At 51.0% G+C, this 230,686-nt stretch carries 224 protein-coding genes, 1 tRNA gene and 9 pseudogenes (2 of these 234 only partly in view); 92 read left to right on the top strand and 142 right to left on the bottom strand.

The window, feature by feature from the left end; genetic code table 11:
* The 7 genes in view from ICA20_RS19970 to ICA20_RS19940 are tightly spaced (at most 26 nt apart) and all read left to right on the top strand, a layout consistent with a single transcriptional unit that may run on beyond the window.
* On the top strand, positions 1-2,039 hold the 3' portion of the coding sequence (locus ICA20_RS19970) for a fimbria/pilus outer membrane usher protein (RefSeq protein WP_038637505.1). It extends 433 nt beyond the left edge of the window; 2,039 of the gene's 2,472 nt are visible here — the last part of the coding sequence; its start codon lies beyond the left edge, outside the window; the stop codon is at positions 2,037-2,039.
* Between the two features lie 26 nt (positions 2,040-2,065).
* Positions 2,066-2,842 (top strand): fimbria/pilus periplasmic chaperone, encoded by a 777-nt coding sequence (locus tag ICA20_RS19965; protein WP_042310485.1) that lies wholly within the window; start codon positions 2,066-2,068, stop codon positions 2,840-2,842.
* A gap of 11 nt (positions 2,843-2,853) precedes the next feature.
* Entirely contained in the window at positions 2,854-3,459 is a 606-nt protein-coding gene (locus ICA20_RS19960) for a fimbrial protein (RefSeq protein WP_038637513.1), read from the top strand.
* A complete protein-coding gene (locus tag ICA20_RS19955; protein WP_038637517.1) occupies positions 3,456-4,520 on the top strand; it encodes a fimbrial protein in 1,065 nt (354 codons plus the stop codon). The genes ICA20_RS19960 and ICA20_RS19955 overlap by 4 nt, the downstream gene beginning before the upstream one ends.
* Positions 4,521-4,529: 9 nt before the next feature.
* Complete coding sequence (locus ICA20_RS19950) at positions 4,530-5,072, top strand: fimbrial protein (RefSeq protein WP_038637520.1); 543 nt, start codon at positions 4,530-4,532, stop codon at positions 5,070-5,072.
* 1 nt (position 5,073) lies between these two features.
* Positions 5,074-6,741 (top strand): O-antigen ligase family protein, encoded by a 1,668-nt coding sequence (locus ICA20_RS19945; RefSeq protein ID WP_038637524.1) that lies wholly within the window; start codon positions 5,074-5,076, stop codon positions 6,739-6,741.
* Position 6,742: 1 nt separating this feature from the next.
* Positions 6,743-7,462, top strand: coding sequence for an EAL domain-containing protein (locus ICA20_RS19940; RefSeq protein WP_038637529.1), 720 nt, complete (start codon positions 6,743-6,745; stop codon positions 7,460-7,462).
* Positions 7,463-7,477: 15 nt separating this feature from the next.
* Here ICA20_RS19940 and ICA20_RS19935 read toward each other — a convergent pair whose 3' ends face one another.
* From ICA20_RS19935 to fadE, 3 genes are all read right to left on the bottom strand, one after another.
* On the bottom strand, positions 7,478-7,888 hold the full coding sequence (locus ICA20_RS19935) for a Spy/CpxP family protein refolding chaperone (protein WP_038637532.1): 411 nt from the start codon (positions 7,886-7,888) through the stop codon (positions 7,478-7,480).
* Between the two features lie 180 nt (positions 7,889-8,068).
* Complete coding sequence (locus tag ICA20_RS19930; protein WP_038637535.1) at positions 8,069-8,836, bottom strand: amidohydrolase; 768 nt, start codon at positions 8,834-8,836, stop codon at positions 8,069-8,071.
* A 110-nt stretch (positions 8,837-8,946) separates the two neighbouring features.
* Positions 8,947-11,391: an acyl-CoA dehydrogenase FadE gene (fadE, locus tag ICA20_RS19925; protein WP_038637538.1), complete on the bottom strand. Its 2,445-nt coding sequence runs from the start codon at positions 11,389-11,391 to the stop codon at positions 8,947-8,949.
* A 239-nt stretch (positions 11,392-11,630) separates the two neighbouring features.
* On the opposite strand from fadE, the gene lpcA reads away from it, so the two are divergent.
* Together lpcA and ICA20_RS19915 are read left to right on the top strand one after the other, a co-directional pair.
* Positions 11,631-12,212: a D-sedoheptulose 7-phosphate isomerase gene (gene lpcA, locus ICA20_RS19920; RefSeq protein WP_016149592.1), complete on the top strand. Its 582-nt coding sequence runs from the start codon at positions 11,631-11,633 to the stop codon at positions 12,210-12,212.
* A 111-nt stretch (positions 12,213-12,323) separates the two neighbouring features.
* On the top strand, positions 12,324-13,091 hold the full coding sequence (locus ICA20_RS19915) for a class II glutamine amidotransferase (RefSeq protein ID WP_038637544.1): 768 nt from the start codon (positions 12,324-12,326) through the stop codon (positions 13,089-13,091).
* On the opposite strand, the gene dpaA is transcribed toward ICA20_RS19915, so the two are convergent.
* Positions 13,062-13,802 (bottom strand): peptidoglycan meso-diaminopimelic acid protein amidase, encoded by a 741-nt coding sequence (gene dpaA / locus ICA20_RS19910; protein ID WP_038637546.1) that lies wholly within the window; start codon positions 13,800-13,802, stop codon positions 13,062-13,064. The genes ICA20_RS19915 and dpaA overlap by 30 nt on opposite strands.
* 349 nt (positions 13,803-14,151) lie before the next feature.
* Between dpaA and ICA20_RS19905 the strand changes: the two genes are divergently transcribed.
* Positions 14,152-14,913 carry a C40 family peptidase gene (locus ICA20_RS19905; protein ID WP_038637549.1) on the top strand — a complete coding sequence of 254 codons (762 nt, stop codon included), beginning with the start codon at positions 14,152-14,154 and terminating at the stop codon, positions 14,911-14,913.
* Positions 14,914-14,950: 37 nt separating this feature from the next.
* Here the strand turns inward: ICA20_RS19905 and flhA are convergent, their stop codons facing one another.
* From flhA to ICA20_RS19870, 7 genes are read right to left on the bottom strand one after another with little or no spacing between them, the layout of a single operon-like run.
* Positions 14,951-17,044: a flagellar biosynthesis protein FlhA gene (gene flhA, locus ICA20_RS19900; RefSeq protein ID WP_038637552.1), complete on the bottom strand. Its 2,094-nt coding sequence runs from the start codon at positions 17,042-17,044 to the stop codon at positions 14,951-14,953.
* Positions 17,028-18,167: a flagellar biosynthesis protein FlhB gene (flhB, locus tag ICA20_RS19895; protein ID WP_038637557.1), complete on the bottom strand. Its 1,140-nt coding sequence runs from the start codon at positions 18,165-18,167 to the stop codon at positions 17,028-17,030. Before flhB ends, flhA begins: the two co-directional genes overlap by 17 nt.
* Entirely contained in the window at positions 18,157-18,939 is a 783-nt protein-coding gene (locus ICA20_RS19890; RefSeq protein WP_038637559.1) for a flagellar biosynthetic protein FliR, read from the bottom strand. The genes flhB and ICA20_RS19890 overlap by 11 nt, the downstream gene beginning before the upstream one ends.
* A gap of 1 nt (position 18,940) precedes the next feature.
* Complete coding sequence (locus ICA20_RS19885) at positions 18,941-19,213, bottom strand: flagellar biosynthetic protein FliQ (protein WP_038637561.1); 273 nt, start codon at positions 19,211-19,213, stop codon at positions 18,941-18,943.
* Positions 19,214-19,225: 12 nt separating this feature from the next.
* The gene (gene fliP, locus ICA20_RS19880) at positions 19,226-19,984 is read right to left on the bottom strand and encodes a flagellar type III secretion system pore protein FliP (RefSeq protein WP_038637565.1); all 759 of its coding nucleotides are present in this window, start codon (positions 19,982-19,984) and stop codon (positions 19,226-19,228) included.
* Entirely contained in the window at positions 19,981-20,352 is a 372-nt protein-coding gene (locus tag ICA20_RS19875; RefSeq protein WP_038637567.1) for a FliM/FliN family flagellar motor switch protein, read from the bottom strand. Before ICA20_RS19875 ends, fliP begins: the two co-directional genes overlap by 4 nt.
* Positions 20,345-21,208 (bottom strand): FliM/FliN family flagellar motor switch protein, encoded by an 864-nt coding sequence (locus ICA20_RS19870; RefSeq protein WP_038637570.1) that lies wholly within the window; start codon positions 21,206-21,208, stop codon positions 20,345-20,347. Before ICA20_RS19870 ends, ICA20_RS19875 begins: the two co-directional genes overlap by 8 nt.
* Before the next feature lie 593 nt (positions 21,209-21,801).
* Between ICA20_RS19870 and ICA20_RS19865 the strand changes: the two genes are divergently transcribed.
* From ICA20_RS19865 to ICA20_RS19830, 8 genes are read left to right on the top strand one after another with little or no spacing between them, the layout of a single operon-like run.
* A complete protein-coding gene (locus tag ICA20_RS19865; RefSeq protein ID WP_038637572.1) occupies positions 21,802-22,788 on the top strand; it encodes a sigma-54 dependent transcriptional regulator in 987 nt (328 codons plus the stop codon).
* Between the two features lie 47 nt (positions 22,789-22,835).
* Positions 22,836-23,189: a flagellar hook-basal body complex protein FliE gene (locus ICA20_RS19860; protein WP_038637576.1), complete on the top strand. Its 354-nt coding sequence runs from the start codon at positions 22,836-22,838 to the stop codon at positions 23,187-23,189.
* A 4-nt stretch (positions 23,190-23,193) separates the two neighbouring features.
* Positions 23,194-24,873, top strand: coding sequence for a flagellar basal-body MS-ring/collar protein FliF (fliF, locus tag ICA20_RS19855; RefSeq protein ID WP_038637580.1), 1,680 nt, complete (start codon positions 23,194-23,196; stop codon positions 24,871-24,873).
* On the top strand, positions 24,851-25,867 hold the full coding sequence (locus ICA20_RS19850) for a flagellar motor switch protein FliG (protein ID WP_038637583.1): 1,017 nt from the start codon (positions 24,851-24,853) through the stop codon (positions 25,865-25,867). Before fliF ends, ICA20_RS19850 begins: the two co-directional genes overlap by 23 nt.
* A 3-nt stretch (positions 25,868-25,870) precedes the next feature.
* Positions 25,871-26,581, top strand: coding sequence for a flagellar assembly protein FliH (gene fliH / locus ICA20_RS19845; RefSeq protein WP_038637585.1), 711 nt, complete (start codon positions 25,871-25,873; stop codon positions 26,579-26,581).
* Positions 26,574-27,914, top strand: a complete 1,341-nt coding sequence (gene fliI / locus ICA20_RS19840) for a flagellar protein export ATPase FliI (RefSeq protein WP_038637588.1) — start codon at positions 26,574-26,576, stop codon at positions 27,912-27,914. The genes fliH and fliI overlap by 8 nt, the downstream gene beginning before the upstream one ends.
* Positions 27,915-27,916: 2 nt before the next feature.
* Positions 27,917-28,360 carry a flagellar export protein FliJ gene (gene fliJ / locus ICA20_RS19835; protein ID WP_038637594.1) on the top strand — a complete coding sequence of 148 codons (444 nt, stop codon included), beginning with the start codon at positions 27,917-27,919 and terminating at the stop codon, positions 28,358-28,360.
* Positions 28,357-28,752 (top strand): adenylyltransferase/cytidyltransferase family protein, encoded by a 396-nt coding sequence (locus ICA20_RS19830; RefSeq protein ID WP_038637597.1) that lies wholly within the window; start codon positions 28,357-28,359, stop codon positions 28,750-28,752. Before fliJ ends, ICA20_RS19830 begins: the two co-directional genes overlap by 4 nt.
* A gap of 17 nt (positions 28,753-28,769) precedes the next feature.
* Here ICA20_RS19830 and ICA20_RS19825 read toward each other — a convergent pair whose 3' ends face one another.
* The 9 genes from ICA20_RS19825 to flgA all read right to left on the bottom strand — a co-directional run bounded on the left by ICA20_RS19825 (position 28,770) and on the right by flgA (position 38,701).
* Positions 28,770-29,972: a sulfatase-like hydrolase/transferase gene (locus tag ICA20_RS19825; RefSeq protein ID WP_038637600.1), complete on the bottom strand. Its 1,203-nt coding sequence runs from the start codon at positions 29,970-29,972 to the stop codon at positions 28,770-28,772.
* Between the two features lies 1 nt (position 29,973).
* On the bottom strand, positions 29,974-31,242 hold the full coding sequence (locus ICA20_RS19820) for an ATP-grasp domain-containing protein (protein ID WP_038637603.1): 1,269 nt from the start codon (positions 31,240-31,242) through the stop codon (positions 29,974-29,976).
* Entirely contained in the window at positions 31,239-32,354 is a 1,116-nt protein-coding gene (locus tag ICA20_RS19815) for a DegT/DnrJ/EryC1/StrS family aminotransferase (protein ID WP_038637606.1), read from the bottom strand. The genes ICA20_RS19820 and ICA20_RS19815 overlap by 4 nt, the downstream gene beginning before the upstream one ends.
* Positions 32,351-33,427, bottom strand: coding sequence for a glycosyltransferase (locus ICA20_RS19810; RefSeq protein ID WP_038637608.1), 1,077 nt, complete (start codon positions 33,425-33,427; stop codon positions 32,351-32,353). Before ICA20_RS19810 ends, ICA20_RS19815 begins: the two co-directional genes overlap by 4 nt.
* Positions 33,428-33,458: 31 nt before the next feature.
* Positions 33,459-36,020, bottom strand: a complete 2,562-nt coding sequence (locus tag ICA20_RS19805) for a glycosyltransferase (RefSeq protein WP_038637611.1) — start codon at positions 36,018-36,020, stop codon at positions 33,459-33,461.
* A gap of 56 nt (positions 36,021-36,076) precedes the next feature.
* Positions 36,077-37,021: a hypothetical protein gene (locus ICA20_RS19800; RefSeq protein WP_038637614.1), complete on the bottom strand. Its 945-nt coding sequence runs from the start codon at positions 37,019-37,021 to the stop codon at positions 36,077-36,079.
* 135 nt (positions 37,022-37,156) lie between these two features.
* Positions 37,157-37,585, bottom strand: a complete 429-nt coding sequence (locus ICA20_RS19795; protein WP_038637617.1) for a flagellar protein FlgN — start codon at positions 37,583-37,585, stop codon at positions 37,157-37,159.
* Positions 37,586-37,597: 12 nt separating this feature from the next.
* On the bottom strand, positions 37,598-37,885 hold the full coding sequence (gene flgM, locus ICA20_RS19790; RefSeq protein ID WP_038643000.1) for a flagellar biosynthesis anti-sigma factor FlgM: 288 nt from the start codon (positions 37,883-37,885) through the stop codon (positions 37,598-37,600).
* A 99-nt stretch (positions 37,886-37,984) separates the two neighbouring features.
* Positions 37,985-38,701, bottom strand: a complete 717-nt coding sequence (gene flgA, locus ICA20_RS19785) for a flagellar basal body P-ring formation chaperone FlgA (protein ID WP_038637620.1) — start codon at positions 38,699-38,701, stop codon at positions 37,985-37,987.
* A gap of 133 nt (positions 38,702-38,834) precedes the next feature.
* Between flgA and flgB the strand changes: the two genes are divergently transcribed.
* The 7 genes from flgB to flgH are packed head-to-tail and all read left to right on the top strand — an operon-like array spanning position 38,835 to position 44,017.
* Positions 38,835-39,182, top strand: a complete 348-nt coding sequence (gene flgB, locus ICA20_RS19780; RefSeq protein ID WP_038643002.1) for a flagellar biosynthesis protein FlgB — start codon at positions 38,835-38,837, stop codon at positions 39,180-39,182.
* Positions 39,183-39,184: 2 nt separating this feature from the next.
* Entirely contained in the window at positions 39,185-39,616 is a 432-nt protein-coding gene (flgC, locus tag ICA20_RS19775) for a flagellar basal body rod protein FlgC (RefSeq protein ID WP_006685942.1), read from the top strand.
* Positions 39,616-40,503 carry a flagellar hook capping FlgD N-terminal domain-containing protein gene (locus ICA20_RS19770; RefSeq protein ID WP_038637623.1) on the top strand — a complete coding sequence of 296 codons (888 nt, stop codon included), beginning with the start codon at positions 39,616-39,618 and terminating at the stop codon, positions 40,501-40,503. Before flgC ends, ICA20_RS19770 begins: the two co-directional genes overlap by 1 nt.
* Positions 40,504-40,529: 26 nt before the next feature.
* On the top strand, positions 40,530-41,732 hold the full coding sequence (flgE, locus tag ICA20_RS19765; protein ID WP_038637626.1) for a flagellar hook protein FlgE: 1,203 nt from the start codon (positions 40,530-40,532) through the stop codon (positions 41,730-41,732).
* A 9-nt stretch (positions 41,733-41,741) separates the two neighbouring features.
* On the top strand, positions 41,742-42,479 hold the full coding sequence (locus ICA20_RS19760) for a flagellar basal body rod protein FlgF (RefSeq protein WP_038637629.1): 738 nt from the start codon (positions 41,742-41,744) through the stop codon (positions 42,477-42,479).
* Positions 42,480-42,509: 30 nt separating this feature from the next.
* Complete coding sequence (flgG, locus tag ICA20_RS19755) at positions 42,510-43,295, top strand: flagellar basal-body rod protein FlgG (RefSeq protein ID WP_038637632.1); 786 nt, start codon at positions 42,510-42,512, stop codon at positions 43,293-43,295.
* 56 nt (positions 43,296-43,351) lie between these two features.
* The gene (gene flgH, locus ICA20_RS19750) at positions 43,352-44,017 is read left to right on the top strand and encodes a flagellar basal body L-ring protein FlgH (RefSeq protein WP_038643004.1); all 666 of its coding nucleotides are present in this window, start codon (positions 43,352-43,354) and stop codon (positions 44,015-44,017) included.
* Positions 44,018-44,210: 193 nt separating this feature from the next.
* Here flgH and ICA20_RS19745 read toward each other — a convergent pair whose 3' ends face one another.
* The 52 genes and pseudogenes from ICA20_RS19745 to ICA20_RS19490 all read right to left on the bottom strand — a co-directional run bounded on the left by ICA20_RS19745 (position 44,211) and on the right by ICA20_RS19490 (position 78,045).
* Positions 44,211-44,771, bottom strand: a complete 561-nt coding sequence (locus tag ICA20_RS19745; RefSeq protein WP_061549679.1) for a recombinase family protein — start codon at positions 44,769-44,771, stop codon at positions 44,211-44,213.
* Between the two features lie 192 nt (positions 44,772-44,963).
* Positions 44,964-45,176, bottom strand: a pseudogene (locus ICA20_RS19740) (tail fiber assembly protein); the annotation flags it as partial.
* A gap of 31 nt (positions 45,177-45,207) precedes the next feature.
* Positions 45,208-45,489 carry a hypothetical protein gene (locus ICA20_RS19735; protein WP_038637872.1) on the bottom strand — a complete coding sequence of 94 codons (282 nt, stop codon included), beginning with the start codon at positions 45,487-45,489 and terminating at the stop codon, positions 45,208-45,210.
* Positions 45,489-46,604: a hypothetical protein gene (locus ICA20_RS19730; protein WP_232067040.1), complete on the bottom strand. Its 1,116-nt coding sequence runs from the start codon at positions 46,602-46,604 to the stop codon at positions 45,489-45,491. Before ICA20_RS19730 ends, ICA20_RS19735 begins: the two co-directional genes overlap by 1 nt.
* Positions 46,604-47,176, bottom strand: coding sequence for a YmfQ family protein (locus tag ICA20_RS19725; protein ID WP_149282256.1), 573 nt, complete (start codon positions 47,174-47,176; stop codon positions 46,604-46,606). The genes ICA20_RS19730 and ICA20_RS19725 overlap by 1 nt, the downstream gene beginning before the upstream one ends.
* Positions 47,173-48,240 (bottom strand): baseplate J/gp47 family protein, encoded by a 1,068-nt coding sequence (locus tag ICA20_RS19720; RefSeq protein ID WP_149282255.1) that lies wholly within the window; start codon positions 48,238-48,240, stop codon positions 47,173-47,175. Before ICA20_RS19720 ends, ICA20_RS19725 begins: the two co-directional genes overlap by 4 nt.
* Complete coding sequence (locus tag ICA20_RS19715; protein WP_149282254.1) at positions 48,240-48,590, bottom strand: phage GP46 family protein; 351 nt, start codon at positions 48,588-48,590, stop codon at positions 48,240-48,242. The genes ICA20_RS19720 and ICA20_RS19715 overlap by 1 nt, the downstream gene beginning before the upstream one ends.
* Positions 48,591-48,684: 94 nt before the next feature.
* Positions 48,685-49,242 (bottom strand): phage baseplate assembly protein V, encoded by a 558-nt coding sequence (locus ICA20_RS19710; protein WP_348957246.1) that lies wholly within the window; start codon positions 49,240-49,242, stop codon positions 48,685-48,687.
* Positions 49,243-49,261: 19 nt separating this feature from the next.
* Positions 49,262-50,467, bottom strand: coding sequence for a phage baseplate assembly protein (locus tag ICA20_RS19705; protein ID WP_149282253.1), 1,206 nt, complete (start codon positions 50,465-50,467; stop codon positions 49,262-49,264).
* Positions 50,451-51,785, bottom strand: a complete 1,335-nt coding sequence (locus tag ICA20_RS19700; protein ID WP_149282252.1) for a DNA circularization N-terminal domain-containing protein — start codon at positions 51,783-51,785, stop codon at positions 50,451-50,453. The genes ICA20_RS19705 and ICA20_RS19700 overlap by 17 nt, the downstream gene beginning before the upstream one ends.
* Positions 51,782-53,935, bottom strand: a complete 2,154-nt coding sequence (locus ICA20_RS19695) for a phage tail tape measure protein (protein WP_149282251.1) — start codon at positions 53,933-53,935, stop codon at positions 51,782-51,784. The genes ICA20_RS19700 and ICA20_RS19695 overlap by 4 nt, the downstream gene beginning before the upstream one ends.
* Positions 53,936-54,111: 176 nt before the next feature.
* Positions 54,112-54,459, bottom strand: coding sequence for a hypothetical protein (locus ICA20_RS19690; RefSeq protein WP_082327323.1), 348 nt, complete (start codon positions 54,457-54,459; stop codon positions 54,112-54,114).
* Positions 54,459-54,833: a phage tail protein gene (locus ICA20_RS19685; protein ID WP_080244565.1), complete on the bottom strand. Its 375-nt coding sequence runs from the start codon at positions 54,831-54,833 to the stop codon at positions 54,459-54,461. Before ICA20_RS19685 ends, ICA20_RS19690 begins: the two co-directional genes overlap by 1 nt.
* 14 nt (positions 54,834-54,847) lie before the next feature.
* Positions 54,848-56,266 (bottom strand): phage tail sheath C-terminal domain-containing protein, encoded by a 1,419-nt coding sequence (locus ICA20_RS19680; protein ID WP_149282250.1) that lies wholly within the window; start codon positions 56,264-56,266, stop codon positions 54,848-54,850.
* Entirely contained in the window at positions 56,253-56,480 is a 228-nt protein-coding gene (locus tag ICA20_RS19675; protein WP_188048326.1) for a hypothetical protein, read from the bottom strand. The genes ICA20_RS19680 and ICA20_RS19675 overlap by 14 nt, the downstream gene beginning before the upstream one ends.
* Positions 56,461-57,126 (bottom strand): DUF1834 family protein, encoded by a 666-nt coding sequence (locus tag ICA20_RS19670; RefSeq protein ID WP_149282249.1) that lies wholly within the window; start codon positions 57,124-57,126, stop codon positions 56,461-56,463. The genes ICA20_RS19675 and ICA20_RS19670 overlap by 20 nt, the downstream gene beginning before the upstream one ends.
* A complete protein-coding gene (locus tag ICA20_RS19665) occupies positions 57,126-57,554 on the bottom strand; it encodes a phage protein Gp36 family protein (RefSeq protein WP_149282248.1) in 429 nt (142 codons plus the stop codon). The genes ICA20_RS19670 and ICA20_RS19665 overlap by 1 nt, the downstream gene beginning before the upstream one ends.
* 3 nt (positions 57,555-57,557) lie before the next feature.
* Positions 57,558-57,959: an HI1506-related protein gene (locus ICA20_RS19660; RefSeq protein WP_149282247.1), complete on the bottom strand. Its 402-nt coding sequence runs from the start codon at positions 57,957-57,959 to the stop codon at positions 57,558-57,560.
* Positions 57,959-58,867 (bottom strand): Mu-like prophage major head subunit gpT family protein, encoded by a 909-nt coding sequence (locus ICA20_RS19655; RefSeq protein WP_149282246.1) that lies wholly within the window; start codon positions 58,865-58,867, stop codon positions 57,959-57,961. Before ICA20_RS19655 ends, ICA20_RS19660 begins: the two co-directional genes overlap by 1 nt.
* A 13-nt stretch (positions 58,868-58,880) precedes the next feature.
* Complete coding sequence (locus tag ICA20_RS19650) at positions 58,881-59,273, bottom strand: hypothetical protein (RefSeq protein WP_082327329.1); 393 nt, start codon at positions 59,271-59,273, stop codon at positions 58,881-58,883.
* Positions 59,274-59,284: 11 nt separating this feature from the next.
* Positions 59,285-60,403, bottom strand: coding sequence for a phage protease (locus tag ICA20_RS19645; RefSeq protein ID WP_082327330.1), 1,119 nt, complete (start codon positions 60,401-60,403; stop codon positions 59,285-59,287).
* Positions 60,404-60,457: 54 nt separating this feature from the next.
* Positions 60,458-60,664 (bottom strand): hypothetical protein, encoded by a 207-nt coding sequence (locus ICA20_RS19640; RefSeq protein WP_149282245.1) that lies wholly within the window; start codon positions 60,662-60,664, stop codon positions 60,458-60,460.
* Between the two features lie 146 nt (positions 60,665-60,810).
* Positions 60,811-61,356, bottom strand: coding sequence for a phage virion morphogenesis protein (locus ICA20_RS19635; protein ID WP_016236572.1), 546 nt, complete (start codon positions 61,354-61,356; stop codon positions 60,811-60,813).
* Positions 61,353-62,606: a phage minor head protein gene (locus ICA20_RS19630; protein ID WP_149282244.1), complete on the bottom strand. Its 1,254-nt coding sequence runs from the start codon at positions 62,604-62,606 to the stop codon at positions 61,353-61,355. The genes ICA20_RS19635 and ICA20_RS19630 overlap by 4 nt, the downstream gene beginning before the upstream one ends.
* Entirely contained in the window at positions 62,593-64,173 is a 1,581-nt protein-coding gene (locus ICA20_RS19625) for a DUF935 domain-containing protein (RefSeq protein WP_016236570.1), read from the bottom strand. The genes ICA20_RS19630 and ICA20_RS19625 overlap by 14 nt, the downstream gene beginning before the upstream one ends.
* Positions 64,174-64,176: 3 nt before the next feature.
* Positions 64,177-65,838, bottom strand: a complete 1,662-nt coding sequence (terL, locus tag ICA20_RS19620) for a phage terminase large subunit (protein WP_149282243.1) — start codon at positions 65,836-65,838, stop codon at positions 64,177-64,179.
* Positions 65,828-66,037 carry a hypothetical protein gene (locus ICA20_RS19615; RefSeq protein WP_082327334.1) on the bottom strand — a complete coding sequence of 70 codons (210 nt, stop codon included), beginning with the start codon at positions 66,035-66,037 and terminating at the stop codon, positions 65,828-65,830. Before ICA20_RS19615 ends, terL begins: the two co-directional genes overlap by 11 nt.
* 280 nt (positions 66,038-66,317) lie before the next feature.
* On the bottom strand, positions 66,318-66,518 hold the full coding sequence (locus tag ICA20_RS19610) for a hypothetical protein (RefSeq protein ID WP_082327335.1): 201 nt from the start codon (positions 66,516-66,518) through the stop codon (positions 66,318-66,320).
* A complete protein-coding gene (locus ICA20_RS19605; protein WP_082327336.1) occupies positions 66,508-67,011 on the bottom strand; it encodes a DUF1804 family protein in 504 nt (167 codons plus the stop codon). The genes ICA20_RS19610 and ICA20_RS19605 overlap by 11 nt, the downstream gene beginning before the upstream one ends.
* Before the next feature lie 2 nt (positions 67,012-67,013).
* Positions 67,014-67,298: a hypothetical protein gene (locus tag ICA20_RS19600; RefSeq protein ID WP_080244539.1), complete on the bottom strand. Its 285-nt coding sequence runs from the start codon at positions 67,296-67,298 to the stop codon at positions 67,014-67,016.
* Positions 67,295-67,537: a hypothetical protein gene (locus ICA20_RS19595; protein WP_003030364.1), complete on the bottom strand. Its 243-nt coding sequence runs from the start codon at positions 67,535-67,537 to the stop codon at positions 67,295-67,297. Before ICA20_RS19595 ends, ICA20_RS19600 begins: the two co-directional genes overlap by 4 nt.
* Before the next feature lie 17 nt (positions 67,538-67,554).
* Positions 67,555-68,184 carry a hypothetical protein gene (locus tag ICA20_RS19590; RefSeq protein ID WP_149282242.1) on the bottom strand — a complete coding sequence of 210 codons (630 nt, stop codon included), beginning with the start codon at positions 68,182-68,184 and terminating at the stop codon, positions 67,555-67,557.
* A complete protein-coding gene (locus tag ICA20_RS19585) occupies positions 68,150-68,416 on the bottom strand; it encodes a hypothetical protein (RefSeq protein WP_082327338.1) in 267 nt (88 codons plus the stop codon). The genes ICA20_RS19590 and ICA20_RS19585 overlap by 35 nt, the downstream gene beginning before the upstream one ends.
* Positions 68,407-69,057 carry a glycoside hydrolase family 19 protein gene (locus tag ICA20_RS19580; RefSeq protein WP_149282241.1) on the bottom strand — a complete coding sequence of 217 codons (651 nt, stop codon included), beginning with the start codon at positions 69,055-69,057 and terminating at the stop codon, positions 68,407-68,409. The genes ICA20_RS19585 and ICA20_RS19580 overlap by 10 nt, the downstream gene beginning before the upstream one ends.
* Before the next feature lie 81 nt (positions 69,058-69,138).
* Entirely contained in the window at positions 69,139-69,648 is a 510-nt protein-coding gene (locus ICA20_RS19575) for a hypothetical protein (RefSeq protein ID WP_232067041.1), read from the bottom strand.
* The gene (locus ICA20_RS19570; RefSeq protein WP_080244530.1) at positions 69,645-70,079 is read right to left on the bottom strand and encodes a Mor transcription activator family protein; all 435 of its coding nucleotides are present in this window, start codon (positions 70,077-70,079) and stop codon (positions 69,645-69,647) included. Before ICA20_RS19570 ends, ICA20_RS19575 begins: the two co-directional genes overlap by 4 nt.
* Positions 70,080-70,150: 71 nt before the next feature.
* Positions 70,151-70,564 carry a regulatory protein GemA gene (locus ICA20_RS19565; protein ID WP_080244528.1) on the bottom strand — a complete coding sequence of 138 codons (414 nt, stop codon included), beginning with the start codon at positions 70,562-70,564 and terminating at the stop codon, positions 70,151-70,153.
* A 2-nt stretch (positions 70,565-70,566) separates the two neighbouring features.
* A complete protein-coding gene (locus ICA20_RS19560; protein WP_074174354.1) occupies positions 70,567-70,953 on the bottom strand; it encodes a hypothetical protein in 387 nt (128 codons plus the stop codon).
* Positions 70,941-71,135 carry a hypothetical protein gene (locus tag ICA20_RS19555; RefSeq protein ID WP_149282240.1) on the bottom strand — a complete coding sequence of 65 codons (195 nt, stop codon included), beginning with the start codon at positions 71,133-71,135 and terminating at the stop codon, positions 70,941-70,943. Before ICA20_RS19555 ends, ICA20_RS19560 begins: the two co-directional genes overlap by 13 nt.
* Positions 71,136-71,155: 20 nt before the next feature.
* Positions 71,156-71,707, bottom strand: coding sequence for a hypothetical protein (locus ICA20_RS19550; RefSeq protein ID WP_149282239.1), 552 nt, complete (start codon positions 71,705-71,707; stop codon positions 71,156-71,158).
* 2 nt (positions 71,708-71,709) lie between these two features.
* Complete coding sequence (locus ICA20_RS19545; protein ID WP_080244518.1) at positions 71,710-71,898, bottom strand: hypothetical protein; 189 nt, start codon at positions 71,896-71,898, stop codon at positions 71,710-71,712.
* Complete coding sequence (locus ICA20_RS19540) at positions 71,895-72,110, bottom strand: hypothetical protein (RefSeq protein WP_080244516.1); 216 nt, start codon at positions 72,108-72,110, stop codon at positions 71,895-71,897. Before ICA20_RS19540 ends, ICA20_RS19545 begins: the two co-directional genes overlap by 4 nt.
* Entirely contained in the window at positions 72,103-72,468 is a 366-nt protein-coding gene (locus ICA20_RS19535; protein ID WP_149282238.1) for a DUF4406 domain-containing protein, read from the bottom strand. Before ICA20_RS19535 ends, ICA20_RS19540 begins: the two co-directional genes overlap by 8 nt.
* Positions 72,465-73,184, bottom strand: a complete 720-nt coding sequence (locus tag ICA20_RS19530) for a DUF2786 domain-containing protein (protein ID WP_149282237.1) — start codon at positions 73,182-73,184, stop codon at positions 72,465-72,467. The genes ICA20_RS19535 and ICA20_RS19530 overlap by 4 nt, the downstream gene beginning before the upstream one ends.
* Positions 73,185-73,263: 79 nt before the next feature.
* Positions 73,264-73,452 carry a hypothetical protein gene (locus tag ICA20_RS19525; RefSeq protein WP_080244510.1) on the bottom strand — a complete coding sequence of 63 codons (189 nt, stop codon included), beginning with the start codon at positions 73,450-73,452 and terminating at the stop codon, positions 73,264-73,266.
* Positions 73,442-73,666, bottom strand: a complete 225-nt coding sequence (locus ICA20_RS19520; protein ID WP_080244508.1) for an ANR family transcriptional regulator — start codon at positions 73,664-73,666, stop codon at positions 73,442-73,444. The genes ICA20_RS19525 and ICA20_RS19520 overlap by 11 nt, the downstream gene beginning before the upstream one ends.
* Before the next feature lies 1 nt (position 73,667).
* Complete coding sequence (locus ICA20_RS19515; protein ID WP_149282236.1) at positions 73,668-74,312, bottom strand: DUF3164 family protein; 645 nt, start codon at positions 74,310-74,312, stop codon at positions 73,668-73,670.
* Entirely contained in the window at positions 74,302-74,508 is a 207-nt protein-coding gene (locus ICA20_RS19510) for a hypothetical protein (RefSeq protein ID WP_063930226.1), read from the bottom strand. Before ICA20_RS19510 ends, ICA20_RS19515 begins: the two co-directional genes overlap by 11 nt.
* Before the next feature lie 12 nt (positions 74,509-74,520).
* Entirely contained in the window at positions 74,521-74,799 is a 279-nt protein-coding gene (locus tag ICA20_RS19505; protein WP_063930227.1) for a hypothetical protein, read from the bottom strand.
* 20 nt (positions 74,800-74,819) lie between these two features.
* Positions 74,820-75,713 (bottom strand): AAA family ATPase, encoded by an 894-nt coding sequence (locus ICA20_RS19500; protein ID WP_082327353.1) that lies wholly within the window; start codon positions 75,711-75,713, stop codon positions 74,820-74,822.
* 45 nt (positions 75,714-75,758) lie between these two features.
* Complete coding sequence (locus tag ICA20_RS19495; protein ID WP_149282235.1) at positions 75,759-77,816, bottom strand: Mu transposase C-terminal domain-containing protein; 2,058 nt, start codon at positions 77,814-77,816, stop codon at positions 75,759-75,761.
* Position 77,817: 1 nt separating this feature from the next.
* On the bottom strand, positions 77,818-78,045 hold the full coding sequence (locus ICA20_RS19490) for a helix-turn-helix transcriptional regulator (protein ID WP_001568891.1): 228 nt from the start codon (positions 78,043-78,045) through the stop codon (positions 77,818-77,820).
* A gap of 181 nt (positions 78,046-78,226) precedes the next feature.
* Here ICA20_RS19490 and ICA20_RS19485 point away from each other — a divergent pair, with 181 nt between their 5' ends.
* The 6 genes from ICA20_RS19485 (at position 78,227) to ICA20_RS19460 (ending at position 83,932) form a co-directional block, all read left to right on the top strand.
* A complete protein-coding gene (locus tag ICA20_RS19485) occupies positions 78,227-78,856 on the top strand; it encodes a helix-turn-helix domain-containing protein (RefSeq protein WP_149282234.1) in 630 nt (209 codons plus the stop codon).
* Positions 78,857-79,094: 238 nt separating this feature from the next.
* Complete coding sequence (locus ICA20_RS19480) at positions 79,095-80,171, top strand: flagellar basal body P-ring protein FlgI (RefSeq protein WP_149282233.1); 1,077 nt, start codon at positions 79,095-79,097, stop codon at positions 80,169-80,171.
* Between the two features lie 8 nt (positions 80,172-80,179).
* Complete coding sequence (locus tag ICA20_RS19475; RefSeq protein ID WP_110498852.1) at positions 80,180-80,482, top strand: rod-binding protein; 303 nt, start codon at positions 80,180-80,182, stop codon at positions 80,480-80,482.
* A gap of 98 nt (positions 80,483-80,580) precedes the next feature.
* On the top strand, positions 80,581-81,957 hold the full coding sequence (flgK, locus tag ICA20_RS19470) for a flagellar hook-associated protein FlgK (RefSeq protein ID WP_038637639.1): 1,377 nt from the start codon (positions 80,581-80,583) through the stop codon (positions 81,955-81,957).
* A gap of 18 nt (positions 81,958-81,975) precedes the next feature.
* Positions 81,976-82,905, top strand: a complete 930-nt coding sequence (gene flgL / locus ICA20_RS19465) for a flagellar hook-associated protein FlgL (RefSeq protein ID WP_038637642.1) — start codon at positions 81,976-81,978, stop codon at positions 82,903-82,905.
* 25 nt (positions 82,906-82,930) lie between these two features.
* Positions 82,931-83,932: a hypothetical protein gene (locus tag ICA20_RS19460; RefSeq protein ID WP_038637645.1), complete on the top strand. Its 1,002-nt coding sequence runs from the start codon at positions 82,931-82,933 to the stop codon at positions 83,930-83,932.
* Here ICA20_RS19460 and ICA20_RS19455 read toward each other — a convergent pair.
* Together ICA20_RS19455 and ICA20_RS19450 are read right to left on the bottom strand one after the other, a co-directional pair.
* Positions 83,929-84,408 carry a hypothetical protein gene (locus tag ICA20_RS19455; protein WP_038637648.1) on the bottom strand — a complete coding sequence of 160 codons (480 nt, stop codon included), beginning with the start codon at positions 84,406-84,408 and terminating at the stop codon, positions 83,929-83,931. The genes ICA20_RS19460 and ICA20_RS19455 overlap by 4 nt on opposite strands.
* The gene (locus ICA20_RS19450) at positions 84,386-85,336 is read right to left on the bottom strand and encodes a winged helix-turn-helix domain-containing protein (RefSeq protein WP_038637651.1); all 951 of its coding nucleotides are present in this window, start codon (positions 85,334-85,336) and stop codon (positions 84,386-84,388) included. The genes ICA20_RS19455 and ICA20_RS19450 overlap by 23 nt, the downstream gene beginning before the upstream one ends.
* Before the next feature lie 552 nt (positions 85,337-85,888).
* Here ICA20_RS19450 and lafA point away from each other — a divergent pair.
* The 11 genes from lafA (at position 85,889) to dinB (ending at position 95,172) form a co-directional block, all read left to right on the top strand.
* The gene (gene lafA, locus ICA20_RS19445; RefSeq protein WP_038637654.1) at positions 85,889-86,803 is read left to right on the top strand and encodes a lateral flagellin LafA; all 915 of its coding nucleotides are present in this window, start codon (positions 85,889-85,891) and stop codon (positions 86,801-86,803) included.
* A gap of 196 nt (positions 86,804-86,999) precedes the next feature.
* A complete protein-coding gene (gene fliD / locus ICA20_RS19440) occupies positions 87,000-88,325 on the top strand; it encodes a flagellar filament capping protein FliD (protein ID WP_038637655.1) in 1,326 nt (441 codons plus the stop codon).
* A 33-nt stretch (positions 88,326-88,358) separates the two neighbouring features.
* Positions 88,359-88,751: a flagellar export chaperone FliS gene (gene fliS / locus ICA20_RS19435; protein ID WP_003843794.1), complete on the top strand. Its 393-nt coding sequence runs from the start codon at positions 88,359-88,361 to the stop codon at positions 88,749-88,751.
* A 4-nt stretch (positions 88,752-88,755) separates the two neighbouring features.
* Positions 88,756-89,073, top strand: coding sequence for a hypothetical protein (locus ICA20_RS19430; protein WP_038637661.1), 318 nt, complete (start codon positions 88,756-88,758; stop codon positions 89,071-89,073).
* Positions 89,070-90,242, top strand: a complete 1,173-nt coding sequence (locus tag ICA20_RS19425) for a flagellar hook-length control protein FliK (protein ID WP_038637664.1) — start codon at positions 89,070-89,072, stop codon at positions 90,240-90,242. The genes ICA20_RS19430 and ICA20_RS19425 overlap by 4 nt, the downstream gene beginning before the upstream one ends.
* Before the next feature lie 7 nt (positions 90,243-90,249).
* Positions 90,250-90,720 carry a flagellar basal body-associated FliL family protein gene (locus ICA20_RS19420; protein ID WP_038637667.1) on the top strand — a complete coding sequence of 157 codons (471 nt, stop codon included), beginning with the start codon at positions 90,250-90,252 and terminating at the stop codon, positions 90,718-90,720.
* 20 nt (positions 90,721-90,740) lie between these two features.
* The gene (locus ICA20_RS19415) at positions 90,741-91,457 is read left to right on the top strand and encodes a FliA/WhiG family RNA polymerase sigma factor (RefSeq protein WP_038637670.1); all 717 of its coding nucleotides are present in this window, start codon (positions 90,741-90,743) and stop codon (positions 91,455-91,457) included.
* Positions 91,458-91,486: 29 nt separating this feature from the next.
* Positions 91,487-92,350: a flagellar motor stator protein MotA gene (gene motA, locus ICA20_RS19410; RefSeq protein WP_006685923.1), complete on the top strand. Its 864-nt coding sequence runs from the start codon at positions 91,487-91,489 to the stop codon at positions 92,348-92,350.
* 2 nt (positions 92,351-92,352) lie between these two features.
* Positions 92,353-93,351, top strand: coding sequence for a putative lateral flagellar export/assembly protein LafU (gene lafU / locus ICA20_RS19405; protein WP_038637675.1), 999 nt, complete (start codon positions 92,353-92,355; stop codon positions 93,349-93,351).
* Between the two features lie 57 nt (positions 93,352-93,408).
* A complete protein-coding gene (locus ICA20_RS19400) occupies positions 93,409-94,050 on the top strand; it encodes a hypothetical protein (RefSeq protein ID WP_038637677.1) in 642 nt (213 codons plus the stop codon).
* A 66-nt stretch (positions 94,051-94,116) separates the two neighbouring features.
* Positions 94,117-95,172, top strand: a complete 1,056-nt coding sequence (gene dinB / locus ICA20_RS19395; protein WP_038637679.1) for a DNA polymerase IV — start codon at positions 94,117-94,119, stop codon at positions 95,170-95,172.
* A gap of 101 nt (positions 95,173-95,273) precedes the next feature.
* On the opposite strand, the gene pepD is transcribed toward dinB, so the two are convergent.
* Positions 95,274-96,731 (bottom strand): cytosol nonspecific dipeptidase, encoded by a 1,458-nt coding sequence (pepD, locus tag ICA20_RS19390; RefSeq protein ID WP_038637682.1) that lies wholly within the window; start codon positions 96,729-96,731, stop codon positions 95,274-95,276.
* Positions 96,732-96,991: 260 nt separating this feature from the next.
* Here pepD and gpt point away from each other — a divergent pair, with 260 nt between their 5' ends.
* The 3 genes from gpt (at position 96,992) to crl (ending at position 99,254) form a co-directional block, all read left to right on the top strand.
* On the top strand, positions 96,992-97,450 hold the full coding sequence (gene gpt / locus ICA20_RS19385; protein WP_038637683.1) for a xanthine phosphoribosyltransferase: 459 nt from the start codon (positions 96,992-96,994) through the stop codon (positions 97,448-97,450).
* Positions 97,451-97,550: 100 nt separating this feature from the next.
* Complete coding sequence (gene frsA, locus ICA20_RS19380; protein ID WP_038637686.1) at positions 97,551-98,795, top strand: esterase FrsA; 1,245 nt, start codon at positions 97,551-97,553, stop codon at positions 98,793-98,795.
* Positions 98,796-98,852: 57 nt separating this feature from the next.
* The gene (crl, locus tag ICA20_RS19375) at positions 98,853-99,254 is read left to right on the top strand and encodes a sigma factor-binding protein Crl (RefSeq protein WP_038637689.1); all 402 of its coding nucleotides are present in this window, start codon (positions 98,853-98,855) and stop codon (positions 99,252-99,254) included.
* Positions 99,255-99,310: 56 nt separating this feature from the next.
* Here crl and phoE read toward each other — a convergent pair whose 3' ends face one another.
* Positions 99,311-100,366: a phosphoporin PhoE gene (phoE, locus tag ICA20_RS19370; protein ID WP_038637692.1), complete on the bottom strand. Its 1,056-nt coding sequence runs from the start codon at positions 100,364-100,366 to the stop codon at positions 99,311-99,313.
* A 289-nt stretch (positions 100,367-100,655) separates the two neighbouring features.
* Here phoE and proB point away from each other — a divergent pair, with 289 nt between their 5' ends.
* From proB to ICA20_RS19305, 13 genes are all read left to right on the top strand, one after another.
* A complete protein-coding gene (gene proB, locus ICA20_RS19365; RefSeq protein ID WP_038637695.1) occupies positions 100,656-101,759 on the top strand; it encodes a glutamate 5-kinase in 1,104 nt (367 codons plus the stop codon).
* An 11-nt stretch (positions 101,760-101,770) separates the two neighbouring features.
* Positions 101,771-103,021: a glutamate-5-semialdehyde dehydrogenase gene (proA, locus tag ICA20_RS19360; RefSeq protein ID WP_038637698.1), complete on the top strand. Its 1,251-nt coding sequence runs from the start codon at positions 101,771-101,773 to the stop codon at positions 103,019-103,021.
* 279 nt (positions 103,022-103,300) lie between these two features.
* Positions 103,301-104,020 (top strand): Crp/Fnr family transcriptional regulator, encoded by a 720-nt coding sequence (locus ICA20_RS19355; RefSeq protein WP_038637701.1) that lies wholly within the window; start codon positions 103,301-103,303, stop codon positions 104,018-104,020.
* A 596-nt stretch (positions 104,021-104,616) separates the two neighbouring features.
* The gene (locus ICA20_RS19350; protein ID WP_038637704.1) at positions 104,617-105,198 is read left to right on the top strand and encodes a common pilus major fimbrillin subunit EcpA; all 582 of its coding nucleotides are present in this window, start codon (positions 104,617-104,619) and stop codon (positions 105,196-105,198) included.
* A 53-nt stretch (positions 105,199-105,251) separates the two neighbouring features.
* Positions 105,252-105,929: a hypothetical protein gene (locus tag ICA20_RS19345; RefSeq protein WP_038637707.1), complete on the top strand. Its 678-nt coding sequence runs from the start codon at positions 105,252-105,254 to the stop codon at positions 105,927-105,929.
* A gap of 57 nt (positions 105,930-105,986) precedes the next feature.
* Positions 105,987-108,479, top strand: coding sequence for a CS1-pili formation C-terminal domain-containing protein (locus ICA20_RS19340; RefSeq protein WP_038643008.1), 2,493 nt, complete (start codon positions 105,987-105,989; stop codon positions 108,477-108,479).
* Positions 108,480-108,483: 4 nt separating this feature from the next.
* Positions 108,484-110,100: a hypothetical protein gene (locus ICA20_RS19335; protein ID WP_038637710.1), complete on the top strand. Its 1,617-nt coding sequence runs from the start codon at positions 108,484-108,486 to the stop codon at positions 110,098-110,100.
* Positions 110,097-110,795 (top strand): fimbria/pilus periplasmic chaperone, encoded by a 699-nt coding sequence (locus tag ICA20_RS19330; RefSeq protein ID WP_038637713.1) that lies wholly within the window; start codon positions 110,097-110,099, stop codon positions 110,793-110,795. The genes ICA20_RS19335 and ICA20_RS19330 overlap by 4 nt, the downstream gene beginning before the upstream one ends.
* A 141-nt stretch (positions 110,796-110,936) precedes the next feature.
* Positions 110,937-111,674 carry a winged helix-turn-helix domain-containing protein gene (locus ICA20_RS19325; protein WP_038637715.1) on the top strand — a complete coding sequence of 246 codons (738 nt, stop codon included), beginning with the start codon at positions 110,937-110,939 and terminating at the stop codon, positions 111,672-111,674.
* Positions 111,649-112,119 carry a hypothetical protein gene (locus ICA20_RS19320; protein ID WP_038637718.1) on the top strand — a complete coding sequence of 157 codons (471 nt, stop codon included), beginning with the start codon at positions 111,649-111,651 and terminating at the stop codon, positions 112,117-112,119. The genes ICA20_RS19325 and ICA20_RS19320 overlap by 26 nt, the downstream gene beginning before the upstream one ends.
* Positions 112,120-112,460: 341 nt before the next feature.
* Positions 112,461-113,909, top strand: coding sequence for an EAL domain-containing protein (locus tag ICA20_RS19315; protein WP_038643010.1), 1,449 nt, complete (start codon positions 112,461-112,463; stop codon positions 113,907-113,909).
* Between the two features lie 114 nt (positions 113,910-114,023).
* Positions 114,024-114,488 carry an isoprenylcysteine carboxylmethyltransferase family protein gene (locus ICA20_RS19310; protein ID WP_038637720.1) on the top strand — a complete coding sequence of 155 codons (465 nt, stop codon included), beginning with the start codon at positions 114,024-114,026 and terminating at the stop codon, positions 114,486-114,488.
* Between the two features lie 203 nt (positions 114,489-114,691).
* A tRNA-Thr gene (locus tag ICA20_RS19305) sits at positions 114,692-114,767 on the top strand.
* A gap of 389 nt (positions 114,768-115,156) precedes the next feature.
* Here the strand turns inward: ICA20_RS19305 and ykfI are convergent.
* The 6 genes and pseudogenes from ykfI to ICA20_RS19275 all read right to left on the bottom strand — a co-directional run.
* Complete coding sequence (gene ykfI / locus ICA20_RS19300) at positions 115,157-115,498, bottom strand: type IV toxin-antitoxin system toxin YkfI (RefSeq protein ID WP_003031349.1); 342 nt, start codon at positions 115,496-115,498, stop codon at positions 115,157-115,159.
* A 20-nt stretch (positions 115,499-115,518) separates the two neighbouring features.
* Positions 115,519-115,836 carry a type IV toxin-antitoxin system YeeU family antitoxin gene (locus tag ICA20_RS19295; RefSeq protein WP_003031347.1) on the bottom strand — a complete coding sequence of 106 codons (318 nt, stop codon included), beginning with the start codon at positions 115,834-115,836 and terminating at the stop codon, positions 115,519-115,521.
* Between the two features lie 17 nt (positions 115,837-115,853).
* Positions 115,854-116,075, bottom strand: coding sequence for a DUF987 domain-containing protein (locus ICA20_RS19290; RefSeq protein WP_003031346.1), 222 nt, complete (start codon positions 116,073-116,075; stop codon positions 115,854-115,856).
* An 8-nt stretch (positions 116,076-116,083) separates the two neighbouring features.
* Positions 116,084-116,560, bottom strand: a complete 477-nt coding sequence (locus ICA20_RS19285; protein ID WP_003031345.1) for a RadC family protein — start codon at positions 116,558-116,560, stop codon at positions 116,084-116,086.
* A gap of 15 nt (positions 116,561-116,575) precedes the next feature.
* Entirely contained in the window at positions 116,576-117,037 is a 462-nt protein-coding gene (locus tag ICA20_RS19280; RefSeq protein ID WP_003031344.1) for an antirestriction protein, read from the bottom strand.
* A 112-nt stretch (positions 117,038-117,149) separates the two neighbouring features.
* Positions 117,150-117,242 (bottom strand): annotated as a pseudogene (locus tag ICA20_RS19275) (DUF905 family protein); the annotation flags it as partial.
* A 503-nt stretch (positions 117,243-117,745) separates the two neighbouring features.
* Here ICA20_RS19275 and betT point away from each other — a divergent pair.
* From betT to ICA20_RS19260, 3 genes and pseudogenes are all read left to right on the top strand, one after another.
* Positions 117,746-119,743 carry a choline BCCT transporter BetT gene (betT, locus tag ICA20_RS19270; RefSeq protein WP_016245729.1) on the top strand — a complete coding sequence of 666 codons (1,998 nt, stop codon included), beginning with the start codon at positions 117,746-117,748 and terminating at the stop codon, positions 119,741-119,743.
* Between the two features lie 64 nt (positions 119,744-119,807).
* On the top strand, positions 119,808-121,085 hold the full coding sequence (locus tag ICA20_RS19265; RefSeq protein ID WP_003036928.1) for a DUF2254 domain-containing protein: 1,278 nt from the start codon (positions 119,808-119,810) through the stop codon (positions 121,083-121,085).
* A gap of 275 nt (positions 121,086-121,360) precedes the next feature.
* A pseudogene (locus tag ICA20_RS19260) lies at positions 121,361-121,504 on the top strand (morphinone reductase); the annotation flags it as partial.
* Positions 121,505-122,316: 812 nt separating this feature from the next.
* Here ICA20_RS19260 and yfjT read toward each other — a convergent pair.
* The 6 genes and pseudogenes from yfjT to ICA20_RS19230 form a co-directional block, all read right to left on the bottom strand.
* Positions 122,317-122,786, bottom strand: a pseudogene (gene yfjT / locus ICA20_RS19255) (protein YfjT).
* 23 nt (positions 122,787-122,809) lie between these two features.
* Positions 122,810-123,250, bottom strand: a complete 441-nt coding sequence (locus ICA20_RS19250) for a YfjS/YafY family lipoprotein (RefSeq protein ID WP_003029616.1) — start codon at positions 123,248-123,250, stop codon at positions 122,810-122,812.
* Positions 123,240-123,485: a protein YpjK gene (ypjK, locus tag ICA20_RS19245; protein WP_003029614.1), complete on the bottom strand. Its 246-nt coding sequence runs from the start codon at positions 123,483-123,485 to the stop codon at positions 123,240-123,242. The genes ICA20_RS19250 and ypjK overlap by 11 nt, the downstream gene beginning before the upstream one ends.
* A gap of 40 nt (positions 123,486-123,525) precedes the next feature.
* Positions 123,526-124,227, bottom strand: coding sequence for a WYL domain-containing protein (locus tag ICA20_RS19240; protein ID WP_003029611.1), 702 nt, complete (start codon positions 124,225-124,227; stop codon positions 123,526-123,528).
* A gap of 216 nt (positions 124,228-124,443) precedes the next feature.
* A complete protein-coding gene (locus tag ICA20_RS19235) occupies positions 124,444-125,265 on the bottom strand; it encodes a DUF932 domain-containing protein (RefSeq protein ID WP_064547700.1) in 822 nt (273 codons plus the stop codon).
* A 91-nt stretch (positions 125,266-125,356) separates the two neighbouring features.
* A complete protein-coding gene (locus ICA20_RS19230; RefSeq protein ID WP_003029608.1) occupies positions 125,357-126,220 on the bottom strand; it encodes a GTPase family protein in 864 nt (287 codons plus the stop codon).
* A gap of 455 nt (positions 126,221-126,675) precedes the next feature.
* Here ICA20_RS19230 and ICA20_RS19225 point away from each other — a divergent pair, with 455 nt between their 5' ends.
* The 5 genes and pseudogenes from ICA20_RS19225 to ICA20_RS19205 all read left to right on the top strand — a co-directional run.
* Positions 126,676-127,581 (top strand): WYL domain-containing protein, encoded by a 906-nt coding sequence (locus tag ICA20_RS19225; protein WP_032933065.1) that lies wholly within the window; start codon positions 126,676-126,678, stop codon positions 127,579-127,581.
* Complete coding sequence (locus ICA20_RS19220; protein ID WP_003029602.1) at positions 127,581-128,669, top strand: SNF2-related protein; 1,089 nt, start codon at positions 127,581-127,583, stop codon at positions 128,667-128,669. Before ICA20_RS19225 ends, ICA20_RS19220 begins: the two co-directional genes overlap by 1 nt.
* Before the next feature lie 56 nt (positions 128,670-128,725).
* Positions 128,726-128,983, top strand: a pseudogene (locus tag ICA20_RS19215) (IS3 family transposase); the annotation flags it as partial.
* A 67-nt stretch (positions 128,984-129,050) separates the two neighbouring features.
* A complete protein-coding gene (locus ICA20_RS19210; protein ID WP_003029596.1) occupies positions 129,051-130,202 on the top strand; it encodes an IS30-like element IS30 family transposase in 1,152 nt (383 codons plus the stop codon).
* A 9-nt stretch (positions 130,203-130,211) separates the two neighbouring features.
* Positions 130,212-130,807: pseudogene (locus ICA20_RS19205) on the top strand (IS3 family transposase); the annotation flags it as partial.
* 174 nt (positions 130,808-130,981) lie between these two features.
* On the opposite strand, the gene ICA20_RS19200 reads toward ICA20_RS19205, so the two are convergent.
* From ICA20_RS19200 to ICA20_RS19180, 5 genes are all read right to left on the bottom strand, one after another.
* Positions 130,982-131,986, bottom strand: a complete 1,005-nt coding sequence (locus tag ICA20_RS19200; RefSeq protein WP_003029591.1) for a LacI family DNA-binding transcriptional regulator — start codon at positions 131,984-131,986, stop codon at positions 130,982-130,984.
* A 29-nt stretch (positions 131,987-132,015) separates the two neighbouring features.
* Complete coding sequence (locus ICA20_RS19195; protein WP_003029589.1) at positions 132,016-133,416, bottom strand: sucrose-6-phosphate hydrolase; 1,401 nt, start codon at positions 133,414-133,416, stop codon at positions 132,016-132,018.
* Entirely contained in the window at positions 133,416-134,786 is a 1,371-nt protein-coding gene (locus tag ICA20_RS19190) for a sucrose-specific PTS transporter subunit IIBC (RefSeq protein WP_000345204.1), read from the bottom strand. Before ICA20_RS19190 ends, ICA20_RS19195 begins: the two co-directional genes overlap by 1 nt.
* Positions 134,787-134,923: 137 nt before the next feature.
* Positions 134,924-136,441 carry a carbohydrate porin gene (locus ICA20_RS19185; RefSeq protein ID WP_003029587.1) on the bottom strand — a complete coding sequence of 506 codons (1,518 nt, stop codon included), beginning with the start codon at positions 136,439-136,441 and terminating at the stop codon, positions 134,924-134,926.
* A gap of 165 nt (positions 136,442-136,606) precedes the next feature.
* Positions 136,607-137,530, bottom strand: a complete 924-nt coding sequence (locus tag ICA20_RS19180; RefSeq protein WP_003029584.1) for an aminoimidazole riboside kinase — start codon at positions 137,528-137,530, stop codon at positions 136,607-136,609.
* 908 nt (positions 137,531-138,438) lie between these two features.
* Between ICA20_RS19180 and ICA20_RS19175 the strand changes: the two genes are divergently transcribed.
* Positions 138,439-138,747 carry a maltose acetyltransferase domain-containing protein gene (locus ICA20_RS19175; RefSeq protein WP_003029582.1) on the top strand — a complete coding sequence of 103 codons (309 nt, stop codon included), beginning with the start codon at positions 138,439-138,441 and terminating at the stop codon, positions 138,745-138,747.
* Between the two features lie 28 nt (positions 138,748-138,775).
* Positions 138,776-139,432, top strand: a complete 657-nt coding sequence (locus ICA20_RS19170) for an ATP-binding protein (protein WP_003029581.1) — start codon at positions 138,776-138,778, stop codon at positions 139,430-139,432.
* Positions 139,433-139,487: 55 nt separating this feature from the next.
* Here the strand turns inward: ICA20_RS19170 and ICA20_RS19165 are convergent, their stop codons facing one another.
* From ICA20_RS19165 to ICA20_RS19100, 14 genes and pseudogenes are all read right to left on the bottom strand, one after another.
* The gene (locus ICA20_RS19165; RefSeq protein WP_003029579.1) at positions 139,488-140,108 is read right to left on the bottom strand and encodes an inovirus Gp2 family protein; all 621 of its coding nucleotides are present in this window, start codon (positions 140,106-140,108) and stop codon (positions 139,488-139,490) included.
* 461 nt (positions 140,109-140,569) lie between these two features.
* A complete protein-coding gene (locus tag ICA20_RS19160) occupies positions 140,570-141,334 on the bottom strand; it encodes a hypothetical protein (protein ID WP_003029576.1) in 765 nt (254 codons plus the stop codon).
* A 134-nt stretch (positions 141,335-141,468) separates the two neighbouring features.
* On the bottom strand, positions 141,469-141,690 hold the full coding sequence (locus ICA20_RS19155; RefSeq protein WP_003847740.1) for a helix-turn-helix domain-containing protein: 222 nt from the start codon (positions 141,688-141,690) through the stop codon (positions 141,469-141,471).
* Entirely contained in the window at positions 141,687-142,136 is a 450-nt protein-coding gene (locus ICA20_RS19150) for a hypothetical protein (RefSeq protein WP_032296090.1), read from the bottom strand. Before ICA20_RS19150 ends, ICA20_RS19155 begins: the two co-directional genes overlap by 4 nt.
* Positions 142,137-142,241: 105 nt before the next feature.
* Positions 142,242-143,581 (bottom strand): annotated as a pseudogene (locus ICA20_RS19145) (integrase family protein).
* Between the two features lie 296 nt (positions 143,582-143,877).
* Positions 143,878-144,107: pseudogene (locus ICA20_RS19140) on the bottom strand (tyrosine-type recombinase/integrase); the annotation flags it as partial.
* Between the two features lie 284 nt (positions 144,108-144,391).
* The gene (locus ICA20_RS19135; RefSeq protein ID WP_129695022.1) at positions 144,392-144,844 is read right to left on the bottom strand and encodes a hypothetical protein; all 453 of its coding nucleotides are present in this window, start codon (positions 144,842-144,844) and stop codon (positions 144,392-144,394) included.
* 288 nt (positions 144,845-145,132) lie between these two features.
* Positions 145,133-145,489 carry a DUF4156 domain-containing protein gene (locus tag ICA20_RS19130; RefSeq protein WP_071888110.1) on the bottom strand — a complete coding sequence of 119 codons (357 nt, stop codon included), beginning with the start codon at positions 145,487-145,489 and terminating at the stop codon, positions 145,133-145,135.
* A 234-nt stretch (positions 145,490-145,723) separates the two neighbouring features.
* Positions 145,724-146,260, bottom strand: a complete 537-nt coding sequence (locus tag ICA20_RS19125; RefSeq protein WP_038637727.1) for an Ail/Lom family outer membrane beta-barrel protein — start codon at positions 146,258-146,260, stop codon at positions 145,724-145,726.
* Between the two features lie 200 nt (positions 146,261-146,460).
* Complete coding sequence (locus ICA20_RS19120; protein WP_038637730.1) at positions 146,461-146,949, bottom strand: hypothetical protein; 489 nt, start codon at positions 146,947-146,949, stop codon at positions 146,461-146,463.
* Positions 146,922-147,659: a transcriptional regulator gene (locus ICA20_RS19115; RefSeq protein WP_038637733.1), complete on the bottom strand. Its 738-nt coding sequence runs from the start codon at positions 147,657-147,659 to the stop codon at positions 146,922-146,924. The genes ICA20_RS19120 and ICA20_RS19115 overlap by 28 nt, the downstream gene beginning before the upstream one ends.
* A gap of 56 nt (positions 147,660-147,715) precedes the next feature.
* Positions 147,716-149,278, bottom strand: a complete 1,563-nt coding sequence (locus ICA20_RS19110; RefSeq protein WP_080700400.1) for a cyclic diguanylate phosphodiesterase — start codon at positions 149,276-149,278, stop codon at positions 147,716-147,718.
* Between the two features lie 61 nt (positions 149,279-149,339).
* Positions 149,340-149,675, bottom strand: coding sequence for a hypothetical protein (locus ICA20_RS19105; RefSeq protein WP_233619587.1), 336 nt, complete (start codon positions 149,673-149,675; stop codon positions 149,340-149,342).
* A 137-nt stretch (positions 149,676-149,812) separates the two neighbouring features.
* Positions 149,813-150,559, bottom strand: coding sequence for a membrane protein (locus ICA20_RS19100; RefSeq protein WP_038637739.1), 747 nt, complete (start codon positions 150,557-150,559; stop codon positions 149,813-149,815).
* Between the two features lie 465 nt (positions 150,560-151,024).
* Here ICA20_RS19100 and ICA20_RS19095 point away from each other — a divergent pair, with 465 nt between their 5' ends.
* The 5 genes from ICA20_RS19095 to ICA20_RS19075 are packed head-to-tail and all read left to right on the top strand — an operon-like array spanning position 151,025 to position 156,958.
* Positions 151,025-151,561, top strand: coding sequence for a fimbrial protein (locus tag ICA20_RS19095; RefSeq protein ID WP_038637744.1), 537 nt, complete (start codon positions 151,025-151,027; stop codon positions 151,559-151,561).
* 60 nt (positions 151,562-151,621) lie between these two features.
* The gene (locus ICA20_RS19090; RefSeq protein WP_038637746.1) at positions 151,622-152,380 is read left to right on the top strand and encodes a fimbria/pilus periplasmic chaperone; all 759 of its coding nucleotides are present in this window, start codon (positions 151,622-151,624) and stop codon (positions 152,378-152,380) included.
* A complete protein-coding gene (locus tag ICA20_RS19085) occupies positions 152,364-154,919 on the top strand; it encodes a fimbrial outer membrane usher protein (RefSeq protein WP_038637749.1) in 2,556 nt (851 codons plus the stop codon). Before ICA20_RS19090 ends, ICA20_RS19085 begins: the two co-directional genes overlap by 17 nt.
* Before the next feature lie 4 nt (positions 154,920-154,923).
* A complete protein-coding gene (stbD, locus tag ICA20_RS19080) occupies positions 154,924-156,258 on the top strand; it encodes a fimbrial usher protein StbD (RefSeq protein WP_038637751.1) in 1,335 nt (444 codons plus the stop codon).
* Entirely contained in the window at positions 156,224-156,958 is a 735-nt protein-coding gene (locus ICA20_RS19075; RefSeq protein WP_129694978.1) for a fimbrial assembly chaperone, read from the top strand. The genes stbD and ICA20_RS19075 overlap by 35 nt, the downstream gene beginning before the upstream one ends.
* 391 nt (positions 156,959-157,349) lie before the next feature.
* Here ICA20_RS19075 and ICA20_RS19070 read toward each other — a convergent pair whose 3' ends face one another.
* From ICA20_RS19070 to ICA20_RS19035, 8 genes are all read right to left on the bottom strand, one after another.
* Positions 157,350-157,742: a VOC family protein gene (locus tag ICA20_RS19070; RefSeq protein ID WP_038637877.1), complete on the bottom strand. Its 393-nt coding sequence runs from the start codon at positions 157,740-157,742 to the stop codon at positions 157,350-157,352.
* Positions 157,743-157,773: 31 nt separating this feature from the next.
* Positions 157,774-157,986 (bottom strand): hypothetical protein, encoded by a 213-nt coding sequence (locus ICA20_RS19065; RefSeq protein WP_230592292.1) that lies wholly within the window; start codon positions 157,984-157,986, stop codon positions 157,774-157,776.
* A gap of 340 nt (positions 157,987-158,326) precedes the next feature.
* Positions 158,327-159,499: a MalY/PatB family protein gene (locus ICA20_RS19060; RefSeq protein WP_038637881.1), complete on the bottom strand. Its 1,173-nt coding sequence runs from the start codon at positions 159,497-159,499 to the stop codon at positions 158,327-158,329.
* A 12-nt stretch (positions 159,500-159,511) separates the two neighbouring features.
* Positions 159,512-160,963 carry a Na+/H+ antiporter NhaC gene (nhaC, locus tag ICA20_RS19055; protein WP_038637884.1) on the bottom strand — a complete coding sequence of 484 codons (1,452 nt, stop codon included), beginning with the start codon at positions 160,961-160,963 and terminating at the stop codon, positions 159,512-159,514.
* Between the two features lie 140 nt (positions 160,964-161,103).
* A complete protein-coding gene (locus ICA20_RS19050; protein ID WP_038637887.1) occupies positions 161,104-162,114 on the bottom strand; it encodes a LacI family DNA-binding transcriptional regulator in 1,011 nt (336 codons plus the stop codon).
* Between the two features lie 101 nt (positions 162,115-162,215).
* Positions 162,216-162,827: a LysE family translocator gene (locus ICA20_RS19045; protein WP_038637888.1), complete on the bottom strand. Its 612-nt coding sequence runs from the start codon at positions 162,825-162,827 to the stop codon at positions 162,216-162,218.
* A gap of 236 nt (positions 162,828-163,063) precedes the next feature.
* Positions 163,064-163,870: an AraC family transcriptional regulator gene (locus ICA20_RS19040; RefSeq protein ID WP_038637891.1), complete on the bottom strand. Its 807-nt coding sequence runs from the start codon at positions 163,868-163,870 to the stop codon at positions 163,064-163,066.
* 116 nt (positions 163,871-163,986) lie between these two features.
* Entirely contained in the window at positions 163,987-164,436 is a 450-nt protein-coding gene (locus ICA20_RS19035) for a GNAT family N-acetyltransferase (RefSeq protein ID WP_038637894.1), read from the bottom strand.
* Between the two features lie 126 nt (positions 164,437-164,562).
* On the opposite strand from ICA20_RS19035, the gene ICA20_RS19030 reads away from it, so the two are divergent.
* Positions 164,563-166,032 (top strand): PLP-dependent aminotransferase family protein, encoded by a 1,470-nt coding sequence (locus tag ICA20_RS19030; protein ID WP_038637897.1) that lies wholly within the window; start codon positions 164,563-164,565, stop codon positions 166,030-166,032.
* Between the two features lie 344 nt (positions 166,033-166,376).
* Here ICA20_RS19030 and cbdX read toward each other — a convergent pair whose 3' ends face one another.
* The 13 genes from cbdX to puuD all read right to left on the bottom strand — a co-directional run bounded on the left by cbdX (position 166,377) and on the right by puuD (position 179,241).
* The gene (gene cbdX / locus ICA20_RS19025) at positions 166,377-166,466 is read right to left on the bottom strand and encodes a cytochrome bd-II oxidase subunit CbdX (protein WP_069323885.1); all 90 of its coding nucleotides are present in this window, start codon (positions 166,464-166,466) and stop codon (positions 166,377-166,379) included.
* A gap of 13 nt (positions 166,467-166,479) precedes the next feature.
* On the bottom strand, positions 166,480-167,616 hold the full coding sequence (gene appB / locus ICA20_RS19020) for a cytochrome d ubiquinol oxidase subunit II (protein ID WP_038637900.1): 1,137 nt from the start codon (positions 167,614-167,616) through the stop codon (positions 166,480-166,482).
* A 17-nt stretch (positions 167,617-167,633) separates the two neighbouring features.
* Positions 167,634-169,172: a cytochrome bd-II oxidase subunit 1 gene (appC, locus tag ICA20_RS19015; protein WP_038637903.1), complete on the bottom strand. Its 1,539-nt coding sequence runs from the start codon at positions 169,170-169,172 to the stop codon at positions 167,634-167,636.
* Between the two features lie 90 nt (positions 169,173-169,262).
* Entirely contained in the window at positions 169,263-170,120 is an 858-nt protein-coding gene (locus ICA20_RS19010; RefSeq protein WP_038637904.1) for a hydrogenase expression/formation protein, read from the bottom strand.
* Positions 170,117-170,521, bottom strand: coding sequence for a hydrogenase-1 operon protein HyaE (gene hyaE / locus ICA20_RS19005; RefSeq protein WP_038637907.1), 405 nt, complete (start codon positions 170,519-170,521; stop codon positions 170,117-170,119). The genes ICA20_RS19010 and hyaE overlap by 4 nt, the downstream gene beginning before the upstream one ends.
* 5 nt (positions 170,522-170,526) lie before the next feature.
* Entirely contained in the window at positions 170,527-171,108 is a 582-nt protein-coding gene (hyaD, locus tag ICA20_RS19000) for a hydrogenase 1 maturation protease (protein WP_038637910.1), read from the bottom strand.
* Positions 171,105-171,839 carry a Ni/Fe-hydrogenase b-type cytochrome subunit gene (gene hyaC, locus ICA20_RS18995; protein ID WP_038637913.1) on the bottom strand — a complete coding sequence of 245 codons (735 nt, stop codon included), beginning with the start codon at positions 171,837-171,839 and terminating at the stop codon, positions 171,105-171,107. The genes hyaD and hyaC overlap by 4 nt, the downstream gene beginning before the upstream one ends.
* A 19-nt stretch (positions 171,840-171,858) precedes the next feature.
* Positions 171,859-173,652 carry a Ni/Fe-hydrogenase large subunit gene (gene hyaB, locus ICA20_RS18990; RefSeq protein ID WP_038637915.1) on the bottom strand — a complete coding sequence of 598 codons (1,794 nt, stop codon included), beginning with the start codon at positions 173,650-173,652 and terminating at the stop codon, positions 171,859-171,861.
* A complete protein-coding gene (gene hyaA / locus ICA20_RS18985) occupies positions 173,649-174,776 on the bottom strand; it encodes a hydrogenase 1 small subunit (protein WP_071888112.1) in 1,128 nt (375 codons plus the stop codon). The genes hyaB and hyaA overlap by 4 nt, the downstream gene beginning before the upstream one ends.
* Positions 174,777-174,984: 208 nt before the next feature.
* A complete protein-coding gene (locus ICA20_RS18980; protein WP_038637921.1) occupies positions 174,985-176,265 on the bottom strand; it encodes an FAD-binding oxidoreductase in 1,281 nt (426 codons plus the stop codon).
* Between the two features lie 2 nt (positions 176,266-176,267).
* Entirely contained in the window at positions 176,268-177,755 is a 1,488-nt protein-coding gene (gene puuC / locus ICA20_RS18975; protein WP_038637924.1) for an aldehyde dehydrogenase PuuC, read from the bottom strand.
* Positions 177,756-177,893: 138 nt separating this feature from the next.
* A complete protein-coding gene (puuR, locus tag ICA20_RS18970) occupies positions 177,894-178,451 on the bottom strand; it encodes an HTH-type transcriptional regulator PuuR (RefSeq protein ID WP_038637926.1) in 558 nt (185 codons plus the stop codon).
* A gap of 25 nt (positions 178,452-178,476) precedes the next feature.
* Positions 178,477-179,241 carry a gamma-glutamyl-gamma-aminobutyrate hydrolase gene (gene puuD / locus ICA20_RS18965; protein WP_038637929.1) on the bottom strand — a complete coding sequence of 255 codons (765 nt, stop codon included), beginning with the start codon at positions 179,239-179,241 and terminating at the stop codon, positions 178,477-178,479.
* A 211-nt stretch (positions 179,242-179,452) separates the two neighbouring features.
* Here puuD and ICA20_RS18960 point away from each other — a divergent pair, with 211 nt between their 5' ends.
* Together ICA20_RS18960 and ICA20_RS18955 are read left to right on the top strand one after the other, a co-directional pair.
* Entirely contained in the window at positions 179,453-180,871 is a 1,419-nt protein-coding gene (locus ICA20_RS18960; RefSeq protein ID WP_038637932.1) for a glutamine synthetase family protein, read from the top strand.
* Positions 180,872-181,214: 343 nt separating this feature from the next.
* Entirely contained in the window at positions 181,215-182,603 is a 1,389-nt protein-coding gene (locus ICA20_RS18955) for an APC family permease (protein ID WP_038637934.1), read from the top strand.
* A 186-nt stretch (positions 182,604-182,789) separates the two neighbouring features.
* On the opposite strand, the gene ICA20_RS18950 is transcribed toward ICA20_RS18955, so the two are convergent.
* Positions 182,790-185,012 (bottom strand): EAL domain-containing protein, encoded by a 2,223-nt coding sequence (locus ICA20_RS18950; protein WP_038637937.1) that lies wholly within the window; start codon positions 185,010-185,012, stop codon positions 182,790-182,792.
* A gap of 953 nt (positions 185,013-185,965) precedes the next feature.
* Between ICA20_RS18950 and ICA20_RS18945 the strand changes: the two genes are divergently transcribed.
* Positions 185,966-186,541, top strand: coding sequence for a DJ-1/PfpI family protein (locus tag ICA20_RS18945; protein ID WP_038637940.1), 576 nt, complete (start codon positions 185,966-185,968; stop codon positions 186,539-186,541).
* Between the two features lie 43 nt (positions 186,542-186,584).
* Here ICA20_RS18945 and ICA20_RS18940 read toward each other — a convergent pair whose 3' ends face one another.
* Together ICA20_RS18940 and ICA20_RS18935 are read right to left on the bottom strand one after the other, a co-directional pair.
* On the bottom strand, positions 186,585-187,331 hold the full coding sequence (locus tag ICA20_RS18940) for a class I SAM-dependent methyltransferase (protein WP_038637942.1): 747 nt from the start codon (positions 187,329-187,331) through the stop codon (positions 186,585-186,587).
* A 10-nt stretch (positions 187,332-187,341) separates the two neighbouring features.
* Complete coding sequence (locus ICA20_RS18935) at positions 187,342-187,599, bottom strand: YjhX family toxin (RefSeq protein ID WP_038637945.1); 258 nt, start codon at positions 187,597-187,599, stop codon at positions 187,342-187,344.
* 1,399 nt (positions 187,600-188,998) lie between these two features.
* On the opposite strand from ICA20_RS18935, the gene pepT reads away from it, so the two are divergent.
* From pepT to foxA, 7 genes are all read left to right on the top strand, one after another.
* Positions 188,999-190,255 carry a peptidase T gene (gene pepT, locus ICA20_RS18930; RefSeq protein WP_038637948.1) on the top strand — a complete coding sequence of 419 codons (1,257 nt, stop codon included), beginning with the start codon at positions 188,999-189,001 and terminating at the stop codon, positions 190,253-190,255.
* On the top strand, positions 190,252-191,613 hold the full coding sequence (gene dcuC, locus ICA20_RS18925; RefSeq protein WP_038637951.1) for a C4-dicarboxylate transporter DcuC: 1,362 nt from the start codon (positions 190,252-190,254) through the stop codon (positions 191,611-191,613). Before pepT ends, dcuC begins: the two co-directional genes overlap by 4 nt.
* A 381-nt stretch (positions 191,614-191,994) precedes the next feature.
* A complete protein-coding gene (locus tag ICA20_RS18920; RefSeq protein WP_230592276.1) occupies positions 191,995-192,543 on the top strand; it encodes a DUF2913 family protein in 549 nt (182 codons plus the stop codon).
* Between the two features lie 15 nt (positions 192,544-192,558).
* Positions 192,559-192,807, top strand: a complete 249-nt coding sequence (locus ICA20_RS18915; protein ID WP_038637956.1) for a hypothetical protein — start codon at positions 192,559-192,561, stop codon at positions 192,805-192,807.
* Between the two features lie 315 nt (positions 192,808-193,122).
* Positions 193,123-194,706, top strand: coding sequence for a methyl-accepting chemotaxis protein (locus tag ICA20_RS18910; RefSeq protein ID WP_038637959.1), 1,584 nt, complete (start codon positions 193,123-193,125; stop codon positions 194,704-194,706).
* Positions 194,707-194,880: 174 nt separating this feature from the next.
* Positions 194,881-195,864, top strand: a complete 984-nt coding sequence (locus ICA20_RS18905; RefSeq protein WP_038637962.1) for an AraC family transcriptional regulator — start codon at positions 194,881-194,883, stop codon at positions 195,862-195,864.
* 121 nt (positions 195,865-195,985) lie between these two features.
* A complete protein-coding gene (gene foxA, locus ICA20_RS18900) occupies positions 195,986-198,094 on the top strand; it encodes a ferrioxamine B receptor FoxA (protein WP_114140322.1) in 2,109 nt (702 codons plus the stop codon).
* Positions 198,095-198,194: 100 nt separating this feature from the next.
* Here the strand turns inward: foxA and ICA20_RS18895 are convergent, their stop codons facing one another.
* From ICA20_RS18895 to ICA20_RS18880, 4 genes are all read right to left on the bottom strand, one after another.
* A complete protein-coding gene (locus tag ICA20_RS18895; protein WP_038637968.1) occupies positions 198,195-198,704 on the bottom strand; it encodes a hypothetical protein in 510 nt (169 codons plus the stop codon).
* A 171-nt stretch (positions 198,705-198,875) separates the two neighbouring features.
* A complete protein-coding gene (locus ICA20_RS18890) occupies positions 198,876-199,970 on the bottom strand; it encodes a 4Fe-4S binding protein (RefSeq protein WP_038637970.1) in 1,095 nt (364 codons plus the stop codon).
* Positions 199,971-200,190: 220 nt separating this feature from the next.
* Positions 200,191-201,579, bottom strand: a complete 1,389-nt coding sequence (locus ICA20_RS18885; RefSeq protein ID WP_038637972.1) for a diguanylate cyclase — start codon at positions 201,577-201,579, stop codon at positions 200,191-200,193.
* Between the two features lie 79 nt (positions 201,580-201,658).
* A complete protein-coding gene (locus tag ICA20_RS18880) occupies positions 201,659-202,291 on the bottom strand; it encodes a LysE family transporter (RefSeq protein WP_038637976.1) in 633 nt (210 codons plus the stop codon).
* 339 nt (positions 202,292-202,630) lie between these two features.
* Here ICA20_RS18880 and yahO point away from each other — a divergent pair, with 339 nt between their 5' ends.
* Positions 202,631-202,906 carry a DUF1471 family periplasmic protein YahO gene (yahO, locus tag ICA20_RS18875; RefSeq protein ID WP_006685820.1) on the top strand — a complete coding sequence of 92 codons (276 nt, stop codon included), beginning with the start codon at positions 202,631-202,633 and terminating at the stop codon, positions 202,904-202,906.
* 32 nt (positions 202,907-202,938) lie between these two features.
* Here the strand turns inward: yahO and prpR are convergent, their stop codons facing one another.
* Complete coding sequence (gene prpR, locus ICA20_RS18870) at positions 202,939-204,549, bottom strand: propionate catabolism operon regulatory protein PrpR (protein ID WP_038637977.1); 1,611 nt, start codon at positions 204,547-204,549, stop codon at positions 202,939-202,941.
* A gap of 251 nt (positions 204,550-204,800) precedes the next feature.
* Between prpR and prpB the strand changes: the two genes are divergently transcribed.
* From prpB to prpE, 4 genes are all read left to right on the top strand, one after another.
* A complete protein-coding gene (prpB, locus tag ICA20_RS18865; RefSeq protein ID WP_038637980.1) occupies positions 204,801-205,682 on the top strand; it encodes a methylisocitrate lyase in 882 nt (293 codons plus the stop codon).
* Positions 205,683-205,762: 80 nt separating this feature from the next.
* Positions 205,763-206,932, top strand: a complete 1,170-nt coding sequence (gene prpC / locus ICA20_RS18860; protein ID WP_038637983.1) for a 2-methylcitrate synthase — start codon at positions 205,763-205,765, stop codon at positions 206,930-206,932.
* Positions 206,933-206,969: 37 nt separating this feature from the next.
* Positions 206,970-208,421: a bifunctional 2-methylcitrate dehydratase/aconitate hydratase gene (locus ICA20_RS18855; RefSeq protein ID WP_038637986.1), complete on the top strand. Its 1,452-nt coding sequence runs from the start codon at positions 206,970-206,972 to the stop codon at positions 208,419-208,421.
* Between the two features lie 40 nt (positions 208,422-208,461).
* Positions 208,462-210,348, top strand: a complete 1,887-nt coding sequence (gene prpE / locus ICA20_RS18850) for a propionate--CoA ligase (protein ID WP_038637989.1) — start codon at positions 208,462-208,464, stop codon at positions 210,346-210,348.
* 46 nt (positions 210,349-210,394) lie between these two features.
* On the opposite strand, the gene ICA20_RS18845 is transcribed toward prpE, so the two are convergent.
* From ICA20_RS18845 to ICA20_RS18830, 4 genes are all read right to left on the bottom strand, one after another.
* Positions 210,395-210,667: a YceK/YidQ family lipoprotein gene (locus ICA20_RS18845; protein WP_038637992.1), complete on the bottom strand. Its 273-nt coding sequence runs from the start codon at positions 210,665-210,667 to the stop codon at positions 210,395-210,397.
* Between the two features lie 155 nt (positions 210,668-210,822).
* On the bottom strand, positions 210,823-212,076 hold the full coding sequence (locus ICA20_RS18840) for an MFS transporter (protein WP_038637995.1): 1,254 nt from the start codon (positions 212,074-212,076) through the stop codon (positions 210,823-210,825).
* Positions 212,077-212,133: 57 nt separating this feature from the next.
* A complete protein-coding gene (locus tag ICA20_RS18835) occupies positions 212,134-215,211 on the bottom strand; it encodes a beta-galactosidase (RefSeq protein WP_038637998.1) in 3,078 nt (1,025 codons plus the stop codon).
* A gap of 121 nt (positions 215,212-215,332) precedes the next feature.
* A complete protein-coding gene (locus tag ICA20_RS18830) occupies positions 215,333-216,424 on the bottom strand; it encodes a LacI family DNA-binding transcriptional regulator (RefSeq protein ID WP_129694859.1) in 1,092 nt (363 codons plus the stop codon).
* A 155-nt stretch (positions 216,425-216,579) separates the two neighbouring features.
* Between ICA20_RS18830 and ICA20_RS18825 the strand changes: the two genes are divergently transcribed.
* A complete protein-coding gene (locus ICA20_RS18825; RefSeq protein ID WP_038638003.1) occupies positions 216,580-217,185 on the top strand; it encodes a class I SAM-dependent methyltransferase in 606 nt (201 codons plus the stop codon).
* Here the strand turns inward: ICA20_RS18825 and ICA20_RS18820 are convergent.
* Together ICA20_RS18820 and ICA20_RS18815 are read right to left on the bottom strand one after the other, a co-directional pair.
* Positions 217,182-218,132, bottom strand: a complete 951-nt coding sequence (locus ICA20_RS18820; protein ID WP_038638006.1) for a helix-turn-helix domain-containing protein — start codon at positions 218,130-218,132, stop codon at positions 217,182-217,184. The two genes, ICA20_RS18825 and ICA20_RS18820, sit on opposite strands and share 4 nt — an antisense overlap.
* A gap of 18 nt (positions 218,133-218,150) precedes the next feature.
* The gene (locus tag ICA20_RS18815) at positions 218,151-218,927 is read right to left on the bottom strand and encodes an MBL fold metallo-hydrolase (protein WP_038638009.1); all 777 of its coding nucleotides are present in this window, start codon (positions 218,925-218,927) and stop codon (positions 218,151-218,153) included.
* 307 nt (positions 218,928-219,234) lie between these two features.
* Between ICA20_RS18815 and ICA20_RS18810 the strand changes: the two genes are divergently transcribed.
* Positions 219,235-220,872: a ShlB/FhaC/HecB family hemolysin secretion/activation protein gene (locus tag ICA20_RS18810; protein ID WP_219916566.1), complete on the top strand. Its 1,638-nt coding sequence runs from the start codon at positions 219,235-219,237 to the stop codon at positions 220,870-220,872.
* Positions 220,873-220,884: 12 nt separating this feature from the next.
* Positions 220,885-230,686: pseudogene (locus ICA20_RS18805) on the top strand (hemagglutinin repeat-containing protein) (its annotated part continues 1,261 nt past the right edge of the window); the annotation flags it as partial.

Below are 230,686 nucleotides of genomic sequence, written 5' to 3'. Positions count from 1 at the left end.
TGAAATATACCGATCCCGACTGGACGCCGCCGGAGCGCTGGGATAATGGCGTCGCGGGGCTGATTTTTGACTACAGCATCTCGGGTCAGGCCACACATTACGAGCAGGGGGGCGATCATTACCGCTCTCTTTCTGGCTACGGGCAAACAGGCTTTAACCTCGGCGCGTGGCGCTTTCGCGGGCAGTATCAGGCCAATTACGCTTCCGATGATAATCGTGGGCGTATCGACTGGGATCAGATCTATGCTTATCGCCCATTACCGATGCAGGCGGCAAAACTGACGCTTGGCGAAATCTATCTGAATTCTCAGGTTTTTGATTCGGTACGTTTCACCGGGGTTAACCTCGCCAGCGATGAGCGTATGTTGCCACCGAATTTGCAGGGTTACGCGCCTGAAGTTCATGGCATCGCGCGGAGTAACGCGAAGGTCACCGTCAGTCAGCAGGGACGTGTTATCTATCAAACCACCGTTCCTGCGGGGCCGTTTAATATTCAGGATCTGCACGGCTCGGTACGCGGCACATTGGATGTACGCGTTGAGGAGCAGGATGGCAGCGTACAAACCTTTCAGGTTAATACCGCCGATATTCCCTACCTGACGCGCCCAGGCTACGTTCGCTACAACGCCGCGGTCGGTAAGCCATCGCTTTACAACCATGACATTCAGGGCCCTGCGTTTTATACCGGCGATTTCTCATGGGGGGTCAGCAATGCGTGGTCGCTGTACGGCGGCGCGCTGCTCACTGGCGATCGTTATAACGCCTGGTCGATGGGGATCGGCCGGGATTTGAGCTGGTTGGGAGCGTTATCGGCAGATGCGACGCAATCCGTGAGTCGGGTGAAGCATCAGGCTGAACAAAAAGGCATGTCCTTTAAGCTCAGCTATGCCAAAACCTTCGATGAATACAACAGCGCTATCACCTTTGCCGGGTACCGCTTTTCACAGCGTAACTTCCGCACTTTTTCGCAGTTCCTCGACGAACAGTATGCCAATAACAACAGCGCCGGCAACGAAAAAGAGATGTACACCATCACCGGTAACAAAACCTTTTTTGCCGACGATCCGCAGTTAGCCACCACGCTGTATCTGACCTACACCCACCAGAACTACTGGGATCGTCGTTCGCAGGATCGTTACGGCTTGTCGATGGGACACAGCTTTTCGTTGGCGGGCATCCAGGGGATTAGCGCCAACCTTGCGGCTTACCGCTCTGAGTATCAGGGCAAACGGGACGACAGTCTTTCGCTTTCAATTTCGATTCCCTGGAGCGATGGCCGATCCATGGATTATGAATTGCAGAACAGCGGCAACCAGACCAGCCAGATGGTTTCGTATTCCGATAACCGCGACCGTAACAATCCATGGCGTTTGCGCGCAGGGGTTTCCGGTGAAGGGCACACGGCATTTGATGGCTATTACAAGCACCGCAGCATGATGGCGGAGCTGGAATCTAACGTCAGCTGGCAGCAATCACGTTATTTCTCCGTAGGCGGCACGATGCGCGGCGGTTTTACCGCGACGCGTCACGGTGCGGCGTTGCACAACAGCCAGGCGTCAATGAATACCGCCAGAGTGATGGTCGATACCGACGGTGTGGCGAATGTACCGCTGAACGGCGAACAGGCGCACTCAAACCGCTTCGGTATTGCCGTGGTACCGGACGTCGTCAGCTATCACAGCTTTGATACCCGTATCGATGTGGACGCAATGGACGAGGATATTTCCGCGACCAAAGCCATTGTCACCAACACCCTGACGGAAGGAGCGATTGGCTACCAGCGCTTTGCCGTGGCGCAGGGGCAAAAAATGATGGCGCTGCTGCGCCTGAAGGAGGGTTCGGTCCCGCCGTTTGGCGCCGAAGTGTTTAACGCCAACGGCGTCAGCGTCGCCATGGTGATGGAAAACGGCATGGCCTGGATTGCCGGTGTGAATCCAGCCGAGCGTCTTTCCGTGGCCTGGGGCGGTCGAGCGCAGTGTCACTTACAGGTGCCACAACAACTCAACCCGGAAGGTAACGTGCTGTTGCCTTGTGAATAATTTCAATAACCAGAATGAATTTTGTCATGAAAAATCAAGCTTTTTACTCCGTGCAGCGTTGGCTCAAACCCGTGGCTTGTGGCCTGCTTTTTATTGCAGAGATCAACGCTTCCTGGGCGGGCATTGCGCTCGACCGTACCCGGATGATCATCACCGGCGATGCGCGCTCTGTCAGTGCGAACTTAACCAATACCAGCCCGAGCATTCCGTTTTTGGCCCAGTCGTGGGTGGAAGATGCCAACGGAACAAAAGTTACCTCGCCGCTGATGGTCTTACCGCCGCTGCAGCGAATTAACGGTGGGCAAAAAGGCATTGCCCGCGTGACGAAAACCAGCGGGATTAATGCGCTGCCTCAGGATCGAGAAAGCCTGTTCTACCTGAATGTGCGTGAGATTCCACCTAAGCCTGATAAGCCTAACGTGCTGCAACTGGCGATGCAGTCGCGCATCAAATTGTTCTACCGGCCGACCGCCATCGTGCCGGAAACGCCGGGCGCGGTGTGGCAAAACCAACTGGTCTTTCACAAGCAGGGTCTACGCTGGACCGTGGATAACCCAACGCCATACTTCGTCACCTTAATCGGTTTAAGCCGTAAGCCGGAAGCGCAGGGCGGCGGCAGGCTGACTGACTTCCCCGGGGTTATGGTGTCACCAAAATCCTCGCTTGATTTCAGCGTTACCGACGGCAGCGTCAGCCAGTTCAGCATGATGTATGTGAACGATTTTGGCGGTCACCCTGAATTGAAATTCAGCTGCACAGGCAATGTGTGTAAAGCATTGCCGATGGAGCAACAGCCCCGGTAAAGGACTCGTAAATGAAAAAGATGCTTTGCGCTCTGCTGATGGCTGGTATGGCCTGCCCGGTTCAGGCCACTAGCGGCCGCCAGGATATGAGCAACGTTTCCGGCGAGTATGGCAACGTCCGCTTTCACGGTCGGGTATTCGTTTCGCCGTGCGTGCTGGATATGGCTTCACGCGATCAGACCATCGATCTGGGTGATATTTCCGCCAGCCGCTTTCGCCAGAGCGGCGATCGCAGCGATCCGGTATTAGTGACGCTGAACCTGAATGGCTGCTTAAAAGGCTCTGGCCATACCTTAAGGGATTTTCCCGGACAGACCAGCGAAATGCCGGAGCTGGCGCATAGCACGGTGGAACGTGGCGTGTCGATGACGCTGATGGCCGAGGATGCGCCGGAAAACAGCGATCTGGGGCGTATTCGCGGCGATGTGCGTGGTGCGGGCATTCGGCTACTGACCGAACGCAACCAGTTGATTCACCTGAATCAACCGCAACGCATGTGGATCCTCAAACCGGGCGATAACGCGATTCACTTTCTTGCCGCGCTGGAATCTTTTGGCCCGGAGGTGACCGCTGGCGAATTTAACGGTCTGGTCAGACTTAAGCTGGAGTATCTATGAGCGTATTGCACAAAGCGCTGCTGTGGGTCGCCCTGGCTGGCTGTCCGCTGGCCGGGCAGGCATTTACTCAGGGTGAAGGTGAACCGCAGGGCGGGTCGCCGCATCAGTACGATATTGAACTGAGCTCGCTGGACGTCAGCAAAAACCATGTTGGCGGCAGAACGGATCCGTTCACCTGGAATTTAGGCAGTTGGTATGTCGTGGATTTTCATTGTGAGCAGGCCGACATCTCGCGACAGCCGATTTATTACACCACCACGACCACCATGCCGCCTTCTAATCAGGGAGCGAACCGTTTTCGTCTGAATGAGTACCTGGATGTGGAAGTGAAGGTATGGGTCGCCGGGCGGTATAACAACTACGTTCAGGCACCGTTTACCAACTTTTCGAATCGCTACAACGACCATAATTGCAAAAAGCGCAAAGGCTACGAGCGAGCCACTAACATTGAAAGTGGGTCTAAAGGAAAAGTGACGTTTATTGTCACTAAACCCATTATTAACGGCATCAATATCACTTCTCAGTCACTGGTGGAAGTTGCTGGACGTCTGGGCAATGCAGGCCCTACGCCGACAACGCCAATTTCCCGTGTGGTCATTAAATCCGGGCTCATTACCGTGCCGGATAAATGCACCTTCAATCGGGGAGACAAAATCAGCATTGAGTTTGGCGATCTGCCCGGATCCGCTGCAAAGCTTAACGGCACCAATTACAGCAAGTCGATCCCGATACACGTGGTCTGTGAAGGTGGCAGCTTCGATCAGGGCGCGCTGAACATCAATTTAGGTGTACAAACCACCACGGCGTCAGGTACGGCTGGGTTTAACGATCATCTTCTCGGCACGTTGAGTGGCGGACAGAAACGCGACGATCTCGGCATTCTGATTAAAGACGAGAGCGGCGGCACCGTAGTGCCCAATCAGTTCTACAACGTGAAGGGTTTTTACCAGAATCAGGGCGACTGGAATCTCACTGCCGCACCGGTGGCAAAGCCGGGCGTGGGGAGCGTTCAGGAAGGTGAGTTTGAAGCCTCTGCCACCGTTGTCGCGCAGTTTCAGTAGGGTAATACCATGACTTTCAGAACGTTAATCGCGGTGAGTACGCTGCTGTTTGGCGCAACGGTTCAGGCTGACACCAAACTGGTCGGCGGCGATATGTATTTTCACGGCACCATCAGAGCGCTGGCCTGCAGCCTGGCGCCCGGCGGCGACAAAATCGAGGTCGATTTCGGACAAATCGCGACGCAGGATCTCTATCTCTCGGGGCGCAGTAAACCGGAAAAATTCAGCATCCAGCTACGCGACTGCAACCCGGAGGTCTTCCGTGGGATCTCGGTCACCTTCAGCGGCAAGGAAGATGCGGAGCTTACTGATCATCTGGCGCTGGATAGCAGCGAGCAGGGCGGGGCGTCGGGGATCGGGATTGGGATGAGCGAAGACGATGGCACGGCAATCCGGCTTGATGAAAGTACATCAGTTACAGAGATTACTGAAGGATCGATGACGCTGAATTTTTTGGCGTGGGTCGCGGCAGAGCCGTCGGCGATAAAAAACCAGTCCCTTGAATACGGTCCGTTCAGCGCCAGCGGGACCTGGACGTTGAATTACCAGTAGCATGATGAACGCACTGAATCGTATTGCGCCGCTGCCTGGCCAGAAATTATTGCTGATTGTCAGTCTGTTTTTCTGGTGCGGGATCATGCACCTCTACTGGTTGAATAACGGCGGCAGCGGTCTGTCGTTGCCGCTTAATATTACCAGTTGGATCTACGCTGCGGTATTGGCTGCAAGCGTAACGATGCTACTGCCTCGCCGACGCTGGCGCATCACTGTACCTGCCATGGGATTTACGTTGGGTGCGCTCATCCTGACGCTGCTTTGTCTGCTGACGCCGGGCGTCTGGCAGTCCGAGGCGTTGCTGGTGATGGGGGCGCTATTGGGTGGGGTGCTTGTCTATCTGGTGACATTGCAAATTCCACTTACGGTAAACGTTCGCACGGCATTGCTGGCCCTGTTATGGGGGGCATGCGTCATCGAATGCGTGGCGTTTGTCTATCAGTACTGGCATTGGCCGGGCGTTGATTACTGGGAGTTTGCCTGGCGGCGTGGCACGCGGCCCTACGGTATTTTTCAGCAGGTCAATCTGCTGGCCAGTTTCACGGCGTGCGGCGTGTTGCTGTCAGCGCTGCTCTTTTTACGCCTGGGCGGCAGATACCGAATTGTTATCGGGATTGCTCTGGTGATGATGGGATTTGTGCTGCATGAATCCCAGTCGCAAACCGGCTTTTTGTCTCTGGCGGTCGGCGAAATGTTGCTGCTGGCGGTGTTCCCTGCACAACGCCGCACATTGTTGCTACTTCTGTTGCCACTGGCGTTAGGTATGGCGGCAGGCGCGGCCGCTCGCCATTTTTTGTCCGTTGCCACGGTAGATCATTTAACGACTTCTCATGTGCGCTGGACGGTGCTGAAAACATCACTGGCATTATTTGCTGAACGTCCGTGGATGGGATGGGGCGTGGGCAGTTTCGCTGCTGTTTTTCTCGAACGAGCGGGGCCATTGGGGCTGAGCAGCATCTCGCATCCACATAATGAACTGGTGCTGTGGCTGGTGGAGGGCGGTCTGGTTGGGCTGGCGGGCGCGCTGTGTTTTATTGCGGGTGGGTTATGGCTCTGGCTGCACGGAAATCGCTGGCGTCGTGCCTGCCTGGTGGCGGCGTTGCCGGTGGTTATCCATATGTTGACGGAATACCCGGTCAGGCAGTCAACGCCACACTGGTTATTGCTGATCCTGCTGCTTCGTTGCGCAGATGGCGCGCTAAAAGGGACAAGTCTGACGCGCCCGGCGACGTCGTTGATTCGTGGGCTGGCATTTATCTCGTTTCTGATAGCCACTCCCTTGTTGCTTCTCACGCTACAGACGCAACAGCAATTGACGCTGGCGGAACGGCAGTCAACACAGTGGCAACTTGCCGAATCGCTCCCGGTGGGCGGCTGGTTGCTTGCCACACGCTACCGGTTTGATCTCCAGATGGGATACCTGCAACGGTATCAACGTACACGGGATGCTCGCTGGCTGGAGTTGGTTCGCCGCTGGGCGCCTGACTATGTGCGTGTTCACCCGGACCCGAATATCTCCTTCACGCAAATCTTGCTGGCGTTACAGCAGCGCGACCTGACCCAGGCGCACCGTCTGGCGACGCGCTTTTACCTGATCTACCCGAACGATCGCCGTATCTCCTGGTTACAGGATGCACGACGTCCTTTTAATCAAAAAATGGAATGATATGAACAGACTCAGCGAACAGGCTCAATATGTACCAGAGCTTCCCCGTAATGCCGAACTGCTGCGGATCTCCGGGATCCGTTTGCAGCGCATTCATTTTTTTGATGATGCATCACTGGATGTCCGCGAGGTGTTAAGCCAGGTACGCACGCCGCTCCCGCTGGATCTTTTTTTCAAGCATCTTTCTGTCAGCGCGAAACAGCAGCTGTTTATGTGGCAAATGCAGCGGGTGCTCGTACTTCCAGGAAGCTATTCGCTGAATTTATCCGTCAGGATGCTGACCTGTCTGTCGTGGATCTCGCGACTCACCAGGCAGGCGCATCAGGGGCGGATTGTTATTGAAATTCAGGATCCCGCGACCATGATGCGTCTGGAAAAGGCAGAGCAGCAGGCGGTATGCATCGCCATAAAAACCCTGGTGCGTCATGGGTTTCGCGTGTGGCTGGATGACGTTTCGCCTGAGCTGTTTTTTGTCTGGCGACTGTCTGGCATCCGTTTTGATGCCATTAAAATTGAAAGCGGGATGTTTCATCAGTTCAGATCATCGGAGTGGCAGTTGCGGGTACTGGTCAATCAATTTCGCGGGCTGGGAGAGCGGGTGGTGATCGAGGGAGTAGAAAGCGCGCAGGATTACGCCATCTGCCGTATGAGCGGCGCAGATGCTGTACAGGGCTTCTTTTTTGAGCAGGAGATTGTGCCGAAAAGCCTGAATCATTGCTGATTCAGGCCCTGGGGATTACTCGCTCAGCGTCTGCGCGATATCTTTCTGTACCTGCTGGCGCTGTTCCGGAGTCAGCACTTTGTTCAGGTCGAAGTAGTATTTCACGCGATAATAACGCGCTTGTTGTTCGATATTGCTGAACGCGGAAAGCTGCTTCTTGACGGCGGTTTCATCCCATTTCCCGGACTTGATAACGTCAATCAATGCGCCGTCTTTAACATCTTTCACTGAAATCTGGCTGACGTTGGTTTCAAGCTGCTGGTGCAGTTTTTTGATCTGCGCAACCTGGTCGGTGGTCAGCTTAAGGTGCTGGACTACCGGGTCCTGAGCTGGGGCGGGAACGTTGGATACATTTGCTGCAAACGTGCTAAAAGAAGCGCCAGCTACGGTTGCAGCCAGCAAAGTCATGCGAACGAAGTTCTTCATTATTGAAATCCTGATAAAGGAATTATTAACATTGTCAGACACTCGCCGGTTACGAGTGATTATCCCTTGCAGAATACGTTGCCTGAAGCATGTCGCCACGCGAATTTGTTTTGCGGTTGGTTACGGAGTGCAACAATCCCGCTATGCAAAAATGTTGCGCAGCGGAAGGAGAGGCGATATCTACAGCGCAAACGGGTCGGCGTCCTGCCAGGCGGGAAACTTTTCGCGATACTCACGCAGCGCCGAGAGCGACAGGTCAGCGTCAATGCGCGTGGCCTGATGCGGCTCGGCGGTGGCAATAATCTCACCCTGTGGATTTATCACCCGGCTGTCACCGCGATAATGATGACCGTTACCGTCAGTTCCTACACGGTTACATCCTGCTACATACGCCTGATTCTCAATCGCCCGTGCAGTGAGCAGAACCTGCCAGTGCAGCGAACGCGGCGCGGGCCAGTTAGCCACATACAAAGCGAGGTCGTAATCGTTACGGTTGCGCGACCACACCGGAAAACGCAGGTCATAACAGATTAACGGCAGAATGCGCCAGCCGCGCCATGCAAAAATAACGCGCGCATCTCCCGCCTGGTAATGCTGATGTTCATCCGCCATGCGGAACAGATGACGTTTGTCATAGAAATGCACATTACCTTCAGGCTCGACCAGAAAAAAGCGGTTAACCGCACCGCGTTCGGAGTGAATCGCGGCACTGCCCGCGATCAGGGCGTTCGTTTGTTGCGCTTTGGCGCGCATCCAGCTTACGACCTCTTCCTGCGGCAGCGATTTGTTTGCTGCTTCCATCGCAAATCCGCTGGTAAACATCTCGGGCAACACAATCACATCACGTCCGGTGACGCTTTCCAGTTGGCGGTCGAAATGGCGCAGGTTGGCCGGGCCATCCATCCAAATCAACGGTTGTTGCAGCAGAGTAATTTTCAAACCAGGCACGATCGAGGCTCCTCGTTGAACAACATTTTGACACTGTAGCATGAGCTTTAACGAAAATGTGGCAATAAAAAGCCCCGCATTAAGCGGGGCTAAACGTTATGCGTGTGTCGTTATGCCGCTTCGACTTTACGCACTTTCTCTGGCAGCTTTACCGGCTGCGTCGCCAGCTCCTCGGGTTCGAAGTCATCCACGTTAATGCTGCGCAGACGGCTCGCTTCGGCTTTCACCAGAATCGCGGCTTCATCTTTATCAATCAACCCTTTGGCCAGCGCGTTATGCGCCAGTTCGTCCAGGCGGGTAAACGGCAGATTTTTACCCAACTCTTTGCAGATCCGCTGGTGGATAGGGTCGGCTGCAATCACGTCCAGCAGAGCCTCTTCCAGCAAACCGACCGGGTTATGCTCGCTTGGCGTCAGGTATTGACCGCGACCAAGGCGAGAACGGGTGGCGCTCGGAACCTGCAAAATCTTCGCGACCTTATGATCCAGCTTGTCGGACGGTGCATGATAGTGGCGACCGGTCGGGAAGATAACCACACTCAGCAACCCGGCAACCAAACGGTTCGGGAAGTTTTTCAGCAGATCGTCCATCGCCTGTTCGGCTTTGTACAACGCATCCTGGACGCCCCAGTGAACCAACGGCAGGTCGGCTTCATTACGGCCTTCATCGTCATAACGCTTCAGCACCGCGGAGGCCAGGTACAGCTGACTTAACACATCCCCCAGTCGCGCCGAGATACGCTCACGACGCTTCAGGCTACCACCCAGAACGGCCATGGACACATCCGAAAGCAGTGCCAGGTTGGCGCTCAGACGGTTCAGGTGCTGATAGTAACGTTTGGTCGCATCGGCGGTTGGCGTGCTGCTGGTTAAGCCACGCGTCAGGCCCAGCCAGAAACTGCGTACTTTATTGCTGCCAACGTGACCGATATGTTTGAACAGCAACTTATCGAACGCATTCACATCGTTATTCTGCGCTGCAGCCATCTCTTCCAGCACATACGGATGGCAGCGAATCGCACCCTGACCGAAGATCATCATGCTACGGGTCAGAATGTTAGCGCCTTCAACGGTAATGGCGATAGGCGCCCCCTGATAAGCACGGGCGAGGAAGTTGCTTTCGCCAAGCATGATGCCTTTACCGCCAGTAATATCCATGGCATCGATGATTGATTGCTGTCCACGGTGAGTACAGTGATACTTCACGATAGCCGACAGTACCGCCGGTTTTTCACCCAGCATAATGCCGTAGGTAATCAGCGACGCCGCAGCATCCATTACGTAGGCGTTACCGGCAATACGCGCCAACGGCTCTTCAATACCTTCCATCTTGCCGATAGAGATTTTGAACTGGCGACGAATATGCGCATACGCGCCGGTTGCCATTGCGACCGACTTCACGCCGCCCGTGGAGTTAGACGGCAGGGTAATACCGCGCCCCACAGACAAACATTCCACCAGCATACGCCAGCCCTGACCGGCCATTTTTGGGCCACCGATAATGTAATCAATCGGCACGAAGACATCTTTGCCCAGCGTCGGACCGTTCTGGAACGGCACGTTAAGCGGGAAGTGGCGACGGCCAATCTGTACGCCCGGCGTTGAGGTTGGGATCAGCGCACAGGTAATGCCGAGATCTTCTTCCCCACCCAGCAGTTTTTCCGGGTCGGAGAGTTTAAATGCCAGACCCAGTACGGTAGCGATAGGCGCCAGCGTGATATAACGTTTGTTCCAGGTCAGGCGCATCCCCAGCACCTGCTGGCCCTGCCAGTCGCCCATACAAACCACGCCGGTATCAGGGATCGCGCCTGCGTCGGAGCCTGCTTCCGGGCTGGTCAGAGCGAAACATGGGATCTCCTGACCGCGTGCCAGACGCGGCAGGTAATGATTCTTCTGCTCTTCGGTGCCGTAATGCTGCAGCAGTTCGCCTGGGCCTAATGAGTTAGGTACGCCGACGGTGATCGCGAGGATCCCGGAGACGCCGGAGAGTTTCTGCAATACGCGAGCCTGAGCATACGCGGAGAATTCCAGCCCGCCGTACTCTTTCTTAATGATCATCGCAAAGAAGCGGTGTTCTTTCAGATACGCCCACAGTTCCGGCGGCAGATCCGCGAGTTCGTGGGTGATCTGGAAGTCATTCGCCATGCGGCATGCTTCTTCCACCGGACCATCAATAAACGCCTGTTCTTCAGCTGTCAGGTGCGGCTGAGGATAGTTATGCAGTTTTTTCCAGTCTGGTTTCCCCTGGAACAGGTCGCCTTCCCACCAGGTTGTACCGGCATCAATCGCCTCTTTCTCTGTACGCGACATGGGCGGCATGACTTTACGGAAACCGCGGAACACCGGCGCAGAGATCATGGATTTGCGCATCGGCGTCAAGTTAAACGGTACGAGAATAATGGCCAGAGGAACCAGCAGCCAGACTGACCACAGACCAGCCACGCCAAGCGCAGCCGTCCAGGCGAGCAAAATTAAGCTGCTGAGGAATAAGCTCACGCGGTGATAGAACAATACGCCGAGCAGAACAACCGTAGCGATAATACTCAAAATCATCATAACGAAAAGCTCCCTTGCTTGTAGGAGGTCTGACCACTTGTGATGATATGGTTGTAGTGGATGTAAATTCTTTTAGCAATGCGTTTACAAAATAATTACAACAAAGCTCACATTGTTGGTGTTTTAACCGGCACAAAAAATCAAAAGCCGCGGCCATTCCTGTGGCTTGTACTTCTCGCTGGTAGCGCTATCCGGTACACTGCATCCTGTCATTTACATTCATGCTGAAGGATATCCTCATGTACCAGGATCTTATTCGTAACGAACTGAGCGAAGCGGCGGAAACGCTGGCTAATTTTCTTAAAGATGACGCCAATATTCACGCCATTCAGCGCGCGGCGGTCCTGTTGGCAGACAGCTTTAAAGCCGGTGGTAAGGTACTTTCTTGCGGTAACGGCGGTTCCCATTGCGATGCGATGCACTTCGCCGAAGAGCTGACCGGGCGCTATCGTGAAAACCGCCCAGGTTATCCGGCTATCGCTATCTCTGACGTTAGCCACATCTCCTGCGTCAGCAACGATTTCGGTTACGATTATGTGTTCTCCCGTTACGTTGAAGCCGTGGGACGCGAGGGCGATGTCCTGTTAGGCATCTCTACTTCGGGTAACTCTGGTAACGTGATTAAAGCGATTGCCGCAGCGCGTGAGAAGGGGATGAAAGTCATCACCCTGACCGGTAAAGATGGCGGCAAGATGGCGGGCAGCGCGGATATCGAAATTCGTGTGCCGCACTTTGGCTACGCTGATCGTATTCAGGAAATTCATATCAAAGTGATTCATATCCTGATTCAACTGATCGAAAAAGAGATGGTTAAATCATAAGAAGGCGATTGCCGGATGGCGGCTGAAGCCTTATCCGGCCTACATGAGCTCCGCGTAGGCCTGATAAGCGCAGCGCCATCAGGCAGTTCACGGTTTTAAGGTAGGTGATGTATGTGCGAACTGCTCGGGATGAGCGCCAATGTGCCAACCGATATCTGCTTTAGCTTCACCGGACTGGTTCAGCGCGGCGGAGGGACCGGGCCGCACAAAGACGGCTGGGGTATTACGTTTTATGAGGGTAAGGGTTGCCGTACGTTTAAAGATCCGCAACCCAGCTTTAATTCGCCTATCGCCAAACTGGTACAAGACTATCCCATCAAATCCTGTTCCGTGATTGCCCACATTCGTCAGGCGAATCGTGGGGAAGTGGCGCTGGAAAATACCCATCCATTTACCCGTGAACTATGGGGACGTAACTGGACGTATGCCCATAACGGACAGCTCAGCGGTTATAAATCGCTGGAGACCGGTAATTTCCGCCCGGTCGGTGAAACTGACAGCGAAAAAGCCTTCTGCTGGCTGCTGCACAAGCTGACAGAGCGTTATCCGCGCACGCCAGGTAATATGACAGCGGTGTTTAAATATATCGCGGTGCTGGCAGGAGAACTGCGGGAGAAGGGCGTCTTCAACATGCTGTTGTCTGACGGTCGTTATGTGATGGCTTTCTGCTCGACCAACCTGTTTTGGATCACCCGTCGAGCGCCATTTGGCGTAGCGACGCTACTGGATCAGGATGTGGAAATTGATTTTAGCTCAGAGACCACACCCAATGATGTGGTCACCGTGATTGCCACTCAGCCGTTAACCGGCAATGAAACCTGGCAAAAGATTATGCCAGGCGAATGGGCATTATTTTGTCTCGGGGAGCGAGTAGTTTGATGCCAGCTGCGGTTGAACGACTTCGTGACTCAACGGCTTGCTGATAACGTAACGGCCATCGACGACGGAAACGGTCGGTGGCTTCCGCGTTTGTTCAAAGTAATCGTATCCTGGCTTTAACTGGGCCCAGAAATCTTTGTAATACGAAAACTTATGGCGCTGCATGTTGGCATCGGTCATGCGGAACGGGTAAATGCTAACCTGTACGCTGGATTGCCCGAACACCAGAGCGCCGGTGACAAACTGGAAAATCTCATCAATACCGTTGTCGGTCATCGCATAGCAGCCGACGGAAACGCAGGCGCCGTGGATCATCAGGTATTTACCTTCATAACCGTGTGCACGGTCGTAGGCGTTAGGGAAACCGATGTTAATCGCTTTATAGAAGCGGCTATCCGGTTTGAGCTGTCCGCGTTGTACGCTGTAAAAACCTTCCGGGCTTTTGAAATCACCCTGACGCTGTTTCGGCCCTAAGCCGCCGGAATAATTGCAGATCTTATAACTGTCGAGCAATTGATACTGTTCGCCCATCTTGACGTACAGATCGAGCGTTCGCTCTTCTTTGAAGATCTGGATATAGACAGGGGAGCCCATTAACTGCTGCTTATATTCTTTGCTGACAGGCGTGGTCGGGCTGCTGCTGCTCAGCAAACCAGCAAATGAAACGCACGGCAATAAAAGCATCGCAAGAAAAAATGCGATTTTACGCATACTGCTTATTCCTTGATAAAACGATTACACACGCCAGGACGGCAAAAAGAGTCCCCAAATCGGATAAATCTGGATCTGGAGCGCTCACATTAGCACCAAGAGAGTTTTTCGCAAGTCTCTCGTGCGGCGTTTACACTTTAGTTTTTCTTTATACGAAAAATTGCGCTTAAAGGCTGTCAGACACGGGCCTATTTTGCGGGCTACTGCTCTGCATTTCGTCTTATTAATAAAGAATGTCTAATGTATTGAATTTAAAAAATTAATTATTTAATAATCGAATATTAACCCGGAATGACGGGCAATAGCGCTAGACTGCGGCGAACGTGTTTGACCAGGTATTCTTCTTTTCATGTTTTTTGTCTCTGCGCCCCGTTGCTTCTTGCCGGGCCTGCTGTCTTTGTGTGTTGTGCTGTCATTACCGTCTGTCGCCAAAGTTCAGCCCCACTTATCTGACGCCCAGTTAAGCTATGCGGCGCAATTGCGTATGCGTAACCGCGCCCGGCTGCTGAAGCAGTATCACGCCCAGGTAAAAAAACAGGCAAGCTACGTGGTGGAAGGCAACGCAGAAAGTAAACGCGCGCTGCGCCAGCAGAATCGGACGCTGATTAAACAGCACCCTGAGTGGTTCCCGGGGCCGCTAAAAGCCAGCGACCATCGCTGGCAGGAGCTGGCTGAGAATGACCATTTTCTCAGTAGCGATCATCTGCACAATATCACCGAAGTGGCTATCCACCGACTTGAGCAGCAGTTAGGCAAACCTTATTTGTGGGGCGGTACCAGTCCGGATGAAGGGTTTGACTGTAGCGGGCTGATTTTTTATGCCTACAACAAAATCCTGGCGGCAAAATTGCCCCGTACGGCGAATGAAATGTATCACTACCGACGGGCAACGATTGTCTCTAACCGCGATCTTCGCCGTGGTGATTTAGTGTTCTTTCATATTCACAGCCGGGATATTGCCGATCATATGGGCGTCTATTTGGGGCAGGGGCAATTTATTGAATCACCGCGGACGGGAGAAACCATTCGGGTGAGCAATTTATCCGATGACTTCTGGCAGGATCATTATCTTGGCGCCCGTCGTATTCTTACGGAAAATACGATTCTGTAATCAAAAAGGCGGTGTAATGACACCGCCTCGCCAGGCGTTAGCTCAACGCCCCCATGATCTTTAATTCCAGCTCATCCGGAACTTCGTTATAAGACAACACCTGCAAACCCGGAGCAAACAGGCGCGCATAGCGGGCGAGCAGAGGACGTAACTGCGGCGCGACCAGCAGCACGGGTTCTTTACCCGCCGCTTTCATCTGCTCTTTTATCTGCGGCATATTGGTCTGAAACTGATTCAGCATATTGGGATCGACCGGCACGCTATCCAGCACCACTTTTCCACTTTGCTGAGCCTGATTCACCACATTCGCCAGCAGATTCTCCAGGTCACTATTCAGCGTATATACCGCCAGCTCATCTTTACGCACAAACGGATGGGTAATGCTGCGACGTAGCGCCAGACGCACATCCGCCGTTAACAGAATATGATCTTTGGTCACAGCGCTACTGGCGACCAGTACGGTGGCTATGGTGACGATATCGCGCAATGACACGCCTTCGATAAGCAGCGCCCGGTACACTTTCAACAGTTGGCTGTAATTCAGCGCTGCGCTCAAATCTTCCGCCAGACGCGGCGCCATAGAAGAAAGACGGTTATGCAACTGCGTAATGTCATCGTAATTAAACAGCTCTGGAATATAGTTGCGAATGATCTTATTCACATGCGTCGCAATAACGCTGGCGCTATCGATAACCTGATACCCCATATTTAACGCTTTAGCTTTTTGCGCCGGAACAATCCAGGTGACCGGCATACCGTAGGCCGGATCGTGGCCTAAAACACCGTCGATCTCGCCATAGGTTTCACTGGAGGGCAGCGCCATCAGCTTATCTGCGGGAATGTCGGCCTCATCGGCCTTGATCCCATTGATAAAAATCGCGTACTGGGTCGGTTTGAGGCGGAAGTTTTCGCGAATGCGAATTTCCGGTAACAACACGCCGTTGCTGTCTGAGATCACCTGCCGCACACCGCGAATACGCTGAGTGAGCGGATTCCCTTTGGATTTATCGACCAACGACACCAGCTTGTATCCCAGACTCAGGCTGATAGGTTCAATTAAAGGGATGGTTTCCCAACTGACCTGCTGCTCGGTGGTTTCTGCGATGGTTTTGGTCAGCGTTTCGAGATTTTTCTCTTCGGTCTCTGCAACCTTGGGGCGCTTGCTCATGCGCCAGGCGGTGAATCCCAGCAGGGCGCTGAAAATCAGGAAGGGGAAATGCGGCATCCCCGGTACCACTGCCAGCACAAACATAATGCTGGTGGCGGTATACAGCACCGAGGGGCTGGCCAGTAGTTGGCTACGCACGTCTGTGGCAATATCGCCGCTGTCGCTTACGCGGGTGACGATGATCGCTGCCGCTGTCGACAACAGCAGAGAAGGGATCTGGGCGACCAGACCGTCACCGATGGTCATCAGTACGTATTGCTGGAATGCGGCTTCGGCGCTTAAATCGTATTTAAAGATCCCGATACAGACGCCGCCGATCAGGTTGATAGCCAGGATCATCATCCCGGCGATGGCATCGCCGCGCACAAACTTTGACGCACCATCCATCGCGCCATAGAAATCCGCTTCGCCCGCCACGTCTTTACGTCGCGCTTGCGCCTGCGCCTGATTAATCAGTCCTGCATTCAGATCGGCGTCGATCGCCATCTGCTTACCGGGCATGGCGTCAAGCGTAAAACGAGCAGAAACTTCGGAGATACGCTCCGCGCCTTTGGTCACCACGATAAAGTTAATGATCATCAGAATGATGAACACCACGAAACCAACGACAAAGTTACCGCCGATCACCACCTGACCGAAGGACTCAATCACCTTACCGGCAGCGCCTGCGCCCATGTGACCGTGCAGTAATACCACGCGCGTTGACGCCACGTTCAGCGTCAATCGCATCAGGGTGGTGATCAGCAGAATGGTCGGGAACAAGCTGAATTCGAGCGGGCGTTTTGCAGAAACGGCCACTAACAGCACCATCACCGCCAGCACGATGTTAAAGGTGAACAGAATATCCAGCAGGGCCGGTGGTAACGGCAGGATCACCATGGCCAGGATACACAGTATAACCAGCGGAATGCCGATGTTACCGTTACGCAGCAGCGCCAGGAATTGTTTAGTTGTTTTCGGCATCCAGTTTAAGAACCTCTTTTGGAATGGAAATATGTCTGTTCAGCGAAGGACGTGCTTGTGAACCGTCACGCCAGTGCTTCATTTGCAGTACATAGGTCAGGACGTGTGCAATCGCCCGATACAGTTGAAATGGGATCTGTTGATTCACTTGGGTGGTGTAATAAACGGAGCGTGCCAGCTTAGGAAACTCAACGACTTCAATATTGCTTTCTGCCGCTACCTGCCGGATATACAGCGCGATTTCATCGGTGCCTTTGGCAACCACGAAAGGTGCGGCGGCGCGTGACTGGTCGTATTGTAGCGCCACGGCATAGTGGGTTGGGTTGGTGATTACCACATCGGCTTTTGGCACAACTTTACGAATTTGCCCCATCGCCATTTGCCGTTGCAAGCGACGTATTCTGGCCTTAACCTCGGGTTTACCTTCCTGATTTTTATACTCTTCCTTCACTTCCTGTTTCGTCATTTTCAGCCCTTTGGTGAACATTTTTTTCGCCAGAGGGACGTCGATCAACGCAAAGAAAACAAACAGGATGACAAAGTTGCGCATGATGCTGCTGTACAGCGCCAGACCATCGCTGACGGCCTGTTTGAAATGAAGCTCTTGTAAGCCGAGAAATGCGGCAACGTTATTGCGTACGCTGATCCATAGCATCACCAGCAGCACTATCGCTTTGAGCGTCATTTTGCCGGTATCCACCAGATGGTCGGTGGAAAACAGGCGACCAATCCCTTTGAGCGGGCTTAATTTGCTAAAGTCCGGCAATATTTTTTTCGGCAGGAATAGCCAGCCTCCCGGAACCAGTGAGGCAAACAGCGCGGCAACCGGCATGGGTAACAGCGTCAGGATGAATTTCCCCAGAATCAGCAGATGGTGTTCAAGGAACTGACCGATGATGTCCGGGTCATTAATGTTCTGCGCGTACTGATGCACGCTGGTAAAGCTTTCGCGCACGAAATCTTCGTACCAGGGAAAGCTGCTGGAGATCACCATAAATGCGGCAAACAGACTGGCGGCAAGCCCCATATCTTTTGAACGCGGTATTTGTCCCTCTTGTCTGGCCTTGCGAAGTTTTTGCGTCGAGGGTTTTTCTGTTTTTTCTTCGCTACTGCTATCCGCCATAGTGTCCCTTCAACGCGTCAAGCTGCTGTAAGACGAAATTCGCCAGGTGCAAATAGTGGTCGGGCAGGTTGTAAAGCAGGGTTGCAAAGCAGAACAGACCCGCCAGCATGTTGATGGGAAAACCTAATGAGTACAGGTTGAGCGGTGGTGCAATACGGTTTAGCAAACCAAAGCAGCCCTGAACAATCAGCATGATAAAGGTCGTCGGCAGCGCCAGCAGCGTGGCGGCGGCGAATACCCAGCCCAGCGCCAGAGAAATCGTGCGCAGAGATTGCGGATGCAACGCATTGCCAATCGGCCAGTAAGTAAAGCCTTTAAATAAAATACTCACCAGCAGCAGATGCCCGTCCATGGCAAAAAACAGTATCACCGCGTAGATGTTGATCATTTCCGCCAGCACCGTCGTTGACGCGCCGCTGCTGGGGTCGTTCATCACCGCCATGCTCATCCCCATATTAAAAGAGAGGATTTGGCCCGCCAGTTGTAGCGCTAAAAATAAAAACTGCAGCATCAGGCCGAAAAGCATTCCCCACAGAAACTGCTCTGCGGTCAAAATAATGCTGTTGATCGACAGCAGGCTGGTGGGTACCGGGTGGGGGATAAGCGGCGTAATGATAAAGGCCAACGCCAGGGACAAAATAATGCGTATACGTATGGTCAGCGCGGCATTATCCAGCACCGGCGCGTAGTGAATAAACGCCATAATGCGCACGAAGGGAAACCACATGCCCAGTATCAGATTACTTAACTGTGTAATATCTGTTTCGCGCATGTCAGTGCACCAGAATGGCGGCCTGAGAGAACAGATGCACGCAGAGATCGCTCAACTGGACGATCATCCATTTTCCGCAAATACCCAATACCGCGAGGGTGACGATCAGCCTGGGTAAAAAACTAAGCGTTTGTTCGTTAATCTGCGTCACAGCCTGAAAAATGCTGACCAACATACCGACCAGCAGGCTGGGAACGACTAACACGCAGACTAAAATGATCACGACTTTTATACCGCTGGCGACGATGTCTGCGGCTACATCAATGGTTAGCATGTCAGCTCTCCGTTAGCCCAGTCCCAGACCGCGAATGCTGGAGGTCAGCGTACCAACGGTCAGCGCCCAGCCATCAATAAGCACAAACAGCATCAGCTTAAAGGGCAGCGAAACGATCAGCGGTGACAGCATCATCATCCCCATCGCCATCAGTACGCTGGCGACGATCAGATCGATCACGAGGAACGGAATGTAAATCATAAAACCTATCTGGAAGGCGGTTTTGAGTTCGCTTAGCACATAGGCGGGAACGATAATAGAAAGATCCTGATCGACTGCATTCCCTTTCGCGTTGGCGATCGTCATTATCTGCGCAATCGCTTTTTTATTGGTTTGCGCCAACATAAAACGTTTCAATGGCGAAGCGGCTGTACTCAGGGCGTCGGGGAGCGTGATTTGATCGTTTTCAAAAGGGACTACGGCATGATCGTAAATGTTGATCCAGATTGGGCGCATCACCAGCATGGTTAACGACAGGGCAATGCCAATCAGTATGCGGTTCGGCGGCGTTTGCTGCAGCCCTAATGCCTGACGCAGCAGGGAAAGAACAATAATAAAACGGGTAAAACAGGTCATCATCAGCACCAGGGTAGGCAGAATGCCCACCAGGGTCATCAGGATTAGGACCTGGATTTTTACGCTGTATTCCTGGCTATTTCCGTGTGAAACCACATTCAGCAACGGGATATCTCCCCCTTGCGCGCAGGCAAAGGGAGAAAGGATGAGTAACGAGATACCCAGTAAGAGCGTGAGTGTTGGCGCGCGTTTCATGGTGCCAGGTCGTTAATTTCATGCGTGTTGAATTCAAGGACGCGCAGGCCATATTTTTCGTTGACCACCACCACTTCAGCCTTACCTAGCAGGATATTATTGACCTTAATATCCAGCGGTTCACCGGCGAGTTTATCCATCTCGATGACGGTGTCGTCATCAATGTTTAGCAGATCGGCCAGCATCACCTCCACGGAGGAGACTTCCAGCGTTAGCGTGACTGGAATACGTTTGAGTAATGACATCGACTCGGAAAAACGGTCTTCTAAACGCGCTACCAGCTTTTCAGTGACAGACGGCGCGGATGGCGTAGTTGCTTCGGGGGCTAACTCGAAGCCTTGCTCTAAAATATCTTCTGGCTTACTCATAGGATTTCTCCGTCTTGCTCGTTAATTCGGACAAAAACAGTTTGTCTTTATCCTCTACGATCAGGGCATTAAATAATTCGGATTTCCCGATATAAACAGGGAAAGTATCAGGCATCGCAATCGGTAAAATATCGCCGGGTTTAATCGTCGTCAGATCGGCAACATTCAGAGGAATTTCTGCAATCTTCACGTTCATGGTTAGCGGCAGCGTATGAATGATTTCTTTGATCAGCGTTTTTTTACGCGTTTCAGCGCTGGCTTTATCAATCTGCTTTTTTTTCTCTCCATGCTCGCTACGGCGAATCAAATTCAGAATATAATCGGTATGCGAATCGTCCAGTAAGATGCGGAAACTGCAATTCTCATCATCACCTAATACAAATGTAAGCTGATAAGCCCAGTGGGTTTGTATGGTGCTGCTGTCGGGTTTGAGCGTCAGTGGAATACCAGATATATTTTTATTAAAAATGATATTGCAAATATCTAGCGCCAGTCTGCTTCGCAAGCGGATTTCCGTTTTGGTTGGTAAATCATCCTGCGACTTCTCGTCGGCGAGAGATGATGCCAGACCATAAAAGTTACCTAATAACATTAACAATAATGCGCGGTCGATATCAAAGGCCAGATGCCCAACCTGAGAAACTAATAACTCCGCACTTTTATTGATAACATCCATCTCACACTGTATTTTTTTTAGTGTTATATTTGTGCGGTGTTTTTTCAGGAAATAGTTTCCAAGATGTGATTCAATTGTATCAAAACTTCCCGTAAACATAGTCGGCAGACGATGATATGGACGTCCAAGCCGGTTTCCTTCAAGTTTAAAGATTCCGGGCGTTTGACTATATTTCAGCATGGTACGCTTTCTCAGCTGTAATTTCTGGGGCGGATGAGTTGATATCAAATCCCGCGGTTATCAAAGAAAATACAAATCCATTTAATTTATTACTCATCCTTGACGCTATTCTCATAGTGTTGAAGTCCATTAGATATGAAATGCAGTACCTGGGCTCTTCACTGATCCAGGGCTGGATATTAGATATTTTACCCCTCCCTTCTGCAAGTTATTAATGGTGATGAACTATAATTAAAAAATAATTAATTACATATCCGTGATGTTGCCCGCCTACAGTCTGTTGCTGCGTAGGGTTATCTTGTTGTCTGTTTTTCATGCGGATTTTCTTGTAGTTGATTGTTTTTCAAGGAATAATATTTTTATTATCTTTTAATTTAAGATTGTTAATGATACCGGTGATAGTATTTTTTTAGGAAAAACCCTATTTGAAAATAGTCTCCGATAGGGCTGCCCTGTGAAAGGGCGGTAAAACATGAGCAAGGATGGGATTAAGACATGGCACGGGTGATATCTATTATTCGATGATTGTGCTTTGGAATGATTTGTATATTTCTCGTAACGGATGTTAACTTTACTTCTAAGTGTAAATAATCATGTTTGAACTTATTGCCGAAGCAGCCTCCAGCATTAACGTTTTTTCAATGGCAAGACGTATTGCTGCTTTTAATGTTCCAGTACTTATCCATGGCGAAACCGGTACGGGTAAAGAATGTATCGCCAAATTTATCCACTCGATTGCATTTGCGCAGGAGGCGTCGGCGCCTTATATCGGTGTGAATTGCGCTGCTATTCCTGAAAATATGCTGGAAGCCACGCTCTTTGGTTATGATAAAGGGGCGTTTACCGGGGCAGTGGCCACCGTACCGGGAAAGATGGAATTAGCTAATAACGGTACATTGTTATTGGATGAAATCGGTGATATGCCGTTGGCGCTACAGGCCAAGATACTGCGCGTATTACAGGAACAACAGGTTGAGCGTTTAGGCAGTAACCGTCTCATCAAATTAAATTTTCGTTTAATTGCCTGCACCAATAAAAACCTTGAAGAAGAGGTTGCGGCAGGACGATTCAGAGAAGATCTCTATTATCGCATGTCAGTGATTCCGTTGACGATGCCGCCCTTGCGCGAGCGTATGGAAGATATTATCCCATTGGCGGAATCCTTTATTAAAAAATACTCCACGGTGCTGGTAAAAAATATCAAGCTTTCTGAATCGTCACGCCGGGCATTACTCAGCTATGCGTGGCCGGGTAACGTACGCCAACTGGAGAACGCGATTCAACGAGGAATGATCCTTAATCGTGATGGCGTTATTTATCCAGATACGTTAGGTCTGCCATCTATTGAGTCCGATTCCTGGAGCGAGCCGCAATGGCAACCTAAACCCAGCGCGCAAATCACCACCAGCGCCAATCTGGGCCAGCATGGTCGTAGCGCGCAGTATCAATATATCGCTGACCTGATGCGCAAATATCAGGGTAATAAAACCAAAATCGCTGATTTATTAGGAATCACCCCACGTGCGCTTCGTTATCGTCTGGCATCAATGCGAAAACAGGGAATAGAGATCTTTTCCTGAATCAGTCTGTGGTACCGAGAACGCTTTTCTAATTTTAAGAGTAGGTCATGAGCATAAATACGATAGCCCCAGCCAGTACGATGCAGACGCAAATGATGCAGGACATGCAGCAGATGAAAGCGGTCGCGCAAGCGCCCGTCCTTTCACCGATGCAGGTTAACGCCCAGCAGGCATCATCTCCGGTTTCGTTCGACCGCGTTATGCAAGGGGCGCTGAATCATGTTGATCGGTTCCAGCAGGTTGCGGAACAAAAACAAACGGCCATTGAGATGGGGAAAAGCGACGACCTGGCGGGGGCGATGATCGCCAGCCAGCAGGCATCGTTATCGTTTTCCGCGCTGGTGCAGGTACGCAATAAAGTCGCTTCCGGATTCAATGACCTGATGAGCATGTCAGTCTAACGCTATGAATGAACTAATAAAAAAAGTTACTCAGTTTTTACCATCCTTCTCTTTCAGGCTGGATGGTAATAAACGTCTGGCGTTACTGGCAGCAGCGGCTGTTGCGGCTACCGCCATTATTGTCAGCGTGCTATGGAATGGCAACCACGGCTATGTTTCGCTGTACGGTAGCCAGGAGAATATCCCGGTTTCGCAGATCGTCACCGTGCTGGATGGTGAAAAGCTGGAATACCGGATCGATCCGCAAAGCGGACAAATTCTGGTTCCGGAAGAGGCCTTGTCCAAAACGCGAATGACGCTGGCGGCGAAAGGCGTTCAGGCCATGCTGCCCAGCGGCTATGAACTGATGGATAAAGATGAAGTGCTGGGCGCCAGTCAGTTTGTGCAAAACGTTCGCTACAAGCGGAGTCTGGAAGGCGAACTGGCGCAGAGCATCATGACGCTGGACGCCGTCGAGAGCGCCCGAGTGCATCTGGCGCTGAATGAAGAGAGTTCCTTTGTCGTCAGCGACGAACCGCAAAACAGCGCCTCGGTGGTGGTGCGTCTGCATTATGGCAGCAAGCTGGATCTGGACCAGGTGAATGCTATCGTGCACCTGGTGTCCGGCAGCGTGCCTGATTTGAAAGCTTCGCAGGTCAGCGTTGTCGACCAGGCGGGGAATTTATTGTCCGACGGTATTGGCGCGGGTGAAGCGGTTTCTGCGGCGACGCGTAAGCGCGACCAGATCCTCAAAGATATTCAGGATAAGACCCGCGCCAGCCTCGCAAATGTTCTCGACTCGCTGGTCGGCACTGGCAACTACCGGGTGAGCGTGATGCCGGATCTCGATCTGAGCAATATCGACGAAACCCAGGAGCATTACGGCGACACGCCAAAAGTTAACCGTGAAGAGACGGTACTCGATAGCGATACCAGCCAAATCGCCATGGGGATCCCCGGTTCGCTGAGTAATCGTCCTCCAGTGGCGGCAAATCAAGTGACGAATGGCGCCAATGGAAGCGCGCCAGAGGAATCTAACCAGCCCGCTGCGTTGTCAAAGCATAGCGAGAACAAACGCGACTACTCCTGGGACCGTAGCGTTGAACATATCCAGCATCCCGGTTTCGACATTAAACGTTTAAATGTGGCTGTGGTACTTAACCAGAGCGCGCCTGCGTTGAAGAACTGGAAACCGGAGCAAACCACGCAATTGACGGCGCTGTTGAATAACGCCGCCGGGATTGATGCCAGGCGTGGAGACAATCTGTCTTTATCGCTGCTTAATTTTGTGCCGCAGTCGATCCCCGTCGAGCCGGTGGTCCCCTTTTGGAAGGATGACGACATTCTGGCCTGGGTGCGTCTGATTGGTTGCGGTCTGCTGGCTCTGCTGTTGCTGCTGTTTGTTGTTCGCCCGGTCATGAAACGGTTGACCGCCGAACGTCGCCGGACGTCGGCGCCAGAGCTGGCGCTGGACGCCGCACCGATCGCGATTCCTGCGGACAAACCCCATTTTGCGGCCGCTGAAGATGAACGTAAAAATATCGAACTGCCTTCTTTCCCTGGTGACGATAGCCTGCCTTCGCAGAGCTCCGGTCTGGAAGTGAAGCTGGAGTTCCTGCAAAAACTGGCGATGAGCGACACCGATCGCGTAGCTGAAGTTCTCAGACAATGGATTACCAGCAATGAGCGAATTGACAATAAATAACGGCAGCAACAATAGCTATCTGGAACAGGCCGCAATTTTATTGCTGTGTCTGGGCGAGGAGGCGGCAGCCACGGTGATGCAAAAACTCAGCCGCGAAGAGGTGGTTCGCCTGAGTGAAAACATGGCGCGTCTGTCTGGGGTAAAAACCAGCATAGCTAAAAAAGTGATCAATAACTTTTTTGATGAATTCCGCGAACAAAGCGGTATCAACGGCGCATCGCGTTCCATGCTGCAAGGGATCCTCAATAAAGCGCTGGGCACAGAAATCGCCAGCAGCGTGATCAACGGTATTTATGGCGATGAGATCCGTTCGCGGATGGCGCGTTTACAGTGGGTGGAGCCGCGCCAGTTGGCGATACTGATCTCAGAAGAGCATTTGCAGCTACAGGCCGTATTTCTTGCCTTCCTGACGCCAGAAATCTCGGCCACGGTACTGTCTTACATGAATGAGTCAGTGCAAAACGAGATCCTCTATCGCGTAGCTAAACTGAACGATGTGAACAGGGACGTGGTGGATGAGCTGGATCGTTTGATTGAGCGTGGGCTGTCGGTGCTTTCTGAACATGGCTCGAAAGTGAAAGGGATCAAGCAGGCTGCGGATATCGTGAACCGCTTCCAGGGAAATCAACAGGTGATTCTCGATCAGCTGCGCGAACGCGATGAAAATGTGCTCGAACAGTTGCAGGATGAAATGTACGACTTCTTTATTCTGAGCCGCCAAACTGACGAAGTGCGTCGTCGTCTGCTGGACGAAGTACCGATGGAAGATTGGGCGGTGGCGCTGAAAGGTACTGAAGCGCTGTTACGCCGTTCGATTTATGCCGTGATGCCTAAGCGTCAGGTACAACAACTGGAGGCGATAACCTCACGTCTTGGTCCGGTTCCGGTGAGCCGTATTGAACAGATACGCCGTGAAATCATGGGAATTGCCCGCGAGCTTGAGGAAGCGGGTGAAATACAGCTACAGCTGTTTGCTGAACAGACGGCGGAGTAACCTATGGCGATTGAAACCATTCGTGGTCGTTACCGGCTGCATCGTTTTCCTCCTCGCCAGCGCCATCTACAGGCTGAACAGCTCACGCCGGGGATTACTCCGGCGGATTATCAGCGCCAACTGATGGACGGCTTCCAGGAAGGGCTGCAAAAAGGTTTTGAGCAGGGGATGACCGAAGGCCAGGAGCAGGGTTTTCAGGAAGGTCATCAGAAGGGGCACGATGAAGGTCGTCGTCAGGGATACACTGAAGGCAGCCTGGCCGGACAGCAGGAAGGGCGCAAGCAGTTTGAACGCGCCGCCCAGCCGCTGGAGGCTATCTCCGGCAAAGTGAATGACTATCTGGCGCACGTCCAGCGTAAACAGCGGGAAGACCTGTTGCAGCTGGTTGAAAAGGTGACCCGCCAGGTGATTCGCTGTGAGCTGGCGCTGCAACCGACGCAGCTATTATCGCTGGTCGAAGAGGCAATTTCGGCCTTTCCGGCGATGCCTGAGTCGCTACAGGTGCTGCTAAGTAACGAAGAATTTAACCGCATCAAAGATGTCGCGCCTGAGAAGGTCACTGCCTGGGGACTGACTCCCTCTCCCGATCTGCAGGCGGGCGAGTGTCGGGTGATTACCGATAAATCCGAGCTGGATATTGGCTGCGAGCATCGCCTCGAGCAATGTATGTCGGCTCTTAAAGAGTCGCTGCTGCCGGAGCCGACGGGTGAGTGATCTTTCCAGCTTCGACAACGCGCTGCGTTCTATTGAGTCGATTCCTTTAGCCCGGGTTGCCGGGCGACTGGTTCGCGTGAACGGTATTTTGCTGGAGAGCGTGGGCTGCCCGTTGGTAACCGGCCAGTTGTGCCGTGTTGAAAGTGCAAACCATACGCTGATCGACGCGCAGGCGGTGGGATTTAATCGTGATATCACCTACCTGATGCCCTTCAAACACCCCGTCGGACTGATGGCGGGGGCGCGCGTATTCCCCGAAGAAAAAGCCCAGGAGATCCTGATCAGCGAAAGCTGGCTGGGGCGGGTGGTCAATGGCCTGGGCGAACCGCTGGATGCCAAAGGCCGTCTGACCGGCAATGACGTGCTGCCACCTCAGGCGCCGTCTATCAACCCCCTTACGCGTCGGTCGGTGAACCAACCGCTGGATGTTGGTGTAAAAGCAATCAACGGGTTATTAACTATCGGCAAAGGCCAGCGCGTGGGGTTGATGGCTGGCAGCGGCGTGGGAAAAAGTGTGCTGCTGGGGATGATCACCCGCCAGACCAAGGCCGACATCGTGGTGGTGGGGTTAATTGGCGAGCGTGGCCGCGAGGTGAAAGAGTTTATCGATCACTCGCTGGGCGCGGAAGGGTTGGCAAAATCCATTATCGTGGCGGCTCCGGCGGATGAGTCGCCGTTGATGCGTTTGAAAGCCACCGAGCTGTGCCACTCTATCGCCGCCTGGTTTCGCGATCGTGGGCATCACGTTTTATTGCTGGTGGATTCGTTAACCCGTTATGCCATGGCGCAGCGCGAGATCGCGTTGTCATTGGGAGAACCTCCGGCGACGAAAGGCTATCCGCCCTCGGCGTTCGGTATGATCCCTAAGCTTGTGGAAAGCGCCGGCAACAGTGAAAGTGAAGGGTCAATGACCGCCATTTACACGGTGCTGGCGGAAGGGGACGACCAACAGGATCCAATCGTTGACTGCGCGCGCGCGGTGTTGGATGGGCATATCGTACTGACCCGTAAGCTGGCGGAAGCCGGGCATTATCCAGCCATTGATATTGGGCAGTCGATCAGTCGATGCATGACCCAGGTTACGCCCTACGAGCATCAGCAATCGGCCCGTCTGCTGAAACAAAACTATGCCGCCTATATGGAAATTAAGCCGCTGATCCCGTTGGGGGGCTATGTTGCCGGAGCCGATCCCAGCGTTGATAAAGCCGTCAAAGTGTTCCCCGCCATTGAGCGTTTCCTGCGTCAGGAGGTAAGTGAACCCGCGTCACTTGAACTGGTGCAAAGTCGTTTACAGGCCCTTTTCCCCCAGGCAAAGAAAACGGAAGGTAAATAATCATGCGGCAAATTATTGATACCCTGGCGCAGTTGCAGCGCCTGCGGGATAAATCAGTCAAAGACATGACGATCCAGTTGGCTAAACAGCAGCAGGTCTGTACCGGCTTTGACAATAACATCAAAGCGCTGGGTTACCTTATTCAAAAAACTGGCACCGGCGTTGAGGCGCCTTCGGTTGAATCACTCAAAAACGTGACCGGATACAAAGGCACGCTACGCACGGTTATTGCCTGGCAGGAACAGGAAAAAACGCTGGCTAAAATCAAAGAGCAGCGTATTCAAAAAAATCTGGTCGCCGCGGCTTGTGAAGAGAAAATTGTCGCCATTACGTTGGCAGATAAGCGTTACGCGCTGAGCAATGAGGCGCAGGTAAAAGAGCAAAAAGCCGTAGATGAAATCGCCGCGCAATGTTGGCTAAGACAGAAGACGCTGGGACTGGTATGAAAACGATCATTACTTTCGGCACATTTGATGTTTTTCATATTGGGCATCTGCGTATTCTTGAACGCGCCGGGCAGTTGGGTGAGCGGCTGATTGTCGGCGTCTCCTCAGATGCGCTAAATATGCATAAAAAAGGCCGGATGCCGGTTTATAGCCAAAGCGATCGCATGGGAATTGTTGCCGGGTTGAAATGCGTGGACAGCGTGTTTCTCGAAGAGTCGCTGGAGAAAAAAGCAGATTATATTCGCCAGTTTAACGCTGATACGCTGGTGATGGGCGATGACTGGGCAGGACGCTTTGATAGTTTGTCGTACCTGTGCGAAGTGGTCTATTTTCCCAGAACACCATCGATATCCACCACCTCGATTATTGAGGTGGTGAAGGGATACAAATAAAAAATTCGTGGACTGGGTTATTCTTCCGGTTTCATCTTGTTTTTATTTTTTATCCACACATCCAGCTGTAATTTCATATCATCAATATGTTGCACAATCAACGGTACCATGTCGGCTGAGAAAAAATGCTGCATATGCGGATGAATGCCGCCAGTACGTTGCCGATGTGCTTTATCAAGATCAAGGTAAGCTTCTCCTGATTTCTTATATTTAATTAAGGGTAATATATCAAAATGATTTGCCGGGTCAGCCTTCCATAAAAACATCTTTAGCTGATTATCGACCTTCATTAAGTGAAAGTGTTCGGAAGTGATGGCATACCCTTTCTTGAGTGGACTTCCGCCATACTGACTTTTCTGTTGTGCAAATAGATTACGACTGTAACAAAAACGGCGTTGTGGCGTTAATGCGAAAGCTTGTTTTTCAATACCTTCAGCAGGTGTAATATCAAGTAAGGTCAGTACTGTATTATAGATATCGACCATACTGACCATATGGTTTAAATCAACGGCTTTCATGCCTGGACAGAAAATAAATGCTGGGGTATGAACTAATGGCGTGTAGGGTTCAATACCATGCGTATAACCGCCATTAAATCCGTGCCCCCAAAAGTCATCGCCATGATCGCCAAAGGCGATAATCATTGTATTATCAAGCTTTTTGTTTTCCATCAACATCTTAATGGTCTGACCGACCATTAAATCCATACTTTGGTAGCCACGCTGCCAGCGTTCGAGGCTGTTACTGCCCCCTCTTTTGATATCATCGTAATAACACAGATGACTACTGAGGTTCCACAGATAGAGCGCGAAGGGCTCCGGGCGGGAAATGACCTGCTGCATTTCAGCCTGCATTATTTTCGCGCTGTCATACCAATTAAAAGTATCCGTTTCACTCCAGATGGTATCCACATTTGCCCAGTTTTTGGGATACCCCATACCAGCAGCGGTGTATCCGTGCTGCTTTAAAACGTCGAAAAGCGCGGGGCCGTGACGATGGATGGAGATGTTTTCTTCGAGATGGGTGTTATGTTCTAACGTATTGTCATCACCATGCAAGAGATCGCTAAATGCCATCAGTGAGGAGGTGGCAGTAGAAATGAAATTATTGAGTCGTAGCGACTGGTTATAAATTTTATTCGTAAAAGGAAACCACTGGCGATTGTTAAAGATCGTGTGATTGAGACTTTCGAGATGCAAAAATATAATATTTTTCTTCATGTTATTCACATATTAATAGTTCGAGCATGCTGATGTCGAAGACAGGGAGGTCGGTGACCGAATTAACTTCCTGTCGTTCAGAGAAACTGTCGTCGATAAATATGGCGTCGGCCTCGTCAATATAATCACTTTTCTTATCGTTTTTACCCAAGTGGGTAATGGTGTCAAAGAAATTGTTAATCCGCCGTTTCGCCAGTTCAGCATAAATGTCACCGGCATGACGCGTAATGAGATGAATTTTTATCCCGCGATTCAGACATTGGCAGAGAAAAGTGAAGACAGGCACGCAGAGTTTATCTTTGATGACGACGGTATCATCGTAGTCGATGTAGACATGTCGAAACGTGAAATTATGCGTATAGTGATTCGTTAAGCTACGTGTAATTTGCAGGTTTTTACTGAGCGGGTGCAATTTAACGTTTACACGCATACTTTCGTACAACGTCAGCATGGCGAAATTAACGCCATTGGCACGATTAAGCGCCATTGTGCCTGCAATACGCGGCGCGACTTCCAGTAATGTCAAAGTACCTGAGGCAGAACGCTTCAACTGAAAAAACCATGCGCCGTAGAGCTGCAATTGCTGCGAAATAGCGCGAGCGTAAGCGTCCACTTCCGGCAGACTCACTAAGGTTGAGGTCATTGCAATACCGGCACGTATACGTGAGCGTATGCGAGGTTGGCAAAACAGTAATCCCTGAGCGCGATCGGAAAAACAATCAACCGTAAACTCTTCCCCACTTAAATATTCACAAACAATCAGATCATCTCTTTCTGCCTGTAATGATGCCAGCATGGCTGGGGTATCAACACGCGCTGCTCCCTGCGCACCCTGACCGCGATCTGGTTTAACAAAAACGGGCCATTGCTCTATCTCAGTAACGTCGTTAAAGATCTGCGGGGTGGGAATTGACTGTGTGAGAGCCTGATATGTTTTACTTTTAAAACGCGTAATCTGGCAGGTTTCTTGCGATGGGCAGAGTACCGTGGCGGAAAGCGCGTCCCGGTTTTCAGATAAGGCAAGAAGGGCTTCATCATGTGCCGGGAAAATGTAATCAATTTTTTCTTGCAGCACTAATGCCTGCAATGTGGGTAACCAATTGCAATGCGTAACGTCAGGTACGATATGGTACTCGCTGGTGTAATGACGGGCATGGCTATCGTAATCCGCCCCGGCTAAAACCAGATTTACGTTTTTTTCGTATCGAAGAGACAGGTAAATTTCTCTGCCAATTTCGGTCCCTGCAGGGAAGATAAGTACATTGATCATGCTGTTATGAGCTCAATAATAGTGCTGAGTTCTTCGGGGGTCATATCAGGATAAATCGGCAGACACAGCACCTGTTCGGCGATTTGGTTCGCCACGGGCAGCGTCTCTTTATTGGCGCCAGACATGTTTTTGTACATGTTAAGATTCGACAGCAGCGGGTAGAAATAACGCCGTGTTAAAATGTTATGTTTTTTGAGATGATCGTATAACGCGTCTCGCGACATTTTATAGTCGGGGCGCACCAGGATCGGAAAATAACTGTAGTTACTCTTAAGATTGGCATTGCTGTCAGGTATAACGATCCCTTGCGTATTGGCGAGTTGCTCTCGATAACAGCGATCGATTTTTTGGCGCCTGGCTATCGCCTCATCAATATAATTTAATTGCAAGAGACCAAAAGCCGACTGGATTTCATTCATTTTTCCATTGATGCCTGGCGCGACAACGGTTAACTCGTCAGCAATACCAAAGTTTTTCAGGTAATCGATCCGTTGTTTTGTTTTTTTATCGTAACTGACGATGGCGCCACCCTCAAAAGTATTGAACACTTTTGTTGCATGGAAGCTGAGGACCGAAAGATCGCCATGACGTAGAATGCTTCCGCCGCAATCTTCTACAGCAAAAGCATGTGCCGCATCATAAATGACGGGAATACCATAATTATTGGAAATTTTTTCTATTTCAGTGGTGTTACAGCTTTGGCCGTAGACATGCACCGGCATAATTAACCCTGTTTTCGGGGTAATGGCCGACTCAATCAGGTGCGGGTTGATATTAAAGCTGTGTGGTTCAATATCAACAAATACTGGCGTTAATTGGTTCCAGAGAATGCTATGAGTCGTGGCAACAAAAGAATAAGGGGTGGTAATGACCTCGCCTTTAATTCTCAGCGTTTGCATTGCAGCAATTAACGCGATAGTCGCATTACAAAACAGCGAGATATAAGGGACGTTCAAGTAAGACGCTAACCTTTCCTCTAACAGTTGATGCATGACGCCATTATTGGTTAACTGCTTACTTGACCAAATCTCTTGCAGATACGGCATAAACTCCTCGAGCGGAGGCAAGAAAGGTTTGGTGACCGTAATAAGGTTATGATCTGCTTGTTTCATTGCTGAGGGTCCTGAGGAAAATTTTCACTAATCTGTTGATAGTGTTCTGGCAGTCTGGTTTTCAGACTGGTAAGGAGCGTGCTTCTGATCTTCTTATCAGTAATACTTTTTAACGCGGCAAAATATAATTGAGGTAATATTTCCAGGCGACTATCACAATAGATGATGGCCTGAACAATATGATATTGTGCTTTGCTGACGTCTTTATGGTGAATGGCCACGATAAACCCCTGGAAATGTAGCAAGGGGTCGGTTGGCTGTTTAAGCAGCAGTTCGTCAATATCTTCTTTGATCAGCGTATGGTCGGGATGAGCATACTGCTTCCAGCGGCTGTTCATCGCGTCTACCCAGGCGTCTTCATGTTTCCACTGATTAAGGATCATCATCCGGTTTTGGTACATTAATTTGCTGTTATCTTTTCTGTACCAGGTGTTGTTGTCATGGCGACGGTAGTAAGCCACTAAACGTCGGGATGAAATAAAATGCCCCTGGCGGGAAAGTTTCAGAAACATATCCCAGTCTTCCTGTACCAGTTCAGGATCGGAGCGTTCTAACTTCAGATACGCCTCGCGGCGGATTAACGATCCGATATAAAGACTGAGATTGCCAGATACCAGAAGATGATGAAAAACATCGCCATCAAGGAATATGTCGCTGTAGGGAAAACGCGAGCCATCAGGCATGATGACCTCAATGGCGCTATAGCACATGACGCAATGTGGATTTTTCTCGAGAAGATTAACCTGATGGGAGATTTTGGTGCGGACGATAAGATCATCAGAGTCGACGACAGCAATATATTTACCCGAGGCCATATTCATTGCCTCGATGATCGGTTTATCACCAATTTTATTTTTCTGCGAATAATAGTTAGTTTCGCGTAGGATCGTTTTGCAATTATATTTCCGTTGATATTTTTTAATGATATCAACAGACCGATCGGTAGACGCATCATCGACGATGATCACTTCGATATTTTTCCACGTCTGGTTAAAGACGCTATCCAGCGCCTCTTCAAGGAAAGCATCGTGGTTATAACTGGTGACGATAATACTCACTAAAGGCGTTGGCATAGATTCATCTCTGGCGACAATTACTGTGTTATCAACTAAATAACTTCTGTTGCAGGCTTATCAGCAACGTATTGCTGTGTTGTTGGGGCGACGCCTCGATGAGGCTTACGATTTCCTGAGCTGCCCGTTTCCCCGCCTGACCATCCATAAATGCATCACAATAGTGACGGCGAATCTCAGCTAACGGCGTTTCCAGCGCAGCCCAATCAAACGCGTCGGAGAGCGCGTTGCGTAACGCCTGTATATCCTGAGCCACCGGGAGAATGTCACGGATACGTTGATCGGCACTGTCAGGGGTAGAGAAACTTTGTTGTCCATCCAATAGCGAAGCCATACCTGGCCAGCTCAGTAAAATGACGCGTTTATTCATATGAATAGCGTCAAAAATAAAGCCGCTGCTGTCCGTCAGGATGTAATCTGCTTGTGCAATAAGCGCCAGCAGATGCTGTGGGTCGTCGAGTCTGTTCTTTAAATAGCGCTGCGCCAGCGCCAGAGAGGCGGTTTCCTCCGGTCTGTGAAGGGTGCCATGATGCAATTTAGTGACGATATTATATTCATGGCTTAAGCGACCGAGCTGTTCCGCCCAATGGGGCAGCGAGCTTAGCGCGCCATAGGTAGGGGCATACAGAATGGTCTGTTTTTTCGCATTGAGCTTCAGGCTGCTTGGCAACGTATTATCAAAAGTGTGGTTGTGCCACTCATCGAAGCGGGGATTGCCGACCACTTTTGCACTGCCGCCAATATCAAGCGCGTGCTGGCTATAGTGGCTGTAGCACAAGATGCGATGATAAAAAGCGTTCCACCAGGCATGGTTCCACTCTTCTTTCGCCAGGCCATACATGGCACGCACATGGGTATCCGCCAGCCCGTTTAGCAACGGCGTGTAGTAGGGGCTTACCAGACATTTGAAACGCTGGCGTTGCTCAATGACCGTAGAAAGGCGTGTTCCGCCCAGCGCGGAGTCGTTAATGGTTTTAATCGTCGCTGTCATTTCATCCAGAAACGACTTGTGTATTTTGTCACTCACCAACAACGAGCAAGAATGGCCCATCGCCTGAAGCGCGCTAATAATGGGGCGGTACACCGTGTAATGCAGCGATGTTTCCATATAGAAGCCAATGGCATCGATATGAGTGGAAGTTGACGGTTGCGAGTTGCTTACCAGCGCGTTGACGGTCTCGGGTTTTTTATTAATTTTATTGAAGTAGTAGCCGATGTTATCGGTTTCTTTCTTTTCGATATCGCTATATCCCGCACGCTGATAACAAATGCTCGGATAACACGAGAGCCATTTTCCTTCACGTAGCAGCGGTTGCCATTGCCCTTCGAGGGTGTCGGAGAGGTCATGCTCCATTTGCTGAGCCAGCGTCGGGTAATAGCGGCTGTTTACCAGATAGGCGCAAACTTTATTGCAGTCGCGGGCATGGATCATGCCCTGCAGGCTTTTCAGTTCGCTGCCTTGCTTAATTTCTCCGCCGAGGATGACCACTTCCCACGGAAAACTAGGTAACGCGCTCAGGAGCGAATTGAGTACCCGAATATGCTTTTCCTGCTTGAGGATCACGCTGTCATCTTCAAGTAACAGGTAGTTTTTCCAGCCCTGACGCTGCGCCAGTTGCAGCGCCTGCATATGGGACTGACGGCGACCAATCTGGCCATTGGTTGCTACTGATGCGGCCAGTCGGGTAACTTTTTCCGCGGGGAAATTAAGAAACGACAGCTCTTGCTGGATGTGCGCTAAACGATCCGGGCGCGAATCCAGATTCACGATCACCACCTGATCAATGTAATCCCAGCGGATCGGTTGATGATGCGTGGCGTTATGCAGGCTTTGATACCAGTTTTTTAGCATTGGGTCGGTAACCGCCTGTGCCAGCGTGGTTTCCTGCGGCTCGCTGCTTCCCAATACAAAGTCTTTATCGAACGTATTTTGGCTATGCGAGATACAAATGATGGTGCGCTCGCCCGGCAATTGCAGTGGATTCACGGTGAATTGATTGGTGAATCCTTCTTCTTCGCCTAAGTTACATTCATCATCGTAACGGTGCTTTTTCAAATAATTGCGATGGTAGCAAAAGGTGCCGTTGAGAATGTTTTGCGGGCCAAAGCTGCGGCTTTTAAACAAGCGGTTGATATGGCTATACCAGATGGGGATTTGATCGGAACCCGAAATCAACGCCCGATGACGTTGCATCATGTCGATGGTGTAAGAGATCTTATCCGCCGGATAATAGTCATCGTCATCCATACACAGAATATATTCACCTAACGCCAGCGCATTGAGCATATTCCGCTTTCTGCCCAGCGTCAGTTTTTCCGGATGATAGATATAACGAATATTAAATTTCTCCGGGTGATTCTGCGTCAGCCTGTCAATGACCGACTGATGGCTTTGCGGGGAATCATCGAGGATCACCAGCTCCCGGCGGTCGGCAGGGTAATCCTGGTAGCGGAACATATACAGTAAATAGGGTAAGAAAGCGGCGCGGTTCCACGTTGGGGTAATGACGCTGACAAACGGTTTTTCACGGCCAGTTTCCAGCGTTTTGACAATGCCGGTCAGGACGGAACGAGCTTTAGAGGTTTCAGGCATGGTGATGTGTATTCGCGGTTCGAAAAAGGACCGGGCATTCACCCGGTCAACAGGTGCTAACGTGTAATCAGGGAAAACGCCGAGAGCAGAGGGTCTCCCGGCAATATGTTCACAATATGCTGGCGCAGCGAGATGGCATGCTCGCTATTGCGCCACGCTTCAAACAGCGCGAAAAGGGCATAAATTTCGTCGTGGCTTAATGCGGAACCGTCCAGTGTCCACAGGCAAAACAGTGTACGAATCATAAAGACGTCAGCGACCAGCCAGAAGAAACGCAGGAGTGCGCTTTCATCGTCATGTTGCGGGAAGGTATCGTGATAAAGGCGATAAATCAGATAGTTACTGAAAATCCAGGCATCCTGCGCGAAATAGCGCTCCCAGGTCATTAACCACTGATCATGCAATTGCTGTTGGAGCAAGGCTTCACTGTTAGCATCTTGCAGCATCAGCAGGCTTACCTGCAGGGGCAAGGTCAGCTTACGCGCGCTTTCCGGCAACAGTTCCCAATTGAAATCGCAGTTGCCCATTTGGGTGATCATTTCCCGCTGCAACTGGGGCAGACTAGGCAGTTGTGCGAATTGCTCCTGCAGTTTTCCACTTTGCGCATGGTCAGCCAGCACCTGCGGTAGCGAAGCCAGCTTTTCCAGCGTCGCATCGCTACTGTCTGGGCATTTCTCACAAAAAGAGAGCATGATGCCCAGCGCATAGAGGCGCAGCTCCGGTGACAAGCCTGGCAGGGTAATGGTATTCAGAGCAGATTGATTCAACACCTGATCGCGTGGGGATAACGTCGGGCTGTCAGGGGCGGCCGCACATTTTGAATGATGCAAGACAAAGGCATTGGGATCGCCTAATGCAGCCTGGCAGCTGGCCGGATCGGTTAAGACCAGACTCTGACGAACTTCCGTTTTCCAGCGCACGTTGACCAGTAAAGCGGAATCCGGATGGTGGGATAAAAACAACCGGACAAAGTCAGGCTCGTAACAATCAATCATACTCATAATGTGTTCTCAGTAATCCCAATGTTCAAAATCTGGCTATGACAGTGCAATATCCATGCCTGAATTTTAATTGTATTTATATCAACTGGTTAGATGAGGCGCGGAAAGTCGGTTTCCGCGTCAGGGAAGGAAGTTTTAGCGCTGGTAAATAAAATCGGGCTCAGTGCCTAAAAAAGCCTGAATAAATTCATACTGACGGATCAGCAGATCGCCGTTTTTTTCGTTGTACATCTTGCAGCGTTTCGCTTTTTGCTCAAGGCTTTGCCACCAGCCCTCTGCGGCAGTTTTCTGCACGCCCGGCAGCCAGCTAAAGACCTGTTCTATCCCTGCACGATTGACGCTTACGCCCAGCAGTTGCAGGAGCGACCGGCGCTGTTGGCTGCTGTTTTGCAACTGCTCATAATGCTGTTGAATAAGTTCATTGACGGCCAGTAGTTCGTCGCTGTCGCGACGGATCATACACAGACGTTGTTGTTCCAACTGGTGTCTGAGCGCGTCATACCGCGTCCCGTCCTCGCGGATGCCCTGAAGCAGAGTTTTCACCTGCTGTAGCCTGGTACTCACTGTTGTAGCCTCTTATTTCTGGAAAAAGCTGAGCATGTCCCCAGCCAGTTGATCGGTATCAACCTGCAAATCGCCTGAGGCCAGCATGGCCTGCATTTGCGCCACTTTGTCGTAATCAACGTCACTTTGCGTATCACTGTTCAGCGTTTGCTGCGCCGTTTGTAATCCCGCCTGAGTAATATCGTCGGCGGAAAGCGATGCGGAACTGGACGCGCTCGTCTGCACGCTGCTCTTGTCTGCACGTGCCTGTTCGGTTGTCGATGCAGGGCGATTGCCTGGCAGAGTTGGGGTAATTTTCATAGCAACCTCGTACATATTCCGTTGGGTTGGTTATCTGTTATTGGCTAAAAGCGACGGCAATAGAGGAAAACTTTAATCCCATCACAAAAAATCCCCGCACTATTCCGCCGTCAGCGTGGTGACCACGCCGGTATCGTCCACCATCCCGCTAATGATCCGCTGGCTGCTGCTGTTGCGAATTTTTATCACATCCCCTTTACGACCATTCTTCAACGCCACGCCCGGCATTGAGGCGGTGATCCCGGCCATGTGGGAGACGATCATCACCGGCTGGTCGCGTTTGACCAGTACGGGCAGTACCAGCTCGCTACGGGTAATCGGTTTGCCCGGTTGCAGGGCGCGCTTGCTGGTGAGACCAATCGCCTCATCGATATTCGTCATCAACCCTTCGCGCTGGTTGCTGATATTGAATTTTTTAAGCTGCAGGTCGTCGGCGGTGATTACCGTATCTCGCGCAATCAACGACTTTGGCATGACCACCGGAATCGACACATCGGGGCGTACCGCCACGTTAAATTGCCAGCCATTGCTGCCCGGACAACTGACCACAAAGTTCATTCGTGACAGGACCATCTCCGGTGATGTGCTTGAGGTAACCTGCGGCGCCGACGCGCATAGCGCGCTGGTACTCACGGCGGAGGGAATATAAATATTGAACGTGTAGCGATAGTCCCGCCACTGCTGTTTGCGCGCCAGCGCGTCAATTTCATGACTGGCGGCATCGAGAACCCGCGCGTTGATCTGTTCCCGGGCGCTGTGCTGAATGGGATGGACGGCGGCATGTGCGGGTAAGCCACAGCATATAGCCAGCATCATTTCCACGGCAAAGAGGAAAGAGGGCTTCCTTCTGTGAGGGTGTCTTTTCATAAAGTCATTTCTCATCAATCACTTAAAAGTTGGCATGCATATTGCTAATAACAGCGATATCTACGCAGGAGTGATGCAAGAAATGGGAATCAGTTTTCAGCAGGCATTGGGTGTACATCCGCTGGCAGTGAAGTTACGTCTTGAGAGGACCGAGCTACTGACTGCGAATCTGGCAAACGTCGATACACCAAATTTCAAAGCCAAAGATATTGATTTTGCCGCCGAGATGCAACGGGCAAGTCGTACAAATGTTCCGCCCGAGGTTGACGTGAAATACCGCGTGCCGATGCAGCCTTCAGAGGATGGCAATACCGTAGAGCTGAATTCCGAGCAGGCCCGGTTTTCACAAAATAGTATGGATTATCAAAGCAGTCTGACTTTTTTGAATCTGCAACTTAGCGGCATCAAAGAGGCCATTGAAGGGAAATAACCATGTCGTTTACTGATATTTACCAGATTTCCGGTTCGGCGATGACGGCGCAAACCATCCGTCTGAATACCGTCGCCAGCAACATGGCGAATGCGGAATCTCCTGCCAGCAGCGAGGCGCAGGCCTATAAGGCGCGCAGCCCGGTTTTTGCCGCGGTTTACAACAATAGCCTGATAGGGGGACATAACCGTCACGCCATTGATGGCGCCAGCGTACAAGTGCAGGACGTCATGCAAAGCGGCGGGGCGGTGAAGCGTTATGAGCCGCATCACCCAATGGCGGATCAGAACGGTTTTGTCTGGTACCCGGACGTCAACGTGGTCGAGCAAATGGCTGACATGATGTCCGCATCACGTGATTTTGAAACCGACGTTGATGTGCTGAATAACGTCAAAAGTATGCAGCAAAGCTTACTCAAACTGGGAGAAGTGTAATGAATACCCTGGCTCTGTATGCCCAATCTCAGGCGCTGGCTTCTTCTCAGGAGAAGATGACGGCGGTTGCTGAAAATAACGTCGGCGCCACGGCGCAAAGCACTAATGTGGGAGACAGCAGTTCTTCGACAACGTCGTCAACGACGGATACCAGCGACACCAGCAGCACCACAACAACCACCACGTCCACCGAAACCTCGGCGGTCGACACGTTTCTGACGCTGTTTGTGGCTGAAATTGAAAACCAGGACCCGACCGATCCCACCGATCCTACGGCCTATATCGATCAGCTCTCCTCAATGGCGCAGGTGGCGATGATGGAAGAGATGAGCGTCCAGGCCAACACCAATGCCGTGCTGATGAGCAACATCCAGGTGATGGCGCTGGGAAATATGGTCGGCGACGACATTATGGTGCAAACCACCTCGCTGGATATCGAAGACAACAGCAAGGCGATCCAGGGGCGCGTCACGTTGGATGACAGTTGTACCGATGTGGATCTGCACTTTACCGATGAAGCGGGTGATGACTACACCGTGTCGCTGATTCCGGAAGGTGAAACCTCCGTCGGACCCGGCCAGGTGGACTTCGACATCAATCCTGCGGATTACGGCATCCCGCCGGGCGATTACAGCGTTTCCGTGGTGACCAATACCGGGGAAGAGGAAGTGCCGATCGAGGTGACGGGCCAGGTGGAAGATGTGCGTATTCCGCTTGATGGCAGCACGCCGGTGCTCAACGTTGACGGCGTTGGCGAAGTGCCATTCACCATGATCACCCAGTTTGGCGTACCGGACAGCACCGACGGAACCAGCGGTTCCGATGACACCACGCCGCCAGATACTGACGACGGAAGCGATAACGCCAACAGCAATATGGTGCTCTGATTTAGTTAATCTTACAGGAAGAAACAATGAGTTATGAAATTGCAGCGACGGGGCTAAACGCCGTCAACGAACAACTGGACGGCATCAGTAACAACATCGCTAACTCCGGTACGGTGGGTTATAAATCAATGACCACCCAGTTCTCCGCCATGTACGCCGGGACGCAGGCGATGGGCGTGAGCGTGGCCGGTTCCGCACAAAGTATCTCCACCGGTGGCTCGATGGTTTCAACCGGCAATGCGCTGGATTTAGCCATTAACGATGATGGTTTTTTCGTCATGTGCGATAGCGCAGGGAATATTTCCTATACGCGTGCCGGCTCTTTTGTGACCGATAAAAACGGCTATATCGTCAATGCGTCCGGTGATTACCTGCAAGGTTATCCGGTTGATGACAGCGGCACGCTGCAAACCGGTACCGTCACTGACATCCAGATTAAAACCGGCAACATCCCGGCGCAGGCCACCGATAGCATGACCTTCACGGCAAACTTTGACGCCAGTGATGAAACGATCGATCGCACCAGCGTACCGTTTGACGCGAACAACAGCGATACCTATACCGACAGCTACACCACCACTGTGTATGACTCGCTGGGTAACGAACACTCGGTTAGCCAGTATTTTACCAAAACCGCCGATAACACCTGGGAAGTACAGTACACCTTTGATGGTGAGGCGCAGAGCGGCGTCCCACCGACCACGCTGACCTTCGACCCAAATACCGGCAAGCTGACATCGCCAACAACACCGCAAACCATCACGTTCACTACTGATGACGCTGCGCCGATTTCGATGACCATTGATTACTCAGACTGTACTCAGTACGGCTCTGATTTCTCGGTGACAACCAACTCCGCAACCGGTTATGCCTCGGCAACGCAGAACGGCGTGCAGGTGGATGATGACGGTAAAGTTTACGCCACCTACAGCAACGGCGAACGCATGCTGCAGGGGCAGGTCGTGCTCGCTACCTTCCCGAATGAGAACGGACTGGAAGCGGTAAGCGGCACCGCCTGGGTACAGACGGGCGAATCCGGCACGCCGCTAATTGGCACGCCTGGCTCCGGCTCTTGCGGCACGCTCTCCTCCGGCATGCTCGAAAGCTCCAATGTGGATATTACCAACGAACTGGTCAATCTCATGACCGCCCAGCGTAATTACCAGGCGAACACCAAGGTGATTTCGACCAGTACGCAGTTGGATCAGGCTCTCTTCCAGGCGATGTAAGGCTAAGAAATGGATCGGTTGATTTATACCGCACTCAGCGGAGCCACCCAGACGCTGCTCGAGCAGCAAATTAGCGCCAATAACCTTGCCAACGTTAACACCAATGGTTTTCGCGCGGATATGGCGATGGCGAGCAACGACAAAGTAAAAGGCGGTGGTTTTGATACGCGTTTTATGGCGAAGGAGAGTCCCAGCGGCGTCAATGACAGCACTGGCGTGGCGGAAAAAACCGAACGTCCGCTTGATGTTGCTATTCAGGGACCCGGCTATATCGCCGTGCAGGATAAAGCGGGAAACGAGGTGTACACCCGTAACGGCAATATTCAGCAGGACGATCAGGGGCAACTGACCATCGACGGTAACGTGGTGCTCGGGGATAACGGCCCGATTATTTTACCGCCAAACGCGATTGCCTCTTTCGGCAGCGACGGCACGCTCTCCGTCACGCCTGACGATGGCGATGTTACTGCAACGATGGATATCGATCGCCTGAAGCTGGTGGATATTCCGGTCGCCAATCTGGCGAAAAATAGCGAGGGGATGCTGGTGACGGCGGACGGCGTACCGGCGCAGCGCGATGAGAACATCAAAGTGAGCGGCGGCTTTCTGGAAGGCAGTAACGTGTCTGCGGTGAGCGAAATGATGTCATCTATCGCGATGAACCGTCAGTTTGAAGCGCAAATCAAGATGATGAAAACGGCTGAAGATCTCAGCGACTCAGGCAACAGGCTGCTACGCGGCTCCTGAGTCGTAGCCTTTAATCAGGGATAAAGTTTTATGAATGCAGCGTTATGGATCAGTAAAACCGGCCTGTCGGCGCAGGATGCTGAGATGAGTGCGATTGCCAACAACATCGCCAACGTCAATACCACGGGCTTTAAGCGCGACCGCGTGATGTTCCAGGATCTGTTTTATCAGACTCAGGAAGCGCCGGGCGCCATGCTCGATCAAAATAACATCATGCCGACCGGAATGCAGTTCGGTAGCGGTGTTCGTATTGTGGGAACGCAAAAAACCTTCACCGAAGGAAATGTAGAAACCACCGACAATACGATGAACGTGGCCATCATGGGGCAGGGGTTCTGGCAGGTGCAAAAAGCCAATGGGGATATCGCTTATACCCGTGACGGCAATATGCAGGTTAACGCTGATGGCGTGCTGACCAACTCCCAGGGTTTGCCGTTACAGCCGGAAATTGATGTGCCAGCGGGTTCAACCAGCGTGTCATTTGCTTCCGATGGCACGGTGAGCGCGATTTTACCCGGCGACAGCGATCCCACTGAGCTGGGACAGCTAACGCTGGTGAATTTCGCCAACCCGGCCGGGCTTTCAGCCGAAGGCGACAACCTGTATCTGGAAACGGCGGCCAGCGGTCAACCGACGGAAGGTATTCCGGGGGAAGATGGTCTGGGAACGTTACAGGATAAAGCACTGGAAGGCTCGAACGTGGACATCGTCAACGAAATGGTGGCGATGATCACCGTACAGCGCGCCTATGAGATGAACGCCAAAATGGTCTCTGCGGCAGACGATATGCTGCAGTTTATTAGTCAGACACTGTAACTCAAGAATGTGAAATGCCGGATGGTACAGCGCCATCCGGCAGAAATAGGCAGAACGTGAAAAATTATCTCTGGCTGATGGTACTGCTTCCCCTGTTAAGCGGGTGCGAATCGCAGGCCCTCCTGGTCAAAAAAAATGACGAATTCTTTGCTCCTCCCAAAACGGAAGCGCCGCCAACGGCGGATGGTCGCGCGGGGGGCGTGTTTGAAACGGGGTATAACTGGTCGCTGACGGCGGACCGCCGCGCCTATCGCGTGGGCGATATCCTGACCGTGATGCTGGAAGAATCCACCCAGTCGAGCAAACAGGCGAAAACCAATTTCGGTAAGAACAATACCGTCGACATCGGCGCGCCGACGCTGTTCGGACATACCAAAGATAACCTTTCCGCTTCCGTGGACGCCAATCGTGACTTCAACGGGACGGCGACCTCGCAGCAGCAAAACAGTTTACGCGGTGAAATTACGGTATCGGTACACTCGGTACAGTCGAACGGTATCCTGGAAATTCGCGGTGAAAAATGGCTCACCCTTAACCAGGGCGATGAGTACATTCGCCTGAGTGGCCTGGTGCGCGCCGATGACATTCAGAACGACAACTCCGTCTCATCGCAGCGTATTGCGGATGCACGCATCTCCTACGCGGGCCGTGGCGCATTGAGCGATGCCAATGCGGCGGGCTGGCTGACGCGTCTGTTTAACCATCCTCTCTTCCCGATCTAAGCAGGATTTTGATATGCAACACTTAAGCGGGCGCTGGATGAACGCGTTAAACGGCATCGTTATCGCCCTGAGCCTGGCGCTGCCAGGTGTAGCGCGGCGAAATTTTTTGCACTGATACGCGATTAATTTTGCACTGACAGATTGGCCTTAAAATACCGATTCTGCACAGTGCAAAAATGAACGCATAAGTAAATTATTGCTGCTGAGGTTGAGCTGGGTAATGCTTGTATAGGGTAGACAGACCTACTCCATATTTGCGAGCCACATCACGATGCGAATAACCGGACCTGATTTCCTGTTCAAATGCTTTCCAGTGCTCATCTGTGAATTTTGGTTTACGTCCACCAATACGGCCTTTAGCCCTTGCGACAGCAAGTCCGGCTAATGTTCTCTCACTATTAAGGTCTGATTCATACTGCGCCGCAGAGAGAATATTGCGGAAGTTATAGCGACCGCTTGCCGTGCTGAGGTCAACGCCATCAGTGATAGAACGAATGTTAACCTGACGCTCGGAAAGACTCTGGAATGTTAACAGTGCGTGCAGGACATTGCGTCCGATCCGGTCGAGTTTCCAGATGACCAGCTCATCACCGGGCTCCAGCATATTGACGACCTTATTAAGCACAGGTCGATTGGTCTTCCGGCCCGAGGCCTTCTCTTCAAAAATCAACTTGCATCCGGCAGTTCTCAGCGCCTGCATCTGCAACTCTGTGTCTTGGTGATTACTCGATACTCGTGCATAACCAATAATCATCAGCCTTACCTCTTCTCGTTTGGATAGAACCAGGCTAACACATCTTTAAAATTCTCAAATAGGTTCGCCGACACTAAAACCCAGCAACCTACAAAAGGTTCATTTAGAGGGAGATGAGGACAAAATTGCCGCTATGCAGTCTTGAAAAAACGGGGCTTGCTGATGCGCGTGATACAGCAAACCCCGTATGGCCTACACTTCTGGGGGAGCAGGCCAGTTAATATCTGGTGCTATGGAGGTGTCTACCGCTTCCAGCGCTTCCAGGTAATCCAGCCACAAATTGTACTGTGCCAGTTCATCACCTTTCAGCCGACCAATTGCAGCTTTCCCGATCCACTGCTTACTGTCTATATATTCTCTGGCCTCAATAATCAGGAAACGTTTTTTATTCTCTGCCGCGCTGATAGCGGACTCTTTTGCGGTTATTACCGTGAAACTACCCATTTAATATTACCTCGCGAGTCAGCATTTCACTCTCTTCAGCATCAGGACCATAGAAGCCAATAAGTCCCACGATGACTTCCCCAGACTCCTTTCTGGCTTTTCGCACAGGATTAGGGCTTAACACTGAAACAAAATCGACTGCGATATCGCCATCCTTCAGCGTGCTGAAATCGAATGAATCAGTAACACCATCAACTTCAATCGTTAATACGTCGCCCTTTGCCGACACGTTCATAACGTTATCAGAGCGCTGGGGAGTAAGGATTGCTTTCATCAGAACCACCTTCCTATAGCTGTATACCCAAGATATGCCGCTGCATTTTGCACATTGCTAATCAGCGCCAGTGAAGTCCCTGTTAGTGAACGTCCGCGAACGGAAGGCCACGAAGAAGTACCCCCAGAAGAAAGCGAAGCGGAAGGTGTGACTGTGGGCGTAGTGCCTACAAAGGTTGCCGGAAAAGTGAGCCCCACTTCACTGGAAAAATAAAGGTTAGTTGTGCCGCCGCTGGAGTTGTTTGCTGTGGATTCAGCAGACCGTGTAAACCAGCAGATTAATGTTCCGTCTGCAAATTTGGTGTATTCGCCATTTGAGTTAGAACCCCGCTCAATAATTGCACCGGTTGGAGCGCCCCCCGTCTGGGATACTGCGCCAACCATCGCATTTCTCTGAATTGCCCCGGTTATACGTGAATCATCTCCCGCAGCAACCGTACCGGCAGTCGTACCCGTGTTTTTTGCGGCAGCATTACCCAATACCACCCAGTTAAGCCATACTTTTGCATCACCACTGTAGGCTCGAAACGCAAATTTAAGCGGGTTGTAGCCAATCGCTATCTGAATGTCATACGAGCCTTCAATACTGTCTACCGTTAAAACAGTAGCGTTGAACCCTGGCGAGTTCTGCGCATCCTGATATGCGAACCCCGTGCTGTTTTTCGGCGGGGCGTTTAAATCCGCAATAACTTTCCCCGTATGAATGATGGCTTTTGTCGCGTTTTCTAAACCAAGCTTTGAGAGAACGCCTGCGGCATCAGTCTGGGCAAGCACCTCTCTGGCGAACGCTGTCAGGTCTGTTAATGACGCGCCTTTAGGACCAGTGAAGTACGGAAGTTTGTTAGCAGCACCGACCAGAGAAGCCAGAGCGCCCAGGGTATCGTTACCTGGGGCATAGAGTTTATTCAACGCGACCAGAAGCTGACCAGCTGTTGAATCCGGGGCCATCGCAGCAGCAGTAAGGATGGCAATCAGCTCGCTTTGAACATCGCGAATAGAGCCTTGTTCATTATTAAGGTGTTCTGCGGGGACAATAGTCCCCTCAACCCCTGTTGTTGGGTTCCCATCATGAAACAGGTTGTCAGGGGTATTAATGGGCGGCATTAACGATTTCATTACGCATTATCCTGATAGGCGAAATAACAAAAGGTATGAGCCGGTTTTAAGTCCTGAAAGACTTCTTCAATAACCGGGTCGCCAAATGAGGTAAGCCGTTCACCAGCAGCAGAATTACCAGCGCGGAAGCGGTAAACCAGTGTTCCGGAGTTTTTAACATTCACAACCCACACCCAGATAATGTCTTCGACAAATAGACGATCACCGGCGCGATTAGTACCCGCTCTGAAAGGCTGGGGTTCATCAATCGTGACGGTATATCCAAGGCTGGATGCCAGTCGGGTGAAGTATGGGATGCTGAGTCCGCCCGTCTCGGCCAGTTTGGCCAGCACGCGCTGCTGGCGCTGTTGATAGCTGGCCCCGGCCTGAGCTGTCAGGCCAAGAACACGCTCCCAGTCTGAGAGCAGGTTCTGAGCCATATAGGGCGTGACGCCCCCTTTAGCAAGTTCAGCCGAGTTCTCTACATCGTCGAAAACCCGGGATTCAGCCTGCAAAGATGCAGCCAGAACCGGCTGACCGGGGCTGTAACTGACTTTGGGTAACAGTAAATTCAGTAAGGTATAATGACTCACAGTAATCCAACCTCCACATTACCGAGCCGAAGCCACTCCACTTTCTCCTCATTGACGACCGGGACGATATTGGCTGCAGGCGCGATAAATTCGCGGTCACTAATGCCTGGAATCAGTGATATCAGTGTCCCGGCCTGGCTACGGATAAACGGCACGGCAGGTTCACGGCGACTGTCGTCATCCTGAAGAGAAGCGATAATTTGCGTAGTAGCATCGGCTAGTGTCAGACCATCCAGAGATACCTGGACTGAAACGTCAAAATTGACAATGGTCGGGGCAATAACCAGGGCGTTCTTAGCCGTCACCGGGCGTACGTCATCAATATGAGCCTGAGTACGATCAATAACATCCTGAGACGGCAGACCACCGGCAGAGGTGATCACAATATCAACGGTGCCAAGACCCCGACGCAGGGGATAGACATACGCAGCTGATACACCTGCAACTTCAAGGGCCCAGCGCTTATAGTCATATTTATTGCCGCCTGCAGGCGGTCGGCGAATAACATCGAGTAAACGGGCCAGTAACTCAGCATCAGTCTCTTCGTCAGTGCCACCAGACATCACCCCGACGGTCACCGTACTGTCGAGGCCCGATGGCGTCGTGCTGAGAATGGCAGTGGTGGTCGAGGTTGTATTACCGGCGGTGCCTTTTGCCGACGAGATAGCATTAACAGTGCCTTTGCCATCGGCTCCGATGGTCAGTTCCGCTGTTGTTGTCCATGCCTGGCTGTCACGCTTAAAAACTAACCCTGCTGCTGCTGTCGTGTTGGGCTGTCCGGTAAATGTGGCAGGACCAGAAGCGCTGTTAGCGGGTTTCTTGGTAAGCCCTCGGGTTCTCGCGTGAAGGTAGAGATACTCAGCATCAGCGGTATCCGGAAAAATCTGACGAATAATCCAGCCCTGATGCTGGTAAAGCCCCTCGGCAACACTTGCAACACTGGAGGCGCGAACGAACCAGTCGCTGTCTTCACCCAGTTTATCGTCAGTCAGTTGCAGCTGGTTTTTAATATCACGCAACAGCTCATCGCGGATTTGTGCTGTTGTTTTAGTAACGAAGGGCATCAGCTCACCTTAACCGGATATTTCCAGGTCTGCGGTGAAACACCGGCAGACGTAACAGTGATAAGCAGCAGGAGCCAGCCTGGCTGATAGCGTTCTGCCGTTACATCAATGGATGTGGCCCTGCCATCGTCCAGCAAAGGCTGAAGCGCCTGCTCTGCGTACTGGCGGGCGAGTTTACGCACGCGAGGCGTATCTTTTTCCCGCTGTAGCGTGTGCAAAAGTGACCCCAGTGACGGTGCCGCCCACCATGAGCCAAGCGGCGTCATTAACCGTAAATAAACGGCATTGGCCAGGGAGTCAGTGCTGTCACCGGTATAGTCTCCGGTGACTGGGTCAATTAGCATTTCCATGCCGACATAATATCGGCAAAGGAAATAATGTAAGAGTTGAAGGGGTTCAGTGGGTTAATTAGTTTCAGAAAGGTAAACAGGAAAATACCACAAATTACATCAGCTGATTAGGTTTATCCGTAGTTCCTGCATCGCCACCATGCTCGTGGTCATGGTCGTCATAAGTCTCACGTACCTTATTGAGCGTGGATGTACCGTCAGCAAGGTCATTCGTTGCTTTCAGAAGCGGTGTATCGAAGTTTGCTTTATTTGTCGCGTTGACATCATAGTCGGCTGTATTAACTGAATATTTATTTTTGGCATTCACGATAAAATCATCGCAATTGGCCTCAATAATTTTCCCGCGTTTAAGAACAATATTACAGCCTTCATCCGTATACAGTGCAACTTCTCCCGGCTTCAGTTCTTTCAGACGATAGCGGCCGTGCTCCGTCGCAATAACAATACCGTGGCTGGTTTTACCGTTAATTGGTAACACGACCGCCATCGTGCCGGGTAGCGGATTAGAGGTGAAACCATAATGCTGAAAGAGTTCTATATCCTGTAACGGTTCAGGGCCAAGCCCCTTGCCCTGGATAGTCTGCGCAGGCCCCGCGCTGTTAACGCGAGTTATTACGCCTCTGAATGCGTTTCTGATACGGTTTAAAGCCATATTAATCCGCTGATCCACTTTATTCCACATCAATAATCTCCAGCTTTTTATTAACCTTAGCGCGGCTTTTACGCAGTTTGCGTTTTTTAGGATAAGCATCGGGTATCCAGATACCATCCTCTTTCAGCCTGAGCGTGGTGACGGTGTTATCGGGGCGGCCACCGCTAAATTCCCGGCCCATCAGAAAGAAAATATCGTCTATACCATGGGGTTCGCTGCGTACACGAATACGCTGACCTGGAGCCCAGAGCTTGCCGCTCTCCATGCGATGACCTTTCACTACAGCGGTTAACTCATAACCACTGAGCCGGGCATCTGCCATGGCTTTTTTAGCCCGATAGTCAACCTGCGCCTGGTTATCAGCATCACCCACAACCATGATTTGAGGTCTGTAAAAGGAGACACTCGGGTCACGAACGACACTGCGAAGACCATGGAAACCACTCTCAGGGGAACCAACCGTCGTCAACAGGTCATTATCACTGTCGTCGTCACCATCATCTCTGTAAACATCAATAATCTCAGTCCCTGAGGAAGACTTAGAACCCTGAGCGTGTCCCTGAGCCAGTACGGTCAGTTCGGAAAAAGAGCCATTCACAGATGAGCGATCGCTGAGGTCGAGAATATTATTCCCACGTCCATCACGGTTAAGCACAAGAGTAGCCACCGGGTCGGCCGTGTAATCCGGGCCACCGATAACCAGCGTGCCGTCAGGCTCAAACCATGGCCAGAGGCCTCTGGCGGCTGCGGCACGCTCCAGGGTATCCCAGGCTCGCTCCCCTGGCTCAACGCTGACTTTATCGCTCTGAATTGATGACTCAGCCTGCAGACGGATATTTCGTATCCCGAGTGGCCTGACCACCTGAGCGATAACTTCTTCCAGGCTCAGTTGCCGGGAGGTGAATACGGGAGATGCACAGTCAACAAGGACGGCAGAACCATCGCGGCCAGAAATCCCCAGAGATACCTGTTGGCGTGATACGCGACGCTGAATAGTATCCACACGACCGGACATCACTACGTCATCCCCTACGCGAACCAGCACAGGCACACCCCGCGCAATTGAGGCCGGGAATACGCCATCAGGTAGCCCCATCGTCACACTCCAGGCGTCAGCGGGCACCAGAAAATCAGAATCAATCTGATAACGACTCCAGGAACTGTGGACTTTGCCATCAATAATCAGGCTCACCTTGTCCTGCGAGCTTTTATCTTGAGTAGGCATTCAGTACATCTCCCGCTTTCAGTGCATTGGGGTTACGTAGCGTCGGATTCAGGCGCAGCAGCTCGCTGGCGCGGCTGTAGTCTGCATACCAGAGATGAGCAAGCAAATGCAGGTTACAGTCGGCATCAACCGTTCTGGTGGTAAGCGGTGGTCGCTGAGTGATGACGGTGGTCCCCAGCTCCTGGACGGCCAGCGCGATATCTTTCAGACCATTAACAACAGGCTGCCAGGTTACACCGCTCGCGCTGACCGATGAGCTGACAGCCTGAGTGTCGTCTGCAAACAGTTCACGGGTCAGGTCAATAGCCTGTTGAATAGCTTTACGGGTATCACCGGCGATCTGTTCAACATCATCCGGTGAAAGTAATGTGATGACGCTTTCATCGCTGAGAATATCGGAAGCATCAGTCGCCAGCTGCAGCGCAACCTGAATTCGTGTCGCGGTTACCAGCTCGGCTATATCGCTGACTGAAGAACCTGAAGGCGTTGCCACGGCCGAGGTGGTCTGCCCTGTAATCAGTTTCTCGGGTAATGCTACGACTTCCTGCAATGAAGTATTACCGCTCTTCCAGTCCGCCATTATGATCCCGGCCACGCCAGTGACGTCCGATGACGTGCTGGCATAAGACCCTGGGTTATTGCTCACCGAAGATTTTGACGAGAGTGATGTCAGGCTGAGAGCGCTCTGCAAATCGTTCATATAGGCTTTGGGGTAGTTGATAAAGTCAGTTGTCGTGCTGACAAAACCAGTCAGTTCACCTTTAAGAACGGTCACCATATTCAGCGAGGTGGTCGCCAGCCCCTTGATACGCTTCATCCATTTTTTGGCTGTTCTCAGCGGAGCGAGCACATTATCGATGGCGGTCTGTGCCATATCGAGAGTGGACTGCACCTGGTTGAAAATAATGTCAGCCTGCGAGAGGGGATTATCGCTGCCAAAGAAAGGCACTTCCGGTTTCGCCTGCAGGAAAACCACCTCAACAACGCAGTAATCCACATTTTCAGCCTCGTGCGATGCCTGGTATTCGATGCATTGCATATAGGGCATTGAACCGAAGACGGGGTGAATCAACTCCGCGTTACCGCGCTTATCGAGCGCCGCAAGGAACGACTGCAGGCGGGTTTCATAGTCATCTCCCCAGAATAACGACGTTATTCTCAGGTTGCGCGGTTTGCGCCCCAGGTCGTCAACGTCACCGCCATCGACATAAGGGTACTCGTAGACCGCCGTATCGCGGCTGGCGCTGTCACGGGTGTTAACAACGTCAAAGGTCACGCCACGGAACGATGCATCCTGTAATGAATCCTCCCAGCTCACTGCGGGCCTCCTGTCGAACCACGATTCGCCTGTTCGCCATTGACGTTGTTAACCGCCTGCGCGATTTCCCGCTCATCAAGCATCACTTTGGTAGTGATAACCAACGGCTGTTGCTTCTGCTGCTGCGGCAGCAGATAGGCAGGAACCCCTGTTGTCGCCGGATTGGTCTGGCCTATTGTCGTCGGGGAACTCCACCACGATTTGATTTCGTCAACGGCATCCATCAGTCCTGGCCTGGCCTTGACGGCATCGAGCATTCTGGCTTCGCTGCTGGAGTAATTATCAGCCTTGAGGCGAGCGCGGGCATCAGCATCACCACGCTCAACATGTACCAGAGGGGCATCCTGTGCCCCCTGATAGAGCGCTAATGGAGCCAGTATTTTCCCAAGGAGCCTACCACCGACACTGCCACCATTGCCTTTAATCGCTTCCCACGTACGACCAAGAACGCCTCCGGTACTTCCACCGGCACCGCCGCCTGGTAATTTAATGCCACCGCTGGTAAGGAAATTGATTCCCGCAAAAGCTATTGCTGCAGCCGTCATCGCCTTTATACCTGTAGTCGCACCGGAAATTGCCGTTGTAAGCTCTGGATACTCTTTCGCATAATCAGTCAGTTTCGAGGCAAGGTCAGCATATAAATCGGCAACAGGCTTCATTGAATCCTGTTCAGCAAACATTTTTTCAGATTCGAATTGCTGGGATTTATAAGCATTGGTTGATGACATTACATCGAAAGATGCGGCACCTGCACCAACTGCATTTTTCGTTCCTGCAATTTGCTCGTTTATAAAATCCTTTTTCATAATGCTTGTTTTTAGCCCGGTACTTGCCTGAGTATCGGCAACAATTTTGGACGTAATTGAAGATATAACCAAATCAAGCGCGGCGAGAATATCCTTCTCTCGGTCAGTACCTTTATATTTTTGAGCCTCAACACGTAATTTCTTCACGCGACTATCAGCAGATACTATTCCTGATACAGCATTTGTGAAAGCATCTGCAGCGCTTACCCCATGTAACCTTTGGTCAGCCATATAATCCGTATAAGCAAGTGTTCTGCCATCTTTTGTTTTGAATCTTTTATTCTTTAGAACGTTTTGTGTATCTGAGCTAGTATACTTATCAAGGAGATTATTTACATTAGTTGATGCAGCACTATTATCACCAGCAGTTTCGGCATTCGCTTGTAACATTGCTAAAATAACGTCTAAGTCTTTTAGACCAGACATGCCAACTGAATTCGCTTTTGTTAAGGTGAGTGGCAAAGAACCGGCCATATCTGCAAGTTCATATTTACCATTTTCCCCGGAGCGAATTGTTTTATCGTATACCGCTGGCAAATCACGCATATCAATACCAAAGTTTTTAATTGCGCCAATACCAATTTTTGCCAGGTCCTGCGGATTAGCCCCTGAAGCCGAGGCATAACGCGTGATATCAGGCAATATCTTCATGGAGGTCTTTTCATCAAGGCCACCTGCAAATAATGCGTTGAGCGTGTCCTGTGCTGATTCAGGTGTCCCGCCGCCATAGCGTACCGCATTCCTTATTGCATTATTAATGACAGGGATTTTTTTAATACGCTCCGATGAGGACAGTTCGTTATATGCAGTATTCGCAATTTCTGCATTACGACTTTCAAAAGCCATCTGCCGTTGCACGGGGTCTTTCAGAACCATTGTTGCAGCTGTAACGCCTCCGGCGACAGCCCCAACAGTGGAAGCAATAGGTTTAAGGCTCCGTAGACGCGTCATTGTATTACTGACGCCACTTAACTCAGTACGCAACTCTCTGACACGCTCCGACATCCCCCGAAAAGCTCGAGACTGTTCACGCGCCGATAGTGCACCACTGCGGGTCAGTCGGTTATAGGCCGCCATGGTCTGCTGAATCTCGCGCTGAATCTCACGCTCAGCCCGAATGCCAAGCGTTGAGCGGGCGGAACTGGCGCGACGGTACTCATCCTGCAGGCTGCGAGATGCACGAATGGCCGAGCTGGTATTCTGCTGCTGGCTTTTCGCCTGCTCGTCGCTCGCTTTCTGTGTGGTTTTCGTTTGCTTGAGAATGTCCTGCATCGCCTGACGCAGGACTTTGGATGCACCGTCTTTAGCCAGGAGGGAGAGTGCCAGTTGAAGGTTGCGTGCCATGGGTTATCTCCCTTTATTTTTTTTCCGGCGTTGCGACTTAACAGTGCGGGTGGTTCGGGTGGTGTTCTGGCCAGCTTTCTTGCCATGCAGGCGAGCCATGGCCTCGATATACCCGTCCAGTTCCGGACGGGTCATGCCATGTATTTGCTGTTCAGTGATGCCGTATCGTCCGAGGGCTAGGATGAGGGTTCGGAATCCGGTAAGTCTGGACTCGGCAGCATCCGCTTTTTTTTAACATCTTCAATCTGCGCATCAATGAGATCGAAATCATCATCATTGAGCTCATTCATCAGCAATTCGGCCGTAATATCTTCCTTCGGCAAATCACCCAGCGACGTAAGGGCGCGGGCCATCACCGCTACGCGATAGTACATACTGGCGGCGGCACCTTCCGTAGTACCGCAGGCTTCGTCCGTCAGACGCAGCGCTTCAATGGTGTCTTTGATGACCGGCAGGCCCACTGAATAGGTGTAATGCACCTTATCACCTGCTTTAACGCCGTATAAAAGAGAATGCTTTTCCATTATTCCTCCACGCGGCGCAGCGCATTCATGGTGATATCACGCTTCGCTTCATTATCCACGGTGTACTGGGCACCAACCTGGGTCGTGAAGCAGTCCAGGTACGAGACACGTTTCCCGGTGCTGTTCAGCGGATACTGGGTCACCTTCGCGCCCTCAATACCACCCCAGTTCAGGTCACCGGATTCCGGGATAACTACAGAGACGGTCAGCTGGATTTCCTCAATACCACGGGAGAAACCTTTAGCACGACCGGTACGGTTCATGGTTTTCACCAACTTACGACCGGTGGTGACGTCTTCCTTGAGGTCTGTAACTTCAATCTCCTGGCCATCGACTTCCATGACGATCGCGCCAACATATTCTTCAAGTGCCATGGTGCATTACTCCTTTACAGCAGCAGGTCGATACGACCGGCGAAAACATGCAGACCGTTCACCACGTCTGCCGGGATACGGGCATTGAGTTGGTTACTATCCTGAGAATCACGCTCAACGATAAGCGAGGACTTATTCGCTTCGACCTCCTCGATAATCTCCAGCTCTTCGAGCTTGATGAGGACATCGAGCAGTTCGCTCTGCACCTTCGGTGGCGTGCGTGAGCTCAGCTTGTCACGTGGGAAACGCAAGGAGATACGCTCACGGCAGGCCTTGCGCACGTAGTCCAGTGTTCGGATAGTGGTAATATCCAGCAGCGACACATCATCCACTCCCTCAGCGTTCTTGGTGTACGTACTGATGGCTCGTACGATCTGAACAGTATCGCCGGGACCAATCTCAAACGGCGTCAGTCCGTTATAGAGCGCATTCTCCTGCTCAGTACGACCAGGGCGACTTTCGAGCGGCGTCACATCAAGTGCACTCATGGCCAGCGTGTTCAATGGGCGGGCTGGATCTTCTTCGCTGGCGATTACCGCTGCATAGGCTGCTGCAATCTGCGCAGGCATCCTTGCGGAACCGTTATGCCAGCCCATGGTGATGCGCCCACTGTTCAGCGATGCCGCAAGCGTGGTGCCGGTTGAAAGTGAATTACGCCAGCCAGCAACCCCCAGCGCACCACGTTGTTCTAGCGGACCGCTAACCTTGTCCAGATGATTACGCAATACCGTCAGCGCGTCCTGAGTGGAATATGGGCATACCACGATGTTATGACCGGCGGCAAAAGCGGCTGCCAGCGCGGGCGCAATATCCGGGTCAACATTACCGCCTGCCATCTTCACCACTGTGGCTGTGACGCCTGTTGCCGTCACGCTGGCACTGATGGCAATATCGTTTCCCACTGTTCCCTTATGACGGGATGTCAGCGTGACGACACCGTCTTGCGCTGCAGCGATAACCGGAAGGCCCGATTTCTGGGTGATTACCTCCACGAGAGAGGCTGCAATCGCAGCAGCGGTATCCGCAGACGTAATCCCCACATCAAGTCGGATTCCGCCAATGCTGACGCTGAGCGTGCCGTTAGACGATGCTGGTCCGGTGATGGTGACCGTGCCTTTCGCCGCTGTCGCGGTCGAAGCATCGCTGATACCAATCATCTGCAGTTGCAGGTAAGGATTCGACTGAATGGCACTGGTGGCCATCTGATGACCCAGTGAGCCACGACCAAAATAAGTTGCCGCCTGCTCATCAGAAAAGATATCAACGATGGTCAGCTCTTCAGCCAGCCCCGTATCGAGCATCTGAACCACCATCAGGACGGTCTGAGCATTACCAGGCAGTGTGCGCACGGCCAGGCGGGTATTAAACTCAAAATACTTACCCGGCTTGCGAATGGAGCCGATTTCATACAGCTCAACATTAGGACTGGACACTGTTCACCTCCTGAGCATCCGGTTTATCAGCAGTTTTAACTGCCTTTTTATTGTCAGCGCTGGTAACCAGAATCAGGTCACCGGCGCTAATCTGACGGCGGTAATAGGCAGAATCTTCCACCGTGACATCGGCATCGCTGGTGATGTAACGGCGGGCATTCTCTTCTCGCGGGACTTTCACCCCCGTCGCGGCTTTAACTTTCATCTGGTTCATGGTTTACAATGTCCTCTGCAGCATCAGGCTGCTCCGGGTTCTTCAGGTCATATATCAGTCGGGTACGCAACCACTCCGGGTCGTCTTCGCTGGTCTTGCCGTGGTAGGGACGGAAGAGACTGTCGTCATGGTCATCAGGTGCATCGACCAGCGGATACCGTCCGTTCTCCAGCGCGTTCTCCATCCATTTGGTGTCAAACTCACAGGCGAATACTGAGAAGGCATTTTTCTCCAGCCGGGTATTAAACAGAGTGCGCACGCGGCCTGGCTGCAGGGCATCAATTTTCAACCCTGACTCCGCCATATCCTGACCGGAAAGCAGGCGACGAACGGCTGCAATCATACGGTATGTCCCAACTTCATCCGGTGTCGGGCCGCCTGTGCGGGAAGCCTCTTCACTGCGGACGCTTCGGTCGCCCACGATGACCACAAAGCGGCCATGCGTCACAAACTTATTACGGGCGGTACTGCTCCGCTCAGTCTTCTGGACCCCGCCGAACGTCACCCACACCCCCGGTAACTGGCGAATAACTTCTTCAGGTTCGCCATCCATCTCCCCACCGTAGGAGCTGACCGCGCGGGCAATACGTCCAAGCCCCTGTTTCAGACGAGTGACGATGGCCTGTTCGATGCCGGTGATAATCATCAGAAACCTCCACCACCGGTCTGGTCACGTCCGAAGACGCGACCGCCGGATACCATACGGGCACCTGTGCCACTGCGAACCACTTCCCCGGCGCTGGTACGCCCCAGGCTGATTCTGCCGTCAGCGACACGCTCCAGATAACGGGTGGCATCTTCGTAACGAAGCCGGATTTCTTCTGTCATCTGAGTGCCCGCGCCGCAGAGCAGGTAGCGGGCAATATCACAGCATCGGCCTGCCAGTACACGGGGTACGTCAGACCATGGCACCGGGTAGCGACCGCAGAGATAGCTGTCGATTTCGGCGCTGGCCTGTTCCAGCGCACCATTCAGGACAGAGTCGTCGATCGCACCGGTGTAGTTACGGTCAGTCAGCGAGACGCATTCCGTCTCGCCAAACGCCTTCACCATGTCATCCCGGTTTGCGTACATGGATTAGCCCTTTTTCTTTTCCGACTTTTCAGGCTCAGCGCTGGCCTCTTCAGACGGCGCGGTTGATACCTGTGCCGCCAACAGCCGGTCTCGTTCAGTAGTAACGCTTTCCAGTTGTGTCAAAGAGGCGTCAAGCTGGCTTTTAAGCTCAAACTTTTCAGCATTGATATGGATCAGTTTGTCTTTAAGCTCAATAATTTCATTGAGTGCAGCTTTCAGTTTTTCCTCCACTGGCGCGGTGTCTGCGATATCAGCCACCTCAGCGACGATGAGATTCGGATCATTTTTAAGGATGGCTATTTCAGATTTCGTGAAACGATCATCCGGATAAGTGACCGTTCTGGCACTATGGACAATACCGAGACGGCGGAAACCGTCACGACGGGCAGTGATTTGAACCGGCATTATGCGTCCTCCCCGGTAGAGCCATACGCCATCTGCCAGAAGCCATAGCCACCGTTTGCACGGGCTTCAGCACCGAAGAGAAACTTCTTACGCATCATCACGTTGTCAGAGTTGTAGTCGGTCTGTTCAACAAAGACCGGTTTCTTACGCTCCTGATAAATCAGGGGCTTCACGGGTTTGGTCGTATCCAGAAGGAACCAGGCGGTATCTGACGTCAGCTCCGGGACAACCAGAACCTCAGCAGTCCCCTTGTAAGGGTTTGGCGTATTGTCCGGGAAGCGGTCAGCCGTCATCAGATAGTTGGCATCGTCTTCAAGAGCCGGAGGCACAACCAGGATGGTCGGGCGAATTTTCAGGGACGCACCTTCATCATCTTTCAGGCTGCGCATAGCAGTTCGTGCCGCGCCGTAACTTGCTTTTGCTGCGGCAAGAGAAGTGACAGCAAGCTTTTTCGTGCCTTTGTTAGAGACCGACTTGCCACCGGAAAGGTGGTCGGTATCAAAGAAGGGCTGACCATCGTAACAAAGGTTGGTGAAACCGTTGTTCAGGAGCGCGAAAACAATATCGGCAGGTAGCTCGGCAGCGGACTGTCCCGCACCTTTCGCCTGCAGCGCATATCCCATAATCTGATCGTCTTCGATATCGTTACGCTCAACCTCAACCGTCGCTTCCCAGTCTTTATTGCGAATGGTGTAGTTGAACGCGGCGAACGCTTTAATAACCTTGTCGCCAATCCACTCACGCATTTTCGGGAAACGGCTCAGCCAGCTGTAGTCGTTCTCTTTCCCGGTCGACGGCACCACCATCGCAATCTTCTGCCAGTCTGACGGCGTCTGATCAAAGGCATTCTGGTAGGTCGCTTTCAGATTAATGAAAATCTGACGCACATTTTTTACGTTAATTAACACGGTTCTCTCCTTATTAAATCAGAACCCAGACGCCATCATTTTCAAGCCCCAGCACCTTTCCGGCGACCGGACGGGCGTTGGTATCACTGGTTTTTGCCACTGTCTGGCTGTCCACCACGTAGCAATCCTTACCAATCTGCGTCTGCGTGACCGCGTCAGCAGTACTGTTGGCAAGGAACCAGACTTTTCCGCGACGAACCAGCACGCTCGCATCACCGGCTGCACCGGCAGAGTTATTCACCCAGCCATCACAGATGCCGAGGGTGGTATTGGCTACCGTGGCGCTGCCCGGGACAGCAAAGCCCGCTGCGTTGGCCGCAATAATGTGGCCGCCAAAGAGCTCAGTGGCTGCCGCAACCGGGACAGCAAACAGCTGGCCGTCGCGATAAGGGGTATGACGATCCATTTTTCTCTCCTTTATTTGAGATATTTCGCGACGTTTTCCGGGTCATTGCCCATCATGGAACAGATGGCCGGATCAATAGCATCATCACCTGCAGGTTCAGACTTGCGGGCAGGAGCACCTGCCGGAGGCTGGCCGCCGGTCTGGGTTGTGGTGAGCGCAGCAATCTTCGGTGCTTTTTCGATGTACGCTTTCAGGCTTGTCGGGTCTGACTTCGCCAGCGCCGTCGCCCATTCCTGTTGTGCAGGAAACAATCGACCATCGCTTAACGCTACCGTGATGAGTGATTCCGCTTCCTGAGTGGCCAGCGCGGCCAGACTGGTGCTGCCTGCCTGAGCAACGGCCTGCTGAACGGTGTCGTGCATCACCTGGACGGAAACCCATTTCGCCGGGTCCGGGGTGTCGATTTTTGCGGTCAGTTCGGCGATGCTCTGCGCGTTCTGGTTCAGGATATCCAGCAGGCTGACAGATGCCGCTGCTGTAGCATCCTGCCCGTTAGACAGAAGCGAGATAATCTTCTTCAGTTCGGCCAGGATTTCATCTTTCGTTGATGCGGTCGGAAGATTGAGCATCCAGCGCAGGTTGCTCAGCAACTCGTTCAGGAATTCTTCATCCATTTCGGTGTAACCCTCGGTGGTCAGGTGGGTGGCCATCATGGAGGCGGCAGCGAGTAACACTTCCTCCATCCCATCAACGGCCGGAGTATTGGTCAGCGCGGCATTAAGGATCTCCAGCACCTGACCGGTTTTGTCGTAAGAAAATACGGGGGAAATAAAGCGGTAGGCTTTTGCGGCCACCATGTCGGCAGCGGCTGTGGTCCACTCGACATCGACAGCAAAGAGGCCTTCACCTTCGCGCCACTCCAGTTTTTTGAAAAAAGCCGCAGCGGGAGCGGGCAGACCATTTTTGGCAGAGCGTAGCGTCTGATGTTCATAGTCCAGGACATACGGCGTCTCGCGGGCATCGGCGACGGCAATCAACCGCTCGGCGATTTCACGCGTCATCAGCCAGGCAGCGCACTCGGTCGGACGACCATCGCGTGCCCGGAATTCGCCAGCGGGAAACAGCTGGATAACACCAGGAGTAGCGGTGTTAATTTCCTGGGATAGTGAGGCTATCAGTGTTAGTTTCATGGCGCTGAGCGTACAGCACCACTAAAAAGGGAATAAGTTGAAGGGGTTCAGTGATTAAACGTGGGGGGCGTTATCGCGGGACGGGCTTTTCGGCTTTTCTGTCATCTCTTTCCGGAGAGACTGGCGGCGCTTCTGGAATCGCCGTTCGAAATAACGGTCGGTCAGGCGATCGAGAACCCAGAGAAACACCCTGAAGCTGATCCCAATGATGACCCATTGCGTCACCGTAAAATAATCCAGGAATGCCTTGAAGGTTTCCACCACTTCCCCCGTTAATCGAATGAGCCCCCCGACGATATCGCCAGGGCTTTTTAAACCCCTTTTAAAAACGATTAACAGTGGATGAGGCGAATCACTCTACCACATTTGCGATAAACGCGTCTGCGTGGCTTACAGCGCCGCTACGCTTATCCATCAATAATACGCTGGAGATAGCTTTCAGCGGTTGTTTCCATCCCGCTGACGTCATCCTCGGTCAGGTGCAGGAACGGTCGCGCGGGCATCTTAATTTTATATGCACCAATGGTATTCCACTGGGTGAAGTTAGACCGCGACTTTTTCACGAACCGATTACCAACCGAACCATTTTTATACTGGCGGTAATAGGCTCGCTGGCTCCTGGCGGCAATACTGATTTCACCGCCTTCCTGATGAATACGGGCATATTTCACGTTAGTACCGACAACCGCTTCGTCGTTGGTACTGAACTGCGTAATACTTTTGGCCAGCCTGCCAGAACGTTGCAGGATTTTTCCGCCATGACGTTTACGGGCATATGCCGGACTCCATCCCATCCACTCCGGGCGGCCTTCGCGGGCAAAGTTCTCTTCAACCGCATCGGCCATCGCTGCTGCCATTTCCCGCATCAGCGGCTCACGCTGCTCCAGCTTATTGATGAGCTCGCCCAGAGAACGTTCGAAGTCGCCGATATCATAGGTGATGGTATAACTCATGGTTTCGGCCTCAGTAATACAGCATCATCAGCAATATCCTGTGGACGGATAACATCGCCGCCATTGACGAGCGCCAATCGCCAGCCGTCTGCAACAGGCACAGCCCGGACTGCGCGAGTCCCCTGGTCTGCGACCATCGTCCACACTAAATTATCACCATCGAGCCAGACATCCCCGTCACTGGCCAGCAGCGCAGGAAGTTCTGACCACATCGGCCCCGGAGCCTGACGGACGTCTGATTCGTGGATACTGAGTGTGACCGGCTGGCGAATACCGCGCTCTTCAAGGCGGTTAAGCAAGTCAGGCGAAACCCCGCCTACACGCTTGAGATCACCTCTGGTTTTACCCCGAACGCTGACGGCATCCACCCATCGGCGTACATCGTCGCTGACGGAAGATAATACAGCCGGGTCGGAAAGCGTTTCGCTGATGGCCAGCGCGGCCGTTCTGGGTGGCGCAGTAACGGACTGGTCCATCAGACGCTGTCCCAGAGAAGACAGCCAGCCCTGACCCGGATTGTGACCAAAGCCCGCATCCGGGGTATAAAGCTCACCGTTAAAGCGCAGTGCCTGAACCTCTCGGGTATCGTTGGGCCCCCACGCCTGTTGGACGGTGACGATATCCTGTTCCCAGGATTTAAGCACAATTCCAAGACGTTCAGCCTCGGCCAGTGAACGAGCCCGGATACGGCAGCGGCAGTGATAGCCATCGGGCGGATACATGAACTGCCAGACCGGATCATCGTAGCGTGCGGTAAAACCGTTCAGCGCCGCGTGTCGCGGTCGGGTTCGCAAATCCATGACGGCCACGCGTTCCCAGACAGGACGAAACTCCGCGTTGGCCATCTGCTCTTCATAACGTCCGGCACCATACGCCGCCTGCATGTTGGTTTCGAAGATGGTGCGCAGACGGCGTGGTGTCAGCTGCTTGCCCTCCAGCACACCATCCTCATCTGCGATTAAGCGTGCTTTATCGGCCAGCCAGCCTTTACGAATCAGGGTTGGCGTCAGCTGGCGTTCGAAGTCACGCAGCGTGCCGCCATTCTCCAGATGAGCCTGCAGAGCGCCGTGAATATCGGTCAGAATATCCTGCTTAAGAACGCCTGCGACCGTGAATTCAGTGGCATGGGTGCGGGCTTCAACATCGTGCCAGTTAAAGCCTATGACGTAGCCCTTAGACTCAAAATAGCGGATGGCTTCTTCCGGCTTCAGACCAATGGCATACCCGAGATCAACATCAGCTTTCGGCATTGAGTCGCCCCCAGACCTCACTCACGAACAATGCCTGGTGCAGCAGCTGCCGGAGCATCGAATCATCGAGCTGTGGATAGCTGGCGGCGATAATGTCCATCGCCTCATCAGGCGTCTGGCCTTGTTGCAGCGCAGCCACTAATGGGGTGATCAGCTTTTCCATCGCCAGGTTAATGGCGGCACCTGGCTGAAGGGAGTTATCCAGCGCCTCCTGTGCAGGGTCAGTAATCTCCCCGGTACTGCTCAGCGCAGTAAAATGACGGAACGGTGAAGCCGCTGCCTGAGTCGTCAGTGCCTGTAACGAAAGCGGCGAGGCCGGAGGCGTCAACACGGCTTCATTGTCTTTCGGTTCCGGGATACCAATCTTTTTATGCACCCAACTGACCGGGATAGTCTTCATCCCCGCACCAACCAGCTTTGATACGCCCTCGGCGAAGACCTGGATATTTTCCAGCTCGCGGGTATCAAAGACCAGTCGGGGCTGGCGGCGTGGGCTGACATCGTACCCGTTAATCGCCAGTAACATGCGAATAACACCCCGATAAAAGCCCTCTATCTGGCGAGCATCAGCGGTCAACAGATCATGGCGGACTTCATTGTGTACAACGCCCAGCGCGTTGGTTGAGGACTTACCGTCCGCCTGGGAAGTCAGCGTGCCACCGAGGATAACTTTTGATTCAGTGCGCTCAGCCCAGCTAATCATGGCCATAAAGGGATCAGACTGGCCGTTCGCCGCTTCCTTAAACTCAATTTTGGCCCCTTCGGGAATAATACCAGAGGCATTATGGCCAAGCGTGACAAGCGCCTCCATCAGCTTGTCCTGCTCGTCCTGCGTGGCCCCGGCGATATAAGTACCGATACGCGCGGGCAGACCGTATATCTCCAGGAACTCGGCCAGGTCACGTACGCTGTAGTTTTTGAAGAGGTACGGCCAGACCAGCACGCGGTACAGGCCGGACTGGGCTATATAGCCAGATTTAGCATTGTGCGTATGGACCAGCCAGCCGAACGGCCACAGTTCTTCGCCGTCCATCGACCCATTATTCAGCCGGATTTCATCACCTTTATCCGGGGTGGTGCAGAACCAGCGATGCGGGCGTAACTTGATTCGGGTAGGCAACCACAGATTCCCGTCTCGCTCCCACTTCTCAATCTCCTGAGCGGAAAAACCGTGGCCAATCGCCTCGGCCGCATTGAGAGTGATATCTTCCATTTCCTGCAGGTCAGCAAACCAGCTCGCCACCATTGCCGCCAGTTGCTTCTCTTCGGCGGTGGCGTTCGGCGGCGGTTCGATACTCCAGTCCAGCGTCAGCAACGCATTCTTGCGTTTGGCCATCTCAGAAAAAATATGGCCGTCCCGCTCAACCATATCTTCGAAGAGGTCTGCCTGGGCGGAGATATCGCCGCGCTCAGCCGCCTCCAGGATACGAGGCAAGCGGGCGATCGTCATTCCGCGTGAGGGATGCGTCGGCCAGTCCCGGTTCAGCTGCACGGTGCGTGCGGTCTGAGGGGCTTTCAGCACGTCTTTGTTGAGCGGGCGACCATACTGGTCAAGGATTTGAACCATTTATTACCATCCTCCGGATGAGCCGAACCGATCGCCGCTGCGGCGCGGTGCCGGTTTAAAATCAAAGTTACCCGCGCCAGACACTGCCAGCGCCCATAGCATGTGCAAGGCATCAGGCCCGTCATCATGGTCTGCTTTCGGGAAGTGCCGGAGCTGGTCAATCAGTGTGGTTTGGGTGGGGTGCAGGCGGATGAGGCCATTAGCCATATGCGGCTGCAGGGATTCGATACGCAGCAATTTATCCGCACTGGGGGTGACGGCGCGGGCCGGAACCGGCACCCCGGCCATGGCCGAGCGTTTCACCAGTTCAGTACGCAGAAACTCCTGGAACTGAACGGACTCAACCGCCCAGATGAGACAGTTGTACTCGCGCTGCAGCTCGATCACATCGGAAATGATGCGGTCGGGTACGCGCTTGCGGATGCGGGCTTCAACAACGTCCAGAATACCCGTGAAGCGATTAAAGCCACCAACCAGCAGCGCGGAGGGGTCACGACTGTTACCGGCCTTACCCAGGCTCGGGTCACAGGCACCATAAAAGCGCCATTCCGCCAGACGGTTCACCCAGAAGTTGATACATCCATTGAACGGAGCATCTTCGCCGTTAACCGGGTCATTCTGGTATTCGGCATCGAAAGTGCCGTGGCCATCACGCGCACGAATCAGCATCAGCGTATAAAGCGGGCGGGCGTCCCACGAAACAACGGCACCAGCATCCATTTCGGCCCGGTGCTGCTGATAGAATGCCTGTGCCAGCATCTCGCCATCTTCATCATTGTTCCGAAGGGTCTCTTCCCAGCGGTCCCACAAATCCATATTGTGCGGCCAGCTGATGAGCGCTTTAAAGCGGGCTCGTTTCCACAGTGGATTCTTCAGCGTGCGGGATAGCACCGAATCATGATGCAGAATGGTGCCGATATAAACGACATCAAATTTGGCTCCGGCTCCCCCCAACGGCAGAACGGTTTTCTTGAGCCAGTTATCAAGTTTGTCGCGCTGTTCGGGGTTTCGTACCTGTTCGTCGTTCTCAATATCATCGAGTACAGCAAGGTCAGGACGATATGGGCCATGGCGCAGACCACGCAGCTTTTTACCACTACCGGCGACCTGAACCTTAATATCGTTACGCGTGAGGATAGTCCCTGCCTGCCAGACGCGGCCGCCGCCCGTAGCCTCCGGGAAGTCCATCAGCAGACGCGGGTTGAACTGCAGCTCAGCTTTGATAGCTTCCAGCATCGGGTATGCCTGGTCTATCGAGTCCATAATGATGACCGGGTAATGTTTGAGCGCCAGAACGATGCACCAGATAACAAACAGCTGGCTCACGATGGTGGACTTTGCTTCGCCGCGGGGTGCGGCGATGGCGTCGTTCTGCCCGGTTGTCGCCTGGATAAGTTCCGGAAGACGGGAATAAAGGTATTTATGCAGCTCGCTTTTCGCTGTATGGCGCACATAATGCGGGAAGTAGTTCTGTACGAAATACTCAAATCCCGTGGAGGGGTCAGCCACGCAGGCACGCCGAACCTCAATCGCCGAGGGTTTAGGATCAAAGCCAACATCTTCGGCCTCGATGGTCCGACGTAGGCTGGCCCCCAGCTCGGCGAGCTCGGCGAGGAAATCTTTACTGGAAAGCTTCTTACCACTGACCACAGGCTTAAACCCCATTTAAAGCGTCATTAACCGCCTTTTCAAACCGGTCTTTTGCGGCCCATCGTTCATTACGCATGGAGAACTCAAGGCATTCGATACGCCCGTCAAGCAGGTGGACGTTAACTTCATCCCGGAATTCCGGTAACTCTACGTAGGCAACCTGGCTCGCCATGACGCTTACGCGGGAGTTAACTCGAATCAACTTATCAGCCATAATGAAACCCTTTTTATTCCTGTTACCGGAGGACTTATGCCCCAACACTCAACATTGACTGTTGATCAGAAAATTCAAATCGCCAGAATTGCGGCAGACCTGATGATGCATCACTGCCCGGAACTAACGTCCAGTAACAAAGTAGCGACATTCTCCAGCCAGCTTGAAACATGTCGAAGGTTCACTCAGGCTGGTGACCTGTCAAAATCCCATCTCTATTCTGATATCGGGATTTATGAACATACTTTTGATTGGTTCTTCAAATCAGTGATGAAACACGTTACTGATGAATCTGTGTCCCTCGAATAACCATTGCGACTTCTGCAGGACCACAAACCGACTGCATCACCAGCAGGACAGCTTCGATAAACTCTCTCTGGGTAAAATCATCCGGAGAGAAACCAGCCTCAAGGGCATTGTTCATCTTTTCAATGTATTCAGCCCGTGCCTCACCCGGTGACTTTCTTTCTCTAAGTGCCATAATGTTTCTCCATTTCGCCCCCGAAGGGCTCCAGAATTTCAACGAACGCAGCAAGATGCTGTGGGTATTGCTCAGATACAAAGAGGCTCAGCTTCTGGATCACATCCAGCGCCACCGCCAGTTGACTAACCTCCGGCAGAATCTTCTTGTTCGCGGCCACGGCCTTGTTGAAGGCATCCGCCAGGCTGGCCAGCAACTCCACCCGCTTATCCGGCCCCAGACTGGTGTCGGTCGTCAGCAGCTCCAGGGTGACCTGATACTGCGTCATCAGACCGGTAAGAATGGCGCGGCCAATATCCTCAAGACCGTTGCCTGCCATAATGTGCGCTGCCCTGAGTTTGTCCCAGTCATCACCAGCATCCTGAGCTTCTTTCTTCCAGCGTCGGGCGGTAGCAAAGGCAATACCCGCCTGAGCCGACGCAATCTCCAGTGACATCTGACTAAAGATGTATGATCGTCGCAGTCTGTCCCGTGTTTCCTGCGGATGCGCCATAACTACAACTCCAGTTTCGCGCGGATTAACAGGATGGCGACAGTAATCAAACCACCTGTAAGCCCACCGGCAATTGCCCCGGCTTTTGCGCCATGCCGCGTCGCATCGGCGTTAATGTCTGATAAACGGGAGTCAATACGTTCCAGCTTGTCATTGATGCCACCCAGGATATCTGGGTTAACTGGCATCTGTAATCGATCCAGTTGCGCTGAAATTCTGTTTAACGTTTCCTGCTCGTCCCGAACCGTATGGATACGGCGGGTACGACGCTTTTGTCTGGCTTTCATTTGTCGGCTTTCCTGTCGAGTTTGTTATCGATGCGCTCAATGGCCGCTCGCAGCTCTTTCATCGCATCCATCATTGCTGTGTAGTTCGTCCGGGCATCTTCGCGGCGCTGATACTCGTCGCGGATACGTTCGACGGCTTTTTCTAGGTCGTGAATATCCTGATTCAGGCGGCGAATAAAAATCCCGCCAAAGAGTGCGGCCAGTCCCAGAGCAATCTGGAAGGCCGTGTCGAGAGTCATTACCGTGTTCACTCCTTTCACCTGTAATAATCGTTAATAGCTTGCAGACGGTCGCGGAGTGACAGGCACCATTTGCCATATTCCGCGCTATGACCAACTATCCCGGAGGGAGAGAGTCCGCCACCGGCGCTGATGGCATCTCCGGTATCACCAGCAGCGCTGCCGGTGGTTTCTGGCAGATGGTGACCAGCGTGGACTGTTTTGGCTGTGGGGTAGCCGAGGGCTTCACGCCAGAGTTGCAGGCTGGCAGGACCAATGCCGGTATAAGTATTGCCATCGCTTTTAATTGCATTTTTAAGCCTCTCTTTCAGGTCTTTTACTGCCCGCTGATGGGACACTTCCTGTGCTACGAGCTGACGACTCAGGTCGTCAGCTTTGCGCTGCCATTCCTGTTGCGCCGCCAGCGCATCTTTCAGGTCGGACGCATACTGGTTCGCAGCAGTAATACGCTCCTGATCCCACAGTGATTTTTGCGTGTTAAACCCGCTGATAAGCGTCGATTTCTCCTGGCTGAACGCCAGCGCCTGGTCGCTCAGCTGCGATTGCGTGATGCACGTTCCAAGCCATACACCACCTCCCGACAGAACGACGATCAGCAGAAGTGATTTCCAGTTACTTTTGAGAAGTTTCAGGGTTATCGCCCACATGATTCACCTCTCTGGCTCGTTTAATGGACATGTGCTTCGATGCCTGGCTCTGAGCAACCCACGCGCCCAGATAAGCCCAGTACAATTCAGTCGCAATCTCAGTACGGGTGACCGTGACCCAGACGAGCACAAAGGAGCTGATCAGGAAGGCTCCCAGTACGATGGTGTCGGAAGTGGAGAGCCGCCCAGAGCCGGGATTAGTGATGAGGTCACCCAGGGAGATCAGACGCATAACACGGCCTTAGCCACGTCATACCGTGCCTGACGGTCAGCTTGTCCCTGTGCAGGAGGGTTAATACGGCGGGTGATAGCCAGAAAACTACCACTGTCGGCCAGCTCGTTGCAGCCGTTCGTCTTCCAGTACCATGCCGCACTTCGGGCCGCTTGACTGAAATTCAGCAACAGGTCGGGGTTATTAAGCAGATCAAGGCCCAGACCTTTACCACAGTCCCGGTAATTATTTCGCAATGTGATCTGAATCAGTCCACGACCGCGATAACGCCAGCCATCACCAGACGCCTCATTACCATTCCCACCCTGATTGGCATAAACGTAATTCGCCATTTTCTCTGGGTTTCGGGTATATCGACGTGCAAATTCGATTTCAGCGGGTTCAATGATGCGGTTTTTATTAAGATCAAAATCGCTTCGGAAGATTCGGGCAACACGCTCAGCGTCGGAATAATACAGATTCTCGCTAATAGTGTTAAAACCGCCGCTTTCATGGCCGACCTGAGCAATGAATGCCGCCAGCCTTTTTGGGGTATTAATCTGGAATTCATTAGCAGCGGCACAAAGAGGTGCCAGCCAGCGGGCAGCGACAACGGCTGAAATGCCTGCTGCTTTCTGAAATTGTGATTGAGTTAAAAGCATGACGCCATCCTGTTAATTATGGATGGCGTCAGTATTTCATGGGGTTAGTTGGGTAATAAGTTGAAAGGGTTCAGTAGATTTCTATGGTGTATCGACATCAATGATTTCCAAATCATCACTTTCCTCAATCATATCGGGTGGAGGGTTTTTCATGGCACTCACACACTCTTTACCAGATTTTATATATGATTGACCCAATGAGTTTACCATCTCTACATCATTATTTGTTTTTGCATTTAATCTAGCCATCCAAATGCTATATGCGGTAGATGGTAGCATTGCGCAAGAGCTAAATGGTGTTGGGTTCGATATCAAATCCTTTCCATACAGCTTTGTAGCGTCATTTTGCAGTTGAATAAACCGCTTGCTGATGGCTATAACTTCTGGAGTGGTATAACCAAGTTTTTTATACATATCGAAAACAGGGGTTGCCTCTGTTAAAGTTCCCTGTGTTTCTGAAAATATCCTCATGGTTTCTTTAAGCTGTTTGTTATAAACATCAACATTTTTTGTGTTTGGTATCATCTGAGAATATGCATTGGCACTTACAACAAAAACAAAAAGTGACACCATTAGCCTTTGGATTTTCAAAATAATTTTCCTTGTTCATTTGAAATTATGTTTTTCTGGTTAGCAAGTAACCCCCAGGCAAAGCGGTCACTAAAACCATACTTAGGACAAAGTTCAGTCATGGCTCGCGGTGACGGCACTCCGGTATCACGCATAGCTTCAAACTCAGTGAGAAATGCCCGGTTACGCAGCTCACGTAACGCACGATCGCAACGAGGAAGATACAATGTTTCACCGCCGAAGTGCTTCACCAGAATACTGGCGTTGTCTTCTCCTACAGTATCTTTAAGAAGACGGGCGCGGCTTGCCCCCATAAAGCGGATACCTTTTCCAACAGGGAATGTCGTACCACCTAGCGCCTTAATCAGTTCGACAGTAGCAGGGAACCCGATAAGTTCGGCAATGTTCAGAACCGTTTCTGGCAGAAGTGATTTAACCTGTTCGAGTTCCATGGAACCTCCGATCAAAAAAGCGGGAATCACTGTTAATGATATCCCGCCTTTTGTATGTATGAGTAGTATGACTAACTGCCTTTTTGTCGTCGTCGGGCATCAATAATCAATGCCTGCAGTAGTTTCGTTAATTGCCCATCATCCAGCCATTCGATAATCTTTTGCTGAAACATGCGCTGCGAAACTGATTCTGCGTATTGCCAGGGACGACCAGCATCAGCCAGCAGGGCTTCAATTTTTCCAAGAACAGCCTGTCGGCGGTTTGCAACATTTGGTTTACGACCATGTTGCCTGGCTCTCTTTCGTGGAAATCCCTGCTCATGCATATATTCGCGTAGTTTTTGTAATTCCTCAAGTGTACATTTCGTACTTGATGTTTTTCCGGTAATTCGCTGCATAGTGCTGCGATAGGTAGTATCATCCCAAAGAAGCCATTTCTGACCCGCTTTAATTGCCCCAATTAACGCCTTCTTATTAATTAACATGGTCACACCTCGCTATTATTTTCGCTGTGACCAGTCACACTGGTTAAGTTCAGCTTCAGACATTTCAGTGTTAACCAGCAATTATGCTCTCCCTTGAAAGCTCCACCACAATGCTCTGGCGGTTTTGAACCACATTTTTTACATGCAGGAGTGTTCTCTTCTTGCTGTTGTAACTGACGAGCATCATTAAGCAGCAATAGTGCGATATATTCATTACGGCTATAAGGTTCACGTCCGGGGTTACGGTTTACACGGCCACGCTCAAGCGCGGCCAGTTCCTGATCGTTAATAATGATTTCAAAGCGGTTTAAACCGGATGTTTTAGCCTGGCTTGCTCGGGAACGCTGCTTACGCAAGCGAGCTCGTTCACGCGCTGTCATTTCGTCCATTTTTGTCCCCATGCCTTAGTATTGACGTACAAGGGCCAGATAATTTTGTCTGCTACCCAGGCCCCAATTTTTTTGCTGGCCAGAATTAAGTGAACCGCCCAGTACACTCCCAGATAACCACCAAACCCCAGAATTCCCGCTATCCCCAGTAAGACCCAGATGCTGTCGATATTAATAGTCATATATTTCTCTGTTGAAGTTGTTAACGTGGCAATAATTCATGGGCCGTTCTGTAATCAGCGGTCAGCCTGTAATAATATGCTTGTTTGGCAGTAGCGACCTTTATCCCGAACTTCTCACTAATCTCTCTGAATGGGACAGGATGCAAAGGATCGCTGTCACGAAGCTCTCGGATGAGACTTACATCCTCATCCGAGACAAGGCAGCAATGGTGGTGGTCGCCAAATTTTGCAAAACTAATTCTGTGCCTGTAGATAAAATCCTCCAGAGACCAGGTGGTACGGCCAAGATGATGAGCCATTTCATTTACTGTCATATCCTGGCTATGCAGGTAAATGAACGCCTTTTCATCTTTGGTATAAGGTCTGAACCGGTAGCATTTGATTTCACCTCTGCTGCGTAAAAGCACGATTCTGACCCTGACAGCCTCCACACTTCGGTTTACACGAGATGCCATCTCTTTTGCTGTCAGCTGCGGAAAATTATCGACAATAAATTTATCGTCTAGGGCAGACCAGGCTCTAAGGTGTGCAGGACATTTTCCTGGCACTCCAAGGGGTTTCAGGTGCATCATGATTATTCTCCCCTTTGGATATCATCAAGAGTCGCATCAGTGACAATCATGCTGAGTGGCCAGATAATCAGAATGAGCCAGTATTTTTTACGCGACAGATTATCGCCTGATAAATGTTGCAGCACGCTGACCCAGCACCATCCGAGATGGAAGTATGCAGCCAGCATTATCAATACGATGCCTGTAGTCATTTGATCCCCCTGGTTTTCCGGTACTGCTCAATAGCTTTCTTCATTTCACCCTGCTGCGCGGTATTGCGGATTCGCCGGTTGCGAGCGTCAAAAAACTGAAAACGAATGCGCTGCGGGAGCGCAGGATATTCAACAACCTGACTGGTATTGCGAAAATGCCAGACCCGGCGGTTACCGTTATCCAGGAACTGGCAACCAATGACGTTATTCACAGGCCACCTCCTGCAATGAATTTCGGTTATGCAGAATGGCAAGGCGCGCCGTTTCCCATGACTGAAACATAAAGATCAAACCCAGTTCACGGGCTCGCCGGAACTCCCGGAGCGCACCTTCGCTTTTTTCCCAGCCATCAAGCAGGAATACCGCATCAGCCTGCTCCAGCATGGAAATGGTGATGGCTAGATACTGCCGATGTTCGAGGTTATCGGGCAGGATAGCCGGATTCAGGACGGTGAAGCCTCTGTCTTCAAGTACACCGGCCTCAGCATTGAACTCTGCCCGGTTGAAATCGTGATAACCGGTCATCGGTCCGGCGACGAAAACCACGGGCTTACGCTGTTGCTTGGTCATGATTTAGCTCCCGCAATCGCCAACAGCTCTGAAGTACGTGTGACAGCATGATGAAGCTGCGCTTTGCTACCGGCACAATAGCCCTTAATAACAGCATCATCAGTGCCACTGGCTTTACCAGGTTTACGTGGCTCCAGCTTCTTCATGCCCTGACTCAGTTTTTTATTGCGATAGCTTTCCATCAGCGTCTCTTCCACCTCAGTTACGGTAAAGTCACTGATCACTGCGTAGGCACCGTTGACCCAGGCGGAGCAGAACGTATCAGCACGGGCCACTTTGGTTGCAGGTTTGATATTTTTACGCAGCGTGGAAATGTATTCACGGCGGGCCTTCGACAGCTGCTTGCCCAGAACCTCGAAGGAATATGCTGCCACCTGAGGACGTTCATCTGGCCCGTAGTAGGTGATCGTGCGTTTTGCCGGAGCATCCCAGCGCTCATGACCGTGGCTGGTGTAGAACTTCACACCGAAAGCCAGCGCTATCATGTGAGCCAGTAGGGCCATATATTCCGGCATCTTTTCAGCATGTGATGGGGCTTTCTGAGTGGATGCTTCGTTGATATCCATCATCGCCGCATCGGCTTCAGTCAGCTTGTGGTTTTCCATCAGTCGCTGGGCGCGTCTCAGCGCGAGTGCTGCCTCTTCAGCGCTGGAGTTATTACGCGCCATTGCCAGCAGTTTTTTAATACGCTGGAGATATTTCTCTTTATTTTCCATTGCAGACTCCTTAATTCAGGCGTAAGCCAGCCCCTGCGGGTTTACGCCATTTTTGAAGATGTATTAATTTATGTTTAAATTAGCTTGCTGGTTTTAACGTATTAATCTTGACGAAATAGGGCTCCAGATTAATTTCAACAATTACCCCGCAATTAAAGTCACGGGCAATATCGACCGTTTTTACCATTCGGCTACCGCGTAAAGCTGGACAGGCATGATGAAACGCCGAGCCAACTTTATATGTTGCATTAAACTCTTTAGCTTTCATCGGGGACTCCCCAGCCGCGATTTGCAGCGTTCGCGCAGAACTCCAGTCGGCGCGAGGCCCAGAACCGACCAGAGGCGTCACGAGCAAACATCAGCGCCTTACCCCATAATTCAGCAGCCCTGGAATATTCGCCATTACGTTCGGCACGAATCGCGCCGGTGGCATAGCATCCGTAGTTGTTACGAGCTGAGTTTTCTTTAATCTTTCCTGCCATATCACACCCCCACGCCAGCGATATCGAGGGCAATCGGGCGGTATTTCTCGCTGTCACCGACACGCTCATAGACCCGGATATACGATGATGTTCCGACCAGTTGCAGTGCCTCACCAATGATAATCATCGCTTTCTGCCAGCGCTCGTCATCAATTTCGAGTTTCCGAAGTTTCAAAACCTCTGCAACTCTGATAAACCCCGTCTTATCAACGCGGAATGCGTCATTAATCAACGCCCGAATTTCAGGGCGGGCATTCTCTGTCCAGTCTGAAAGGCAGGCGTCAATCAGCTCTTTAGCCGCCTGAATACGCTCATCGAATGACATTTTGTCGCTCATGGCTCGTTGGATTTTGTAGCTCCCGTCATAAGAGTAAAGGGTCACATTGCCTTTTTTCCCGCCGACACTCACACCGTATTCATTAGCAGAGAGATCAACAAACGCTGCGATATCGGTAAAACCACGTTTCTTAAACTCAGTGAGAATTTCATTCACTTTTTTTGCATGAAACACCAGTTCTTTAACCAGCTGATCGCGTTCTTTATCAATCGGCTTAATCAGGTGCTCTGGGATTAAGGCACCTTTGGCATCTACCCAGTAACCAGCGGGTACGGCTTTATCAGTAAATTGTTGATATTCAGTGGACATATTTCTTCTCCTTAAATTTACGTGAGATTTTCTTAACAACTTCGTTAACCTTCATCAGTACATGACCGGCAATGCCTGAACCCACTTTCCTGGCTACTTCGCCGACCAGCTCGCTGTCGCCATCGTCGGGAACGACCTGACAGCCAACTTCAAAGCCACGTGGTCTGTCCTTAATGTTGATAATAATTTTCGCCATATCTCCCTCTTATTAATGAATGGACTCTGACCAGACGACTTTGCAGCCATCCTGAATAAATACCCCTTGTTTATATTTTCCTGATTTATCCTGCCCAAACTCGATATAACAGGCTTTGCCGGTTTTCAGCAGGTGTTCGCAAAACGAATGGCGCTGAATACGAATAACCGGCTGACCTTCCCGAACCACGATGCCTTTCACTTCCACGCCACGAGCCTGGAGGGAAACGACGACAGCTTCGGTACGATACAGCGCTGAAACCAGCGTGTTATCTGATGTTAAAGTCAGCATAAAACCTCCTTAAATCCGGATTAATGGATCAACATTTCGGCTATCTGATTGACGATATGACCGCTGACCGGAACATCATTCATTGCACTGGTACGGACGGCACCGCGCAGCAGCTTGAACAGTCGGCGGGCATTACCTTTTGACGCGTTGAACAGCGCTTTGCTCAGGTCTTCATTCAGGCCATCCGGGAGAACGCTGCTGGCGATGACGTCAATATCAGCACCCGGCAGGCTATGCCCGAGGTTGAGCGCGAAACCGACACGGCTATAGAGCTGTACGAGCTCACCGCGTTTGCCCTTGAGGTTCAGAATCAGGCGAGGCATACCAACCAGGACGATGCCGATCCCCGTTTTGTCATGGATGCGACGGATTGACTCCAGCGCACGCAGAGGGAGGTTCTCGGCTTCATCAATAATCAGCACGCGCCCGGAGTCGCGCAGCTTGTTGATGCAGGCCTCGCTGAGTTCGTGCATATTGCCGCGCGTATTGAGCCCCAGCAGGTTGCAGAGCTCTTCCAGGACTACCCGTGCGGTGTAGCCAGGGTCTGCCTCAATCAGCAACGCATCCCGGTATTTGGAGACGTAGGCTTTGCAAATCATCGTCTTGCCCAGACCGGCTTCGCCGTAGAGCACGTTGATATCACCTTCGACGTGTGCCATGCGTATAACATCAACGGCTTTGCGTGTTGTTGGGGTATCAACAAATTTGACGCTGATACGCGCTGAGCGCTCTTTTTCATGCTGGCGATCGATAAAGCTACGAATATCGTTTTCCAGCGATGCAATATCGCCGTCGTATTTATTATTCAGATACTGGCTGATTACGGCCGAACTCTTACCAATGGCGCGGGCGACCTGCGTCTGGTTAAGACCTTTTGCTTTCATCAGTTCGACAAGTTCATTTTTAGCTGACATAATTACTTCCTCTGTTTTAGTAAATCAGCGGCCTGTGATGTCCAGTCAGAAGGCCGCTTTTTTATTGCCCTGACTTTTCAGCCATTCTTCTCGCTCTGACTCGAACAGGAACACATGTTCCCGGTCATCATTAATACGCTCGGCATCCGATGGTATTAATGCTCCGAAATCAGGGTACATATCGCTTTCTGGCAGCAATCCTCGTGCCTCTGCTTCAATCTCTTCTCGCTGTTCGTCGATGCGCTTCAGACGACGCTGGCGGCGTTTCTCAACGGCGATATCCATCATGCTGGTTGGCAGCGCGGCACGCTTGTTGCCGTTCCAGATGGCGGTGCAGACATAAGTACCGTCCATGCGGCGAACGATGACGGCAGCAGGGTCGTGGATGTCATAGGCAACCCGGACTTCCTCACCATCGACCTGTATCAGGTCAGCGCTGAAATACTGGTTATTCATCAGGTCAATCCAGCCCCGCTGGGCGGTACGGCACATTTCCGGCATGAAGGCTTCACGAAGCTCGATATCTGTCAGATATTCAATCTCATCACCCTCAGCGGTCAGAACCTCGCGACGGTACTGTGCTGGCGTCATATGCACACCATTACGCTTTGGTAGCTCGCTGTGCTCATGCAGGTTGTTGTATTTGTCGACTTCCTCAGCAATGGTATCCAGCAGCATCTGCCACGATGGAAGTTTACGCAGCGCGTTACGCTGTACGCTCGTGAGCTCGCGACCATTCTCCTGAGCCTTAATCGCTGACTGGATGGCGCGACCGGTCATCCGGACATGCTCACGGTCGGCCCCGAATCCGTTGTAAGTATCAAATTTGTTGGCGATCGCTCTCGGTATTACGGCGTTCAGGCGTTCGATAATCCCGCGAGACTGAGGCCTGCCTGGAATACTGGTCGGGTGAGCAATACCCATGCGGGTGAAAATACCGGTGATATCAGCATCCAGCGTTTTGTTCGTTTCACCGCCACCGTTATCCGAATAAACGAAAAGCGGTTTCCCGTGGAATTTCATGGCGTAGCGATAGGCATCTGCTACCGCGATGACGTTCTCCGAGAGGGCCAGGCTCCAGCCCACCAGGAAGCGGGTACGGCCATCTATCACCAGCGTCAGTTCAGGTGTGAATGGACGGCCATGGACCGGATGAGCAACTTTCATATCCAGCGACTTACCATCCGCAATCCAGCAACCATTTACTGGCATCTGTGACCAGTCACGTTTCTGGTAAACCTCAAAGGCCAGAGCCGCTGAACCGCTGATACGACCGCGAGCGCGTTCACGTTTGGGCAACTTTTCCATCGCCCGGCGAACGGCATCATAAGACGGACAGACGGCGAGCATCGCTGGCTGTCCCGCATAAATAGCCTGCCATTCAGCCTTGAATGAACGCCACGCATCCACCAGGGAAGGGCCTGAGAGTTTCCGCCAGTGGGCGAGAAAATCAGGGAGCCACTTAATCTGTTCAGGCTTACGCGCTTTAAGATGGCCAGGGGCCAGTAAAGCAAGACGTTCGATACCCGGGCGGGTTGAAAGGTAAACAGACAGCCATTCCTGGAGTGTTCTTTCACCCACGCCACGACGGCTGGAGCCTTTACGGGCATTGGCAATATCAGCCGCAGCCTGGATGTTCTCCGGGAGTGAACCCTTGCGTGACTCTTTGGCGATGAACTCAACCGCCGATGCGCGAGACATACCGATATCCCGAAGGCGCTCAACCTCTGCGGCTAATAATGCACGCGCATCGGCGATCTGCTTCTGGCGTTCGGTAAGGTCGGAAACTTCACGCTCCAGCAATACCGGGCACTGCCGTAATAACGCCAGCTCATCACGGGGCGTTGTGACTTCTCGCTTTGGGGCCGCTGGAGCGGGAGAACAATCAGACTGTTTCAGCACCTCGCGATAATGCCGGGCTTTGACTATTTCACGCGCCTGTTCAGGCAGGCAGTCGATGTGGTATTCGAATGCTTTGCTTCCAGCACGCTTGCGAACCAGTTCAGGGGAGTTGCCCGCACTTTTCTTAAGGCTGTATCGCAGTCCTTGTTGTGTTGTTGGCAATCCAGGGACGCCAACTAATTCGTTAACAGTCACGAACATGTCACAGGTCCTTGTTGTAACGGCTTGGCCAGATACTGGCGGGTTCTAAATTGAGAGCATTTGCAATAATGCGCTCTCCTTTTGGATAAGAGCGTGCCAGCGCATTTTTCAGCGTGTCGGGTTTTAGCCCCGCGCTGGCGGAAAGGCCGCGCATAGTGACGCCACGCTTGTGCAGCTCGGCGACAATATCGATGCGATGCCAGTCACGCTGTACTTCATTTCTTTCCATACTTCGATTACCCTAAAAAGTTAACCGGACGGATAATCCGCAGGGGTTATCCGTTGGCATAAGTATTGATCCACTTGTGGAGCATGTAAAGCAAAAAACACCGCTTTCTTTTGTCTTTTTGAGTTGCGCGGTTTGTTTTTATGAGTACAGCAGAAAAATCAACTAGTTACAGGAAAAGAAAATGAAACAGGAAAGAGAAAGTGATTTTGCTATTAGTGATGAAGACAAAGAAAGCATTGCTTCACGCATTCGGAAGCTAATTGGTCACCGTACAGTGCGAGCTGCTGCGGCTGATTGGGGGTTGGCATTCTCAACCTTGAATAACTATCTTACGCGCGGTACAGAGCCATCACTCAATGTGGCAATAAAAATCTCACATGTGGAAGGCGTGCCTCTTGAATGGCTTGCTACTGGAATATTGGTTGACGAGGCGCACAAGGGCAACATAGATGACGCTAAAGGTCTGAAGTTAGAAGAGAACGCATCACATTATATCGGATTTACAGGCACACCAGCACAGTCTGGGACTCAGAATGATGAGCACTTATCCTTGGCTTGGTCCATGATTTATCAGGCCTTAACACGCCAACAAAGAGCGACTCTGGTTAGCCTCTTTATGAGAATGGGAGCAAACGGAGTGATAGAAAAACTCACTGATGAAAGTGAGCGGGAGACTAGTTGGGAAATGCTCACGACAGAAGATAAAGAAAGATTATTACGCCTTAATGAGCAACTGAAAAAAGGGTCATCTGAAGCTGATCAACAGACAGCCGAAACGGGCCTAACAAGTCACGACAAGAAGGCCGGTTAAGCGAAATGGATTTTGAAGCCAACTTCTTACATACCAACCTACTATACGGTATAGTGCTTGGCATCGAAAAATGCTTAAACGGTCTTTAAAAAGGATCTAAAGCCTTTCATTCGAGTGCAGAATTAAACGCAAAAATAGCTATTTTTTCTCATTTTATTTTTTGCAGTGCAAAATCACAGAATCCACGCAATCCCTCTATTCATCAGCCTTCCCGGCATTCTCCCCTAGATTCTTCACAGTGCAGAAACGATCACCTCCCCACACAGGTACCACGCAGGCGCAATCTCTGGAATCGCTGGTTAACGTCCAGGGGGTCAGGGAAAACCAACTCGTCGGCTACAGTCTGGTGGTCGGTCTGGATGGAACCGGGGATAAAAACCAGGTCAAATTCACCAACCAGACAATTACCAACATGCTGCGCCAGTTTGGCGTACAACTGCCGAGCAAAATCGATCCGAAGGTGAAGAACGTTGCGGCGGTGGCGGTCAGCGCGACGCTACCGCCCATGTACTCGCGTGGGCAGACCATTGACGTCACGGTCTCGTCGATCGGCGATGCCAAAAGCCTGCGCGGCGGCACACTATTGCTCACCCAATTACACGGCGCGGATGGCGAGGTTTATGCCCTTGCGCAAGGGAGCGTGGTGGTCGGCGGGATGAACGCGACCGGAGCCAGCGGCTCCAGCGTCACCGTGAATACCCCCACCGCCGGGCTGATACCGAACGGCGCGTCGGTAGAACGGGAAATTCCCAGCGACTTCCAGATGGGGGACACCATTACGCTCAATCTGAAACGCCCCTCCTTTAAAGATGCCAATAACATTGCCGCGGCGATCAACGCGTCGTTTGGCGGCATTGCGACGGCGCAAAGCTCGACCAACGTTATCGTCCGCGCGCCAACCAGCCCCGGCGCGCGCGTGGCCTTCATGTCTCAGTTAGATGACGTCCAGGTGCAGGCGGAAAAAGTCCGCGCCCGCGTGGTGTTTAACTCGCGTACCGGTACGGTCGTTATGGGCGATGGTATCGCCCTGCATGCGGCGGCGGTATCGCATGGCAGTCTGACGGTTTCCATCAATGAAAGCAGCAACGTCAGCCAGCCGAACGCTTTTGCCGGTGGCCGTACGGCGGTGACGCCGCAAAGCAATATTTCGGTGAATCATGCCCGTCCGGGGATGATCAGTCTGCCAGAGTCCAGCAGTCTGAAAACGTTGGTCAACGCGCTCAATAGCCTGGGGGCAACGCCGGACGACATTATGTCTATTTTGCAGGCCCTGCATGAAGCCGGCGCGCTGGATGCCGATCTGGAGGTGATTTAATGGCCGACATCAAGGTGAATCATAGCGGGGGCATTGACGGTAGCGATGCGTTAATGGGCCCCAAAATCAAAGATAACGATTTGCAGAAAGCTGCCCAGCAATTCGAAGCCATCTTCTTACGCAACATGCTGAAAGAGATGCGTAAAACCAATGAGATCTTCGACTCAAAAGATAACCCGTTTAACAGCGACTCGGTACGCATGATGCAGGGATTTTATGACGATCAGCTGTGCAACAGTCTTGCCCAACAGCACGGCATTGGCATTGCGGAGATGATCGTCAAACAGCTCTCCCCTCATCACCAAGGATAAAGGTTGCGCGGCGGCTTAAGAACTGCGGTTTTTTCGCCGCTCTTAATCGGCAAGGTTGTTAATGACAGACCGGGTAACTGACCGGCGAGGACGCTTTGATGGATATGATTAACATTGGCTACAGCGGCGCATCGACTGCGCAGGTGGAGCTTAACGTAACGGCGCAGAACACCGCCAACGCGATGACTGACGGTTATACCCGGCAGGTTGCCATCACCAGTACCATTGGTGCGAGTTCCGGTTCAGCGAACAGTGCGGGTAACGGTGTGCAGGTTGACAGTATTCGCCGGGTCTCAAACCAGTATCAGGTTAACCAGGTCTGGTATGCCGCCAGCGATTATGGCTATTACAACACCCAGCAAGAGTATTTAACGCAGTTGGAAACCGTCCTCAGCGATGATAACAGCAGCCTGAGCGGGGGATTTGATAACTTTTTTGCCGCGCTAAACGAAGCCACCACCAGCCCGGATGATTCCGCCCTGCGTGAGCAGGTGATTAGCGAGTCCGGCGCGCTGGCGCTGCGCGTGGATAACACCCTCGATTACATCGACTCGCAAAGCAGTGAGATCGTTAGCCAGGAGCAGGCAATGGTGGCGCAGGTGAACACCCTGACTACCGGTATTGCCAGTTATAACCAGCAAATTGCTGAAGCTGAAGCTAACGGTGATAACGCCTCGGCGCTGTATGACGCCCGCGATCAGATGGTGGAAGAGCTGAGCGGCATTATGGACGTTCAGGTCAATATCGATGATGAAGGCAACTATAACGTCACGCTGCAAAACGGTCAGCCATTGGTTAGCGGGCAGGAGAGTTCCACCATCGAACTGGATACCAACGCCGATGGCACGCAGAGTATGTCGTTAACGTTTGCCGGAACCACCTCATCCATGAACACCGATACCGGCGGCTCGCTGGGCGCGCTGTTTGATTATCAGAATGAGGTGCTGACGCCGCTGACGGGAACGATTAACAGCATGGCGGAGCAATTTGCCGATGCGGTTAACACCCAACTGGCGCAGGGCTACGATTTGAACGGAAATCCCGGTGAACCGCTGTTTATTTATGATGAAAACTCATCGGATGGCCCGCTGGAGGTAAACCCTGATATCACCGCCGATGAACTGGCGTTTTCCAGCTCGCCGGACGAAAGCGGCAATAGCGATAACCTGCAGGCGCTGATCAACATCTCAACCGAACCGCTGGAAATTGAAGGATTCGGTAGCGTAACCGTGGGCGAAGCCTGTTCATCGATCATCAGCAATATTGGTATCTACAGCCAGCAAAACCAGACGGAAGCCGAAGCCGCAGCGAACGTGTACTCCGAGGCACAGAACCAGCAGAGCAGCGTGAGCGGCGTCAGCATGGATGAAGAAGCGGTCAACCTCATTACCTATCAGCAGATTTATGAGGCTAACCTGAAAGTCATCTCAACGGGTGCTGATATTTTCGATTCTGTGCTGGAAATGTGTAGCTAACCGGAAGGGGAATGAAAAATGCGAGTCACTGCCCAGCAGTCTTATGTGTCTATGACGCAGAGTTTTAACGACCTTTCCAGCGATCTTTCTCATGTCGTCACGCAGATGGCGACGGGGAAAAGCATTCTGTTGCCGTCTGACGATCCGATTGCGGCGACCCGTATCACCCAGCTTAACCGCCAGCAATCGGCCCTCGACCAATATCAAACGAATATTAATTCCGCGTCGGCGGGGATGAGCCAGCAGGAATCTATTCTCGACGGCGTCAATAACGATCTGTTGGCGATTCGCGACGATCTGTTGGAAGCCGCGAACGGCACCAATACCGCTGAGTCATTATCCAGTCTGGGGCAGGATATCCAGTCGATGACTGAAGCGATGGTGTCGGCGTTAAATTACCAGGATGAAGACGGTCACTATGTGTTTGGCGGGACGGTGAACGATCGGCCGCCGATTGTCGCGATGGATGAGGACGGCGACGGCGTGACCGACAGCTATACCTACCAGGGGAATGGCGATCATCGCCAAACTACTGTCTCCAATGGCGTAGAGGTTGACACCAATGTGGCCGTCAGCGACTTCTTCGGCGATAGCCTGGATGTGCTGAACACCTTAACGTCATTATCGAAAGAGCTGCAGGACCCATCGGTTGATCCTGCCGATCCGCAGGTACAAAGCGACATTCAGAATGCCATCGATACGGTAGACGTGGCCTCTGATGAGCTCAACGCCTCCATCGCCACCATTGGTGAAACGCAGAATACAATGACCATGCTCAGCGATGCTCAGACGGATATCTCAACGTCCAACGATCAGCTGATCAGTCAGTTGAGCGATCTGGATTACGGCCCAGCTTCCATTACCTTTACCGGACTGGAAATGGCGATGGAAGCCACCTTAAAAACCTACTCTAAAGTGAGTGAGTTGAACCTTTTCAGTGTGATTTAACAGCGAGCAGTAGCTCAGGAATAGTATGCAGGTCGGTTTAAATACAACGTCACTCTCCGGTAGCGGAGCGCTTAATCCTTCTGTGCAGCAGCACACCGTTGCGCAGAATGCCCCTGTCCGTCAAAAGTTACCCGCAACGGCGAGTGATTACCCGGCCTCACCGCTTATTACCACCCGGCCTCAGCGTTATAGCGTGCAGCTTAACGATCAGCTCACCACGCTACAGCAGGCCGATCACTATCTGGGACAACTGGAACAGCATTTGCTGGATTATCGCCATGCCTCGCGCCGTGGCGGGCAGACGCAGCAGCAAAAGGGTGCTGAACTTACCCAGTGGCTGGATAAAAGAACGGCGTTATCCGGCGGTGCGGTGGACAGGCAACTGCGTCCGGTTTTGCAGGGCGAGGCGCGAGTGACTTTTCACGCGCCTGAACTGGCGCAGATGCTGCAAAAAGATGCCATAAGCTCGCGCATGTTTAGTGTTTCCGATGGGCGGCAAACGCAGCACTCGGCGGTGGTGGTGGGTGAGGATATGGATCCAGGCCAGTACAAGATAATGATGAGCAACGCGCTGCGTCGCGTCGGCGTACAGGTGCACGATCGGCAGGGCACGTTAACGTTCTCCACCACGGAAAAGCAGTGGTCGCAGATCCAGCAAACCCTGAGCGTACGCGATGTCGGTGCGAAGTCATCAGCGTTTACCCCGCTGAAAACATTTGCCGATCCCTCACGCTCAGAGGAGCTTCAACAGTATGTAGCACAGGGCGGAGCCCGAACTCAGGACGGATTACAGCAGGCGTTGGATATTATTGGCGATCAACGTGCGCAAATGGCTGCCCAGCAGGAGAAGGCCCGGCAGCTCATTGACGGTATGGCGCGTTTTCCACAGGCAGAAAGTGCGGTGCAAGCCTCTGAATCATTGGGTGGGGTATTGGATCATGCTAATCACAATTATCAGGTATTAGCGCAGGCGGTGAATGGACAAGCCCGACTTTCCAGCCAGACTGTCCGTAGTTTATTAAGTTAATTCTGCTGGCATGCTTTTGTTGAAAAGTTAAATACAGAGGGGTCTGTGATTAACAGACCTCCGACATCCCGAGTAAAAATCAAATTTTGCTGCGGAGTTATATGGAGCCACCATGTATGCAGGTTGTGCTCAGTGACAAATGCCCCGAAATTAGCCATACGAGAATCGTTTTGATCGGTTTTGGTGGTACTAAAGTGAAACTCACCCTGTTTATATGAGCCGGTATAATGATTAATACACGATGCTACTTTAAACGTAGAGGGCATTTTATTATTTTGCTCCAAAGGGACGAGAGTGATTGTGGTGCTTTTATCCAGAGAATTTGCGATAAGTTCATAATGTACGTTTTTGCCAGTAGTAAGGTCGTAATTGGCAATGACCGTATTTTCAATGCGGGCATGAGCCGTCAATGTGAAAAATAGTGTGAAAGCAGACAGGGCAGGGAAAAAGAAATTATTTGCATTTTGGCATTTCATTTAACATTTTCTCCACTTCTTTAATTAAAATACCATTCATTTCATTATCTTTATTTAGCCAGTTGTCAAAGCTTAGCGCTAACTGCCACTTATCATTGCATTGATTGCTAAGCACAATATCAAGGGCGAGTTTGTTCAGTGAGACCCGATAATACAAGGTCATCGAGGCGTTATGGCTTACCAATAGTGGGTTGAGCTGCTCGATACCGGGAAGAATATGCGTTGAAACAAGCGATGATGATTTCTTATTCTCACCTGGGTCGTAAAGTTGATATACCGTAACATGGTTGGCATTTTCAAGCGTCTCTTTAACCAATTGCGGAGCTTCTTCCATTTTAGTGACAGACGGTGCTTTAAAATAAGAGATTAAAATAAACAACGACAGCGCGATAACGATAACGGGTAAGGTAATCAGAACGGCTCGATAAGGATGCCGCCTGATAGCCGTTTTTCTCTGGTTTCTTGACGATAGTTGACTGTTAAGTAAGGGTATTTCCCCATGATTTGTTGATGAACGCATTTCATCAAGCGCAGGGGACTCAATAATCTCGGTACGTTTCTCGACCTCATCAATGGTGCTGTCATCAGCCACAGCTTCATTAAGGTCAATAGTTTCAGTGAGATAGTTTTTATTAAATAAATACCCTTTTTTGGGTATGGTTTTTATAATTTCTTGCTGCTTGCCGTCATCATCGATCGCAACACGCAGCGCATGAACGGCTGTCGGCAGGCTATTTCCACCGACGATGCGATTCTTCCATACTGCGCTCATTAAATATGACCGAGATAAAACGACATCGGCATTTTTAGCTAATGTCTCTAACAGAATAAAATGGTATTCGCCCAGGCGACGTATCTCGCCTGTTTCACAATGGATTAACGCATTAAGCGAGGAATCCATCCGCCAGTTGTTGACTACGATACTCATCGATTTGTATACCCGTGCAAGATTTTATATCCCTGGTGTCACACCGTTAAAAATCAGTGCATTAAAATTCTGGAGAAATTGAAATTTCTTTGTGCTATGAAGCTGCAGCTGAATCGCTATTGAGTGTTTTTTATGCTATCCAAAAAAGGATTTGAAATGTAGCGAAAGTGCCCGAGACTCACAATATAAAAGTACAGGGTATTTGCAACTAAATGTAAAACATGGCTATAACCAGGCTTTTTAAAGTGATCTCATCTAGGGATAATCTTATTCTTATCAAAAAGTTAACCCGTATGGCGCGTAAGCAACCAAGCCGTTATTAGATATTTCTAATAATCTTTTAATTAAATCTTGATTGAGATCTTCCTTAGAAGGTGGTTTTTTGGGGAGGTAGCACGCAAAGCTAAAATAGAGGTGGAAGCGTTTTTTCTCTCGCTAATGATGTTGTGTAACGCGTCAAAAAAATTTTCTGCAGCGCTTTAAGTTTTCCAAACGGGTGGTCGTTTTTACAGAGTATCGAAACGAAAACGATTATTCCCAAGGAGCAGTACCATGTTATCGATTAATACTAATACCGCATCAATGTCTGCTGTAAATGCTATCAACAAAAGCAGCGCATCACTGTCTACTTCTATGGAACGTCTGGCGACAGGTAACCGTATTAACTCCTCTGCAGATGACGCCGCGGGCAAACAGATTGCCAGCCGTCTGACCGCGCAGTCCAGCGGCATGGGCGTTGCATTGAGCAACATCAACGATGCCACTGCCATGCTGCAGACTGCCGACAGCATGTTTGACGAAATGACCGACGTACTGGGCCGTATGAAAGACCTGTCTACTCAGGCGGCGAACGGAACGTACAGCGACGAAGATTTGCAGGCAATGCAGGACGAATACGACGAGCTGGGCCAGCAGATGTCCGATATGCTGCAGAACACCACTTACGGCGGCACCAACCTGTTCGGTGTTTCCGGTACCAGCAACACCGGTAAAGACGGTCTGTTCCAGAGCGGCGTAACCTTCCAGGTTGGCGCTGAATCTTCTGACACCATGACCGTTGATATTTCCAGCCAACTGGACGCTCTGGTTGGAGCACTGGGTCAAGTTAGCGCCTCTTTCAGAGGCGATCAGACTGATGCTACCGGTAATGCCGGTGTTTCCGGTGGTTCTGAGCTGACCACTTCAGGCTCTGCAAACGCGATGATCACCACTATCCAGACTGCAATGGACGACGTGTCTAAGATCCAGTCCAAACTGGGTGCATCCATCAACCGCCTGAACGACACCGCGGCTAACCTGACCAGCATGCAGGACAACACTGAAGTGGCGATCGGTAACATTATGGATACCGACTACGCGACGGAAGCGTCCAACATGACCCAGCAACAGGTGCTGATGCAAACGGGTATCACCATGCTGAAGCAGTCCAACAGCATGTCCAGCATGGTTTCCAGCCTGCTGCAGTAATTCCTGACGTAATGCCATTCACAGCACCGCCACCCGGCGGTGTTGTGCTTTCCGCAACCGGGCCTTTGCCTGGAAACCTTCCTGAGGAAGGGAAAATTCATTTCCGCTACTAATTTAACTTACTGAATATCAATAATAAAAAATATTGGCATGCGTTTTGCTATTACATAACTAACGTTGCACGGAGTCACTGATTATGAGTTTTACGAGTCCGATCCAAAAATTAGCACAAGAATTTGCCTACGCAGACATCGCCACCCAGGCAGCAAATCTGCAGAACCAGCAGAACGAATTGAATGCAGAGAGCAACGGCCTGGACTCGTTAAGTTCGGCGCTCACCGACTTTCAGTCAGCAATTGATGCGCTTAACAGTGACACCGACGGCCCGCTGACGTTTTCTGCCACCTCGAGTAATGAGGCGAATACGGTGTCAGCAAACTCGCAGGCGCAGGCGGGAACCTATTCATTCTATGTCACTAAACTGGCGCAGGCGCAGCAGACAACCTTCAATATGAGCGACGACACGTTTAGCGCTTCCGGCACGTTTGAGCTAACGATGGATGACGGCACGACCATGGATATCGATCTCGCGGCTGCTGATGAGGATGGCGACAGCTTTATTGATGCCAGCGAACTGGTTGATGCAATTAATGACTCGGATGACAACCCTGGCGTGTCAGCGGCGCTGGTCAAAACCGATGGGACAACCACCATCATGCTGACTTCCGATACTACGGGAGCGCAAAGCGCATTCTCAGTAAACGTAACGGGAAACACCTCTTTCTCCGATCAGATTACAGCCAGCAAAAATAACGTCACGGATGCGCAGGACGCAGAAATTCATCTGGGAAGTCAAACCGGTCCTGCAATCACCAGCAGTAGCAACACTTTTGACGATGTGATCCCCGGCGTAACCATGACCTTCACAGAGGCCAGCGATCCTGATGATCCTAATGATGTGACTACCTTTACCGTCGCAGAAGACTCCAGCGGTTCGCAGGAAAAGGTGCAGACTTTTGTTGATGCTTATAACACGCTAATCGACACCATAGATTCTCTCACCAGCTATGGCGATGACGACACGGCAGCCGGGGTTTTTGCCGGTGATGCCGGGATGAATTCGCTGGCAAATCAGATGGATGATATCGCTCACGCTTCATACGGCGGCGTATCGATTGTCGACTATGGCATCACGCTGGATTCCGACGGTCACTTACAAATCGACTCCACCCAGTTCAGCGAAGAAATGGAAGAAAATCCGGACGGTTTGACCTCTATTTTTGTTGGGGAAGACAGCATGGTCGCGCAAATGGACGACCTGATGGACAGCTATCTGGATTCCAGTAACGGCATCATTGCCATGCGCCAGGAAAACATTGACGACCAGCAGAGCAAAATCCAGGACGAAAGCGATCAACTGACCGAAACCTATAACACCAACTACGAGCGCTATGTGGAAGAGTACACCAATACGCTGGTTGAGGTGTACACCATGAAAGTGAGTATGGCCGCGTTTATGTAACCGGCCGATTTAAGAGAAGGATTAAGAACCAATATGTACGACACGCAGGATGGTTATTCGCAATACAAAGAGATGGATCTTGCTGCGCGTACGGCAGCAGCATCGCCGTTAGAGCTGGTGCTGGTGCTGTTTTCGGGACTGATGGACGAACTGGAACGCGCGAAAAGCCACATTGAGAACAAACGCTACGAGCGTAAAGCGCAAAGCATCAATAAATGCATCGATATTCTCAACGCCTTAACCAGCTCGCTGGAGTTTGAAACCGGCGGTGAGCTGGTGGTGAATCTCTCCCGGCTGTATGACCACTGCGTCTACCGCCTGTATGAAGCCAGCGGCGAATTGTCGTTAGAAAAAATTGATGAAGTGATCCTCATCCTGACGAATCTGCGCACAGGCTGGGAAGGTCTGTCGGCAAAACTTGGATAAGGCGATGGAAAGAGAACGTCAGCAACAGCAGCTTTATGCCCTGGTGACGGCGATGAACGATGCCCTGGATCAAAAACGGTGGCGTCGATTACCAGGTCTGCATCAGCAGGTGATGCGTGACTTTCATGCCTATGCTGCCTGGGAAACTGACGCCGAGGCGCTACGGGAAGTGAAAAGCAGACTGCTGGTCGCGTTTGAGACATTAATTGCGCGGCGAACGCAGCGTGCGGAAGAACTCAAAACGCGGATGGAGAAACATCAGCAAAACCAGGAAGGAATGTTGGCGTATTCAATGGTTAATTTAATTTCGGAGAAGGCATGAATCCTGTATTACTGGCCTCGGTCAGTGCGTCGGCAGAGGCCACACCGGAAAAGGCGACGATTTCGGCGCCGTCAACCCCTGAGGGCGGCAGCGCATTTTCTTTATCCCAGTCGGGACTGAACGCCGCGGCTGAGCGGTTGATTGGCGCAAAACTGAGTCATCAGCAGACATCGGCGGCTGCGCATAAACAAGACGACGCGAATCCGGCAGCCATGCAGGCATTGCTGGCTATGCTATTGGCGCAACCGACTCAGGCAGCCCCGGCCGATGTACAAAAGCAGCCTGATGGCGACATGTTGAGAATGCTGGCGCAGGTGCAAACCACCCATTCGGGGTCATCATTGCTGCGCCAACTGGCGAGCGCCATGGCCCAGCCGGAAAAAACATCCGCGCCATCGGCTGATCAGCACACAACCGACTTATCGTCACTGCCGCCTAAGCTGCAAACGTTACTGGCGTCACTCAGCGAGGATTTGCCGCCAGCAACCCCGGATCAACAGGCTAAGCTGGCGACGTTTTCCGCCCAGGATCTGCGAGCGATTGCGCCGGAGCCTGCGTCACTCTCGACCTCCCAACAAATTTCTGCTCGGGTGAAATCAACCCAGAACCCCAGTCCTCGCCCGGTGGTGGAGAGAAAAACCGCTGGCGTGACGGTCAACCCTGCGCTCTCTACGCAGAATTTGCTCAATACCGCGGCGCAGGGAAATCAGCCAGTGAATCCACTGACCGAGCATAACATCGTGTCGACGCCAGTTTCCGCACCAGTGACGATGTCAACGGAGGAACTCGGGGAGAAACTCACTGCGTTGCTTAAAGACAGAATTCAGTTCCAGATAGGTCAGCAACAGCAAATTTCGACCATTCGTCTTGATCCTCCGTCGCTGGGCAAACTTGAAATTGCTGTGCAACTGGATGCTGGGAAGCTGATGGTACACATCGGCGCAAATCAGAGCGATGTCTGCCGCTCATTGCAGCAGTTTAGCGAAAACCTACGTCAGCACCTGACGGCGCAGAACTTCATGGAAGTCAATGTTCAGGTCTCTTCCGAGGGGCAATCGCAGCAGCAAAAACAGCAGTCAGGTCATCAACAGGATGAGGTGGCGTCAGCATTAGTGCTCAATGATGAACCTCAATTTCAACGGAATGAATCCGTTCTGATCAAAGTGTAAAAGCAAAATGAAGAAAATCGTTATCGCGTGTGTGATCAGTTCCGTCGTCGCTTTGGGTATTGCGGGGGGGGCCGGATGGGGCATTTATCATGCTATGAATAAGGGAACCACGGCTGCGGCAGCGACTCCCGCTCACGAAGCGGAAGATAGCCAGGATGAGTCCAACAATATTTTTGTCTCCCTGCCAGAAACGGTGGTTACGCTGCATGATGATGAAGGCGGCGATCGCTATATGGTCGCTGAGCTGGTGATGGTTGTTGATTCAGAGAAAGACGCTGAAAAAATTAAGCAGGACGAACCGCTCTATCAAAGTATTACCGTAGATGAGCTTTCGAATATGAAATATGAAGATATTCGGGCGCTGAAGATCTCCGAAATCAGAAAGAAAATATTTGAAAATCTGAAAGTTGAATTAGCGAAACGCAAAATGGCGACACCTTATAAGGAGATATTGGTGAAAAAAGTCGTGTTCCAATAAGCGAAAAGCCAGGAAATAACATGATACAGGATGCTTACGAGTCAGAAGACTTTAATGCGACGCCCATGCTTACGCCAAAGCAAGAGAGCCATTATTTACAGGCTTATCTGCCGTTGGTGCGCAAAGTGGTGCGTCAACTTGCGCCGCAATGTACCTGCGTTATGGACAGGCAGGATATGGAACAAACGGCGTTGATGGGATTGCTGAATGCGATTCGACGCTACGGTCAACCAGACGAAGGTTTTGCCGGTTATGCCGTTCACCGCATACGCGGCGCAATTCTGGATGAGCTGCGCAGCCTCGACTGGCGGCCTCGCCAGCTACGCCAAAAATACCATCAGATTAAAGATTTGATTCGTGATGCGCGCACACAGCTTGGGCATGAACCCTCATGGGAGGAGTTGTCCCGACGGGGATTATCGTCTGAGGATTATCAGGAATACCAACAGCTGGAAGGTGCGGAAACGCTGGCCAGCCTGGATGAATTACTGAATGGCGATATGCCGATAGCACCGCTCGAAGGGCGTGGGCTGGAAGAGCAATTCGTCACGCAGGAAATGTTGAGTTACGCCCTGAGCCAACTCAGCGAAAAAGAGGGCCTCGTGCTCTCAATGTATTACCAACACGATATGAATTTAAAAGAGATCGCGCTGGTATTAGGGCTGACCGAAGCCCGAATCTGTCAAATGAATAAAAAAATCACGCACAAGATTCGTGATTGTTTATATCCAGACTAACAATTCCGAATCAACATGCGGAGGACGTAATGCAAAAGATTTTTGGCTTATTAGTGGTTTTGGGCTGCGTATTTGGCGGCTACTTTGAGGCTGGTGGGCAGTTAATTGCTATTTGGCAGCCAGCAGAAATTATTATTATCGTTGGTGCCGGCCTGGGGGCGATGATTATTGGGAACCCGGTACATGTGCTGAAAGAGATCGCCCATCAGATCAAAGGGGTGATCAGTAAAAAGAAAATGGGACCGGAATTTCAGCGTCAGCTACTGATGTGCCTGTATGAGCTGCTGGAAATGGTGCAGAACGGTGGTCTGCGTATGTTGGATCAGCATATCGAACAGCCGGAAGAAAGTACCATTTTCCAAAAATACCCGCTGGTGCTGACTCAGAAGCGACTGGTGACATTTATCGCCGATAACTTCCGTCTGATGGCGATGGGTAAAATCGATGCCCATGAACTGGAAGGGATCCTCGATCAGGAACTGGATACCGCTGAAGAATCTTTGTTAACCCCTTCGCGCTCCTTGCAGCGTACCGCCGAGGCGATGCCTGGATTCGGTATTTGTGCTGCGGTACTGGGCATTATCATCACCATGCAGTCTATCGATGGTTCCATTGCGCTTATCGGTTTGAAAGTGGCGGCGGCGTTGGTGGGGACATTCTTAGGGGTATTCATCTGTTATTGCCTGATGGACCCGCTGGCAAACGCCATGGAACAGCAGGCGCGGGCAGAGCATTCGCTGCTCGAATGCGTTCGTACCGTACTGGTGGCGCAAGCGGGCGGTAAACCGACGCTACTGGCGGTCGATGCTGGCCGTAAACTTCTCCATCTGGCCTCTAAACCCACTTTCGCCAATCTGGATGCGTGGGTTAATGCGATGCTGGAGCAGGAATAAGCATGAGGAAGGGGCCAAATCGTCGCGATCGCGGCGCGAAAACCACCATTATCCGCCGACAAATTAAAAAGAACCATGCAGGCCATCATGGCGGGGCGTGGAAGGTCGCCTTTGCTGACTTTACGCTGGCGATGATGGCGCTGTTTATGACGCTGTGGATTGTGAACAGCGTCAGCAAGGCTGACCGCGAAAATATCGTGGCGGCGCTGCATGGCCAGTCAATCTTTAACGGTGGCGGTATGGCGCCGTTAAACAAGCTGGGCAAACTGCCGATAGCGCCAGGCGCGCAGAAGAAAAACGTCACGCGCAACAAGCTTGATAAAACCGTGAATCCACAGGAGACGGCGAGGATCACGGAAGAGAACGCTAAAAAGGCGCTGGATGTGAATGAGAAAACGGCGTTACTGAAACAAAAATCAGCCCAGGAGTTAGGCGAGCTGGCGACCGACATTAACGTCATTGCCCGCAAGGCGCATATGGAGACCAACCTTGAGATGGAGATTGTTCCTCAGGGGTTGCGCGTACTGATTAAAGATGATCAGAACCGTAATATGTTCGAACGCGGTAGCGCCAAAATTATGCCGTTCTTTAAATCGCTGCTGGTTGAGCTGGCCCCCGTGTTTGACTCGCTGGACAATAAGATCATCATCACCGGGCATACGGACGCGATGAGCTATAAGAGTAACATTTACAACAACTGGAACCTGTCAGGCGACCGCGCATTGTCTGCTCGACGCGTACTGGAAGATGCCGGAATGCCGCAGAATAAAGTTATGCAGGTCAGCGCAATGGCCGACCAAATGCTGCTGGATGCGAAAAATCCGGAAAGCGCCGGCAACCGTCGCATTGAGATCATGGTATTAACGCAAAGCGCTTCTGATACGCTGTATCAATATTTTGGCCAACACGGCGAGAAGGTCGTACAACCGCTGATTGATAAGCTGGACAAACAAAAGCAGGTGACTTCTTTACGTCAACATTCTGCTCCCGTCACGCATTAATTTGATTCCCGGTCCTCCACGCAACGTGGGGGGCAAATTATCCCGCAGGAAGGCAATGTGATAGATGTAACCCATATTATTCCATTGGATATTCATACTGATAACGTCACGGATGTGGCCTGTCAGGGCGCGCATTTCGACCAGATTTCAGGGATCTGGTACACCGAACCTCATGAGCTAAACGAGGCGCTTCGTGACTATGTCTACAACACCGACAGTTTTAACATCGTCGCGCCGTACTATCTGGTAATTACCTCGAAGATGCGCTGCTGGAACTGCCACCAGCTTACCCATATTCACGGAGTGATGTTTACCCGGTTTATTAGAAAGGATCATGATGGCCAAGGCTGGCAATCTATTCGACGGAATACCTTTCTGTTTCATATTAATTCTCTGCCTGAAGAGATAAAAAAGAACATTAAGGCCAGCAATTACTATCTGGATAAAAGTAAAACCACCGGGCTACGTTACTGGATGAATCATTGTGAAATTTGTGGAGAGCGTCTGGGTGATTATGAGCTTTTCTGCGTTGAAAATGATGCATTTCGCCTGATGACGATCGAAAAATTGCTGCGGGCAAAGATTCGCAAAGTGAAAAAGCTTTTTGTCAGTACGGCGGGTAATCCCGCAGAACATAAAACCACGGACATCGTACGTTACCTGTGCGATGCGCGCTTTGTCATGAATGGTCCAGCGTAAGGCATAATCAGACTTCTCACACCATAAAAATACTGTATACTTAAACAGTGTTGTGGGAGGCGAGTCATGCGCAAAATCATACATGTTGATATGGACTGTTTTTTCGCGGCGGTGGAAATGCGTGATAATCCAGCCCTGCGCGACATTCCCATTGCTATCGGCGGCAGTCGTGAACGCCGGGGCGTTATCAGCACTGCTAATTACCCGGCGCGTAAATTTGGCGTACGTAGCGCAATGCCGACCGGAATGGCGTTAAAACTGTGCCCACATCTCACGTTATTGCCTGGTCGATACGAGGCTTATAAAGAAGCCTCCCGCCAGATTCAGGCGATCTTCTCCCGTTATACCTCGCTGATCGAACCTCTTTCGCTGGACGAAGCCTATCTGGATGTGACCGACAGTGCTCACTGTCACGGTTCTGCCACGCTGATAGCGCAGGAGATCCGCCAGACGATTTTCAACGAGTTACAGTTAACCGCCTCCGCCGGGATTGCGCCGGTTAAGTTTCTGGCAAAAATAGCCTCCGATCTCAATAAGCCCAACGGGCAATATGTCATTACCCCCGCTGATGTTCCCGAATTTCTCAGAACGTTGCCGTTAGGGAAAATACCCGGCGTAGGCAAAGTTTCTGCCGCTAAGCTGGAAGCGATGGGATTGCGTACCTGCGAGGATGTTCAAAAATACGACCTGGCCATGTTGCTCAAACGTTTTGGTAAGTTTGGTCGCGTGTTGTGGGAACGCAGCCAGGGCATTGATGAGCGGGATGTCAACAACGACAGACTGCGCAAATCTGTCGGCGTTGAGCGTACGCTGGCAGAAGATATTCATGAATGGGCTGAATGTGAGGAGATTATTGAGCGGCTATATCCCGAACTGGAACGACGTCTGGCAAAGGTAAAACCGGATCTGTTGATCGCCCGGCAGGGAATTAAACTCAAGTTTAATGATTTTCAGCAAACCACGCAGGAGCACGTCTGGCCGCGCTTAAGCAAAGATGACTTAATTGCGACAGCGCGCAAAACCTGGGATGAACGTCGGGGCGGGCGGGGCGTAAGGCTGGTGGGGTTACACGTCACGCTGCTTGATCCACAGCTGGAAAGGCAACTGCTGCTGGGAATTTGACTCTGATGTATTGCCGGATGGCGGCGTAACCGCCTTATCCGGCCTACAAATCAGCGCGTAGGCCGGATAAGCGTAGCGCTATCCGGCTTTATTACAGAGACTTATTTCGCTGGAATCGACTTCAGCAGCTCGGTTAGCAGCGTCCAGTAGTGGCCGACGCTTTCAATATGAACCTGCTCATCCGGGGAGTGCGGACCGGTGATAGTTGGCCCGATGGAAACCATGTCCATATTCGGATACGGTTTCTTGAACAGTCCACATTCCAGACCGGCGTGGATAATCTGGATGTTCGGCGTTTTGTTGAACAGACGCTGATAGGTTTCGCGAACCAGGTGCATAACCGGAGAGTTAGCATCCGGCTGCCAGCCAGGATACGCACCTTTGGCTTCGGTTTTGGCACCGGCGAGCTTGCCCAGTGAATCCAGCATGCTTACCACGTAGTCTTTACCGCTGTCGATCAGCGAGCGAACCAGGCAGTGGATCTGTACATTATCGTCAGTCATGGTCACGACACCGACGTTCAGGGAGGTTTCCACCACGCCTTTCGCCACGTCGGAATTGCGGATCACGCCGTTCGGGGTGGCGTTCAGCAGACGAACAAAGCTATCGCGAGACTGCGTGGTCAGGGCGGCTTTATCGTTGGCGACAGCATCCAGAAGCAGAGCAAGATTCTTCTCTTTGGCTTCCAGTTCGTTTTTCAGGATGTCCTGGTAAGTGTTAACCAGTGCTTTTAACGCATCAACTTTATCTGCGGCCACGGCGAGGGTCGCAAAGGCTTCACGCGGTATCGCGTTACGCAGCGTACCGCCGTTAAAATCAATCAGACGCAGATCCAGCTCTTCAGCGTGGCCCGCCAGGAAGCGTACCAACAGCTTATTCGCGTTACCGAGGCCGACGTGGATTTCGCCGCCGGAGTGACCGCCTTTCAGACCTTTTAAGGTCAGCTTAAAGCTCTGGAAACCAGCCGGAACCGCCTCACGGGACAGCGGCAGGTTTGAGGTAAAGTCGATACCCCCTGCGCAGCCCATGTAGATCTCACCTTCTTCTTCAGAGTCGGTGTTGATCAGGATATCTGCCTGCAGCCAGTTTGCCTGCAAACCGAACGCGCCATCCATACCCGCTTCTTCAGTCATGGTCAGCAACACTTCCAGCGGACCGTGTACCACATTGTCATCCGCCAGTACGGCCAGCGCGGACGCCATACCGATGCCGTTATCCGCGCCCAGCGTGGTGCCACGGGCTTTCACCCATTCGCCATCAATATAAGGCTGGATAGGATCTTTGGTGAAGTCGTGCACGGTGTCGTTGTTTTTCTGCGGAACCATATCCAGGTGCGCCTGCAGAACGACCGGTTTGCGGTTTTCCATGCCTGCAGTGGCAGGTTTGCGAATCAGGATATTACCGACCTGGTCGCGCTCGACGTGAAAACCTTTCTCCTTGGCCCAGCTCAGAATGTGTTCAGCGAGCTGCTCTTCATGGTAGGACGGGTGAGGAATAGAACAGATTTTGGCAAAAATATCCCACAGCGGTTGCGGGGATAACTGAGACAGTTCAGACACGTTGAGTCTCCTTGGCGGTGTCCTACAAAACTTGCTTGCAGTCCACGGGGTTAGCTGAATTAAAAACACCACAAGTCAGGCTTGCGCGATGCGATTGAGAATACCACTTTCTCCGCCGACGGCTAGCATAAAGCATGCAAAAAGAGGCGCGGATTCCGCGAAACACTGGTTTTTAGTGCGTCAGATCTCTATAATCTCGCGCAACCTGATTCACCCTCAATTATTAATTAGCCGTAGATACACAGGCTGGGACACTTCACATGAGCGAAAAATACGTCGTCACCTGGGACATGTTGCAGATCCATGCACGTAAACTGGCAAGCCGCCTGATGCCTTCTGAACAATGGAAAGGCATTATTGCCGTTAGCCGTGGTGGTCTGGTGCCGGGCGCATTGCTGGCGCGTGAATTGGGTATTCGTCATGTCGATACCGTATGCATCTCCAGCTACGATCACGACAACCAGCGCGAGCTGAAAGTGCTTAAGCGTGCTGAAGGCGACGGTGAAGGTTTTATCGTCATCGACGACCTGGTTGACACCGGCGGCACCGCGGTTGCGATCCGCGAAATGTATCCTAAAGCGCATTTCGTCACTATTTTCGCTAAGCCGGCAGGTCGTCCGCTGGTAAATGATTATATTGTTGATATCCCTCAGGATACCTGGATTGAGCAGCCTTGGGATATGGGCGTAGTGTTTGTCCCGCCGATCTCTGGTCGCTAATCAACAGCGCTTTCAACGCCTGGCTATGCCGGGCGTTGTTCTTTATTAATCCCCATCAGGTTACACTATGCCTTAATGAGTATTCATGGAGGCTGCAAGAATGTCACAAGCTAACCTCAGCGAAGTCCTGTTCAAACCCCGCTTCAAACACCCTGAAACGTCTACGCTGGTTCGTCGTTTTAATCACGGCGCGCAGCCGTCCGTACAATCTGCCCTGGATGGCAAAACAATCCCGCACTGGTATCGCATGGTGAATCGTCTGATGTGGATCTGGCGCGGCATCGATCCGCGTGAAATCCTCGAAGTACAGGCGCGTATCGTGATGAGCGAAGCCGAACGTACGGATAAAGAGCTCTACGATACGGTCATTGGCTATCGTGGCGGGAACTGGATCTATGAGTGGGCAAAGCAGGCGATGGAATGGCAACAGAAAGCGTCTATGGAGGAGGATCCGCAGTTGAGCGGTCGCCACTGGCTGCATGCCTCTACGCTGTACAACATTGCCGCTTATCCGCATCTGAAAGGCGATGAGCTGGCAGAGCAGGCGCAGGCTCTGGCCAATCGCGCCTATGAAGAAGCCGCTCAACGGCTGCCGGGCACGCTGCGTGAGATGGAATTTGCGGTCGCTGGCGGCGCGCCGATAACCGGCTTCCTGCATATGCCAAAAGGCGATGGTCCGTTCCCGACGGTACTGATGTGCGGCGGTCTCGATTCCATGCAAACGGACTACTACACGCTGTATGAGCGCTACTTTGCTCCGCGCGGTATTGCCATGTTGACGCTGGATATGCCGTCGGTCGGATTCTCATCAAAATGGAAACTGACTCAGGATTCCAGCCTGCTGCATCAGCATGTATTAAAGGCGCTGCCTAATGTCCCGTGGGTGGATCACACCCGCGTGGCGGCCTTCGGTTTCCGTTTTGGCGCTAACGTAGCGGTACGCCTGGCGTATCTGGAGTCGTCACGGCTGAAGGCGGTGGCCTGCCTGGGACCGGTTGTGCATGCGCTGCTGAGTGACCCGCAGCGTCAGGCAAGCGTCCCGGAAATGTATCTTGACGTTCTGGCCAGCCGCCTGGGGATGCACGACGCTTCCGATGAAGCGCTGCGCGTTGAGCTTAATCGCTATTCATTAAAAGTGCAGGGACTGCTCGGTCGACGCTGCCCGACGCCAATGCTGTCGGGCTTCTGGAAAAATGACCCGTTTAGCCCCGAAGAGGAGTCGCGTTTAATCACCTCGTCATCTTCTGACGGTAAGCTGCTGGAGATTCCATTCAACCCGGTGTATCGCAATTTTGACAAAGGACTGCAAGAAATAACTAAGTGGATCAATCAGAGATTGTGTTAAAAGTTTGCTAAATTTTATCGATTTGGTAAAACAGGGGCTTCACCTAAGGAGATCGTAATGACGTTACCGAGTGGGCATCCGAAAAGTAGATTGATCAAGAAATTCACCGCGCTTGGCCCGTACATCCGGGAAGGGCAGTGCGAAGGTAATCGCTTTTTTTTCGATTGTTTGGCTGTTTGCGTCAACGTGAAACCCGCCCCTGAGAAACGCGAGTTCTGGGGCTGGTGGATGGAGCTTGAGGCGCAGGAAAAACGCTTTACCTACAGCTATCAGTTTGGTTTGTTTGATAAAGATGGCAACTGGACGGCGGTGCCGGTGAAAGAGACTGAAGTGGTAGAGCGACTGGAATACACCTTACGTGAGTTTCATGAAAAATTACGTGGGTTGTTAACGTCGCTGGATTTGGCGCTGGAGCCTGCTGACGATTTTAAAGATGAGCCGGTTAAATTAACCGCATAATGAACAGTAAAATGCCGGATGGCGGCGCAACCCCATCCGGCATTTTTTATCCTAAATCAGAACTGATAAACCATACCGACAGCAACGATATCATCGTCGTTGATGCCCAGTTTATTGTCGCTATCCAGCTGGTTGATTTTATAATCGACAAACGCGGACATATTTTTGTTGAAATAATACGTGGCGCCAACGTCGATATAATTCACCAGATCCTCATTGCCGACGCCTTCAATATCTTTACCTTTTGACAGCACATAACCCAGTGACGGACGCAGACCAAAGTCAAATTGGTATTGAACAACCGCTTCGAAGTTCTGCGTTTTATTGGCGAAGCCACCGGAAATCGGCGTCATATTGCGCGTTTCAGAATAGAACGTCGCAATATAGATATCGTTAGCATCATATTTTAAACCCGTTGCCCAGGCTTCTGCTTTATCGCCTGTACCGCGAGTTTGCAGATTCTGCTGATTGGTACGATCGGAGTTGGTATAAGCGCCGCTTACGGCGAAATCGCTACCGCCAAAGTCATAGGTAACGGATGTACCAATACCATCGCCGTTCTGTTTTTTCACATCGCGGTCCTGGTTTTTACCCTGATATTGCAGGGTGAGATCCAGGCCATCCACGACGCCGAAGAAATCGGTGTTACGGTAAGTTGCCAGGCCGCTGGCGCGTTTGGTCATAAAGTTATCGGTCTGTGCAGAAGAATCGCCGCCAAACTCCGGGAACATATCAGTCCACGCTTCTACATCGTACAGCGCGCCCAGGTTACGACCATAATCAAACGAGCCAAGATTTTTTAATTTCAGACCGGCAAAAGCCAGACGTGTTTTTTGCTGGTTGGAATCACTTTCAGCTTTATTGCCTGCGAACTCTGCTTCCCAGCGACCATAACCCGTCAGTTCATCATTAATTTGCGTTTCGCCCTTAAAACCTAAACGGATATAGCTTTGGTCGCCGTCCTTGCTGTCATAATCCGTCATGTAATGCATGGCTTTAACTTTGCCATACAGATCCAGTTTATTACCGTTCTTGTTATACACTTCAGCTGCCTGTACGGATGCCGACGCCACAATCCCCATCACCACTAATGCCAGAGTGCTCTTTTTCATTTTCATTCCTGATTAAAAGTACGCGCTAATATTCACTGGGTGTGATCCCCGTTAAAAGACAGGAAGGTTTTTAACGTCTGGCAATGAACGTTTTATGACAAAGTAAGAATATTTTTAAAAAAGCGTGTTTTTATGTTTCTGTAATAAATGCGTCAAAATCTGCCGCTACGCTTGCTGATCCTGCGCAATAAAATTTCATGCTTTGTGCGCTGGCTGTTGGCAACCGGGGCCAGTCCTGCTAAAACGTTCGTTTGATATCATTTTCCCCAATTTTGAATGGCAGAGAATCATGAGTGACAGCCAGACGCTGGTGGTAAAACTTGGCACCAGTGTGTTAACGGGCGGATCGCGCCGCCTGAACCGCGCCCATATCGTAGAACTGGTTCGCCAGTGCGCGCAGCTTCATGCCGCAGGGCATCGTATTGTTATCGTTACCTCAGGCGCGATCGCAGCCGGGCGTGAGCATCTTGGTTACCCTGAGCTTCCGGCGACGATAGCCTCGAAACAGCTGTTGGCGGCGGTAGGGCAGAGCCGATTGATTCAACTGTGGGAACAGCTGTTCTCTATTTACGGTATCCATATCGGGCAGATGCTGCTGACGCGTGCGGATATGGAAGACCGTGAGCGCTTCCTCAATGCCCGCGATACGTTACGCGCGCTGCTGGACAACAACATCGTTCCTGTCATCAATGAGAATGACGCGGTGGCGACCACCGAAATTAAAGTCGGCGATAATGACAATCTCTCGGCGCTGGCGGCAATTCTGGCCGGAGCCGATAAGCTACTGTTGCTGACCGATCAGCAAGGACTTTTCACCGCCGATCCGCGCACCAATCCGCAGGCGGAGCTGATCAAAGACGTTCACGGTATTGACGATGCGTTGCGCGCCATTGCCGGCGACAGCGTTTCTGGCCTGGGAACGGGGGGTATGGGCACGAAATTGCAGGCCGCTGATGTCGCGTGCCGCGCAGGGATTGACACCATCATTGCCGCAGGCAGCAAGCCAGGCGTGATTGGCGATGTGATGGAAGGCGTTTCCGTTGGAACGCGTTTTCATGCTCAGGCCTCTCCACTGGAAAACCGTAAACGCTGGATTTTCGGCGCGCCGCCTGCCGGGGAAATTACCGTCGATGAGGGCGCGACCGCAGCGATTCTGGAACGTGGCAGTTCATTACTGCCAAAAGGCATTAAAAGCGTGACAGGCAACTTTTCTCGTGGTGAAGTGATTCGTATCTGCAATCTCGAAGGGCGCGATATCGCCCACGGCGTGACCCGCTATAACAGCGACGCGCTCCGCCGTATTGCCGGACACCACTCACAGCAGATTGACACCATCCTCGGCTATGAATACGGCCCGGTTGCTGTCCATCGCGACGACATGATTACCCGTTAAGGAACAGGCATATGCTGGAACAAATGGGCATTGCTGCCAAAGCTGCGTCATACAAGCTGGCGCTGCTCTCCAGCCGCGAAAAAAATCGCGTGCTGGAAAAAATAGCCGATGAGCTGGAAGCGCAAAGGGAAAGTATCCTTAGCGCTAACAAGCAGGATGTAGAACAGGCGCGTGAAAATGGTCTGAGCGAAGCAATGCTCGACCGCCTGGCATTGACCCCTGCGCGTCTGAAAGCGATTGCTGACGACGTGCGTCAGGTGTGTAATCTTGCTGACCCTGTCGGGCAGGTGATTGACGGGGGCCTGCTGGATAGCGGACTGCGTCTTGAGCGTCGTCGCGTCCCGTTGGGCGTGATTGGCGTGATTTATGAAGCGCGTCCTAACGTTACCGTTGATGTTGCCTCCCTGTGCCTGAAAACCGGTAATGCGGCGATCCTGCGCGGCGGGAAAGAGACTTACCGGACTAACGCTGCGACCGTGGCGGTGATCCAAAAGGCGCTGGAAGCCTGCGGTTTACCCGCAGCAGCGGTGCAGTCAATCGACAATCCGGATCGCGCGCTGGTCGCTGAAATGCTGCGTATGGATAAGTACATCGATATGCTGATCCCGCGCGGTGGCGCGGGCCTGCACAAGCTGTGCCGCGAGCAGTCGACTATCCCGGTCATCACCGGCGGCATTGGCGTGTGTCATATTTATGTGGATGATTCTGCTGAAATCGCGCCTGCGCTGAAGATTATCGTCAATGCCAAAACCCAGCGTCCGAGCACCTGCAATACCGTGGAGACCTTGCTGGTGCATCAGGATATCGCTGAGCGTTTCCTGCCTGCGTTAAGCGACAAGATGGCGGAAAGCGGTGTTACGCTGCATGGCGACGAAATCGTGATGCAGGTACTGCATGGCCCGGCCAAACTGGTGCCGCTGAAACCGGAAGAGCTGGATAACGAGTTTCTGTCTTTGGATCTGAACGTTGTGGTGGTCGAAAATATGGATGGCGCTGTCGCGCACATTCGCGAACACGGTACCCAACACTCCGACGCTATCCTGACGCGCACGCTCAGCAACGCCAACCGTTTCGTGAATGAAGTTGATTCTTCTGCCGTATACGTGAATGCTTCCACCCGTTTTACCGATGGCGCCCAGTTTGGACTGGGGGCTGAAGTGGCGGTGAGTACGCAAAAACTGCACGCGCGTGGCCCAATGGGACTGGAAGCACTGACCACATACAAGTGGATTGGCTTCGGAGATGATACCATTCGCGCGTAATTGAAACCGGGTGATGCAAAACAGGCGTTTGATTCGCAAGGCCAGTAATGCATCGCCCGGTTTGTTTTAACCTTCTTCGCCATACCCGCGTTCGTTTCAGCTCTGCGTTTTTAATCATCCGCAGCAGACTATATTTATTCATATTCTCGTTTGTGCCAGAAAAGTAAGCCAGCACAGAATTTTCCCTGTCTGGAATGAATTTTCCTGGTCTGCGGTTCACGTATTGTTCCCCACGCTTGTTCTATTAGAATCAGTCTCATTTTTATGAGGAGTTGTTGCGTGAAATCGGATATTCACAAACTTAGTATTCCTGTTGTGCCGCTCGGCAATCCGTTCCCACCCCGCCATTGTTCGCTGTGTCCAAAGGGAACGGCTATTGATCGTGATAATGAGTACAAGTTAATAGACAAAAGAAGGAAGTTTAAAGCAGGTGAGATTCTCGCTCGGCAGGATGAGGCCGCAGAGATGCTTTTTGTGATTCATGAGGGGTATTGCAAGTCCAGCGTGGAATGTGGCGATAACGTTTTTATCAGCCGCTTTTATGTTCCAGGGGATATCATGGCGCTGGATGCTGTCGAAGGGAGAACGTATCTGACCACCATCAGGGCTGCAACGACTGCGGAAGTTTGCCATATCGACATCGCGCGGTTGTTCAAGGTCGCAGAGAAGGATCCTTCAGTTGCCGCAGCAGTCATCAAGTTTCTGTGCAGAGATAATGGGTTCATTGTTGAGAAATTGCGGCGTTATGCGAATAAACACGCGGAGGCCAGAATCGCCGCTTTCCTGGTGGAGTTTTACGAGATGCATTTGCGTATTGGCAGACCGGAAACGACGCTTCGATTGCCTTTTTCCCGGGAAGAAATTGCCAATTATCTCGATCTTAAAATTGAAACCGTCAGCCGTTCATTAAAATCACTCGAACAACAAGATTTGATTACCTTACATCGTGTACGTACGGTAACACTTAATAGTTATCTCGGTTTGAAAAGCTTCATCTAATTCTCGCTTTTATGAATATGATTTTTTTCTTGCAATACCAGGAATATTCTTTTTATATGGAAAATTCCTGGTTTTATTTGTGTGAAATAATTATCAATTCGAGTATTAATCCTCCAGATTTTTGCTTTGTTTATAAGAATATTCCCCTTCAAACGAAAGTTTAATGAGAATTTTCTTGTGAAGGTGAAAATTTATCAAAGTTGTAACAAATAGTCAGCATTTTAGAAAAGATATAAATATTTTAATTATCTTTATGTTTTGTAAGGATTTTATTAGGGTTTTATTTGTATGACCTTTTTGATATTTATCAAAAACATAAAAAAGATGAATTGTTTGGTTCGACTTATTTGTGTGGTTAATAATTCTGAAATGCGGCTTGTTTTGAGTAAATATATCTTAGGAAAGTTCCTGGAAGACTATTTGTGTAAGAAAATTCTTAGTCTTTTGTAATTTCTGCGTTTCAGGGTTTGTTGAGATGTTACTTAATTCAAATGATAATTTTTTTGCGCGGCAATTCTGGCTCGCAATTAATGGAACCGCTGGAGTGACTTAATAATAAGACTCGGTGGTGAGTTTGTTCTTAGGAGAAGATAAAAATGAAAAAACTATTATTAGTAACCTCTCTGGCTTCTGTATTTGTTGCGGCAAATGCAATGGCAGATGTTACTGCTTCTGCAACTGCCTCGTGGGATGCGACGGCAACAAAAGATACCACCAGCATGTTGGTTGTCACCCCGCTAAACTCTTTGACTTTCCAGTATGCTGAAGGACTGAATGCCTTCAACTCTCAGGACGGTGCTTTTGATGTGACTATTCAGGGCCAGGAGACGGCAACCGATTTTGAGCTGACTGCGCAGATCATTAGCAACACTCTGACCAACGCCAGTGGTGATGCATCTACCCTGAACGTAGGAGTGGCATGGAATGGCACCGCGCTGACTAAGTCTTCAGATACTGTCCTGGTCAACTCCAGCTCGACTTCTGGTCTTGAAAGCCTGATGGCTGATGGCGCTTATAACGGTGCTGCTCGTGTCAGCGATCAATCCAACTTCAAATTCACCATCACGTCAGCGACTTCTGATGGTACCCAGGCAGTAACGGATTACTCTGCCCTGCCAGACGGCTATTGGACTGGTGATGTAAAAGTACAGTTCAATGCAACCTGGACGACTACCTAAGTAATAAAAAATTCGGGAGAATTTTATCTCCCGAATTTATCAGGAATGGTGTCATGAAAAAATATTTACCGACAGCGATGTTGGTAGGGTTAGTAGTATCTTTTCCCGGATGGGCAATTAATGTTGGTGAAATTACATCGATAATGACTTCTGCTGAGAGTTCATTATCGAAAGAAATTACCAATACAACTGATGCGGCGCGTTATGTCAGTGTTTCGGTAAAACAATTGTCATCACCTTTAGCTGGCGGAGTCGAAATAAAGCCTGTTAATTCCGGAGAGTTACTTTCTACACCTGCCAACCTTATTCTTCCTGGTCAGGCGAAGGATGTATTTCGCTTTTTCTATAAAGGACCAGCAGATGATGTTGAGCGTTATTATCGTCTGCAATGGATTGATGAACCGGTTACCGAGAGCGCGGAAACCCGGGCCAATAAAATGGCGGTTGCAACAGCGTCGGCTGAAATTGGAACTATTTTGGTGGTTGCGCCGAGAAAGGAGCGTTTTGAATATAACCGAAATGGCGACGTTATTACCAATACTGGCAATGTTTCGTTTCGAGTGATCGCCTATGGCACGTGTAAAGAGAAGGCCCGCGATCGAGGACGAGGCTGTCGCGAACGTTATTACATTATGCCAGGTACGAAAATAAAATTACAGTTTACCGATATTAATAATAGCCGTTCACGGATCGGTATCTGGCACGGTAAGCAGTTTATTACAGTGAAGTGATGGTCGATTGCAGCCATCTGTACGGGATAAATAAAATACCGGAATGTAAGGATGCATATGACAACAAAAAACATTGTCGGCGGTAGCTTTTGCCTTTTTCTTGCGCTGACACCAGGATTTTCACATGCAGCCCCAGTAAAAGTGGGTAATTACGTTATTCCCAGCGCTTTCGCCCGTTCACTGGAGCAGGGAATGACGGTACCGGTATATATTCGCTACAACGAGACTGACGAGAAAAGTCAGCAAAAAATTGCCGATGCGGTAATTTCGCTTGTTGATGGCAATATTACCGTTAAATCCCTGACGCTTACTGAATTGCCTAATAATGCCGTGTTATCTGGAAAAACCCGCGCATTGGTGGAAAAAATTCGTGATGTGAAGTTTCACGATAATACCAATATCGAGCTATCGGCTAATGCACGCCTGCAGCTTAACGTCTCTTCATTTCATCTGGAGATGATTGTTAGTAAAGATGCGCTAACTGAAGCGATTGTCGCACGCAGCAGTCTGCTTGGGCCTTCCAGTGTGGAGACGCTCTCCAATGTCCTGAATTATAACTTTGGTACCTACTACAATGATTATCACAACGGCAGCAGTACTCGCAGCTATCTGACGGTAGACAATACAACATCGCTGCGTGAGCACCATATCAACATTAACGGTTCGTTTTACGGTATAGGCGACAGCAATGGCACCAGCAAACTCTATCGGGCGATGTATGAGCGCGATTATAACGGGTATCGACTGGCGCTCGGGATGCTTGACACCTGGAATGTCCAGTCTATTGCCAGTCTGAATGCGCTGAACGGCGGTAAAATTTACGGTGTGAGCTATGGAAATAAAGGAAGTACGGTTGTTGAAAACACCGCACTTTCACTCACGCCGATTACCGTATTTTTGCCAGCCGCTGGCGAGGTTCATGTCTTTCGTGACGGGCGATTGCTCAGCGTGCAGAACTTTAATATGGGCAGCTATGAAATTGATACCAGTCGTTTTCCGTATGGAGTTTATGACGTCACGGTAGATATCGTGGTCAATGGCCGGACAATTAATAGTCGTATCAGCAGGGTAAATAAAATCTTTGCCCGCCAACAAGCAGCCGGAATTGATCAGCTCTCGTGGCAATTTTTTGGCGGCTCACTGGATTATGATCGTGTGAGCTATAAGCGAAATAATTATCAGGATTTGGGCAGCGAGCAGACATGGATTGCTGGCGGGGCCGCATCGGTAACGCTGGCGGTATTGTCGGGACTGGGCCTGAAATCCACGCTCTACGGTTTTGACAACAATGCGGTTAATGAAACGGATGTCACGCTCAATGTGAATGAATACGTAAGCATTGGCACTCAGACGCTGGTAGCGAACGATTCGTCATGGCGAAACATCAGTAACATTAATCTCAATGTACCTGAGGGGTATGGCTCTCTCTGGGCATCTCGTGAAGACAGTAAAATTGGCGATCGTTTGCCCGTGCAGGAACGTGACAATTATTCCATTGGCGGCACGCTGAATATCGGAAAGTTTATTCCTCATGGCGGTTCGCTCACCGTTAGCCAGACGGAGAATCGCTATTCAGGCAATAAATACCGTAACCTGGACTACAGCACGACCCTTTATTCAGGCAGATATGCCTCGGTTGGGCTGCGTGCAGGGATCCAGCGTTATTACTACAACAACCGAAATGACGATGGGCGACAGGAACGTTATGTCAGCCTGGATTTATCGTTGCCGTTGGCTTCCTGGTTGAGCATGGGGGTCTCCCGGGATCGCTATGGCAGCACCCAGGGGAATCTCAGTGCGCGTAAGCAGTATACTGAAGGCCCCATTAAATCAGTCGGCCTGGCGGCGTCAACCCGTCTGAGTGGTGAACAATATTACGACAACAACTATTCGATAAACGGCAATTTGAGTTATGACACGAAATATAACGCCGGTACCGTATCGGTAACGCGTTCCGCGGATAACTCCACCAATATGAACTTCTCTTCTCAAGGCTCTCTGGCGTGGGCTGGGAAAGACTTCGGTCTGAGTAAAGAGAGGCAACGGTCAGGTGTCATCGTGAAAACAGATTTGACCGGTGAGGGGAAACTGGCGGCGAAGATTAACAATCGTAATTATCTTCTCAGCGGTAAATCAAATTTCATTGCACTGCCGCCCTATGCCCAGTACAAGCTGGAAATTCTCAATGATAAAAACTCTGAGGACAGCTTCGATATTGTTTCAGGACGCAAGCAGGAACTGACGCTATATCCGGGTAACGTTGGTGTTATTAACCCTGAAGTGAAAAGCATGGTCACCGTGTTTGGGCGTATTCGTTACCCTGATGGGCAGTTAGCTGCAAATACCGATATTCATAACCACATCGGGAAAACACGTACCGATGAAAAGGGTGAGTTTGCTATCGATATTGATAAAAAATATCCGGTCATCACGCTAATTTCAGCCAATGGCAGCGTTTGTGAAGCCGATCTCGATCTGGAAAAAGCACGCGGCGCGGCGTGGGTGGGTGAGGTGAAATGCGCAACGCAAACCACTATGGCACAGAGGTAATAAAATGAAAGTATTAAATAAGTTGGCTATTTTAATCTGTGCTGTCGGAAGCTTTACGCCCTTGCCTGTTTTAGCTTTGAAGGCCTCCTCGTCCGGGTCAGTCAGTAATAACTATTTGTTTATTGAAAATGCTATCGATGGTGAATATTTTATTACCCCATCGGCACTTGATCCGCGCTTCAGCGGGTCAAATACGTGGATAAAATACGGTACCTCGCAGGTCAGTCTCGGATATTTAGGTTTTGTGGGCTGGACTGCACCCGGAAATTATTATCAGGATATGTGGATTGATAATTCCCCGATTAATGGGCCTTTCCGGGGAATACGTTGTTATAGTGGAACCCAGTGTCCATCGACCGGGTTTATTGCCGGGCAAGGAACTGACAATAACGGGTTTTATCATGCACAGGTGGGATCTGTCGCAGGCGTTGTTGGCGGAGCCTACGGATTCGCCTCTCTGACGGATACTGCCTATGAGTATTTTCGCAATGTGTCTACCGGTAGCAGCGAAACCTATGTATTCAACCGCTGTTATACGTCTGTAAATTATGATTATTCTTCCGGACAGCGTTGCAAAGACCAGTCGACCGGATCATGGAATTACGTTAATTATACGTTGACCAAACGCGGGCATCTGTCGCTTGAATCGACTAATGCGTTTCAGGAACTTTGGGTTGCCAGCGACGGAACGCCGAGCATCACCAAAGACTCTGGTTATTGTGAGCTTGGCGTGGTGGGCGGCACAGACGGTGTGATTTGCAAGATGGTGAGTTATAACCTGCAACAAACGGCTAATCTGACCGCCTCTCTGACGTTTCGCGCTTATGTTGACACAGCGATGCTTGGTTTTACGCCCGGAGCGGCCACCGTGAGATACTCCGGGAATGGCTCAAACTGGTATAACTATGGTTCTTCAACAGCGTATTACAACGTTTTCACTACGTCCGGGGAGTATATTTATATTTTTCTGTCGAAAGTATTTCTGAAAAATCTCGTCGATTCAGGGATCAGTATTACTAACAGTCAGCCGTTTACTTTCGGTTTTTATAATGGCTTAACACCAGAGTCAGGGCACTACCAGTTTACCCCTTCGTTACAGCTCAATATTGTGCCGAAGGAGTATGGAATCAGTATCGTCTCTTCGGACAACACAGCTTCTGCGAGCGGCAGTGGCACGATTGGCGATGCCGCTCCTATAGAAATGGATTACACCGTAACCGTCTCAGGCCCTCGTCAGGCCGATAGCATTACCGCCCAGGTTATCGGGGATAGTACGACGATCAATAGTGTGCCTTATTGCCTGTTTACCTCTACGCAAGGCGGGCTATCCGTCCCAATCCCCGCCTTTCTGCAGTACAACAGCCAGTCGGGGGGCGTAGTGCAGAAACGAAATAGCTGCAGTGAAGCACCAATCAGCATGAGCGATGCGCAGTGGCAACAGACGCCCTGGGATGCAAATAACAATGACGATGGAAGCTATTATACGACTGATTTGAAGTTGCTTTTCCCCATGAATGATTCACGTTCGCTGTTAACCGTTTCCGGAGCAGACTGGGAAGGTGTCGTCAGCGCTAGCGGAGAGATAAAAGTGACGGCGAATTGGGTGGGCGTCACGCCATGAATCGCTACCATTTCGCACTTAGATGGGCATTTGTCTTTTTTTGTGGGCTGACTGCATGCTCTGCACAGGCTGTCTACCTGGAGTCGACCATCTATGAGATGCCATCGGATAAATCATTTATCAGTAAGCGAATCTATAACGATAGCCACAAACAGAATTTGTACAGTATTAGCGCCGTAAAAATTGATAAGCCGGGGCCGGGAGGTGAAAACAGAAGCGCCATTGCTGAAGGCGAACTTCTGTTTACACCGCTGAATTTCTCACTGGCACCGCAGGCGAGTGAGTTTTTTAAGATTTTCTACCGTGGACCGCAGGATGATAAGGAGCGTTATTATAGAATTCTGTTTCGTGAAATGCCGATCACGCTGTTTACCGAGCGTAATCAAGGAAAAGGGGGACAGGCTCTCCCGGTGATCGCTATGGACACCATACTGGTTGTTCGCCCGAGAAAAATAAATCTGACCTACACCATTGATGAGGCTAACGGAACGCTGAAAAACACCGGGAATACTTTTTTTAAAATCATCGTACACCAGGGGTGCAACTCAACCGATGATGAAGCCACCATGCGTTATGTGTTGCCGGGGGAAACCTGGCGTAGTAGCCAACTAAAAACACAAAACAGAAAATTTATAGTTGCCTTGCAGAAATACCTACCCGTGGGGCAGGGGTGCTTCAAACTCAATCGTGAGTAAGTATTGAATCTGATCGGATATGTCATGATGAGATATTGAATCTATACTGTATGTATCTTTATAAAATACAGTCATAAGCTCAGAGTAGATGAAATTTTGGCCATCCGAACTCAATATTACGGTATTTAAGAGTCAGGTTGTATGAAAAGTATAATTAATGATCAGGTTGAGTACGATTCCACCAGGAAAAGCCTGAAACATGGCGATACTACAATAATTCTTTCGCCGTCTACAGCGAGACTACTTGATTTACTCATTACTCATAAAAATCAACAGCTCCACCGCGAATTTATCATTGAGGAAGTATGGGAAAAGCATGGCATGGTGCCATCCGGCCATAGTCTTAATAAAAGTATAAGTGTCTTACGAAAAGCATTTAGCGAGTTGGGGGCGGAGAACCCCATTGAAACATTGCCCAGACAGGGATTTTTGTTCCATGCTGCGGTCCGTGACGCATCGACATCCTCCAGTGAGGATCAAGACAGGTGCTTGGTACCTAAAACGGAAACGGCAGTTCCATCAAGAAACGCGAAATACGTAAAAATTTTTGTTCTCTTTTTATTAATCGCTTTAATCGCAAGCACTTTTTTTATCGTGAAGACTTTTAATACAGGTACCAGGAATTTTATCTACATCAGGGCAGTAGGTGATTGTGAACTTTATACTGCAGATGACAATAATGCTGATAAAACGAAAGCATTCTTATCCTCTGATATGTGGCGAAAAGTAAATTCGGTTTGTCATAGCGGTAAGAAAACAATAGTTTTCTATGATGATAATAATTTATCAGCAAGCAATTCTCTTAAAGAGAACTTTCTTGGAGTTTGTTCGCTAGATAAACGAGGTGTTGCGCATGAATGCGAAAACTATATTTATTAGTGGGGTGATCCTCCTTGCAGCGATAACAGTATATTTTTACCTTCATCTGCAACCTGAGACGCTGACTTGTTCTGCCAAAAATTATCTGCATCTGGAAGCTCAAACTCAGGGGGTGAAAATTGAAGGTGAAGTCCTTCTTGTCTTCCGGATATCTTCCGCCACCGAAGGGCGAGTATCTCAGGTAGGAAGTCTTGTCATTCAGGGCAAACATTATGCCGTAGATCGTAATGTCGTCCTGAAATTTATTGGTAAAGATCACGATGGATACCGACAGACCCGCCGCGTGGCCATTGTTAAAAATAAAAATGATAATGTCCCTGATGAAATTACTGAGCTGCTTATGTCACGGCAGGATATTTTCTATTATAAGGTTGTCCGTATCGCCGGAAATGTGTATGGGATAAGAGATTTGCGACGTACGCTTATGGTTTGTCGGGCTGCTTAACAGAGTTGATATATTGTATTACAAATTTTTTAAGTTGCATATGTTGTTGTTTTGCTCTTTTATGGTTTTATGTTTTGTCTTGTTGTGAAAGTGAGCAAATTTATTTGTTCTGATTAGAAAATGGGAATTTTCCTTTTTCAATATTTTAAATGGCCTTACTATTTGACGGGGATATTCATATGGACAGTTGTAATCATAAATTCCTAACCTGTGTAATATGACTTATGGAAAAAGTTAACTCACGCACCGCCTTATAATTATTGGAGGTCGAAGGTGTTGTATATGCTCTCGTGCATAAAACGAGGGACCTGCTATGCCATAAATTAAAGTTGGTGATAACTATGAATGTGAAAAAGGCTTTTCTTCTCAGTTATGATATTTTCCTTTTCTCAGGGTTAAAAGCGTCTTTGCCAAATTTAGTACTGGTTGATGCGCGCACATATATTTCTGGAGCGCAACCCGTCATACCACAATATCCATCCTGTGTGTTGGTTATTGATAATCGACTGCCATTATTCCTGGTCAGGAAGTGGCTCCAGAGAAATAGTGCACAGTTCATTAATATGAGCTGTATTGTTCTTCGGATGAGTGAAAACCAGGCTGTTAATCGAGGGTATGAAGAGTTTGTTTTTATTAATGGATGGGAATTATCAGAGAAGGTGATCTCTCAGTTAAAAGATTATTTATTGGCACCTGGTGAGATAGCCGAAATTAACAGAGGTTCACCACTATTTACTTTTTATTTAACCGAGTTTGAGGAAGAAATGTTGTATGCTTCTTTCACTAAAGAAAGATTGCACGATCTTTGTATTGCCAACTCGCTGACAATTAAGTCAGTATATCGATATCGGGAAAAAATTACCACTCGGCTCGGATTTTCTCATTTCAATGAAACAATCATTTTTTTAACCAGGAATAATTTCTTGCGTGAAGACAGTTCACCGCTAAGAAATACGGCGGTGAATATGATTTACGATGAGGTGTATGATGTTTCAGATACTAGCCGACTGAGCATGGCAATAAGGAATGAAGAAATCATTCCTTATTTTCAACCCATAGTAAATACCAGTGGTGATGTTTGCGGCGTTGAGGTTTTGGCTCGTTGGCCACAGGGGCATAACTACGCTATTTCTCAGCGTGAGTTTATTCCATTGGCAGAAAAAAGTGGGTTGATTAATGAGTTGACCAGCTATTTAATGACCATCGTTGCGCGTGATTTCGTCGGCGGAGGTTTAGGGATCAACAACACTTTATTTGTCTCATTTAATGTCAGCCCATCAGGTTTAAGTAACCCTGTCTTTTATTGGGAATGCCTTAACTTTATGGAAATGACGCAAAAATTACCCATAAAACTGATGATAGAAATAACTGAAAATCAGACGCTTACAATCACTCCAGCAATCAAAGAGCTTATTCGTTCATTACGAAACAGAGGCGTTCTGTTTGCTTTAGATGATTTTGGGACCGGTTACGCTAACCTCTGTTATCTCAATGAGTTAGACCTGGATGTAATCAAGATTGATAAAACATTCATTAAGGCTATTAAAGAGGTTGAGCAACATATTCCTATGCTTGAGTCAATTATTCATCTTTCCGGGCTTTTAGGGCTACGCGTAGTGGCGGAGGGCGTTGAACATGACTTTCAACAGCAATGGCTGGAAAAACAGAGAGTTGATTACCTGCAAGGCTATCAATTTCTACCGCCAGTGACATTTAGTGATTTTATCCGGTATTACAAGCACTCTGTCAGTTTGTATGAACCTGTATCTGGTTCAACTTTCTCAACCTAGATCTCAAGAAGGTTTGCTGTTCTGAGCGAGGCATCGTTTGTTTGTTTATCCTAAAAGGGTTATTCATAACTGTATTAATGTTCAATACAAAAGTTTTGAGGTTAGCCCTTCGCCATGCGTACATTTCTGACAAAAGTAAGAGTATGGTTTCCGCCACCGCTCATCTTAGTATTATTTCTTGTCATGGATGCGTTGACGGCGACCCCGCATTTTACGTTCGGTGCTGTGAATATCGTCGTAAGCCTATTGCTGGCCTGCGTTAGTCTGGCGGTAGCACTGCATACTGTGTGGCAGATGAGGATGAAACGCACGACGCTGAACCCGCTTCATACGGAAAGAACGACCACGCTTGTTACCGAAGGTTGTTACGCCTGGAGCCGCAACCCTATTTACCTTGGAATGAGCGGACTCCAGTTGGCCTTCGCTTTCTACGTCGGCAGCCTCGCCGGGATACTGGCTGTACCATTATTTATGCTGGTGATAGCCAGATTGCATATCGATTTTGAAGAAGAACAGCTGCGAAAACATTTCGGGCCGGAATGGGAACGCTATGAGCAACGGGTTCGTCGTTGGTTATAGAAATGTCTGATGCAATAACGCGCTATCGCGAACACGGAAAGCGCTGAGCGCGTTCCGCCGTAGCTGGTGATGACACGATTCGTGCGTAATTGAATCCGGGTGATGCAAAAATAGGCGTTTGATTCACAAGGCCATTGACGCATCGCCCGGTTAGTTTTAACCTTCTATCCCGTGTTCACATTCGTGGGCATGTCCTTTTCAGGGCCGATATAGCTCAGTTGGTAGAGCAGCGCATTCGTAATGCGAAGGTCGTAGGTTCGACTCCTATTATCGGCACCATTAAAATCAAATTCTTACGTAAGATCTTATCATTCTCCCACCAAAAAATTATTTTCATGTAACAGCTGGTGTAAGTAAATTCTATCAACGAAGATCAATCTTATCTACTGACCAAAAAGGCCTGATAGGGCTTCGCTCACTATACATCCGTGGCTGCAGGTTTAGTTGTCCATGTCTACACCACTCCTAAATTTAATGTGTTGGCAATGTGTTCAATAAAGCTCGAACAAATTAGCTCATTATGATCGGTTAATACTTCAACTTCTGGTTGCATGATTGTTTGTCCGTAAAAAGATAACGCGCCCGCCGGGTAGTAGCAGGCGCATTACGCAATAGGTAAACAAGGGAGGAAGTTCAGAAATGTAAATCGGGAAGGTTGTACGCAATGTTCATCGTACTACGTTGTTACGGCTTTGCCGCAACAAGCCAGTTGCCTGCCGCGCTCGCAGAATGTCTACAGCCCGGAGATAAGGAGATTGTTCCTGCCAGCTAAATCCCTTCCTGTCTATACGAACCAGCTCGTATTTTTCTACCAGAAAATTCACGGCATCGGCTAGGGTGATACCGGCATCGATGTGTTCCTTAATCACAGCCTCATTGCAGAATGGCGTGTCGTTTATTGTCAGACCATAGTGCTGTTCCAGCAGACGTGTCAGTAACATTTGCCAGACAGCCACGGGTGACAGGCAGGGCTTCACCGCCCGCTGAGTTGTTGCAGGTAAAGTTTTCATGTTTGCTCTCGTGAAGGTAATTAACGCTGAGTGGGGTAAATGGCGATGTATACGTAGCCGCAACTGCCAAGGGTGTCGGCTTCGCAGGTTAAATCGTTGTGGTACAGGGTAACGCAGTGGGCATGGTGGGTGCTGAGTTCACCAGTGGTCAGCATCGATTCCATCTGGCGGATAAAGTGCGGGAATGTTTCATCCAGCTTCCGGTATTCGATGTCACTGAACTTGCCGGTCATGCTGGCCCGGTCAGCCAGATAATGCAGTCGGTTGCCTTCCTGCACCAGACGGGCTCCCAGACGTGGCGTGATATCACGCTGCAGACCCCATGTGATTTTGCTCATTGATAACCTCTTTATTGTCAGTTCAGGGTGATGCTCATCAGGCAGGCATAAGGCCCCTCGCGGTCCTGGCGGCGTTCGGCGTATACCGCCAGGACTCCTGTGATATCCGGAACGTCCCTGCCGGTGTAATGGCAGACGCTACCGTGCCACTGGTATTTGCCGGTGCAGAAACGAAAGATTCGGGACTCAGGATGCTGGCGGTATATCGTCATTGCCCGGCGTTTACTGATAATTTTCATGTAATACCTCACAGCAGACCGTGTTCTGCGAACGAATAGATTTGCCTGCCGCCGACAATCAGATGGTCAGGGACACGGATATCCACCAGTTGAAGTACCTGAACCAGTCGCTGCGTGAGGGCTTTGTCAGCCTGGCTGGGCGTCGTCTCGCCGGAAGGATGGTTATGCGCCAGTATTACCGCTGCCGCGTTGAAGTACAGAGCGCGCTTGACCACCTCGCGGGGATGTACCTCGGTACTGCTAATAGAACCGGCAAACAGGGTTTCGTGGGCAATCAACTGGTTCTGCTGGTTCAGATACAGCACCCGGAACTCTTCCCGTTCAAGCGCGGCCATATGCAGCCGCAACCACTCCCGGACGGCATGAGTGGAGGTGAAGGCTACCCCAGGCTCATGCAGGTGCCGCTCCAGAGCCCTGAGCGCCCGCTGAATGAGACGCCGGTCCTGTGGCGTTATCTCGCCGGGTAAAAAGGAAAGCTGTTTCATTCGTTGCTCCTCCGGTCAGTCAATGATACGCAAAATGGCGTGGGCTTCAGAATGCTGCAGGGCATAGTCCCGCAGGCGGTAATAGTGCGCGGTCATTGCGTCACACTCTGTACGGCAGGCGTGATGGCTGTATTCAATCAGGCAGACAGCAATGCCTGCGGCTTCAGCACTCATGTCCGCGCCATTGCCGTTCATACCGTTGAACAGATGCCATTTATCGTCAACGTCAGCATCAGGGGCCATAAACGCGCCGCCATTGCTGAGCGTGTAAAAGGACCAGATACCACTGTTGTACTCGTCACAGAAGCGGTCCATCCAGGCGAAAATGCGGGGTTCCAGCGTTATCCATTGTGGGATAGAGCCAAAGTACTGCGGCCAGAAGCAGATACGCTGTTCGTCGGGTATCTGCGTTACGGTCAGTTCAAATTCGGATTCGTTAGCAGCAGATGCGAGGTTGTTTTTTGTCGCTGTTGTCATGGGTATGTCTCCGTCAATAAAAAAACGCCAGCGGCGACGGCTGGCGTATGCGGTAATAATGAGTGTTCGGGAAGATTAAATGTTGCTGGTAAATCATGCGGAGCCAGCAGATGGATACGTCCGTACAGATGCCTGGCTTGCGGGTATAGCGGTTAAGACCTTCACCGGCATCCGGTTCAAAGTTCCATGCCTGCCCTAGTCGTCTTCAATGTTAACGCCGGTGATACTGGCAGGAACTAATGGCCCTGCTGCGCAATCAGCCGATACCCACTACGGTAGGTCATAAAGCGATTAGTGAAACGACTTCAAACCTTCAGAATTATTCATTACTCCCCCCCTGAAAAATAATAAAAAAGCGGCAGAATCGTGAGATTCTGCCGTTAGTTGTGTATGTTCAGAGGAATGATATATATCTGAATATTTTTATAATGCTGATAGGCCGTTTTGTGCCAAAAGCAGAAGCTGGTAATTCGTGTCTAATATACTTCACTTAACGTATATCCCAGCTCTGGTACAGAATATGCAAATTAAATACCCAAGAAGTGGCAGGCTGATTAACAAAGAACTCCTTCGATTATAGGATGATTTGTATCGGCACTCATCACACCATGTGCTCGATTCACGCCGCATAGTCAGTTGAATTTTGCTACTCTGTAAGAGGTGGTAAGCATTATCCAATACGGATTTAAATCAATGGAATAAATGATTATGAGTGAAAATGAAACAATCCCAAAGAAGTCTCACAGCCAGATTAACAAAGCTGTATTCTTTACATCTGCTTTGTTAATTTTTCTTCTTGTCGCTTTTGCCGCTGCATTCCCGGATGTTGCTGACAAAAATTTCAAACTACTTCAGCAACAAATCTTCACGAATGCAAGCTGGTTCTACATCCTTGCTGTGGCCCTGATTTTATTGAGTGTCACGTTTCTGGGACTCTCACGCTACGGTGATATCAAGCTGGGTCCGGACCATGCGCAACCTGATTTCAGCTATCACTCCTGGTTTGCGATGCTTTTTTCGGCAGGGATGGGGATCGGCCTGATGTTCTTTGGCGTTGCTGAACCGGTGATGCATTATCTCTCACCTCCCGTTGGCGCCCCAGAGACTGTTGCGGCAGCGAAGGAAGCAATGCGGCTGACCTTCTTCCACTGGGGTCTGCATGCCTGGGCAATATATGCCATTGTAGCGCTGATTCTGGCCTTTTTCAGTTACCGCCACGGTCTACCTTTAACGCTGCGTTCTGCACTCTATCCCATTATTGGCGATCGCATATACGGACCTATAGGCCATGCGGTTGATATTTTTGCCGTTATAGGTACGGTCTTTGGCGTTGCAACATCGCTGGGTTACGGTGTTTTGCAGGTGAATGCCGGTTTGAACCACCTATTCGGGGTGCCCATTAATGAAACGGTGCAGGTCATTCTGATCGTGGCCATCACGGGGTTAGCGACGATTTCTGTGGTGACCGGCCTAGACAAGGGAATACGTATCCTGTCTGAGCTCAATTTGGGCCTCGCGTTGTTGCTCCTGGCGCTGGTCCTGTGTCTGGGGCCAACTGTGCTTCTGCTGAAGTCATTTGTGGAAAATACCGGCGGTTATCTTTCGGAACTGGTGAGTAAAACGTTCAATCTTTACGCATATGAACCTAAGTCGAGCAACTGGCTGGGGGGCTGGACATTACTGTACTGGGGATGGTGGCTTTCATGGTCGCCATTTGTGGGGATGTTTATCGCACGGGTCTCACGCGGCCGAACCATTCGCGAATTTGTCACCGGTGTGCTGTTTGTTCCGGCCGGCTTTACGCTCATGTGGATGACGGTGTTTGGTAACAGCGCAATCTATCTCATTATGAACCAGGGGGCGACCGATCTCGCCAATACCGTCCAACAGGATGTCTCGCTGGCCTTGTTCAATTTCCTGGAGCATTTCCCGTTCTCCTCCGTGCTGTCATTTATTGCAATGGCTATGGTCATCGTCTTCTTTGTCACATCTGCTGACTCGGGGGCAATGGTTGTAGATACTCTGGCATCAGGTGGGGTGGCAAACACACCCGTCTGGCAGCGAATCTTCTGGGCATCGCTCATGGGAGTTGTTGCAATTGCGCTTCTCCTTGCGGGAGGGCTGAGCGCGCTGCAAACGGTGACAATAGCAAGTGCATTACCCTTCTCCGTGATCTTGCTGATATCCATATACGGGCTGTTAAAAGCCCTGCGTCGAGATTTGACTAAGCGTGAAAGCCTGAGCATGGCGACTATTGCTCCTACGGCTGCACGTAACCCAATTCCCTGGCAGAGAAGGTTACGCAATATCGCGTATCTGCCGAAACGATCTCTTGTGAAACGTTTTATGGACGACATTATCCAGCCTGCCATGACGCTGGTTCAGGAAGAACTGAACAAGCAGGGGACGATAAGCCACATTAGTGACGCAGCCGACGATCGTATTCGTCTTGAAGTGGATTTGGGCAACGAGCTGAATTTTATATATGAAGTGAGGCTTCGCGGGTATAGCTCACCCACCTTCGCGCTCGCCGCAATGGATAATGATGAGCAGCAGACTGACCAACATCGATATTATCGCGCTGAGGTTTATCTCAAAGAAGGCGGTCAAAATTATGATGTGATGGGCTGGAATCAGGAACAGTTGATTAATGACATACTGGACCAGTACGAAAAACACCTGCACTTCCTGCACCTGGTTCGTTGATAGCAAAATGCCGTCCTAGGGGGCGGCAATTATTTATCCCGACCGCAATACGAGGGAATGCAGAATGATTTCACGCTGGCAATGGATTCTGAAGCAAACATTTAAGAAACTCTGGTTCAGAGCTACGTTATTCGCAATTGTCGCGATAATAACGGCTCTTTTATCTATTCTTTTTAAATCAATGATTCCTGAGTCGGTTTCAGTGAAGGTTGGTGCGGAAGCAGTTGATAACATTCTGAACATACTGGCATCGAGTATGCTGGCAGTGACCACATTTTCGCTGAGTATCATGGTCACAGCCTACGGTTCAGCCACTACTAATGTTACTCCCAGAGCAACGCGTTTAGTTGTGGAAGACGTAACCACACAAAATGTACTGGCCACCTTCATTGGTTCCTTTCTCTTCAGTCTGGTAGGAATTATTGCCCTCAATATGGGAGCCTACGGAGAAAGGGGAAGAGTCATTTTATTCATTGTCACACTCGTTGTCATTGCCCTCATCCTCATCACATTGCTTCGTTGGATACAGCATTTGACCTCTCTGGGGAGGGTCGGTGAGACAACAGCAAAAGTAGAACAGGCGGCCATCGAAACATTTATTGCGAGAGCCAGAAATCCCTGTCTCGGCGGATATCCATGGCTTGAGAGCTATGAACAGCCGAAAGGAACGGTTGCAGTTTATCCGAAGAAGATTGGCTATGTTGAATATATTGATATGGAGAAACTCAGCAAGCTGCTGGCCAATGATCCTCGTCATGTATACCTTGTGGCGCAACCAGGCAGTTTCATTCATCCGTCCATGCCAGCTTTGTACCTGAGTCAGGGCCAGGAGTCATCAATCTGCGCCGATTTACTTGAGACGATCATTGTCTCGGATGTGCGTTCATTTGCTCAGGATCCCCGATTTTGTCTTAGCGTCATGGCCGAAATAGCCTGCAGAGCCCTTTCACCCGCAGTGAACGATCCTGGAACCGCAATCGATGTCATTGGCAGAGGTGTTCGTATACTTTCTGCTTACGCGCAGAATAAGTCTCATGAAATTGAAGTGACCTATCCTTCAGTACACGTTGCGCCACTTCAGAACAACGATCTCCTGGAAGACTTTTTCTCACCTGTCGCACGCGATGGTGCCAGTATGAGAGAGATTCAGATAAGAGTGCTCAAAGGGCTATCTATGCTGAGTACGGGTTGGCCTGAGATGTTTGCTGATGCCGCGCACACTCTGGCAATTGAAACATTAGAGCATGCAAATCGCGCTGACCATATAGACTCCGATAGAGAATTCATAAAATCAATTTATTTTGATTTGTTTTTTGATGAAAACGCTAATAAGCAATCATAGTTGTGGAGCAAGCGATTTGGTTGCTAGCGAGACAAGAACAAAGCGTCTGCATGAGAATGGGCGTCTGCTTTGTATTAGAAGAGAACATACTGAGTCTTCATCACTTTTGCAGCAGGCTTTATCTCTACGTAAGACATCGCCTACAATCAAATATTTCGGTTTAATACCAGGAGAACACTAAATGTAGAAATTATGTCTACTCAGTTCGGAACAGACTACTGTTTTTTTATTCCGTAGCTGAGACCATCATATTTCCTCCAGCAAAGGAGATAAAAATGGAAAAATTATTTACCCAGTTTCAGACCGGTGATACTGACCTGGTAAACCGCGTCGTTATGGCCCCCATGACCCGCTCACGGGCAATGACTAGTGATACCGCTGATGAACTGACCGCAAAATATTATCAGCTGCGTGAATCCGTATGGGGCAAACCGGAGGTCGTCCGTGACGGGCTCAGGGATCTGGTTCGCCGCACGGGCGCAGATGAAATTATGGTGAACTCATGGCAAGGCACTCGTCTTTGCCGCTCTTCAGAAATAATGCTGAGTATTCTACCGGAAAGGCAAAAGGATCATTTACCAAAGATAATGACGAGAAAGTCATTGACGAAGCGGGGAAGGGGTTAAGTCATCAATCCATATCAAAATATCAGACGCCTGTTTACGCTATGCGGGCGTCCGCTTTTCGCTCACAGCGGACCTTCAATCCAGTAAGTATGTCGGCTTCGTGCTATGAGTCCAGCGATTATTGCAAGAATCGAAATACGCTAACCAACTGGGATCGGGGTACGTCGGCAATCGAAGCTGCAGGCAGGTAGCTCCTGCAGCCAGTATTGTTAACATTTCAACAGCAGCACTCTGCTTCTTTTTCACTACATTCTTCACAAATTCTGCAAGAGCAGAAGTCCTCAAGGTTATTGCACTGGCTACATTTTTTGCAGGTACAGTCCGACTCTTTCTCGTCACAGTTCTCACAAGTTCCACAAGTACATGCACTCATCATGTGTGCACACTTATCACAAATTTTATCCATAGTTTCTCTCAACCGCTAAATAAACAATCTCAACATAACACGTGATTATTTTATCATTGCTATATAGTCAACTAAAACTGGCCACTGCGCTCATTATTCGGAAGTGCCTGGACTAATCGGTGGAAATAAAAAATGAAAAAAATAAACCCTGACTGCTCCTGGCAGTCAGGTATGTTGTTATGGATGGAAAGCACAACTGTCACTCGTTAGTGCAGTCTGCTAATGTTGGCAGTGCCTTCGTAGCGTTCGTCAGGTCAACGCTGAAGGTCCCCGCTTTGCGGTCATTGACGTAGACGTCGAACTGCCTGGCCTTACGGATATCCATGATGAAACTAAACCAGGCATTATCCCCGTTACGCCAGCCAAGGGTTGAGGGAATGGCGTATTGCTTATGGGGCCCATCACCACTGTGATGTCGGTACTGTCATCATGCGAGCTGATCGTTTTATCCCCTGCGAGGGTCAGAAAAACCGATTGCTGGTAAATACCGTTCTGGTCCGGATTTTCCGTGCAGTTGATGGTAAACATCTTTCCGCTGCTATCCGTCACACTGTATTCCGCATTGCCCTGACCGTACCCCTGTTGCCAGAGTCCCGAAACCGCAGAGGCATTGAAGCTGACAAGCAGCACGCCAGCGAGCATGAGCCGACTTAAAGAATTTATTTTCATTTCTGTCTCCTTTGTCTTTGTATTTATTCCCGGTTATCAGGATTTGAGGGTATCAGCAGCCGTCCCATCAGTTTGCCGTCATGGGAATATTCAAGGAAACGCTCCCGGGTGCGCGGGTCCGTTTTCTCGTGGTATTCCAGGCTGATGTTGTCGGCAATACACAGCGCATTCATCAGCGGCTGCACGGTTTTCTCCTCCATATCCACGAGGTAGTAGTAACAGCCACCCTCGCAGCCATCGGGCGACTGACGGGTACGTAAGACCTGCATAGTGGGACCAGAAAGAGCAATCTGCGACCACTCTTCCCTGACATCATCCTGACGGCTCACCACATCGCTGAAGCGCGGAGGCGTGAGGTCCTTAAATTTACTGATAGCTTTCAGGTCATCACTCCTGTCATCGCAAGCGCTCAGAAACAGAGTGGAGGCAACCAGCGCCAGTAGAGGTAGTGTTTTACGTTTCATTATTTTTTCCTGAAATCAGACGAACCACTTTGGTAAAGACATAAATCCCCACGAAAATACCCACCGGCACGCCGACGAACGGCGTCAGCGCGACACTGGCAGCACCGGCTGCGCCACCTCCCGTCAGTAGTGCGGCAACGGTTGCAAGTGTCAGGGCCGTGAGGCTGTCGGACACTCCAGTTTTGTTCAGAATGATGACGATGATAACAATGGCGATAATGGCAATAACAGGCACTGGGCTCCTCCCTGTTGCCGGGTTGATAACAACGCCTGCGCTATTCCGGTGGGCTGTCAGCCGGAACAAACGTAAGCAGTGAATGCTGGATAAAGCGAAAATGGGGTAAGGCCTGAATGAAGACCGGGTCTTCAGTCAGGCGGCACAGACTGTCATTCCGGCGAAAAGTCTCCTGCAAAGGCTGAATCAGATGGATTTCATCAAGTGTGAATAAGGCGATATGTCCGTCGTGCTCTGCCACCAGATACCAGGCCTGCTGGTGGATAAGTAACCGGCAGGGAGCCAGCCGCTCACAGCGCTGCCCCTCGGCAATCAGCGTCACCCGCCTGCGCCCGGTAATGGCCTGAATCAGTCGCCAGAAAGACAATGCGCCTGATGGCGAAGGAGCCGGACTGGCGGGTGCGATTACGCAGGGAGACTCATCGCACATCAGCAGTGCGTTTACCAGACGACGGTCAAAGCCAGGGAAAAGACCGGCCATCCCGCTGCGGTGGGCAAAGATAAGCACGTCGGGCACCATCTGCGTCTCACTGCCCGCAGTGCGTAAGCGGCAATATCCGGACTGATACTCCAGGTCCAGATACATCAGCCGCTCACGAAAATCACGCCGCAGCGTGCGCACCGACACACCAAACTCAGCGGCCAGCTTACGCACACTCAGTGTTTCCCCTGCCACCAGACGGCTGATTATCAGTGACAGCCTGACAGCCAGCCGGTCATGGCGGCGTTCTGCCTGTGTCATGAGACGTTCTCCGTGAAAGTTAACTGACTGAAAATGATGTGATTACTTTAAAGAGGGGGTCGGACAGGGTATGGACATCACAGAAACTATTTTTCATTTCTGCAAAAGCCAGAGGCAGCGGGGGTTACAGGCCATTCCTCAGTGAGTGAGGACCGCCAGCACGGTGCGATGCGGACAGGTGGTGTCCGATATTAACAAAGCGGCAACATTAAACGGTCACTGCAGTTGCGTGAGCATCGCTTCCGCCATCACCCACAGTGCCCGGTTAAGTTTCACGTTCCCGTCGATATCGCGAACGGCACGGGTATGTGACCGTCCTCCTTTGGCATTACGGCCACTGAGCCCACCCTTAATCAGGTTCTCCTGAATACGCTGGTACGTGGTCCACAGGTCGCTACTCTCATCTTGCCAGCGGCGCGGGGAGAGGATCTGCGACTCAGTCACCGGCTGGTGGTCCTCACCAAAGCGGTACGTCAGCGCGGCTTTTGCCAGTGCCTGCTGCGCAGGTGGTGGCAACAGCAACGACTGCATCGCATCCCGCTTCTCCTCCACACGGTCAAAAATGCCCAGCACTTCATAGGCCCCCTCAATCACCTGACTCACTACATCGCCTTTGTGCGGCACACGCACCTCGCCAAATGACTCACCGCAGACGAGCCCGTTCTGACAAACCGCACGAAATAAACCCGGCAACATCTGGTACGAACTGGTGCCATCATGGGAGTTGAGCAGGATAATTTCTGGTACCTGTTTACCGGTAATCTGCCCCTCCCGACGAAGGCGTAGCATGTGTTTTGTGTGCTCGCGTCGACCCGGGTCGCGTACCCGGGTCTGACAGGCAAAGAACGGCTGGAAGCCTTCGCGCTGCAGGCTGTCCAGCAGGGATATGGTGGGTATATAGGTATAACGCTCACTACGGGATGCGTGTTTGTCCTCACTGAATACACTGGGCACCACGCGAAACAGCTCTTCGCGGGTTAACGGGCGGTCGCGACGGATAAGATTTGCTGCGCCAAAGCGCGAAGCCAGACGGGCCATAAGCAGACTCCTCATAACGGGAAAACAAATAAAAGGGATCCCCGTCGCATCTGCGACAGGGGCAGGGAAGTAACAGGGATGGGTTAAATACTCAGAAGAAGAAATCCCAGACGGCGCGGGCCACTGACACCACCGTGGTGCGCACGGCCTGAATGACAGCCCGTACCGGGGCGGGTATCAGGGGAAAGGCACTGATGCTATCGAGTACGGCCCCGACGGTTTCACCAAAATCGCTACGAGCCTGTTCCCGGACTACCGTCGTGCGAAAGGAAGACTGGAGTTGCGACACCACCGGGCTGGTGGCCTCACGTGGCAGGCACTTAATCATTCGCTCGGCCATCACCCGCAGTCCCCACTGAAGACGGACCGACACGGCACACACCGGATGTACGGGCTGGAACAGCTCATGCAGCAGACAGATTTTACGGCTGATATTCTGCTTCTGCGCCGTGGACAACGGTCCCCCACCGCTGGTGGGTTCGGCCTTATCCGACTGGCTGATAACAAACAGCACCTTATGCCGGTATACCTCTCCAATCACCTGATGATAAAAATGTTCATCCACCGCCAGCGCCCGGTCATCGGCCTTAATCAGCCACAGAACCAGGTCGAGCCGGGGGAGTTGTTCGCGGTACATCGCAGCATACTCGGTATCGCGAGCACCACTTTCGCCCACGCCGGGCAGGTCCACCAGCGTCATATAGCGCTCGCCGACTTGCAGGCGAAAGCGCAGTGGCTCACGGGTACATGCAGCCACATCGCTGACCGGTGATATATCTCCGGCAAACAGGGCATTGCACAGACTGCTCTTCCCAACACCGGTTTTACCCATAATGCCGATCACTGGCTCGTAGCGGGTTAACTGATTTATCTGCTGCAATATACGTTCAGACACCCACTGTGGCAGACCAGCGAGCGATTGCTGAAACGGCTTCAATCCTTCAGAATTGTTCATTACTACTCCTCTGAAAAATAATACAAAAACGGCAGGATCGTGAGATTCCACCGTTAGTCAGGTATGTTCAGAAGAATGATATCTATCTGAAAATAATTTGAATTAAGGTAAGCGTTAAACAGCTGCCGCCTGTGATCCCGGCCCCTAAGTCGTTAGGTTATTCTGCCCCCCTCATCCTCAAGCCAGACCAGTGGATAAGGGCAAATTGTCCGAGGGGCGATAGGGCATTGGGCATTGGGCATTGGGCATTGGGCATTGGGCATTAAGGTTTTATAGTTGTTAGGCATTAATCTAACGTTATAGAAACATCAGCTAATACGATGACTGTCTACGTTTGAAACGTCATCTCTTGCTTTTACATAAGTATTAATGTTGATTATCATCAATTTGATTATAATCATGGCACTTTATTGATTACCGTATTAAATTTTCATTTTTCCCTATAGTGATGATTCATGCCTAGTCCCCCTTGTAAGCGGCTTGACGACTTGAGTCAGGTCCAGCGCGAACGGCTGGCCTACATCGATTTTCGGCTTTACTTCTTCGGTGAGATCGGTCGCCCAGATCTGATTGAGCGCTTTGGCGTTGCTCCAGCAGGAGCGACTCGCGATTTGGCTTTGTACCGGGAAATCGCTCCGAATAACATCACCTTTGATGGTAGCGACAAGATCTATCGTATCGGGCAGGCGTTCTCTCCGTTGTTCGAGCACGCATCGCAGCGTGTTCTGTCGGCGCTGGCTCTGGGCTTTGGCGATGGCGTGAATGGCCCAATGCAGGCGTTGCTACCCTGTGAATCCCCCACAGCCCTGAGCATACCCAAGATGGATGTGTTGGCCGTGATTTGTCGAGCCATCCACTCCAAGCGCCCCGTCGCCATCCGCTACCACTCGATGAGCAGCGGAAAGTCCGAACGGATCATTGTGCCCTTTGCTTTGGTAGATACCGGCCTGCGCTGGCACGCCCGGGCCTTTGATCGCAAGAGTGGAGAGTTTCGGGATTTCGTCGTCACCCGCATCGAAGCGCCAACATTGCTTGAAGAGGTTCCGCAGGCCAACGAACGACCGGATAATGATATCCAGTGGACGCGCATCGTTGAGTTGGATTTCGTGCCGCACCCGCGTGTTGAACGCCCCGAAATCATCGAGATGGACTACGGGATGACCGGTGGCTCGATTAGGATGTACGTTCGTGCAGCGGTGGCAGGCTATATGTTGCAGCGCTGGCGTGTTGACTGCTCACCCAATCATTGCCTAAATGGACCGGAGTACCGTTTATGGCTCAAAGATCATCTCGCGATCTACGGCGTGAAAAACGCCTTACTGGCACCAGGCTATAGCACCTCTACAAAGGCTGACTCTTGATGGAACTGATCGACAATATCAATCGTCTGCTCGGAGACGACCTAAAGCAGACGCTCAAACCCGGTGCTCGCCTGAAGATCGCCGCCTCCTGTTTTTCGATGTACGCGTTTGAAGCGCTAAAAGCAGAGCTGGAAAAAATCGACGAGCTGCAATTCATCTTTACCTCGCCGACGTTCACCGCTAATGAAGTAACCGACAAGATTCGTAAGGAACGCAAAGAATTCCACATACCGAAGGCTGACCGCGAACGTAGTCTGTACGGTAGTGAGTTCGAAATTCAGCTGCGCAACAAACTGACCCAGCGCGCAATTGCAAAAGAGTGTGCGGACTGGATGCGGCGTAAGACAACATTCAAGTCCAATCGCAGCAAGGCTCCGATGCAGCAGTTTGCTTGTGTTCAGGCCGCCGCCGCAGAGACTGCCTACATGCCACTGCACGGATTTACGGCCGTCGATCTTGGCTACCAGCAAGGCAATGCTGTTTCAAACCTCGTCAACAAAATGGACGAGTCGACGTTTACGGCGACCTACCTCAATCTGTTTAACCAGATCTGGCAAGATCCTGAGAAGCTGGAGGATGTAACGGCGCAGATCTGCGACCACATTGCATCCGTCTACCAGGAAAACTCGCCTGAAAGTATCTACTTCCTGATGCTCTATAACATCTTCAATGAGTTTCTGGACGACCTCAACGAGGATGTCCTGCCCAATGACCGCACGGGCTATCAAGACACGCTCATCTGGAACAAACTCTTCAATTACCAGAAAGATGCTGCCACTGGGATCATCAACAAACTTGAAAACTACAGCGGTTGCATCCTGGCCGACAGCGTGGGCTTGGGCAAAACCTTCACCGCACTTGCCGTCGTAAAGTATTACGAACTGCGCAACAAGTCAGTTCTGGTGTTATGCCCCAAGAAACTTGCGGACAACTGGCTGAACTATAACCGCAACCTTAAGACCAACATATTTGCTCGCGACCGGTTCAGCTACGACGTGCTTTGTCATACTGACCTCAGCCGTACGAGCGGCGAGTCGTTTGGAACACAATTGAATCGCATCAACTGGGGCAGTGAAGTGGCACACTGAATTTGTCCACCTGAACAGAGGTGATATGCTCACCTCAGAACAACACAGGTGCTCCAATGAAAAAAAGAAATTTCAGCGCAGAGTTTAAACGCGAATCCGCTCAACTGGTTGTTGACCAGAACTACACGGTGGCAGATGCCGCCAAAGCTATGGATGTTGGCCTTTCCACAATGACAAGATGGGTCAAACAACTGCGTGATGAGCGTCAGGGCAAAACACCAAAAGCCTCTCCGATAACACCAGAACAAATCGAAATACGTGAGCTGAGGAAAAAGCTACAACGCATTGAAATGGAGAATGAAATATTAAAAAAGGCTACTGTAGATTCAATTGGTCAACGCAACAGTTATGTGAAAACATGGGGTTGCGGAGGTTTTTTGAATGAGACGAACATTTACAGCAGAGGAAAAAGCCTCTGTTTTTGAACTATGGAAGAACGGAACAGGCTTCAGTGAAATAGCGAATATCCTGGGTTCAAAACCCGGAACGATCTTCACTATGTTAAGGGATACTGGCGGCATAAAACCCCATGAGCGTAAGCGGGCTGTAGCTCACCTGACACTGTCTGAGCGCGAGGAGATACGAGCTGGTTTGTCACCCAAAATGAGCATTCGTGCGATAGCTACTGCGCTGAATCGCAGTCCTTCGACGATCTCACGTGAAGTTCAGCGTAATCGGGGCAGACGCTATTACAAAGCTGTTGATGCTAATAACCGAGCCAACAGAATGGCGAAAAGGCCAAAACCGTGCTTACTGGATCAAAATTTACCATTGCGAAAGCTTGTTCTGGAAAAGCTGGAGATGAAATGGTCTCCAGAGCAAATATCAGGATGGTTAAGGCGAACAAAACCACGTCAAAAAACGCTGCGAATATCACCTGAGACAATTTATAAAACGCTGTACTTTCGTAGCCGTGAAGCGCTACACCACCTGAATATACAGCATCTGCGACGGTCGCATAGCCTTCGCCATGGCAGGCGTCATACCCGCAAAGGCGAAAGAGGTACGATTAACATAGTGAACGGAACACCAATTCACGAACGTTCCCGAAATATCGATAACAGACGCTCTCTGGGGCATTGGGAGGGCGATTTAGTCTCAGGTACAAAAAACTCTCATATAGCCACACTTGTAGACCGAAAATCACGTTATACGATCATCCTTAGACTCAGGGGCAAAGATTCTGTCTCAGTAAATCAGGCTCTTACCGACAAATTCCTGAGTTTACCGTCAGAACTCAGAAAATCACTGACATGGGACAGAGGAATGGAACTGGCCAGACATCTAGAATTTACTGTCAGCACCGGCGTTAAAGTTTACTTCTGCGATCCTCAGAGTCCTTGGCAGCGGGGAACAAATGAGAACACAAATGGGCTAATTCGGCAGTACTTTCCTAAAAAGACATGTCTTGCCCAATATACTCAACATGAACTAGATCTGGTTGCTGCTCAGCTAAACAACAGACCGAGAAAGACACTGAAGTTCAAAACACCGAAAGAGATAATTGAAAGGGGTGTTGCATTGACAGATTGAATCTACAACCGCGCTCTTGATGTCAGACTCCCTGAACAGTTCTCGATAATCGGGAAACTCAGAGCGCATTATCCTGTGGTCACACTCTGCCATGTGTTCGGGGTTCATCGCAGCAGCTACAGATACTGGAAAAACCGTCCTGAAAAACCAGACGGCAGACGGGCTGTATTACGCAGTCAGGTACTTGAGCTACATGGCATCAGCCACGGTTCGGCCGGAGCAAGAAGCATCGCCACAATGGCAACCCGGAGAGGCTACCAGATGGGACGCTGGCTTGCTGGCAGGCTCATGAAAGAGCTGGGGCTGGTCAGCTGTCAGCAGCCGACTCACCGGTATAAACGTGGTGGTCATGAACATGTTGCTATCCCTAACTACCTTGAAAGGCAGTTCGCCGTGACCGAGCCAAATCAGGTGTGGTGCGGTGATGTGACCTATATCTGGACAGGCAAGCGTTGGGCTTACCTTGCTGTTGTTCTCGATCTGTTCGCAAGGAAACCTGAGGGTTGGGCAATGTCATTCTCACCGGACAGCAAGCTGACATCAAAGCGCTGGAAATTGCGTGGGAAGCTTGCGGTAAACCCGCCGGAGTGATGTTCCACAGTGACAGTAATAATGCCGGTGTCAGTCTTTACCACCACTCAGTTTGCCGTTTAACCCGATTGGTGTGATTACTGATGCAGTGAAGACCTTTCCGCATCACATCACTACAAATATTGATTTTTGATTGTTGGATTCGCACCAGATTTCACCTCTGTAGGGTATTCAAAAATGCTCAGTTATTACTGATGCCTAAACTGCAGCGTTGCGGGCAGGTAGCGTTGTAGCGTTTCGGGCGTATCGCCCTCGATCAATTGGCTTATCAGATCATAGCAGTGCCAGGCCAACTGGCGGTTATCCTGCTGTACGGTATCGATACGCAGCGACAGCGAATCATAAAGATAGTGATCGTCAAAGCTCGTCAGATGGATATCTGAGTCGAGTAAATGGTGCTGGCTCATATAGCGCAGTACCCCTTCGAGCAGTCCACAGGCGGCAGTGAACAGCGCCTTAGGCGGCCGCCCAAGTCGCGCGCAGAGTGCGGCGAACATCTCATAGCCTGAGCTCGGGTGGTAGTTACCGTTAATCACCCATTCCGGGCGCAGTGCAATACCCGCCTGAGCCAAACCCTGCGTGAAGCCGGTCAGACGATCGCGTGAAGGCGACAGACGCGACTGACCGCCTAAAAACCAGAACTCATCGCTATGCTTAGGTGCAATGCGGGAAATCAGTTCCGCCGTTGGGGTAATCGAATCAGTCATCACCAGCGGCAGCAGGCTTTCATTAGGACAACGGTCAAACAGCACTACTGGCAGTTGTTGGCTGAGCTTAAGATAGTCGGCATCGTTGTGCATACATGAAGCGACGATCAGACCGTCAACCTGGCGGGAAATCATGTTATTGACCACCACGCTCTCCTGACCGGGGTTTTCATCAGTACAAGAGATCAATAGCTGGACGCCTGCTTCGCGGCACAGCATTTCCAGCTCATGTGAAAAGACCGCAAAGCCGTGGTTGGTGATCTCCGGCACCACCAGTCCGATGGTGTGGCTGCGGTTGTCGCGCAGCGAGCGGGCGTGAATGCTTGGCTGATAGTGCTGCTCACGGGCAATCGCCAGTACTCGCTCACGCGTTTCCTGCGCCACACGCAGCTCCTTACCACGACCGTTCAGTACTAGGCTGGCGGTCGCTTTTGAGACGCCAGCCTGTTCGGCGATATCTTTAATGGTTACGCGTTTAGTTTTCATTACGACGCCATGAGCTTGAGGCAAAACGCTTATTCTACCATGCAAGTTCGCAGCGGCCAGTAGCAGAATGCGTCCGGTGTGATGCCAGAGAACATTAGCTGCCCTGAACAGGCCGGGAAGTAGCGGCAGCTCATCACTCCTTCGCCGCCGTTGATGAAAATCTCCACGCTAGACTGGTCGATGAAAATATGCAGCGAGCGGACGTCTCCGCGCCAGTAACGATAATGCTTCTCGTCGCTGGCCAGACTGGGTCGGGCCAGGCGGATCCCGCTGGCATCGCGTTCAAGGATTAATGCGCCGTCAAAATCGAGGCTCAAAATATCGTCCCCAGTGGTTTGTAGAACGATTTCCATCGGTGCCAGCGGCAGGGAGTTCCCTGCCCAGCCGTGCGCTTCGCCGCGCAGGGCGCTCAGCTCTCGTAGAGGACGTTGGTATAGCTGACCATCGATAAACTCCAGCTCACGCAGGCAGGTCATCTGATGGATCCAGCCGTTGGTGAGGGTCGGTTGAAGCATCTCTTCGCCCTCCGGCACGCCCATCCAGCCGACCAGCAGACGGCGGCCATCACTGGTAAGCATGGTTTGCGGGGCGTAGAACTCAAACCCTGCGTCCAATTCGTGCAGTTCGCCATGCTCGAAGGCCGCGCGGTGGTAGTCGAAATCGCCGCTCATCCACACTGCCGGGTAGGTGTTGAGATAGCGCTCTTTCTCACGAGGCACGCCCTGCGGGCAGCAAATCAGGACATGCTGGTCGCCGAGGGCAAACAGGTCCGGGCATTCCCACATATAGCCCGCGTCGTCCAGGCCATTGATGCCATAACCGGCGATTTCGCCCTGACTCGTCCACTCATGAAGGTCCGCTGAGCTGAATAACAACACCTTGCCACGCTTTTGCAAATCCTGTGCGCCCAGCACCATGTACCAGCGACCTTCGTGCTGCCAGACTTTCGGGTCACGCACGTGGCCGGTATAGCCCTCCGGCAGCGGTAATACCGGGCCGAGTTTGGTAAACGTGCCGTCGGCATTTTCCGTCGCCAGGCACTGCCACGCGGTTCGGCTGCCGTCGTCAAATTTTACGTTGCCGGTATAGCACAGGGTGAGCGTGCCCTGACTATCCACGGCGCTTCCGGAGTAGCAGCCGTTGCGGTCATACTCTTCATCCGGCATGAGCGCGATCGGCTCATGTTGCCAGTGCAGCAGGTCGGCAGAGCTCCAGTGCCCCCAGCACTTGAACTTATGATCGCAGGCGAGCGGGTTCCACTGATAAAACAGGTGATAACGTCCGGCAAATTCAATAAAGCCGTTGGGATCGTTCATCAGCCCGGTCACCGGCGCATGGTGCCAGCGGGGATAGTGGCTGTCGGCCAGCGCGCGCGGCTGGCCCTGCATAACAGCCTGCAAAATCGCAGGCAGGCGTGATGGATGTGACATTATTCAGCGTCCGTTTTGTATTTCAGTACCAGGGAGACGACAAAGGCGACGCCAAAGGCGATAACCATCCCGATAATGTAGTTCAGCAGCGAGCTGGCCTGCACGATAGCCATGCCAGGGATAGCCGTCAGGCCCACGGCGGTCATGTAAACATGCATGGATACCACCCACGCGCCGCCCACCGCGCCGCCAATCAGGGCTGCGATAAACGGTTTTACAAAGCGTAAGTTAATACCAAAAATCGCCGCTTCGGTGATGCCGAGCATGGCAGAAAACGCCGAGGGCAGGGTAATGGCTTTGATTTTGGCATCTTTCGTTTTGAACCACACCGCCAGACAAGCACCGCCCTGAGCGACGTTGGCCATCGCCCAAATCGGCAGCAGGAAGTTGACGCCGATGGATGGGTTGCCCAGCAGTCCCGCTTCGATGGCGTGGAAGCTGTGGTGAATACCGGTAATGACGATAACCGAATAGAGACCGCCAAACAGCAGTCCGGCCAGCCAACCGGCGTGGGTAATCAGGGTGCTAAGGACAAACGAAATACCGTCGCCAAGCGCGCGACCAGCCGGGCCGATAATCAGCAGGGCGATAAAACCGGAAATGATCACCGTCAGGAACGGCGTCAGGATCAGATCCAGTGCATCGGGGATCACGCGACGCAGCTGTTTCTCAACGATGCTCATAAACCACACCGCCAGCAGCACCGGGAACACCGTGCCCTGATAGCCGATCATGGCAATCTCAAGGCCGAAGAAGTTCATGGTGTGGAAACCGGCGGCCACACCCCAGGCGTTGGTGAGCGCCGGGTGAGTCAGGATGCCGCCAAGCGTCGCGCCAAGATAAGGATTACCACCGAACTCGCGGGCGGCGGTGAAGCCAATCAGGATCGGCAGAATAATAAACGCCGCTGAGCTGCACATATCCAGCATGATGTAGATGGCGTTACCCGGGTCGACCCAGCCGTACGTTTTAACCATCCCCAGAAGGCCCATCAACAGGCCGGAGGCGACGATAGCCGGGATGATCGGCACAAAGATGTTCGACAACAGGCGGGCAATGCGCTGGAAAGGATTCAGTTTTTTCGCCGCAATGTCGGCAGCTTCCGATTTGCTGGATTCGCCAATCCCTGCCGCCTGAATAAAGGCGGCGTAGACTTTGTTCACCACCCCGGTGCCGAAGATAATCTGCATCTGTCCGGCGTTACGGAAACAGCCCTTCACCCCATCAATTTTGCCGATGGCCTGCTGATCGGCCAGTGAGTCATCGACCAGCACCAGGCGCAGGCGTGTGGCACAGTGCGCGGCGCTGGCGATATTTTCCTTGCCTCCCAGAAGCGGAAGTAGCGAGCGGGAAATCTGTTCAAAATCCATAGTACCCTCTGAATGCGTATTGATTTTCGAGTTGTCGTCCCGTGGTAGCCGGAGCGCATTCTCTTCGTTGTTATTGTGTCCGGGGCGACGAAACGTATTTTGTCGCCCCGGCGGTTACTGTCGCCAGGTGTTAACCATCAAAACCAGGTTTCCATCTGCATCCCGAACGACCATTCGCCGCCCGATTTAAAACCACTGCTGCCCAGCGCGTCATCGCTGGCGTAATTATTGAGTTTTTTGCTCCAGTCCATCCACGAGGTGTAAAGACGGATTTCAGGACGGCTGAAGAAATCGCCGATGTCGCCAACCTTAAAGGTCGGGGCGAAGGTGAGCTTGTAGAAGCTGCCGTTTACCGCATGGCGATCGTTATAACCTTCAGGTTTGAGATCCATATACTGGTAACTGCCTTCATAAGCGAGGGCGAAGTTTTGATTGATCTCCTGGATCAGACGCATGTTGAGGGTTGCCCACTGGTAGCTGTCGCCATCGACATAACGGTCTTTACTGGTTTGTGCCAGTATCGCCGGGGCGATAAACCAGTTCTTGCTCAGTGGCGTGGTGCCGTAGCTGGCGAAGCGCCAGGTGTTAGCCCCCGAGCGTAACGCGCCGTCAGAGCCGACACCTTTAACTTCGGCACCCAGTCCGTGACCGTAGAGCAGGGCGGTTTTGCTGGCACCTTCACGCAGGCCGTAAAAACTGTCGTTGTGCAACCCGAGCAGCGCATGTACACCGGTATTTGCCGCATCGCCTTTGACCGGATTACCGTTGGTATCCTGGCGTTCGTCGTTGTCTTTTGCCCGCATCCCGCTGACCATCATCTGCACCGGCCCGATGAAATTGTTCATGCTGACGATGTAGTTCTGCACACTGTTGCTGGTATCAGCAATATCGCCGAAGTTACGCCCGTAAAGAGAGAAGTTGCTGCGAACGCTGTCGTTCCACCTGACATCGTAAATACCGCCGCCGGTACCGGCGAGGAACACGACATCCGAGTCGATCCAGTGAATGTCAAAGTTATCCCGGTCAAAGCGTTTCCCGGCCCACAGGGTGGAGCCTTTAAACGGCCCGTCGAAGGTGGGCAAGTTGCCCAGTTCAACAAAGGCCTGACGCACGTTCAAATCACTGGTGCTCGCCGTCCAGTCGTTATAAGTGGTTTGACCGTCGGCGACCATGACTTTGAAGCGGGTCGTTGCCCCGTTATCCAGGGTCTGCTTATGTTCAAGATTCATTTCAACATAGGTATCGGCCTGGTTTCCCAGGCGGCCAATAGCCCCACCGGTTTCCCCTGCTGGCGTCATGTAGGCTCCGGATTTGGTGCTGGCGCCGGAGTCATTCATTATCACGCCGGAGCGGGCGTAGCCGTGGAACTCAAACCCGCTTTTCTCATCGGCTTTTTTCTCCAGTTTGGCGGTACGCTGAGCCACTTCCTGAGTGCTGTCCTGGGTTTTTTGTTGCTGTGTCGTGAGCTGCTGTACTTTCTTCTCTGCCGACTCTGCGCGGGTTTCTGCCGTTTGCGCTCTGTTTTCGGCATCCTGTAAGCGTTTTTCCAGCGCAATTAAACGGGCTTCGATACTGCTGAGATCCGTTTGTGCATGGGCTGAGGCGGCGCCGGTTAGCAAAGCGATAAGAACCGCGAGTGTGCTTTTTCTGAACATATTGATTGCATCCCAAAAGGAAAATAAAAAATTGTGTGTTTTTGCTAAACCGGTTTAGTTGCAATGTTAAGCACGACATTTAACATTTTGAAATTGATTTTGCTAAACCGGTTTAATAAGTGTGATGGATGCAACAAAGTGGACCGCGTACGACGGTATTTAGGATCAAATCTGGCGGTGTAGATCGCGCTGGTATGGCAGGGCAGTCATCGCGCCTTTCGCCAGGGTTGCCAGGGCACCGCAGGTTTGCGCCAGAGCGAGCGTTGGCTCCAGGGCATTGATATCCGCCGGCATCCCGTTGGCAGCAAGGCTGGCAAGCAGTCCGGCGACAAACGCATCGCCCGCACCGGTGGTATCCACGCTGACAACCGGTTTAGCGCTGAAATGGATAAACTGCTGCTGGAATGCGGCGATGACGCCCGCTTTACCCTGAGTCACCAGCAGTAATTCAGGCTGATAACGCTCAGTGATGCTGGCGATCCCCTGCGCGATATCATTACTCCCGCTGATGAGTATCAGCTCTTCTTCGGACAGTTTCACCACGTTCGCCAGACGCAGGGCGCGGTCGAGACAGGCGTGCAACAGGTTCTGATCTTGCCAGAGATCCAGGCGGATATTAGGGTCAAAGCTCACCCGGCCACCGGCACGTTTGATGTTCTCCATAGCCGCGAAGGTAGCACTGCGGCTGGGCTCGGCGCTGAGCGCGATGGAGCAGATGTGCAACCACTGTCCGGCGGCAAACTGTGGCAGGTCTTCTTCAGCCAGGAACAGGTCAGCGCTGGGGCGTACCATAAAGGTAAAGGTGCGTTCACCTTGGTCATCAAGGTCGACCACCACAGTGGACGTGCGGTGATGATCGTCAAGATACATATGGCTGACGTCGACCTGCTCCTGTTGCAGGGTATGACGCATGTAGCGGCCAAACGGGTCACCGCCGACGCGGCCGATAAATCCGCTGTTGCCGCCAAGGCGGGCAACCCCTACCGCCACGTTAGCCGGCGCGCCTCCAGGGCACTGTAGCAAGCGCCCTTCACTCTCCGGTAGCAGGTCCACCACTGCGTCGCCCAGAACCCAAACTTTTGCTTTCATGCTAAAACCCTCCAAGGCTAAACTTAATTAAACCGGTTTAGCATATTAAATCACAGTGAATGAGTGGGGGAAAGTTCCAGCCGGAAAAGCACTGCTCAGGGCATAAAAACGTGAGCCGCCTTACGAAATAGAATTGATTCGACAGCTGTGAAGACTTACGTCCTGGACACAAATGGATCCTGGATAAATTACCATGCAACTTGATGAAATTATCATGTTTTATCTTATTTACAGATAAATCAAAGGGCTTTTAACACCACACTTCTTGGCATAATGGTTAAGTGTAGTAATGCTCGCTCTGGATGGGTTTGCTTCTATGCTGCGCAGGTATTTGTAAGAAATACCCATTCTACTGGCGAGTTGTTGTCGCATCAGGCCAGCGAAACTGCGCAATTTCATCAGCGTTTCTGGAGGGTTTCCTTTAAAACTTCATCGACAAAACCGCTTTTTACCGTAGATACAGTAAGTGCCTCTTCTCTGCCATTATCCCAGCATCCAAGGTTACCGGGTTCTGATGTAGTCTGCCGATATGCAAGAAATGCAACGGCATCATGCTGGTTATGATGCTGTTTAATCTTCATTGTCACATGGACTATTCAGGGAGCGACAAGCGCTCCCACATGAAAACAGAACCACTCGTTTCATTTACGTGCTTCCTCAAAAGTAATCTCATACCCAATACTTCTGATTTAGTAGGGTTCTGATCATATCATGCAGCTCGATTGCGCTCAATTTGACGGTTTTCATCTTTACACAATGCTCGGTTATGATACTTTGTGATAGGCATGACAAGATCTGGCCGTAATTTTTTAGAAGTGAGTTTGCCCGCCACTTCACGGGACAGCATACATCCGGATAAAACCGGTAACAGGAAAGGCTCCACGCTGCATACGGAGGAAACAGAATTAATGAATGATAAATTGCCGCCCTGCGCTGATACCAGGGTGGAACGTGTCCGTCTTAAAGATGGGGATTACTTTTTCCCTGCTGAACCCGCCATAAAAGCGGATTCTTTGCGGACAAAATCGCTCCTTCATCGTTTTAACCACACCGATCCTGCTCATATTGATTCCCGCCTGCTACTGATGAAAGAGTTGCTGCCTGAATGTGGGGAAGGGGTATCTGTCACCACGTCTTTCCACTGCAGCAGGGGGTATAACATTCGTAAGCGTCGTCTCAGCACCGTCTGGCAGATCCTGAAATTCCTGAGAGGATAGTGGACACCAAATATGGTGGACACTATCCATGAAATCATTAACCACAGTGCGTAAAAAAAGCCCTAATTATCCCGTTGAGTTCAAAATCAAAATGGTTGAACTCTCGCATCGACCAGATATCCGAGTCTTTGCGTTTGCCAGCGAGGATAAGGAGTACCAACCGTTACTCGATGATATTCTGGATGGTCCAATGGTTGGGCGTTTTGATACTGAGGAAGCCGGAAAGGCTTTGATCGATGGTGGATTGATTGAGCGTTTGATGTCAACTATCATGCCCTTTATCACTTCAGAGGCCCCTCTACCCGATACGCATCTACGTCGGGAAACAACCTGGTATTATCCACTGGAAGCTATTCGCGAAACTGTTGTAAATGCACTGGCTCATCGTGACTGGACACGCTTTGTTGAGATAGAGATTGGCTTGTATAGCAATCGATTTGAAGTTATTAGCCCAGGGGCGCTGAATAATTCGATGTCGATTGAAAAGATGGTTACAGGTCAGCGATCACCACGTAATACGATTATCATGGAAGTCTTACGTGATTATGGTTACGTTGATTTCAGGGGGATGGGAGTCAGGACAAAGATTATTCCACTAACACAGGCCATGAGTGGCCAACTCCCTGAGTTTACTGCAACAGATGATTACTTGAAAACAATACTTTATCGCTCACCATCTTCTTGATATATAAGGTCTGGCCTTTCCATCCATAAGAAAGGCCATTGCTGTAAAAAATAAATTACCCGCGACTGCAGCCGAAGCTACGGTCGCCATCTCCATATGCTTTTGTATCGAGTTTAGCTAGGTAGTCGAAGCGATTCAGTAATTTATTGTATTCTCCTTCAAAGTTAAAATCATTGACGTCTAAAATATAACGACAATTTTCAGGGTAGTGAACCAATCCCGGATAATCATCCAGTTCCAATCCCAGTGCGCTATACCATGCTCTTACAATCATCATCCTTAAATTTCTTTCAGCCTCATAATCACCTAAATGGTAATAAGCATCTTTATTAAAAAAAAGACCAAGGTGAAAGTGACATTTTCCTTCTTCGGAAAACTCCCGTGCCCAAACATGACGAACACGGTTTGGATATATTCTTTTGCCGTTAGCTGCTCTGGTTCTCTCATTGGCCTCCAACATGGCATTTAATGCATTACGGAAACGGGATATGGCACCAGGCTCTAGATTAGGAAAACAGCAAACAGTGTCACCTCTGTCTAAAATGGGTGGATAATGAACATCAACACGTAACGCCATTGTTCTGGGGAATTCACTGATAGCATCATTGACGACTCGTTCAATATGTTTTTTATAGGCGAGCACATGCTCACCATGGGAACCATGATATAATTCCATGTTTCGATCCTGTCGTTAGCCCTACGGCTTTGGATAGCCGTATATAGTAATATGATCAGACATAGCTGAATGTCTGTGGTTAGTTATATTAATTAACTGTTAATAGTAATGACTGTTATATAATACCTTTCCAACAATAAAACTTGTTATCAACCCATTACCCATGCAGTAAAATAATTAAAAAGCAACTCTGCAATTATAATCACCCAAAGATGCCGTTATCCCAGTGTCTTTTTACCGTGGAAATACTTATTCCTAAGATCTTTGCCACCTTGGATTGAGAGTAATGCTTAGCCTTCTCACTCTGAATTAAATGGGAATATTTACTTCCTTCAGGCCTTCCTAGAATTTTCTTTGATTTTGCTTTGTTAGTAGGCATCTTTTACCCTCATCAAGCTATTAGGTACTAACTCCATACTGTCGAGATGTATGCAACTAAGTGGTTATGCTTAACATTGGTATCAGAAAGTATGGCTTACTTCACCGTTAAAGGGGTTAATAATGATGGCATCTCCTCCTTTCATCGCCTTTTGAGGTGTATCGCCTTCGGCAATCACAGGGACCATTACCGCTAGATCATTTGTGTAATAAATTGGTATCCAGCAATAGCATGATTGTTTAGGGGGAGTTTTATTTCTTTTCAATACTGCTTCAACTCCAAATGTAATAAGTTCAAAGATTGGCATAATCACAATGCTGCTCAAATCAAAAAAACAACCATCGTAGACTGTTTCCTTTATCAGTATGATATTAGATAACCCTCCTGCAATGAGATGTTTGTGGTTCACGCGCCGATCTGTGTAAATAAAAATTGCTTTTTTTACATTGAAACTTTTTATAATGTATGAGAGCTTTTCATGAATTAATTTTTTTTCGCTCTTACCCATCTTATCATGAGGTATTTTGTGCGCATAAAAATCTTGATCGACAACCTCGTTCCGGTGTCGAATGTGAGTGTTCCAGACGGAATAAAAAAACTCTTCGTAAGTTAATTTTGGCTCACCCCGTGCGATTGAGGGGGCCTTCTCTTCAAAAATACAGCCTAATGTTGACTCCAAAGTTTGAGCTATATGATATTGCGATGTTATTTTATTCAATGCTGGGGCTGTGGCGTTTAACAAAAATGATATCACCTCTGACCTAGAATATCCTTTTGCATTGCTATAGTCGTCAATTGCATCAATAGTTGATTTTTTGTTTGCGCTGAAAGTGATGCGTTTTTTCATATGTATCCTTGACTTTCGTTAATGTAAAATGTGATAAACGGTGTGATTTAGTATCTTTTATCGACGGATTGTTTCTGTTAATTAACCCAGCTATTCTTTAGAATAGCTGGGGAGTTATGATTTTGATGCTGCTGTTAATTACAATATACTGAGAAGGTTAATAGGAACCTATCAATGTCTTTGCGTAACCAATAATGTCGGCTGTTAATTTTCTTTGGGCGTGGTAAACCATTAGGCAGCTTGTCTTGGCAAAGCCATTTTCGAATTGTTTGGGCTTTAAGGTTTAATAGATGTGCTAACTCACTTGTGGAAACAAGTTCAGATAGAGATGTTCTGGATTGCTCATATATGCTCATGCTACCACCTCAATGATTGAGATGCAGGCATATACAAAAAGTAATGAAATTAGAAGGGAAAGAAAGGACCAAAAAGAAAACAAAAAAGCCAAGCTTGAATAAGCTTCAGGGTCAGGATCACTACCTTCGCTTGAGCCGGATGAGGTACTTTTAGTTGATTTAGACGCATTACCTTGCGAGTTTTCGGCCTGATTTTTGTGCGAGATGATACGTGCAAAAAAAACGCCCAAAGTTTTATGTCGATTGTTTTTATTGTATAAAGAGTTTTTTTCACTGAGGTGTCCAAGAGCAGCTCGAATCCTGATGTTCACCTGTCTTTCCTGAAATATGGACTCAGCACAGGTTTGTCGCTGCTTACTAGAACGAACAACTTTGATCTTACCCACGACCCGTACTATTCGAGCCTTTGAGCTGGTTTGCGCAGAACTCATCAAAGAATTAGACATAATGCTTTATCTCCTGATTTAAAAGTGGACGATGGAATTTAAACCTTAAAATACACTTATGTCAACGATGGATGTTGTTCTGTAATCTATTGATATTAAATGAAATCAACGCATATCAACGGTTATTTTTTTACAATATTTGCTTGCTGTAAGATCCACCTCTCAATTTTTTCATGCCATTTGCGCAACAGATCTAACGGACGACGGCGGTAGTGTTTTTCCGCCAGTGCACTTGGTTTGTGTCCCATAATTTGAGCAACAATACCTGTTGGCACTTCAACCCATTCAGCAAGAGTGCCAAAACTACGGCGTAAGCCGTGAAGGCTGATATGTGGTAACTCAGCTCGAGCTAACGCTCTGTTGTGTGCTGAACGCGGTTCAATAATTTTGCCACTTTTACTGTTACTTCTGAAAACCCAACCCTCCTTATTTACGTCAGAATTTGGGAATTGCGCTAGCGCACTTAACAGCTCAGAAACATAAGGAGTGAGAGGGATGATACGTTCGCCTTCGATCTTGTCTTTAATCCTCATGCTTGACCATTTGAAATCTACGTCAGACCACCGAAGTGACGCAATTTCTTCACGCCGTGCACCGGTGAGCAAAAGTACCTGGAGATAGGCCGATGCAATGGGATTATTGAGGCTACGTACGGCACTGAACCAGATTTTTAACTGTTCTTTTTGTAAGCAATCTCCCGCTTTACTCGCTGATACTGGAACCACTTTTCTCACGTTATGATCTTGTGCAATATCGCCATGGATTATTCCCTGATATTTTTTCTGGTAATTAGCCCATTTGATAAATGCACGCAACAGACGGTAGGCATGAGCAGTGACGGTAGGCCGATTTTGTCTCTCTGTACTTAGCCATGCGGCAATGTTCTCTGGTGTTAGTTCCGATAACGGTAGGTCGAGTAAGCTAGCCAATGGTCCAGCCGAGGTTGGGCCCCGGCCTCTTTTTTTACTTTCGCCTCCACGGCTGGACAAGTTAATGTGATCGGCAATGTATCGAGTAGAATATGGGCGTTTAGTTTTTGCGCTGATTCCGGCTCTCAATTCTTCAAGGTAATCTTCCCAAGCGCTTGTGAAGGTTACCTTCGTTTTACGAGATTCAGCCTGCTGTGATTCCGCTTCAGCAATTTTTTCTGCCTTAGCTATACGCGGATCTATCCCTGTATCGATTAATGTTTGCAGCCGCCTGGCTTCGGCCCTGGCATCATCAATTCTCCAATCGTTAATGTTGCCAATGGTCATGCGAAGGGTTTTTCCCGCATATACGCTTTGGAACACAAAAGCTTTTGTTCCGCGAGTTGCCCTACATGCCAGGGAAGTTACGTCCGCATCCCAAAGAAATGCCTGGGTTTTTCCTTCAGATAAAGCAAATTTTCGAATGCGCTCGAAGGTGAGTTTTTGTCTTGGAAGTGCCATTTTGGGGCTCCAGATGAGAAATGTTACATCACCATAATGTAACGGCTAGTGTAAGTAAAATGGGGGAATAAACATCAACGCGTGTCAATTTTTATCAACAGGTGTTTTTCATAACACAATGTTTTATAATGAATTGCTTGTTTTAATAGTAGGTTTTTAAAGGGGTGAAAATATAATAACATCGCATTCGTAATGCGAAGGTCGGAGGTTCGACTCCTCTTATCGGCACCAGTAATCACGCGGCTTCACGCGATATTCACAAAGTCTGCAAACGTGTCTTGTGCCATATTTGTGTCATTTCCTGTCGGAAATGAGTCAATTTGCATCGCATGCTGCGTCAGCCGATCGGGGGCCAGATGAGCATAATGCTTAAGCATTTCAATGCTCTTCCATCCTTCTATTTCCTGAGGCGCTGATAGCGGAACTGGACAGGCCAGCTTGTCCAGGTGTGCCGCAAATCGTGGAAGCGGAAGTTTTCAATTCCTGCTCTTCTCAACGTCTCCCTCCACGCCGTGTTCGCGTCATTCCTCATTTTCCTGACCTCTTTAATCCCGCTTCCATAGGGACAACTGAGGATTTAGTTTGAACAACTATGGGAAACACATTGAAAGTGTGTTCGAGAAAAATAGTCGTTTAGCCGCAAGTTAACTAAAAGGAGTTGAGCTGGGTATATGTTTTCTGCATGGAGAAATCGGTGTGCTGAAAATAATAGCATCCTCGGGGACGGGACTGAATCTGAAAAAGCTTCCAGATTTACGGCATCAAATTGCGCATCGATCGATGCTGATATACAAGGGAACGTAAACAATCAGGCTGCGTGTTTTCCTAATAGTAGTGATGAAAATGGTTAATAAATAGTTTTTTCAGATTTGGTAAATTCCCCAGTTTTTTACATAAAGAATAATGATAATTATAGACGTTCTTTAATGAACAATTCAGAATAAAAGCCATTGTTCTGATAGACTTTCCTGCTATCTGCTTACGTAATACAAGAATTTCATTTTCTGTTACGGCGGTAACACCATTGAGCACAATGTTTTCCCCATCCAGAATACGATCTAAATTGTGTAAGAAAGTTGTTATCCCTTCGCTTGTTACGGGAAGTAACGCTATGTCAGGATACCTGGCATACCAATATTGGGCTATTGGTTTCATGAAACTATCGATGACCAGCACGATACGCATCCTCGTTTTTTTTAAGCTTACCATCCAGTCTTCATCAATAAAATACGCAATATTATCTCTACTGAAGTCAACAAACAGAACACCTTCGGGCATTTTTGTATTTCTGTTTATAAGGTGATAAATAGAATCAATGAATAAGGGATTTGTCTCGGGCCAGACGGCAGTTTGTCTCGTGATATCGGGCTCACTCTCGAACAGATTTACATCATCGACAGGGCAACGAGAACAACCGTCAGCGTTAAACATCTTCCTCGGTACTGATGATGACACTATGAAACCTCTTTTAATCACTTCGCGATAGGGTTAATAAAGAACGCTTGAATAAACAGGTAACGTAGCTTCAGCTTCGCTACCTGCGTTAGAATCAGAGCTTTGTTAAAATCATGGGCACCGATAAACTGTACCGCTCAATGTCACATTGGTTTGCTGGCTTGAGCCTGAGCCACGATAGGTACTTCCGGTTTGTCCCGCCCTTTGCGTTAAAAGTACCACGACGTTCCCCCCCATTCTCCAGGCTTTATTTTTTAGATCGTTACGGGCCCCCGTTTCCAGGTTGCTGTTTGATGTCCATCCACCCGTGAAAAAATTTCCCTGGCTACCGGTGACATCACCTAAATAGGTGCATGAGGCATTCGGTTCGTTATGTGTTACACGCACACCCTCAGCGCCGTGCTGTAGTGAATTAGCACTGCAAGCTGTTAGCATAAGAGAAGTTAGAAAAACTAATTTTTTTTTCATGTTAGCTCCTTAATAAATTTAGCTAAAAATAATTCAATATGCTGCTAAAACTATCGGGTGTTGAGGCACATTGTACTGGTAATAAATTGTCCTACCCCGGAATTTTAAAAGAGTATGGCTCATAAAAATAATTCATACAGATATTTAAGTAAATTATAACGTCTCTTTCTATAAATATAAGACTCTATTTTCTGTATAGGAGTTCCTTGCCATAAACTGAGGCTTCTTTAATTATTAAAAACGATACCCTACGCTTACGCCAAATGTGTTTGTATCAACGAAAAGTAACTTAGCTGTCTCCCACGATAGATCCAGGGAAAGATTAGCGAATGGATTTAAAATAAGACCTGCTCCATAGGCAAAAGCATCTTCTGAAGAAGACTGATTATCATGGTTCTTGATCTTCATCCCAGCCATGCCTACATTTCCATATAAACTAACATAATCATTAATTCGGTAGGTCGGCCCTATCATAAACGAACTATAACTAGTTGTGTTATCTCCATCTTTATGCAATTTCCCTGCATCCCAACTGTAATTTTGTACGTCATGACGAGTTGCAGTGAGAGAGGTCAAAATACCCCATTCAGAATTAAACTCATAACGGTATTTTAGATTGAGCCCGTGAAGATCTTTACTTGCAGATTTGTTTAACGCACTAAGATGCGTTTGGGCATAGCCAAGCGAGAGGGTGTGATTTTCCATTGCTAAGGCTAATGAGGGAAAAATGAATAATGCTGCCATAATCCATGACGAAAAAATACGCTGCATCTAAAGCTCCTTGTTGTTGATGAAAATATCAATGCTTATATAAGCAATGACCGTAGAAGGATGATTGCGGCAGCAATATAACCAGAAAAGTCGAGTGAAGTTATGAAAATGGTCTTACATAAATTTTACCGACAATTTCAGAAAAAAGTAAGATGTGGTAACTTATTGATATGAATCGATTTATAATCAGTTTTGTTTGTTCATTGCGCAGTGCATACGTTATATATTTGTCGATTTATGGAGTACAGGTAGGTGTTTTCACCGACCCTGGTGACTCGAATTTCATTGGCGGCATCAGGATGTAAGAGTCGAAAGTGTGCTAAAAAATCACCAGCTGTGTCAGTAGAAAATACTTTTACCGAATCAACATCAAATGTATAAATGCCTGGCCCAGGCATTTGTAGATTCTTCATATATACATCGCGATACAACACTTTTTTTATCTGCTCTTTCGTGATGATGTCATATTGCAGAGTAATACGTTTGTTTTTGAAATCGAGGACGATATTGCCGTCAGCAAGAAAATTGCCAGGCAGTACTGACGTTACCGTTTTGGTGGTACATAAAAATGAATCGGTAACTAACAAGGGATTGCGCTGCTGGCGTGCCTGTAAAATCAGCAGCACAAAAGCTGCTGCGAGAATAAGCAGCGTAATGCTCCTTAATACCGTTCTTTGATAGTAATGCATTTGGGCTCCGAAACATTAAGTTGATTCAAACACTGAACAAAAATATTGGTATTAGGAACGCGAATATAATAAATAAAATTGCCGTTTTGTTTATACACTTGCTGACTCAGTTCGGAAAAAGCCCCCACAGCGTCCTCGAGAGAACGATTATCTTCAGTAACACCATAAAAGGTATATCCGTTATAGGTACCCAGCTCAGAAAAGTAGTCTGGATGGCGTTTGCTATATAGATAAATCACCACCAGCAGGAACAGCATTGCGCAGATTAAAAATAACCACTCTTTCCAGTTCGAAACTGGCTGCGAGGATTTCTTTGGCTCAGACAAGGATTCTGCAACTGGCGCAACAATATCACTGGCTCTATTTTGCGTTGTGTGTATTGATTCATCAGGCAGTGGTTCGATTGTTATCGAGAGCGTCACGCCAACCTTAGGGCGCGTTAATATCGCAGAAGCAGGAAGGCCGATTTTTTCGAACGAACCGCGTAATTGATTGATTAATTTGTAATAGCTGGCACTGGAAACCACCACACCTTTTCGTCCCCACACCCAGGCAATTAGATCATCTTTTTTGAAGAGCCCCTGATGAAAAGCAAGGAGCAAATTGCATTCGGATTCAGATATTTTTAAGCTTTCGCGATCGCATGATAAGGTCATCCGCTCACAATCAAGAATGACTTTCTTATCAATTAGGTACTTCTTTTTACTCATAGGGCCTTCTGCTAAGAATGAGTAGTTCTGGTTAAACCATTATGTTACCTCAGTGACTACCGATCTATTGAACGGTTTTTACTTTTAATCCTTTCATTTTGCTCATTGGCATGCGTATCAAGCCAGGTCGTAAAATCAGACGAACTCATTGGCTTTGCATAAAGATAGCCCTGCATAAAACCTACATTATGATCGAGGATATAGCATAGCTGATGTTCTGAACTGACGCCTTCCGCAACAATATTAAGCCCCAGCTTTTGACTCAGCATAATAATGGTATCCAGGATGGGCACGTCGCTGCCGCTGGTATCAATCGTATCGACAAAAGAACGATCGATTTTCAGATAATCAACCGGAAGCTGTTGGAGATAAGATAGCGAGCAGTAGCCGGTACCAAAATCGTCAATCGCTATCAGTACCCCTTTTTCACGCAACTGCATGAGCTTATCTGACACTAAAGCCGGTTGGATAATTAGGCTGCGTTCGGTGAGTTCCAGCATGAGGCGCAGTTTCCCTAAGCTTGTGAGTAGCGACTCAACATCGGCAATAAAACTCTCATGCATCAAATGTTCAGGTGAAATATTTACGCTAATATAAAAATCTTCGGCAACCTGCCACCGTCCGACATCCTGTGCGATGAGTTCAAATAAGTGACGCGAAAGCGGAACGATCATGCCTTCGTTTTCTGCTGCGGTGATGAAGATGTCGGGCGTAATTGAACGCCCATCCGGAAGGGGCCAACGCATTAATGCCTCCACGCCGCCACAATTACCGCGGCTGACGTTAAATACAGGTTGATAATGCACGGTGAACTGCCCATGTTTCATACCGCGGGTGATTTCTCGGGCCATGGATAGCCGTTTCTGGGCCCACTGCCGGTAAACAAAAAGGGTCATAAATGAGAAGCAAAGCGAGAGAGGGATGAAGATAAGGAGAGATTTCATCCACAGAGTCGTCAATGTCGTGAGAGGTGCGGCAACGGCAAGCGAAATCTTTCCGTCGGCGGTGGCGAAATGCTGGGTCATCACTATGCTGTCACGCCGCGCTGGTTGGCTGATAATCGTATCACCCTCGCCAAACCGCAGGCTGAACAAGGCGGCTCTTTCCTCTGCGAGGACATCCATCAATTCCTGAATATATCGAGAATCGACGATGACAAACGCCGCTTTATCCGCCGTCACCTGCTCCGTGTAAACCACAGCGGGCCTGCCAGGTCCTCCGGCCATCAAGCCGAATGAGTGGACCCATCTGTCAGGTAACGGCGTCGGAAGCGTTTTTCCTGGCGGCAGAGGAAAAGGGTGCGCCTGCTCCCGGGTAACAAAGGAACAGAGCAGATTGCCGTTTTCCACCAGACCAATATCGCGGATATAAGGGGTAAAGGCACGGGTACGATTAAGCTCCGACAGCATTTCAGTACAGGGCCTGTCCGCTATTTTTACGGTTTTCTCGGTGACCCGCCATGAGGCGGTTGACACATCGTTGCTGAAACGTAATAAGGTATTCGCACTTAGTGCGACATCCTGTTTAAACTGCAGCACGCAGACCAGCAATGCTAATACAATCATAATGACCAGTGGTACAAGCACTGCATAAATCACAAAAGATAGCTTTAGTTTCACTGGGCGTTGCCTCTCACACACCAATGGAAATGCGGTTTTGTATCCATGGCCGCAACACTCATTATGCTTTAGCGCTGCCACTCGTTGTGCAGAAATTATAGATCTGCCGGTTCAGGGAAAAAAGATAGGCTCTCTGACCGATTTTGTTTATCGTCAGCTCATTCACTGTTTCCGGTTGCAGGATACGCAGCCAGGAAAACATATCGCCTGTCGTATCAGAATTAAATCTGTGCACTGCTTTAACCCGAAAGGTGTAGGTTTTCATGCCGGTGCGGTTAAGTGGGGTGATTGCGACATCCTGAAAGAATAAGCGCTGCTCCCGCTGTTGATCCTGCACGGCATAATGAATGGCAATTCGGTTCGACTTAAGGTCCAGCACCAGAGTTCCGTTCAGCATGAGCTCTCTCGGTTTTATATAAATATTTGATTTGGCAGTGCAAATAAGATTACGCACTTCTTCCGTATCGTGCCTGGCTCCTTGATATATCTGCGTTACCAGGATGATAAATCCACAGAGCAGACCGCACAGGATGATTAGTAACGTTCTTTGATGGTAATGCATTTAGGTACCGCCGTTTCGACAGGATTCAGACATTGCAAAAAAAGATTCATGTTCGGCTCCCGAAGGTAATAAAGATAATGACCGTTCTGGCTACATAGCGGCAGTGTCAGGGTTTTATAAGCCGAAACCACCTCCTTAAATGTTACTTTATCGTTAGCCATCTTAAAGAAGATGTACCCATCCTCATCCCCAAGCATCCTGAAGCTGCTGTTGTATTTATTTTGCGCTGGCGCATGCTGAAAAAGCATCGCAATCCCCGTTAACAGCAGCAGTATAATGGTCAGGATGAGAAGGCGTATTTTCGCTGCAATCTTTTTAACGTCCGTAATGTGAACCTGGTGACTATCTTTTTCACGCCCGGCATCTCCGACGTTTTCGCATGCTGGTGTAGGTTCTTTTTCGATTGGATCTAACGCCAATGATAACGTTACGCCAATTCGGGGCCGTGTAACAATATCTGCTGCATTCAGGCCAACAAGATCAAAGTTATTTCGCATCAGGTTAATGAGCTTGTAATAACTTGATTCGGAAACACAACCCGCACGGTTCTTCCAGACAAAATTAATAATATCTTCTTTTTTATATATCCCGCGATAAAACGCAAGGAGTAAATTTGTCTCCGATTCTGAAATTTTAATGATTTTATCACCGTTGGTTAATGTCATTTTGGCGCTATCAAATATCACCTTTTTATCTATTAGTAACGATTTCTCATCCATGTCAAACCCGATCTTTTATACATTTCTCTGTCGCTTTGTATATTAACATGGAGCAGGGGGATTTCATCCCGATTTACATCTTCAATTTTTTGCTATGACATTTATGTTGGTGGTTAATTTCATTTTAAATCATGCGGTTATTTGTGCTTTATGAATTTTTCTTACCTGGTTTTGAATTTATGAATTTCAGTGCGTCAGGTGAGTAAGAAAAATGTAAGGGTTATTCAGCGTGCAAGGAAGCTCTTTTCTGAAAATGATTTCTAAGATTAGCCCTAAAACATGATAGCGCCGTTGGGGTATAACGTCTGTCGCTATGCGTCTTTTGACAGAGGGCGCGCAATAAAAATCGCCCAGCGAGATGATATTTTTGTTTTTCCTCAACCAAAGGATGTTTGCTTTATCTGTGTTATTCACAGAGCGAGTAGCGTTAGTTGAAAGTAAATAGCAATCAAGGAATAAACGACCATGTTCAAGAAAACTACTCTGGCTTTACTCACAACCTCACTTTTTATTTCTACCAGTACGTTTGCGATGTCCAATAATACCATTACCTTTCGCGGTGAAGTTTCCGATGAAACCTGTTCTGTAGCGATTAACGGTAATCAGGCAAAACCAGTAGTTATTCTGCCGACGGTGAGTGCCAAAGAACTGGCGAAAGGCGGAAATACCGCAGGTCAGGTGACATTTGATATTGGTCTCACTGGCTGTACGAGTAATGCCGATATACCGACCAAAATCTCTACCGTCTTTGTCGGTAACCAGGTGACCAGCAACGGTAATCTTGGAAATACCGGGGACGCCGCCAATGTTGAAGTCCAAATTCTCGATACGGCTGAGAAAGTTATCAACCTGACCAACGGCTTCAAAGGTGAAGGCGATCTGCAGTTGAAGCCGGGAGAGACAGAAGCCAGCGCCACCTATACCGCGCAATATTACGCCACCGGCGCGGCATCGGCTGGTACGGTCGAAGCCACTCTCCAGTACGCCGTTTCCTACCTGTAAAAACGCTTCCAGGTCCGGTGCTTGTCGTCGGACCCTTTTGATAGCAATGGAGTTGTTGCAATGAAAAAGGATGCTACCCGTTCAGGGCTGCGCTATCTGATGTTGCTGCTAGTCCTGCTCCTACCCGTTGCCATGTCATGGGCCAGCGTCACCATTGTAGGCAGTCGGATTATCTATCCGTCGACCGTACCCTCTGTCGATGTACAGCTAAAAAATAACGATGACTTTCCCTACGTCGTACAAACCTGGTTTGACAATGGTGATATGCGTATTGGGCCAGAGAATGCGAGCGGCATTCCTTTTATCGCTACGCCGCCGGTATTTCGTATCCAGCCAAAAGCAGGGCAGGTGGTACGCGTGGTGTACAACCAGAGTAAAGCGTTACCGAACGATCGTGAATCTGTCTTCTGGTTCAACGCGTTGCAGATACCGCCGGCCAATATTGGCGGCCGTCAGCAGAATAAAGTGCTGGTGATGTTACGCACGCGGATTAAACTTTTTTACCGGCCGGAAGGGATTGGTTCACCGGGCAATCTGGCTAAAAAGCTGCACGTTACCGTGGTGCGTAATGCCCGAAAAGGTGCCGGTATTGTCATCAGCAATCCGCAGCCATGGTATGCGTCCCTCAGCAACCTGAGCGTGACGGCAAGTGGTGTATCACGTCAGCTCAATGTCGAAATGATTCCACCTTTCTCCAGCCGTACTTTCTGGATACCTGGGAAATTCAGCGCCAACTCGCTTAACGGTACCGTCATCGTGACGTTGGTTAACGACCAGGGAGCAAGGATAAGCGAGCGTTATCATGTCGCCGAAGGTTAAATTCTGTCGCAAAAATATCTTCGTTATCTTAGCCGTAGTCTGCTCCGGTCAGGCATTTGGCGAAGAATACTATTTTGATCCTTCTCTTCTACAGGGGACGGCTTACGGACAAGGTATGGCGAGCGTTAACGGTCCCGGCACGCCCGCCGGAGAGTATCTGGTTGACGTTATGGTCAATGGCTCGCTGCTAAAATCCGGCGCAAAGATCCGCTTTAATCCAGTCAATGGTGAACAACGCACGGAGCCTTGCCTTCCGTTCTCGCTGATGCAGGCTGCTCGGGTAAAATCACTCCCGGATAAAGCACCTCCAAATAGCTGTCGTCCGCTAAGGGAATGGGTATCCCGAGGCGAATGGCAATTTGATAGCGCGACGCTACAGCTCTGGCTTACGCTGCCGATGAGCGAGTTGATGCACAGGCCGCGCGGCTATCTTCCGCCTTCGCAGTGGGACAGCGGCGCATTGGCTCTGTTTTTACGCCATAACACTAACTGGACCCACACTGACAACACCAGCCAGCACTTCCGCTACCAGTATTTGTGGAGCGGTATCAACATTGGCAGCAACATCGGACTGTGGCAGCTCCGCCATCAGGGTAACCTGCGCTATGCCGACAGCAATCAGAGCGGAAGCGACTGGCAATACAATCGCGTACGCAGTTGGGTGCAGCGTCCACTCGCCGCAATCGACAGCATCCTGACGTTTGGCGATAACTACACTGACTCCAGTTTATTCGGTAGCTTGTCGTTTAATGGTATGAAACTCGCCACGGATGAGCGCATGTGGCCGCAGGGAAAACGCGGCTATGCGCCAGAAGTGCGCGGCGTGGCGGCAAGCAGCGCGCGGGTGGTCGTCAAACAGCTGGACAAAGTGATCTATGAAACCCATGTTCCGCCCGGACCGTTCTCTATTGACGATCTTTACAACACCCGTTATCAGGGAGATTTGCAGGTTGAAGTGATTGAGGCTAACGGAAAAGTATCACGTTTTACCGTGCCTTATTCTGCGGTTCCCGACTCAGTACGACCAGGCAACTGGCATTACTCTTTCGCTCTTGGCAAGGTCCGCCAATATTACCGCATCGACAACCGCTTTCTTGAGGGGACGCTGCAGCACGGGGTGAATAATAACCTCACTCTTAACCTCGGATCGCGGCTGGCGCATGATTATCAGGCCTGGCTGGTCGGCGGCGTATGGGCGACCCGCTTCGGCGCATTTGGTATGAACGCCACCTGGTCTGGTGCGCGAGTGGAGCATAATGACCGCCAGCAGGGCTGGCGTACGGAACTGAGCTATAGCAAGACTTTTTCCACTGGTACTAATCTGGTGCTGGCGGCCTATCGCTACTCAACAGGTGGATTCCGCGATTTGGAGGATGTATTTGGCGTACGCCGACAGGAGCAAAACGGCATTGATTATTACTCTGATACGCTGCATCAACGTCAACGCCTTTCTGCGACCGTCAGCCAGCCCTTAGGCCATTCAGGTACGCTCAATCTCAGCGCCAGTACCGCTGATTACTACCATAATCAGTCGCGGATCACGCAGTTGCAGCTAGGCTACAGCAACCAGTGGCGAAAAGTGAGTTATGGATTCAACCTCGCCAGGCAGCGTTCCACCTGGGACTATGGCCGCTTCTACCGTAGCGTTAACGAACCGCAGGATCTGAGCCAGCGGCAAAAATATACCGAGACGACGCTGTCTTTTACTCTCTCCATTCCCTTTGACTGGGGTGACAGCCCGACATCCGTGGCGATGAACTATAACCAGTCGCGCGCGAATCACTCTTCAACCCTGTCGATGACCGGGAGCCGTGGCGAGCAGAGCGAACTCTCCTGGTCTGTTTATGGCGGCTATGAGCGCTATCGCAATGGGGATGAAGGGGCATCGACGACTTTCGGCGGTAATTTCCAGCAAAACACCCGTTTTGGCGCGCTGCGTGCGGGCTACGACCAGGGAAAGGACTATCGGCAGGTGGCGCTGGGCTCCTCCGGGACCCTGGTGCTGCATTCCGGTGGCGTGACGCTCGGTCCTTACGCCAGCGACACCTTTGCATTAATTCACGCCGATGGTGCGCAGGGCGCAGTCGTCCAGAACGGTCAGGGAGCGGTAATCGACAGTTTCGGTTACGCCATTTTACCTGCGCTATCTCCGTATCGTCGCAACAACGTCTCACTCGATACTCGCCAGATGCGCAGCGATGCTGAACTGACGGGGGGAAGCCAACAAGTTGTTCCCTATGCCGGCGCGATCGCGCGGGTGAACTTCTCCACAATTACCGGCAAAGCGGTGCTTATTGCGGTGAAAATGGCGGATGGCGGCATTCCGCCGATGGGGGCCGAGGTCATTAACAGCGAAGGAGCTGTCATTGGGATGGTCGGGCAGGGTGGGCAGGTTTATGCCCGTATCAGTACTCCTTCAGGCGCATTGCTGGTGCGTTGGGGAAAAGGGACCGATCGACGTTGCCATGTGCCCTACCAGTTCGATCTGCATTCGCCTGAAAACGTGATTTATCTTACAACGACCTGCGAGAGGGAATAGTCTCATGTGTTATCTTCGCCAAACGCTGCTACTTGCTGCTACCCTGCTTTTCAGCACTGCGCCCTGGGCTAACTGCGTTAAAGTGACGGATAATAGTTTCCTTTCTGAGGCGGCGATTAAAGCAGGCTATACCGCACGCTACTGGCGCGGTGCCTTTGATGACAATATCGGTCATCTTGGTCTGCCGTCAGTCATTAGCGTTAGCGCGAATAATAAGTTCCAGCCTTCCGGCACCGTGCTTGCCAGTACGGTGGGTAATTTCCTCACTGCAGGCGTTCAGACGCCCTATACGGCAAAGCAGGTGCTTTACCGCTGTGATTTGCAGGACGCCGGGAAGCTGTATGAATTGTATTCAACCAACGGCGATAACTACTTTGTTGGTGGAAGTCGGGCGAAAGAAGTGGAGGGAGCCTACTATGACGCGGAACGTAACGTCGCGGTACGTATGACGAATTTGAGTACCGGCGAATACTATAGCCGCTTCTGGAAGCAGCGCCAGCTTACTGCGGATAGTTGGTTTCAGGACGGTCGCGCAATTTATATTCCCGCAGGCGCATTTAGTAATGTCCTGTATGAGATGATTAAAATCGCCGCCTCAGGTCCCTATGTTTTTGGCGACAGAATTAACAAAGACACCTATAACCAGCCGCGCGGCTATATCGCATTTAAGGGGCCAGGCTTACTGACCTCCGCTATTCAACCCGGTATGGATCATGCTTCAAGTTATTATGGTTGGCCAGAATCCTGGCCCGGTGCGTGGAGTAGCTACAATCAGGTCACCTATATTCGCGGCGCGGCATGCACCATTGAAGATTATCCCGCGACGGTGCTGCTTCCTACCATTACAGCGGAGGCGCTCTCTTCTGGTGAAAGCAGCGAAGTGCCTTTCAGCATAACGCTGGAGTGCGAAGCTGGCGCGGTGTCCTCGACTCATCCCACCACTAGTGTCGCTAACGTAGCCATGGGTTTTTTAGTCAATCAGCCTGGCGCCGTGGCCGCCGCGCGCCGCCTTGGCCTGACGACTACCGGCGGTGGATTGACCTGGTTACTGGACACGCATTATGGCGAAAAGGGCGTGGCTTCCGGAGTAGGAATACGGATTTACGATGAGGGCGGTGCGCCGCTTAACCTTTTGCCGGACAAAATGAGTACCGGGACGGGCAACGCCCGTGGCTGGTATGGATATAAGGAGCTCACCGTACTAACGAGCAAAAAAGACCGCGGTTCAGTGGAGGTCTGGCACGGTGATTTTACCGCCTCCCTTGAGGCGCTCGGTGGACAACCGGTAACGGTAGGGAGCGTGAATGCACAGTTACAGGCAGTGGTTAGTTTTCAGTAAGTCGGTGTTAGCGCTGTTGTTGCTGGCAGGCGTCAATTCCGCGCCGTTTGCTGCGGTTAACGTTGACCGAACCCGGCTCGTATTCGCCGCTAACGATATTGCCCAGTCGCTGACGCTCGCAAATGACAGCGTAACGCCAATGCTGTTACAAATCTGGACCGACGCCGGAGAAATAGCTTCTTCCCCCGATAGCACCCGTACGCCGCTGGTAGTATTGCCGCCCGTCTTTAAAATGCAGCCGGATGAGTTGAGAACACTTCGCGTGATGCTGAGCTCACGGCGCAGTCTGCCAGAGGATCGGGAGAGCCTGTTCTGGCTCAACATTTACCAGATACCGCCTGAACTGAGCGCGACGAAAAGCGCCAGCCGCAAGCTAGTGTTACCCCTACGGCTGCGGTTGAAGGTATTTATTCGTCCGACCGGCTTAAAGGCGCCCACCGCCAATGATGAACAGAAACTGCGCTTCAGCATCACTTCGCAGGGCATCACGATAACCAACCCAACGCCGTGGTATATGAGCCTGACAGTAACGACAACAAAAGGAATCAGGATCGATAACATCATGCTCGCGCCGTATGAGCGGCGAGATGTCGTACTTTCTCAGGCTCCAGGCGTGGGGACAACGTTAAACTATGCGGTGATGAACGATTCAGGTAACTGGCGGACCTATACCGCAACAATTATGCATAATGAGATTTGAACGCTGTTTTTCACGGATATCCATCCCCACACTGAGGCATTTTTCCATCGTACATTCATTCTTCAGGCCGGACTGAATATCGACAATAATAAGTTTAATAGCCATGCGGGTTTCACTGAGGATTTTATTAACCGGACTACCAATGGTCTTAGTGGCATTTAAGCCGGAAAGATGAGGCTGACGTCGATTTTATTCTTCATCTTTCCGCGCCGTGATGGCCTCATTATCTGGTTTACCAGGCAAGTGTATGCAAGATAATCGTTTTGATAGATCAGTTTTTCGATATTGATCGTTAGCGCCGATCGATAAGCGATGTGTTGATGCGATACTATGCCTTCACAATACAGTAAAGCTGATCTCTGCCAGTACAGAATCGCCGATAAAGATTTCTTTAGACTACGTTCGCGTAATAGATAAACGCGAGCTTGTTACCGTCCGGATCGCGTACGTAGGCGCTGTAAAATCCCTGACCATACTGCGGCCTGTGACCCGGCGCGCCTTCATCTGTACCGCCCAGGCTGAGCGCGAGGGTGTGTAACTGCTCAATATGCTCGACGGAACGTGCATTCAGCGCCACCATCGTGCCATTACCAACGCTGGCAGGTTGTCGATCGAAGGGGCTGCCGATGCACAGTCCAACGGTGTGGTTGCCGTTGAATGTTCCCCACGACGCCCCTTCTTCATTACGCCCGGCCTGCGGTTGCCCAAGCAGTTCCATTAGCGGATCGTAAAACTGAATGGCGCGCGGGAGATTATGGGTGCCTAACATAATATAAGAAAACATACTGTCCCTCATGTTCATGATGCCTGGAGGCTCAGTGGTTATCCGCCTTATGCGCCCAGGCGGGCATCGCTGTAAGATAACGCTTAGCACGTATACGCGCCTCTTCCGGGCCGACCTTTTGCCATGAGTCGAGAAACGCCGCCAGACCTGCAACGGCTTCATCCCAGGATTTCAAATTACCGTCGGCATCACTACACCAGGTGCAATATTGATTGCTGGCAACGTTGGCATCACTACCGGAGATTGGCATTCCGCAGGCCTGGCAAAACCGTTCATGCTCTGTCATACAACGTTCCTTTTGTTAGAGGGGTGGTTAATAAATATACACCCAATAACGAGAGAACTTAGGGGGCTAGATCAATTGTTGAGCGCTCGCGACAACCCGCAAGGGGGCGCTGACCGCACTGCCGGATATCGAAACGCTGAATGCTTTTATTACGCAATGTCATCTACCGGACTACGAAATAAAAGACCTTTAAGCATGATAACGGCGAGCTAAATAATTTTAGCTCTCTAAGATTTTTGTGAATGTCCCCGCATCCTCATCGGATGGCGGGGATTTTTACTTTATTTTTGCAGGAAGATTAAACTGTAATACGCTTCAACCCCACTATCGCTTTTTCGAGGTAGGCGCGTGGACATCCCATGTTCAGGCGAATAAAACCTTTGCCAGACGAACCAAAGCTATTTCCCATTGAAGGCGCAATACCGGCAACATCAAGCATAACCCCTTTGAGTTGCTCATCATCCAGTCCAAGCGCATTGCAATCGATCCACAGCAGATACGTACCCTGGGAAGGAACAACCCGGGCCCACGGGAGATATTCATTAATCTGTTGAATAAACCAGCGTCGATTTTCAGCCAGATAACCAAGTAACTCGTCTAACCAGGGCGCGCCATGTTGCCATGCTGCCGTACTTGCCTCGACGGATAGCGCATTGAACACATCCAGCCCATGCGCATCCAGACGGCGTAAAAAGTGTTCACGCAATGCTGGTGCCGGTATCAGAAAATTAGCAATGCGTAGTGTCGACAAACCAAACGTTTTACTGGCGGAGGTGGCAGAGATAACGCGCGAATGCCAGCGCGCTCCCAGATGCAGAACTGAAGTAAATTTTTCCCCTGGCAGTAATAAATCAGCCCATATTTCATCAGACAGCAACGTAACATTATAGGTCTCACATAAGGTGAGTAGCTGTTCGAGCTCCTGCGCAGACCAACAACGGCCAGTTGGGTTATGCGGATTACATAAAATCATCAACGGTGGGCGTTCAGTCCGGAATAACATTTCCAGGTGCACAAAATCCATTTGATAACCCGTAACCGGATCCTCAGATAATGGGTTTTCCAGGAGCTGCCTGCCGTTCAGAGAGATAATTTTGGCGAATGAGCCGTAGTACGGCCCCTGAACGACCACGCCTTCACCGGGTTGACTCAGCATTTGCACCAGTAGAGATAACCCCGGAACGACACCTTCAATGCTGCAGACCCATTCCTGCTTTATTTCCAGTTGATGGCGGGTGGAGAACCATGAGTTTAATGAATCAAAGTAACTTTGTGGGCGTTCGCTGTAACCAAAAATGCCGTGCCCGACGCGGAATGTTAAAGCCTCCTGAACGGCAGGGGGGCAAGCAAAGTCAAAGTCAGAAACCCACATTGGCAACAGTTCATGTGTATCTTCGCCGAAATATCGCGTCATAAAGTCCCATTTCAGCGAACCGGTATTGTGGCGATCGATAACCTTATTAAAATCCATTACATGCTCTCCCTATTCTGTTGCCGTAATTTTTTTAGCTGTACCTGCCGCTGATGGCGCTTTTGCGATACCGATTCCTGTAAAACCATAAATCAAGGCGAAGAAGATTGCGGCATAGCACTGAATTGCCCATGGCAGTAAATCCAGCGTGCTCACGCCTAATGTCGTTGCCATATAGACTCCGGCAGAGGTCCACGGCAATAGCGGCTCAATAACTGTGCCCGCATCTTCAATAGTGCGGGATAGATTTTTAGTATCCAGTCCCATACGACGGTAAGCGTCTTTAAATAATTCAGCTGGAACCAGAAGCGCGAGTTTGCCGTCGCTTGTCGCACCTGTCACCAGAATGGTGGTTCCAATGGTCGCCGCAATTAGCTGACCGACACTGTGAATGACGGTCAACAGGCGGTTAATAAGAATGTTGAGCGCCCCCGTTAACGTTAAAGCCCCGGCAAAAGAGAATGCGCAAAATACCAGAAGGATAGTGCTCATCATTGAGAACATTCCACCACGGTTAAGCAGGCGTGGTACATCCGCAATAATGCCCTCGCTCCCTTGCGGGAACATCGTAATATTAAAGCCATCGATAAAGGCATCCAGTCCTTGCTTGATGCTAAGTCCCTGCATCACAACGCCCAGAATCAGGGCTAATACGCACGCGCTCAGCATTAAAGGAATGACCGGTTTTTTACGAATCGCCCCCCATAAAACGATTACGGGCGGCAAAATCAGAATGATATTGAAGTGGTACAGCGACTCCAGGGCGTTGACAATATCGGTCACCCGTTGTGGCGTGGCGACCTCGCCCAGCATATTGCTGTGGCCCGCAATTAGATAAACCACGGCTGCAAGCAAAAAGCTGGGAATTGTGGTCCACAATAAGTGCTGAATATGCTCGAAAAGGGTCGTATCTGCGACAATGGCCGCAAAGTTAGTGGAGTCTGACAACGGCGATATCTTGTCGCCGAAGTAAGCACCAGAAACAACGGCTCCCGCAGCCGCTGCCATCGAGACATCCAGTCCGGCGGCAACCCCCATCAATGCTACGCCCACCGTTCCGGCTGAACCCCAGGATGTTCCGGTACATACGGATACGACGCTGGTCAAAAAGAAGGCGGCGATGAGAATGTATTCGGGGCTGATGAGTTTAAGTCCCCAGTACACCATATAAGGGATGGTGCCGCTAAACATCCATGTTCCAATCAGGCCGCCAACGCAGATAAGAATCATAATAACCGGCATTGCTTTGGCGAGTTTATCGACCACCGAATTAATGATGTCTTCCCAGCAATACCCTTGCCACCAGGCCATCCCTGCGGCGACAGCGGCAGAGCACAGTAACAAAGGTTCAATGCGTAACCCCATAATGCCGTAGCCAATAATTAATAGCAGGAGCATGGCTAAAATAGGGATCGCTGCCAGTCCAAATGAGAGCGTTTTTTTCTGATTTTGAGAGGCATTCATTCATGAATCTCCAGTCTGTAAGGTCGTTCAAGAGTAGAGAACACCCTTAGGCCTGACTGTGATCGTTCATTGGCCCTCATGTAAGCGATTACATGAGAGCGTTAAACTTGAAGTCGATCACAATTCAGGGGCTTGACGATTTACGCATTGATGACGGGGGGAAGAACAGAATCGCGGATCACCAGATCCGCAGTGAAGCTATTCACACTGGGACGCTGGGTTGCGCCCTTAAAAAGTTGTATCGCCAGGTGCGAAGCACAGCGCGCCATCCGTTCAACGGGGTAATGCATTGTTGTCAGCGCGGGATAGAGATAGCGCGCCATCACCACATCATCGAACCCAACGATTGAAAGCTGCTGTGGTAGTGTAATTCCTTGTTGATGAAGGATGCGCATAATCCCGGCGGCCATCACATCGTTAAATGTCACCGCTGCAGTGAAAGGGATGCCGCAATTTAGCAACTGATGCGCAGCGCGTTCGCCCCCCTCTTCATTGAAGGGGACGCTAATAACCCAGTTTTTATCTGGCGTAATGCCATATTCGGCCAGCGCCAGCTGATAGCCTTCCAGCCGCTCACGACGATCGATAATCGGTAAATCACTTGTCACGCAGGCAATACAACGGTGTCCTTGTTCCAGTAGATGTAGCGTGGCTGTTTTAGCTGCTTGACTATTTTCCAGCCATACGCAGCGATTGGCCATCCCGGCAATATAGCGATTCACGACGACCATGGCCGGGAAATGCGCGGCATATCGCAACAGTTCTTTTTCGGAGAGCCTACTGGCATGGACCACAATAGCTTCACAGCCCTGGTTGATCAGGAAATCGAGCCCGGATTTTTCCATTCCTTCATCGTGGCCACCGCTGCATACCATCAGCCGAAATTGCTGCTGGCGTGATACTTCTTCCACGCCTCGGGCAAGTCTGGCAAAAAAAGGATCGGCAAGATTGCCGGTCAATAACCCGAGCATGTCCCCGCTGCGTTTCGCTAATGCAATTGCGGCAGCATTGCGATGATAATTCAGCTCGCGCATAGCTTTTTCAACACGCTCACGCGTCACCGGTTCAACCCATGCAGTTTGATTAATAACGCGTGAAACGGTTGCGGTGGATACTCTTGCTAACTCTGCAACATCCTTTATCGTTGCCATACCGGCTCTTTACCTTATTGATGCTTGAGAATTTGCTTATCACTGGTTTTTATTTGGAAAATTAACTATTGGCTTTTATTTATCATGACTTCATCTGACGTCTAGATTTGCATCAATGCCAGTTTAACGGCAAGCCCGGCAAACGCAACAGCAAAGAAACGCAATACCCAACGTTGCACAGCAGCATTAGCAACCACATGCTGGCGTATGCTGGCTGCACTAATTCCATATACGGTAAATACAAAGAAAGTCATAACCATAAAAATCAGGCTCATCTCCAGCATCTGAGAAAAAGGTGAGATCTCACCTTTTATAACGAACTGCGGTAAGAATGCCAGGAAAAACATGGAGAGTTTGGGGTTGAGTAGATTGATAAGTATCGCCGAGGTTATAACTTGCCTTAAACTCTGTTTTTTAGTTTTACTAGCCATATTCAGATTTTTATTTTCATTAAGCGTTTTCCATGCCATATAAAGCAGATATGCTACGCCCAAATATTTAATTATCTGAAGGGCCATTTCACTGGTGTGCAGTATTGCAGCCAGTCCTGTAATAACTGTTAATATGTGCGGAACAATACCCAGCGTGCAACCCAATGCGGCAATTATACTTACGCGAGCACCATCTGAAATGCCCGTGGCGACAGTATAGAGTATGCCAGTCCCTGGAGATGCTACGATAATGAGAGTGGTAAGGAGAAACTCAAGCGTCATAATGAATTTCCCCCACAGACTTTTACTTCGGACTCGATGTAACGGGGCGACTGAGTCTGCGCAGTGAGGTTGGTACGGGGAATAATGCCATCAGCATGAATTATTCTAGTGTAGAGTCGTTCAACATGATTACGAATGATGGGAGGGTAGAATAGTGACATTGGCAAATCTCTCTTCCGGAATGTTTCCAGCAGCATGCCGAGTGTCACGATTGGTGTATTGAATAAAATTGCAGCTTACTTTATCGCTGCAGCATAGGCGCCGGGCGTTATGCCATAAGTACGAACAAAAAGTCGCGTCATATGACTTTGATCTGCAAAACCGGCGGTATAGGAGGCATCAGTAAGAGACATTCCTCCAGCGATAAGCTGCCTCGCCTTTTGCAGTCTCCGCTGGATAAGATAAGCATGTGGAGTAAGCCCTGTGACTGTAGAAAAAGCGCGTAGTAGCTGAAACTGACTCACGCCTCCCAGAGCTGAAAGCTCATGGAGTGATAACGGTAATGAGGGGTCATCATCAATACGCTCCTTTGCCAGGATAATTGATTTTGGTACGCCTTTTTTCTCAATACGCGGGCTTGCGAGTAAGCCTGCCAGTAAAAAGAGCAGGGTTTCTTCCTGTTCAATTTCACTGTGCCCGCCGCGGGAATCCGTCAGAATTCGAAAGAGTGTCGAGAAATGGGCCGCAGGCTCACGATTACGAAATACTGGGCTGGATAGCTCAACGCAGCCAGAGCGACTTTCCGTCAGAACTTGCATGGCGCCGGACAAAACGGTGGGGTCGAAATAGAGCATGCGCCACGATCTGCTTTCTGTTCCCAAAGGTGAGCCATCATGGACTTCACCAGGATTAACGGTGATCACATTCCCCACTACAGCTTCTACCCTACCGCGCCCGCTCATCGAAACCTGAGCTCCACGAACGATTAAGCCAATGCCGAACTGATCATGAGTATGACGCCCAAACCGGAAGGACGTATCGGCAGATACCGCATGGACACCTGCCATCCTACATCGAAGGGTTGTGAAACGTTCTTTCTTCATCGAATTAAGACCGGGGGGATGAGTTATCAGTACATCCTCTGAGTATATCTACTCAGAGGCTAATCTTTGATTTTTTTAAACTGAATGATTAACGTCTGTGAAAAGTATTATTTCTCTCACATACGATATTCAATCATCCCACTCTTTTTGGCCACCCAGTCATACAGTCTTTGTCCACGCAGGTTGGTTTCATGCGTGTGCCAGTATAATCTTGACGCATGGTTTTTTTGGGCTTGCTTTTGCACATACTCGATCAGCTGTTTACCGATATGTTGACCGCGTACTTCTTCGCTAACAAATAGATCTTCGAGATAGCAATAGTTTGATTCTGCCCACGTTGAACGGTGAAAAACATAATGCACCAGGCCCACAATTTTACCATCATATTTGGCAACTGCACAATAAACTGGTTCGTCTGGCGTCAGAAAACGCTCCCAGGTTAATTTGGTTACTTCATCTGAAATTTTAGTACGATAAAATGTTTGGTAGTTTATCCATAAAGGAAGCCAGCTGGAGTAATCTTCTTGTTCTGCAGCTGCAATAGTAATAGTATTTTTGCTATTCATATATTTCTCCTGATATTGTATAAGAATAATGTCTCAGGAGTATGATCCTAGGGGCTTTATAAATTCTGGTAAAGAGACACTTTTTACCTATTGATAGGATCCACTTTTAGCATAAAGGTTAATACAATGAAGAAAAATAATGCACCTTTATTTCAAGGATTTGTTTTAGGAAAAGGTGTCGTGAAGGAACAGGTTTATCATGCTCTTCGTGAACACATTCTTGCAGGCCGATTACCAACAGGAACAAAGATGCCTTCAACCCGGGCGTTGTCCGAGATGATGGCAATTTCACGAAATTCAGTGATTGCCGGTTATGACAGGCTATTAGATGAAGGGTATATTTTGACCCGGAAAGGGTCTGGAACCTACGTTGCGCACAATATTCCGGATCGGAGTATCAGCAATAGCTATCCAATGATAGCGCCGGGGGAAGTCGTCACGCCTGATGAACAGGTAAATGGCCAAAATAATCCTGTGCGCGATTTATGGTCAAATGAGTATGAAGGGCGCGGCATGAACCGTCTATTTGCGGTTGGTGTTGGCTGTACGGATCTCTTCCCGCACGCACTATGGGGCAAATTACTGCAACGGGTCTGGAGACAATCCCGGCACCAATTGGGGGGCCACACTCACCCTTGCGGATACTTTCCTTTGAGAAAAGCGGTTTGTCGTTACATCAAAACAACGCGTGGAGTGAACTGTAACGAAGATCAGATAATCATCGTAAATGGTATCCAACAGGCATTGAATATTACCGCACGAGCGCTGCTGTCGACAGGCCATGAAGTTTGGCTGGATGAACCGGGTTACAAAGGCGCACGAGGGGCTTTTATGTCTGTTGGCGCAATTGTGAGGCCGGTACCGGTAGACAGCGAAGGAATGAACGTCCGCTATGGTATTGATCATTTCCCTGACGCTAAGCTGGCCTATGTTGTCCCGTCGGATCAATATCCATTAAGTGGAACATTGAGTTTATCCCGGCGTTTTGAGCTGTTGGAATGGGCGAAGTCAAACCAGGCATGGATATTTGAAGATGATTATAATAGCGAGTTCCGCTATGCCGATCGCTCTTTACAGGCATTGCAGGGATTAGATGATAATCAACGGGTTATTTATGCCGGTACATTTTCGAAAATGATGTATCCAGAATTCCGTTTAGGTTTTTTAGTTGTCCCGCCAGGTTTACAAGAACAGATTATGGTGACGAAATATTTTACAGATCTCGGCACCAGCTATCTTGAGCAGGCAATGATGGCGAGTTTTATTGAGGATGGGCATTATGCCAGTCATGTGCGTCGAATTCGCAAGGCGTGTTATGAAAGAAGAACTGCGCTGGTCAATGCTATTCAAGAATACCTTGCTGATAAAATGATTGTTCAGCCTTCTGACTCTGGCGTTCATATTGTGTGCTGGCTACAAAACGGATTGACCGGAAATGATGTCGAGGAAAAAGCCAGAGCACTGGGGATGGGAATACTATCACTGAGCCGTTATTACCAGCGAGATATCAGCCGACAGGGGATTTTGATTGGTTTTGCAAATCACCCGGCAGAGGCACTTGTTGATGGGATACGTCGTCTGGCTCAGGTTATTTAAATAATAATTTGTTCAGAACGTCTTAATGTTGTTTGCCATGCAAAGTATGGTTATGAAGCGTACTGCGAAGCGAGCGATTTTCGTGACTGGACATATCTGGTGGCATGGCCTTTAGAAACTTTTGACGCCTTCCTGGATTATGTAAAAAACATGCAAGAACAGACAGATCCGAGGCATTGACGGTGAGTACCCGACACTGTGACCGGCATACGATATGTGGCTCAATGAGCGTAATTTCGATAACCAGGGACGGTAGATTAAACATCCTGGTGAGCTGATGGAAAGGGTATAAAAGGCTCCCCCGAATAAACCGGGGAGCCAGAAAGCTAAACGTACTCGCAGAACTACTTCTGCCGCGACTCAAGCCAGACCAGCGCCAGCGTGGAGAACGCGCACATCAGCAGAATGCCGACCAGCCAAAACAGATACCACATTGTGCATTCCTCCCTAGTAAAGTTCGTGGTTGTGGCGGCGGATCGTTTCTACCTTGATTCGCCCCAGCATCTTGTAATAACTCCAGGCGGTATAAAGCAGCACTATCGGTAGAAAAATCAGCACAATAACCAACATGATACTGAGCGTCATCTGGCTGGAGGTACTGTCCCACACCGTCAGGCTGGACAGGGGTTGCACGCTTGAAGGCATCACAAACGGAAACAGGGTGATTCCGGCGGTGAAGATCACGCAGGCCTGGGTCAGGGAAGCGCACAAAAATCCCCACACGGCCCGACGTTGCCCGCAGGCATAGATCGTGAGCATTGGGAAAATCATGCCTGCTAGCGGAATAATCAACAGCAGTGGTGACTGATAAAAGTGCGCCATCCACGCGCCCGGCGAGGTTGTTACCGCTTTTAATAACGGGTTGGAAGGACCATTAGGATCCTGGCTAAGCAGCACAAAGCCATCAATTCCTGTCCACAGCCAGTAACCGGCTAACAGAAAGCAGAGTACCACCAGCATTGCGCTGCGGCGGGTGGCGGACAGCGCGCGTTGGCGAACGATGCCATCGGTTTTTAACTGGAGCCACACGCCCCCTTGCAGAATAACCAGCATCAGGCTTAACGCGCCGCACAACAGGGCAAAGGGAGAGAGTAACTGCCAGAAGGTGCCCAGGTATTGCACATGCAGTTGCGGCGTAAGGATAAAAGGCACGCCCAAAAACAGGTTGCCGAACGCAATGCCGAAAATAACAGGCGGAACCAGACTGCCGATAACCAACCCGGTGTCCCATATTCTGCGCCAGCGCGCGTTGGCTATTTTACCGCGATAGTCAAAAGCCAACGGGCGAAAGAAAAGGGCGCATAGCACCAGAATCATCGCCACATAAAATCCCGAAAAAGCGGCGGCATACACGCGTGGCCAGGCGGCGAATAATGCGCCGCCCGCCAGAATGAGCCACACCTGATTACCTTCCCAGTGCGCCCCGACGCTATTGATTAATACCCGGCGTTCGTCATCGTTACGCGCGATCAGCGGCAACAGGCAGCCGACCCCCATATCAAATCCGTCAGTGACCATAAAGGCCACCAGAATGATGCCAATTAGCAGCCACCAAATGAGCCGCAGCGTTGCATAATCCAACATGATTATCTCCTTTATCCCTATTGTTGCGCCGGTTGTTGGTCCCGCATCGTATCTGGACCCAGACGCGCGTATTTTTGCATCAGGTAGACCTCTGCAATTAAAAACAGGGTGTAAAGCGTAAGGATAAGCCCCATGGAGAAGGCCAACTGGCTCGCGCTCAGCGCGGAGTGGGCGTACCAGGTGGGTAAAATATCCTGAATCGCCCACGGCTGACGGCCAAACTCCGTCATAAACCAGCCTGCTTCAATGGCAATCCACGGTAGCGGCAGACTCCACAGCGTCATGCGCAGTACCCAGCGATGCTGGTCGATACGCCAGCGTAAGGTTTGTATCAGCGCAATCGCCATCACCAGCAACAGTAGAGAACCGCATCCAATCATGATGCGAAAGCTCCAGAACACAGGGGCCACCTGCGGGATAGCGCCGCGTTGCGCGGCCTGATATTGCGCGGGCGTAACGTGGTTCATATCAGGCGCGTAGTTCGCCAACAGGATGCCGTAACCCAGATCATTTTCTACGGCGTGGAAAGCCTTCAGCACCTGAGGCGTGCGTTTACCGTTGGCGATTTCCTGCAACAATAACCACGCTTCCCGGCCCCGCTGCAGGCGGGGGAGCGCGTCCGCCATCAGATTTTTGAGTCCCGGAACCGGGGTATCTAACGAGTGGGTCGCCAGGATACCCAGCAGGGCCGGTATCTTCACGGAAAAGGCGTTACGCTCTTGTTCCTGCTGCGGCCAGGCGATGACATGAAAAGGAGCGGGGGCGGGCTCGGTTTGCCATTCTCCTTCCATTGCCGCCAGTTTTACCGGCTGGAGCCGGGCGACCTCATAGGCTGAACTGTCACCCAGTTGCAGGGTGCCGAGGATAGCCAGCGTGCCGAAAACGGAACCCACCGCGAAGGAGCGCAGGGCAAACTCGCGATTGCGACCACGTAGCAGATACCAGGCGCTGATGGACATCACAAACATGGCGCCCGTGACATAACCGGACATCACAGTATGGACAAATTTCACCTGGCTGACAGGGTTAAAGACCAGTTCGCTAAAACTGCTCATCTCCATGCGCAGGGTATCGATATTAAAGTGAGCACCGGTCGGGTATTGCATCCAGCCGTTAGCATTGAGGATCCACAGCGCCGAGATATTGGAGCCAAACGCGACCAGCCAGGTCACCAGTAAGTGCTGGTACTTGTTTAAACGCTGCCAGCCGAAGAAGAACAGCCCGACGAAGGTGGATTCAAGAAAGAAAGCCATCAGGGCTTCCATCGCCAACGGGGCGCCGAAAATATCGCCCACATAGTTGGAATAGAGCGACCAGTTAGTGCCGAACTGAAACTCCATGGTCAGGCCGGTAGCCACGCCGAGCGCAAAGTTAATACCGAATAATTTTCCCCAGAAACGCGTCATGTCGCGGTAGATGGTTTTGCCGGTCACCACGAACAGGGTTTCCATGATGGCCAGCAAAAATATCAGCCCCAGCGTCAGGGGAACAAACAGAAAATGGTACAGCGCGGTCAGCGCAAACTGCCAGCGCGATAAGTCAATGACGTCCCACATGCGAACTCCATCAGGCATTAGAGAGTGAATAGATAAAGAAGAAAACGTCAGACCCGCAGCAGAAAAGTACGCGGGTCTTATAGAGGGGAGTCAGGCAGGCGGGCCGGATGCCAGCCAGGCGCAGACTTCATCCAGGCGCTCGAGCGAGTCGAGCAGATCTTCCGGCGCAGCCAGTACCAGTTCCGGTAATGGACAGATCTCATAACTCTCGAGCAAAAGCCCTTTCAGGGTATCCAGACAGCGCACATGCCAGACATGGCGCAGCGCCGTGGCGTCGATTTGGCTCTCGCCGTAGCCGATGGTGCGGATCTGAATGTGCCCTTCGCCGCACAGATTGGCGAGGAATCGGCGATCCGCGTCGCTAACAGGCAGTTGGGTGAGGTTAATGCTATGGGGAAGCGTGGCCGGATCGCGCACGTGCGCCAGCAGTTCCTGGGCCAGCGTCAGGCCATTCATCAATCCGTCGATGGGCGGAGGCAGCAGGCTATCGTCCGGCAGCGTATTGAGTGTTGCCGCCTGCCATAGCGCCTGCGGCGCGCTACCGGCTTCCAGATGTTCCTCCCATTGGCCCTTGTCATTCTGACAACGCACTCGCCAGATGCCGCAGAAAATCGACTCCTGAATTTCGCTTTCCCGGCCGTCAGCATGCTGGATGCGCGCTGAAACTTCGCCTTCACCGAGCAGCGTATTCAAAAACGTGAGATCGTCGGCGTTGAGCGTGGATAGATCCCATCTCAACACCTTCTGCCTGGCGGGAATTCTCCGGGCGAGCTGGTGGCGTACATCGGCTAACAATGCCATCACCGCCGGGCTGTGCGGGCAGTTTTCCAGCATCGCCATGCTGGGGTCGCAGTTGACCTGGCAGGTGAGGGGCAAGGGATTCATGCTGAAGCTATCATCACCCGGCTGCGTACCCGGCCCCAGCAGATGAAAAAAGGTTTCGCTCATCTCGCTGGCTCCGGCGGTATCTGTTCTTCAACTAAGGGCCGCATCAGGTTGAGCAGGTCGGTCCAGGGGTGGATGCCGCTGAGAATGCCGCGCAGCTCGCCGTGGATAAACACCAGGGTGGCCGGGAAGCGGAACACGCTAAAACGATCGCCGATCGCCTCGCTGTGTTCGAGGTCGGCCATGGCTATTTGCCAGGCAAACTGGGGAAACTCGCGCAGTAACTCGGCAATCATGACCGGGTTATCGCTGACTTCCGGCGTGCGGCGGGGATCGCTGCTGAGCAGGACCACGCCATCACGCACGTGGGTTACCCAGCCATCCAGTTCAGACGCGCTCAGCGGTTGCCAGCCACGCGCCAGCATACGTTGCCATAACGCAGAAAATGGGGTGTCATTTAACATATTGTTTATTCCTCCAGCGTCACGCGATACTGGCGAATACGCACGCCTTCATAGTTTTCCATCGACAGGCATTCATAGTTCAGGCAACGCGTATCCTCGTTTTTCTGTGGCGCAATACCCCACGCGGCCAGCTGCGTAAGCGCGGCTTGTTCCGCCGCCGGGAGCTGAGCGCGTGCGATGTCGGTCAGGCTGCCGCCATAGTCGTCCAGTTGTACCGGCTGCAGTCCCACGAGAGCGATGTGCGCGGGGAGATGGCCGCGAATATCTGCCAGCGCCAGCACCTCGGAGAAGCTGTTCTGGTGCAGACTCATTTTTTTGGCGCTGAGGTAACTGGGGACTTTGTCACCGGCGTAGGTTTGCAGGGTGCCCGGTGCGAGTCCGTAGTCGATGGCGTCCAGCAGCAGCAAATGGCTGGCCTGTTCAACATAGCCCAGCAGATTCAGCCCCTGGGTGCCGCCATCGACAATCTCTACCCATTCTGGCCAGTGATAGTGGGCGTACAGGCGCTCCGCGAGGCGAATGCCAAACCCTTCGTCTGCCCACAGCAGGTTGCCTAAGCCCATCACGATGACGTTCGGTTCGCTCATGACGCCTCCTTGTCGCGCTGACGTTTGGCAAATTTGTGGCTACGATAGCCGTTGACCATGGTCGAGATGACGGTATCGTCGGACATGATGTCCTCGCGGATAGCCATGTACACATGACCTATGATGAAGGCGGCGATGAACCACATTCCTAGCCGGTGCCAGCTGTGAATATCGAGAGAGTTGCCGCCGGTCCAGTAGAAAAACTCCGTCACATAGCGGAAGGGAGTGAAGATGGCGTACTGGCTATGCTCGCTGTATAAGGCAAAACCGGTCAGGATCATAAAAACGGAGAGCAGGAAATAGCCAAACATCGCCGCCTGCGCAACGGGGTTATGTCCGATATCCTCCCCTGGTTTTTTTTCCAGAAACAGATACCAGCGCACCACCGAAAACGCCCCCTGCCACCAACTGCGACGCCAGACCGGCACAATAAACAACTCGCGTGAATAACGGTTACCGACAACGGCCCAGTAAATGCGCATCAGCAGTATCACCGTGAACACCATGGCGGCGGCGAAATGCGCCAGCCGGATGTCGCCCATATAGAACAGATAGGTGGCCTCGCCGCTGACCGATGGCAGCGGTCGGCCAATAAAGTATCCGGTCACCATCAAAACCAACATGCAGCCAACCGTCAGCCAGTGCCACAAGCGAACAGGCGCTTCAAACACATAGTGGCTGACGGTGGTATCACGCGCCTCCCCGACGCGTGGGGATATCTTTCCAGTCATCGTTCCTTTTCCTCAACGCTTAGCGAACCTGGACTGCGATCAGTTCGCTGCCGTCGTCGCCAAGCACGTGGGTTGAACAGGCCAGGCAGGGGTCGAAGCTGTGCAAGGTGCGCAGGATCTCCAGGGGTTGATCCGGTATCGCCATTTGGGTACCCATCAGCGCCGCCTCGTAAGCGCCAATTTGCCCCTTTGGATCGCGCGGGCTGGCATTCCAGGTGGTTGGCACCACGCACTGATACAGATCGATTTTCTGGTCGCGAATCGATGCCCAGTGGCCTAATGCCCCGCGCGGCGCCTCGGTAAAACCGATCCCGCGGCAGTGCTGCGGCCAGCTTTCTGGCTCCCATTTTTCGGTATTCGCCGTCGCCAGGTTGCCGTTTTTCAGGTTGGTCATCAGCTTGTCGAAGAAATATTGCAACTTGCTCACGGCCCACTGCGCTTCGTGCGCCCGGCACAGAATTCGGCCCAGCGTTGACTGCATGCCCGACAGCGGCAGTTTGAGGGCGGACATCATGCGATCCACGGATTCAATCGTCGCGGCATCCCCTTTGTGATAGGCAATCAGCGTGCGCGCTAACGGTCCAACTTCCATGGCGTGTCCCCGCCAGCGCGGGGCTTTAATCCACGAGTAACGTTCCTGCTCGTTAAGTTGCTGGATATTAATATCGCTGCCTTTCACATCGCCGGGGTTATACCAGGGTTCGGTAATGCCTTCGAAGGGGTGGCGGCCCAGCTGATCGTCCGGGTAACGGTACCAGGCGTGATCGACAAACTCCTGAATTTGCTGCTGATCGGCGAGGTCCACAGGCAATACGTTGTTAAAATCACCGTTAATCACCGCGCCGCCAGGCATCAACAGGCTTTTGTCGCTGAAGTCGTTGGCGATATCCGGGAACGCGCCGTAGCTCAAAACGCATTTATCAGAAAGCCCGGTGCCAATCTGGCTCCAGGGTTTATTGAACTGGCCGATAGCCAGCGCGTCAGGCACCATCACGTTGTTGATAAAGTCAGCGGTGCGGGTGATGATCGACTGCACCAGGTTCAGGCGTTCCATATCGACCGCGCCTACTGCGCCACTCTGATCGATATTGATAGCGCACGGCATACCCCCGACAATCCAGTTTGGATGGGGGTTTTTACCGCCAAACACCGTATGGATTTTGATAATCTCGCGCTGAAAATCGAGCGCTTCCAGATAGTGGGCAAAGCCCATCAGGTTAGCCTCTGGCGATAGCTTGTACTGCGGATGGCCCCAATAACCGTTGCGGAAAATCCCCAACTGACCGCCTTCGACAAATTTCTTCAGCCGATTTTGGACGTCAAAGAAGTAGCCCGGTGAGGACATCGGCCAGGCAGAAAGACTCTGCGCCAGTTGCGATGTGGCGCGCGGATCTGCTTTCAGAGCATTCAGCACGTCAATCCAGTCCATTCCGGCTAACTGGTAAAAGTGCACCAGATGGTCGTGGCACCACAGCGTGGCCAGCATAATATTGCGAATGATGTTGGCATTGTCGGGCACCTTAATGCCAATGGCATCTTCAATGGCGTAGACAGAGGCAAGGGCATGTACGCCGGTGCACACCCCGCAAATTCGTTCGACAAATGCCCATGCGTCGCGCGGGTCGCGACCCTGAAGAATGATCTCCAGTCCGCGGAACATGGTGCCGCAAGAAACCGCGTTGGTGATGATGTTCTGCTCATCAATGTTCACTTCACAACGCATATGACCTTCAATACGCGTAATGGGATCCACAACCAGACGGCGACCGGCATTGTTTAAGGTATATCCCTGGGTTTGATATGAATGGCTCATGCCTGTTTATCCTCATTGTCTGACGACTGCTGTCTGGCGTCGGCTAATTGCTGTTTGTGGCGGTTGTGTTGGTTGACGGCGCTGGCGACGGCGTGGACGCCGACGCCGGCAGCCACGACGCCAAGCGCGGTGAGGCCCACGGTATCGGCGGTGGAATGCGTTCCCATCTGTGGAATATCAACCACGCGGCTGTAGAACGAACCGCGATCCCAGAAGCCGTTCTCTGAACATCCCAGACAACCGTGACCGGACTGGATGGGGAAGGACACGCCGCCATTCCAGCGAGTGGTGGAGCAGGCGTTATAGGTGGTTGGCCCTTTACAGCCCATTTTGTACAGGCAATAGCCTTTGCGGGCGGCATCATCGTCCCAGCTTTCGACGAACTCCCCGGCGTCAAAGTGGGCGCGGCGGTAGCATTTGTCGTGAATACGCTGTCCGTAGAACATTAGCGGGCGCCCCAGACGGTCGAGTTCAGGCAGCCTGTCAAACGTCACCATGTAGGTGATGATGGCGCTCATGACGTCCGGAATCGGCGGGCAGCCGGGCACTTTCACGATCGGCTTATCGGTGATCACTTTATCGATTGGGGTTGCCTGGGTGGGGTTAGGCCGGGCAGCCTGCACGCAGCCCCAGGAGGCACAGGTGCCCCAGGCGATGATCGCGCTGGCTCCGGCGGCGGCGCGTTTGAGTTTTTCCACAAAGGGTTTTCCGCCGCTAATACAGAACATCCCTTGTTCACCCAGCGGAGGATTACCTTCGACGGCCAGAATGTAGCGGCCGTGGTACTGGCGCAGAATGTCTTCAAATACCTCTTCGGCCTGCGTTCCGGCGGCGGCCATCAGCGTGTCGTCGTAATCGAGGGAAATCAGAGAGAGGATGACGTCTTTGGCGAGTGGGTGCGAGGAGCGAATAAACGATTCGGTACAGCAGGTACATTCCAGCCCGTGGATCCAGACGACCGGGATCCGGGGTTTGTTCTCCAACGCCCAGGCTATTCGGGGCGTCATTCCAGCCCCTAATCCCAGCGATGTTGCGGCGAGGCTACAATATTTAAGAAAACTGCGTCGGCTCACTCCCTTCCGGCGCATCGCCTGATAAAAGGTCTCCTCATTATTCGTATTCATAACACGCGTTTCTTCCCCCGTTGAGTTCTGGCGCACGCCGCCAGCGATATCTAAAAAAGCGTATCCGATTAGAGGAGAGAAACAATGCGAAGAGTGTGGTTATGTCCTATAGCGATATATTCGTGACTGTTATCTGTTTTTCACTGACCGGGAATAAAAAAACGCACAGGGGAGACCGCCCTGTGCGTCGGGTTTATCGCGGAAGAACTTAAACCCCAAGGCGATCGCGTAAGCTGTAATAGGCCGCCCCCATGGCGGTAAACGGAATGCGCAGGCTGCGGCCTCCCGGGAACGGGTAGTGTGGCAGGTTGGCGAATGCGTCAAAGCGCTCGGCATCCCCGCGCAGCAGTTCGGAAATCAGGCGTCCAGCCAGATGGGTACAGGTCACGCCGTGACCGCTGTAGCCCTGCATATAGTAAATATTGGTATCGAGGCGGCCGAACTGCGGCATACGTGATAACGTCAACAGGAAATTACCGGTCCAGCGGTAATCAATTTTTACCCCCCGCAATTGCGGGAAGGTCTTCAGCAGATTCGGCATCACCAGGCGTTCAATATCGTTCGGATCGCGGGCGCCGTAGACCACGCCGCCGCCGTACAGCAGGCGGTTATCGCCGGTCAGACGGTAGTAATCCAGCAGGTAGTTGCAATCTTCCACACAGTAGTTTTTCGGGATCAGCGAACGCGCCATTTCAGCGGACAGCGGTTCGGTGGTTAACACCTGGGTGCCGCACGGCATGCTGCTTTTGGCCAGCGCAGGTTCCAGTTTATCGCCAAGGTAGGCGTTGCCCGCGACGATCACAAAGCGGGCTGTCACCTGACCTTTTTCCGTGCTGACCACCGCCGGGCTGGTGTGTTGAATACGGGTGACCGGCGACTGTTCGAAGATGCGTCCGCCGTTCAGACGAATGGCGTTAGCTTCGCCAATCGCCAGATTGAGCGGATGAATATGGCCACCGCTGTGGTCGAGCAGCGCGCCGACATAGCGATCGCTACTGACTTCGCGGCGAATTTCGCTGCTGTCTAACAGTTCAAGCTGTGTGTTGCCGTAGCGTTCCCAGTTCGACTTCTGCTCTTCCAGCGTTTCCATCTGCTTATGGTTCAGCGCCACAAACAGCCCGCCAGGACGATAATCGCAGTCAATCTGATAACGTTTAATGCGTTCGCGAATGATATCGCCGCCTTCAAACATCATGCTGCCGAGCATTTTGGCGGCGTCCGGGCCGTAGCTGCGTTCGATAACATCAATATCGCGACTGTAAGAGTTAACCAACTGGCCGCCGTTGCGTCCGCTGGCCCCAAAACCAATACGTGCGGATTCCAGTAGCACCACGTCGTAACCCATTTCCGCTAAATGCAGGGCGGAGGAGAGTCCGGTATAGCCGCCGCCCACGACACAGACATCACAGCTAACCGATTCGCTAAGGGTGGGAAACGGTTCGTACTGATTGGCGCTTGCGGCGTAATAACTGCTGGTATGTTCAGTCATGATTAAGGCTCCAGGGAGATCCAAATGGTTTTCAGTTCGCTAAATTTTTCCAGGGCATGCAGGGACTTATCGCGCCCGTTTCCACTTTGCTTATAACCGCCGAACGGTACGGTCATATCACCGTCGTTGTAGTTATTCACGAAGACCGAACCGGCCTTCAGGCGACGACTCATGCGATGGGCGCGCGACAAATCGCGGGTCCAGACCGCGGCTCCCAGGCCGTAGTCGCTGTCGTTGGCCAGCGCAAGGGCTTCGGCTTCGCTGCTAAAACGGGTGATGACCAGTACCGGGCCGAAGATCTCATCGCGGCTGACGTGGGCTTGCGGCGCGGTATCGACAAAAATCGTCGGGCCGATAGCCGCCGGATGAACATGGCTGCGGCCATCCAGCGCCAGCGTGCCTTGCGTTTCACCGTCGCGAATAAAGGTGTCCACGGTGTCAGCATGCGCATTGTCGATAAGCGTGCCCATCGTGGTTTCAGGATCGAGTGGGTTGCCCGGCTGCCAGTTTTTCGCCTGCTCTTTCAACAGCGCGATAAATTCGTCGGCAATACTCTCTTCCAGCAGCAGACGCGTACCGGCGATACAGACCTGACCCTGGTTGTAGAAAATGCCTGCCGCGGCAGTGGCGGCGGCTTTCGCTAGATCCGGGCAGTCGGCAAACACGATGTTGGCGCTTTTACCGCCAGCTTCCAGCCACACGCGTTTCATGTTGCTGTCGCCAGCATCTTTAAGCAGTTGCTTGCCGGTGCGGGTTGAGCCAGTAAAAGTGATCACATCGACATCCGGATGTTGCGACAACGCCTGGCCCGCTTCGTGGCCATACCCGCTAACCACGCTGAGAACGCCATCGGGCAAACCCGCTTTTTTAGCCAGCGCCGCAAGACGTATGGCGGTCAGCGGGGACTTCTCCGAGGGTTTGAGGATCACGCTGTTACCGGCGGCCAGCGCGGGGCCAAGTTTCCAACAGGCCAGTAGCAGGGGAAAGTTCCACGGAACGATAGCCGCGATTACGCCCACCGGTTCGCGCACAATCAGCGCCAGATCGTTTACCGAGGTGGTGGCAACTTCGCCATAGACTTTATCAATAGCTTCGGCGTACCACCGGATGGCGCGCGCCGCGCCTGGAATATCATCACGCAGGCTATGGCGAATCGGTTTACCGGTGTCGAGCGTTTCCAGTAGCGCCAGCTCCTCGTGATGCTGCTCCATTAAATCTGCAAGCTTGTGGAGAACCGCCTTGCGCTCTGCGGGTGTTGCCTGCGACCAGTCACCGCGTTCAAAGACGGCGCGGGCGGCGGTGACCGCACGATCCACATCCGCTTTTTTGCCGCGGGCGACTTTGGCGAGTGGGCGCTGCCCGGCCGGATCCTGAGTAATAAAGGTTTCGTTATCGGCGGCGGCGCAATATTCGCCGTTAATAAATAAACGGGTTTCCGGCGAATAATGACTGGCTTTCTCACGCCAATATTTAAGGTTCTGAAAGTTCATAGCTACTCCTTTTATATCAATAAGATAAAGTTCGTTGCTGATCTTTTTCAGGCAAAATCAGGCTGCACGATGCCCCAGGGATTTACCCTGTTAATGCGCGTTATTTAAGAAGGCCTGAGAAACTCAGGCCGCTACTTATTAGAATGTGGTGGGAGTGTGGGCACTGATAATGCGGCAGATCCCTGCCGAGGTGTTGCTGAAGCTGTGTGGAATGCCAGTGTTAATGGCATAACTTTGCCCTGCAACAAGATGATACGTTTGACCGTTGATGGTTAAAACGACTTCACCTTCCAGTATTGTCCCAATCTCTTCACCCTGGTGTTTAATTCTCTCCCCGGTTGTCGTGCCTGGCTGATAGGTTTCAAACATCATTGCCAGCGTACGATTCGGATTTCCGTTGTGAACTAACTTCATGGATACTCCCTGACTCCCGATCTCAATCAAATCATCCTGATTGATAACCACCTGCGGTTCGTCAGGCTTTTCCGGTTCCGCGAAGAACTCGGAGAGCGACAGCCCATATACTTTCAATAGCTTTTGCAGCGTACTGATGGCAGGACTGACTTTGTCCTGCTCTATGGTACTGATGGCGCTATGCGTCAACCCAGACAGTTCGGCGGCACGACGTTGCGAAAGACCCAATTGCTGGCGGATCTCTGACAAACGTTTACCCGGCGCCAGGCCGTCATCGCTCATAATTGCATTTCCTTAACAGTAGTGGTCAGAGTCGCTGTTTTTCAGCGAGGTGGTTCTGACAAGCGGTGATAAAACCTTCAAGTAACAAACGCGACAGGGCGTATTCGCTACTGTTCCATTCCGGATGCCACTGCACGCCGAGCGCGAAAGGATGGCCGTGAACGCTGGCCGCTTCCACTAATCCATCCTGCGATCGTGCTTCCACACGCAGCTGCGGGCCAAGCGTTTTTGCGCCCTGGCCATGTAAGGAGTTAACCCAAAACGTGCTGCAACCTGGTATTAATTGCGACAGCAATCCTCCCTGTTGAACCTGGACTTCATGAGATGGGGCGTATTGCTGCTCCACCGGGAGTTCCGCATCTTCACGATGTTCCAGGAACTGTGAGTGATCGCACAGGCGACGATACAGAGTCCCGCCAGTGGCGACAACTAATTCCTGTAAGCCCCGGCAGATGGCGAAAATGGGAATGCGCCTTTCTAGCCCGGCGGTAATTAGCGCCATGCTCAGAAGATCACGCCCCGGATCGGCGTCAGACTCATCGCCATTTTCACCATAGAGGTGCGGTTGCACATTGCTTGGGCTTCCAGGCAGGAAGATACCATCCAGTTTTGGTAACAGCGCGTTCAGTAATTCTGGCTCCGCGAGCGCATGAGGTAACGCTATCGGTAATCCACCGGCATTCAATACCGCATTCAGGTACTTTTCTTGCAGAGTCTGGGTCTCGTGACCCTTAAGCCTGTTCCTACACATCACTACACCAATAACTGGCTTGTCAAATATATTGCCCATGATCGACCTCACGTTTTGGAATAAATTATTGCCAAACGGTTCCTTGTTGTGCAATTCCGTTCATTATTTTCTCAATCTAGCAGTGTAATAACCTTCTAGCAAACTTAATTTAACATTTGACAAACAAATTGTTTGCATCCAGAGTCGAAGGGTGGACATTATATTTAACAGTCAAATCACAGAAAGCTTACCAGGCCAACGGCGGTGAATCATGGAAACCAATATCGTAGAAGTTGAGAATTTTGTTCAGCATTCTGAAGAGAGGCGAAGTAGCGCGTTTGCGCGCGAAGTGAAGCAATATCTGGAACGTTATCCCAACACGCAGTTTGTCGATGTGCTGTTAACCGACCTTAACGGCTGTTTTCGCGGTAAACGCATTTCCGTGTCGGGATTGTCTAAGTTAGAGAAGGGCTGTTATTTTCCCGCATCGGTGTTCGCGATGGACATTCTGGGCAATGTGGTGGAAGAGGCGGGGTTAGGACAAGAACTTGGCGAACCGGACAGGACCTGTGTGCCGGTGCTCGGAACGTTAACCCCTTCGGCCGCCGATCCGGAATTTATTGGCCAGATGATGCTGACAATGCTGGATGAAGATGGCGCTCCCTTTGACGTTGAGCCGCGGAACGTTCTCAACCGACTCTGGCAGAAACTGCGCCAGCGCGGTTTGTTCCCCGTCGTAGCGGTAGAGCTGGAGTTCTATTTACTCGATCGCAAGCGCGATCCCGAAGGTTATCTGCAGCCGCCATGCGCGCCGGGAACGGACGATCGTAATACTCAAAGTCAGGTTTACTCCGTTGATAACCTGAACCACTTTGCTGATGTGCTGAACGATATCGACGAACTGGCCCGTCTGCAGTTGATCCCGGCCGACGGTGCGGTGGCCGAAGCATCTCCTGGTCAGTTTGAAATCAATCTCATCCATACCGATAACGTACTCGACGCCTGCGACGATGCGCTGGCGCTGAAGCGCCTGGTGCGGCTGGTGGCGGAGAAACATAAGATGCATGCCACCTTTATGGCAAAGCCCTATGAGGAGCATGCCGGTAGCGGGATGCATATCCACATCAGCATTATGAATAACAAAGGCGAGAACGTGCTGGCCGATGCGAATGGCGATGATTCCGCGTTACTTAAGCGTGCGCTTGCCGGGATGATTGATCTGATGCCCGCGTCGATGGCGCTGCTGGCGCCAAATGTGAACTCTTATCGTCGCTTCCAGCCGGGGATGTACGTCCCTACCCAGGCTTCCTGGGGGCATAACAACCGTACGGTGGCGCTGCGCATTCCCTGCGGCGATCGTGATAATCATCGGGTTGAATACCGTGTGGCGGGGGCTGATGCCAACCCTTATCTGGTGATGTCGACCATTCTGGCCGGGATCCTCCATGGTCTGGATAACGAGCTGCCGTTACAGGAAGAGGTGGAAGGCAACGGACTGGAGCAGGAAGGTTTGCCGTTCCCGATCCGTCAGAGCGATGCGCTGTGGGAGTTTATGCAAAACGACAGTCTGCGTGAATTATTGGGGGAGCGTTTTAGCCACGTGTATCACGCCTGTAAAAACGATGAATTAATCCAGTTTGAACGTCTTATCACCGACACTGAAATTGAGTGGATGTTGAAAAACGCCTGACCGTCGTACAGGTCATTTAAAAAGAAGTCGCATCATGCGGGCTGAGCGGAGCCAGCCCGTAAAAATTGCAGGAATACCTGCCATTTCCCGGATGTCGCGTAATGGAGCGCGGGCGACAACGGGTCTTCAGATAACCGACAGAGTTTGTGACGAGGAAATGTGATGATGCCAGTGTTTAAAAACCAGCCCCGCGTGAGCATCCATGGCTCCCGCAGTAAGTACGGACCACACCTTAGCCGTACGACATTGACGCCTTACTTTTGGAGATCCGCCCCGACACGACTCAGGTTTGCGTTACCAACGTTTCGAACGCAGACCTGGACTCGTTGCGGGGAGGATCGCTATGTCGACTAATTCTCCTGTGGACGTTGCAGCCCAGCCGGGCAAAACACAACTGCGAAAATCCCTGAAGCTGTGGCAGGTGGTGGTGATGGGGTTGGCCTATCTCACGCCGATGACGGTGTTTGACACCTTTGGGATTGTTTCGGGCGTCAGCAATGGCCATGTTCCGGCCTCCTATCTGCTGGCCCTGGCGGGGGTGCTGTTCACTGCCATCAGTTACGGTAAGCTGGTACGCCAGTTTCCGCAGGCCGGTTCGGCCTACACCTATGCGCAAAAAGCCATCAATCCGCACGTGGGGTTTATGGTTGGCTGGTCGTCACTGCTTGACTACCTTTTCCTGCCGATGATTAACGTCCTGCTGGCGAAAATTTACCTCTCCGCGCTGTTCCCGGAGGTTGCGCCATGGATTTGGGTGGTGATGTTCGTGGCGATCCTCACCGCGGCCAATTTGAAAAGCGTTAATCTGGTGGCGAACTTCAATGCGCTGTTTGTGCTGGTGCAGGTGGCGATAATCGCCGTGTTTATCTTCCTCGTGGTACAGGGACTGCATAAAGGCGAGGGGGTCGGCACCGTCTGGTCGCTGCAACCATTTATTAGCCAGAATGCACATTTGATCCCAATAATCACCGGGGCAACCATCGTCTGCTTCTCGTTCCTCGGCTTTGATGCGGTGACGACGCTTTCTGAAGAAACGCCGGATGCGGCGCGTACCATCCCGAAAGCTATTTTCCTCACCGCCCTGTACGGTGGGTTGATCTTCATTGCCGCTTCGTTCTTTATGCAGCTGTTTTTCCCGGATATTAGCCGCTTTAAAGACCCGGATGCGGCGCTGCCGGAGATTGCGCTGTATGTCGGCGGCAAACTGTTCCAGTCCATTTTCCTGTGTACGACCTTTGTGAATACGCTGGCGTCAGGCCTGGCGTCGCATGCCAGTGTATCTCGTTTGCTGTACGTGATGGGCCGGGATAACGTCTTCCCGGAGAAGTACTTCGGTTATGTCCATCCGAAATGGCGTACCCCTGCGCTAAACGTCATTATGGTCGGCATTGTGGCGCTGTCGGCGCTGTTTTTTGACCTGGTGACCGCCACGGCGTTGATTAACTTTGGCGCGCTGGTGGCCTTTACGTTCGTCAATTTGTCGGTGTTTAACCACTTCTGGCGGCGTGAAGGACGTAAACATACCTGGCAGGAGAAATTGCACTATCTGGTATTGCCAATGGTTGGCGCCGCCACGGTTGCCGTACTGTGGGTCAATCTGGAGGTGACATCGCTGACGCTGGGACTGGTATGGGCCGGGTTAGGGTTGGTGTATCTCGCCTGGCTGACCGGACGTTTTCGTAAGCCGCCGCCGCAGTTTGACGCAGCGAAAACTGAGCGGGCCTGGGAGTAATGGAAGCGGAATCAACAATAGCTTTCGGCTGAATTGGGCTAAAAATAAAATACGCTATGCCGCGGCAGACAGTTGCGGCATAGCTGCTTTAATTAATGTACAGCTTGCATTAGGCAATAAAAAAACCGGCACGGGAGCCGGTAAGTGAATCAATGTTGTAAGATAATTATTATTATAATAACTGAATTACAATTGAGCTAACTCTATAGGAACGGGTTTTCCTATATGGTATCCCTGTAACCAACCAATACCCATCGAGATTAGCATCTTTTCAATTTCCTCATTTTCAACAAACTCCGCGACGACTTCCATTTTTTTCAGTTTCGCCACTTCGCAGAATGATCTGACCGCGCATCGACTAAACTCATCGGTCAGAATATTACGGATGAATGAGCCATCAATCTTCAGAATGTCAGCGTCTAACGTTCGTAAACGAGAATAACTGGATGCTCCGGTTCCAAAATCATCAATAGCAATTTTTGAACCGGCTTTACGTAATGCTCTCAGAACATCAGTGACATTGGCGTTATCAATGATATCTGATTCAATGACTTCAAAAATGATACGTTCCGGTGCGATGGCGTATTTTCTAAACAAGGTAAAAACATTATCAAGAAAATCAATTTTATTAAGCGAATCTGGGGTCAGGTTAATAGAAAAATGACTGTTGGGTTCAGATTTCTGCCGTGACTGTATAAAACGAAATGTCTGTTCAATCACGGTGATATCCAGCGCAGGGAGTAGTCCTGCCTCGCGTGCAACCGGTAGGATGGTATCTGGAAAGATTAATTTACCATCAACCATTTTCATCCGAATAAGTATCTCGTGATAACGTGTCAGTCCAGTGGTTGACACGATCGGTTGAACAACCAACATTGTTGATACGATAGGTTGAGCCATAAGTTCAAACGATTGTCTGTCGATAGCTTTTTGCAACATATGACGAATCACAGCCTGACTGACAATTCTATCACCCGGCATTTGTGGGTTGAGTAATAACGGTTGCCCCTGCATCAACGAGATGTAACTTTGGGTATTAAGCTGCTTAATAGCTAGCGATAAATTTTTAATCAGGTTTTTCTCAGTGGTATACGCCATACCGCAAGATAACCCCAATTGGTAGTCTTTCCAGATAAAACGGAAAGCGTTTAGTTTTTTATACAGTTCAGAAATGTCAGGTATGGCATTAAGGCGAAGAATTATCCCGTGGCCTGGGGCATAATAGATATTATCGTCACCGCTTATTAATTTACGCACATAGGTGCTTAACCCTTTTACAAACTCAAAACGGAACTCGATACCATGCGTTTGCTCTAGCGTGTTCAGTTCAGTACAACGGATGTAACACAGACACTCAGTTGAGTATTTACGAATATCCATTTGCAGGGCCTGAAAGTTAGGCAGTCCAGTATTAGGCTCTGATCTAAAGAGTTGTTTGAGGCGTCGGAGGTATTTTCGGTTACGAATGGCAAGTACACCAGCAACGACAATCGTCAGCGAAAAGACAAACACGATCGTAGAAAAAATCACCAGACTGTGTAAATAGTTTTTATCGTCAGCGGGTGGGATATAACTATTTATGTTATATCCTAGCAAGATGAGCATCGCTACCCAAACAGGGGATATGAAAGCATGACCAATACAGATCACTCCCCATAGCATGAGCGGAAGAAGCCACAGTAATGAGTAGTCAGTAAATATGAGTATATCCTGTCTGCTGACAATCAAAACGGACATAATGCAGACTAACAGGACCAGCCATAATACTTGACATAAAATAGGTGGGCCGGATTTTATCAATGTCTTCACATGCCTGATGTATAAAATACACCACACTGGATTTTGAACGCTTCTGAGCAACAGGTAACAAAAAGGGATCCCTGTCAGGCAAGAGTTCATCAACCACTGCAAGTTAATTAATGTTTGCAGTGTAAAAAGATGAGTCATTGGTTCAGAAATAACTCGCGACTGGAACCAGTGCTCAATCGAGATAAAGAGTAAGGAATTGCAGCACACCAGCCAAACAATACGTAGGGTTGTAAGCTGGCTGCGGCCAAAGCTTACGGCACTTCGTTTACCTGTCGAGAACACATAGAATGTCTGGCTAATGAGTGCGGCCAGTACCTGAGCTGATAACGTTAGCAGCGAATCTAATGAGTAAGAGTAGAGCGCATACAAGAAAAAGGCACCTAAAATGGGGAATGCCTTTTGCCTGTATAAAACCAGCAATGCGGAAATGAGAGGTAAAGTGAGATCATAAAAATGCAGGGTTACACCCGCAATATCTTCCTGCTTACTGAGATGACCAGCGACAAACTGTAAAGCAAAAAATGCGATGCCTACACAAAAATAGTCTTTAAATGTATTAACGAAATTTATATTTTCCGTTTTTTTTAATGATATCATCATGCGCAATTCTCAGTGAGTTATCACCGCTCTCAATGTAAGCTATCTACTTAAAACCTGTTAGCCCGGGTGCTGAAAATGTGTATTTTTGGATGTTCTTGCTAATCGAAATCTATTTGAATAGATGTTACGTAAATTTTTAAGCGTAATCCTTGATAATTTTCTGGTGCGACACAACGCAAGAGAGAAAAATTTTTCTGACTGCGCTGGTAATAAAAATGCCGTCAATAGCATTTATTTCATACAGAATATACGATCGATAAAAACGATCAATATAAATGTTTTGATAGATTTAAACGATAGGTTTGACAGATCGTAAATACGATGAAAGATCGATGAAAGCTATTGAAGTGTTATTAATTAGTGTTATTTATTTCATTATTGTTAATTTTGTTGCTTTGTTTTTTAAGTTACTCTGTGGTCATACCTTTCTAAGGAAATCATTTTTTTGTGGTCAGGAAAGCGAGTCTCCCCACTCTCCTGCAAAATATGCCATCGCGAATGATTAACAGGGCTGCTGCTGCGTCGCGCAGTGAATTCCAACGCCGCCAGCCGATTGACCGACGGCCCGCACAGACACGTGGCGAGTAGCATACCCAATCTTTGCCTGACGAACGAACATCTTGTCACCATGGGAATAATCTTTGCGTATTTTCACCTGACTGCAGGCGAATAAAATAATAATAGATAATAACGCGTGTGCGCATAATTTTATTAAATAATTAAGTTATGGATGGTGCTGGCTGATATTAAAACTTCTCAGCTATATATAATTTATATTTATTAACTCTATTCTCCCATGCAGGTTTACGTAGAGGCCGCCATCTGGCGGGCCTTGGCGCAGATTGTGATCAGACCGAATGTTCTGCTGTATTTATCAATGTCGCCTATCGCGTGGACTATAGTAAAGATGGCCGCTATTTCTCATCATTAATAACCGTGAGTGGGGGACGTGAATGAAGAAAATACTGATGTTAGTTGGCGATTATGTCGAAGATTATGAAACGATGGTTCCTTTCCAGGCGTTGCAAATGCTGGGCCATCGTGTTGATGCAGTCTGTCCGGATAAGCGTCAGGGGGATTACGTTCAAACGGCGATTCATGATTTTGATGGGGCGCAAACCTACAGCGAAAAACCGGGACACCGTTTTACGTTGAATGCGAATTTTGCCGAAGCACGGGCCGTTGATTACGACGCGTTGGTGCTCCCCGGCGGGCGCGCTCCGGAATATCTCCGTCTGAACCCGGAGGTCATTCAACTGGTACAGGATTTCAACTCAGCGGGTAAACCTATCGCCGCCGTCTGCCATGGCCCTCAGCTATTGGCGGCAGCAGGGATATTAGAAAACCGTACCTGTAGCGCCTATCCGGCCTGCGCGCCTGAAGTGCGTTTGAGCGGCGGACATTATGCGGATATCGGCATTGATCAAGCCTACGTCGACGGTAATCTGGTGACTGCGCCAGCCTGGCCCGCGCATCCGCAGTGGCTGGCTAAATTTGTTGAAGTATTAATGCAGACAGCGGCAAAGTGATGAGCAAGTCGGTATAACCTCCCGGCTATACCGACCACACATCTTACCTCTTCATGATTGCGAACACGCCCCAGCCGATGTATTCACGGGTGAAGGTGACGTGGCGTCCCGGTGAACTTCTCAGTTGCTCCCTGACTTCAGTTGCAAACTCATCGTCCTGATTAGCTTCCAGCCAGCGGCGCATCGTCAACCATTTTGCCGCCTCGTACCTGTCCCAACCTTCCTGGTCAGCCAGAACCATTTCAACCACGTCATAGCCGAGCGGGTCAAAAGAAGCAATGAGTTCCGCCAGGGAAAGAAAATCGGCGACAGCGGTCGCGCCGCAGGACTGGGCGATTTCCTCTGTTGCGGGTATCTGGCGCCAGTACGGTTCACCGATGAGTATGATTCCGCCAGGCTTCAGACTCTGCTCCAGTTGTCTGATCGTTCCGGCGACGCCGCCTGCAATCCAGGTTGCGCCCACGCAGGCGGCAATATCGCATTTTTCTTCAGCGATATAGCCCGTTGCATCGGCGTGGACAAAACTCACCTGCTGACTGACGCCCAGTTCTGCTGCGCGCAGCGTTGCCTGCTTACTAAATAGCTGGCTCATATCGATACCGATGCCGAAAATGCCATGATCGCGCGCCCAGGTGCACAACATCTCGCCCGAGCCGCTGCCGAGATCCAGAATGCGGGTTCCCGGTTCCATGCGCAGCACCTGGCCTAACGTGGCGTATTTCTGCGCGGTGAACGGATTATGGATGCGATGAGCGCTTTCGCTGATAGTAAAAATTTTTGGGATATCCATCTCTCTCTCCTTAGCGATTATCCAGTTGGGCGCGAACGTTGTTCAGCCCGGTAGTATTGATGCGATAGGGCTGACCATTGACAGATTTGATCAGCTTTTTGGTTCTGAGTTTTTTGAACACGGCGAGGGTGCAGTCGCAGAGCAGTAGTCCTTCGCGGCTGTAGCATTCGACGGAGGTGACGCGGCCTGAGGCGTCGCGGGCGTGAACGATACGACCACCTTTGGCGAGAACGTGTAAGGTACGTTGTTCCTGACGGGATAAATTCATACTGGAAAACCTGTTTAATCATCATGTGCAAAACGTGCAAACACACTGCGGTGTCCGCATTAGATTTCGGCGCATTGATAACCAGTCCGTCCTGAAAAGGTCGGCAAACTGATTATCTGATGATTACATTCTCCAGCATCAAAGCCTCGGGTTGAGTTGAAAGGTATTTACCTGACGAATCATACCAGCCAGAATCTCCAGAGAAAACTCCTTGTACATAAAATGTGATCTATAGCGAGTTATAGCGTTTAGTGACTTTATTAACTGCAAATTTTCGTTATGTCAGGTATCTATTAAAATATTAAATTAATTTGATATTCTGTCTGCGCATAAGGTGTTATCTGTGGTAACGCGGCACTGTGAGCGCATTTGGTGCCACGCAATTGATTAGGATGGATTAATCTTTTTGTCGCTTTATTTGCTTTTTTGATAAGGCGTTTTTTATTGTTTTAATGGTTTTCGACCGGATTTGTGATTAATTGATTTTAAGAATTTTCTTAATGCGATGAATTGTGTATACTCGGTTCCGCAAGAAGCTCTTCCGTTATCACTAAAACTATAAATCTGTCCTTAACACCCGTATTACCTCTGCCCTGAATCTCTTCTCAGGGCAGAGGTTTTTTTGCCGGTACAGGATTTTATTAATCACCAATATATACCAATATTATGGTGGGTAATGTTTAAAATTAACGGTTAGGGAAGTATTATCCATCGATAATAGGGTAATGTCGAATAGTATCATAATGAATCTATTTACCAGGGGACTATATAGCATTTCTTATAATTCACGGTTTTTCAGTATGATAGAAATTTTTGCTATTGATGTAATTGTGAGTTTGCTCACGGATTTTAGCGCGCTAAGTGGCTATTTCTAGAGAAGTGCAAACGGTTGCATGTTGCTGACACCGTATTCGTTCATTAAAAAAATATAGCAATGCTATCTCTTGGGCCGGTATAGAGAAGTGGAGTCTAAATGATTTCTATTATCTCTTAGGCTTACGAGTGCCGTTTATGATTTCTGTTAGCTAAACACCATGGGAAATAGCAGTGAACATGGACAGGGAGTATGGTTTTACCCATCAGTAAGGCGTTTTTGTCACCGACGTAATGACTCATCTCATTATATTCATATATATACCCGTCATACTTCGAGCTGCATGTGCGTTGACTTTCCTCGCTCGCCCAGTCACGTACTTATGTACGCTCCTGGGAATTCGCTGCGTCGCCGCCTTCCTGCAACTCGAATTATTTAGGGTATAAATCAACGTCGTAATGCTCATAAAATCAGCGTTCCGGGATGAACGCTGATTTTATCTGGTTCCCTGTTTAATATCACTCGCGCTGTACGCGAGCCCCTCTCACAGTATTTCGTCAATAAAATATTAAAGGACCTCCTGGAATGGATATTGTTGAACGTTTTATCAACTACACCAAAATTAATACCACGACTTCAAGAGAAAATGGCGCAAATGGGATAATGCCTTCTTCTGCTGGTCAAATGGTACTGGCAAAACTGCTTGCAGCAGAACTTGAAGCATTAGGAATGGAAAACATTGAGGTCAGGGATACCGCCATCGTAACGGCTACACTGCCCGGGAACACCGATGACACGGTTCCTGTCGTTTCATTCTTTGGACATCTGGATACCAGCGCGGAACAGACTGCGGACACAAATGCGCAACGTCTTCACTATAGCGGTGGGGATTTGTGCCTGAACAAAGAACTGAATATTTTTCTGCGCGAAAGCGAGTTCCCGGAACTGAAAAATTATATCGGTGATGATCTATTGGTCACTGACGGAACCAGCCTGTTAGGGGCTGATGATAAAGCAGCCATCGCCGCAATTATGAACGCATTACAGTATCTGGTGGCACATCCGGAAATCAAACATGGACCGGTGAAGGTGGGTTTTGTGCCTGATGAAGAGCAAGGATTGCGTGGCGCAAAAGCTTTTGATGTTGCCAGCTTCGGCGCTGATTTTGGTTACACCCTGGATTGTTGCGGTATCGGCGAGTTTGTTTATGAGAACTGGAATGCGGGCGATGCGGAAATCATCTTTACCGGCCAGTCTGCGCACCCCATGTCAGCCAAAGGTAAGCTGAAGAACTCGCTGCTGATGGCGCATAAGTTTATTGCGATGCTGCCTGGCGGAGAAGCGCCTGAATATACGGAAGGGCGCGAAGGTTATTACTGGGTTAAGCAGTTGCAGGGTAACAGCGCCCGCACGGTGCTTAAGCTGGATATCCGCGACTTCACTGAAGAAGGCTATAAGGCGCGTATGGCATTTATCCGTCAGCTTGCCGTCAGTACCTGCGCACTATGGGGCGAAAATAGCGTGGTCTGTCATTTAGCCGATCGCTATGCGAACGTGTTCAATAGTTTGCAGGGTGATGCTCACTACCCGATTGATATTGCATTACGCGCCTATCAGAAATGTGGGATTACCCCGGCACCTGTCGCCATGCGCGGCGGATATGATGGTGCGGTTTTATCGCAGAAAGGATTGCCTTGCCCGAATATTTTTACCGGCGCCCATAATTTTCACTCTATTTATGAATATCTGCCGGTGCGTTCACTGCGGGCCGCCAGCGATGTCGTGGTTGCGGTCATTGAGGAAACCTTTGCTGAGTTCACGCAGCGGAGAGCTCAGTCATGATTCAGGTGTTAATTGCCCTGCTGGTTATCGTGGTGGTCGCTCGTCTGATTCTGAAAGGTTATCGTGCGGAACCTGTGCTATTTATTGCGGGTTTGGTGCTGATGATTTGCACCGCTCTCACCGGGTGGGGTTCCGTACTACCGAAAGGCGTTGCTGGCACGGGGATTTCCTTTCTCGATCCGTTCGAGGTTATGCGCGATCTCTTCAGCACGCGAGCCGCCGATCTTGGCCTGATGATCATGGCGCTGATGGGATTTGCGCACTACATGGATCATATCGGCGCCAATGAGGCGGTGGTGCGTGTCGTCACAAAACCCCTGCGTGCGCTGCGTTCGCCCTATATTCTGCTTTTTTTCTCGTACCTGCTCGCCAGTCTCCTGCAGTTAGCTATTCCTTCAGCCACTGGACTCGCCGTACTGCTGATGGGAACAATGTTCCCTATTATGCTGGGATTAGGGCTTTCCGCTGCCTCTGCTGCCGGGGTAATTGCCACCTCGCTGGGTGTGGCGTATACCCCAACGGCAATCGATGCTATCAGGGGATCGAAAGCGGTCAATATGGATGTGGTGGAATACGTGGTCTACCACCAGGGACCGGCTGCTCTGGCTACCGTTTTGGTCGTGGGTGTCTGCCATTTTTTCTGGCAGCGCTATTGCGATCGTAAAGCGGGGACCTTACCACGGGAAATCGGTAGCGCTGAAGTGACTGACTCAGGAACTGCGCCCGCATTTTATGCGCTGCTTCCCATGCTTCCAATACTGATGGCAGTGGGATCCTCTGAAATGTTCGTCAGTGGTATTAACCTGAATATCATTACCATTGTGCTTATTTCAATGGCTATTTGTATGTTGATTGAATGGCTGCGGGTGCGAGATTTAAAGGCGGTGTGCGAAGGATTTAGCCATTTTCTGAAAGGAATGGGGACTGCCTTTACCGGTGTGGTAGGCCTGCTGGTTGCGGCGGGGGTTTTTGCTCATGGTATTAAAGTCATTGGTGCGATTGATCAATTAATCCTGATGGCCGAACATGTGGGTTTACCGCCATTTGCCATGGCGGTGGTGTTTGCGCTGGTGACGCTTGCGGCGGCTATCATTATGGGATCGGGTAATGCGCCATTTCTTGCGTTCGTTGAGCTTATCCCGCAAATCGCTGCCAGTATGGGGGCGAATGCCGTGGCCATGATTCTGCCGATGCAGCAGGCATCGCATATGGGACGGGCCATTTCACCGGTATCTGGCGTGGTGATCGCCGTTTCCAGCGGGGCAAAAATAACTCCGTTCGATGTGGTTAAACGCACCGCCGTACCGTTGATTGTCGGCTTTGTTACGCATACGCTAATCATCGGTATTTTCTACTAACATTTGCAGGCCCAGACAAACCTCCGGTTTATTGAATCTGGAGGTTTTCTGGTTTGATACATTGTTGTATTGATTACGCGGGATAATTATTAGTTTTCATCTTTATCGAGCGATTCTTATTATTTGTGGTCAATCTTGTTAACTATAAATGATTAATAAAAATAATGTGTTTCATGGCTCTTTTTTTACATTGAGATAAATTAATCTGGATCATATTATGCTGGTTTTAGTTATAGTAGGTTTTTAAATTGAGTAGTAACAAATTAAATACAATAATGATTTTTTCTGGGTGGGTTTTAAGTGGTAAAAAATTTAGGAAAAGTGAGTAAATCGAGGCATCATTATCAGGATGAGCTGGAAGTGTTCACCTGGAGCGCGTTAGTGGCAATTGGTATCGCATTACAGGATCACAAGATCCACTCTAAAATGTCAGAGCATATTTTTATTATGCATTGGTTGGCCATCGCAAAAAAAAGAAAACTCTTTTCACGAAGTGTGGCCAATGAGCTTCAATGGTTAATTGATGAAGGTAAGAAAAAAAGCATCAATGCACAACTAAAATTTAAAATAGAATACTTGTACGCCACCTCAAGTGGTGATGTGACAATGCAAAATGATTATTTTAAATTCACCCACACGATTGAAATGTTGAGAAATAATGGATGGCAGAACTTTCTACTCACACCAGAGAAGTGGCGTGACCTGCATGATAAGATTAAAGTGAGAAAGGGTAACTTTATTTTTATGGATGATACCAGACTCCAGGAGTGCTTTGGTGCTCAGGGCGAGATAGTCAAACCTTTCTGTATCCGGGTGTATGGCGATGTTGAGTTCGCAAAATTAACCTTCATCAAACACCACCTGCCGGTAGAGTTTGTGAAAGATATTTCAAATGAATTTCATCACTTCCAGTTTCTTACTGATAAGTAATGATTAGAACAAGTTATGAACAGAGAATTGTTAAAGCAAAAGTTAGAGATCGCGACCGAATGGATTAGGCTGTCTGATACCGCTGACAATTTATCTATATCTTTTCGGGGCATTCTCGAGATTGGCGAAAGTTCTTCTGCGCCAGATAACAGCACGCCGCTACTCCGGTTAGAAAATGAAATGGCGACAATTGCAGTTGATTCAATGTCATGGGTAAGGGTGCCGGCAGATCGTCAGGAAAAAGTGACCGTCTATATTCTCTGACGTTTGGCTGGTGCTTTGTTCGCTTGATGCCGGTCAGATACGGCTATCTGGCCCATACTCAGTGGCGCATTGTATTTAATATAACTACTTTCTCATCCATAAATAATATTAATGTTGGTTTTTTTATAGTGTAATTGCTCCCGGTAATAAAACGGCGATTTGCCGCCATGTGTACCACGGTGTACGTAATTTATTATGCTAAGTTGAGCGGGGATACTTTCTCATAATTAACCATTTTATAGGTTAAGATATTACGTGGCGTGTCGATAACAATTTAGTCATAGATGATTGGCTAATTGTTATGGAGATGTTCAAATGTTAAAGAATATGAGGATTAAAACCAGTCTGTTATTATTGCTTTTGGTATTTACCTTTATGCAGTTCCTTTCTAATGGGTTTGAGTTGGTCGATCTCAAAGGAAATCAAAAAAGTACCCTTCTACTGCATAATATAGTAAAGGAACAGGATTCGCTGCATAACGTTGTAGGGGCTGTTTATAAAGTAAGAAGCGTTCTTGATAATATCCAACTGCAAGATATGGCTGCTACCCAACAGACATTGCGACAGGTGCAGGATGAGATAGCTTATGCCAGAAAGCAGTTCGCTATTTTTTGGGATATACCAGGACTGACGGCGGATGATCCCCAGATTGGTAAAATCGTCAGAACTGCTTTTGAGCAACAAATGAATGCTGAACAAAAGTATGTTGATAAATTAAATGAGGCTATTTCTGACGGTAGTATTGTTGGTACACAAACAAATGCCAACACTGAGGTGCTGGCTTTGCGAAAAAATTTTGATAAGGAGATTGAGAGCTACTACAAATCAACCATGTTGGTCGGTAAAAATATCGTTGAGCAGACACACGTTCAGTTTAATGCCTCAATACTTAAAATATCCTTGCTGCTGGCCGTTACGGTTCTTATCTTTATTCTCTGCAATATCTGGATAAACCGAACAATCATTCGGCCATTAAATATCGTGTCTGAGCATTTTTCACGGATTGGTAAAGGCGATCTGAGTCATCCCGTTATGGTGCCGGGTAACAATGAAATTGGCTTACTGTGTTTAAATTTACAACATATGCAAAACGGCCTGCGGGAGACCGTCAGTACGATTCGCGATGGCGTTGAGTCTATTAATATCGGCATGCAGGAAATTGCTTCGGGTAATTCAGACTTATCAACCCGGACGGAGCAACAGGCTGCGGCAGTGGTTGAAACGGCGGCCAGTATGGAACAGATTTCCGTAACAACCAAAAATAACACCGATAAATCACATCAGGCGTCTGCCATGACGAGTGAAAGCACGGAAATGGCATTGCGTGGCGAGCGCTTAATGAGCGACATGGTTGAGAAAATTCACCTGATCAGCCGCAACGCGCAAAGCGTGAATGAAATATCTCATGTCATTGATAGTATTGCTTTCCAGACCAATATTCTCGCCTTAAACGCCGCGGTAGAAGCGGCACGCGCTGGCGAATCCGGGCGTGGATTTGCCGTTGTGGCGAGTGAAGTCAGAACCCTTGCCCAACGTAGCGCCTCCTCAGCGAAAGAAATTAGCGAACTGGTGGCCAAGGCGGCAATCAGCGTCAAGGAAGGGGTGGAGATAGCTGAAAGCAGTGGGGTCATGATGGCGGACATTGCTAAGGCAATACGCAATATCAATATACTCATGGAAGATATATCCGGCGCATCGGGGGAACAGAGTAGCGGCATCGAGCAGATCCGCGTTGCTGTCACGCAAATGGAGCAAGTCACTCAGCAAAATGCGTCTCTGGTTGAGGAAATCGCCGCCACGACAGGCAGTGTGGAAGAGCAGTCGGCAATGCTCTCCCAGGCCGTGGCTGTGTTTCAGGTTGATGAAAAGCCGCAGCAGGGTACGCAGGACAAGCAGTAGAACATGCGCATCTCATCAGCTGTAAATTCAGTCTGATGAGATGGCTGGTTGTCGGGAGACAGTGCTTTAACCATATTGATAATAATTCTCATTATTATTGTTGTGTCGCGCAGGGAATGGTAATGTTGCTCCTGACCAAAAACTGTTAATCCCATTTTCTGTGCAGAAGACAGCATGAACAACACCACCACTCTGAATGCCTCCAGACGCGTAGCGCGTACTTTTTCCGTCAGCGAGTTTATGGATTTTGGTGAGCGTTATGGGATCGACTATTGCTTTCCCCTGCTGGCGCACAAGCCGGATTTGCCGTCCGCTAGCCCTGTGCTGCAAGGTGAAATTGAGGAGATGACGCTCCCCTGCGGGATGTGCGTGACGCACTCTGATGTACAGGTGTTGCAACCCTATGAAACCACCTCCCGCCACAGCAGTCCCTTGTATATGCTGGTGGTACTGGAAGGCTGCGTGATCCTCTCGTTTAACGGCCAGGAACACGTGGTGCGTTCCGGCATGGCGTTTAGCTCACGCCTGAGCGAGCACCAGACGATGCGCGCCCGCCATCATGCCGACTGCAAACTGCGAACCTTATCGCTCGGTCTGTATCCCGACGGCGCGTGGCGCACGGGGCTGCTCGAATCGTTGATGCGTGAGTGGGAAAGATGCCAGACGCCGACGCTTATTTGGCAGGTACCGGGATTTTTACTCAGCGGCCTGGAGTATGCGCAGCAGAGCGCGCTGAGCAATGTTTCTCGCCAGTTGATGCTGGAAGGGCTGATATTGCAACTGTTCGGCCATGGCCTCAGCGTATGCCAGGTCGAGAGCGGCAAACGCCTCGCCGCCAGCGGGGAACAGCAGCGGCTGGAAGTCGTTCGTCGCCTGTTGGAACAGAATCCCGAGAATGATCACACGCTCAATGAACTGGCGCAACGCGCGGCAATGAGTCCCAGTAGTCTGCGTAGCAAGTTTCGCGCAGCCTATGGCTGTTCGGTCTTTGATTACCTGCGCGATTGCCGCCTGGAACGCGCGCGCGGTTATTTACTGGAAGGATACAGCGTACAGCAGGCTGCCTGGATGTCGGGATATCAGCACGCCACCAACTTCTCTACTGCCTTTCGTCGTCGTTACGGTTTTTCGCCAGGCGATATGCTCAAGCTTTGCTAATCCATTTTTGCGTTTTGCGCACGTTGCTGGCAGACAATTTGGCACTGCGCATAGGTAATCTGGCATCCGGCATAGCTATCTCCGTCAGCAAAAAGGTAATAATTCTCACTTACAATTAGAAATGCCTTTGGAGATACTCATGTTCGCGAAGACTCGGTTGGCGCTGTTGGTAGGATGGGTGACCGGCAGCGTGGCTTTTCCTCTGCTGGCGCAGGAAACAACAAAAAACGATACGGTCGTTGTCACCTCGCAAATGCAGAGCGGGGCCACGAAGCTTGCCACGCCGGATATTGAAACCCCGCAATCGGTATCCATCATTACCCGCGAACAGTTTGAAGAGCAGGGCGCAACCAGCGTGCGTCAGGCCGTTAGCTATACGCCGGGGGTATACAGCAATCAGATTGGCGCCTCCAACCGCTTTGACTACATTGTGCTGCGCGGCTTCTCCGATGGCAGCCTGGACAACGTCTATCTCGATGGTCTAAAGATGATGGGCGACACCAACTCACACAGCTCGCTGGTGGTCGATCCGTGGTTCCTTGAAGATATCGAAGTGGTGCGCGGCCCGGCTTCCGTGCTGTATGGCCGTTCCTCTCCGGGCGGTATTGTGGCACTGACGTCGCGTAAACCGTCGTTTGACGCGGGTGGGGAAGTTAAGCTGTTTGCCGGCAACAATAACCAGCGCGGCGCGGCGTTTGACGTCACCGGAGCGCTGGATGATAACGATCGTGTGGCGGCGCGCCTGAGCGGAATGACGCGTTACGCGGACTCGCAGTTTGGCCCATTAAAAGAAGAGCGTTACGCGCTGATGCCCAGCCTGACCTGGCGCATCACCGACCAGACGCGTCTGGATCTGATGGCCTATCTGCATCGCGACCCGGAAGGCGGTAGCCACTCCGGTCTGCCTTATGACGGCACCGTGGTTCCGCATTACGGGCAAAAGATCTCTAACACCTTTTACGAAGGTGAGGATGATTACGACAAATACGATCGCCGTGAAAACATGGTGGGCTACAATATTGAGCACATGTTTGATAGCGGCTGGTCGGTGCGGCAAAAGCTGCGCTATCTGCATACCGACGTTGAACTGAACCAAGTGTATGCGGCGGGCTGGTTGAACGAAACCGAGCTTAATCGCGGCTATTCCGGCTCTGATGAAAAAATGTCGGCGATTACGCTGGATAATCAGCTCGACGGCAGCTTTGATACCTGGCAGGTCAACCATCGTCTGCTGGTGGGCATTGATTATCAGGATCGCAGCAACAATACCACCGGCTACTACGGCGCATTCCCGCCGATCGACGCTTTTAACCCGGTGTATGGCGCGAAGCCGGATTATATCGACATGTATGCGCGTGAGAAGCACAAGCTGCGCCAGACGGGCTACTATTTGCAGGATCAGATGTCATGGGATCGTTGGCGTATTACGCTCGGCGGTCGCTACGATCAGGTCAGCGTGTCTAATATTGATAAGATCAACGATACCCGCAGCGATCTGGATAAAAACAACTTTAGTACCCGCGCCGCATTGCTCTATTTGTTCGATAACGGCTTTGCGCCGTACGTGAGTTATTCCACCGCCTTTACGCCAACCAGCTTTGCCGATGAGAATGGCAATCTGCTGGAGCCGATGAAAGGCAAGCAGTGGGAAGCGGGGCTGAAATATGAGCCGGAAGGGCTTAACAGTCAGTTCAGCGCGTCGGTGTTCCGCATTAATCAAACCAATATCGCCACCAAAGAAGAGCCGACCGATCCGTACCGCTCGATTGGGGAAATTGAATCTGAAGGGGTGGAGCTGGAGGCGATTAGTCAACTGACGGACAGCTTCCGACTGCAGGCGGCATATACCTACACCGACATCCGCTACAAGAAAAGCAGTGCGGAGGAGCAGGGCAAGCGTGCCGTGTATGCACCACGGAACCAGGCCAGCACCTGGCTGAGCTACGATGTGAAAAGCGGCCCGCTGGATGGTCTGACGCTTGGCTCGGGCGTGCGATATGTCAACGGAATCACCAGCGATCGTCTGAATACGCACACCCTGCCATCTTATACGTTGGTGGATATGGCGATTGGCTACGATTTAACAAATATCGGTATTAAGGGACTGAGTGCTCAGTTGAACGTCAACAACCTGACCGATAAACGCTACGTTGCGGCCTGTAATTCGCTCTCATACTGCTACTTCGGCGCTGAGCGCAGCATTGTCGGCAGCGTATCCTGGAAATTCTGATGCTTTAGCCGGATGGCGGCGCTGGCACCTTATCCGGCCTACTGTAGTGTGTAAATTGTAGGCCTGATAAGCGCAGCGCATCAGGCCTAGTGGGTTGCGGCTATTGCGTAAAACCGTTTTGCATACAAATCTGCGCGCTGGTTCTCAGAGTGAAGGCGATTTTGTCTGGGTACTGGCTGTAATAGTTATGCTCTTCTTCCAGCCCTTTCGCCTGCGCCAGACGTACCGTTTCCAGTGAGCAGGTACGGTAGATCAGATCTTTATTCATATTGATCTGCTTCTCGCGCTGTTTGTCCGCAGACAGCGCCAGCCAGCTCTCTGACAGCGAGTAATCGTAGACTACCCGATTCCCTTTCGCCTGCACGTTCTCAATGGTAATGAATTGGTCGATTTTCAGTCTCGGCTGCCCACGCATTTTTTTCTTATCTTCTGCTGCGGCATATTGGGCCAGGGTATTAATATCCATACTGGCTATCTTCTGTTTATAAGTCTCGACATAGGCGGCGGGTTGCTGATAATGCTGAGCGTAAGCATTTCTTAATTCCCCGTCGCTCATCGTACAACCCGCCAGAAACAGAGGTAATAGCAGTGCCAGTTTTATTTTAGTCATAATGCTGTCCCGTTTATTATTGGATGTAGTCGCCCATAACATAATAGAAAATGAATGATCACAGGAGATAGTTAAGGTTGTATAAACCGGTGCGCGAAGGCACAAGTTCAATAGTCTTAAAATGGCGGAACAGGCGGGAAACCCTGCCAGAATTGGCAGGGTTATTAAAAATTAATGGCCGATCATTTTAGCCTTCGGGATCAGCTGGAAATACATGTGATCGGGCACCGGCGTATCCCAGACATTGGCATAAACCGCATAGCCAATGGTGGCAAAAAGGATACCCAGCACCAGGATAGTCATGACAACGCCTGACAATGCCGTTTGCCGCCATAACGATTTGCCGTTTCCTTGTTCCCCCGCAGGGGTGTGCAGTGAAAAGCTCAGCGTAGAGGCCACCGGGCAGGATTCAACGCAGGTCATACAGCCGGTACATTCCACGGTACGCACCTGAATCAGTCGATCGACCGGGATAGTAGACGGGCAGTTTTTCGCACATTTACCGCAGTCAATGCAACTGTCTGGATTACGCCGGATTTTAAACGGCGAGAGCAGTGAAAACAGGCCAAGCAGTGCGCCATAAGGGCACAGATAACGGCACCAGGCATTGCGAATAAACACGCTCAGGACGCTGATAATTATCAGGAAAATAAGCGTGGCGGAGCCGATATGACGAAAGAAATCGAGCATCTTCACGTCAATCATCATGCCATAGGCCGACATCAGAAAGTACTGGATTCCCTGGGCGGGCATCGACAGAGCGATATACAGAAAGAATCCCAACAGCAGATACTTCAGACTGAGCAGTGGGATATCCAGCCAGCGCGGCAGCGTGAAGTTGCGACCCAATACTTTTTTTCCCAGAGTACCAAGCAGTTCGGAAAGCGTGCCAACCGGACATAGCCACGAACAGAAGGCTTTTTTTAACAACAAGCTAATCAGGATAAACGCAACTAACAGCAGCATGGAGGCGGCATGGATGGGCGGGAGAAAACCGGTCTCCAGCGTGTAGCGGATATTCATCAAACCCGCGATAGGCAGCCACCCCTCAATACCGCCGGGTCTTGGAATATAGACGCTGGTACCGGCAGTTTCAAAATAGCGGACCCAATAATAAAACGTCACGCCAATATAGATATTGCTGGCCAGCAGGAGAAACTGGGTGGCTTTTCGCCAGGTACTGGCGTTACGCCAGTCATTCCACGGCAATTTGCCTCCGGTCGTGCCTGGGCGGCGCTGCCAGCGCGTGCTCTTTTTCCCGTTCATGGTTTTACACTATCCCTCATATTTCCCCTCCCGCATTCAGAAGGCGTCATCATCGGGATATGCTAGCGCTATTCAGATTTGGTGTATTTGATTTGCATCTTATTAAGTGGCTGTTATTTTTATAGCGCCAATAGGCCTGAATAAAAATAACAGCCCGATACTTATCGCAGGTCAGATAAATACCCTTAACGGGGTATTTATTTATCCGTGGGAAAATAGGTTATTCCTGAAATATCTCTACGCGGTCGCGGCCATTACTTTTCGCCAGGTACAGCGCCCGATCGGCTTTATCAACCAACTGCTTGTAGTCAGGATGGTAGTCATATTCGGCGATGCCAATACTGACGGTGACAGAAAATACTTCTGTCGCTGAGGCCGCCATGCGCATCTCGGCAATTTTCATACGCAGCGTTTCGAGGATAATACTGGCCTGAGACTGATCTGACTCGACAAGCAGTATCATAAATTCTTCACCACCGTAGCGGAACACGTAATCGCTGCTGCGAATATGATCATAAATAACCGCTGCGACGTTTTTGAGCGTCATATCACCGGTGTTATGCCCGTAGTTGTCGTTAATTTGCTTAAAGTAGTCGATATCCAGCATCGCCAGGGTAAAGGGCTTCCGGGTATGTAACGCCAGCGAGATCTCACGGCGCATAATGGTCGGGATAAAGCGTCGGTTAAGTAATTGAGTCAATGAGTCTTTACCATTTTCCTGCTTCACCAGCGCGTCGAACATTGAGGCGAGCAGGAAATGGATTTTTGCCGAGAGCTGGCGTACATCCTGCAACAAGCTCATCCGTTCAGGCTCTGTCGCCTGATGCTGATGCGACAGCGTGGTTGTCAGGCGGTTGTCGATTTCCGCAATCAGCGACTCCATTTCTTTCAGCAGATTGCTGTTGCCCAGAATGTATTTTCCCTTATGCGCGAACCACATACCAAAATCAGAATTCGCCAAAAGGACCAGCTCACCGAAAGGCATTCCGGTGGCGATGTTATAGATAAACTGATTTTCCCAGTCGGTAAATGAACGTATTTGCCGCTCGCGTTCGACGTTGACGTCATCGTAAATGGTCTGCAGGCGATACTGTTCCTGGGTATGCAGTGAGTTTTGATAGCTGGGGGAATAGGAGACGGTCATGGCCTCCAGGGCGGTATCCATTGCCAGACTGCTGAAACAGATGGCATCGCTCAGCAGGGCGGGCGAGTATTCCGCTTTCTTTTTCAGGACCCGATACAATTCATCTTTCAGCTTGCGCGCGCCGCGATTAACCAGATCGATAGGCAGCCCGATGCGGGCATGCACCACGCCAATTTTGCGCTGTTTTGCCAGCAGTTGTGAGAGGTCTTCATTCGCGCTACCAAGTACGCTGCGTAGCCAGTCAAACATACTGCCGCTGAGACGGGTGCTGACCTGTTCTGTATTAAGGAACAATGCGCTCTCCGCATGGGAGAGCATATAGTCATAAAAAACGCTCACTAAATGGCGGATCTCTTCGTCGCTTAATGATGTCAGGATCGTATGAACTTCAGGGGATGTTTGACGTAACAACGCCTGCCATTCTGTAAGGAGTAATGTGTCGTTTACCGGAGCAACCTGTTCCATCTCACTGCCACTCAAAATGCGATTTAAAATTCAGGCGGTATTACGGACAATTACGTCACGATGGTCAAGTTAAACTCGCTTAACGATGGCTGATACCTTCATAAATAAGCCTGAGCGCGAAAACGCCGATAATGGCGCCTATCACCCGGCTGGCAACCCGCTGGATTCGACCATACGCACGGCGTACGGCGGGCAAAGAAAACGCCTGGCTGAGAAAAATACGCCAGATAACGGAAGACAACACAATACCTGCCCAGGCCATGAGCCTCGCCCACGTAGGCGTTTCTGCGCTGAGGGTGACGGAGAAGATACTAATAAAAAACAGAACGGTTTGCGGATTAGATAAATCCGTTAATAACCCGCGGCGGAAAAATACATACCAGGGGGCGGAAATCGGCTGCTGTAACGTTGGCATTTGCGGTGTAGCCTGATGGCGAACACTATTCCAGGCAAACCATAGCAAGTAGGCGCCGCCGACAATTTTAATCAGTGAAAATATCTCTTCGCATTGGGTAATCAGCGTCGCCATGCCAAAGAGCCCGAGGCCGGAGTAGAACGCATCGCCTAAGGCCACGCCCAGACCGGTCATCACCCCTGCGCGTCGTCCTGACGCCAGGCTGGTTTGCACCACCACGAACAGGTTCGCGCCGGGATTAAAAAAGGTTAAAACAAACAGGCTGATGGTAAGTACGACGGCGTGTAAAGGTTCCATAAACAACGATTCCATTAGTAAGAGCGGGCCTGGGGCATGCTTAGACTGCTAACACTATAATTTTAGCGCGCTCGTCATTCTGCGTATTTACTCACACTGTATTGTGAAATTGCGCCTAAATTTGCCAATAGCGTCTACGCCTGGTTTCTGTAACCCAACTGCGCCGGATAATGCCGCGGCGTGGGATCTTCTGTTATACGCGATACGCAAAATATCTTTATATTTCCGCCAGCTCTGGATCTTTTTTGGGGCCTGAACTACTTATTAATCATCCTTGACTCGCATGGCGAATGTTCAGGGGGCGATGATGGCATATATAACAAAACCTGGAGCTTTTATATGAAAACTGGAATTAAAGTACTTATTGGTGCGTTAGCTTTTGTTGTGTCCAACGCGTATGCCGCGGAATTTATGACGAAGGTTGAGTTTGAAAAGGTTGAGTCGCAATATACCAAAATCGGTGATATTTCAACAAGTAATGAAGTATCAGCCGCTGATGCGAAAGAAGACCTTCTGAAGAAAGCCGAAGAGAAAGGTGCAGATGTGGTGGTATTAACCTCCGGCCAAACGGACAATAAAATCCACGGTACAGCCAATATTTACAAGAAAAAATAATGCGCAGTACTGAAAGATAACATACCCGCCAGTCATTGCACTGGCGGGTTTTCTTTTAGCCTGCGCCAGAACGTAGTTCTGCTGATACCGAGATATCGCGCAGCCGCGGTTTTATCGCCATTGAATTGCGCCAGCACCTGCTGCGGCGTCAGTGATGAAGTGACCTGCGGTGGGGCAGCAACAGCGGCCAGTTCAGGTAATAGCTGCTGTAGAAATTGTACGTTCAGCGCCGGCTGCGGTTCGACGCTTAAAAACAGCGCCAGACGCTCCATCATATTGCGTAACTCGCGGATATTTCCCGGCCAGCCATAATTGAGCAGCGTAGGCTGGCTCAGGGCTAATCCCTTACGCACGGGTTCAGAAAACGGTACATCCAGTTCTGCCAGCGACTGTTTTAAAAAGCCTTCCGCCAGCGGCAGAATATCGGGCAGCCGCTCGCGTAGCGGCGGCAGTTTGAGGCGCAGAATGCTCAGGCGGTAAAACAGATCGGTACGAAATTCTCCCTGTTTCATCTCTTGTTCCAGGTTGCAGTGCGTGGCGCTAATCACCCGTACATCGACCGGAATCGGCTGATGTCCCCCGACCCGGGTGACCTCTTTTTCTTCCAGCACGCGCAATAACCGGGTTTGTAACGGTAGCGGCATTTCGCCTATCTCATCAAGAAACAGCGTCCCGCCGTGGGCAATTTCAAACAGGCCCGCGCGTCCTCCCCGGCGGGAGCCGGTAAACGCGCCATCTTCATAGCCGAACAGCTCCGCTTCCAACAATGATTCGGTGATGGCACCACAGTTGACGGCAACAAACGGCGGCGAAGGTTTTCCTCGCCGATTCTCCTGACGTGTGAAATATTCACGATGAATAGCCTGCGCCGCCAGCTCTTTGCCTGTGCCGGTTTCACCCTGAATCAGCACCGGCGCACGCGAACGGGCGTAGAGCATAATGGTGTGCCGCACCTGTTCCATTTGCGCAGAGTGACCGCGCATATCTCCCAGCGCATAGCGGGTGCGCAGCATATCGCCAGAGGCGTATTGCCCGTTTCTGCGCAGCGTCAGACGGGTCATATCCAGCGCGTCGACAAAAGCCTGACGCACGGTGGCCGCCGAATAGATAAAAATGCCGGTCATGCCCGCTTCTTCCGCCAAATCGGTAATCAACCCCGCGCCGACCACCGCCTGGGTGCCGTTGGCCTTCAGCTCATTGATTTGTCCACGGGCATCTTCTTCGGTGATATAGCTGCGCTGTTCAAGCTGCAAATTGAAGGTTTTTTGAAAGGCGATTAGCGCGGGGATGGTTTCCTGATAGGTAATGACGCCAATCGACGAGGTCAGTTTTCCCGCTTTCGCCAGCGCCTGGAGTACGTCAAATCCGCTGGGTTTAATCAGGATCACTGGAATCGATAAACGGCTTTTCAGATACGCGCCGTTGGAGCCTGCCGCAATGATGGCATCGCAACGCTCGGTGGCCAGCTTCTTACGGATATAGGCCACCGCTTTTTCGAAACCCAGCTGAATAGGGGTAATGGTCGCCAGGTGGTCGAACTCCAGACTGATGTCGCGAAACAGTTCGAACAGGCGCGTGACCGAAACCGTCCAGATAACCGGTTTGTCATCGTTCACTCGCGGCGGAAGATGCGTATCAGCCATAAGCAACCCAAAAAGTAAGGAACCGAGTATAAGGGTTTAGTTGTGTTTCATAAATGTTGCAATGAAACATTCAAGTCAGTTTCATGAAACGATAGCTGACACGCTTTTGTACATAAAAAATGCAGGTGCTAAATGTAATCCATTGTTTTAAAGATGAAAAATGGAATTTGCACAAAAGTTACGGTCTTTGGCATATCCCTTGCTTTAGGTAAATCAACAAATGGTAACAAGTTGATAACAAGAGGACGGATATGTCTCTACACTCTCCAGGGCTGGCGTTTCGCGCCGCGCTCAGCAAAGAAAACCCATTACAAATCGTCGGCACCATCAACGCCAATCACGCTCTGCTGGCTCAGCGTGCCGGGTATCAGGCGATTTATCTCTCTGGCGGCGGCGTTGCGGCGGGGTCGTTGGGTCTGCCGGATCTCGGTATTTCTACCCTTGATGATGTACTGACCGATATTCGTCGTATCACTGATGTTTGCCCGCTGCCATTGCTGGTGGATGCGGATATTGGTTTTGGATCGTCGGCGTTCAACGTGGCGCGTACCGTGAAGTCGATGATTAAAGCCGGGGCCGCCGCGCTGCATATTGAAGATCAGATCGGCGCCAAGCGTTGCGGGCATCGTCCGAACAAGGCGATCGTCTCTAAAGAAGAGATGGTCGACAGGATCCGCGCCGCCGTGGATGCCCGCACCGATCCCAACTTTGTGATTATGGCGCGCACCGATGCATTGGCGGTGGAAGGGTTAGAGGCGGCTATCGATCGTGCCCAGGCGTATGTCGAAGCGGGGGCTGACATGCTGTTCCCGGAAGCCATTACCGAGCTGGCGATGTACCGCCAGTTTGCTGATGCGGTGCAGGTTCCGATCCTCGCTAACATTACCGAATTTGGCGCCACGCCGCTGTTCACTACCGATGAACTGCGTAGCGCGAACGTCGCCATGGCCCTGTATCCGCTGTCTGCTTTCCGCGCCATGAACCGTGCGGCTGAACGGGTCTACAACGTGCTGCGCCAGGAAGGCACGCAAAAGAGCGTGATCGACATTATGCAGACGCGCAACGAACTGTACGAAAGCATCAACTACTACCAGTTCGAAGAGAAACTCGACGCGCTGTACACAAAAAAGTAACCGTCGTAGGCCGGATAAGGCGAAGCCGCCATCCGGCAATAAATTTGTACCCTACATATTATAAAAATGACGAGGATAACATGAGCGACACAACAATCCTGCAAAACAACACGCATGTCATTAAACCTAAAAAATCGGTTGCGCTGTCAGGCGTCGCCGCCGGAAATACCGCGTTATGCACCGTGGGTAAAAGCGGTAATGACCTGCATTATCGCGGCTACGATATTCTCGACCTGGCGCAGCAGTGCGAATTTGAAGAAGTCGCGCACCTGCTGATCCACGGGAAATTACCTACCCGCGACGAGCTCACCGCCTATAAAAGCAAACTTAAAGCGCTGCGCGGCTTACCCGCAAACGTGCGCACCGTGCTGGAAGCGCTGCCTGCCGCATCCCACCCGATGGATGTGATGCGCACCGGCGTCTCCGCGCTGGGCTGTACGCTACCGGAAAAAGAGGGACATACCGTTTCCGGCGCGCGCGATATTGCCGACAAGCTGCTGGCGTCCCTCAGTTCGATCCTTTTGTACTGGTATCACTACAGCCATAACGGCGAGCGCATTCAGCCGGAAACGGACGATGATTCCATTGGCGGGCACTTCCTGCATCTGCTGCATGGCGAAAAACCGTCGCAAAGCTGGGAAAAGGCGATGCACATTTCACTGGTGCTGTATGCCGAGCACGAATTCAACGCGTCCACCTTCACCAGTCGTGTGATTGCGGGAACCGGCTCCGATATGTATTCCGCGATTATCGGCGCGATTGGCGCGCTGCGTGGGCCGAAACACGGCGGGGCGAATGAAGTTTCGCTGGAGATCCAGCAGCGTTATGAAACGCCGGATGAAGCCGAAGCGGATATCCGCAAACGCGTGGAAAATAAAGAAGTGGTGATTGGGTTTGGTCACCCGGTTTACACCATTGCCGACCCGCGCCATCAGGTGATTAAACGCGTGGCGAAACAGCTTTCTCAGGAAGGCGGTTCGCTGAAAATGTACAACATCGCCGACCGTCTGGAAGAGGTGATGTGGGAAACCAAAAAGATGTTCCCTAACCTCGACTGGTTCTCGGCGGTCTCCTACAACATGATGGGCGTCCCGACCGAAATGTTCACTCCGCTGTTTGTTATCGCCCGCGTGACCGGCTGGGCGGCGCACATCATCGAACAGCGCCAGGACAACAAAATTATCCGACCCTCCGCCAACTACACCGGCCCGGAAGATCGCGTATTTGTACCGATCGAAAAGCGTTGCTAATTAAAACCTCTAAATATAAAAACAGGAGTTGTACCCTATGTCCGCACATATTTCGAACGTTCGCCCAGACTTTGACCGTGAAATCGTTGATATCGTTGATTACGTTATGAATTACGAGATCACCTCAAAGGTGGCGTACGACACCGCGCATTATTGCCTGCTCGACACCCTTGGCTGTGGCCTGGAAGCGCTGGAATATCCGGCCTGTAAAAAACTGTTAGGACCGGTGGTGCCGGGGACCGTAGTGCCGAACGGCGTTCGCGTACCGGGCACCCAGTTCCAGCTTGATCCGGTGCAGGCGGCGTTTAATATCGGCGCGATGATTCGCTGGCTGGACTTCAACGACACATGGCTGGCCGCGGAATGGGGCCATCCTTCCGATAACCTCGGCGGCATTCTGGCGACTGCTGACTGGCTGTCACGCAACGCGGTGGCGGCGGGGAAAGCGCCGTTGACCATGAAAAAAGTGCTGACCGGGATGATCAAAGCCCATGAAATTCAGGGCTGTATCGCGCTGGAAAACTCCTTTAACCGCGTTGGATTGGATCACGTTCTGTTGGTAAAAGTCGCCTCCACGGCGGTGGTCGCGGAGATGCTTGGGCTGAGCCGGGAGGAAATCCTCAACGCCGTTTCGCTGGCGTGGGTCGACGGCCAGTCGCTGCGTACCTATCGTCATGCGCCAAATACCGGCACGCGTAAATCCTGGGCGGCAGGCGATGCGACCTCCCGCGCGGTACGTCTGGCGTTGATGGCAAAAACGGGCGAGATGGGATACCCGTCTGCGCTGACGGCGAAAACCTGGGGCTTTTATGACGTCTCCTTCAAAGGGGAATCGTTCCGCTTCCAGCGTCCATACGGCTCTTACGTGATGGAAAACGTGCTGTTTAAAATCTCCTTCCCGGCTGAGTTCCACTCGCAGACTGCGGTAGAAGCGGCAATGACGCTGTATGAGCAACTGCAGGCCGCGGGTAAAACGGCGGCGGATATCGAAAAGGTGACCATTCGCACCCACGAAGCCTGTATCCGCATCATCGATAAAAAAGGCCCACTGGATAACCCGGCGGATCGCGATCACTGCATCCAGTATATGGTCGCCATCCCGCTGCTGTTTGGGCGTTTAACCGCGGCAGATTACGAAGACGGCGTGGCGCAGGACAAACGCATTGATGCCCTGCGCGAGAAGATCACCTGCTTCGAAGATCCGGCCTTTTCCGCCGATTATCACGACCCGGAAAAACGCGCCATTGCTAACGCCATCACTCTCGAGTTCACCGACGGTTCACGTTTTGAAGAAGTGGTGGTGGAGTACCCAATCGGTCATGCGCGCCGTCGCCACGACGGTATGCCGAAGTTGGTCGAGAAGTTCAAAATCAACCTGGCGCGTCAGTTCCCGACCCGTCAGCAGCAGCGCATTCTGGATGTCTCCCTGGACAGAGCCCGCCTGGAGCAGATGCCGGTCAATGAGTATATGGACCTTTATGTAATCTAAACCTGCGTGCGGCAAGGCGTAAGTTCAACAGGAGAGCATTATGTCTTATAGCGAGTTTTATCAACGTTCGATTACGCAACCGGAGTCGTTCTGGGCCGAGCAGGCCCAGCGTATTGACTGGCAGCAGCCGTATACGCAGGTGCTGGATCACAGCAACCCGCCGTTTGCCCGCTGGTTTTGCGGCGGCAAGACCAATTTGTGTCATAACGCCATCGACCGCTGGGTGGAGAAACAGCCTGAGGCGCTGGCGCTGATTGCGGTGTCATCGGAAACCGAAGAAGAACGTACCTTTACCTTTCGTCAGCTGTACGACGAAGTGAACGTGGCGGCGGCAATGTTGTTGTCTCTGGGCGTACAGCGCGGCGACAGGGTATTGGTTTATATGCCGATGATCGCCGAGGCGCACATTACGCTGCTGGCCTGCGCGCGCATTGGGGCGATCCATTCGGTGGTGTTCGGTGGCTTTGCCTCGCACAGCGTGGCGGCACGTATCGACGACGCCCAACCGGTGATTATCGTTTCGGCGGATGCCGGCGCGCGCGGGGGTAAGATCCTGCCATATAAAAAGCTGCTCGATGATGCAATCAGTCAGGCGCAGCACCAGCCGCGTCATGTGGTATTGGTCGATCGTGGTCTGGCGAAAATGGCGCGGGTAGAGGGGCGCGACCTCGACTTTGCCGCGCTGCGCCGACAGCATCTTGGCGCGCGGGTGCCGGTGACGTGGCTGGAATCGAATGAAACCTCCTGCATTCTCTATACCTCCGGGACAACCGGTAAACCGAAGGGCGTCCAGCGTGACGTTGGCGGCTATGCGGTCGCGCTGGCAACCACGATGGATACCATTTTCGGCGGTAAAGCGGGCGGCGTGTTCTTCTGCGCGTCGGACATCGGCTGGGTGGTTGGGCATTCGTATATCGTGTATGCCCCACTGCTGGCGGGGATGGCGACGGTGGTGTACGAAGGGCTGCCAACGTATCCGGACTGCGGCGTGTGGTGGAAGATTGTTGAGAAGTATCAGGTTAGCCGGATGTTCTCTGCGCCAACGGCGATCCGCGTACTGAAGAAATTCCCGACCGCGCAGATTCGCAATCACGATCTCTCCTCGCTGGAGGTGCTGTATCTGGCTGGGGAACCGCTGGACGAACCGACCGCCAGTTGGGTAACGGAAACGCTGGGTGTCCCGGTTATCGATAATTACTGGCAGACCGAATCTGGCTGGCCAATAATGGCGATCGCCCGTGGTCTGGACGACAGGCCGTCGCGGTTGGGCAGCCCTGGCGTGCCGATGTATGGCTATAACGTGCAGTTGCTCAATGAGGTCACCGGCGAACCCTGCGCAGCGAATGAGAAGGGTATGCTGGTGATTGAAGGGCCACTGCCGCCAGGGTGTATTCAGACCATCTGGGGCGATGACACACGGTTCGTAAATACCTACTGGTCGCTGTTTTCTCGTCAGGTATACGCCACTTTTGACTGGGGCATTCGCGATGCCGACGGCTATTACTTCATCCTTGGTCGGACGGATGACGTCATTAACGTCGCCGGACATCGACTGGGTACGCGTGAGATAGAGGAGAGTATTTCCAGCTATCCAAACGTCGCAGAAGTGGCGGTGGTCGGCGTGAAAGATGCACTGAAAGGGCAGGTGGCGGTTGCATTTGTCATTCCGAAGCAGAGCGATAGCCTGGAAGACCGTGACATCGCGCATTCAGAAGAGAAGGCGATAATGGCGCTGGTGGACAGCCAGATTGGTAATTTTGGCCGTCCGGCACACGTCTGGTTTGTGTCGCAGTTGCCGAAAACGCGCTCCGGTAAAATGCTGCGTCGCACCATCCAGGCAATCTGTGAAGGCCGCGATCCCGGCGATCTGACGACCATTGACGATCCGGCGTCGCTGCAGCAAATTCGCCAGGCGATCGAGGAGTAGCCGTTATTAATTGGCCCGGTGGCGCGATGCTTACCGGGCCTGAATTTTAATCGACTTTCTTATACGGTCCATGATAGTAATCAAACGGCGCATAGACCGTATCTGCCACAAAAGACAGTGGTACATCGATAAATAACAGCGCTAAATCGAAATAGTTATAATCATAAGCGCCTGGATTTTTTAGTTTAGCCATGTCGTGGTGCGTACCCACATAATAGGTATTCGAATCCTCGCCTTCCGTGCGCGCATTAATGCTGCCACATCCTGAAAGTAATGCGCTGATCAAGAACGCCATTACCGCAACCGTCTTTCTGCTCATCCTGTGACCTGGGTTTACCGTCTCGTTTACCATAGCAGGTTAAAAGCGGCTTTTTGCCCGCAAAACTTAAACCACCGGGTCAGGACTCACAGAGTGAGAATTGCACGTTGTAGGCCGGATAAACCGCGTGAGTGGTGCATCCGGCAAAGAGGCTTTTACAGCGCGACGCTTTCGCGACGACGCAGCAGGGAAAATGGCCCCGGTCCACTTAGGGTAAATACAGAAATCAGTGTGAAGCTCAACGCAATTATCCCCAGCACCAGATAAGCCCCCTGGAAACCAATGTTCTCATACATTTTCCCGGCCAAAACTGACATGAAAATCATTGCCAGCTGTTTGAAGAAACAAAAACACACCAGGTAAATCGTGGCCGAGAAACGCACTTCAAACTGACTGGTGATGTATTTGAAGCAACCGACAATCAGGAACGGTATCTCGAACATATGCAGCGTTTTGAGGATAACGACTTCCAGCGCCGTGGTGGCGAATGATGAACCAATGATCCGTACCGACATGATCGTACCGGCCAGCAGCAGGGCGTTCTTTCCGCCGATGCGGTTCACGATCAGCGGAGCAAAGAACATGATCGAGGCGTTGAGTAATTCCCCCATGGTTGTGACGTAGCCAAACACACGGGTGCCCTGTTCGCCAGTGGCAAAGAACGAAGTAAAGAAGTTGGCGAACTGCTGGTCAAACACATCATAAGTACAGGAAACGCCGACCACGTACAGGGAGAGAAACCAGAGTTTTGGTTGTTTGAATAATTCCAGCGCCAGCTTCAGGCTGAAGGCTGAGTTGTTGGCGCCTACCGCATCCGCGACTTTTGCAGAAGAGGGGGCATCTGCTTTTGAAAAGAACAGCAGCAATGCCAGAATGACCGCACAGCCAGAACCTAACCAGAAGACAAACTGGTTATTGATGGTGAACATAATTCCTGCAATCGAGGCGCACAGCGCCCAGCCCACACAGCCAAACATGCGTGCGCGACCAAATTCAAACTTGCTTCGGCGGCTGGCCTTTTCAATATAGGCTTCAATCGCCGGAGCGCCGGCATTGTAAATAAAGCCAAGATAAATCCCGCCGACAATCGACCCTAGTAAAATATTAAGCTGTAATAGCGGGCCAAAAACGTAAATAAAGAACGGGGCAAACATTACCAGCATTCCAGTAATTACCCATAGCAGGTGTTTTCGCAGGCCAAGCTTATCGGAAAGTAGTCCGAAAACAGGCTGGAATAATAATGAAAACAGTGAAATACAGGCGAAAATGATCCCAGTGTCACCTTTACTGATATGGTTCACATCGTGTAACCAGATCGGAAAGAAGGGGAAATAAGCACCCATAATGAAAAAGTAAAAGAAAAAGAAAAAGCCGAACATCCAAAAGTTAGTGTTTTTTAAATAATACATGACAGACTTCCTCAGGAAAAATAAGGGCAGGTCATAACCTGCCCATTATTATTATGTTTAACCCCAGATAACCTGGTAGTGATAACGTCCGGCACTCAACAAAAACTCCGGCGACACGGAAGGACTCCATGAATCATCGCCGCCGACACCCATATGGAAGCCATCAATATTGAGCCAGGTACCCGCCTCCGGTTGCAGCAGATGACGGTGGCTGGTTTCCATTAGTTGCTGTTGGCTAAAGCGGCTGATGTTGAACAGGAAGTCGCCACGCCATTGATGCGTGCCGTATCGCAGTTCGTGCGTGCCGCAGCGCAGACCATTTTCGCTCGGGAAAACATACGGGGTGTACATCTCATCGAGTGACAGATCCCAACGGTCAAAACAGGCGGCGCTCAGGCGATCCGGGTAGTTCTCATGTGGGCCGAGACCTAACCAGTTCACACGCTCGGCGACCTGCGACAGCTGGCAGCTCAGGCCAATACGCGCCGGATGCGGCGTACCGCTGGCAACATCGACATCCACCGTTACCTGCATCTCGCCATGACCGTTGATACGATACGATTTACGGCTGATAAACAGCGTTTCCCCCTGATACTGCCACGCATGTTCGGTGGTAATCAGTACTGCGTTGCTGAGCGCGTCGGCAGCACAGTGCAGTAACGTTGCTGCAACCTGATAATGACCGGCGGCCTTCCAGCGTTCAACCCAGGCATTCGGGTCAATGCGGGTTGACTCGCTGACGCCGATGTCGTTGTCCAGCGGCGCGCGGGTGAACTGGTCGAACAGTGGGGATAACAACTGGGCTGTATCATCAAGCCAGTATTGTGTCAGCAGGCCAGACCGACGGTCGAATTGCCAACGCTTGTTGTCGTTCTCCACAGTAAAGCTGTTTTCGCTAACGTTGAGCTGTGGCGCGGTGCGGACAGTTGGCAGCCGCGCCAGGCTGAGTTTCTCTTCCAGTTTCCACTGCTGCCAGGCGCTGATGTGCCCGGCGTCTGACCAGGCGGTGGCGCGAGGCTGTTCCACGCGCACCGACAGCCACAGTTGGCCTGCGGTTTCCGGCATCGGGCAATCTGGTAGGGTAATCACCTGGCGGCCCTGCGGGGCAATATCCAGAACGATTTGTCCGGCGGCCAGCGGGTTGCCGTCCTGGGCAATCGACCAGTGCAGAACTTCGTTATCGCTGCGGCGGAACAGATATTCGCTGGTCACTTCAATCTGGCGTTCAGCGCCCGGCAGTAACGTAAACTGGAAAAACTGCTGTTCATGTTTGGCCTCGTATAACGCCGGATGCGGGGTGCGATCGGCGAACACCAGTCCGTTCATGCAAAATTGACGATCGTTAGGCGTGTCGCCAAAGTCGCCACCGTAGGCTGACCATGCCTTGCCATTATCATCATGTTTAATCAGCGATTGATCCACCCAGTCCCAGACAAACCCGCCCTGCAGGCGCGGATACTGACGAAATGCCTGCCAGTATTTGGCGAAGCCGCCGAAACTATTGCCCATCGCATGGGCATATTCACAGAGAATGAGTGGACGCTGCTCGCCGGGCATCGACAGCCACTTTTTAATCGACCATTTAGGTACCGCCGGGAAGGACTGATCCTGATCGACGCGGGCGTACATCGGGCAAATAATGTCGGTCGCCGCGGTATTCGCGCCGCCGCCTTCGTACTGTACCGGGCGTGACGGATCCTCTGATTTTATCCAGCGATACAGCGCGTCGTGATTGACGCCATGACCGGATTCATTGCCCAGCGACCAGATGATAATGCTCGGATGGTTGCGATCGCGCTGCACCATGCGCGTCACGCGCTGGCTCATGGCAGGCAACCATGTGGGATCGTCGCTCAGGCGATTCATTGGCACCATGCCGTGGGTTTCGATATTGGCTTCGTCGACCACGTACAGGCCGTAGCGATCGCACAGGGTGTACCACAACGGATGGTTCGGGTAATGGGAGCAGCGCACGGCATTAAAGTTGTTCTGCTTCATCAGCAGAATGTCCTGCACCATCGTCGCCTCGTCCATCACCTGACCGTTGACCGGATGGTGTTCATGACGGTTGGTGCCGCGAATCAACAGCGGCTTACCATTTAACAGTAGTAGGCCGTTTTTGATATCAATCTGACGAAAGCCGACGTCACAGGCTTCTGCTTCAATCAGCACTCCATCCGCGTTATGTAATTGCACAACGGCACGGTACAGATTGGGCGTTTCAGCACTCCACAGCGCTGGCTTTTCGACGTTCAGCCGCAGGGTAACCCGCTCATGATAAGCGCCGCGTTCATCAATAATCTCGCCGCCGAGTGGGGAGGTCGTTTCGTCAGTCAGCGTTTCAGCTTCCCACAATTGTAGGGTAACGCGTAAATCTTCGCTCGCGTTGCCCGCCACTTTGACTTCCGCTTCCAGCACGGCGCGGCTGAAGTCATCGTTAAAACGGGTGTTAATGCGCAGGTCGCTGATTTGCGTGGTGGGCTTATGCAGCAAAGATATGTCGCGAAAGATACCGCTCATGCGCCACATATCCTGGTCTTCCAGATAGCTGCCGTCGCTCCATCGCAGCACCATCACGGCCAGGCGGTTTTCGCCGCGCAGCAGATAATCGCTCAGATCGAATTCAGACGGCAGACGACTGTCCTGACCGTAGCCGACCCAGCGACCGTTGCACCACAGATGAAATGCGGAATTGACGCCGTCAAAAATAATGCGCGTCTGACCTTCATCTAACCACGCGTCTTCGATATTAAATGTGAGCGAGTAACATCCCGTTGGGTTCTGTGCCGGAACGTACGGGGGATTAACCGGAATCGGGTAGGTGACGTTGGTATAAATTGGCGCGTCGTAACCGTCCATCTGCCAGTTAGAGGGGACGTTGATAGTGTCAGCCTGTGGCAGATCGCTTGTCAGCCAGCTTTCCGGCACAGCCTCCGGCGCGGGAAACCACGTGAATTGCCACTGGCCATTCAGCGAGCGTAACTGAGTTGAGCGTTGATTAGTTCGCGCATCATCTGCTGAGCGCCAGCTACAGAAAGGTGGGTGCACCTCCAGGCGGTTGAGCTGCGTGACGCCGGGATTTTCCCAGTCGCGGCGGGCCAGAACAGCGGAGAGTGAATCTGTGTTCAGGTTCATAACGGTATCCTGTTTGAATTTGTTATTCGCTCACAATTTCAATCAAAATACGGATAACCGCTCCCGGCTGTAAAGGGCGGGGCGTTTAATGAGTGAACTGACTCACATAATTGTTATGCGTTCACATTTTAGGTGTGAGCTGAGAAACTTGCCGCGCAAGCTGGATGAGTGAATCCGCCAGCGCCTGGGGAGAGGTGGTTTGCGTATCAGGAGGCAGAACCGTTTTGCGCTTCACCAGAGTTACGGGCAGCAGTTGGTTGCCCTCGGTTGATTCGCCATGGGGATGTTGCAGCAGCCTGTCGACGCTGGTTTCACCCAATAATGGAAAATCCTGCCTGATGGTGGTCAGCGGTGGAATGTAGCAGGCGCTGTCTTCTGTGTCATCGTAGCCGATCACCGAGATATCCATCGCCACCCGCAGGCCGAACTCGCTGATTGCCCGCATCGCGCCCAGCGCCATTTGATCGTTAGCAACCAGCATAGCGGTGGGGAGATTACCGCTATTGAGCAGATGCAGTGTTTGCTGAAAACCAGACATCGCGCTCCAGTCGCCTTCCAGCTCCGCGACGGGTTGCAACTGGTAGTACGCCAGATATTTATGCCACCCCGCATGCCGAAGCCTTGCCGAAACCGAAGTGTGCGGCCCGCTCAGCAGGGCGATACGCTGATGTCCGTTCTGCACCAGATGTTCAACGCCAAGGCGTGCACCGTCATCATGGGAGAAAATCACGCTGTTAATTGGCGTCTGGTCAGAGACATCGAGAAACAGCACCGGCACCGTACCGCAGGCGGCAGCCACGGCAATGGCGTCTTCTTCATCCAGCGGATAGTTAATGATAAGCCCGGTTACGCGTTGGGAAAGCAGGTTGTGGACCGCGGCTTTGCATGCTTCAACGCCGCTGCGCTCGACCATGGCGATCACCACGCTGGCACCGGACTGGTCGGCGCGGGATTTTATGGCGGCAACGATTTGTGAAGGGGCGTGCAGGGCAAGGTTCGCCGTCACGACGCCAATAAGCGACGTCTGTTTACCTGCCAGTTGCTGTGCGACGCGGTTAGGGATGTAATTGAGTTCCGCCATCGCGGCCTCAACTTTCTGTCGGGTTTTTGCAGAAACGTGGCTGGCCTGATTTACGACGCGCGAGACGGTCTGGTAAGAGACTCCTGCATGGTCTGCCACATCGTATAGCGTTACCGGTTTCACGTTTATCACCCCTGTCATGATGTTTTCTACGCGCTATGATGCCACAGCGGAACGGTTTTGGGGGATTTGCGCATGGGTTCTGCGAGGCGCATTCCAGGGTTGCGTCTCTGGCAGCGGAGGATTTATCGTCGTGATTATTAACAAAATAAAAAAGCGAGGACATCGTGAGCGACGTTGCGGCAAACAACATTCTGTCCATCTACCGACGTCATGCGGATGCCTTTGCCAGTCAGCGCTCTCGTACACTGTTCGAGAAAAGCTGGCTGGATAAGTTCATCACCGTGATGGGCGGGCAGGGCAGCATTGTGGATATTGGCTGCGGGAATGGTCAGCCGATTGCCGGGTATTTTATCCAGCAAGGTTTTCAGCTCACAGGGATTGATGGTTCCGCAGCGATGCTGGCCCGCGCCCGGCAATCCTTTCCCGCACAGCGCTGGCTGGAGCAAGATATGCGCGAGTTGGTGCTTAACGAGACGTTCGACGGCCTGATTGCGTGGGACAGCTTTTTCCATTTAACCCAGCAAGACCAACGAAAAATGTTCCCGATCTTTGACCGGCTTAGCCATCCCGGCAGCGCGCTGATGTTTACCAGCGGTACCGGGAACGGCATTGCGATGGGGCAATTTGAAGGCGAGCCGCTATTTCACGCCAGCCTCGCGCCGGACGAATACCGCGCATTGTTGTCAGCGCATGGCTTTGCGGTGGTCGAGATGGTGATGGAAGATCCGGAATGCGCAGGGCACACGGTGTGGCTGGCGAAAAAAAGCTAAATGCCGCGAAAGGTTTTGCGCCATTCGGCGGGGCTGACGCCGAAATGAGATTTAAAATGCTGACGCCAGGTGACAGGCGACTGAAAACCGACCTGTTCGGCGATGCGTTCAACGGGCAACTGACTGGACTCCAGTAACGCCTGGCTGCGGCGAAGACGCTCGACAATCAACCACTCTGCCACGCTCGATCCGGTGGCTTTCATAAAGTGACGGGTTAACGTGCGACGGCTCATCATCAGCCGCTGCGCCAGCGCATCGATACTATGCTGCTCGTGGATATGCAGGCGTAAATAATCAAGCAGGGCATTGATGCGCTGATCCTGGGTATTTTTCGCCACCGGCTGTTCGATAAATTGTGCCTGACCACCTTCGCGATGCGGCGGCACAATCATCCGCCGCGCAATCTGATTCGCTGCCGTGCTGCCAAAACGTTGGCGGATCACGTACAAACAGCAATCCAGCGCGGCGGCAGTGCCTGCTGAGGTAATAATACCGTCGTCATCCACATACAGAGCGTTGATATCCAGACGCGCCGCCGGGAAGCGGGCCTGAAAATCCTGCTCGAACTCCCAGTGCGTGGCAGCCCGTTTGCCATCCAACAGTCCGGCATAGCCGAGGACAAATGCGCCCAGACACAGCCCGACAATTTGCGCGCCGTTTTGTCGGGCGCGGTTGAGCGCATCAAGCAACCCCTGCGGCGGGCGATGTGCGGTAGTGCCCCAGTAAGGGATTACCACGATATCGGCTGCCTCCACCGCTTCATAGCCATGAGCTGCGTTAATCGAGAAACCGTCCTGTGAGGAAACAATACCGGGCTGTTCGGCGCACAATTGCACGTCGAAGCGCTTTTTCGCTGCCACTTTGTCACTGAAAATGATGCACGGCACCGAGAAGTGAAACGGGCTGAAATCTTCCACGGCGACAACAGCGACGGTAAGCGGCTGCATACGATTCCTCTGCGGACATTAAAACGTCAGGGTTTCACCATCTTCCGGCACGTTGACGCATTGCGCAATCTGGTTGTCGCTGGCGTATGCTTTCAGCGCGGCGCGGGTCAACAAACAGTGGTTTATTGCCTCCATATGCGTGGCCACAATTTGTGCGTTGGGAAGGGTGAAGTGGGTTTTTAGTACATCTTCTGCGCCCATAATAATTGGGCCAAAACCGATAACGTGGGCAAAACCGGCGTTCAAAATCACCACGTCCGGTTGGAAAGTCAGCATGTTGGCTTCCACTTCGTCACGCCAGATAGTGTCTCCAACCAGATACAGCGTTTTTTCCGCCGGATGCTGAAAGATTACCCCGCAGGCATCGCCTAAACGCTCCGCCATTTGCGGGATGGCGTAAGCGCGATCTGAGCCATGCTGGCCGCCGGTTTTACGCAGGATGATGTCGCCCAGCGTGGTGTTGTGCGTCAGTACGATCAGGTGTGTGAAACCCTGATCTCGCAGTACCTGCGCATCTTGCTCATTTTGCACGTAAATCGGTTTGTCTTTCGGCACGACGTGTGCTGCAACCTCATCCCAGTGATCTTCATGCAGGTGGGTCACGATCAGCGCGTCAACGTTGAGCAGGGTGTCGATATCGACGGGCAGATCAACGGTTGGGTTGCGGATCTCCGCACGTGCCGTTCCGGCAAAGCCCGGATAAGCACTTTTTGCCGCCAGCATTGGATCGATTAGAAAGGTTTTGCCGCCAAAGGTGATGCGCTGCGTGGCGTTGCGGATTTGCGTGATGTTCATGGTGTTTGCTCCACGTGTTGGGTCAGTGGTGTCATCGTAGAGTGTTGTGCATAAGTTGAATGTGGGCAAATGGGCGACTAGCGATGGGATTGGGCCAAAAGAGTAAGAATAATTTAATTTAAAAATACAAGAAATCCTAAAATGCAATAGGAATGAAGTGAAACAGCACCTAATGTCTTTACTTTTGTTTACATTTTGTGCTTTTTTAAAATGGTCGGCTGTGCTTTGCAGTCAGGTTCGCTTTCGTACTTTTTTGGAGGGTGGGGTGAAGTTCAGGGATGAAAGAAAGTTGGCATTACTGATTGGGATGTTAATTTTGCCATTCACAACTGTTTCTGCCGCACCACTCTCTCCTGCGGATCGTAATACCATTCAGCAGCAACAACAGCAGCTACTTAATGAAAACCAGCGCCAGCGTGAAGAGCTGGAGCGTAGCGTTACGTTGCCTGTAACCGTAACGCCGAAAACACCAGCCCGGGCTGAAGGGCCGTGTTTTATGATTTCGCGCATTGATATTGACGGCGCAACGAAGTTGTCCGCCGCTGCCTCGGCAAAGCTTATCGCGCCGTGGGTGAATCAATGCCTGGATATTCCCCGTCTGACGGAACTGACAAATGCAATTTCCGACTGGTATATCAGCCGAGGCTATATCACCAGTCGTGCCTTTTTAACCGAACAGGATCTCTCCTCCGGGGTGCTGCATATCGCGGTGCTTGAGGGGAAATTGCGGCAAATACGTCTGGAAGGCGTCCCATCGCGCACTCTGCTGATGACCTTTCCCGGAATGGAAGGAAAAATTCTCAATCTGCGTGACATTGAACAAGGGATGGAGCAGTTGAATCGGGTTCGCCAGACGCCGGTGGAAATTGAAATTTTGCCGGGCAGTCAGCAGGGGTTCTCAATAGTTAACCTCACCGCCACGCCAGAATTTCCACTCAATGGTTCAGTAAGTTTTGATAACAGCGGGCAAAAGAGCACCGGAACCGGGCAACTCAGTGGCGCATTATTTTTCAATAATATGCTCGGCCTGGCAGATAAATGGTTTATCAGCGGTGGACGCAGCAGCGATTTTTCCAGTAGCAAAGATGCGCAGAACTTTGCTACTGGCGTGAGTATTCCTTATGGCTACGGACTGCTTGATTACAGCTACAGCTGGAGTAACTACCTCAGCACTATTGATAACAATGGTTATGCCTGGCGTTCCACTGGTGATAGCGAAACCCATCGATTGAACGGATCCTGGGTTTTGTTTCGCAATGGTGATGTCAAGACCGCTGCATCGCTGGGTCTCACGCATCGAATTAACCGTAACAGATTGAATGATGTCCTGCTGGAAACCAGTAGCCGCAAGCTTTCCAGTGTTTCGCTGGGTATCAACCATACGCAAAAAATTGCTTCTGGCGTTGCGACGTTTAATCCTTCATTCGCCCAGGGCGTGCCGTGGTTTGGCGCAGAGGATGACAACAATAAACAGGGGGATGTGCCAAGGGCGGAATTTCGCAAATGGAGCGTCAATGGCAGTTTTCAGCGCCCGTTGGCAGAAAGAGTGTGGTGGCTTAGCAGCGTCTATTTTCAATGGTCTGTGGACCGACTCTACGGCAGTGAGCGCCTGACGCTGGGCGGAGAAACCTCAGTTCGCGGTTTTAAAGAACAATACATTTCTGGAAATAACGGCGGCTACTGGCGCAACGAAGTGAATTATTCGCTGTTTACGTTGCCGGTATTCGGACAGATTGGCGCGATGGCGGCATTCGACGGCGGCTGGCTGAAACAGGATAGCGTTGACAGGTATGCCTCCGGCACGTTGTGGGGGGCTGCGCTGGGATTAACCAGCTCAGGGCGCTGGTTCTCCTCTCAGTTTACCGTAGGAACGCCAGTTAACTATCCGGACTGGCTAGCCCCGGATCATCTCAATGTGTATTACCGCGTTGCGGTGGCATTTTAAGGAACAAGGGTGATGAAAAAGGATCAGGTTCGTTTTTCCCAGCGTTTGCTAAGCGGCATGTTGAGTTTTCTGCTGGCTACCCAACCACTGCTCCCGACGATGGCTGCCGTCATCACGCCTGAAGGCAATACGCAGATGGATAAAGCCGCCAATGGTGTTCCGGTGGTGAATATTGCCACACCGAACCAGTCCGGGATTTCACACAATAAATATAACGACTACAACGTGGGAAAAGAGGGGCTGATCCTTAACAACGCGACCGGGCAATTTACCCAAACCCAGCTCGGCGGCATTATCCAGAATAACCCAAACCTACAGCCAGGAAAGGAAGCCTCAGGGATCATCAACGAAGTAACCGGCGCTAACCGTTCACAACTGCAGGGCTATACCGAAGTCGCGGGGAAAGCCGCCAACGTCATGGTCGCTAATCCCTATGGCATTACCTGTAATGGTTGTGGATTTATCAACACGCCTAACGCCACCCTGACCACCGGTAAACCTGTGTTGGACGCCAATGGCAACCTGCAGTCGCTGGAGGTAAGCAAGGGCAGTATTACCATCGAAGGTAAGGGGCTGGATGGTAGCCAGAGCGATGCAGTGTCGATTATTGCCCGCGCCACGGAAATCAATGCTGCGCTACACGCCAAAGATTTGACAGTTATCGCTGGGGCGAATCGCGTTGCGGCGAATGGCCAGACGAGCCTGCTGAATGGCGAAGGAGAAGCACCGAAAATCGCGGTAGATACCGGCGCGTTAGGCGGCATGTATGCTAATCGAATTCATTTGGTCTCCAGCGAGAAAGGGCTGGGGGTCAACCTCGGAAATCTGAATGCCCGTCAGGGTGATATCACCCTCAATGCTAACGGGAAATTAACGATCGGCAACAGTCTGGCAAATGGTGGTCTTTCCGCCAGGGGCGAAGGCGTCACGTTGACCGGCAGCCATAAGACCGGGAGCGGGATGGCCATCAACAGCACCGGGGCGTTAGCGCTACAGGATGCAAATCTCTCCAGCGGCGCAAACGTGCAGTTGGGTAGCGATGGCAAGGTGACGATCGATGGTGGTGGGATTGCCGCAGCTGGCGAGTTGCAGGTGGCTGCTAAACAGGATGTAGCCGTTGCTGCAACCACTCTGGTTAGCCAGAAAAACACCTCACTGCGCAGTGACGGCTCGCTGACAGTTACCGACGGCAGCCTGACCAGTAAAGAAAAACTGGATGTCGAGGGTACTAATGGACTGACGCTGACCCGTTCCACGCTGGGTAGTGATGCTGATGTTAGCCTTAACAGTAAGGGCTATCTGTCGGCGAAAGGGGGATTGCTCTCAGCAGGTAATGGATTAACGCTGAAGGCGCAGCGCATGGCACTGGATAACGCCAGTCGGGCCGATGCGAAAGGCGCATTAAGCCTGACCGGTAGCGAAATGAACAACCAGGGACAGGTCAATGCGGGAGATGCTTTATCTCTCTCTGGTGACCACCTCGTTAATGGTGGTCAACTGGCGGCAAACGGCAGTCTTGATACTTCTGTCAGCAGCCTTAGCAACACAGGTCTGATGCAGGGTAACAGCGTATCGGTCCGCAGCGGGTCGCTGGATAATATGGGCACGCTGGCGAGCGGCAGCCAGCTTTCAGTACAGACGGCAGCGCTGAACCAGCAGGGGATCCTGAGCGCGAAAAACGATGCGGATATCCGGGCTGATGCCACGCTGCGTAATAGTGGAAAGTTGCTCTCTGATGGCACTCTAACGGTGCAGGCCGCGTCAGTTGAACAATATGGCGTCCTCTCTGGCAACCAGGGGGTAACGCTCAATGCTGAAAATCTCACCGCCGCGAAAGATTCGTTGATCACCGGGCAACAAAACATACAGTTAAACGTTACGCAAAACCTTAACCTGAACGGTCAGGTTAATGCCGCCGGTGCGCTTAACGTCGGCGCAAAGCAGCTGACTACCGGCAAAGACGGTCATTTACAGAGCGGTCTGGACCTTGCGATTACCGGCAACAGCGTGACGCTGGACGGCGTACAGGCGGCAAAAGGTTCGCTGGATGTGACGGCTGACCGGCTCAGTCATGGCGGGAAATCCACCGGGGCACGCGTTGGTTTCAGCGCGCAGCAGTCAGTTGATAACCATGGCGAACTGTTGGCAGACACCCTGACGCTCAGCGCGGCGACGCTGACTCATAACGGCAGCGCCAGCGCTGAACGCATCTCGATTATTGCACCTGAGCTGCTGACCAGCGGCGGCTCTCTGATAGCCGACACGCTAACTCTCCACAGTCAGCATATTGTGAATAGCGGTCTGATGCAGGGCAACGCGGCAATGGACCTGCAGATTGATAAGTTAGATAACCTGAGCGGCGGCACGCTCTATGCCAGGCATTCTCTGGCGCTGGATATACCGTATCTGACCAACCATGGGCTGATTACCAGCGACGGTTCATTGCATCTCCATGGTCGCCAGTTGGTTAACGGCGGAGAAATTAACGGCGTTAATCTGCAAAGTGAATATGCGACGGTAAAAAACGAGGCCGCGGGGCGCCTGCTGGCGGACACGTCATTGTCTGTTAACGGACAGCAGACAGATAACCTCGGACTCATGGCCGCCGAAATGCTCGCGCTGAACAGCCAGGACGTGAAAAACGACGGGAATGTGTTGTCGGTGGGTGAATTGAGCCTGAAGAATCAGACCCTGCACAACACCGGCTTGCTGCAGGGCGGCACGCTGAATCTGGAAGCAAATACGTGGCAAAACAGCGGTAATGCGCTGGGTGAAACGGGGGTAACGGCGACAGTACACGACGCGTTCGCTAACCAGGGCAAGGTACTCAGTCAACAGGGTATGACAGTGCATGCCGCCAGTGCGAATAACAGCGGAATGCTGGCGGCGAAGGTGCTGGCATTACACGGCGATCTCAGCAACAGTGGGATCCTGCAGGGGGATCACGCGCTCGCCTGGGATGGCAGTCGCTTCACTAACCTTGCGGGTGGGCAGGTGACCAGCGGTGAAGATCTACAGCTTAGCGGAAAACGTTTCGAAAATGATGGCCAACTGGAGGGCCGTACGGCGGCGATCAGACTGGATAACCTGCACAATAGCGGCAGCGTTCAGGCACTGGATAGCCTGAAAATTCAGGCTAACGGGCGACTGGATAACCAGGGATCGCTGCGCAGTCTCAACCTGTTCGAACTGGCTGCGGCGCAGTTGTTTAACGACAACACGATTGCAGCAAAATCCCTGAGTATTTCCGTGCCGGAGCTTATGAATAATGGCATTGTGCAGGGGAATTCGGCGCTACAGCTCACCACCCGCAATCTGTTCAATGGTCAGCAGGGGCAACTGGTCAGCGGTGCGGGGCTGGATTTAGGCCTCGACTCACTGGAAAACCACGGTCTGCTGCTGGCGAATACCGGCTTCACGCTGCGCGGCAGCACATTAATTAACGCAGGTGATATTCAGGCCGACTCCCTGAACCTGACGCTGGCAAACTCGGTTGAAAATCAGGGGAGCCTGGTGGCGAAACAGGGGGCGTCGATGAATACTGCATCCCTGGATAACCGCGGTACGCTGGCGGCGACAAGTGTCGCTCTGGATGGAAAATCAATCCGTAACAGCGGACGGGTGCAGGGCAACGACAGTACCTCGGTTTCTGCGAATACCTTCACCACGGATACCACAGGTAAATGGCTGGCCGGTAATGCGCTGTTGGTGCATACCGGTGCGATGGAAAACGCCGGCGTACTGCAGGGAAATACCCTGACATTTACTGCCGACTCGCTGAATAACAGCGGCGTGCTTAACGGTTTACATGGCCTGGAAGGCAAGCTATCCGGGCGACTTACCAACCCCGGACACATTCAAAGTGGCGGCGCACTGGCGCTTACGGCTGATGATATCAACAGTGCCGGACGTATTGCCGGTGACAGGCTGACTCTTGCTGCCTCGACGTTAAACAATTCAGGCCTGTGGCAGGGGACGAACGGGCTTGCGCTGTCTGGCGATGTACTCACGACGGGGATAACCTCCCGTACGCTGAGCGGCGGCGCGTTGACCTTTGATGCTGGCAATATAACGACGCAAGGAACGCTGCAGGGGCAGCAGCTCACGCTGACCGCTGATAACTGGCTGCACAAAGGATCGCTGATAAGCCTGGGTAATCTGACGGCTACTGTAAACAACGGCCTTACCACATCAGGCGATGTGATGAGCCATGGTGGAATGTCACTAACCGCGCAGCAGCTTGATAACAGCGGAAAGCTGCTCAGCGAGAGCGACGTAACGCTCGACGGCGCACAGTTCGATAACAGTGGCGCGGTACAGGGAAATACCCTGACCCTGCAGCAAAACCGGATCCACAATCAGGGCACGCTGACCGGCCTGCAAAGCCTGACGCTGGAGGCTCGTCAGCGTCTGATGGCCCGAATGGCGATGGCTTCACCGCAACAGGAATTGATTAACGCAGCAGGTGGTTCACTGCTGACGCAGGGAGCGCTGAAGCTCACTTCTGGCGATGTGACGAATAATGGCACGTGGCAGGGACAGTCCGTTCTGCTCAGTGCGCAAACGCTGACAAACAACGGGGCAATACAAAGCGCCGACGCCCTGCAGCTTACCCTCGCAAATAACCTAACTTCTGCGGCCGGCAGCAAAATTACCGCCCTTGGTAACGCGACGCTACAGGCGCTTTCTCTGACTAACTCGGGGCAATGGACGGCGAAAAATCTTACGCTGAAGGGGGCAACCCTTGATAACAGCGCGGCGATTAGCGGCGTAAATGCGCTCACGCTTGCCATGAACGGCGCGGTCAGGCAGCAGAAAGCGGGCAGTATGCTGAGCGGCGGCGCGTTGGATCTGACTGCGGCGTCAGTCACCAACGATGGAAAAATTCAGGGTGCGACGCTGGGCATGACGACCGGCGCATTGACCAACAGCGGACGACTACAAGGGGATAATGGCGCAACGCTGTCGCTGAGCGGTGATTTGATAAACCAGGCTTCCGGGGAGATTGTCAGCCGCCAGGGGCTTTCGCTTTCTACGCCAGTGCTGTTCAACTACGGTTTAATGCAGGGCGGTGGAGAGACCCATCTTAACGCCACAACACGCGCGCTCAATGACGGCAAACTGCTTTCCGGCGCGGGAATGACGCTGACGACGGCAGAATATTCCGGCGCAGGCTGGTTACAGGCGACAAACCTCATTCTGAATGCGGCAACGGCCACCAATGACGGTAACTGGCTGGCCGACAGCGCCACGCTTGCAGGGACACGGTTTACCAACCAGGGAACCGCGCAGGCCGGTCAACTGGCGGTGAAATACGCGCAACTGACGAATAACGGTACGCTGTTAGGCAACTCGCAACTGAGTGTGAATGCCAGCGAAGTTAATCAGAATGCGGCAGGGAAACTGTTCAGCGGCGGCGACCTGTTCGTTGAAAGTCGCGGGCTGGGTGCGTTGGGACAGGTGGTTGCGCTGGGTAATCTGACGCTGAAGCTGGTGAATGGTTTTACTGCGCAAAGCGCTTTTGCCGCGGGTAAAACACTGACCATTACCAGCGATGGCGCTATCGACAACCGTAGCGTGCTTCAGGGGCAATCGCTCAACCTGACGGCGGGCGGACAGCTCAGCAATAACGGCAAATTACAACGGGCAGCGGCGTCAGTTATCTTAGCGGCGACAGCGTGGCGCTCAATGCCGTCGGAACGTTACAGGGCGGTGGCGATATTACGCTGACCAGTCGCGGTAATATTTCAGTCGCTGGTTTCACCGGAACGCGTGGCTCTCTGACGCTCAATGCACCGGGCGCCATCGTCAATACGGCGCTGTTGTACGCGGCAAATAATCTGGCGCTTTATGCTAACACCATCACCAACCAGCGCGGCGATATCCTCGCGGGCAACAATCTGTGGATGCAGCGAGATGCTGCGGGCAATGCCAACAGTGAAGTGGTCAACACTTCCGGCAATATCGAAACCCAGAACGGTGATATCACGATAAAAACAGGACATCTGCTGAACCAGCGAGATGGGTTGAAAACAAACCAGACACAAATAGCTGGAGCAAACAGTATTCCAGGGATAGGTGATGCGACAATAAAAGTTGATATAAGCCAATTACCGTCAGGATCCTATGGTGTTAATGGTTATTCCTACACAACAGAATCAGGAGCCTGTAACGCACATGGAGCCTGTAGCTATCACCATTATTACCAGTATTACTACGCACCGTTTAAAGACACGGCGACGCAGAAATTCATTTCCAGCCAGCTAAAAACAGAGGTTTCCAGCTCTGGCGGCGCAGCTCGTATTTCATCAGGGCGAAATCTGTCAATTGGCGCAAACACGCTGGATAACGCAGCCAGTACTATTCTGGCAAACAATCATATCGACCTTTCAGGAAGCACATTCAATAACCAGAGCTGGCAGTCCGGGACGCTTACTGATTATCTGGTTTATACCTATACCCCAGAGAAATACTCACGTCAGAAATTTGCCGTAAATAATATAGATGTGTTACCTCCGCGTTATAACGAGGGGAGAAACAGTAAAGGTGAAACTATTGTGCTTCCTAAAGAACGCACAATAACATTTACCCTGGAAGGGCATGACCGGGTTCAGGAAGGGGGAGAAACGTACCGTTCGGTGATTCAGGCGGGCGGTAATGTAAACGCCAGGTTTACTACTTCTATTGGCAACGAAAACGCAACCTCTGGTGGGGGACGGGTTAGCAATACCATCGTTACCCCAACCCTCAACACCCTCAGCAACCAAACCATCAGTAATGGGGTGCAAAAGCAGGCACTGGCAGGCAATGACACGGTGAGCGTCAGTTCCCCTCAGTGGAACGATCGACTGCATGACGCATTGCAGCAGATTAACGGCGCAGGCGCGCTGGAAAGCGGCGGCGTATCAGACGCTACGCTCAACCCTGTTTCTACCACGCAGAAAGGTAACGCCAGCCTCGGCCAACTCAATGGCCTGATTAACCCAGGCGAGAAGGGCGTGAATACTGCCGGGCAAAATCAGGGCAAAACGGTGGATACCAGCGCGTATCCGTTGCCTTCCGGAAAGAACGGGTATTTCGTCGTCTCTGACGATCCGAAAAGCCCGTACCTGATCAACGTTAACCCGAAACTGAACGGTCTTGGTCAGCTCGATCCCAGCCTGTTTGGTGATTTGAATGCGATGCTGGGTATCAAACCTGGCGAAGCGCCGCGTGAAACCAATATTGCGTATACCGATCAAAACCAGTTCCTTGGGTCGGCCTATATGCTCGATCGTCTCAAACTGAACCCGGAATATGACTACCGTTTCCTCGGTGATGCGGCGTTCGATACCCGCTATGTCAGTAACGCCATGCTGAATAAGACGGGAAGTCGATACATCAACGGTATTGGTTCTGACCTTGACCAGATGCGTTATCTGATGGATAGCGCTGCCAGTACCCAGCAGTCGCTGGGACTGACATTTGGGGTGGCGCTGACGGCCGATCAAATCGCGTCCCTTGAGCACAGCATGCTGTGGTGGGAAGCCGCGACCGTCAACGGTGAAACGGTAATGATACCGAAGCTGTATCTCTCGCCGAAAGATATCACCGTGAACAACGGTAGCGTCATTGCCGGGAATAATGTTCAACTGACCAGCGGGAATATCACCAACTCCGGCAGTACGCTGTTGGCGAGAAACGATCTCACCCTCGACAGCCAAAACAGTATTAATAACCTTAACAATAGTCTGATGCAGGCCGGGGGCAATCTCGACCTGAGCGCGATGGGTGATATCAATAACGTCAGCTCCGCCATCAGCGGAAAAACGGTGGCGCTGGAAAGTCTGGGCGGCAACATCAATAACCTGACGCTGGCGGAACAGATTGATGTGAGTGCCAGGGATAAATACCGCAATGTGAGCTTTAAAGATACGTTGCTGGGGTCTGTGGCATCCATTACCGCGCAGGATGGATTGTCGCTCTCGGCAGGTAAAGATATCACCGTTACTGGCGCGAATCTCTCTGCAGGCGGTTCATTGCTGATGGATGCGTGGGGAGATATTGCGGTAAATGCCAACCAGATTAACGATGCCCGGAGCCACTCCGGACGCTGGATAACAGAGACGGGGCGTTCGTCAGTGGACTGGCAGGGTAGCACCATCAGTTCGGGCGGTAAGCTCGGTATCAATGCCGGAAATAACCTCAACGTCACCGCCAGCGATGTTAACGCGGGGGGGAATGCTCAGCTTACAGCGGGTAACGATCTTAATCTGAATGCGGGCTCCACTCAGCAAAGTAGCCGTAACGGCGGCAGTGAATCGCACAGCACCGGGCTTTCCCGTACCACCGTGGCAGCGGGTGACAATCTGCTGTTGAAAGCGGGTCAGGATATTAATTCCCATGCGGCCGGGCTGGCTGCGGAGAATGATGTCGGTCTGCTGGCCGGGCGAGATGTCAACATGCTGGCTGAAGCAACGACAGACGGCGACAGTTATCGTGCGAAGAAGAAAACCGTGGTCAATGACGCCGTACGCCAACAGGGAACGGAAATTGCCAGCGGCGGCGACGCCGTCATTATTGCCGGGCGTGATGTAAACGCACAGGCAGCGGATGTTACGGCGCAGGGCGATATCGGCGTAACGGCAGGCCGGGATGTGAATCTCACGACCGCCACAGAGAGCGATTATCACTACCAGGAAACCACGAAAACCAAAAAAGGATTCCTCAGTAAAAAGACTACCCATACGATTGAAGAAGACAGCGCTACGCGGGAAAAAGGCGCGCTGCTGAGTGGGAACAATGTGACGGTCGCCGCCGGGAATAACATTCTGGTACAGGGCTCAGCCGTTGCCGGTGACGGCAATGTGGCGCTGGGAGCTGGCAACAATGTGGATATCGTTGCTGCCACCAATACCGATACCTCATGGCGCTTTAAAGAGACTAAAAAGAGCGGTCTGATGGGGTCGGGCGGGATCGGTTTCACTATCGGTAGCAGTAAAACGACGCACGATCTGCGCGAACAAGGCACCACCCAAAGCGAGAGCTTCAGTACTGTCGGCTCAACAGGAGGCAATGTCAGTATCACCGCGGGCCAGCAGGCACATATCGGCGGCGCGGATATCATCGCCCAGAAAGATATTGCTGTTCGCGGCGACAGCGTAATTATTGAACCGGGTCATGACAAACGCACCCGTGATGAGAAGTTTGAGCAGAAAACCAGCGGACTGACGGTGGCGCTGTCGGGGGCTGCTGGTGCTGCGATAAACAGTGCAGTACAAACCGCTCAGGATGTGAAAGATGAGAGTGATGACCGGCTTGCAGCGCTGAAGGCTACGAAGGCGGCGCTTTCCGGCGTGCAGGCGGCGCAGGGTGTTGCAGTTGCTCAGGCCGGTGGCGATCCGAATAACGGTATAGGCGTTAGCATTTCCCTGACTTCCCAGAAATCAAAATCTGAGCAGCATGCCTGGAGTGATACTGTGGCAGGCAGCACCCTGAATGCAGGTAACGACCTGGCTATTGTGGCGACAGGTAAAGGTCAGAGCGGAAACAGCGGCGATATTCTGATTGGCGCAAGCCAGTTGAAGGCGGGTGGGGATACCACGCTTGCGGCAGCGAACGATATTGTACTGAGCGGAGTGGCAAACACCCAGCAGACGACCGGGAAAAACAGTAGCAGCGGCGGTGGTGTGGGCGTCAGTATTGGCGGGGGGACTAATGGCTATGGTATTGGCGTCTTCGCTAATGTGAATGCGGCGAAAGGGCATGAGAAGGGTAACGGTACATCATGGGCTGAGACCACGCTTGATAGCGGTGGCACGGTATCGATGGCCAG

Source organism: Citrobacter sp. C5_2 (genome assembly GCF_014596845.2).
In the GTDB taxonomy this organism is placed as follows: Bacteria; Pseudomonadota; Gammaproteobacteria; order Enterobacterales; family Enterobacteriaceae; genus Citrobacter; species Citrobacter werkmanii.
Note: the sequence above shows the minus strand (reverse complement) of the source record. Positions and strands in the feature narration are given on the sequence as shown.

Excerpts from the sequence above, each read along its gene's own strand:
- ICA20_RS19965 (WP_042310485.1), top strand. The coding sequence starts at position 2,066 with ATGAAAAATCAAGCTTTTTACTCCGTGCAGCGTTGGCTCAAACCCGTG.
- ICA20_RS19960 (WP_038637513.1), top strand. The coding sequence starts at position 2,854 with ATGAAAAAGATGCTTTGCGCTCTGCTGATGGCTGGTATGGCCTGCCCG.
- ICA20_RS19955 (WP_038637517.1), top strand. The coding sequence starts at position 3,456 with ATGAGCGTATTGCACAAAGCGCTGCTGTGGGTCGCCCTGGCTGGCTGT.
- ICA20_RS19950 (WP_038637520.1), top strand. The coding sequence starts at position 4,530 with ATGACTTTCAGAACGTTAATCGCGGTGAGTACGCTGCTGTTTGGCGCA.
- ICA20_RS19945 (WP_038637524.1), top strand. The coding sequence starts at position 5,074 with ATGATGAACGCACTGAATCGTATTGCGCCGCTGCCTGGCCAGAAATTA.
- ICA20_RS19940 (WP_038637529.1), top strand. The coding sequence starts at position 6,743 with ATGAACAGACTCAGCGAACAGGCTCAATATGTACCAGAGCTTCCCCGT.
- ICA20_RS19935 (WP_038637532.1), bottom strand. The coding sequence starts at position 7,888 with ATGAAGAACTTCGTTCGCATGACTTTGCTGGCTGCAACCGTAGCTGGC.
- fadE (WP_038637538.1), bottom strand. The coding sequence starts at position 11,391 with ATGATGATTTTGAGTATTATCGCTACGGTTGTTCTGCTCGGCGTATTG.
- lpcA (WP_016149592.1), top strand. The coding sequence starts at position 11,631 with ATGTACCAGGATCTTATTCGTAACGAACTGAGCGAAGCGGCGGAAACG.
- ICA20_RS19915 (WP_038637544.1), top strand. The coding sequence starts at position 12,324 with ATGTGCGAACTGCTCGGGATGAGCGCCAATGTGCCAACCGATATCTGC.
- dpaA (WP_038637546.1), bottom strand. The coding sequence starts at position 13,802 with ATGCGTAAAATCGCATTTTTTCTTGCGATGCTTTTATTGCCGTGCGTT.
- ICA20_RS19905 (WP_038637549.1), top strand. The coding sequence starts at position 14,152 with ATGTTTTTTGTCTCTGCGCCCCGTTGCTTCTTGCCGGGCCTGCTGTCT.
- flhA (WP_038637552.1), bottom strand. The coding sequence starts at position 17,044 with ATGCCGAAAACAACTAAACAATTCCTGGCGCTGCTGCGTAACGGTAAC.
- flhB (WP_038637557.1), bottom strand. The coding sequence starts at position 18,167 with ATGGCGGATAGCAGTAGCGAAGAAAAAACAGAAAAACCCTCGACGCAA.
- ICA20_RS19890 (WP_038637559.1), bottom strand. The coding sequence starts at position 18,939 with ATGCGCGAAACAGATATTACACAGTTAAGTAATCTGATACTGGGCATG.
- ICA20_RS19885 (WP_038637561.1), bottom strand. The coding sequence starts at position 19,213 with ATGCTAACCATTGATGTAGCCGCAGACATCGTCGCCAGCGGTATAAAA.
- fliP (WP_038637565.1), bottom strand. The coding sequence starts at position 19,984 with ATGAAACGCGCGCCAACACTCACGCTCTTACTGGGTATCTCGTTACTC.
- ICA20_RS19875 (WP_038637567.1), bottom strand. The coding sequence starts at position 20,352 with ATGAGTAAGCCAGAAGATATTTTAGAGCAAGGCTTCGAGTTAGCCCCC.
- ICA20_RS19870 (WP_038637570.1), bottom strand. The coding sequence starts at position 21,208 with ATGCTGAAATATAGTCAAACGCCCGGAATCTTTAAACTTGAAGGAAAC.
- ICA20_RS19865 (WP_038637572.1), top strand. The coding sequence starts at position 21,802 with ATGTTTGAACTTATTGCCGAAGCAGCCTCCAGCATTAACGTTTTTTCA.
- ICA20_RS19860 (WP_038637576.1), top strand. The coding sequence starts at position 22,836 with ATGAGCATAAATACGATAGCCCCAGCCAGTACGATGCAGACGCAAATG.
- fliF (WP_038637580.1), top strand. The coding sequence starts at position 23,194 with ATGAATGAACTAATAAAAAAAGTTACTCAGTTTTTACCATCCTTCTCT.
- ICA20_RS19850 (WP_038637583.1), top strand. The coding sequence starts at position 24,851 with ATGAGCGAATTGACAATAAATAACGGCAGCAACAATAGCTATCTGGAA.
- fliH (WP_038637585.1), top strand. The coding sequence starts at position 25,871 with ATGGCGATTGAAACCATTCGTGGTCGTTACCGGCTGCATCGTTTTCCT.
- fliJ (WP_038637594.1), top strand. The coding sequence starts at position 27,917 with ATGCGGCAAATTATTGATACCCTGGCGCAGTTGCAGCGCCTGCGGGAT.
- ICA20_RS19830 (WP_038637597.1), top strand. The coding sequence starts at position 28,357 with ATGAAAACGATCATTACTTTCGGCACATTTGATGTTTTTCATATTGGG.
- ICA20_RS19825 (WP_038637600.1), bottom strand. The coding sequence starts at position 29,972 with ATGAAGAAAAATATTATATTTTTGCATCTCGAAAGTCTCAATCACACG.
- ICA20_RS19820 (WP_038637603.1), bottom strand. The coding sequence starts at position 31,242 with ATGATCAATGTACTTATCTTCCCTGCAGGGACCGAAATTGGCAGAGAA.
- ICA20_RS19815 (WP_038637606.1), bottom strand. The coding sequence starts at position 32,354 with ATGAAACAAGCAGATCATAACCTTATTACGGTCACCAAACCTTTCTTG.
- ICA20_RS19810 (WP_038637608.1), bottom strand. The coding sequence starts at position 33,427 with ATGCCAACGCCTTTAGTGAGTATTATCGTCACCAGTTATAACCACGAT.
- ICA20_RS19805 (WP_038637611.1), bottom strand. The coding sequence starts at position 36,020 with ATGCCTGAAACCTCTAAAGCTCGTTCCGTCCTGACCGGCATTGTCAAA.
- ICA20_RS19800 (WP_038637614.1), bottom strand. The coding sequence starts at position 37,021 with ATGAGTATGATTGATTGTTACGAGCCTGACTTTGTCCGGTTGTTTTTA.
- flgM (WP_038643000.1), bottom strand. The coding sequence starts at position 37,885 with ATGAAAATTACCCCAACTCTGCCAGGCAATCGCCCTGCATCGACAACC.
- flgA (WP_038637620.1), bottom strand. The coding sequence starts at position 38,701 with ATGATGCTGGCTATATGCTGTGGCTTACCCGCACATGCCGCCGTCCAT.
- flgB (WP_038643002.1), top strand. The coding sequence starts at position 38,835 with ATGGGAATCAGTTTTCAGCAGGCATTGGGTGTACATCCGCTGGCAGTG.
- flgC (WP_006685942.1), top strand. The coding sequence starts at position 39,185 with ATGTCGTTTACTGATATTTACCAGATTTCCGGTTCGGCGATGACGGCG.
- ICA20_RS19770 (WP_038637623.1), top strand. The coding sequence starts at position 39,616 with ATGAATACCCTGGCTCTGTATGCCCAATCTCAGGCGCTGGCTTCTTCT.
- flgE (WP_038637626.1), top strand. The coding sequence starts at position 40,530 with ATGAGTTATGAAATTGCAGCGACGGGGCTAAACGCCGTCAACGAACAA.
- ICA20_RS19760 (WP_038637629.1), top strand. The coding sequence starts at position 41,742 with ATGGATCGGTTGATTTATACCGCACTCAGCGGAGCCACCCAGACGCTG.
- flgG (WP_038637632.1), top strand. The coding sequence starts at position 42,510 with ATGAATGCAGCGTTATGGATCAGTAAAACCGGCCTGTCGGCGCAGGAT.
- ICA20_RS19745 (WP_061549679.1), bottom strand. The coding sequence starts at position 44,771 with ATGATTATTGGTTATGCACGAGTATCGAGTAATCACCAAGACACAGAG.
- ICA20_RS19735 (WP_038637872.1), bottom strand. The coding sequence starts at position 45,489 with ATGAAAGCAATCCTTACTCCCCAGCGCTCTGATAACGTTATGAACGTG.
- ICA20_RS19730 (WP_232067040.1), bottom strand. The coding sequence starts at position 46,604 with ATGAAATCGTTAATGCCGCCCATTAATACCCCTGACAACCTGTTTCAT.
- ICA20_RS19720 (WP_149282255.1), bottom strand. The coding sequence starts at position 48,240 with ATGCCCTTCGTTACTAAAACAACAGCACAAATCCGCGATGAGCTGTTG.
- ICA20_RS19715 (WP_149282254.1), bottom strand. The coding sequence starts at position 48,590 with ATGGAAATGCTAATTGACCCAGTCACCGGAGACTATACCGGTGACAGC.
- ICA20_RS19710 (WP_348957246.1), bottom strand. The coding sequence starts at position 49,242 with ATGGCTTTAAACCGTATCAGAAACGCATTCAGAGGCGTAATAACTCGC.
- ICA20_RS19705 (WP_149282253.1), bottom strand. The coding sequence starts at position 50,467 with ATGCCTACTCAAGATAAAAGCTCGCAGGACAAGGTGAGCCTGATTATT.
- ICA20_RS19695 (WP_149282251.1), bottom strand. The coding sequence starts at position 53,935 with ATGGCACGCAACCTTCAACTGGCACTCTCCCTCCTGGCTAAAGACGGT.
- ICA20_RS19690 (WP_082327323.1), bottom strand. The coding sequence starts at position 54,459 with ATGGAAAAGCATTCTCTTTTATACGGCGTTAAAGCAGGTGATAAGGTG.
- ICA20_RS19685 (WP_080244565.1), bottom strand. The coding sequence starts at position 54,833 with ATGGCACTTGAAGAATATGTTGGCGCGATCGTCATGGAAGTCGATGGC.
- ICA20_RS19675 (WP_188048326.1), bottom strand. The coding sequence starts at position 56,480 with ATGAACCAGATGAAAGTTAAAGCCGCGACGGGGGTGAAAGTCCCGCGA.
- ICA20_RS19670 (WP_149282249.1), bottom strand. The coding sequence starts at position 57,126 with ATGATTATCACCGGCATCGAACAGGCCATCGTCACTCGTCTGAAACAG.
- ICA20_RS19665 (WP_149282248.1), bottom strand. The coding sequence starts at position 57,554 with ATGTACGCAAACCGGGATGACATGGTGAAGGCGTTTGGCGAGACGGAA.
- ICA20_RS19660 (WP_149282247.1), bottom strand. The coding sequence starts at position 57,959 with ATGCCGGTTCAAATCACTGCCCGTCGTGACGGTTTCCGCCGTCTCGGT.
- ICA20_RS19650 (WP_082327329.1), bottom strand. The coding sequence starts at position 59,273 with ATGGATCGTCATACCCCTTATCGCGACGGCCAGCTGTTTGCTGTCCCG.
- ICA20_RS19645 (WP_082327330.1), bottom strand. The coding sequence starts at position 60,403 with ATGAAACTAACACTGATAGCCTCACTATCCCAGGAAATTAACACCGCT.
- ICA20_RS19635 (WP_016236572.1), bottom strand. The coding sequence starts at position 61,356 with ATGAGTTATACCATCACCTATGATATCGGCGACTTCGAACGTTCTCTG.
- ICA20_RS19630 (WP_149282244.1), bottom strand. The coding sequence starts at position 62,606 with ATGCCGAAAGCTGATGTTGATCTCGGGTATGCCATTGGTCTGAAGCCG.
- ICA20_RS19625 (WP_016236570.1), bottom strand. The coding sequence starts at position 64,173 with ATGGTTCAAATCCTTGACCAGTATGGTCGCCCGCTCAACAAAGACGTG.
- terL (WP_149282243.1), bottom strand. The coding sequence starts at position 65,838 with ATGGGGTTTAAGCCTGTGGTCAGTGGTAAGAAGCTTTCCAGTAAAGAT.
- ICA20_RS19615 (WP_082327334.1), bottom strand. The coding sequence starts at position 66,037 with ATGGCTGATAAGTTGATTCGAGTTAACTCCCGCGTAAGCGTCATGGCG.
- ICA20_RS19610 (WP_082327335.1), bottom strand. The coding sequence starts at position 66,518 with ATGGCACTTAGAGAAAGAAAGTCACCGGGTGAGGCACGGGCTGAATAC.
- ICA20_RS19605 (WP_082327336.1), bottom strand. The coding sequence starts at position 67,011 with ATGGCGCATCCGCAGGAAACACGGGACAGACTGCGACGATCATACATC.
- ICA20_RS19600 (WP_080244539.1), bottom strand. The coding sequence starts at position 67,298 with ATGAAAGCCAGACAAAAGCGTCGTACCCGCCGTATCCATACGGTTCGG.
- ICA20_RS19595 (WP_003030364.1), bottom strand. The coding sequence starts at position 67,537 with ATGACTCTCGACACGGCCTTCCAGATTGCTCTGGGACTGGCCGCACTC.
- ICA20_RS19590 (WP_149282242.1), bottom strand. The coding sequence starts at position 68,184 with ATGTGGGCGATAACCCTGAAACTTCTCAAAAGTAACTGGAAATCACTT.
- ICA20_RS19585 (WP_082327338.1), bottom strand. The coding sequence starts at position 68,416 with ATGCGTCTGATCTCCCTGGGTGACCTCATCACTAATCCCGGCTCTGGG.
- ICA20_RS19580 (WP_149282241.1), bottom strand. The coding sequence starts at position 69,057 with ATGCTTTTAACTCAATCACAATTTCAGAAAGCAGCAGGCATTTCAGCC.
- ICA20_RS19570 (WP_080244530.1), bottom strand. The coding sequence starts at position 70,079 with ATGGAACTCGAACAGGTTAAATCACTTCTGCCAGAAACGGTTCTGAAC.
- ICA20_RS19565 (WP_080244528.1), bottom strand. The coding sequence starts at position 70,564 with ATGTTAATTAATAAGAAGGCGTTAATTGGGGCAATTAAAGCGGGTCAG.
- ICA20_RS19560 (WP_074174354.1), bottom strand. The coding sequence starts at position 70,953 with ATGGACGAAATGACAGCGCGTGAACGAGCTCGCTTGCGTAAGCAGCGT.
- ICA20_RS19555 (WP_149282240.1), bottom strand. The coding sequence starts at position 71,135 with ATGACTATTAATATCGACAGCATCTGGGTCTTACTGGGGATAGCGGGA.
- ICA20_RS19550 (WP_149282239.1), bottom strand. The coding sequence starts at position 71,707 with ATGATGCACCTGAAACCCCTTGGAGTGCCAGGAAAATGTCCTGCACAC.
- ICA20_RS19545 (WP_080244518.1), bottom strand. The coding sequence starts at position 71,898 with ATGACTACAGGCATCGTATTGATAATGCTGGCTGCATACTTCCATCTC.
- ICA20_RS19535 (WP_149282238.1), bottom strand. The coding sequence starts at position 72,468 with ATGACCAAGCAACAGCGTAAGCCCGTGGTTTTCGTCGCCGGACCGATG.
- ICA20_RS19530 (WP_149282237.1), bottom strand. The coding sequence starts at position 73,184 with ATGGAAAATAAAGAGAAATATCTCCAGCGTATTAAAAAACTGCTGGCA.
- ICA20_RS19525 (WP_080244510.1), bottom strand. The coding sequence starts at position 73,452 with ATGAAAGCTAAAGAGTTTAATGCAACATATAAAGTTGGCTCGGCGTTT.
- ICA20_RS19520 (WP_080244508.1), bottom strand. The coding sequence starts at position 73,666 with ATGGCAGGAAAGATTAAAGAAAACTCAGCTCGTAACAACTACGGATGC.
- ICA20_RS19515 (WP_149282236.1), bottom strand. The coding sequence starts at position 74,312 with ATGTCCACTGAATATCAACAATTTACTGATAAAGCCGTACCCGCTGGT.
- ICA20_RS19510 (WP_063930226.1), bottom strand. The coding sequence starts at position 74,508 with ATGGCGAAAATTATTATCAACATTAAGGACAGACCACGTGGCTTTGAA.
- ICA20_RS19505 (WP_063930227.1), bottom strand. The coding sequence starts at position 74,799 with ATGCTGACTTTAACATCAGATAACACGCTGGTTTCAGCGCTGTATCGT.
- ICA20_RS19500 (WP_082327353.1), bottom strand. The coding sequence starts at position 75,713 with ATGTCAGCTAAAAATGAACTTGTCGAACTGATGAAAGCAAAAGGTCTT.
- ICA20_RS19495 (WP_149282235.1), bottom strand. The coding sequence starts at position 77,816 with ATGTTCGTGACTGTTAACGAATTAGTTGGCGTCCCTGGATTGCCAACA.
- ICA20_RS19490 (WP_001568891.1), bottom strand. The coding sequence starts at position 78,045 with ATGGAAAGAAATGAAGTACAGCGTGACTGGCATCGCATCGATATTGTC.
- ICA20_RS19485 (WP_149282234.1), top strand. The coding sequence starts at position 78,227 with ATGAAACAGGAAAGAGAAAGTGATTTTGCTATTAGTGATGAAGACAAA.
- flgK (WP_038637639.1), top strand. The coding sequence starts at position 80,581 with ATGGATATGATTAACATTGGCTACAGCGGCGCATCGACTGCGCAGGTG.
- flgL (WP_038637642.1), top strand. The coding sequence starts at position 81,976 with ATGCGAGTCACTGCCCAGCAGTCTTATGTGTCTATGACGCAGAGTTTT.
- ICA20_RS19460 (WP_038637645.1), top strand. The coding sequence starts at position 82,931 with ATGCAGGTCGGTTTAAATACAACGTCACTCTCCGGTAGCGGAGCGCTT.
- ICA20_RS19455 (WP_038637648.1), bottom strand. The coding sequence starts at position 84,408 with ATGAAATGCCAAAATGCAAATAATTTCTTTTTCCCTGCCCTGTCTGCT.
- ICA20_RS19450 (WP_038637651.1), bottom strand. The coding sequence starts at position 85,336 with ATGAGTATCGTAGTCAACAACTGGCGGATGGATTCCTCGCTTAATGCG.
- lafA (WP_038637654.1), top strand. The coding sequence starts at position 85,889 with ATGTTATCGATTAATACTAATACCGCATCAATGTCTGCTGTAAATGCT.
- fliD (WP_038637655.1), top strand. The coding sequence starts at position 87,000 with ATGAGTTTTACGAGTCCGATCCAAAAATTAGCACAAGAATTTGCCTAC.
- fliS (WP_003843794.1), top strand. The coding sequence starts at position 88,359 with ATGTACGACACGCAGGATGGTTATTCGCAATACAAAGAGATGGATCTT.
- ICA20_RS19430 (WP_038637661.1), top strand. The coding sequence starts at position 88,756 with ATGGAAAGAGAACGTCAGCAACAGCAGCTTTATGCCCTGGTGACGGCG.
- ICA20_RS19425 (WP_038637664.1), top strand. The coding sequence starts at position 89,070 with ATGAATCCTGTATTACTGGCCTCGGTCAGTGCGTCGGCAGAGGCCACA.
- ICA20_RS19420 (WP_038637667.1), top strand. The coding sequence starts at position 90,250 with ATGAAGAAAATCGTTATCGCGTGTGTGATCAGTTCCGTCGTCGCTTTG.
- ICA20_RS19415 (WP_038637670.1), top strand. The coding sequence starts at position 90,741 with ATGATACAGGATGCTTACGAGTCAGAAGACTTTAATGCGACGCCCATG.
- motA (WP_006685923.1), top strand. The coding sequence starts at position 91,487 with ATGCAAAAGATTTTTGGCTTATTAGTGGTTTTGGGCTGCGTATTTGGC.
- lafU (WP_038637675.1), top strand. The coding sequence starts at position 92,353 with ATGAGGAAGGGGCCAAATCGTCGCGATCGCGGCGCGAAAACCACCATT.
- dinB (WP_038637679.1), top strand. The coding sequence starts at position 94,117 with ATGCGCAAAATCATACATGTTGATATGGACTGTTTTTTCGCGGCGGTG.
- gpt (WP_038637683.1), top strand. The coding sequence starts at position 96,992 with ATGAGCGAAAAATACGTCGTCACCTGGGACATGTTGCAGATCCATGCA.
- frsA (WP_038637686.1), top strand. The coding sequence starts at position 97,551 with ATGTCACAAGCTAACCTCAGCGAAGTCCTGTTCAAACCCCGCTTCAAA.
- crl (WP_038637689.1), top strand. The coding sequence starts at position 98,853 with ATGACGTTACCGAGTGGGCATCCGAAAAGTAGATTGATCAAGAAATTC.
- phoE (WP_038637692.1), bottom strand. The coding sequence starts at position 100,366 with ATGAAAAAGAGCACTCTGGCATTAGTGGTGATGGGGATTGTGGCGTCG.
- proB (WP_038637695.1), top strand. The coding sequence starts at position 100,656 with ATGAGTGACAGCCAGACGCTGGTGGTAAAACTTGGCACCAGTGTGTTA.
- proA (WP_038637698.1), top strand. The coding sequence starts at position 101,771 with ATGCTGGAACAAATGGGCATTGCTGCCAAAGCTGCGTCATACAAGCTG.
- ICA20_RS19350 (WP_038637704.1), top strand. The coding sequence starts at position 104,617 with ATGAAAAAACTATTATTAGTAACCTCTCTGGCTTCTGTATTTGTTGCG.
- ICA20_RS19345 (WP_038637707.1), top strand. The coding sequence starts at position 105,252 with ATGAAAAAATATTTACCGACAGCGATGTTGGTAGGGTTAGTAGTATCT.
- ICA20_RS19340 (WP_038643008.1), top strand. The coding sequence starts at position 105,987 with ATGACAACAAAAAACATTGTCGGCGGTAGCTTTTGCCTTTTTCTTGCG.
- ICA20_RS19335 (WP_038637710.1), top strand. The coding sequence starts at position 108,484 with ATGAAAGTATTAAATAAGTTGGCTATTTTAATCTGTGCTGTCGGAAGC.
- ICA20_RS19330 (WP_038637713.1), top strand. The coding sequence starts at position 110,097 with ATGAATCGCTACCATTTCGCACTTAGATGGGCATTTGTCTTTTTTTGT.
- ICA20_RS19325 (WP_038637715.1), top strand. The coding sequence starts at position 110,937 with ATGAAAAGTATAATTAATGATCAGGTTGAGTACGATTCCACCAGGAAA.
- ICA20_RS19320 (WP_038637718.1), top strand. The coding sequence starts at position 111,649 with ATGAATGCGAAAACTATATTTATTAGTGGGGTGATCCTCCTTGCAGCG.
- ICA20_RS19315 (WP_038643010.1), top strand. The coding sequence starts at position 112,461 with ATGAATGTGAAAAAGGCTTTTCTTCTCAGTTATGATATTTTCCTTTTC.
- ICA20_RS19310 (WP_038637720.1), top strand. The coding sequence starts at position 114,024 with ATGCGTACATTTCTGACAAAAGTAAGAGTATGGTTTCCGCCACCGCTC.
- ykfI (WP_003031349.1), bottom strand. The coding sequence starts at position 115,498 with ATGAAAACTTTACCTGCAACAACTCAGCGGGCGGTGAAGCCCTGCCTG.
- ICA20_RS19295 (WP_003031347.1), bottom strand. The coding sequence starts at position 115,836 with ATGAGCAAAATCACATGGGGTCTGCAGCGTGATATCACGCCACGTCTG.
- ICA20_RS19290 (WP_003031346.1), bottom strand. The coding sequence starts at position 116,075 with ATGAAAATTATCAGTAAACGCCGGGCAATGACGATATACCGCCAGCAT.
- ICA20_RS19285 (WP_003031345.1), bottom strand. The coding sequence starts at position 116,560 with ATGAAACAGCTTTCCTTTTTACCCGGCGAGATAACGCCACAGGACCGG.
- ICA20_RS19280 (WP_003031344.1), bottom strand. The coding sequence starts at position 117,037 with ATGACAACAGCGACAAAAAACAACCTCGCATCTGCTGCTAACGAATCC.
- betT (WP_016245729.1), top strand. The coding sequence starts at position 117,746 with ATGAGTGAAAATGAAACAATCCCAAAGAAGTCTCACAGCCAGATTAAC.
- ICA20_RS19265 (WP_003036928.1), top strand. The coding sequence starts at position 119,808 with ATGATTTCACGCTGGCAATGGATTCTGAAGCAAACATTTAAGAAACTC.
- ICA20_RS19250 (WP_003029616.1), bottom strand. The coding sequence starts at position 123,250 with ATGAAACGTAAAACACTACCTCTACTGGCGCTGGTTGCCTCCACTCTG.
- ICA20_RS19240 (WP_003029611.1), bottom strand. The coding sequence starts at position 124,227 with ATGACACAGGCAGAACGCCGCCATGACCGGCTGGCTGTCAGGCTGTCA.
- ICA20_RS19235 (WP_064547700.1), bottom strand. The coding sequence starts at position 125,265 with ATGGCCCGTCTGGCTTCGCGCTTTGGCGCAGCAAATCTTATCCGTCGC.
- ICA20_RS19230 (WP_003029608.1), bottom strand. The coding sequence starts at position 126,220 with ATGAACAATTCTGAAGGATTGAAGCCGTTTCAGCAATCGCTCGCTGGT.
- ICA20_RS19225 (WP_032933065.1), top strand. The coding sequence starts at position 126,676 with ATGCCTAGTCCCCCTTGTAAGCGGCTTGACGACTTGAGTCAGGTCCAG.
- ICA20_RS19220 (WP_003029602.1), top strand. The coding sequence starts at position 127,581 with ATGGAACTGATCGACAATATCAATCGTCTGCTCGGAGACGACCTAAAG.
- ICA20_RS19210 (WP_003029596.1), top strand. The coding sequence starts at position 129,051 with ATGAGACGAACATTTACAGCAGAGGAAAAAGCCTCTGTTTTTGAACTA.
- ICA20_RS19200 (WP_003029591.1), bottom strand. The coding sequence starts at position 131,986 with ATGAAAACTAAACGCGTAACCATTAAAGATATCGCCGAACAGGCTGGC.
- ICA20_RS19195 (WP_003029589.1), bottom strand. The coding sequence starts at position 133,416 with ATGTCACATCCATCACGCCTGCCTGCGATTTTGCAGGCTGTTATGCAG.
- ICA20_RS19190 (WP_000345204.1), bottom strand. The coding sequence starts at position 134,786 with ATGGATTTTGAACAGATTTCCCGCTCGCTACTTCCGCTTCTGGGAGGC.
- ICA20_RS19185 (WP_003029587.1), bottom strand. The coding sequence starts at position 136,441 with ATGTTCAGAAAAAGCACACTCGCGGTTCTTATCGCTTTGCTAACCGGC.
- ICA20_RS19180 (WP_003029584.1), bottom strand. The coding sequence starts at position 137,530 with ATGAAAGCAAAAGTTTGGGTTCTGGGCGACGCAGTGGTGGACCTGCTA.
- ICA20_RS19175 (WP_003029582.1), top strand. The coding sequence starts at position 138,439 with ATGAATGATAAATTGCCGCCCTGCGCTGATACCAGGGTGGAACGTGTC.
- ICA20_RS19170 (WP_003029581.1), top strand. The coding sequence starts at position 138,776 with ATGAAATCATTAACCACAGTGCGTAAAAAAAGCCCTAATTATCCCGTT.
- ICA20_RS19165 (WP_003029579.1), bottom strand. The coding sequence starts at position 140,108 with ATGGAATTATATCATGGTTCCCATGGTGAGCATGTGCTCGCCTATAAA.
- ICA20_RS19160 (WP_003029576.1), bottom strand. The coding sequence starts at position 141,334 with ATGAAAAAACGCATCACTTTCAGCGCAAACAAAAAATCAACTATTGAT.
- ICA20_RS19155 (WP_003847740.1), bottom strand. The coding sequence starts at position 141,690 with ATGAGCATATATGAGCAATCCAGAACATCTCTATCTGAACTTGTTTCC.
- ICA20_RS19150 (WP_032296090.1), bottom strand. The coding sequence starts at position 142,136 with ATGTCTAATTCTTTGATGAGTTCTGCGCAAACCAGCTCAAAGGCTCGA.
- ICA20_RS19135 (WP_129695022.1), bottom strand. The coding sequence starts at position 144,844 with ATGCCCGAAGGTGTTCTGTTTGTTGACTTCAGTAGAGATAATATTGCG.
- ICA20_RS19130 (WP_071888110.1), bottom strand. The coding sequence starts at position 145,489 with ATGAAAAAAAAATTAGTTTTTCTAACTTCTCTTATGCTAACAGCTTGC.
- ICA20_RS19125 (WP_038637727.1), bottom strand. The coding sequence starts at position 146,260 with ATGCAGCGTATTTTTTCGTCATGGATTATGGCAGCATTATTCATTTTT.
- ICA20_RS19120 (WP_038637730.1), bottom strand. The coding sequence starts at position 146,949 with ATGCATTACTATCAAAGAACGGTATTAAGGAGCATTACGCTGCTTATT.
- ICA20_RS19115 (WP_038637733.1), bottom strand. The coding sequence starts at position 147,659 with ATGAGTAAAAAGAAGTACCTAATTGATAAGAAAGTCATTCTTGATTGT.
- ICA20_RS19105 (WP_233619587.1), bottom strand. The coding sequence starts at position 149,675 with ATGCTGAACGGAACTCTGGTGCTGGACCTTAAGTCGAACCGAATTGCC.
- ICA20_RS19100 (WP_038637739.1), bottom strand. The coding sequence starts at position 150,559 with ATGGATGAGAAATCGTTACTAATAGATAAAAAGGTGATATTTGATAGC.
- ICA20_RS19095 (WP_038637744.1), top strand. The coding sequence starts at position 151,025 with ATGTTCAAGAAAACTACTCTGGCTTTACTCACAACCTCACTTTTTATT.
- ICA20_RS19090 (WP_038637746.1), top strand. The coding sequence starts at position 151,622 with ATGAAAAAGGATGCTACCCGTTCAGGGCTGCGCTATCTGATGTTGCTG.
- ICA20_RS19085 (WP_038637749.1), top strand. The coding sequence starts at position 152,364 with ATGTCGCCGAAGGTTAAATTCTGTCGCAAAAATATCTTCGTTATCTTA.
- stbD (WP_038637751.1), top strand. The coding sequence starts at position 154,924 with ATGTGTTATCTTCGCCAAACGCTGCTACTTGCTGCTACCCTGCTTTTC.
- ICA20_RS19075 (WP_129694978.1), top strand. The coding sequence starts at position 156,224 with ATGCACAGTTACAGGCAGTGGTTAGTTTTCAGTAAGTCGGTGTTAGCG.
- ICA20_RS19070 (WP_038637877.1), bottom strand. The coding sequence starts at position 157,742 with ATGTTTTCTTATATTATGTTAGGCACCCATAATCTCCCGCGCGCCATT.
- ICA20_RS19060 (WP_038637881.1), bottom strand. The coding sequence starts at position 159,499 with ATGGATTTTAATAAGGTTATCGATCGCCACAATACCGGTTCGCTGAAA.
- nhaC (WP_038637884.1), bottom strand. The coding sequence starts at position 160,963 with ATGAATGCCTCTCAAAATCAGAAAAAAACGCTCTCATTTGGACTGGCA.
- ICA20_RS19050 (WP_038637887.1), bottom strand. The coding sequence starts at position 162,114 with ATGGCAACGATAAAGGATGTTGCAGAGTTAGCAAGAGTATCCACCGCA.
- ICA20_RS19045 (WP_038637888.1), bottom strand. The coding sequence starts at position 162,827 with ATGACGCTTGAGTTTCTCCTTACCACTCTCATTATCGTAGCATCTCCA.
- ICA20_RS19040 (WP_038637891.1), bottom strand. The coding sequence starts at position 163,870 with ATGAAGAAAGAACGTTTCACAACCCTTCGATGTAGGATGGCAGGTGTC.
- ICA20_RS19035 (WP_038637894.1), bottom strand. The coding sequence starts at position 164,436 with ATGAATAGCAAAAATACTATTACTATTGCAGCTGCAGAACAAGAAGAT.
- ICA20_RS19030 (WP_038637897.1), top strand. The coding sequence starts at position 164,563 with ATGAAGAAAAATAATGCACCTTTATTTCAAGGATTTGTTTTAGGAAAA.
- cbdX (WP_069323885.1), bottom strand. The coding sequence starts at position 166,466 with ATGTGGTATCTGTTTTGGCTGGTCGGCATTCTGCTGATGTGCGCGTTC.
- appB (WP_038637900.1), bottom strand. The coding sequence starts at position 167,616 with ATGTTGGATTATGCAACGCTGCGGCTCATTTGGTGGCTGCTAATTGGC.
- appC (WP_038637903.1), bottom strand. The coding sequence starts at position 169,172 with ATGTGGGACGTCATTGACTTATCGCGCTGGCAGTTTGCGCTGACCGCG.
- ICA20_RS19010 (WP_038637904.1), bottom strand. The coding sequence starts at position 170,120 with ATGAGCGAAACCTTTTTTCATCTGCTGGGGCCGGGTACGCAGCCGGGT.
- hyaE (WP_038637907.1), bottom strand. The coding sequence starts at position 170,521 with ATGTTAAATGACACCCCATTTTCTGCGTTATGGCAACGTATGCTGGCG.
- hyaD (WP_038637910.1), bottom strand. The coding sequence starts at position 171,108 with ATGAGCGAACCGAACGTCATCGTGATGGGCTTAGGCAACCTGCTGTGG.
- hyaC (WP_038637913.1), bottom strand. The coding sequence starts at position 171,839 with ATGACTGGAAAGATATCCCCACGCGTCGGGGAGGCGCGTGATACCACC.
- hyaB (WP_038637915.1), bottom strand. The coding sequence starts at position 173,652 with ATGAGCCATTCATATCAAACCCAGGGATATACCTTAAACAATGCCGGT.
- hyaA (WP_071888112.1), bottom strand. The coding sequence starts at position 174,776 with ATGAATACGAATAATGAGGAGACCTTTTATCAGGCGATGCGCCGGAAG.
- ICA20_RS18980 (WP_038637921.1), bottom strand. The coding sequence starts at position 176,265 with ATGACTGAACATACCAGCAGTTATTACGCCGCAAGCGCCAATCAGTAC.
- puuC (WP_038637924.1), bottom strand. The coding sequence starts at position 177,755 with ATGAACTTTCAGAACCTTAAATATTGGCGTGAGAAAGCCAGTCATTAT.
- puuR (WP_038637926.1), bottom strand. The coding sequence starts at position 178,451 with ATGAGCGATGACGGCCTGGCGCCGGGTAAACGTTTGTCAGAGATCCGC.
- puuD (WP_038637929.1), bottom strand. The coding sequence starts at position 179,241 with ATGGGCAATATATTTGACAAGCCAGTTATTGGTGTAGTGATGTGTAGG.
- ICA20_RS18960 (WP_038637932.1), top strand. The coding sequence starts at position 179,453 with ATGGAAACCAATATCGTAGAAGTTGAGAATTTTGTTCAGCATTCTGAA.
- ICA20_RS18955 (WP_038637934.1), top strand. The coding sequence starts at position 181,215 with ATGTCGACTAATTCTCCTGTGGACGTTGCAGCCCAGCCGGGCAAAACA.
- ICA20_RS18950 (WP_038637937.1), bottom strand. The coding sequence starts at position 185,012 with ATGATGATATCATTAAAAAAAACGGAAAATATAAATTTCGTTAATACA.
- ICA20_RS18945 (WP_038637940.1), top strand. The coding sequence starts at position 185,966 with ATGAAGAAAATACTGATGTTAGTTGGCGATTATGTCGAAGATTATGAA.
- ICA20_RS18940 (WP_038637942.1), bottom strand. The coding sequence starts at position 187,331 with ATGGATATCCCAAAAATTTTTACTATCAGCGAAAGCGCTCATCGCATC.
- ICA20_RS18935 (WP_038637945.1), bottom strand. The coding sequence starts at position 187,599 with ATGAATTTATCCCGTCAGGAACAACGTACCTTACACGTTCTCGCCAAA.
- pepT (WP_038637948.1), top strand. The coding sequence starts at position 188,999 with ATGGATATTGTTGAACGTTTTATCAACTACACCAAAATTAATACCACG.
- dcuC (WP_038637951.1), top strand. The coding sequence starts at position 190,252 with ATGATTCAGGTGTTAATTGCCCTGCTGGTTATCGTGGTGGTCGCTCGT.
- ICA20_RS18915 (WP_038637956.1), top strand. The coding sequence starts at position 192,559 with ATGAACAGAGAATTGTTAAAGCAAAAGTTAGAGATCGCGACCGAATGG.
- ICA20_RS18910 (WP_038637959.1), top strand. The coding sequence starts at position 193,123 with ATGTTAAAGAATATGAGGATTAAAACCAGTCTGTTATTATTGCTTTTG.
- ICA20_RS18905 (WP_038637962.1), top strand. The coding sequence starts at position 194,881 with ATGAACAACACCACCACTCTGAATGCCTCCAGACGCGTAGCGCGTACT.
- foxA (WP_114140322.1), top strand. The coding sequence starts at position 195,986 with ATGCCTTTGGAGATACTCATGTTCGCGAAGACTCGGTTGGCGCTGTTG.
- ICA20_RS18895 (WP_038637968.1), bottom strand. The coding sequence starts at position 198,704 with ATGACTAAAATAAAACTGGCACTGCTATTACCTCTGTTTCTGGCGGGT.
- ICA20_RS18890 (WP_038637970.1), bottom strand. The coding sequence starts at position 199,970 with ATGAACGGGAAAAAGAGCACGCGCTGGCAGCGCCGCCCAGGCACGACC.
- ICA20_RS18885 (WP_038637972.1), bottom strand. The coding sequence starts at position 201,579 with ATGGAACAGGTTGCTCCGGTAAACGACACATTACTCCTTACAGAATGG.
- ICA20_RS18880 (WP_038637976.1), bottom strand. The coding sequence starts at position 202,291 with ATGGAACCTTTACACGCCGTCGTACTTACCATCAGCCTGTTTGTTTTA.
- yahO (WP_006685820.1), top strand. The coding sequence starts at position 202,631 with ATGAAAACTGGAATTAAAGTACTTATTGGTGCGTTAGCTTTTGTTGTG.
- prpR (WP_038637977.1), bottom strand. The coding sequence starts at position 204,549 with ATGGCTGATACGCATCTTCCGCCGCGAGTGAACGATGACAAACCGGTT.
- prpB (WP_038637980.1), top strand. The coding sequence starts at position 204,801 with ATGTCTCTACACTCTCCAGGGCTGGCGTTTCGCGCCGCGCTCAGCAAA.
- prpC (WP_038637983.1), top strand. The coding sequence starts at position 205,763 with ATGAGCGACACAACAATCCTGCAAAACAACACGCATGTCATTAAACCT.
- ICA20_RS18855 (WP_038637986.1), top strand. The coding sequence starts at position 206,970 with ATGTCCGCACATATTTCGAACGTTCGCCCAGACTTTGACCGTGAAATC.
- prpE (WP_038637989.1), top strand. The coding sequence starts at position 208,462 with ATGTCTTATAGCGAGTTTTATCAACGTTCGATTACGCAACCGGAGTCG.
- ICA20_RS18845 (WP_038637992.1), bottom strand. The coding sequence starts at position 210,667 with ATGAGCAGAAAGACGGTTGCGGTAATGGCGTTCTTGATCAGCGCATTA.
- ICA20_RS18840 (WP_038637995.1), bottom strand. The coding sequence starts at position 212,076 with ATGTATTATTTAAAAAACACTAACTTTTGGATGTTCGGCTTTTTCTTT.
- ICA20_RS18835 (WP_038637998.1), bottom strand. The coding sequence starts at position 215,211 with ATGAACCTGAACACAGATTCACTCTCCGCTGTTCTGGCCCGCCGCGAC.
- ICA20_RS18820 (WP_038638006.1), bottom strand. The coding sequence starts at position 218,132 with ATGCAGCCGCTTACCGTCGCTGTTGTCGCCGTGGAAGATTTCAGCCCG.
- ICA20_RS18815 (WP_038638009.1), bottom strand. The coding sequence starts at position 218,927 with ATGAACATCACGCAAATCCGCAACGCCACGCAGCGCATCACCTTTGGC.
- ICA20_RS18810 (WP_219916566.1), top strand. The coding sequence starts at position 219,235 with ATGTTAATTTTGCCATTCACAACTGTTTCTGCCGCACCACTCTCTCCT.